The organism is Micromonospora sp. PRAS1 (assembly GCF_059553435.1).
In genome coordinates this window covers 113,300-314,330 of sequence record NZ_JCANNB010000003.1, presented here as the reverse complement: position 1 = coordinate 314,330, position 201,031 = coordinate 113,300, and the positions used below count along the sequence as shown (strand labels likewise).

Here is a 201,031-nt window from a genome sequence, read left to right as displayed (position 1 = left end):
GCCGAAATGGGGGCAATAACTTCATGATCAACGGGGCCGGGAGGGGGCGGGAGGGGGCGGGAGGGGTGGGGGGTGGGGGTGTTAGGGGAGGAGGGGGTGGCGGGTTACGTTTTCTTCGCGGCCTGGGCCTACGCCTACCACGCTGACGCGGGTGGTGGTCAGCTCCTCGATGCGGGCTATGTAGCGGCGGGCGTTCTCGGGGAGGTCAGCCTCGGTCCTCGCCTTGGTGATGTCTTCCCACCAGCCGTCGTGTTCCTCGTAGATCGGGGTGGCGTGGTGGAAGTCGGTCTGGGTCATCGGCATGTCGTCGACCCGCTTGCCGTTGATCTCGTACCCGACGCAGATCGGCACGGTGGGCAGGCCGGTGAGCACGTCCAGCTTGGTGATCACCAGATCCGTGACCCCGTTGAGGCGGCAGGCGTACCGGGCGACCACCGCGTCGAACCAGCCGCACCGGCGCTCCCGGCCGGTCGTGGTGCCGTACTCCCGGCCGACCTTGCGCAGGTGCTGGCCGTTGTCGTCGAAGAGCTCGGTGGGGAACGGCCCCGAGCCGACCCGGGTCGTGTACGCCTTGCTCACCGCGATCACCTTCGTGATCGCGGTCGGCGGGATGCCGGCGCCCACGCACGCCCCGCCGGCCGTCGGGTTCGACGAGGTGACGAAGGGGTAGGTGCCGTGGTCCATGTCGAGCATGGTGGCCTGGGCACCCTCCAGCAGCACGGTGTCGCCGCGATCCAACGCGTCCCAGAGCAACGACCGGGTCTCCGCGATGTACGGTCGCAGCCGCTCCGCGTACTCGAGGTACTCCTCGATCGTGGCGTCGACGTCGATCGCCTTGCGGTTGTAGACCTTGAACAGCACCTGGTTCTTCTCGCGCAGCGCGAGTTCCAACTTTTTGCGCAGGATGCCCGGGTCGAGCAGGTCCTGCACCCGGATGCCCATCCGGGCGACCTTGTCGCCGTACGCCGGGCCGATGCCCCGGCCGGTGGTGCCGATCCGTGCGCTGCCCAGGTACCGCTCGACCACCCGGTCCAGTGCCCGATGGTGCGGCATGATCAGGTGCGCGTCGCCGGAGATGCGCAGCCGGGCGACGTCCACCCCCCGCTCGGCCAGTCCGTCGATCTCGCTGAGCAGCACCTTCGGGTCGACCACCACACCGTTGCCGATGACGATGACCGCGTTCGGGGAGAGCGCGCCCGATGGCATCAGGTGCAGTGCGTACTTCTGCCCGTCCGGCGTGATCACCGTGTGGCCGGCGTTGTTGCCGCCGGAGTAGCGGACGACGTAGTCGACCCGCTCACCCAGCTGGTCGGTAACCTTGCCCTTGCCCTCGTCGCCCCACTGAGCGCCGATGAGCACGATCGCTGGCATCTTCTCGCCTCCAGAAGGCTCGGGTGCCAGATGGCGACCGGTCAGCGAGCCCGGGGTGTCAGGTTAACAAGTAGTGACGGCACGACCGGCAGGGGTCGCGCCGAGAGGCAGGAGGGCCCTACCCGTGTACGACGTGGTGCTGCTCACCCTGGGCTCGGAGCGGGACGCTCCGGGGGCCGGGTGCGGCAGCGGCGGAGCCTGCTGCGGTGGTGCGGCCGACGCTGCCGAGGGTCGGGAGGAACGCTGCGAGACTCCACGCGTACCCGTGTTGGCCTGCGCGGACGCCCTGACTGCCCGGGGTGCCCGGGTCGACCCGGTGACGGCCCGGTCGGACGCCGAGATCGACGAGGTGCTGGCCCGGCTGGACGGCCCGCCCAGGCCGGACGGCCTCACCTGGCCGGACCCGGATGCCAAGACCCGGCTCGTGGTCGCGGTCGCTGGTGACGCACAGTTGCGCGCCGTGCTACGCCGCATGGTCCGGCGGTACGCGCCACCGCCCAGCCGCCGACCAGCCGACCTGGCCGGCAACCGGACCGTGCCGGACCTGCCGCCGGTCGGCGTACTGCCGCTCGATCCGGCGCGGAGCACGACGCACCGCGACCTCGCCGCGCAGCTCGGGCTGCCGCGTGATCCGGCGGCGGTGGCCGCCGCGGTCCTCGACGGGCCGGTCCGCCGGCTCGACCTGCTGCGCAACGACGGCGGTTCGGTGACGCTTGACGGCGCGCTGCTCGGTGCCGCCGCTGAGGACGGGCGCCCGCTGCACTGGCGGGGCCGGGTCGAGGTGGACGACGCGGTGCTGTCCAACGGCGACGAACCGCTGCTGGCCTGCGCCATCGGCAACGCGGGCGGGTACGCCCGGCTCGACGACGTCGCCCTGCTCGCCGACGCCGACCCGACCGACGGGCTGGTCGAGGTGGCGGTGGCCGTACCGGTGGTCACCCGGTCGAGGCTGGGTCGCCGCCGGGTACGCCTGGAGGTCCGGCGGACCCGTGGTCGAGCCGTGTCGGTCCTGCCCCGCGACGCGGTCCCACTGCCCTACCTGGACGACGGCGTGGAGGCGGAATTGACCCGCAAGCGGTCCTGGTGGACCGAGCCGGGTGCCTGGGCGGTCTGGACGAGCTGAATCGAGCGCCCAGGCGGTCTGGACAACCTGAGCCGAGTCCGCCACCGAAGGCCGGGATCGGCCGGTGGGCCTATCCTCGGCAGGCAGGGGGAATGGGGAGGAACCGTGGTGGACGAAAACGCCGACCGGGTGCCCGCGCCCGGTCAGCACGGGGTGCCGGAACGGGACATCGAACCACTCTGGCCACCGGATCAGATCGACAGCTTCGCTGCGCCGGCCTGGGGTGCACCGTCAGCGGCACCGCCTGCCGTCCCACCGACGCCGAACCATCCGGCGACGGGCCAAGCCCCGGCAGCCGGCCAACCCGCGCCGGGCCAGCCGCCAGCAGCCGGCCATCCGACGGTGGGTCAACCGCCAGCAGCCAGCCATCCGGCGGTGGGCCAGGTTGGCTCGGGGATGGGCCACCCGGGTGTGCCGCCCTCTGCCGCCGACTATCCGTCGCTGACCAGCGGCGGGCCGACCAGCACCGGCTGGGAACCGTCGCCGGGCGGGCGCCAGCCGCAGGCCGCCCAGGTCGACCTCAACCAGCCGTTCACCCTCGACCGCCCGACCTCGCTCGCCGCGAGCCGGGACGGCACGCCGGCCGACGCCGGTACGCCCTCCGCCGTTCCCGACGCCGCCCCATCGCCAGCCACGGCGAACGCCGCCCCATCCCCCGCCACGGCGAACGCCGCCCCATCCCCCGCCACGGCGAACGCCGGCCCAGTCCCGGCCACGACCAACGCCGGGCCGTTCTCCGTTGGGCCCGAGGGCGACAACTCGGCGGCGGCGATCGGCGGCCCGGGTGGGACGACGAACGTCCCGACGGCCTCCGGCGCGCAAGCCCTCGAACCGGGCGTCAGCGCCCCGCCGGTGCCCCGCCCGCAGGCAGAGTCACCGTGGGCGCAGCCGCCGCAGCGGTCCGCACCCGAGGTCGCCGCCCCGATCGACCCGCCGAGTCAGGCCGGTGAGGGTTCACGGCCCACCTGGGCCGTCCCGGCCCAGCCGCTTCCGCCGATGTCACAGCCCGTACCCGGTCCGCCCGCAGCTCAGCAGGTCGGGTTGTCGGGACCGGAGCAGGCCGGACTGCCCGGACCCCAGCAGGCCGGCATGCAGCAGCCGGTCAACCCGTCGCCGGCCGCTCCGCTGCACGGCACGGCTCCCGTGCCGCACCAGGAAGGCTTCGCCGGGTCGGCGCCGGTGCCGGTCACGCCACAATCCCCTGGCCCGGCACCGCAGCCCCCGGAGAACGGGCCGCCCGGTCCGTTTCCGCCGCAGCCGGCCTGGAATCCGGCGCCCTGGCAGCAGCAGGGCGCACCGCCGCCGGTGGCTCACCCGCTGCCGCACCGGCCGTACCAGCCGGCCGAAACGGCGTCCCGGATGCCGCCGGCGTACGCGGAGCAGGACTGGAACCCGGAGGTGGGCACCGCACCGACCGCCGAGGACTTCGCCCGGCGGCGGCAGGTACGCCCGATCGACCCGGTCGCGACGATGGGTGTCCGCGCCGTGGTCAACAAGACGGGTCTGGTGAAGCTCCCGCCGGGACGGCACGAGCTGGAACTGAAGCGGGACATCGAGATGGTGCGCCGCAACTTCGGTGGGCTACGGCAGGTGACCGTGGTCAACCCGAAGGGCGGCGCGGGCAAGACCGTCGCCATCCTGCTGCTCGCGATGACCTTCGGTCAGAAGCGCGGCGGGTACGTGTTGGCCTGGGACAACAACGAGACCCAGGGCACCCTCGGCATGCGCGCCCAGCAGGACTTCCACTCCCGTACGGTGCGGGACCTGCTGCGCGATCTGGGCCAGTTCCACGGCGCACACGGGCGGGTCGGCGACCTGTCGCAGTACGTCCGCTCGCAGGGCGAGGGCATGTTCGACGTGCTCGCCTCCGACGAGTCGGCCACCGGCGGCGAGATGCTCACCGCCGCGGCCTTCGGCGAGATCCGCGAGGTGGTCAGCCGCTTCTACAAGCTGATCTTCGTAGACACCGGAAACAACGTCCGGGCGCAGAACTGGCAGGCCGCGATGGACGCCACCGACCAACTCTTGGTCACCATGTCGGCGCGTAACGACTCGGCCGAGACCGCCGCCCGGATGCTCGACCACCTGGAGCAGAGTGGGCGGCAACGGCTGGTCCGGCAGGCGGTCACCGTGGTCTCCATGCCGCCGTCCCGCAAGGAGATCGACCTGCCCGCGATCCAGGAGCACTTCGCCGCGCGGACCCGGGCGGTGCTGCTGGCCCCGTACGAGCGGCTCATCGACACCGGAGAGCCGATCCGCTACGCCCAGCTCTCCTCGGCGACCCGAGACGCCTGGCTGAAGATCGCCGCAGCGGTGGCCGAGGGGTTGTAGAGGTCTGCGCCCCGGCCGCCGGCCCGACACAGTTCGGGCCGGCGGTCGACGGCGTCAATTGGCCGCCAGCGTCACCGGCAGTCAGCGTGGTGCACCGGCAGCGTCAGTTGCTGGCGAGTGCACCGGCAGCGTCAGTTGCTGGCGAGTGCGTCGGCGGCGGCCGGGTCGCAGTCGCGGAGGAACTGGGCGCAGCGGGCCGCCTCGTCCGCCTCACCGATCTCGTCGGCGGCGCGGGAAAGCACGTAGAGGCAGCGCAGGAAGCCCCGGTTCGGCTCGTGCGACCACGGCACCGGGCCATGGCCCTTCCAGCCGGCCCGGCGCAGCTGGTCGAGACCGCGGTGGTAGCCGGTCCGGGCGTACGCGTACGCCGGAACGACCTGGCCCTCGGTGAGCGCCCTGGCGGCCAGCGCCGCCCAGGCCGCGCTGTGCGTGGGGAACCGGGCCGCCACCTCGGCGAACGCCTCGTCCCTGCCGTCCTGCTCGGCCGTCGCCAGGATGGCGTCGGCCTCTTCGTTGGCGGGCAGGAGCGTGGCGGGCGGCTCAGGCAAGAGGTTCTGCATCACCTCATTCAACCCGCTCCGGACCGGGGCGCGCGAGGGGGTCCGGCAACCCCGCTGGCTGAACGGCCGAGAGGTCGCCTCACGCCTGCGGCCCATCCCGCCGCCCGACGGTTTCCACTACAACTGGAGGTCCGGAGCCTCCCCAGGAACCGGATATGCGGGAGCCCGGCCAGGCCGCCGGGCTCCCGTCCGATCTCCGCGCACCTCGGCGGCACCGCACCCACGCCGGAGCAGGCCCGCCGGGCCGCGCCGGTCGGGGTTGAACCGGCCGGGCAGGATGGGTCGATGCCCACTCCACCTCCCGCGGACGTCATCGAGCCGCACACCTGGACCAACGAGATCCAGACCCGGGCCGAGTTCGACCGGCGGCTGGCCACCGGAAGCCTGGTCGGCCTGACCATCCAGGGGCTCCGCCTGGATCTGGTCCCCGTCCCCGACTTCACCGGCGTCGAGGTGGCCGGGACCCTCTTCGTCGGCTGCCGGTTCGCCTCCCGTCAGGTCGGTGCCGACCTGGTCCGGCGGGGCGCCAACGTGGTTCCGCCGTTCTCCGGGCTGCCGTACCCGACCCAACCGCCGCACCTCTACACCCCGGAGGAGTTGGCCGCCGGCTTCGCCGAGGGCGGCTTCGAGGCGATGTACGACACCCGGGTGTACGAGCACTTCCGGGCACACGGCGGGGCGCTGCCCGACGTCCGGGAGGCGCTCGGCCAACGGCTGCACGACCACGGCATGGACAACGCGCTCGCCGACGCCACCCGCGCCTGGCTGACCACCCACGGGCCGCAGTCGGTGGTCGGGGTGATGGGTGGGCACGCGGTGCCCCGGGGCAGTGCGGCGTACCGGATGGCCGCCGTGCTCGGCCGGGAACTGGCCCGGGCCCACCGCCTGGTGGTCACCGGCGGCGGGCCGGGCGTGATGGAGGCAGCCAACCTGGGTGCGTACCTGTCGACCCGGCCGGTCGAGGAACTCACCGCCGCCATCGACCTGCTCGCCACCGTGCCGGACTTCACCGACCACGACCGCTACACGGCCGCCGCGCTGCGGGTCAGGGAGGAGTTCGGTCGGTCGATCATCCCGCCGGTCGACGACACCGAAGCGGTGACCGCCTACCGGGCGGATTCGGCCGCGTTGACCACCGGCGACCTGGACTGGGCGAGCTGCGGCGGGCTGGCCATCCCCACCTGGCTCTACGGCCACGAGCCGGCCAATCTCTTCGCCGGCCGGATCGCCAAGTACTTCTCGAACGCCATCCGGGAGGACACCATCCTGCGGCTGGCCCGGGGTGGGATCGTCTTCGCCCCCGGCCGGGCGGGCACCGTACAGGAGGTGTTCCAGGCGGCCACCAAGACCTACTACGGCACCGACGGCGCCAGCGGCGCGTACGTCTTCCTGGACCGCACGTACTGGACGAAGGTCCTGCCGGTGGAGTCGCTGCTGCGTCCCCTGCTGGCCACCTCGCCCTTCGGTGACCTGTCGGACACCGTGCACCTCACCGACGACGCCCACGAAGCCGTCCACCTGCTGACCCGGTAAGGAAGGGCCCCCTTTTAACGCCTGCGGTAGAGGAAGGGCCCCTTATTAACACCAGGCACGGTTAACACCAGGCACACCGTCAACCACCCGACCGCAGAAACGCCGAGGCGGCCGGCCCCAGCACACGGGACCGGCCGCCTCGGGTTGGTCAGCGCAGGTACGTCACTTGGTCATCGTGGTGCCGGTCGAGCGCAGGTGCTCGCAGGCCTCGGCCACGCGAGCGGCCATCCCGGCCTCCGCCGCCTTGCCCCACACGCGCGGGTCGTACATCTTCTTGTTGCCGACCTCGCCGTCGACCTTGAGCACGCCGTCGTAGTTGCGGAACATGTGGTCGGCGACCGGACGGGAGAAGGTGTACTGGGTGTCGGTGTCGATGTTCATCTTCACCACGCCGTAGTCGAGCGCCTCGCGGATCTCGGACAGCAGCGAGCCGGAACCGCCGTGGAAGACCAGGCTGAGCGGCTTCTCCTTGCCGTACTTGGCGCCGACCGCCTCCTGGATCTGGTTCAGCACCTCGGGGCGCAGCTTGACGTTGCCCGGCTTGTAGACGCCGTGCACGTTGCCGAAGGTCAACGCCGCCATGTAGCGGCCCTTCTCGCCCAGGCCGAGCGCCTCGACCATCGCCAGGCCGTCCTCGACCGTGGTGTAGAGCTTGTCGTTGATGGCGTTCTCGACGCCATCCTCCTCACCACCGACGACGCCCACCTCGATCTCCAGGACAATCTTGCCCTTGGCCGCCTCGGTGAGCAGCTGCTCGGCGATCTCCAGGTTCTCCGCCACCGGCACGGCCGAGCCGTCCCACATGTGCGACTGGAACAGCGGCTCCTGGCCGTTCTTGACCCGCTCCTGGGAGATGGCCATCAGCGGCCGGACGAACTTGTCCAGCTTGTCCTTCGGGCAGTGGTCGGTGTGCAGGGCGATGTTGACCGGGTACTTCTTGGCCACCTCGTGCGCGTACGCGGCGAAGGCCACCGCGCCGGTGACCATGTCCTTCACGGAAGGGCCGGAGAGGTACTCCGCACCACCGGTCGAGACCTGGATGATGCCGTCGCTCTCCGCGTCGGCGAAGCCCTTGAGCGCCGCGTTGAGCGTCTGCGAGGACGTCACGTTGATCGCCGGGTACGCGTACCGGCCGGCCTTGGCGCGGTCCAGCATCTCGGCGTAAGCCTCGGGGGAAGCGATGGGCATGTCGAACGCTCCTTACTTGCCGCTGTCGGCCCTGCGGCCGCTGTTCTCCTTGCGCCGGCCGTACGGCCGCCTGGCTCTACTCGGACGGCCGGCCGTACGGACGCCTGGTCTCCATGGGCGGTCGGCCGTGCGGCCGTCCCGGTCTCCACGGGTGCGCCGGACCGCGCTGTCCTCCGCGGGCAGTATCCCGTAGCTGGACCCGCCGGGCACAACCGGGCTGGTTCACCGCCGGTCCGCGGAATCCGGTACCACCACGCTGATCAGCCAGGTGACCACCGCCATCACGATGGCGCCCCAGAAGGCCGCCCAAAAGCCTTCGATGTGGAACGGAAGGTCGAACAACCGGGCGATCCAGTCGGTCAGCAGGAACAGCAGGGCGTTGACCACCAGGGCGAACAGGCCCAGCGTCAGCAGGTAGAAGACACAGCCCACCACCCTGATGACCGGCTTGAGCACCGCGTTGACCACTCCGAAGATCAACGCGACGATGACCAGGGTGAGTGCGCTGTGGTAGCCGCTCCGGCCGGTCACCTCGACGCCGGGCACGATCAGCGTGGTGATCCAGAGCGCGACGGCGGTCGTCGCCAGCCGGATGAGGAAGCCCACGGCCCCATCCTGGCACCGCGGGCGGCCTGCGGTGGCGCGATTCGGCCGACTCGGCTTCCGGGCGAGACGTACCCTCGTACCCTCACCCCGACCCGCTTCCCAGCGATCTGCGCGCGCAGCCCGTACGGTGGATGGGTATCGTCCACCGACATCCCGGAGGGACCGCATGGCCCAGCCCGAGGAGGACTTCGCTCCCGGCGATCACCTCGACCCCGAGGAACGTGATCTGGAGGCCGAGCCGGCCGACGCGGTCGAGCAGGCCCGGGTGGTCAGCGTCACCGAGGTCGAGGACGAGCCGCACCGCGGCCTGGAGGTCGACGACTGGGACGCGATGGAGCAGGCCCGGGTGGTCGCGGCCGACGAGGACGACTACCGCTGACCAACACCCGCACCTGAGTGTTAATAAGGGGCCCTTCCTCTACATGAGGCGTTAATAGGGGGCCCTTCCTTACACCGTGGGCCCCGGTAGCCTGGGCCGCCGTGGCAGCGGTCACGGCGGACCGGTCGAGCGACTTACGGAGCGGAATTCTTCATGGCATTGGGCGAACGGGTAGGTCACGTGGTGCGCGGTGCGGCCATCGGCGTGGCCGAAGCCGTGCCGGGGATCAGCGGTGGCACCATCGCGTTGGTCACCGGCGTATACGAGCGGGTCATCGCGTCCGCCGGTCACGTGGTGAGCGCCGTGCGGTACGCGGCAGCCGACCTGCCGCGCGGGCGGGGTTGGACGCGCACCGGGCATCAGCTACGGCAGGTGCACTGGGAGGTGGTCATCCCGCTGCTGATCGGCATGCTGCCGGGCCTGCTGATCGCGGCGAAGACCCTGGAGCCGCTCCTGACCGACTATCCGGAACAGACCCGGGGGCTCTTCCTCGGGCTGGTGCTCGCCTCGGTGCTGGTGCCGGTCTCGATGGTCGGCGCACCGTGGCGGCGGGGCGAGATCGTCGCACTGGTGATCGCCGCGGTGGCCGCGTTCTCGCTGACCGGCCTGCCGCAGGCCACCCTCACGCCGCACCCGCTGATCGTGCTGGTGGCGGCGGCCGTGGCGGTCTGCGCCCTGGTGATGCCCGGGGTCTCCGGTTCGTTCCTGCTGCTGACCGTCGGCCTCTACGAGCCGACGATCACCGCGGTGAACGACCGGGACTTCGGCTACCTGGCGGTCTTCGCGACCGGCATGGTGATCGGCCTGGCGCTCTTCGTCAAGCTGCTCCAGTGGCTGCTGGAGGTGCACCGCCGGATGACCCTCGCGGTGATGTCCGGTGCCCTGCTGGGCAGCCTGCGGGCGCTCTGGCCGTGGCAGTCCGACGAGCGGGACCTGCACGCGCCGGGCGACAACATCCTGCCCATCGCCGCGCTGTTCCTGCTCGGCGTCGCCGTGGTCACGGCAATGGTCATCGCCGAGCGTCGCCGGCTGCGCCGGGCCGCCCGGGATCTCACCGAGGAGACGTACGAGACGTCCCACGTCCGCTGATGCCCATCCCGCTGGTGGCTGCCGGTCCGGCAGCCACCAGCGGGTCAAGGCTCAGCGAGCCCGCTTGGTGGCTCGCTTGCGCGGCGGGGTGAGCAGGTCGGCGATCGTGGCGATCGCGCTCGGGACCAGTCGGTAGTAGGCCCAGACACCGCGCTTCTCCCGCTCCAGCAAGCCGGCCTCGGTGAGGATCCGCAGGTGGTGGCTGACCGTCGGCTGAGAGAGGCCAAGCGGCGCGGTCAGGTCACACACGCACGCTTCGCCCTCGGGCGCCGACTGGATCAGGCTGAGCAGCCGCAGCCGGGCGGGGTCGGCAAGGGCCTTGAGGACCCCGGCCAGCCGCTCGGCGTCGGCGCGTTCGATCGGCTCGCCAGCAAGCGGCGAGATCTGAGGCATAGTCATTTCGGCCAACGCAGTTCCCACGTATTCCATCCTTCCACCAGCAGCATCGATCCGCCTGCATATCAGCAGATCCGAATCGGCAGACTTTTACGCCACAAGGCCGAGGTCAGCCAACGTATAGGCCGCCCGGTAGGGCAATCCGGCGGCTCGCACCGCGTCGCCGGCGCCACGATCAACGATAACCGCCACCCCCACGACTTCGGCTCCGGCCTCGCGAAGAGCCTCGACGGCGGTCAACACACTTCCGCCGGTGGTGGAGGTGTCCTCCACCGCCAGCACCCGACGACCGGCCACATCCGGACCTTCGATCCGTCGCTGCAGCCCGTGCGCCTTGCCCGCCTTCCGGACCACGAACGCGTCCAATGGACGCCCGGGGGCGTGCAACATCGACAGGGCGATGGGATCGGCGCCCAGGGTCAGGCCACCCACCGCGTCGTACGACCAGTCGGCGGTCAGCTCCCGCATCACACGACCCACAAACGGTGCCGCCCGGTGATGGAGCGTGACGCGACGCAGATCGACGTACCAGTCGGCCTCCTGACCCGAGGAGAGCACCACCCGGCCATGGACCACAGCCAGGTCAGAGATGAATTTACGCAGGTCGTCGTGGTCCCCCATGGCGATAGAGGGTACTGCGGAAGTCTGTGTGCCGCGTGCGCGGGCCGCCCGGGTCAACTCTTCCGGGGGACCGATGAGTGGCGATGCCCGGTTACGCTACGTCGATCATCACATCGGATCGAGTGATGTCGAGGTCCGCCGCGTGGGGTGTGATGCGCCGTGGCGGGGTCAACCGTGTTCGCGGCCGATCCGGCCCCGGGTGTCGCGCGACACCCGGTCGAGCAACCGGCGCGGGGCGTGTCGCAGGCCCGCCACCGCCAGCTTGTACTTCCAGGATGGAACGCTCACCAGCTTGCCTTTTCGCAGGTCACGCAGGGCTTCGTCGACCACGACCGGCGCGCTGAGCCACATCCATTCCGGAGTTTTCGACATGTCGATGCCGGCCCGCTTGTGAAATTCCGTGCGGGTGTAGCCGGGGCAGAGCGCCATCACGCGTACGCCGAAGGGGCGCGCGGACTGGCCGACCGACTCGCTGAAGTTGGTGACCCACGCCTTGCTGGCCGAGTAGGTCGAGCCCGGCATGACCGCGCCGAAACCGGCAACGGAAGAGACATTAATCACTGCCCCACGGCGCCGCTCGGTCATCGTACGCAGGGCGGCGAGGGTCAACCGCAGCACCGCGTGCACGTTGAGCCGGAGCAGCCGTACCTCGTCCTCGGGTGACGAGCGGAGGAACGGGGTGTTAAGGCTGATGCCGGCGTTGTTGACAAGCAGCTCGACGGGCGGGGCGTCGGCCAACCGCCGCTCGATCCGAGCACAACCGTCGTCGGTGGACAGATCGGAGGCGATCGTCTCGGTCTCGACGCCGTGCCGGCCGGTCAGCTCGGCCGCCTGCGCGGCCAGCCGGTCGGCGTCCCGCGCGACGAGCACCAGGTGCCAACCGTCGGCGGCGAGTCGCCCGGCGAACGCCGCCCCGATGCCCGCGGTCGCTCCGGTGATCAACGCCCAGCGCTGACCGGCCGGCGGATCGGGAGTCACGGGATCGGGCGTCACAGGTCTGCTCACCTCGGCGGGTACGGGGGCGACGGCGCTGCCCCGGGCGGCGGATAGGGCTGGTGCGGGGGTTGCTGACCCAGCGGCGGGTAGCCGGGCGGTGCCAGTGGATGCTGAACCGACGGCGGGTAGCCGGGCGGTGCCGGCGGCTGGTCACCCGACGGCGGGGCCGGATTCCGGCGGAACCAGGCGTTGGCCGACGGCATCGCCAGCAGCGCGGCTACCACAAGGTAACCGAGCACCTGGGCGACCGAAAGGGTCACGGTGAGCGGAATCCACCAGGACGGATGGGCGTCGGCGACCAGGTTGACCAACTCGGTGGCGGCCCGATCGTCGCCGAGATCGAGGGGGGTGGCTCGTTGCACGACCTGGGCCGCGATCCCGCAACAGCCGAGTAGCAGGCCAAGCCCGGCGACCGCCCAGGTGGCCACCCGCGCACCGGGCCGTCGGGCGGCCAGGCCGAGTGCCAGACCGGTGAGGAGAAGGCCGGCGAGCAGGCTCAGCACCGCCGACACCACGACCGAGCCACGCAGCAGGGTCACCATCGCGTCGACCTGACCGGCATCAGCCGAGGTGCCTGCGGCTGCCGTGCGGAACCGGGTCACGGTGCCGCCGACGCTGGTCAGGCCGGCCACCGCGTATCCGAGCGCGCCGAGCGCCATCACCGCCAGCACCGCCACCGCCAGCAGGACCACGGTCGGCCGGCGGGCCGATGCCTGTTCGGGGTACGACACGACGAGTCCCTCCGGTAGGCGTTTCGGATGCAACCTACTCGGAGGGACCGTCGTAATCGCGGTCAACTCACCGGCGGTCAGCCGGGTCGATCGGTCGGCGGGGTCTGCCCGCCGGGCTGTTCCGGGCCGCCAGCCGGCGGGTTCTGCCCGCTCGGCCCGCCGGGCTGCTCACCGAAGGAGGGCTGGCCCGGAGCGGGCGGGTAACCCGGCTCCTGCTGGGCCGCGCCGGGGTAGCCCGGCTCCTGCCCGCTGCCCGGGTAACCCGGGGCCGGGGGATAGCCCGGGGCCGGCGGATGCCCGGGCTGGCCCGGGTAGCTGCCACCGGGCATCGGCGGCTGCCACTGCTGCGTCGGCTTGCGGAAGAACTCGTTGGCCTTCGGCAGCGCGAGCAGGATCAGCGCCGCCAGCAACGCGAGCAGGCTGATCACGCCGAGCAGGCTGTTGACCGGGTTGACCCAGGACGGCAACGCCTCGTCCAACTGACGCTGGACCTCAGCCTGACTTGGCGCGTCGCCGCTGGTATCGCCGGGTGTGGCGAGGCCACCGGCCAGTCCGCCGAGCACCCCGAAGCCGACGCAGCAGAACATGATGCCGCCGACGATCCAGGTGGCGATCCGCGAGCCGTTCTTGCCGCGCAGGTTCATCAGGCCGAGGCCGAACAGCACGAGCGACACCACAAGCATGAAGATGGCGGTGCCGACACCAGCGATCACCACGAAGTCGGCGATGTTCTCCACGCCCTCGGCGGTGGAGCCCCGGTACGCCTCCTCCATCACGTCGCGAACAGTGCCGATGGTGGTCAGCGCAATGATCACACTGATGAGTTGACAGATTGCGAACAGCAACAAAAGGTACGTGGATATCGTCACCACGCTCGGCCGGGTTCGGGCCGGCGTGCTCTGCGGATCGGCCATCTCTCTCCTTCCCTGGAACGCGCTTCACCGTATCGGCACCGGGCCATCTCGGCACGACACGACGCCATCCGGACGGCGCGTCACCGGCCGTCGGGCTGCGCAGGGTCGACCGGACGGCCTCCGACGGGTCAAAATCCCCGGCGCTGGGGGTGCACCGCCACGTCGGCGAGATCCAGCCGCTCACCCCGGGCCGCCGTCCAGCCCGTCTCGCCGTACGCCTCGAAGGTGAGCCGGGCACCGCCCGGTGCCCGGTAGTCGTGGTAGCGCATGGTGCCGCTCGGGGCGAGTCCGGTCGCGCCGCTGGCGGTGTACCGGGCCTGGCCGGATTCGTGCCAGCTGTACCGGCGGCCGGCGAACTCCACGACCGGGGCGCCCGGCGTGCCGACGACGCCCGGCTCGGGATGCCAGAGCACAAGTTCGAACTCGGGGCTCTCCGCCACCGAGAGCCGACGCCGACCACCCGGGTCGTCGAACAGGTGCTCGGCCCAGCGCCACTCGCCCTCTACCAGGCGGATCGAACCGCGTACCGGGTAGACGTCGTCGCCGATCTCGACGATGTCGCCTACCGTGATCCGACGTGGGTCGCCCGCTGGCCCGGTGCGGCGTCGCCTGCTTGCGGTCGCTCCCGGGCGGTTGCGCCGCCGCCGGAGCGCCACGACGACGGCCAGCCCGACCAGGGCCACCACGGCGGCCAGGGCAACCAGGACTCCGAGGGTCACCACCCCGTCCATCCGGTCACCTCCCGAGTGCTGTCGACGGGTCGTCAGACCATGATCTGTGCCCGCCGTACGTCTCGCCAGCCAACCGGCGGTCGTCAGCGTTCGCTGTGCTGCTCACCACCATCCGGCCCACTGCTGGCGGCGGGTGGAGTACCCGGCCCGGACGGTTGGCCCGGCGCGACGGGATAACCGAACCCGGCAGGATGACCGGCCGGAACCGGGTAACCGGGCGGAACCGGATAGCCGGCGAGGTGTGGACTCGGGAGGTCGGGTCCGGGAGTCGGCGGCCGGGGGCCGGTCGGGGCGGGGGCACGGCGGCCGAGGACTCGGCGGCCGCGGTCATGGCACAGACGGTACGGCCGGTCCACAAGCGCCGGCAGCACCGCTCGTACGGAGTCGACCGGCGAATGGATCATGTGCCGGTGAGCCGCTCTGCGGCGTACTCGCCGACGGTGGTGGTGCCGATGATGCAGCCGGTCATGGTCTGCACTTCCGCCGGATCCTCCCGCAGCGCGCTCCACGCCGCCCGACCGGCCGCCGGGTCGCATTGCTCCAGCAGGCTGGCGGCGTACACCCGGCCAGCCGGCGCGCCGGTTGAGAGCAGTTGGTCGAGTTGGTCGCGTACCGCGTCGGGCTGGTCGGCGATGGCCGCCGCGACCTGCTGGTACGCCTCGGTCTCCGGGAGCAGCGACCCCGCGAGCCCCACCCCGCCGAACGCGACCGTCTCGGCCTCGGCGAGTCTCTCGACGGCCGCCGCCAACCCGGAGTCCTTCTTCTTTCCCTTCCCGAACAACATGCCTACCATCGTGGCCCGGACCGCCGGGCCACGCAGCCCGACGCGGTCACGGCTGCTCAGGAGCTGGTCACCGAGAGGCCGTCCTTGCTCTCGGCCAGGTCGACCCGCACCGTGTCGCCGTCGCGGATCTGACCGGCGAGCAGCGCCCTGGCGAGCTGGTCGCCGATCGCGGACTGGACCAGCCGGCGCAATGGCCGGGCACCGTAGATCGGGTCGTACCCGTGCTCGGCGAGCCAGGTACGTGCCACGTCGGTGATGGCCAGGGCCAACCGGCGGTCGGCCAGGCGACGGCGCAGCCGCTCCAGCTGGATGTCCACGATGGCCCGCAGGTCCTCACCCTGAAGGGCGGCGAAGACCACGATGTCGTCGAGCCGGTTGAGGAACTCCGGCTTGAAGTGTGCCCGGACCACCGCGAGGACGGCCTCCCGGCGCTGCTCCTCGGTGAGCGTCAGGTCGCTGATCACCGCCGAGCCGAGGTTCGAGGTGAGGATCAGGATGGCGTTGCGGAAGTCCACCGTGCGACCCTGGCCGTCGGTGAGCCGTCCGTCGTCGAGCACCTGGAGCAGGAGGTCGAAGACGTCCGGGTGGGCCTTCTCCACCTCGTCCAGCAGGATCACCGAGTAGGGGCGGCGGCGCACCGCCTCGGTGAGCTGACCGCCCTCCTCGTACCCGACGTAGCCGGGCGGGGCACCGACCAGGCGGGCCACGGAGTGCTTCTCGCCGTACTCGCTCATGTCGATGCGGACCATCGCCCGCTCGTCGTCGAAGAGGAACTCGGCGAGCGCCTTGGCCAGCTCGGTCTTGCCGACGCCGGTCGGACCGAGGAAGAGGAAGCTGCCGGTCGGGCGGTCCGGGTCGGCCACGCCGGCCCGGGCCCGGCGTACCGCGTCGGAGACCGCGGCGACCGCCTCGGTCTGGCCGACCACGCGCTCGCCCAGCGACTCCTCCATCCGCAGCAGCTTGGCGGTCTCGCCCTCCAGCAGCCGGCCGGCGGGGATGCCGGTCCAGGAGGCGACCACGGCGGCGATGTCGTCCGCGCCGACCTCCTCCTTGAGCATCGCGCCGGCGGACTGGAGCCGGGCCAGTTCCTCCTCGGCCCTGGCCAGGTCGGCCTTGAGGGCGGGGATGCGCCCGTAGCGCAGCTCGGCGGCGCGCTCCAGCTCACCGTCGCGTTCGGCCCGCTCGGCCTCGCCGCCGAGCCGCTCCAGCTCTTCCTTGGCGGTGGAGAGCTTGGTGATGTGGCTCTTCTCCAGTTGCCAGCGCTCGGAGAGCGCGGTGAGCTGCTCGCGCTTGTCGGCCAGCTCCTTGCGCAGCCGTTCCAGGCGCTCGGCGGAGGCGGCGTCCGGCTCCTTGGCCAACGCCATCTCCTCGATTTCGAGCCGGCGCACCGCCCGCTCGATCTCGTCCACCTCGACCGGACGAGAGTCGATCTCCATCCGGAGCCGGGACGCGGACTCGTCGACCAGGTCGATCGCCTTGTCCGGCAGGAACCGGTCGGTGATGTAGCGGTCGGAGAGGGCGGCGGCGGCGACCAGGGCGGCATCGGTGATGCGTACGCCGTGGTGCACCTCGTAGCGCTCCTTGAGCCCGCGCAGGATGCCGATGGTGTCCTCGATCGTCGGCTCGCCCACCAGCACCGGCTGGAAGCGTCGCTCCAGCGCCGGGTCCTTCTCGATGTGCTCGCGGTACTCGTCAAGCGTGGTGGCGCCGACCATCCGCAGCTCGCCCCGGGCCAGCATCGGCTTGAGCATGTTGCCGGCGTCCATCGAGCCCTCGCCCTTGCCGGCACCGACGACGGTGTGCAGTTCGTCGAGGAAGGTGATGACCTGGCCGTCGGAGTTCTTGATCTCCTCCAGGACGGACTTGAGCCGCTCCTCGAACTGGCCCCGGTACTGGGCGCCGGCCACCATCGCGCCGAGGTCGAGCGAGACCAGCTTCTTGTCGCGCAGCGACTCGGGCACGTCACCGGCGACGATCCGCTGGGCGAGGCCCTCGACGATTGCGGTCTTGCCGACGCCCGGTTCGCCGATCAGCACCGGGTTGTTCTTGGTACGCCGGGACAGCACCTGGATCACCCGACGGATCTCGGAGTCCCGGCCGATCACCGGGTCGATCTTGCCGTCCCGGGCGCTGGCGGTCAGGTCCACGCCGTACTTGGCCAGGGCCTGGTAGGTCTGCTCCGGGTCGGCGGTGGTGACCCGACGGTCCCCGCCCCGCACGGTCGGGAAGGCGGCGACCAGGGTCTCCTCGGTCGCACCGGCGGCCTTCAGCGCGGCCGAGACGGCCCCACCGACCCGGGCCAGCCCGGCCAGCAGGTGCTCGGTGGAGGTGTACTCGTCGCCGAGCGGGCGGGCGATCTGCTCAGCAGCGCCGATGGCGTTTACAAACTCGCGGGCCAGGGTCGGCTCGGCGATGCTGGAGCCGCGTGCGGCGGGCAGCGCGTCGACGGCACGCTCGGCGGCCCGGCGCAGCTCGGCGGGGTCGGCCCCGGCGGCGCGCAGCAGGCCGGCAGCGGTCGAGCCCTCGGTGTCCAGCAGCGACAGCAGCAGGTGCCACGGCTCCACGGTGGCGTGCCCACGCTGGTTGGCCAGGGCGACGGCAGCGGTGATGCTCTCGCGACTCTTGGTGGTGAGACGTTCGGTGTTCATGGGCTCCCCTGCTTCGGTGTGTCCACTGGTACCGACAGAACCAGACTTGAGTCTATTCCACTCAACCTTAGCGCTGTGACCTACACCACTCGCTCCCGGTCACTCCGTGTCGATGACGATCTCGACCCAGGTGCGGTCGCCGAAGTGGCCGGTGCCGAGCAGGACGCTCTCCGGCCCGACGGCGAACAGGGTGTCGTCGGCAAGCAACCGCAGGGAATGCTCGCCGGTCAACGGCCAGGGCAGATCGACGTACCTGCCGCCGACCAGCGCGCCCGCGCCCCGCGAGCTGACCACCGCCGCGACTCCGGCGCCGAGCGGCACTACCCGTCCCGCCTCCGGATGCCCCTCGGCGGACACCGGCTCCCAGGAGAGGCCGCCCTGTCGCCACACCGCCGGAAAGCCGGTGCGGTCGGGTCGCTCGCCGACCAGCCACAACTCCCCGCCCGTGGACACCACCCGCAGCACGCCCACCGCGCCGTCGGGCGCCGGCACCGGAGTCTCCTGCCAGCTCCGCCCCTCGTCGCGCGAGATCGCCGCGTACGGCCGGCCGTCCTCGCCCGCCCCGGCCGCCACCAGCGGCCCGCCGAACTCCGTACCGTCCGACGACACAGTGCTTCCGTCACCCTGGAGCACCGTGTTCAGCGTGGGCAGCGGGGGTTGGGTCGACAGCGGACGCAGCGTCCTGCCGGTCCACCGGCCGACCTTCCCGGTGCTCTCGATGATCTGGAACTGCCCCTCGGTGGCCCGCCACTGCGGGGGCGGGGTCTCACCCGGGCTGTGCCGGAAGGTCCGGCCGCCGTCGGTGGAGGTCCACCAGCCGTGCGGCTCGGCCCACAGGGTCAGCATCCCCGGCGCGGTGAACAACTGCTGGTGGTCGGCGACCGGCTTCGGGTGGCGCAGCCGCTGCCAGGAGCGGCCACCGTCGCGGGTGGACCAGAGCAGCGCGCGGCAGTCCGGGCCGGGCGGTTGCCCGTCGCAGGCGGCGAAGAGGGCGTATCCCAGTCGGGCGTCGACGAACTCGACGTGTGGCCGGTCGTACCGTTGCGGGACGGCGAGACGACTGCCGCGGATCTCCGCGGCGGGCTCGGTGGCCGGTGGCCGGCCGGGCGGACCGGGCGGCCGGGACGGCTCGACGCTGGTCGGCGATGGTGCGGGCGGGGTCCGGCGAATGTCCCCGATCGAACAGCCGGAGACGACGATCACCAGGGAAAACGTGATCATGGAACGAGTCCGGCGGGAAAACATCTCGGCCTCCGTCGCGAGAGTAGCCTGAGCCCGTGCGAGCGCGTGTCGAGCAGACAGCTCTACCGGGGATCGGCGTACGTCATGACATGATGACGGAATCCGGCCGGCGGCTGGGGGTCGTCTCCCACCGCAACGGGCGACGCGACCTGGTGCTCTACGACCCGGACGATCCGGACGGCTCCGCCGTCGACATCCCGCTCACCGACGACGAGGCAGCGGCCCTGGCCGACATCCTCGGCGCGTCGCTGATCCTCGGCCAACTCTCCGGGCTGCGCGAACAGGCCGCCGGCCTGCTCACCGAGCAGATCGCCATCCCGGCCTCCTCGGCCTACGTCAACCGCCCGCTCGGCGACGCGCAGGTACGCAGCCGCACGGGTGCCTCGATCGTGGCCGTGCTACGCGCCGGCGAGGTGATCGTCTCGCCGACACCGGACTTCCGGTTCGTGGCCGGTGACGTGGTGGTGGTGGTCGGCAACCGGCAGGGCCTGGACGGGGTGAACGCCATCTTCGCCGCCGACGACACGACCGGCTGAGCCGCGGTGCACGACTTCACCAACCTGCTCATCCAGGTCGGCGCGCTGCTCTTCCTGCTCGGGCTGCTCGGTCGGCTCGGCCGCCGGATCGGGCTCTCGCCGATCCCGCTGTACCTGCTCGCCGGCCTCGCCCTCGGCCACGGCGGCATCCTGGAACTGCACGCCAGCGAGGAGTTCTTCGCCATCGGCGCGGAGATCGGCGTGATCCTGCTGCTGGTGATGCTCGGCCTCGAATACTCGGCCGACGAGTTGGTAGGCAATCTGCGATCCGCCGCACCGGCCGGACTGATCGACGCGCTGCTCAACGCGCTCCCCGGCGCGGCGTTCGCCCTGCTGCTCGGCTGGGGCTGGGTGGCCGCCGTGGTGCTCGGCGGGATCACCTGGGTCTCCTCCTCCGGGGTGATCGCCAAGATCCTCGCGGACCTGGGCCGGCTCGGTAACCGGGAGACACCTGTGGTCCTCTCGGTGCTTGTGGTCGAGGACCTGGCGATGGCGTTCTACCTGCCGCTGGCCACCGCCCTGCTCGCCGGGGTCGGATTGGTGCAGGGTGGGGTCGCCCTCGGCGTCGCCGTACTGACCGTGGTCAGCGTGCTGGTGGTCGCGATCCGCTTCGGCAACCTCATCTCCAAGGCGATGTCCGCCGACAACGCCGAGGCACTGCTGCTCGGGGTGCTCGGCCTGACCCTGCTGGTGGCCGGGATCGCGTCGAAGCTCCAGGTGTCCGCGGCGGTGGGCGCGTTCCTGGTCGGCATCGCGCTCTCCGGGCCGGTCGCCCACCACGCCACCGAACTGCTGGCCCCGGTACGCGACCTCTTCGCCGCCGTCTTCTTCGTCTTCTTCGGGCTGGCCACCGACCCGGGGCACATCCCGCCGGTGCTGCTGCCGGCGTTGCTGCTGGCGGTGGTGACAATGGCGACCAAGACGTTTACCGGCTACCTGGCCGCCCGGCGGGTGGGCATCGCCGAGCCGGGTCGCTGGCGGGCTGGCCTGACCCTGGTCCCTCGGGGCGAGTTCTCCATCGTCATCGCCGGACTCGCGGTGACCGCCGGCAGCGTCACCCCGAAACTGGCGGCGCTCGCGGCGACGTACGTGCTGATCACGGTGGTGACCGGGCCGATGCTGGCGCGGCTGCCGGACCTCGCCTGGTTCAAGCGGTGGCTGCGTGCGCGTGCGGCGGCGCAGCAGGTCCGGAGGGCATCGACCGGCGACCACGCCTGACTGCCGACTCAGCCGCCCCGACGACATCGACCGACGACCACGCCCGGCCGCCGGCTCGGCCGCCCGGACGACGTGGCCTCGCCAACAGATGTGGAATTGCTCCCTGTAGGGGCTACCCGTACTCACCGGTACCGCGTTACCGTGTCGCCCCAGCAGCCGGGGTTCGCGGGGGGCGGACGCCCCGGCGCGGTCGCGAGCGGAAGGTTGGCCGGTGAGCGTGCAGGAGTCAACGTTCCACGGCTTCGCCAACCCCGTCGACCCGAGCCCGGCGGAGTTGCGAGCGTGGGCATACCAACCGGATTCCGTGCCGTTGGCGTCCATGCCACCCGACTGGGACCTGCTGGTCTCCGGCGATCGGCTGATCATGACGCTGTTCGACCTGGCCATGGACCCGAGCTGCCCGGCCCGCCGGTTCGCCCTGCACTGCCTCTACATTTACGCCGCCGACGGGATCCGGACCAACTTCCGGGCCCACCCGAAGCGACGCTTCCGCAAACTGGTGGACCAGGCCGAGCGCAACGGTGACGACCTGATGCACACCTGGGCGCACAACAGCCGGGTACTCCTCTCCCGCCCAGAACTCTTCGTCTACCGCGAATGGTGCGAGGGCGGCCTGGTCCGCGAAAACCGCCGCCTCTAACCACCCCCGCGCCCCCACGCTCACCCCCCCACCCCCCAGCCGCCGCGATCTTGCAGTTTCCGTCGCCGCGTAAGCCACAAAAGCCGCGCTATGGCGACCGAAACTGCAAGATCGGCGCGTACGGGTGGTGGGGCGGGGTGGGCAGCGAACGGGCCGGGACCCCCCGTGGCTCCCGGCCCGCACGTCAGCGGGTCGTCAGCGCGATCCGCCCCGCTCGCGGCGATGCTGATCGGTGCGCGCCTGACCGGCACCGTGCCCGCCGCCCTGGCCCGGCTGAGCATTACGCCTGGCCTGGCCTGCCGGGTCACTGCGGTTGCCGCTGGCGTTCCGGCTTCCGACCCGGCCCGAATTGACCTGGTCGGAGAAGCGACCCTTGGTGATCCGGTCGAATCGCTGCCGGACGTCTTCAGCCAGGTTGTCGAGCCGATGCTCCGCCTCTTCGGCCACCTTCTTCGCCGCTTCCGTCATGGCTCCCCCCGCCAGGATCGGATTCCGGATCGAGATGGTCAGACCCGCATAACCGAGGCTAACGAAGGCAACCCGTCCCCCGCTCAGGTTTCCCCAACTCACCCCTGTTGACCATGAGGTTAGCGGCAGTAAGTGATCTTCAAACTGCCGCCAACCTCATGATCAACGGAGGGGGTGGTGTGCCCCGGGGGGCGCGGGTGGGTGGGGTGGTCAGGGGGTGGGGTGTCGGATCCAGCCGAGGAAGCGGTGGTGCATCGCCTGCGGGTCCGGCGGCTCCGGGCCCAGGCGGGTCAGGTCGACTGTCGCCTCCTGCAACAGGTCAGCCATGTCGATGCCGAGCAGCCGTCCGCTGCCGTACTCGGCGCGCAGTTCAACTCGTGCCTGCGGGCACGGCCAGACCTCGGCACAGGCGGCGCAGCCCCACAGCGGCCGGATCGGTGCGTGACGTTGCATCAGCAGGCTCCTCCCGAGCAGCGAGACGGGGTGACACCCCCGGCCACCGGGCAACGCCTCCAGCAGCCGAGGGGCCCACCCCGATCCCAACCCGAGGCCCACCCCCCTGTCAATGTTGGCGCGCCTCTAAAGACGGATGCACTCATGCGCGTTCCCATTGGCAGGCTACGGTCGGCCTACCTTCCTAGGCATGGGCAAGGAGCGCGGACCTGGGCAGCTGGTGGCCGCCGGCGAGATCCTGACGATGCTCGGCGTCAGCCGATCCCGGTTCCGCCAGATCGCCGCGCACCCGAACTTCCCGCCGCCGTATCAGATCCTGTCGGTCGGCAAGATCTGGCTGCGGGAAGATGTCGAGGAGTACATCCGCCAGTACCGGCGGCCCCGCCCAGCAGAAGACGAAGAGGCGTAGCCGCGAATCTCGAAGCGCGAGCAGGGATGAGGTGTTGCCCCGCCTCAGTCACCGACCACGACGGGGCGAACTCCTGCGAAACCCGGAGGTCAGCGGCCCGGGCTGCGGCGGGGACGCCAGACGACCAGCGCGGTCGAGGTCTGGTTGGTCGGCACCAGGTCGCGGCCGGGGAAGCGGGCCAGCGACTCCAGCTCGGCCATCCGGCGGTACGCCGCATCCAGCTCGGCCTCAAGCTGGGCGACCCGCTGCTGGGCCTGCTCCAACAGCCGCTCCAGGCCGATGATCCGCTTGATCCCGGCGAGGTTGACCCCGTCGTCCTGGCTGAGCCGCTGCACCTCGCGCAGCAGCACCACGTCCCGGACGCTGTAGCGCCGTCCGCCGCCGGCCGCCCGGCCCGCCTGTACCAGGCCGAGCCGGTCGTACTGGCGCAGCGTCTGGGGGTGCATTCCCGCCATCCGCGCCGCGACCGAGATCATCAGCACCTTGGCCTCGTAGGCAGGGTCATCCGAACCGATAAACCCGTCCGCCATGCCGCTCACCTCCGCACCGCCTCACCGATCAACCGAACCGACGCACCCGGGCGTCGAGATGTTCCCGCCCGGGTGGCGGGCTCTGCTCAGCGAATGTCTCCAGGGCCTTTCGAGCCTCGTCGGACACCTGTGCCGGCACCACCACGTCGAGCGTGACGAGCAGGTCACCGGCCTGGCCGTCGCGGCGGGTCACGCCCTTGCCGCGGGCCCGCAGGATCCGTCCGCTCGGCGTACCCGGCGGCACCCGCAGGGTTACCGCGCCGTCGAGCGTCGGCACCCGCAAATCGGTGCCGAGCACCGCCTCCGTGAACGTGATCGGAACGGTCAGCGTGAGGTCGTCGCCGCTGCGCCCGAACAGCTCGTCCGGCCGGACCTTGACGTGCACGAACAGGTCACCCGCCGGGCCGCCGCGCTCGCCCGGCTCTCCCCGGCCGGCCAGCCGGATCCGCTGTCCGTCGGCCACCCCGGCCGGGAAGCGGACGGTGAGCGTACGGGTCTTGGTGACGCCACCGGTGCCCTGGCATTCCGGACACTTCTCGTCGACCACCGTGCCGACGCCCTGACAGTTGCGGCACGGTTCGGAGAAGCTGAACGCGCCCTGGTTGCGGGTGGTCACCCCGGCACCGTGACAGACCGGGCAGGTCCGTGGCTGGGTGCCCGGCTTGGCACCGTTGCCGTGGCAGGTGTCGCAGACCCCGGGGGCCCGCAGCGTCAGCGGCAGGGTCACGCCCCGGACGGCGTCGTCGAAGTCGAGCGCCACCTCGGTCTCGATGTCGCGTCCACGCGCCGGACCGGGTGCGCCGCCGCCACCCGCGCCACCCGAGAAGATCGAGCTGAACAGGTCGGAGATGTTGCCGCCGCCGAACCGGCCACCGCCGCCGGGTGCGGCGCCGCCGAACAGGTCGGAGACGTCGAACGGTACGCCGCCGGGCTGACCCGGCTGGCGGGCGCCGCGCCGGAACGCGCCCGAGCCGAACAGCGAGCGCATCTCGTCGTACTCGCGGCGCTTCGTGTCGTCGCCGAGCACCGCGTACGCCTCGGAGACCGCCTTGAAGCGCTCCTCGGCCTTGGGGTCACCGGGGTTGTGGTCCGGGTGTGACTCGCGGGCCAGCTTCCGGTACGCCTTCTTGATCTCATCAGCGGGGGCGGTCTTCGCCACGCCCAGGACCGCGTAATAGTCCTTCTCGATCCAGTCCTTGGAACTCAACCGTCCACCTCCTCCCCGCCTCCGGGCCGAGGCCGTCCCGCTCGCCGAAGCTCGGCGGGCGGGACGGCCCGGTCACCGTCGTGCACTATTCCGGATCGGCGACCGCGACCATCGCGGGCCGCAGCAGTCGCTCACCAATCTGATAGCCCCGACGCATCACCTGCACGCAGGTCGGCTCGGTGACGTCGGCCGAGGTCTGGTGGGCCACCGCCTCGTGCCGCGTCGGGTCGAACGGGTCGCCCTGCTCACCGAACGGGGTCAGCCCGAACTTGCCCAGCGTGGTGGTCAGCTGCTCGGCCACCGAGCCGAACGGGCCGACCAGGTCGCCATGTTCCCGGGCCCGGTCGAGGTCGTCCAGGATCGGCAGCAGTGCGGCGAGCACCGAGCCGGTCGCCTGCTCGGTGACCAGGCCACGATCGCGTTCCACCCGCTTGCGGTAGTTGGCGTACTCGGCCGACACCCGCTGCACGTCCCGCGTACGTTCCTCCAACTCGGCGCGGAGCGCCTCCAGCTCGGCACCGAGCCCGCCACCGCCGGCCTGCGCCGACTCACCGGCCGGCTGCTCCTCCGCCGGATGCGCGGGCGAGTCCACCACCGGCGGACCGTCCGTGGCCGACTCGCTCAGCGCGGTGGTCTCCACCTCGATCGCGTCGACCACGACCTCGGCATCCTCGACCAGTCCCTCGGCCGGGGCGTCCGAGCCGGCGTCGGCGGCCGCGCCGTCCGGCTCCCGGGTCTGGCTGATCTTGCGGTTGTTGCGGATGACGACCCGCGGCGCGTCGCCGTGAGCCGGCTCGGGCGCCGAGCCACCCGGCGCCGACCCGGTGTCACCCGGGTCGGCGGCTCGTGGCTTCTCCGTCATACGACTACCTCATCCCTTGCCTGTGAGATCGAGTCCGAAGGGACCGTCACTTCTTGTCCTTGTCCTCGTCCACGATCTCCGCGTCGACCACGTCGTCGGCACCGGGCCGGGCACCGCCGGCCTCCGCGCCACCCGCCGCACCGGCACCGGCCGCACCGGCGGCACCGGCACCGGCCGCGCCACCCGGCTGGGCCTGCTCGGCCTGCTGGGCGTAGAGCAGCGAGCCGGCCTCCTGGGAGACCTGCGCGAGCCGCTCGTGCGCCGACTTGATCTTATCGATGTCGCTGCCACCGAGCGCACCCCGCAGCTCACCGAGGGCCTCGTTGAGCTTCTCGCGGTTCTCGGCGGGGAGCTTCTCACCGTTCTCGGCGAGGAACTTCTCGGTCTGCCACTGGAGGGCCTCGGCCACGTTGCGGGTCTCGGCCTCCTCGCGGCGGCGCTTGTCCTCCTCCGCGTGCTCCTCGGCGTCCCGGCGCATCCGCTCGATGTCATCCTTCGGCAGCGAGGAGCCGCCGGTGATGGTCATCTTCTGCTCCTTGCCGGTGCCCAGGTCCTTGGCGTGGACGTTGACGATGCCGTTCGCGTCGATGTCGAAGGTGACCTCGATCTGCGGCACGCCGCGCGGGGCCGGCGGGAGACCGGTCAGCTCGAAGGTGCCGAGCTTCTTGTTGTACGCGGCGATCTCGCGCTCGCCCTGGAAGACCTGGATGAGCACCGACGGCTGGTTGTCGTCGGCGGTGGTGAACACCTCGGACCGCTTGGTCGGGATGGTGGTGTTGCGCTCGATCAGCTTGGTGAAGATGCCGCCCTTGGTCTCGATGCCCAGGCTCAGCGGGGTCACGTCGAGCAGCAGGACGTCCTTGACCTCGCCCTTGAGCACACCGGCCTGGAGGGCGGCGCCGACGGCCACCACCTCGTCCGGGTTGACGCCCTTGTTGGGCTCGCGGCCGGTGAGCTGCTTCACCAGGTCGGTCACGGCCGGCATCCGGGTCGAGCCGCCGACCAGGATCACGTGCTCGACGTCGGAGACCTTGATCCCGGCGTCCTTGACGGCCTGCTCGAACGGACCCTTGCAGCGGTCCAGCAGGTCCTGCGTCATCCGCTGGAACTCGGCCCGGCTGAGCGTCACGTCGAGGTGCAGCGGGCCGGCCGCGCCAGCGGTGATGTACGGCAGGTTGATGTTGGTGGTGGTGGCGGCGGAAAGCTCGATCTTGGCCTTCTCGGCCGCCTCCTTGAGCCGCTGCATCGCCATCTTGTCCTGCGACAGGTCGATGCCGTGCTCGCCACGGAAGGTCTTCACCAGGTGGTCGATGATCCGCTGGTCCCAGTCGTCGCCGCCGAGCAGGTTGTCACCACTTGTCGACTTGACCTCGATGACGCCCTCGGCCAGTTCGAGCAGCGACACGTCGAAGGTGCCGCCACCGAGGTCGAAGACCAGGACGGTCTGCTCCTTGGAGCCCTTGTCCAGCCCGTACGCCAGGGCGGCCGCGGTCGGCTCGTTCACGATCCGCAGCACGTTGAAGCCGGCGATCTCACCGGCCTCCTTGGTGGCCTGGCGCTGACCGTCGTTGAAGTAGGCCGGGACGGTGATCACCGCGTCGGTGATCTGCTCGCCCAGGTACGCCTCGGCGTCCCGCTTGAGCTTCATCAGCGTCCGGGCCGAGATCTCCTGCGGGGTGTACTTCTTGCCGTCGATGTCGACGGACCAGTTGGTGCCGATCTCCCGCTTGACCGAGCGGATCGTCCGATCCGGGTTCGTCACCGCCTGGCGCTTGGCGACCTCACCGACGAGCACCTCGCCGTTGCGGGCGAACGCGACGATCGACGGGGTCGTCCGCGAGCCCTCAGCGTTGGCGATGACGGTGGGCTCACCGCCCTCCAGGACGCTGACGCAGGAGTTCGTCGTGCCGAGGTCGATACCGACCGCACGTGCCATCTTCGCTTCCTCGCTTCGTAACGTTGAGCAGGGCACGGGTCCACCCGTCGCCGCTGCCCGGCGGGCGCCGCCCGCAGCGACCCCACCTCAAGTTGAGTGAACTTGACTCAATAGTGCCACGCCCGCTGGAATCGTCAAGTCGAGTTGAGTCGGGTCGGCGCAACTCGCCGTTCGCTACCGACTGGTTGTCTTACTTGTGTCGGTCGGGCACGCTTTAGCGGTGACGACGAACGGCGATTCCGCCTTACCCTCCGGCGCGCCCGCCGTCGCAGCTCGCACCGGCTTCACCGACGCCGGGGAGGACCGGTCCGCGGCCACCGGGGAGGACCGCCTGCCCGACGCCCTGACCGGCCTGCGCGCCGCGATCGGGTCGGCCCGGTTTCCGCTGGCGCTGCCCTCGGCCGAGCCCGCCGAGCGGACCGCTGCCGCGCTCGCCGACCAACTCGACGACTACCTGCTACCCCGACTCTCCCGCCTCGACGCGCCGCTGCTCGTGGTGGTGGGTGGTTCCACCGGTGCCGGCAAGTCGACCCTGGTCAACAGCCTGGTGCAGGCCAGGGTCAGCGCCGTCGGGGTGCTGCGACCCACCACCCGCTCCCCGGTGCTGGTCTGCAATCCGGCCGACTCGCCCTGGTTCCGCCGGGGCGAACTGCTGCCCGGGCTGACCCGTACCAACCAACCCAGCACCGACCCCGGCACGCTGCACCTGGTCACCGCCCCGGCGCTGCCCCCGGGGCTGGCGTTCCTGGACGCCCCCGACATCGACTCGGTGGTCGACGCCAACCGGGCGCTGGCCGGTCAGCTGCTCGCCGCCGCCGACCTCTGGCTCTTCGTCACCACCGCCGCCCGCTACGCCGACGCCGTCCCCTGGGATCTGCTGCACAGTGCGCGGGCCCGCGGCGCGGTGCTCGCCCTGGTGCTCGACCGGGTGCCGGCGGAGGCCACCGACGAGGTCGCCGCCCACCTCGCCGAGATGCTCGCCGAGCAGGATCTCGGCTCGGCGCCACTCTTCGTGCTGCCGGAGACCTGGGTCGACGGGCAGGGCCTGCTGCCCGACCGGGTCACCGCGCCGCTGGCCGACTGGTTCGCCCGACTCGCCGCTGACGCGGACGCCCGTGCGGCGGTGGTACGGCAGACCCTGGGCGGTGCCCTGGCCGCACTGCAACCGGCGCTGGAGAGTCTGGCCGAGGCCGCCGACGAGCAGGTGGCCGCCGCCGACGCCCTGGACGAGCGGGTACTCGCCGCGTACCGGGCCGCGAACCGGACGGTCGAGCAGGGGCTGCGCGACGGTCGGATGCTCCGGGGCGAGGTGCTCGCCCGCTGGCAGGAGTTCATCGGCACCAGCGAGTTCTTCCGCACCCTGGAGGCGCGGATCGGCCGGCTGCGCGACCGGGTGGTGGCCACGTTCAGCCGCCGACCGGCACCCGCCGTGCAGCTGCGCGACGCCATCGAGTCCCAACTGTCGACCCTGCTGCGCGGGGTGGCGGCCGAGGCGGCCGAGCACGCGTACACCGGCTGGAAGGCGCACCCCGCCGGTGCCGCACTGCTCGAACCGGACCTGGCCCACCACTCTGCCGACCTGCCCGAGCGGGTCGAGCGACTGATCCGGGACTGGCAGCGTGGCGTGTTGGAGCTGGTCCGCGTCGAGGGTGGCGACCGACGCTTCGTGGCCCGGACGGCGGCGTACGCGGTGAACGCCACCGGGCTGGTGGTGATGATCGCGGTCTTCGCCTCGACCGCCTTCATCCCGACCGGGTTGGAGGTCGCCACCGGGGCGGGCACCACCGTCGCCGGGCAGGCGGTGCTCCAGGCGATCTTCGGCGACCAGGCCGTCCGCAAGCTGGCCGACAAGGCCCGGGACGATCTGCTGAAGCGGGTACGCGTCCTGTTGGAGGCCGAGGCCGCCCGCTACCTGACCCGGACGGAACAGGCGCGACCTGCCGCCCGGTCGGCGGTGGAGCTGCGCCGGGCCGCCGAACGGGTCGAGGCGGCCCGGCTGCACAGCGGGTTCGCCGCTGCGCTGCCCGGCGGGGAGCGGCCGTGAGCGGCCTCGGTGGGCGCCTGCGCGAGGCGCTACGGGCCGACGGGCGGGTCGACGCCGACCAACTGGTCGCCCGGTTGGAGGCGGTGCACCGCTTTCTCGGCATCGTCGACGGTCACCTGCCGGACACCCCGCTGGTGCCGGCCCGCACCCTGGTCGAGCGGGCCGGGACCCGGCTGGCGCTCTCCCGCGACCACACCGTGGTGGCCCTGGCCGGTGCGACCGGCAGCGGCAAGTCCAGCCTGTTCAACGCGATGGCCCGGATGGACCTGTCGCCCGTCGGGGTACGCCGCCCCACCACCGGCGTGGCCCACGCCTGCGTCTGGGGGCCGCTCGACGGGGGCAGCCGGCTGCTCGACTGGCTCGGCGTGCTGCCCCGGCACCGGTTCGTCCGGGAGAGCCTGCTGGACGGCGACGACGAATCCGCGCTGCACGGGCTGATCCTGCTCGACCTGCCGGACTTCGACTCGGTGCAGCACTCGCACCGGCTTGAGGTGGACCGGCTGCTCGGCCTGGTGGACCTCGTGGTCTGGGTGGTCGACCCGCAGAAGTACGCCGACCGGGTGGTGCACCGCAGCTATCTCCGGGAGTTCCACCGGCACCGCGACGTCACCCTGGTCGTGCTCAACCAGGCCGACCGGCTACCGCCGGACGACGTGCCCCGGGTCCTCGCCGACCTGCGCCGGCTGCTCGACGCGGACGGTCTGGCCGGCGTACCGCTGCTGGCCACAAGCGTCGCCGATCCGAACGGTCCGGACGGCCTGCGGGAGGCGTTGGAGCGTACCGTCGCCGAGCGGCAGGCCGCGCTCCGCCGGCTCTCCGGTGACGTGGACGGCGTGGTTGCCGCGCTGGACGAGATGGTCGGTGCGCCCCGCTCGGCGCTCGCCCCGGACGATCCCGCCGTCGCTCCGCTGACCCGGGCGCTTGGCGCCGCGGCGGGGGTGCCGGCGGTGGTGGCCGCGGTCGAAGACGCCTACCGGCACCGGGCCGCCTCAGCGACCGGCTGGCCGTTGGTCCGGTTCTGGCGGCGGTTGCGCGCCGATCCGCTGCGCCGGCTGCACCTCTCCGGCCCGCCGGGGCACTCCGGCCCGCCGGGGCACTCCGGTCCGCCGGGCGACCCGGCGGAGAGCCTGGTCGCCGCGACCTCCGTACCCGAACCCAGCGTCGCCGACAAGTCCGCGCTGGCGCTGGCCCTGCGTACGGTGGCCGAGCGGGCCGGGTCCGGCCTGCCGAGCGCCTGGCCGGATGCGGTGACCACGGCGGCCCGCTCCCGTATCGGCGACCTGCCGGACGCCCTGGATCGCGCGGTCGCAAACGCCGACCTGGGCATGGACCGGCCCCGCTTGTGGTGGCGGCTGGTCGGTGGAGCACAGTGGCTGGTGACCCTCGCCGCCGTGGCCGGGCTGGGCTGGCTGGTCCTCGGGTACGCGCTGCGCGCCCTCGGCCTGCCCGAGCTGCGGCATCCGATGGTCGGCGAGGTGCCGGCACCGACCCTGCTGCTGCTCGGCGGGCTGCTGGCGGGGCTGCTGATGGCCGGGCTGGCCCGGCCGGTGTCCAGGTGGGCTGCCCGGCGCGCCGGGCAGCGGGCGCGGGCGCGGTTGGTGGAGTCGGTGGCCGCCGTGGGTGACGAGTACGTCCTCACACCGGTCCGTGCCGTGATCGCCGCCCACGCCGACGCGCGGACCGTGCTGGAGGTCGCCCGGCACCGGTGAGGCCGGCCGCCACATGCGCACCGGCCACCCGGTGGACTGGACACAACGTCGGCGCTCGGGTCGCTCGGTGCGTGACCGGACGGCGTGCGGCGTAGGGTCGGGTCATGGCCACGCCACAAACCCCCTACGAGGCGGTGCTGCACGCCGCCCGCGACGTGACCAAGCTCGACTCGGCGCTCGACGCGGAGATGCTGGGCACGGCGCTGCTGGGCAGCGTGTACGAGATCGCCGAGACGGATCGGGAGGCGGCGGTACGGGAGTTCGTCGCCGGCTTCCTCGCGGCCACCACCCGCCGGCGGGCCGCTGCGGCGACCACCGTCCGCGCGGTCTTCGCGGCCCTGGTGCCGGACGCGACCGGCGCGGACCGGGTACGCCCCGGTGCCACCGCACCGGCCTGGTCCGGTCAGCTCGGCCGGGTGCACCTCACCGGCAGTTGGGCGTACGGCGACGTCTACGGCGACCAGACCTCCTACCTGGCCACCTTCGCCTACGACGACGACGCGGGTGGGCCGGAGCACGCGCTGGTGGCGCTGGTCGACCACAACATCGGCATCACCAAGGACATCTTCGTCGGCGGACCGGCCGACCTGATCCTGGAGCAGGTCCGGCAGTTGTGTGCCGCCGACGAGCTGACCTGGTTCCGGGAGGAGGACCCCACCCGGGTGCGTGGCGAGGTCAGCCGGCATCTGGCGATCACCGACCAGTTGGGGCAGCTGCCCGGGGCGAGTTCACTGGCCACGGATCGCGCGCTGGTCGGGGCCCGGTTGGCGGTCCTGCCCGCCGGGACGGCAGCGCCCGAGCCGACCGACGATCCGCTGCCGGACGCCGAGCGCGCCGAGGAGATCCGGCGGTTCCTGGCCTCGCCGCAGGCGGCCCGGGCCGGGTTGGACACCGTCGACGGCGCCGAACTGGCCTCCCTGCACTTCTGTCTGGGGCTGCTGCTGGACCACGCGGTGACCTTCCCGGACGCCGACCCGCTGCGGTGGAGCCCGACGGTGGCCGGGCTCTTCCTGCTCGACTGGGTGCACCGCCGGGCCGTGCTGGACATGGACGACGCGGCGATGCTGCCTCGGGTACTGCGCGCCTGGGCCGGGTACGCCGCCCATCGGCGTGGGTTGTCCGCATCGGCGGCGGCCCGGACCGACGCCGCGATCGAGGAGATGGTGCCGGAGTTCGTCCGGCTCTACGCCACCGGTGAGCGGCGTAGTCCGGCGACTGCCGCGGTCGCCCAGTTGATGGCCGACGGGGTCGATCCGGACGACCCGGCCGCCCTGGACGCCTGGATCGAGGCGAACCGGCACCGCCTCGCCGACGACGACTGACAGCGCGGCCGACCCAGCCCGAGCCGCTCAATCAGACCGCGGCCCACTCGACCTCAGCCCGCGCCGCCCAGTCAACCGAGCAGCGTGGGCACGGGCACCTGGTCGCTCGGGTCGGCCGGATCACCCGGCCCGCCCGGCACACCTGGGTCGATGGACTCGCTCGGCTCTACCGGATCCGGCTCCGCCGAGGCGCTGGGTTCGACGGGCGGCTCCGGCTCGACCGGCTCGCCGGGCTCCACGGACGGGCCCGGCTCCACGGAGGCGCTGGGCTCGACGGAGGCAGTGGGCGCCACGGACGTGCTCGGTTCGGCCGACGGCTCGGGGGTGGGCGTCGGCGACGGTGCGGCGGTCGGTGGTGGGCTCGGGCTCGGGTTCGGCGCGGGCGACGGGGCCGGCGTGGGCACGGTCGGGCGCGGCGCGGGCGGGATCGTCGGCGGTTCGGGACGGCGTACCGGCGGCTCGAACCGGGTGACCGTGGGCAGCGGGGTGGGACCGGCGCCCTCCACCGCCGCATCAACGGACGGGACGGCCGACGGCACGGCCGATCCGGTGGCCGCCGGGACGCCGGTGGGCGGTGGTGGAATGACCACCGGACCGATCGAGGGCGTCGGGATGAAGCGGGTGCTGCTGTCCGGCAGCGCGGTGCTGCCGACCGTCGCCGAACCGGTGGTGATCGCGGCGAGGACCGGCATCGAGGCCGTGCCGGCGAGTAGCGCCACCGTGAGCAGGTAACCCCGGGTGGGGCCGGCGGTACGGGCGGCCCGGTGTGCACCCACCACCCGGCGGTAGCCGCCGGATGCCCGGTGCCGGCCGAGGCTTGCCACCCCGGGCCCCTCACCTGGTTCGGACACCTCGCGCTCCTCGTCGTCGCCCCTGGCCGGGACCGTCAGGTGCGGGCCCGGTGGACCGCCACAGCCGGATCGGGGTCCACCCGCACAGCCTGGGTCAGTGACTCTCTGTGAGCCAACCCCGTACCGCGTGTCGCCACGCGTATCTGGCCGAATGGTGACAAATCATGACCGGTTCGGTCGCGCGTCGTTGGATCAGACACTCCGGCATTTCGGGTAACGAAGCGGGCCGGTACGGGGATGCGGCGCCTGCGGACTCTGGGCTGCGGGGCAGGCGGACTGTGGGACGACTCACCCCTGATGCGAATATGGAGCAACGGCGGCAGCGCAGCCGCGACCTCCGCGCACCCACGCGGTAGGCGCGACTGGGCACCGGCGCTCCCGAACCGGGTTCGGCCATGAATCCGGCTCACGCCGCGCGGCAACCCCCACCGGGGCTAGGCGCGGTCGCCAGGAACCGATCCCGGCACCAGCCGGGGCGGGCGCACGAGTCGCGCGGCCGGGTGACCCCCCGGTGCCGACGCAGACACGACAGGGAGAGACGGATGGCAAAGGGCGACCCCGGGGCCAGCACCCGCGGCCGGCGAGCCGCACCCCGATCCAGGAAGGCCACGACCGGCGACCCGGAACTGGTGCAGTTGCTCACCCCCGCGGGTGAGCGGATCGACAGCGTGACCGGCCCGGACGGCAACGAGTACCGCGTCGACTTCACCGACGAGGAGTACCGCGGCCTCTACCGCGACCTCGTGCTGGTACGGAAGTTGGACGCCGAGGCGACCGCCCTGCAACGGCAGGGCGAGCTGGGCATCTGGGCGAGCCTGCTCGGCCAGGAGGCGGCCCAGGTCGGCTCGGGCCGGGCCCTGCGTACGCAGGACATGGCCTTCCCGACCTACCGCGAACACGGCGTGCTCTACTGCCGCGGCATCGACCCGATCATGCCGCTGGGCCTGTTCCGCGGCGTCGACCAGGGCGGCTGGGACCCGAACGAGTTCAAGTTCAACATGTACACGATCGTGATCGGGGCGCAGACCCTGCACGCGACCGGTTACGCCATGGGCGTCGCCATGGACGGCAAGACCGGCACCGACGACGGCGAGGCGGTGATCGCCTACTTCGGCGACGGCGCCAGCAGCCAGGGTGACGTCAACGAGTCGTTCGTCTGGGCCGGCGTCTTCAACGCCCCGCTGGTGTTCTTCTGCCAGAACAACCAGTACGCCATCTCCGAGCCGCTGGAGCGGCAGACCCGCATCCCGCTCTACCGGCGGGCCGCCGGTTTCGGCTTCCCCGGCATCCGGGTGGACGGCAACGACGTGCTGGCCACCTACGCGGTGACCCGGCACGCGCTGGACAACGCCCGGCACGGGCAGGGCCCGACGCTGATCGAGGCGTACACCTACCGGATGGGGGCGCACACCACCTCCGACGACCCGACCCGCTACCGCATCGCCAGCGAGGTCGAGGCGTGGCAGGCCAAGGACCCGATCGCCCGGGTGAAGGCGTTCCTGGAGCGGGAGAAGATCGCCGACGCGGGCTTCTTCGCCGAGGTCGACGAGCAGGCCCGCCGGGAGGCGGTCGACCTGCGCGAGCGGGTGCTGGCGATGCCGAACCCGGAACCGACCACCATGTTCGACCACGTCTACCCCAACGGGTCGCCGCTGCTCGACGAGCAGCGCACGCAGTTCAGCCGGTACCTGGAGTCGTTCGAGGGGAGTGCGCACTGATGGCCACCGAAACGCTCACCCTCGGCAAGGCGCTCAACGTCGGCCTGCGCAAGGCCCTGGAGAGCGACCCGAAGGTCGTCGTCATGGGCGAGGACGTCGGCAAGCTCGGCGGCGTCTTCCGGATCACCGACGGCCTCCAGAAGGACTTCGGCGACCAGCGGGTGATCGACACCCCGCTGGCCGAGTCCGGCATCATCGGCACCGCGGTCGGCCTGGCCATCCGCGGCTACCGACCGGTCTGCGAGATCCAGTTCGACGGCTTCGTCTACCCGGCGTACGACCAGATCGTGTCGCAGGTGGCGAAGATGCACTACCGCTCGCGCGGCAAGCTGAACATCCCCATGGTCATCCGGATTCCGTTCGGTGGCGGCATCGGCGCGGTGGAGCACCACTCGGAGTCGCCCGAGGCGTACTTCGCGCACACCGCCGGGTTGAAGGTCGTCTCCTGCGCCAGCCCGCAGGACGCGTACGTGATGATCCAGCAGGCGATCGCCTCGGACGACCCGATCGTGTTCCTCGAGCCGAAGCGGCGCTACTGGGAGAAGGGGCAGGTGGACCTGGACGCCCCGCTCTCCGACGCGTACCCGCTGCACGCCGCCCGGGTCGCGCGGCCCGGCACGGCCGCCACCCTGCTGGCGTACGGTCCGATGGTCCGCACCTGCCTGGACGCCGCGACCGCCGCCGCCGAGGACGGCCGCGACCTGGAGGTCATCGACCTGCGTACGCTCTCCCCGCTGGACCTCGGCGTGGTGTACGAGTCGGTGCGGCGCACCGGCCGCGCGGTCGTGGTGCACGAGGCACCCTCAAACGTCGGCCTCGGCGCGGAGATCGCGGCGCGGATCACCGAGGAGTGCTTCTACTCCCTGGAGTCACCGGTGCTGCGGGTGACCGGCTTCGACACCCCCTACCCGGCCGCCCGGGTGGAGGAGGAGTACCTGCCGGACCTCGACCGGGTGCTCGACGCCGTCGACCGCGCCTTCGGTTGGTGAGCGGCATGTCCCGGATCAAGGAGTTCAACCTGCCCGACCTGGGCGAAGGGCTGACCGAGGGCGAGATTCTCGCCTGGCTGGTCAAGGTCGGCGACACGGTCGAGCTGAACCAGCCGATCGTCGAGGTGGAGACCGCGAAGGCGGCCGTGGAGATCCCGGCCAAGTGGGCCGGCCAGGTCCAGGCGATCTTCCATCCCGAGGGGACCACGGTCGAGGTCGGCACCCCGATCATCGCAATCGACACCGACCCGGGTGCCGGGCCGATCGAGTCCTCGACGGACCTGCCGAGCCCCTCGGCGGCCTCGCTGGCCGCCGTCGAGGTCGCCCCGACCGAGGGCATGGTCGAGCCGGGGATGATCGGTGGCCCCGCCCCGGGTGGCCGCACCGCCGTCCTGGTCGGCTACGGCCCCCGCACCACCGCGGCCAAGCGCCGTCCCCGTAAGAACAGCGCCCCGGCCCAGGCAGCCGTTACGCCGGTCGCGCCGACCCCGGCCGCACCCGCGCCGGTCGCACCCGCGCCGGTCCAGGCCACGCCGGTCGCACCCGCACCGGTTGCGCCGACGGTCAACGGCAACGGTCGGGTCGGCGGGCCGGTGCTGGCCAAGCCGCCGGTCCGCAAGCTCGCCAAGGACCTCGGCGTCGACCTGCGCACGCTTACCGGGTCCGGGCCGCTCGGCTCGATCACCCGAGCGGACGTACAGCAGGCGGCCTCGGCACCGGCGGCGGCCGAGCCGCTGACGGTCGCCGCGCCGGCCACCTCCGCCGCGAGCTTCGGCCCGGACCGCGAGCAGCGCATTCCGGTCAAGGGGGTACGCAAGCTCACCGCCGAGAACATGGCCCGCTCGGCGTTCACCGCGCCGCACGTCACGGAGTTCCTGACCATCGACGTGACCCGGGCGATGAAGGCCCTGGACCGGCTGCGTGGCCGGCGGGAGTGGCGAGACGTACGGGTCTCGCCGCTGCTGCTGGTGGCCAAGGCGGTGCTGCTGGCGGTCAAGCGGCACCCGATGGTCAACTCGACCTGGGCCGGCGACGAGATCGTGGTCAAGGAGTACGTGAACCTGGGCATCGCGGCGGCCACCGAGCGCGGCCTGATCGTGCCGAACATCAAGGACGCCGGCCGGTTGACCCTGCGTGAGCTGGCCGACGCCCTGACCGAGCTGGTGCAGACGGCCAAGGCCGGCAAGACCTCGCCGGCCGCCATGTCCGGAGGCACCCTGACCATCACCAATGTCGGGGTGTTCGGAGTGGACACCGGTACGCCGATCCTGCCGCCGGGCGAGTCGGCGATCCTGGCCCTCGGCGCGGTCCGTGAGCAGCCCTGGGTACACAAGGGCAAGGTCAAGCCGCGCATGGTCACCACGCTCGCACTCTCCTTCGACCACCGGATCATCGACGGTGAGCTGGGCTCGAAGTTCCTGCGCGACGTGGGCGACTTCCTCACCGATCCGGAGGCGGCACTGCTCGCCTGGACCTGACGCACCACCACAGCGGCCGGTGTGCCAACGGGTTCACCCCCGGCACACCGGCCGTTGCCGTCGGTGAAGAAACCTGGCCCCGAACATTCTCCCTACCTACGATTCGTAGGCTGGTGTCTCAGCTCACCTAATAATCACTGGCCAGCGGGGCGGTTTCGCGGTTTAATGGGTGCATCGGCAGGTCGACAACCGAATAGCCAGGAGGAGAGACCACCATGAGCATGATCGAGCGAATCCGCCACCGCCGCGACGCCAACCGCCGCGCCCGCGCCATCGAGCGGGCCCTGCGGTCCGCCAGTTCGCCCGCGGTCCGCGACGAGATCCTCGCCATCGCCCAGCGTCACATGCACTGACGCCCCCGACCCTGTTCACCTCCTCCAGATCGACGACCCGCCCGGACCACCGGGCGGGTCGTCGGCGTTCGTACCGGGCGGCTGACACCGGGATACCGCCCCGCCGCAGCGCCCGGTACGGTGGGGCACGGTCGTCGTCCACGCTCGGGACGGGTCGAGACGATAGATGCATCTCGACACCACCCGGCGACGGACAGTGACGATTGATGCTCCCCGGGAGCCCATCGGTGGCCACCGGGATACGGTGCGGGGAGCCGGCACTGGCCGGCTTGCCCTACCGAGACCATCGGCGACGGCGGCCGACATGTGATGGAGGAGGCGCACGCATGACGTCCGAGGGCCCGCACCGCCCCGGCCAGGAGCCGGACGAGGTGCCGCCGGGCGGCGGCGGACCGGCGCCGTACGGCGACCGACCGGCTCAGCAGGACAGCGGGTATGGCGCAACCGCCCCCGACCTCGGCTGGGCTCCCGCACCACCCGCACAATCCGACGGCGCGGCCACACCCGGCTGGGCAGGGCAGCAGGGCACCCAGTGGGGCGGCGGCCAGGCAACCCGTCAGGCGGAACCCCCGGCCCCCGGCGCCTGGGAGCCGGCCGGTGCCCACCAAGCATCCTGGGCGCCTCAAGGTGAGCAGGCCGGTCAGGGCTGGCCACCCGCCGCACCGTCCGCATCGGACCAACCCGCCTGGGCGTCCGCCGGTCAGGGCAGCCCGCCCCGCACCGACCCCGGCAGTCCCGACCCGGCCCAGCCGGCGGAATGGACGCCGAACCAGACCGGACCGGGCTGGGCCGGCAGCCAGTCGCCGTCCGGCCAGACCGGACCAGGCTGGGCCGGAGATCAGTCGCCGTCCGATCAGGCCAGGCCCGGCTGGGCCGGAGATCAGTCGCCGTCCGATCAGGCCAGGCCCGGCTGGGCCGGAGATCAGTCGCCGTCCGATCAGGCCGGGCCCGGCTGGGCCGGCAACCCGCAGCCGGGTTGGTCCTCCCCGCCGCCCGCCGAGCACCAGACTCCCGGCTGGGCCACGGGTGCGAGCAACCCCGAGCCGGCCAAGCCCGACTGGGCGCAGACCGACCAACCCGCCAAGCCCGACTGGGCACCGGCCGACCAGCCCGCGCCGATCCGTTCGGAGCCGGCGGCCCGGGCCACGGCGCAGGTACCGCAGCCGAACACCACCCGACCGGCCCCGGACGAGCCGGCCCGAGCCGGTGGGTGGCAGGCGGACCAGCAGGAACAGCCCGGTTGGGCCAACGGCCAGCGGCCGGATTCCGCTGCCGGCCGTTGGGGCGGCGACCCGCAGCCGGCCGAGGGCTGGCAGGCCGGTGGCGACCGACCGGCGCAACCCGACTGGGCCACGCCACAGCCGGCGGAGTCGGCCGGCTGGTCGGGCGGCGGCACCGGGGGCGACGGGAGTCCGCAGTGGTCCGGTGGTGGCAACGGGTCCGATGGGGGCCCACAATGGTCGCCGCCAGCTCAGAACCCACCGACGGCAGCCTGGACGCCCGCCGAACCGGCCCGGCCCGGCGACGCCGGGCCGCCGCCGTCGTGGAGCCCGTCGTCGGAGCCGCTACCGTCCCGCACCGCAGCCGAGCGACCGTCACTCGACATCGAACCGTGGGCCCCCGGCGAGGCGTGGGGCAATGCCGGCTCAGCCGACCCGGCGACGGCCCGGCCCGGCGCCCAACCCGAATCGGGACGGCCCGAGAACGGCCCGATGTACCAGCCCGCGCCGGCGCCCGGTATCTCGCCGGCCAACATGGTGCCGCTGCCGCCGCAGGAGCAGCGGGTGCCGGGTGCCAGCCTGGCCGCGACCCCTCCCGCCGACTACGCGTTCGGCGGGGAGCAGGCCGGGCAGGGCCCGCAACCGGGCACCGAACCGCCCGCCGGAGGCATGGGCTGGAGCCAACCCGAGTCGCGGCACGACGAGCCGCAGGCGGCAGCCATCCCGGCACCGCGTACCTCACCGGAGTCCACCGGCCGGGCGACCCCGCCGACGACCGCCAGCGGCGTCTCGGCGAGCGCGTCGGTGCCGCAGGCCAGCCGGGTGACGCCCCCGGCCGACCACTCGGCGCTGCCGACGGGCACGCCCCCGCCGCAGCCCCGGGTGTACGGCCGGCCCGCCCAGCCCGAGCAACCGGTGGAGCCCGTTCAGGATCGGGACGAGCAACCGCACCGATTCGACCAGGGCGGCCCGGATCCACGTTTCGGCGACCGGGACGGTCCGGACGCGTTCGCGCACGCTCCCGCCGCACCGGCCGTCCCGCCGTCCTTCCCACCCGGTCTGCCCACCTTCGCCGACGCACCGCCGAGCAACCGGCCGGTGAACGGGACCAAGCCGCACGCGGAGCCGGAGCGGCCGGCTGACCCGTTCGGCCCACCGCCCGGCGGCGACCGCTTCGGCGGCCCCGGCGGTGACCCGTACGGTGGCCCCGGCGGCGACCGCTTCGGCGGTCCGGGTGGCGACCGCTTCGGCGGTCCGGGTGGCGACCGCTTCGGCGGCCCGGGAGGTGACCCCTTCGGCGGCCCGGGTGGTGGCTCCTTCGGCGGCCCGGCCGAACGTCCAGGGGGAGCTCACGGCCCGACGGACCGCACCTCGGCGTTCGCGCCGCAGCAGCCCGGCCAGCCGTGGAGCCCGGAATCCTCCGCGCCCGAGGGGGATCAGGGCCGCTTCGACGCGTTCAAGCCGGTCGCCGAGCCGGCCCCGGACACCCCGGCACCGAAGGTACGTAATGGCCGGGTGCTCGCTGCGGTGCTGGTGGCCGCGGTGCTCATCCTCGCCATCCCGCTCGGCCTGTTGCTGCTGCTCGGCAAGATCGGCGGCTCCGACGAGGCGGGTGCCTTCAACCCGGCCGTCGGCTCCTGCGTCAAGCGCTCCGGCGACAGCGCGGTGGTCGCCGAATGCGGTGACCCGGAGGCGTTCACCGTGGTGTCGAAGGTCGATTCGAAGGACAAGTGCCCGGATCCCTCGCTGCCCATCGTCGAACTTCGCGGCAACGTGTCCCAGCCGGTGCTCTGTCTGAAGGACGCCACCGGCTGATCCGCGTACGCACGGCGGCGGGGTCACGGGCAACCGTGACCCCGCCGTTTCGCGTACGGCCGCGGCTTCGGCGGGACGCGGACCTGGCTGAGCGGCACCGACCTGCCCGTCGAGCCGGCCGCTGCCCGGCGGTAGGGCACGATGAGGGCATGAGTGCACGCGTGCGGGCTCCCGAGCTTCGAGGCCGGGCCTGGTTGAACACGGGTGGGCGGCAGCTGACGCTCGCCGACCTCCGCGGCAAGATCACAATCGCGGATTTCTGGACCTTCTGCTGCATCAACTGCCTGCACGTGCTTGACGAACTGCGTCCGATCGAGGAGAAGTACGCCGACGTCCTCGTGGTGATCGGCGTACATTCGCCGAAGTTCGAGCACGAGAAGGACCCGGACGCGCTCGCCGCCGCCGTCGAGCGGTACGGCGTGCACCACCCCGTGCTCGACGACCCTGAGCTGGACATGTGGCAGCAGTACGCGGCCCGCGCCTGGCCGACCCTCGCGGTGATCGACCCGGAGGGTTACGTGGTCGCCACGATGGCCGGCGAGGGACACGCCGAGGGACTGGTCCGGCTGATCGACGACCTGGTCGCCACCCACGAGGCCAAGGGCACGCTGCACCGGGGCGACGGCCCGTACGTCCCGCCGGCCGAACCGCAGACCACGCTGCGTTTTCCGGGCAAGGCGGTGGCCCTGCCCGACGGCGGTCTGCTGGTCTCCGACTCGGCCCGGCACCGCCTGGTCGAGCTGGCCGACGACGGTGAGACCGTGCTCCGCGCGATCGGCACCGGCAGCCGGGGCCGGGCCGACGGGGCGGCCGACGTCGCCACCTTCGCCGAGCCGCAGGGGCTGTGCCTGCTGCCGCCGCACGTCGCCGAGGTGTCCGGTTACCACCTGGTGGTCGCCGACACCGTCAACCACCTGCTGCGGGGCGTACGACTGGACACCGGTGAGGTGGTCACCGTCGCCGGCACCGGGCGGCAGTGGCGGTCCACTGTCGACGACCACGCGCACGACGCGCTCTCCATCGACCTCTCGTCCCCCTGGGACCTGGCCTGGTACGACGACAAGGTCGTCGTCGCCATGGCCGGCATCCACCAGCTCTGGTGGTTCGATCCGATCAAGCGCACCGCCGGGATGTACGCCGGCACCACCGTCGAGGCGCTGCGGGACGGGCCGCTGAGCGAGGCGTGGCTGGCCCAGCCGTCCGGGCTCGCCGTCTCCGCCGACGGTGCCCGGCTCTGGGTCGCCGACAGCGAGACCAGCGCCATCCGGTACGTCGAGAACGGCGTCATGGGCACCGTTGTCGGCCAGGGCCTGTTCGACTTCGGTCACGTGGACGGGCCGGCGGCGCAGGCGCTTTTGCAGCATCCGCTCGGTGTCTGCGCGCTGCCGGACGGCTCGGTGCTGATCGCCGACACGTACAACGGGGCGGTGCGCCGCTACGACCCGGCGACCGACCAGGTCTCGACCGTGGCCGCCGGGCTCGGCGAGCCGAGCGACCTGGTGCTCACCCCGGACGGCGCGGTGCTGGTGGTGGAGTCCGCCGCGCACCGGATCACCCGGCTGGCCCCGGGTGCGCTCTCGGCGGCCGGGGCGGACACCGTCGACGGCCCTCGGCACCGTACCGAACGCAGGCCGACCGACCTGGCCGCCGGCGAGGTGGTGCTGGATGTCGTCTTCACCCCGGCGCCGGGACAGAAGCTGGACGAGACGTACGGCCCGTCGACCCGCCTGGTGGTTTCCGCGTCGCCACCAGAGTTGCTGGTCGAGGGGGCGGGTACCGGCACCGAGCTCTCCCGTCGTCTGGTGATCGACGGCTCGGTGCCCGACGGTGTTCTTCAAGTGACCGCGCAGGCGGCGACCTGCGACGCCGACGTGGAACACGCGGCCTGCCACCTGACCCGGCAGGACTGGGGCGTGCCGATCCGCGTCACGGCCGACGGCGCGGTCCGCCTTCCGCTGGTCCTGCGCGGCCTGGACGCCGGCTGAGCACCGCCGCTCGAAGTGTTAGGAAGGGCCCCTTTACCTACACCAGGCGTTAATAAGGGGCCCTTCCTTTCACTTAGTTGGTGAAGGGGGTTGGGGTGATGCCGGCGTCGACCAGGGCGGCGCGGACGAGTTCCGCGGCGGCCACCGCGCCGGGGCTGTCGCCGTGCAGGCAGATCGACTCCACGGTGCAGGGGATGACGCTGCCGTCGATGGCGATCACGCTCCGTTCGCTGGCCATGCGTACCGCCTGGCGGGCCACCTGCTGCGGATCGGTGACCAGGGCGGCGGGCGAGGAGCGGGGCACCAGTTGCCCGCTGGGCAGGTAGTTCCGGTCGGCGAAGCCCTCGGCCACCACCCGCAGCCCGGCACCCTGGGCGAGCTGGGCCAGCACCGAACCGGGTGGGCAGAGCACGGGCAGCTCGTGGTCGAAGTCCTCGATCGCGGCGACCAGCGCCGCCGCCTGCACCTCGTCGACGGCGGCGGCGTGATAGAGCGCGCCGTGCGGCTTGAGGTAGCGGACCCGGGTGCGGTACGCCCGGCAGAACGCGTTGAGCGCGCCGAGCTGGTAGAGCGCCTCGTCGCGCAGCTCCGCGAAGTCGTACGCGATGTGCCGCCGACCGAAGCCGGCGAGGTCCCGGTAGCCCACCTGGGCACCGACCGCGACCTGACGCTCGGCGGCGGCGGCGCAGACCCGGCGCATCGTGGGCGGGTCGCCGGCATGGAAGCCGCAGGCGACGTTGGCCGAGGTGATCAGGTCCAGTAGCGCCTCGTCGTCGCCGAGCCGCCAGGCACCGAATCCCTCACCGAGATCAGCGTTCAGGTCCATGAAACCTGACGGTAGTGCCTGGGCGGGCCTGCGCGAGCGGGGTCACGTCGGCCAGCACGGCGACCACGGGATAGCCGCCGGTGACCGGATGGTCGGCCAGGAAGATCAACGGTTGGCCGTCCGCCGGTACCTGTACCGCGCCGAGGACAAGCCCTTCGCTGGGCAGCTCACCGCTCACCGCGCGGGGCAGCGGCGCGCCGGTGAGTCGCGCGCCGACTCGGTTGCTCACCGGGCTGACTGCGTACGCCGTGTTGAAAAGCAGGTGGAGCGCGGCCGGGGTGAACCAGTCGTGCCGGGGGCCGAGCCGGACGGCGAGGTGCAGTTCCGTCGGGTGCGCGACCGGCACGGTGACGTCGACCGGGGCGGGCGGACCGGTCGGAGCCCCCAGCGGCAGCAGGTCGCCGTCGCGCAGCGGCGCGGGCCCGAGCCCGGAGAGGGTGTCGGTGGAGCGGCTGCCCAGCACCGGGTCGACGGCGATCCCGCCGGCCACAGCGAGCCAGCAGCGCAGACCCCGTCGGGCGGGACCGATCCGCAGCAGCGTCCCGGCCGGCACGGCAAGCGGTCGACCGGGGTCACCGGGGCGGTCTCCCAGCCACACGTCGACCTCGGCCCCGACCACGGCCACCGTGGTGGCGCGGGTCGGCCGCAGCGCACAGCCGGTCAGGGTGATCTCCAGGCCGGCTGCCGACTCGGGGTTCCCGACCAGGCGGTTGGCCAGCCGCAGCGCTCCCGGGTCGAGCGCGCCGGAGCGGGGCACCCCGAGGTGCGCCCACCCGGGCCGGCCCAGATCCTGCACGGTGGTCAACGCCCCGGCCCGGACCACCTCGACGTGGCCGGTCACGCCGGCACCAGCCGGACCCGGGTGCCGGGAACGAGCCGGGCCGGTGGATCGGCGCGTACGTCGAAGAGGGTCAGCCCGGTACGCCCGATCAGCAACCAGCCGCCGGGCGACGCGGTCGGGTAGATCCCGGCGTACGGGCCGGCCAGGGCGACCGAGCCCGCCGGTACCCGGGGACGCGGGGTGGCCAGCCGGGGCACGGCCAGTTCGGCAGGTAACCCGGTCAGGTAGCCGAAGCCGGGCGCGAAGCCGCAGAACGCCACCCGGAACTCGGTCTGTCGTAGCCGACGCAGCACGCCCGGCACGTCCGTCCGCCAGTGTTCGGCGACGCGGGGCAGGTCTTCGCCGTCGTAGGTCACCGGCACCTCGAGCAGGTCGGCCCCGGTGGGGGCCGGGCCGGCGGGCAGCACCGGCGCCCAGCTCGCGATCCGGTCGGCGGTGGCCACCGGATCCGGTACGCCGTCCAGCAGCACGGTGGCGGCGGCGGGCACGATCTCGGTGGCGACCAGGTCGCCCCGGTCCCGGGCGCGCCACAGTTCGGCCCGCCACGCCTCCACGGTCGCGGCGACGTCCGTCCCGCTGTCGGCGAGGTCGAGCAGCAGGGCGCGCGTACCCACCGGTCTGATCCGCATGCCGTCATCATCCCGGACTGCTGTCCGCGTTCGCCTCCGCCAACCCTCCGGACCGGCTCCCGCCCGCTCGCCGGCGCAAGGGTCCACCGACCCGTTGGCGGCGTGACGAGTCGCACTACCCGCAGGTAACCTACGGTGTCGTAGCCTAAGGGCCGTGACCACCTCAGCACGCCCCCGGCTAAAGCCGGTCGACATCGGGAAACCCCGGATGCGCGGCTGGCTGCACACGTACGCCTTCTTCGTCGCCCTGGTCTGCGGCATCGTGCTCTGTTCGATCGCTGCGGCCCGTCCGGGCTGGACCCCGCTGGTCAGCTGCGCCGTCTACAGCTTCACCGTCTGCGGCCTCTTCGGCACCAGTGCCCTCTACCACCGTCGGGTGTGGTCGACCCGTGGCTACCAGGTGATGCGGCGGATGGACCACTCGATGATCTTCTTGTTCATCGCTGGCACCTACACGCCGTTCTGCATTCTGCTGCTGGACACCCGGACCGCTGTGATCATGATGTCGGTGGTCTGGGGCGGTGCCGTGGCGGGAGTGGCGCTCAAACTGATCTGGCCGCACGCGTCACGCTGGATCTCCGCACCGCTCTACCTGGCCCTCGGCTGGGTGTCGGTGGCGATGCTGCCCGACATCCTCCGCCAGGGCGGGGTCACCGCGCTGGTGTTGCTCGCCGTCGGTGGTGCGATCTACACCGTCGGCGCGGTCTTCTACGCGCTACGCCGGCCGAACCCGTGGCCCACCGTCTTCGGTCATCACGAGTTCTTCCACGCCTGCACGCTGGTCGCGGCGATCTGCCACCACATCGCGATCTACTTCGCGCTCTTCGCGTGAGCCCGGCCCACTGCACGCTCATCGCCTGAGCCTCGGCCGGGATGCGCTGGACAGGGGCGGCGGCAGTGGGACGGGGGCGCCGTCCCACTGCCGCCGGAGGGGGGAGGTCAGACCGTCGGGCCCGGCCGGCGCACCTCGCGGTACTCCTGCACCACCCGGTCGTTCTGGACCGGTACGGCGCGCTCGGTGACCACCCGCTCAGCCGGGGCCGGCACCATGCGCCGCCGCGAGTTCCAGAAGTAGAGCGTCACGAGCAGGCCGGCCACCCCGGCCAACATCAGCACCCAGCCGACGACGTTCAGATTGAGCCAACCGACGTCCGCCTGTACGGCGAAGGCGAAGATCGCGCCGACCGCGATCAGGAAGATACTGCCACCGATACCCATCTCGTCGTCTCCTCGGCATTCGAAGCTGCAATCCACTCCGCCGCGGCCATGGATGACGGTTGCGGCGCCAGGGGATTTACCCCGGCACGGAGATCGCCAATCGGGCAAGCTGAACGGATGACGGACAGCCCGGTCGCCGGACGCACACTCGTGCTGCTGCGGCACGCCAAGGCCGAACCACCCACGGCGGACGGTCTCGATGTGGCGCGCCCACTGGCCGCCGGTGGCCGCGCCGACGCCAGGGCCGCCGGCGCCTGGTTGGCCCGGCACGCGTTGCTGCCGGATCTGGTGCTCTGCTCGGCGGCGCTGCGCACCCGACAGACCTGGCACGAGGTGCAGTTGGGCATCACCGGGGCGCCACCGGAGGGCGGCCCGGCCGGCCCGGTGCCGGTCGTCCGCTACGAGACGCAGGCGTACGAGGCGCACCCGGGCGAACTGTTGACGCTGCTTCGTGCGGTCGAGCCGGACGCGGGCACGGTGCTGCTGATCGCGCACAACCCGGGCATCTCGCTCCTGTCCGAGCTGCTCGATCCGCCCGGTGCGGATCCCGACGGGCTACGCACCACCGACCTGGTGGTGCACCGGCCCACCGGGCCCTGGCTGGAGCTGGGCCACGGCACCGCCCCGATCAGCGCGCGACACACCGCACGCGGCTGAGTCGGTCCAGCCGGGTGCGGTGTGGTCGGCTGCCCGCCCCTACCCGGTCGGCGGGCTCGCCTCAGCGCTCGGGGACGCCAGGGGCAGCCCCGTGTCAGCTCGGTGGGGCGGTCGGCGGCGGCGGATCGGGTGGTGGCGGCATCATCGCCGTCGGATGGGAGAGCCGGTTCTCCTCCACGATCAGGGTCCGGGCCCGCTTGCGGCGGTCCTGCCAGTACCAGAGGGTGGTGAGCAGGACGGCAAGTCCGGCCAGGATGAAGACCCAGCCGACGGCACGCAGGTCCACCCACCAGACGTTGGCCCGGATGGCGAAGGTCAGGATCGCGCCGATCGCGATCAGGAAGATTCCACTACCGATGCCCATGTGCGCGGCACTCCCCCGTGCGGTTGCTCTGGGCGTACATCTGACTGACGGTTGCCCGTCCTGGTCCGTGACGGTTACCCGTCCGGCGTGGGGTTACCCGCGCCGTCGGCCGGCGAACGCCTGGGGGCCGGGCCCGGGCCGAATCGGGCAGCGGCCACCTGACGGCCCGGTTTCGGACGAAGGACGCCGAACGGCCGGTGGGCATCAGCCCACCGGCCGCCGAAGCGCTGATCACCGGATCAGAAGATCTCCTCCGGGAGATCCATGATGTCCAGGTCGGTGCCCTCGATGATCCGCCGGTCGGCGCCGATGCGCGGCAGCACCTCGCGGGCGAAGAACCGGGCTGACGCCACCTTGCCGGTGTAGAACGCCTTGTCGGTGGCGGAGACCTCGCCGGCCAGCGCCTTCAGCGCCACGTCGGCCTGCCGCTGCAACAGCCACCCGACGACCAGGTCACCGATCGCCAGCAGGAACCGCCGGCTGCTCAGCCCGACCTTGTAGAGCGCACGCGAGTCGCCGCCCTGCGCCTCGCCGAGCCAACCGGTCAGCACGCCGAGGATGGTCTGGACCTCGGCGAGCGCCTTGCCGAGCGCCTGCCGCTCCTCCTTGAGCTGGCCGTTGCCGACCTCGGTGGTGATGAACTCCTGGATTTCGCCGGCCACCGCCATCAGCGCCTTGCCGTTGTCCCGGACGATCTTCCGGAAAATCAGATCGAGGCTCTGGATCGCCGTGGTGCCCTCGTAGAGGGTGTCGATCTTGGCGTCCCGGACGTACTGCTCCAGCGGGTAGTCCTGGAGGAAGCCGGAGCCGCCGAAGGTCTGCAACGCCTCGTGCCCGAGCAGCTCGTACGCCCGCTCCGAGCCGACGCCCTTGACCAGCGGAAGCAGCAGGTCGTTGACCCGCTTGGCCAGTTTGGTGGCCGGCTCGTCGCCGGCCGCCTCGGCGATGGCGACCCGGTCCTGCCAGGAGGCGGTGTAGAGGACCAGCGCCCGCAGCCCCTCGGCGTACGACTTCTGAAGCAGCAGCGAGCGGCGCACGTCCGGGTGCGCGGTGATGGTGACCCGGGGTGCGGTCTTGTCCGCCATCTGGGTCAGGTCGGCACCCTGCACCCGGTTCTTGGCGTACTCCAGGGCGTTCAGGTAACCGGTGGAGAGGGTGGCGATCGCCTTGGTGCCGACCAGCATCCGGGCGTACTCGATGATCATGAACATCTGCCGGATGCCGTCGTGCTTGTCGCCCATCAGCCAACCCCTGGCCGGCACGCCGTGCTCGCCGAAGGTCAGCTCGCAGGTGTTGGAGACCTTCAGGCCCATCTTGTGCTCGACGTTGGTGGCGAAGACACCGTTGCGCTCGCCCAGCTCGCCGGTCTCCTCGTCGAAGTGGTACTTCGGCACGACGAAGAGCGAGAGTCCCTTGGTACCCGGGCCACCGACGCCCTCCACCCCGACCGGACGGGCCAGCACGTAGTGGACGATGTTGTCGCTCAGGTCGTGCTCGCCCGAGGTGATGAAGCGCTTGACGCCCTCGATGTGCCACGAGCCGTCCGGCTGCGGGATGGCCCGAGCGCGGCCAGCGCCCACGTCCGAGCCGGCGTCCGGCTCGGTGAGCACCATGGTCGAGCCCCACTGCTTGTCGATGAAGAGCTTGGCCCACTTCTTCTGCCGCTCGGTGCCCTCGACGTGCAGCACGTGGGCGAAGGACGGGCCGGAGGCGTACATCCAGACCGGGGCGTTCGAGCCGAGCACCAGCTCGGCGAGGGCCCACCAGAGCGCCCGGGGGGCGTTGGTGCCGCCCAGCGCCGGGGGGAGGTCGAGGCGCCAGAACTCGGAATCCATGAACGCCCGGTACGACTTCTTGAACGACTCCGGAAGCGGCGCGGTGTGCGTGGCCGGGTCGAAGACCGGTGGGTTGCGGTCGCTGTCGGTGTAGCTGGCGGCCAGGTCCTCGCGCGCCAGGCGGTCCATCTCGGCGAGGAAGCTCCGCGCGGTGTCAACGTCAAGTTCGGAGTACGGCTCCTGGCCGAACGCCCGATCCGCGCCGAAGACCTCGAAAAGGTTGAACTCGAGGTCCCGAAGATTGCTCTTGTAGTGGGTCATGTCGCTGGCCCCGCTTCCGGACAGGTGTTACCGATCAGTAACCCAGACTCTATTACTCGCGGGTAGACAGCGACAACCCGCCCGCCGAAGTGACAGCGATTACACAGTCGCCGTGGCTGGACCGGCCACCGCAGCGGACACCGGCCGATCACCCCTCGGTCGCGCCGACCTCCCAACTCGGCACCACTGCGGTCGCCGCGCTCGGCGAGCCCGTGTACTCCATCAGAACCAGCGCGATGTCGTCGTCGAGCCGGCCGTGCACCCACTCGACCAGGGCGGTCTCCAGCGAGGCCAGGCCGTCCGCGACCGTGCCATGCCCGAGCAGCCGCCATGCCCGGTCAGCGGTGGGGAAGAACTCGCCGTCCCGGCGCGCCTCGCCGAGCCCGTCGGTGAAGAGCAGCAGCCGGTCGCCCGGCTCCAACCGCTCCACCCGGGGCCGCACCACCGGCATGAAGCCAAGCGGCGGCGCCGGTGACGGCGGCTCCAACGGGATCACCGCGCCATGGCGCAGCAGCAGCGGGGCCGGATGTCCACAGTTGACGATGGTCAGGGTGCCGCCCCGCTCCTCGACCAGCGCCGCGGTGACGAAATCCTCGTCACCCACGCTGCGGGCCACCGCCCGGTCCAGGTCCGCCACCACGGCGCGCAGGTCGGCCCGCTCGTATGCCACGTGCCGGTACGAGCCCAGCACGATGCTGGCCAGCCGGACCGCCTCCAGCCCCTTGCCGCGCACGTCGCCGATGATCATGCGGACGCCGTACGGGGTGTCGATCGCCTCGTACAGGTCACCGCCGATCTCCGCGGTCGCGGTCGAGGAGATGTAGCGCCCGGCCACCGAGAGGGCGCCCACCCGAGGGCCGAGCGTACGCAGCACCGCCTGCTGGGCGACCGCCGCGAGCTTCGACAGCTCCGCGATCTGCTCGGCCTGCCGCTCGCGTACCGCGGCCACCGCCGCCGCGATGCCGGTGCCCAGCGCGATGCCGGCCACCGCGACCGCGGCGGAGACCGAGACCGGCCGCTCGGCCAGCGCGAACACCGCCCCGAGGATGGACGCGGCGGCACCGATCCCGAGCACGATCCGCCAGGACGCCAGCGCTGCGGCCAGGAACGGGGCGGCCACCATCAACGCGATGTAGTTCGCCGCGCGACCGTCCGCCCACTCCATCGCCGAGACGATCGCGAGCAGGACGAGGGCCGCGCCGAGGCCGGCGCGGGATCCGGGACTCAGCGGGCCGCGGCCCGGCTGGAGGAGTTGCGTGCGTACATCCGACAGCATGCCCGATGGCCGGGGCGGAAAGAATGACCCTGACCCGTCGTACGAACGGGTTCTGGCCGCGCGGATCACGGCCAGAACCCGAAAGCCTCTCGGCATCGGCTCAGCCGAGCACCTCGTACCGGACGGTGATGTGTCCGAGGTCGAGCGAGGCGATCTGGCCGAACGCGGCCCGGGACAGGTCCAGGCAGCGCCCCTCGATGAACGGACCCCGGTCGTTGATCCGCACGGTGACCGACTTGCCGTTCGCCGGGTTGGTCACCTTCACCTTGGTGTTGAACGGCAGCGTCTTGTGGGCTGCGGTCAACTCCTCCGGGTTGAACGTCTCACCGTTGGCCGTCATCTGGCCCTGCCAGTAGAAGGAGGCCCCACAGGAGCCGGTCTCCACCACCGGACGGGCCGCAGTCGTCGTCTTCTTGGCGCTCGGCGTCGGCTTCGGGCTGGGCGTACGCGGCTTGCTGCGGGACGGCGCCTGCGCGGTCCGCGACGGCGTCGGGCTCGCCGTCGCACTTGCGCTGGGCGAGCCGGTGGCGCTCGGCGACGCGCTGGTGCTCGGCGACCCGCTCTCGCTCGGGGTCGCCGACGCCAGCGGGTCGGCGCTGGGTGCGAGGTCGACGGCGGGCGGCCGGGTGGGCTCCGCGCCAGCGGTCAGGTGTACGGCGCCGACGGTGCCCCCGACGGCAAGGGCGACGGCCACCGCGGCGCTGGCCGCGAGACCAGTCGGCGAGGTGATCCTGCGGGTACGGGAGTGCCTACCAACCACCGGCCCGGTCCTTTCATCAATGGATCAAATCGGGTCGGACCATAACGAGAGAAGCACTTCGGAAGTCAACGTGATCATGGCGGTATGCCCGTAATTGCGGTAATACGTGCAGCCGATCATCCGATCCGCAGTAGGCCACCCGGTCCGCTGCCCGCACGATAGGTGGCATGCCGGCTGAGCTGAGGCAACGCCTCGTCGAACTGTTCCGTTGGGTCGACCCCGATCCCGACGCGAGTCACCTGGTCAGCGACATCTCCGGCTGGTGGCGGGACCCCGTGACGCTCGCCGCGCTGGGTCCCGCGCTGGTCGCCCCGTACCGCTCGACCCGACCCACCGTCGTGCTGGCTCCGGCGGTCACCGGTTTCCTGCTCGGCCCGCTGGCGGCCACGGCGCTCGGCGTGGGCTTCGTCGCGGCACACAAACCGGGCGACGGGCGGCTGCCCGCCGGCCCGCTGACCTGGGCGCAGAGCCCGCCCGACTTCCGTGGCCGGCGGGTCGACCTGGCCGTCCGGGACCGGCACCTCGGCCCCGGCGACCGGGTACTGGTGGTGGACGACTGGGTGACCACCGGCGCCCAGGTACGCGCCCTCTACGACATCTGCGCCGCCCGAGGCGCCGAGCCGCTCGGCACCGCCACCGTCGTCGTCGACTGCCCACCCGCCCTCGCCACCGACCTGCGCATCCGCGGCCTGCTGACCAGCGCCGAACTCGGGTGAACGGAAGGGCGGTTCAGCGGACGAAGTCCTCGACCGCCGTACAGACCCGGCCGAGCGCCTCGGCGGAACGGGCCAGCGGTCCGGGAACCATCAGCGCGTGGTCGGCCGCCGGGATCTCCAGCACGTACGGGGTGAGCCGCCGGGCGACCGCACCGTCCCAGGACGGGTCGGCAGTCCCGCCAACCAGGACGAACGGGGCGGTGGCCCGACGCAACGCGTCCACCACCTCGGCGCGATGCAGCAGCGGGGTGAGCCAGATGGCGGCCAGTCCACGGTCGGCGGCGAGCGGCGTCGCCAGGCTGCCGAGCGACTTGCCGACCAGGAGATGCGTCCGCTCGGTCAGGGTCGCGGCCACCTGGTCGCACACCCACCCACCGCCGGTGTCCAGGCTGAAGTTCTCCGGCACCTGCCAGGAGATCCCGTGCAGCCGGAAACCGGCCCGGCGCAGTGCCTCGCCCAGGTAGACGAAGAGGGGGTACCGGGTGTCGTAACCGCCTCCCGGGATGAGCACCGCACGTCGGTCCGCCATGGACGTCTCCTTCTTGTCGGGCATCGACCGTACCCCTCTGCCGGCAAAGGGCGGACGACGGAAGCGCCACCTCCGCCGGCCGGTAACGTCTCGATGATGTGGCCACGGATCGGCGGACTGCGCACTCTCGCCCTCGGTACCCCGGGTGACCTGCGGACGAGACTCAACAGCCTGGTGCTGTCCGGAGCCAAGACCGCGACCGCGGGTCTGCTCGGTGAGTACGCCGAGGAGGCCGAGGAACTGGAGCACGTCGGTGAGCGGCTCGCCCTCGTCGACGACCACGACGCCCAGATCGGCGTCGTCGAGGTGACCGGGGTCGAGGTGACCCGCTTCGCCGAGGTGCCCTGGGATTTCGCCCGGGCCGAGGGGGAGGGCGACCGCTCGATCGAGGAGTGGCGGGCCGGCCACGCCGCCTACTGGGACCGCACCGGCACCCCGGTCACCGACGACACGGAGATCGTCTGCATCCGCTTCCGCCTGCTGTGAGGGCTCAGCCGCGTCAGTCCAAGCTGGCGTACCGGCTCAGCCGCGTAGTCCCGGCTTGGCGTGCGGACTCAGCCCGCGTAGTCCAGGCAGCAGGCGGGTGGCGACATCCGCAAGTACCGCCTCGTCGCCGGCGTACCAACTGCTCTCCCGTGGCCAGTGCGTGATCACGTCGGTGAAGCCCAGCTCGGCCGCCCGGCCGACCTGGTCGGCGAAGAACTGGGCGCTACTGAGCGAGAAGACGGGCGCCCCGTCCAACGAGAGGTAGCGGTCCATGCTCCCCGGGTCACGTCCCTGCGCGGCAAGCGTCGAGTCGAACCGCTCCACCAGCTCGGCGACCCCGGCCCACCAGCCGTCCAGGTCGTCCACCACGGGGCCGTAGGTCACCCACCCCTGGCCGAACCGGACGGCCAGCCGGATCGAGCGCGGACCGTTGGCCGCCATCACGAACGGCACCCGGGGATCCTGTACGCACCCCGGGTTGTTCCGCGCGTCCACCGCCGCGAACCAGTCGCCCCGCCACGTCGTGCCGTCCTCCCGCAGGATCGCGTCGAGCAGCTCGGTGAATTCGGCGAACCGGTCCACCCGCTGCCGTGGGGGCAACGTCTCGCCGCCGAGCACCGCCGAGTCGAAGCCGATGCCGCCCGCACCCAGGCCAAGCAGCACCCGCCCGCCGGAGACGTCGTCGAGCGCGGTCACCTGCCGGGCGAAGGGGGCCGGATGCCGGAAGTTCGGCGACGCGACGAGCGTGCCGAGCCGGATCCGGGTGGTCACCGTAGCGGCGGCGGTCAGGGTGACCATGGAGTCGAACCACGGGCCGTCCACCAGGTCACGCCAGCCCAGATGGTCGTACGTCCAGGCGTGGTCGAAGCCCCACTCTTCGGCCTGCTGCCAGCGGCGCCGGGCCGCCGACCAGCGCTGATCCGGCAGGATAACGATGCCAATCCGCATGATCGCCAGCGTACGACGGAAGTGCCGTTCGGGCAGCCCGGCGACCGGCACCCGGATAAGGGATTTCACAATCTGCCCTGGGCCGGCAGCAGCTCGTGCGCCTGGCGACACTCCACCGAATTCACGGTAATCAGCGGAAAGCGACGACAATACTGTTAGCTGGACTTCGGCCGGTGCAACCGCTGACCCGATCGCCATGCAAGTACGGAAGGTGCGCAGTATGCCCCGCGAACTCACGAAGATGATTACCAGAGCGGCCCGCCAACCGAGGCGGACCACGCAGATCCTCTTCGACCGGAAGGGCTGGTCCGGCTGGTACTGGCTGGTCGTGAACCGCGGCCTCCGCCAGCCGCTCGATCCACAGCGGCCACTCGCCACCCGGCGATACACCTCGTACAGCGCATATCTCGCCCACCAGCGCAGCAAGCTGGCGCTGCTCGACCTCACGTCGTACGACAAGCAGTTTCGCGCCGCGCTCGTGGACCGCCTGGCGGGCGAAGGATGGGCTGGCCGTGCCGTGCTCTGCCTGGCGGCCCGGATCGGCACCGAGGTCAAGGCCTTCCACGACCTGGGCGCGTTCGCGGTCGGGATCGACCTGAACCCCGGCCCGGAGAACTCATGGGTGCTGCCCGGCGACTTCCATCACCTGGTCTTCCCGGACGAATCCGTCGACGGCGTCTACTGCAATTCACTCGACCACGCTCTCGATCTCAAGCAGACGCTTACCGAGATTCGTCGGGTGCTCAAGCGGGACGGCCGGCTTCTGGTCGACGCCGTGCAGGGCGCCTCGGAAGTCCCCTTCGACGAATGGGCGGCCACCTCGTGGCGATCCATAGACGACCTCGTCGGCGAGATCGAGGCATGTGGTTTCACATTGTCCGATCGCCGGGAAATCGCCGTACCGTGGGCCGGAGAATATCTCTCCTTCCAGGTGGCCGGGGAGAATCACCCGGCAGTCTCGTCCAACACCCATTCCAGATAGGCAGGGTTGCCACTCGACACGGGCAGGGCGAGTACACAGGGCACCTCGTACGGGTGCTCCTCGTTGGCGCGGGCCGTGATGCGCTCGACCAGGCTCGCCCGGGTGTGCAGTGCCACCCTGGCCTCCGGTTCGTCGTGCACATTGCCCTCCCATCGGTAGATGGAGCGGATCGGGGCGAGGTTGTGCCCGCAGGCGGCCAGGCGGTCGTCGACCAGCCGGCGGGTGAACGCGGCAAGCCACTCTGCATCCGGGCCGGTGATGATCACTTCGACTACCTCGGTCACTACTCGCCCTCCTCGGTCTCAGCCTATCGGTGCTGGAGCATGCCTCCGGCTCGCGCTACGCCGGCCCGCCAGCCCGCTCACCGCTGGACGCCGCCGCCCGGTGCACGTCTATGACGATCACGGTGACGTTGTCCCGGCCACCCTCGTCAAGAGCCAGGGTGACGAGTCGGTCGGCAACGCTGCCGGCGTCCTCGGGAGAGTTCAGGGCGGCTCGGACCAGCTCCGGCGGCACGTACGAACTCAGCCCGTCCGAGCAGAGCAGGATCCGGTCGCCGGGACGAAGACGCAGGCTCGTCAGATCGGGAGATCGGCCGTCCTTACGCCCGTCGAGGAAGCGGGCCAGCCGCTCGGGAAGGTTGGGAATCGCCCCGGCGTCCGACAGCAGGTATTGGTAGGTGTGGTCCTCGCTCATTCGGGTCAAGGTGCGGTTCCGCAGCAGGTAGGCGCGCGAGTCCCCCACGTTACCCACGACAGCCTGGGTGCCGGACCAGAGCAGAGCGACAAGCGTGGTCCCCATCCCGCTCAGGCCCGGCTGCTCGCGGGTCTTCCGGCGCAGCGCCGCACTGGCGTCGGCAATCGCCCTGCCCAGCGTGTCCGCCAGCTCGTCCGTCCCGGCTGGACGGTCGTACGCCGTCATTGCCTGAATCGCCGTGGTGCTCGCGATGTCACCGGCGACATGGCCGCCGAGCCCGTCGGCGACCGCATACAGCCACCGCCCGTGCAGGAAACTGTCCTCGTTGCGTCGTCGGACGTGGCCGACGTGTGTCCGGCTCGCGGCGGCCAACCTGATCGGTTCCGTCATGACTCACCCACGGGCGCGTCGGGCCACGGCTCCTGGGCTTTCTCGTCGCGGTGCAGGACGTGCACGGTCTCGACGCGGTCGCTCGCCACGACGTACTCGGTGACCTCAACGGGCTGGTTGTCCGCACCCGACGTGCCGACTCGCACGATCTCGAGTACGGGCAGATTGGTCGGGATCTCCAGGAGGGCGGCCTCGTCCCTGCTGGGCATGCGGGCTCGGTGGATCTCCATCCACCTGATCGGCCAGTGTCCGGCCTTCTCGATGCGACACAGCCACTCACCAGCTGCGGGGGCCGCGTCCAGGTCAGCGACGATCTCCGCCACGCGCGGATGGATCCACGAGATGTTGATCTGGAAGGGTGCCTCGGAGGCTGGCCCGGTCACGCGAAACCGGCGCAGTACCTCGGTGCCGGGCTCGACGCCGAGGAGCTTGGCGATGCGTGGGTCTTCGAGCCTGGTCGGCGCACCGCTGGCCTTACCGTGGCGCACCCACACCTCCTGGGCACTGGCCGAGGGGAACGAGTAGCCAGTCGCCTGCTCGTTGCGCTTGACCAGGTCGCCACGGGGCCGACGAGGACGCATCGTGCCGTACCGCACGGCGATGCCTCGGCCCTGAACCGCCCACACGTAGCCTTCGGTCTCCAGCACGGCAATGGCCCGGCCGATGGTGTCGCGGTTGGCACCGTACTCCGCGGCGAAGTCGTTTAGCCTCGGAAGGCGGGCACCCGGTGCCCACTCCCCGGCCTCGATCCGGTCTCGGATCTTGGACGCGATGTCCAGATAGCGCGAGTGCACGGGCAAGAAGCTCCCCTCCCCTCGATTGACTGGGGACATTCCTTGACCGGAGCGCCGATTGTCCCCAGACTATCTACATCCATTGTCCCAAGACAACATGGTCGACAAAAGGCCCCGACGGGCGGCTACCCGTCGAGGCCGGCGCATCGGTCCTCGCGAAAGGAAACCCACGATGCCTGTCCAACCTACCGCTCACTCCGCTCCGCGCGCCCCGGGCGGCCCTCCGGCGCGCATCACGAAGACCACGGCCCCCACCATCCACGACCCTGGACCTTCACCCGTCCCACTGGATTCCCTCAGTTACGGCGAACTCGCCGTAGCCATCCACGCTGCGGGCATACCCGCCAAACCAAGCTCGCTGACCGCCGAGCAGATCAAAGCACTCGCGTTCGCTGGCATCGCTCGACTCGGCTTGGCCCAGATCCGCCGCCTCAACGCCGAATGGCGTGCAGCCAACATCTCCTACTGCAACAAGACCCGCACCGACCCCTCGGCCGACACGCCAGACGAGACCGCCACCATTCGCCGACTCTGGGGTTCCAGCAGGCGGGAGCAGACGGCCGTCAACCTCGGCTACCGTCTCCAGAACGCCCTAATGCGCGGCCAACCGACGGCATGACCATACCCAGGGCATGAACGAAGCCCAGGTCAACCGACCTGGGCTTCGCACTGGGTCGACTAACGGAAATCGACCCCGCACTCGGGAGAACGCACACGCAGATCGCGCGGTAGTCAGCAGCAGCGCGAGGTCCCGCTGGTGGCGGGCTCCTTCGCTGCCTCGGTTGCCTCGCCGCAGCGGCACTCGTCGCCGTCGCCGGCCATGTTGAGGACGTTGGCGTCGGCCTTGACGGTGTAGACCTCCCAGGGCTCGTTACCGGGGCCGCGTACCCAGACCTTGTCCTGGAGGGCGTAGCAGCACTCGGTGTCGTTCTCCTCAAGCGTGATGAGGCCGGATTCGGTGAGGCGCTTGGTGGCGGCGTTGACGTCGTCGGTGCTTGACACCTCCACGCCCAGATGGTCCATGACGGTGGGCCGGTCGGCCGCACCCTCCAGCAGCACGAGCTTCAGGGGCGGGTTCTCGACGGCGAAGTTGGCGTAGCCGGGACGGCGCTTGGCTGGCTCGACGCCGAACAGTTTCGAGTAGAAGGCGACCGAGCCTTCGAGGTCGGACACCCGCAGGGCGAGCTGGACACGGGACATGAGGGACCTCCTGCTAGGTACGAAATCCGGGCTTGCCTAGATGGTTTTCGAAGCAGCCCCACTGTTGCACCCTGTTTCGACGCCTGTCAAGCTAGACGAATGCCGAAACAGACTCTGCCGGTCGTGAACCTGGAAGCGGTGGCCTGCTGCGCCCCGTTGGCGGTCCGCCCGATGGATACCGAGCAGGCGACGGCGGTCGCACCGATGTTCAAGGCCCTCGGCGACCCGGTCCGGCTGCGGTTGATGTCGATGATCGCGTCGGTGCCGGAGATGTGCGTGTGTGACCTGACCCCGGCGTTCGAGCTGTCCGGGCCGACCATCTCCCACCACCTCAAGGTGCTGCGCGAGGCCGGCCTGGTCGACTCCGAACGGCGGGGCACCTGGGTGTGGTACCGGGTCAGGCCGGAGGCGTTCCGTCAGCTCGGCGCGCTGCTCGACCTGCCGGCCGCGACCGCCACGTGAACCTCACCCTCGCCCGGCGGGCCTCCGCTGAGTTCGCCGGTACGGGTCTGCTCGTTGCCGCCGTCGTGGGGTCCGGAATCGCCGCCCTCGTCCGCAGCGGCCGAGCCTCCGCTGCGCCCGCTGCCGTGGGCGCCTACATCGGTGCGGCGTACTGGTTCACCTCGTCCACCTCGTTCGCCAACCCCGCGGTCACCATCGGTCGGGCCTTCACCGACACCTTCGCCGGCATCGCCCCCGCCTCGGTGCCGGGCTTCGTGGCCGCCCAACTCGTCGGTGGCCTGGTCGCTGTCGCCGCCATCGCCGCCTGGTACCCCCACGCTGCCGCAGCCCCACCGTCATCTGACAGGAAGCCCACCCATGAGCGACAAGCCCACCGTGCTGTTCGTCTGCGTCCACACCGCCGGCCGCTCCCAGATGGCCGCCGGCTGGCTCCGCCACCTCGCCAGTGACACCATCGAGGTACGCTCCGCCGGCAGCGAACCCGCCGGACAACCCCTCGACGTCGTACGCCAAGTCCGCGACGACATTCGCGCTCGGGTCGAGCGGCTGATCAGCCAACTCTCCGTGCAGCCCTGATCGGGCACCCAGACCGGAGTTGCGAGGCATATCGTGGTCGCGGATCCGGCGGCGCACCTCGGAGGAGCGGAGTGGACGACCACGCCAGGGTGATCGCGGCATTCGAACGGCTGCATGCGACCGGCTGCCCGCTTCCCACCCCCGAGCAACGCGAGCGGATCGCCGCGGTGGCGTTCCGACGCTGGCGAAGCTTCGACCGGCGCTCCCGTATCCGTCGCCCCACTCGGGCGGATCGGATCAGGGACCTCGCGCACGGCATGGTCGATGCCCTGGAACCCGATCCCCATCTGGTCGGACCCCTCGTGCGCGACTACGAATGTCTGGCGGATGCCTTCGCAGCCGTGGTTGATCCAGCAGCCGATGGCGCAGGGGGCGGGTCGGGCAGGTGCGGGCACGGCGAGCCCAGGAACTGACCGGAACGTATGAAGCCCAAGCCGGGAACATGTCCTGACCTGGGCTACACGTTGGAGCGGGTGACGGGAATCGAACCCGCACTGTCAGCTTGGGAAGCTGATGTTCTGCCATTGAACTACACCCGCAAGCGGGATCACTCTACCTGAGCCAGCCGCCCCGGCGCACCCAGGGCTCCTCACCCACCCCGCCGCCGGACCGCGACACCGGCCGGCGCGGCCGGCGAGCCGCCCGGAGGGCGGGAGGAGCGGTGGGTAGGAAGAAGTTGCCGGGACGCAACAGATAGGCATTCTCAAATCTGTCGATCAGTTGTAACGTCTGCCCCACGTTTTCCGCACGACGCGACACAACCCCCGGTCGCGTCGCCAGAAAGAGGTGGGCTCATGGGACCACGTCCCGTCCTGCTGCGCCGGCGGATGGCCGGCATCGCATCGACATCGTTGGCGCTGGCGCTCGGCGTCGCCTCGGTCGGCCTGCTGCCGGCCGCCGCCACGACGGCCAGTCCAACGATCGCCGGCCATGCGGCCGCCGCGCATGCCGACGAGGTTTGTGAAGACGGCACGGATGCCCTGGCCAGGGTCCGGGGCGGTGAAGCTGCGCATGACCCGAACGAGCTGACCATCGCCCAGCTTCAGCAGCGGGAGGCCGAGTTCGCCGACCTGTTGCAGGAGCGGGCCAAGCGGGTCGGGCAGCGTACGCTCAGCGCCCAGGCCGCGGCGGCGTCGGTCACCATCCCGGTCGTGGTGCACGTGATCCAGCGGGACTCGACCCGCGCCGGCGGCAACATCCCCGACTCGATGATCAACTCGCAGATCAACGTGTTGAACCAGGCGTTCAGCGGAGCTACCGGCGGTGCCGCCACGGCGTTCGCGTTCCAGCTTCAGCGGATCAACCGGGTCACCAACTCGTCGTGGTACCCGATCCGGCAGGGCACGACCGCCGAGCGGCAGATGAAGACCCAGCTGCGGCAGGGCACGAAGGCCACGCTCAACATCTACCTTGGCGCACTGAGCAACAACCTGCTCGGCTGGGCGACGTTCCCGCAGACCACGCTGAACGTGATGGACGGCGTGGTGGTGCTGAGCGAGTCGCTCCCCGGCGGCACCGCCACCAACTACAACCAGGGCGACACCGGCACCCACGAGGTCGGCCACTGGCTGAACCTCTACCACACCTTCCAGGGCGGCTGCTCGGGCCAGGGCGACCAGGTTGCGGACACCCCGGCGGAGGCATCTCCGGCGAGCGGCTGCCCGACCGGTCGGGACACCTGCTCCAGCCCGGGCCTGGACCCGATCACCAACTTCATGGACTACTCGTACGACTCCTGCATGTACCAGTTCACGCCGGGTCAGGCGACCCGGATGATCAACGCTTGGAACACCTATCGCGCGTAGCGCGGCAGCCTGACACGTACGCCGGTGCCGGCCTCGGGAATCGGGGCCGGCACCGGCCGCATGTCGTCAGGCCGCGCGGGCGTGGCGGCCCGAGCGGGCCGGCAGCGGCGCGAGACGGTTGGCTTCGGTGGCGGTGCCAGCCGGGTCGAGCCAGACCTGGACCGCCGGTCGCCCCACCAGGTCGCCCGGCGCGCCGGTGCCGACCTGCTCGTGCCGGGCGAGCATCGCCACGTCGACGGTGAACTCGAAGAGCCGCCAGTCGGCGTGCGGGGCGGCCCGGGCCGCGAGGGCCAGTCGGGTCACCGTGGCGTCGTCGGTGACCGGCCGGGCCCGACCGGCGACGTACGCCTCGTCGTCGCTCTCCTCGGGCGGGAACGAGTGCAGCGCGTAGCGCCCGTCGCGCTCCAGGTCGCGCCGCTTCGGCGAGTCGATCACGAAGCAGAAGAGCCCGTCGTCGGTGATCACCGGGGAGACCGGGTGCACCCGGGGCCCGCCGTCGGCGCGGACCGTGGCCAGGTAGCCGAAGCCAGGGCCGTACTGCTGCATGAGAACGCGGATCCCGTCGGCGAGTCGGGGCTCGTCAGCGGCGAATTCGGACCAGGAAGCCATGACCACATCTTATCGAACATACGTTCTAAGCAGGTAGTCCGACACGCAGGTCACCCGTACCGCTATGGTGTGTCGATGCTGCTCTCCGACCGCGACCTGGTCTCCGAGATCAAGGCGGGCGCCCTGGCGTTGGAGCCCTTCGAGCCCACCCTGGTGCAGCCATCCAGCATCGACGTACGCCTGGACAAGCTGTTCCGGGTCTTCAACAACCATCTCTACACCCACATCGACCCGGCTACCCGGCAGGACGATCTGACCTCGCCGGTCGAGGTGCCCGACGGTGAGCCCTTCGTGCTGCACCCGGGTGAGTTCGTGCTCGCCTCCACGCTGGAGGTCATCTCCCTCGGCGACCAGTTGGCCGGGCGGCTCGAAGGCAAGTCGAGCCTGGGCCGGCTCGGTCTGCTCACCCACTCCACTGCGGGCTTCATCGACCCCGGCTTCTCCGGCCACGTCACGCTGGAGCTCTCCAACGTGGCCAACCTGCCGATCACCCTCTGGCCGGGCATGAAGATCGGCCAGCTCTGCATCTTCCGGCTCTCCTCCCCGGCCGAGCACCCCTACGGCTCGGCCGTCTACGGCTCGCGCTACCAGGGGCAGCGCGGCCCGACACCGAGCCGCGCCTGGCAGAACTGGCGCACCTGGCCGGTCCGCTGAGGCCCACCGGAACGATCGCCCGCCACGCCGAAAGGGTGCGAGCCGCCGTGCCGCCCCGCATGAAGATGCCACCGCCATCGACCTCGGCCTGAACGGCCGGGCCCGCGCCGTCGCAGGCGCGGACCCGGCCGTGGTACGCGAGCCGCGTCAGCCGGGTCGGCCGAAGCTGTGGATCGGGCTGTCGTCCATCCGCTTCATCTTGACCGGCTGCCCCGCCCGGGAGGAGTGCACCACCCAGCCACCGCCGACGTACATGCCGACGTGGTGCAGGTCGCGGTAGTAGAAGACGAGGTCACCCGGGCGCAGTGCGCTGCGGCTGACCGACGCGGTGACCTGCCGCTGCCGCGCCGCGTTGTGCGGCAGCGTCACTCCGGCGCGCGCCCACGCGGCCAGGGTCAGCCCGGAGCAGTCGTACGCGTTCGGTCCCTCGGCGCCCCAGGCGTACGGCTTGCCGATCTGGGCGCAGGCGAAGGTGACCGCCTTCCCGGCTGGCCCGCCCGGGTAGCCGGCCGGACAGGGTGCCGGGCGCAGTGGCCCACCACCCCCCTTGCCGTACGCCCGCAGCCGCAGCCGCTGCAACCGGTCGATCTCGGCGTCGATCTGCCGGCGCTTCTGCCCGAGTTCGGCCTCGGTGCTCGCCAGCTGGTCGATGCTGCGGTCCAGCGCACCCTTGGCGGCGGCCAGTTCGTCGCGCAGCTCGCGCGCCTGCCGTACGTCCTCCTGCTGGAATTGTGCGTAGCGGTCGAGCAGGCCGAGCTGCTCGACCACCTCGCCGGGCGACCTGCTGCCCAGCAGCGTGTTGACCACGCGGACCGTGCCGCCCTTGTAGGCCCGGACGGCCAGCTTGCCGACCCGATCCATCGCCTCGTCAACCTGCCGTTGCAGTGGGGCGATCCGGACGGCCAGGGCATCGGCCTGCCGCCGTTTGACGGCCAGGTCCTGCCGCGTGGCGTTGTGCCGTTCGATGACGGGTTCGAGCCGGTTCCAGTCCTCGTCGATCTGGCGCTCGATGTCGGCGACCCTGGGGTCGGCGTACGCCGCCGTCGCGCCGCCGGTCAGGATGACGGCGGTCGCGGTCAGCGCGGCGAGTGCGGTGGTGCAGCGGTACCAGCGGAAACGCGGCGCAGCCGTCGTCGGACCGGGCATCGCCGGCCGTCGTGACGGTGGCCGCGGGGCATGGTGTGCCACCGGGCTCCGTACTCCTTCTTCCGATACCGCCTACCGGGTTAGCTGACGGGTTCGGGCGGGAAGGGGGCGCCCTACCGCGAGCGTCGCGGATTCACCCCGGGTACCTGGGTCCCCGGCTCGCTCGACAGAACGACTCGGCGGTGCCGGACCGTTACCGCCCTCGGTGGGCGGAGCTGCCAGCCGGCCGGCGATTGCCCAGCGTAGGGACGATCCACGTCGATACGCAACACACCCACGCCATCACTGTCGGTGCATAAATCCGACAACGACGAAGGCCCCGGGTCGCTTGACCCGGGGCCTTCGTTCGTTCCTGTGCTACCGCTCAGCGGCGCGGATCAGCCGGGGCGGCGGAAGCCGGCGATCGGCATGGTCGTGATCGGCGAGACGTTCACCGGCTTGCCGGCGCGGGGCGAGTGCACCATCAGGTTGTTACCCAGATAGAGCCCGACGTGACTCACGTCGCTGCGGAAGAAGACCAGGTCGCCCGGCCGGGCCTCGGCCCGGGAAACCGCCTTGTTCTCGCTCCACTGGGCGCCCGTGAAGTGGGTCAGGTGGATGCCGGCGGCCTTGTAGGCGTACTGGGTGAGCCCGGAGCAGTCGAACGAGTTCGGCCCGGTGGCACCCCAGACGTACGGCTTGCCGACCTGGGCGCAGGCGACCTGGATGGCGGTCCGCGCTGCCGCGCTGACCACGTCCTTGATGGTCGGGCAGTTGGTCGTCTTGACCACGGTCACCGGCAGCGACTTCTCCAGCCGCTTGATCTCGGCGTCGATCTGCTTCTTCTTCGCCGCCAGCTGCTTCTCCTTGGCCTCCTGGTCGGCGATCAGGGCGTCGAGCTTGGCCTTCTGGTCGTCGTACTTCTTCTTGACCTTCATGACGCCCTCCAGCTCGCGGCGCTCCTGCGCCGCCAGCCGGTTCAGGAAGGCCATCTGCTCGCCGAGCGTGTCCGGCTTGGCGTTGAGCAGCACCGCGCCGAGGTCGGACGACGGGCCGGTGATGTAGTACCGGGAGGCCATGTCACCCACCCGGTTCATCGCCAGCTCGGTCTCCAGGGCCAGCGGCTCGATCTTCTTCTGGATCGTCTTGGACTTCTCGCGGTTCACCTTCAGCTGGGACCGCACCTTGTTGTACTGCTCGATTGTGGGTTCCAGTCGCTGCCACTGCTTGTCGATCTCCGCCTCGATCTGCTCGACCGACGGCTCCGCGTACGCGGGGGCGGCGAGCAGGCCAGCTCCGACCGCGGCGGCGGCGACCAGGACGACCAGCCGGCGGGCGGCCCGGTGCAGGCCACCGGGACGGCGGGAGCGTCCGGGCGCGCGACGATGAAGGGGCATGGTTGCCACCGGCACCGACTCCTTTGCAACCGACCACCGGGCGTCCCGCGAGCGGTAGGGGGCGGGACAGACGACCTACGGCGGTCGGTGCCCAAGAGTAGGGAAGGCGTGGTGCGGAATCAAGGCAACCAACGGCCCATTCACGTTTGCGCTACCGGTCGAATACAAAGGGTGTCGACCATTCCCGTAACAGTTATCCGGGCCAATACGTAAACGGGGTGCGGCCGCACCGGTGAAGGTACCGTCGCACCCCGCGTACGGGTCGTGGGTCAGCCGCCTACCGACTCCTGCGCCGTGGCGGTCGGGGACTGCTCGGGCTTGACCGACCGGAGCAGGACGCTTGCCACATCGATCACCTCGACCTGCTCACCGGCGCCCTTGCCGTTCACGCCGTCGCTGAGCATGGTGGAACAGAACGGGCAGCCGACCGCCACCGTCCGCGCCCCGGTGGACATGGCCTCCTCCACCCGGTCCACGTTGATCCGCTTGCCGATGCGCTCCTCCATCCACATCCGCGCGCCACCGGCGCCGCAGCAGAAGGAACGCTCGCTGTTACGCGGCATCTCGACGAGACCGCCACCGTCCGCACCGCCGCCGGACCCACCGGCGATGGCGCTGCCCAGCACCTCGCGCGGCGGGGTGAACACCCGGTTGTGCCGACCGAGGTAGCAGGGGTCGTGGTAGGTCACCCCGCCGTCGACCGGCTGCACCGGGGTGAGCTTTCCGGTGGCGACCAGGTGGGCCAGCAGTTGGGTGTGGTGCACCACCTCGAACTCGCCGCCGAGCTGGCCGTACTCGTTGCCCAGGGTGTTGAAGCAGTGCGGGCAGGTCGCGACGATCTTGCGCTTGGCCTTCTCCCGCCCCTCGAACGCCTCGTTCAGGGTCTCCACGTTCTGCTGGGCGAGCATCTGGAAGACGAACTCGTTGCCGATCCGCCGGGCCGGGTCACCCGAGCAGGTCTCGCCCTCGCCGAGGATGGCGAAGGAGACGCCCGCCTCGTTCAGCAGGGTGGCCACCGCCCGGGTGGTCTTCTTGGCCCGGTCCTCGAAGGCACCCGCGCAGCCCACCCAGAACAGGTACTCGAAGTCCTCGACCTCGCCGACCCGCGGCACCTCGAAGTCGAGGCCCTTGGTCCAGTCCTCGCGGGTGTTCTGCGGGGCGCCCCATGGGTTGCCCTTGTTCTCCAGGTTGCGCAGCATCACGCCGGCCTCCGACGGGAAGCTCGACTCGATGAGCACCTGGTAGCGGCGCATGTCCACGATGTGGTCGACGTGCTCGATGTCCACCGGGCACTGCTCCACACAGGCACCACAGGTGGTGCACGACCAGAGCACGTCCGGGTCGATCACACCGCCCGCCTCGGCGTCGCCGATCAGCGGCTTCTCCGCCTCGGCCAGCGCCAGTACGTCGACGTGGGCGAGCTGCGCGGCGGTGGCCTTCTCCTCGCCGGTCAGGTCCTTGCCGCCGCCCGCCAGCAGGTAGGGGGCCTTGGCGTACGCGTGGTCGCGCAGGCTGAGCACGAGCAGCTTCGGCGACAGCGGCTTGCCGGTGTTCCAGGCCGGGCACTGCGACTGGCACCGGCCGCACTCGGTGCAGGTGCTGAAGTCCAGCAGACCCTTCCAGGTGAACTGCTCGACCTGGGCGACACCGAACTGGTCGGACTCCGGGTCGGCCTCCTCGAAGTCGAGCGGCTTGCCGCCGCTCATCATCGGCCGCAGCGCGCCGAGGCCGGAGCCGGCGCTGCCCGGGTTCCGCTTGAAGAAGATGTTGGGGAAGGCGAGGAAGCGGTGCCAGGCCACCCCCATGGTCACGTTCAGCGAGATCACGATGAGCCAGGTCATCGAGATGGCGATCTTGATCAGGGCGGCGACGCTGACCCCGGCCTCCCAGCCCGGCAGCGCCGCGCCGACCGCGTGGCTGAGCGGGGTGGCCCAGGCCGGGTACTCGAAGTGGTCGGTGGCGACCTTGAAGCCACGGATCAGGAAGCCCATGATCAGGACGGCCAGCACGACGGCCTCGACGAAGTAGCCCTGCCACATGGTGGAGCCGGTGAACCGCGACCGGCGGCCGGCCCGGTTCGGCCGGTTGGCCAGCCGGATGGCGATCAGCACCACGATGCCGACGATGCCGAGGATGCCGATCCACTCGGTGACCAGGCCGTAGAGGGTCCAGCTGCCGATCAGCGGCAACCCGCCGGTCGGCGAGACCACCTCGAAGTACGCCTCGAGCACCAGCAGCGACAGCACGATGAAGCCGACCATCACGAACCAGTGCGCGGCACCCACCACGCTCCAGCGGAGCATCCGGGTGTGCCCGGCGGTCTCCGCGAGCATGGTTTTGGTGCGGCTGGCCTGGTCGCCGAAGCGGGTCGGGTCGGGCTGACCCAGCCGGATCACGCCCGTCATCTGCATGACCGCGCGCACCGCAAGCCACACCGCCGCGGCGGTGATGGCCGCCGCGAGGATCGTGGTGACGATCTGGACGCTGCCCATCGAGTTGGCCTCCCGGTCTGCTGCCTGTCGAGCGGGCGTGGCGACCGGGTCGGCGCGAGCGGTCGACCGCACCGCGCCGTCAACCGGATCGGTCGATGACCTCGCTCCGCTCGGTCATGCAGTGCAGCCTACGCACAAAGTTACCCGAGAGTAACGTGAGTCTTCTCGCACCCGGGGCCACGTCGCCCTGCGCCCACCTTAGGAGGTCCTCAGGATCCGCGCCGGGCGGCCCTGGCCGGCTCGCGGTGCCGGGTGCGGCCCCGCGCGTGACTCAGCGCCAGCGGGAGAGCAGGATCAGGGAGGCGACCATCGCACCGAAGCCCACCGCGAGGTTCCAGTAGCCCAGCTCCATGACCGGGTATTCCTGCTCGGAGAGGTAGTAGACCACCAGCCAGCCGATGCCGAACACGATGAGCGACACCGCCGAGACCGGCAGCCAGAGCGGGCTAGGCTTGCGCGTCGCCGCTGTCGCCGTCGGGCGGACGTCCGTGGGCGGGGTGTACACCTTCTTCTTGCGGACCTGAGACTTGGGCACGACGCTCTCCAGAGGGGTTACGACCTCGTCCGGCCTGCAACCGGGCGCGAGGGCGACGGTCCATGGCCAATAATGTTCGAGAGCTAGCGTAGTCCGGAAGGCTCGTCCAATCCACGAATGGGGCCAGACCGGTACCGGGCAGACCGGAAACGAGCTGCCCGACGGCTCTCGCTGGAGCCCGCATCGCGCGGGTGCAGCAGGTGGGGACAGGGGGAACGGTCCGTGGAGTACACGTCCGGCGCGGCCTCGTGGCAGAAGGCGCTGCGGCGGCTCGTCGCCGGGTTGCTGCCTCGCCGGCCACGGCAACGCCGACCAGGCTGGTCGATCTGCGTACCGGTGATCGCCGCCGCCGCCGGCCTGCTCTTCACGACCACCGCCAGCACCGCCGGCGGAACGGCGCTGCGCGAGGACCGGCGCCCGCAGCTCACCGAGTTGATCGAGGACCGGCGCGCCCAGGTGGCCGCCAATGAGGAACGCGCCGCCCGGCTGCGCCGGGAGGTCGAGAGTCGCACGACCGACCTCGCCGACTCGGACGGCACGATCAAGGAACAGCAGGAACGCGCCAGCGCAAGTCTCGGCGTTGCCGGCTTCACCGCGCTCACCGGCCCCGGGCTGACGGTCGAACTCAACGACGCGCCGCAGCTCGGCAGCCTGCCCGAGGGGGTCGAGAACGACGACCTGGTCGTCCACCAGGGCGACGTCCAAGCGGTGGTCAACGCGCTCTGGGCCGGCGGCGCCGAAGCCATGTCAATCATGGACGTGCGCGTCCTGAGCACCAGCGCGGTACGCTGCGTCGGTAACACCCTGCTGCTGCACGGGCGGGTGTACTCCCCACCTTTCAAGATCGTAGCAATTGGCGATCCCGCCGCCCTCCGGCAGGCCCTCGCCGCTTCCGAGGGAGTCCGGTGGTTCAGGGACGCAGTCGAGAACTATCAGCTCGGCTACTCCGAGAAGGAGTCGACCGTCACCGTTCCCGCGTTCGAGGATTCCACCACCCTGCGCTCCGCCGAGGTGCCGAGGTGAGGCCGGAATGAGCGAGCGGCAGCAAGCGAATCATCAACTCGGTGCGTCGGTGCCTCGTGACCGCGCGGAGCGTAGCGGAGTGCCGTCATGAGCCAACAACCCGACGGTCGGCACCGCGACGAGGCCGACGAATCCACGGCTTTCATACCCAAGGTCGAGCGCCCGGAGCCGGCACCGGCCCAACCGCGTACGACCCTGCCCTGGCCGGACCCGGTGGCACCGCGTCCCGCTGAGCGCCCCGGTGACCGGGCCCCCGAGGCCCAGCGGTCGACCGACCTCGGCCGCTGGGACGCCCAGCAGCCGAACCGCGAGCAGGCCACCGCCCCCGGCCGCTGGGATGCCCAACCCGACCGCGAGGCAGCCGCCGCCAGCCGCTGGGACACCCAGCCGAATCGGGAGCAGGCAGCCAGCGGGTGGGACGCCGCGACCAGTCAATGGGACGCCGCGCCGGCCCGGCAGCAGCCGACAGCGGACCGGTGGAACGCGTCCGCCGGCCAGCGCCCCGACCACAACGGCTGGCGACCGGGCGCGGGCGCTGCCGACCAGCGCAACGGCGCCGCCTCGCCGGCCGGTCAGTCCGGCGTCCCTGGCGAGCCGGCCCCCTGGCGGGACGCCTTCCAGCCGAGCCGTCCCCCCGCCGCGCGGCAACCGGATCTCGGGCCGCCGCAGCCGGCTGCCGGGCCGGCCCAGCCGGACCCCGCCGCGCTGCGGGCCGCCCCGGGCAGCTCGCCGACGAACGGCACGCCGCCGCCGGGCGGGCGGGGCCACGAGCAGCCGCCGTCCGCCGGGCACGAGCGCCAGCCCGGCTGGATGTCCCAGGGCACGCAGCCCGCCGAGCAGCTCGGCCACGGCCAGCAGCGGCCGGGCGCACCGCAGTCGTACGCGGCCCAGCCCACCCCCGGTGCCCCGCAGGGGTCCGGCGCGCCCTCGGCGTCCGCCGCTCAGCAGCACCAGAACCAGCAGCCGTGGGCAGCGCCGGCCCGGCCGACGGAAGCCAACGGCGTCCACGGCGCCGAGCCCGCACGGTCCACCACCGACCGCAGCGCCGACCAGGGCGGCTGGTCGATCGAGGGTCCGACCGCGCTGATGCCGAAGATCGGCGACGCCGCGACCAGGCCCGCGGAGCGGCCCGGCCCCCAAGCGGCTGCCCCGCCGCCGCTCGGAGGCGGCGCGCCCGCCGGTTTCGGCCGACCTGGTGAGGCGACCCGCCCCGGCCCGGCCGGTGGGCCGACCACGGCGAACGCGGCCAACCACGCCGAGGCACCGACAGCCGCCCTGGCCGTGACCAACCAACCGGCTGGCCCGGCTGCGCCGATCCGGCCGAGCAGCCCGACCGGGCCGGGTGCACCGAGCCAGCCGAGCAGCCCGAACCCGCCGAACCGGCCGAGCGGACCGGCGACGCCGGAGCGGCCGGTGGATCCGGCGGCCACCGCGCTCATCCCGGCGGTCACCGGTGCCACCAGGCCGGGCGGTCAGCCCGCGCTTGACTCGACCGCGCTGATGGGAGCGGTGCCCCGGCCGCCGAAGAAGGAGGGGGATCCGGCGGACGGTGCCGACGAACCCGCCGAGCAACCCAAGCCGCGGCGCGGCGACCGGGTGGTTCAGCTACGCGCGCAGCAGACCGATGAGGGTTACAAGAGCGTCTACTCGGAGCTGACCCGCCCCTCGATCTGGTCCCGGGTCCGGACCGGCCTGCGCTTCGGCGGCGAGCTGCTGATCACCTTCGGCCTGGTGGTGCTCCTCTTCGCCGGCTATGAGATCTGGGGCAAGTCGGCGATCGTCGACGCGCACCAGGGCGATCTGAGCGAGCAGTTGGCGCAGGCCTGGGGCCCGGAGGGCGATCCCACGGTCGCCCCCTCGGCGAGCCCCTCCAGCAAGCCGAGGCCACCGGTACACGGCAAGCCGATCGCGCTGCTCGCCATTCCGAAGATCGACAAGGAATGGATCGTGGTCGAGGGCGTCACCCAGAAGGACATCCGGTACGCCCCGGGCCACTACCCGGACAGCGCCATGCCGGGTGAGGTCGGGAACTTCTCCGTGGCCGGGCACCGGAACCGGGCCACCTTCTGGCGGCTGGACGAGCTGCGCAAGGGCGATCCGATCCTCGTCGAGGGCCGCAACGAGTGGTACATCTACCAGGTCACCGAGAACCACATCGTGAAGCCGTCCCAGGTCGAGGTGGTCGCCCCGGTTCCGGGCCGACCGGGCCAGAAGCCGACCAAGAAGATGCTCACCCTGACCACCTGCAATCCCAAGTTCGACAACTACGAGCGGTTGATCGTCCACGCCGAGTTGACGCGTACCCAGCCGAAGTCCGAGGGACGTCCGGCGGAGCTGGGGGCCTGACCATGTACGGCTGGATCTGGCGAAAGCTCCCCTTCGGGCTGCCCGGCAAGCTCGCCGGCAGCCTGCTGCTCGTCACCACGGTGGTGGCGCTGCTCTGGTACGTGGTGTTCCCCTGGGCCGAGCCGCTGCTCCCCTTCACCGGCAGCGACGTGCAGGTCACCGAGGATTCCGGAGTGCCGGGCGCGCCCGGTGACGGGGTGCCCGGCGACGGACCGGCCGACGACGCGCCGCCCGGCGACGAGCACGACCTGCCCTACGACACCGAGCGGAACAACAGCCCGCCACCGGACGAGGACTAGTGAGGCCCATGCGCGTCCTGGTGATCGACAACTACGACTCGTTCGTCTTCAACCTGGTGCAGTACCTCGGCCAACTCGGTGTCGAGTGCGAGGTGCGGCGCAACGACGAGATCGAGCTGGCCGAGGTGGGGCGGGTCGGTGCGGCCGGCGTACTGCTCTCACCCGGGCCGGGCAGCCCCGACCGGGCCGGCATCTGCCTCGACCTGATCCGCGCGTACGCCGGGCAGGTGCCGATCTTCGGCGTCTGCCTTGGCCACCAGGCGATCGGTGAGGCGTTCGGTGCCACGGTCACCCGCGCCCCGGAGCTGCTGCACGGCAAGACCTCGGAGGTCCGGCACGACAACACCGGCGTCCTCGCCGGCCTGCCCGACCCGTTCACCGCCACCCGCTACCACTCCCTCGCGGTGCTGCGCGAAACGCTGCCGCCGGAGCTGGAGGTGACCGGGTGGACCGCTGGCGGGATCGTGATGGCGATGCGCCATCGCACCCTGCCGATCGAGGGCGTCCAGTTCCATCCGGAGTCGGTGCTCACCGAGGGCGGCCACCTGATGCTGGCCAACTGGCTCGCCAGCTGTGGTCATCCCGAGGCGCTGGAGCGCGCTCCCGAACTGGCCGCCGAGGTCGACGCCCGCCGTCGAGCCGCGTTCGCCGCCTGAGGTCGAGCCCGCACCTCACCAACTGACCAGACGCGGCGGTCAGTTGGTGAGCGCGTCGGTGATGCCGGCGTGCGCGGGCGAGTCGACGGCGGCCGGCCGGCCCCGGAGCACGTCCCAGGCCGCCTTGCCGCTGGCGAAGTAGTCCCGTACCGCCTTTTCCAGCAGCAGCGCCCGGCCGCAGCCCGAGCAGCGGGCGGGCACCCCGTCGGCGTCGATGCCCAACTGCCGGCAGAGGGTCACCGCCCGGGACAGGTGGTAGGACTGGGTGACGATCAGGGCTCGCTCGACGCCGTACACCTCGCGGGCCCGCAGGCAGCTGTCGTAGGTGTCCAGGCCGTGCGGGTCGGCGACGACCCGGCGAGGATCGACGCCGAGTTGCCCGGTGAGGTGGGCGGTCATCGCCGCCGTCTCGTCACCCGACAACCCGCCTCCGTCGCCGGAGACCAGCACCACCCGGGCCCGTTGGCTGTGCACGAGTTCGGCGGCGGTCTCCAGCCGGCCGGCCAGCCGGATGCCCGGCTGGCGTCCGGCCTCGGTGACCGCGGTGCCGAGGACGATCACCACATCGGTGCTCGGTGCCTCGTCGGCCGGGTGGAGGTGCCCCCGGGCGGCGGTCGTCGTCCAGAGCCAGGGCAGGCTGACGAGCAGCAACAGGGTCAGCCCGGCAGCCGCCACCCGGACCGGCCACCGCCACCGCTTCGCCCGGCGCGGCGGGTCGGTCACCGACGGCTCTTCGGTGCCGTCCTCGGCTGTCACTCGCCGGGCAGGCGGAACGGCGGGGCGGTGGGCAGGACCGGACCACCGCCACCGTTACCACCACCGCCGTTACCACCGCCGCCGTCGTCATCCCCGTCCGGCGGGGTCGGGGTGGGGGTGGGGGTACCGGTCGGGCTCTGGGTCGGCGGCTCCGGGTCTTCCGGTTCCTCCACCGACACGAAGATGGTCACCCTGCTTCCCTTGGTGCGCTGGGCGTTGGCGTTCGGGTTCTGGTCGGTGACCCGGCCGGCCTCTGCGGCGGGCACCTCGGGACCGATCTCCACCGAATGTTCGAAGCCGGCGTCCTTCAACGCCTTCTTCGCGTCGGCCTCGCTGAGACCCACCACGTTCGGCACCCGGACGACGTTCCCCTTCGAGACCGTCAGGGTGACCGTGGTCTCCTCGGCCACCTTCTCGCCCTCGGCCGGGTCGACCGCCAGCACCTGCCCCTTGGCGGCGGCGTCGTCCTCCTCCTCGATCTTGACCTTGAGGTTCAGCTCCTCGAGCCGCTCCTCGGCGGCGGCCTGGGTGCTGCCGACCAGAGACGGGATGGTCACCTCTGGCGCGCCGCCGCAGATCGAAACGGTCACCGTGCTGTCCGGTGCCACCCGTTCCCCGGCGGCCGGGGCCTGGCTGGCCACCTTGTCCTTCTCGCAGTCCTTGTCGAACACCTCATCGCCGAGCGCCGGTTGGAAGCCGGCCTGCTGGATCTGGGCGAACGCCTCCTGCTGGGTCATCCCGGTGAGCGTCGGCACCGGCACGTCCGCCGGATCCCGCTGGTTCAGCCACAGGGCGGCGACCAGGGCGATCACCGCGAGCACGCCGAGCGCGGCGAAGACGGCGATCAGCCACGACGAGGCCCGACGCTGGCGCGGGTCACCCACCCGGGCCGGGATCTGCCGGGTCTGCGTCGCACCGGCCGCCGGATAGCCCGGGGCCGCCGCGGCCATCGCCACGGTCTCGTCCTCGCGCATCACCGGCGTCGCCATCACCGGCCGGCCAGCCGCCGCACGGAGCAGATCCGCCCGCATCTCGCCGGCGCTCTGGTAGCGGTTGAGCGGGTTCTTCGACAGCGCCTTGAGCACGATCGCGTCGACCGCCGGGTTGACGTCCGGGTTGAGGTCGCTCGGCGTCGGCGGGGCCTCCCGGACATGCTGGTACGCGACGCTGACCGGGCTGTCGCCGACGAACGGCGGGTGGCCGCAGAGCAGCTCGAACAGCACGCAGCCGGCCGCGTACACGTCGGAGCGGGCGTCGACGGCCTCGCCCCGGGCCTGCTCGGGAGAGAGATATTGTGCGGTGCCGATGACCGCGCTGGTCTGCGTCATCGTGGTGGCACCACTGGCCAGCGCCCGGGCGATGCCGAAGTCCATCACCTTGACCTGGCCGGTCTGGGTGAGCATCACGTTGCCGGGCTTGATGTCCCGGTGGATGATGCCGTGCCGGTGGCTGAACTCCAGCGCCGCGCACATGTCGGCGCAGATCTCCAGCGCCCGCCGGGGCTGTAACCGGCCCTCGGCGCCGAGCACCTCCTTCAAGGTGCGCCCGTTCACGAACTCCATCACGATGAACGGGAGGGTTTCGCCGGTGGGGGCCTGCTCCTCCCCGGTGTCGTAGACGGCGACGATGGCGGGGTGGTTGAGCGAGGCGGCGTTCTGCGCCTCCCGACGGAAGCGCATCTGGAAGGTGGCGTCCCGGGCAAGATCAGCCCGGAGCATCTTGATCGCGACATCCCGGCCGAGCCGCAGGTCGCGACCGCGGTGCACCTCGGCCATGCCGCCGTACCCGAGCAGCTCGCCGACCTGGTACCTGCCACCGAGCAGGCGGGCCTGGGCTGTCATCGCGTCTGTCGTCCTTCGCTCGTGGTCGTCTCGTCGCCGTCCGGTCGGGACTGATCCAGTCGACGGTACGCCGTGCCGGCCGGATCGTCTCGCCCGTCCGGTCGCAGCGCCTCGGAGGTCGCCACCGGCACGGACGCCCCGCCCGGCATGACATTGAGGCTGTTCCGCAGTCTGTAGGAAACCACGCCGGAGCAGACCACGACCAGTACGCCCAGCACGATGGCCAGGAACACCATGCCAGGCCGTGATCGCCTGGGTGCGTTACGTGATGGCGCGGGCTGCGGGGGGTAGGCGGATGGGACGGTGGCCGCGCCGCGCGGATAACCGGTGGCCGCCGGAGCGACCGCGGTCGGGCGGGGTGGCTGCGCCACCGGTGGGCGGTTCGGCGGGGGTGCCATCGGTGCGCGGTTCGGCGGCTGCGCCATCGGCGCGCGGTTCGGCGAAGGTGCGTTGACCGGCCGGTGCGGCACCGCCGACGCGTGCGGGCCAGCCAGCGGAGCGTGCGGCGCGGCCGGAGCACGCGATGGCACCTGGGCCCGGCCGGGGGCTGGCGACGCCGGCGCGGCCGAGATCGGTGCCGCCTGACCACCGCCACGCGCCTGCCGGGACAGCGCCGCCTTCAACTGCCGGGCCGCCCCGGCGAGCACCGCGGCGCTCGGCCAGCGGTCCTTCGGGTCCTTGGCCATCGCCCGCTCCACCAGCGCGCAGACCTGGGGCGGGATGTCGGACGGCAGCACCCTGGGGGCCTCCCGGACGTGCCGCATGGCGATGTCGAGGGGATTGTCACCCTCGAACGGCCGCCGTCCGGCGAGGCACTGGTAGGCGACCACACCGAGCGCGTAGACGTCGGAGGCGGGGGTGGCCACCTGGCCGGTGGCCTGCTCCGGCGAGATGTACGAGGCGGTGCCGAGCACCGAGCCGGCCGCGGTGAGCTGGCCGACGAGTTCCGACCGGGCGATGCCGAAGTCGGTGAGCACCAGCGTGCCGTTGGGGCGTACCAACAGGTTGCCGGGCTTCACGTCCCGGTGCACGATGCCCTTGACGTGCGCGGCGTGCAGCGCGTCGGCGGCCTGCGCGACAAGAGCCATCGTCCGGGCCGGGGTGAGCCGGCCGACCCGGCTGAGCGTGGCCGAGAGCGGATCGCCCTCGACGTACTCCATGATCAGGAAGGCGATGTGCTGGTCGTTGCCGAAGTCGTAGACGTCGACCACGCCCGGGTGGTTGATCGTCGCCATCGTCCGGGCCTCGCCCCGGAACCGCTCGGCGAAGCCGGGCTCGTCCAGCAGCGCCGGAAGCAGGCTCTTGACCGCCACCGTACGACCGAGCACCTGGTCGGTGCCGCGCCAGACGTCACCCATGCCACCGCTGGCGATCCGCTCGTCGAGGCGGTACCGGTTGCCGAGCTGCACTCCGGGACTGAGCATGTCAGCGCCCTCCGGGCTCGGCGATGGCGGCCCGCATGATCTGCCCCGCGATCCGCGCGGCCTCCGCGCTGCCGCCGCTGCCGGCCTCTTCGAGCACCACGCAGACCGCGGAGACCGGATTACCGTCGGAGTCGAGCGCGAAGCCGATGAACCAGCCGTGGTCCGGCCGGTCGGGCGCGGACTGGGCGGTACCGGTCTTGCCGCCCACGGTGTAGCCGTTGATCCGCGCGTTGCGGCCGGTGCCGTTCTCCACCACGCTCACCATCATGTCCCGCAGGTCGGCGGCGACCTGACCGCTGACCGGGCGGCGCAGCTCGCGCGGGTTCGCGGTGTCGTAGACGGTGGTGCGGTCCGGGGCGAGCAACTGCCGCACCAGATAGGGCCGCATCTGGCTGCCGTTGTTGGCGACCGCCGCAGCGATCATGGCCCCCTCCAGCGGGGTCATCCGCACGTCCCGCTGCCCGATGGAGGACTGGGCCAGCGCCGCCGGGTCGGCACCGCCGTCCGGGTTCTCCATGGTGCCGGTGCGGCTGGCCGCCACGGAGTGCCCGTTCTCGCCGAGCCGACCGACGGTCAGGTCCTCCTGCTCGAAGCCGAACGCCCGGGCCTTCTCCTTGATCACGTCGGGGCCGAGCTGCACGCCGAGCTTGGCGAAGCCGGTGTTGCAGGAGTCGGTGACCGCCTTCATCAGGGTCACCTGGGCCTGCGGGCAGATCGACGGCACGGCGTTGGTGATCGACTGGCCGGAGGTGGGCGGGGTGTAGCTCGGGCCGGCCGAGATGTTTGTCTCCTTGCCGATCCCGTTCTCCAGCGCCGCCGCAGCCACGACGATCTTGAAGGTGGAGCCCGGCGGAAGCACCTCGCCCAACGCCCGGTTCTGGAGCGGACGGTTGCGCTCCTGCTCCAGCTTGTTGTACGCCGCGCTCGCCTCGTTGGTGTTGTGGCTGGAGAGCGGGTTCGGGTCGAAGCTGGGCATGGAGACCAGCGCCTGCACGGCTCCGGTACGCGGGTCGATGGCGATCGCCGCGCCCTTGGACACTCCCCGGTTGTTGTTGCGCAACTCGTCGTACGCGACGTCCTGGGCCCGCTTCGAGAGGGTGAGTAGCACGTTGCCACCGGCGGTCCGGTCACCGGTGACCATGTCCCGTAGCCGGTTGACGATGAGCTGGTCGCTGGTGCCGGCGAGGAAGTCGTTCTCGGCCCGTTCCAGGCCGGTGGCGGAGCCGTTCACCGGCTCGTACCCGAGCACGTGCGCGTACTTCGCGCCGCCCGGGTAGGTGCGCAGGTACTTCAGCTCCCCGTCGGTCTCCTTGCTCACCGCAAGAGCGGTCCCGCCCGCCTCGATGTTGCCCCGCTTGCGGTCGTACTTGGCGACCTGGACCCGACCGTTGTAGTCACTGGTGCGGTACTCGTCGGCCTTGTAGGCCTGGATCCAGTTCAGGTTGGCGAAGAGGAGCCCGAACAGGACGATGACGACGACACCGACCCGGCGCAGGGGTGCGTTCACGGCTTGATCACCTCCGTGGGAGCACCGTGCAGTTGCTCGGGCGGGCCACCGCCCGGCCGGTTCACCTTGCCACCGACGCCGGTGACCGGCCGGCGCCCGGCGTCGGAGACCCGCAGCAGCACCGCGATGAGCAGCCAGTTCGCCATCAGCGACGAGCCACCGGCGGAGAGGAACGGCGTGGTCTGGCCGGTGAGCGGGATCAACTTGCTGATCCCGCCGACGATCACGAAGACCTGGAGCGCGAGGGTGAACGCCAGGCCACCGGCGAGCAGCTTGCCGAAGGAGTCCCGCACCGCCAGGGCGGCCCGCAGCCCCCGCTCGACGATCAGCAGGTAGATCACCAGCAGCGCGGAGAGGCCGAAGAGGCCGATCTCCTCACCGATGCCGGCGAAGATGAAGTCGTTCTGCACCTCGGGCAGCAGCAGCGGCTGGCCGCCGCCCGGTCCGGCCCCGAACAGCCCGCCGGTGCCGAGCGCGAGCAGCCCCTGCACCAACTGGTAGCCGTCGTCGTACGGCTTGGCGAACGGGTCGAGCCAGATCTGGGCCCGCAGGTAGAAGTTCGCGAACGGCCCACCGACCGCGTCGCCGAGCACGTACGCCAGGTAGGCGCCGCCGAAGAAGAGGACCAGGCCGATGAGCAGCCAACTGACCCGCTCGGTGGCGATGTAGACCGTGGCCACGAACATGCCGAAGTAGAGCAGCGAGGTGCCCAGGTCCTTTTCGAAGACCAGGACCAGCAGGCTGATCACCCAGACCACCAGCACCGGGCCGAGGTCCCGGCCACGCGGGAAGTCGATGCCGAGGAACCGGTGGCTGGCCAGCGACAGCACCTCGCGCTTGCGGACCAGGTAGTAGGCGAAGAAGACAAGCAGGGCGAGCTTGGCGAACTCACCGGGCTGGATGGAGAAGCTGCCGATGCGTACCCAGAGCTTGGCGCCGTTGATCTCGGAGATGCTGGCCGGCAGCACCGCCGGGAGCATGACCAGCACGATGCCGGCCAGGCCCAGGGTGTACGCGTAGCGCGAGATCGACCGGTGGTCGCGCATCACGGCGAGCAACCCGGCTGCCAGGATCACCGAGACCAGCGTCCAGGCCAGTTGCCGGCCACCGGTGCCGGCGAAGGTGGCCAGGTCGGCTCGCTCCTCGGGCGCCGCCCGGGCCAGGTCCAGCCGATGCAGGAAGCCGACGCCGAGCCCGTTGAGCAGGGCCACCGCCGGCAGCAGGGCCGGATCGGCGAACGGCGCCAGGAAGCGGATCACCAGATGTATGCCGAGGAACACCGCGGTGAGCGCGGCGGCCGGCACCCAGAAGGTGGGGGTGACCGTGTCGAGAACCTTCGCCTCGACCATTGCCCCGTACGCGGCGACCAGGGCCATCGCCAGCAACAACAGCGACAGCTCGGCGTTGCGCCGGGATCGGGCCAGGCGTACGCCGGGCCGCTCACCCGCGGTGGCGGGCGAGGTTGCCGGAGTGGCCGCTGCGGTCACGATCGTCCTCGGGTCGGTGGCCGGCGCTACTCGGGCGACCGGCAGGCCGCCGGGTCGACCGTGGGCGTGAAGGTGTCAGCGGGCGGGGCGTCCGGCGTACTCGTCGGGGGAGCCACCGATGCACCGGTGGGCGAAGGTGCCGCGCTACCCACCGCGGTCGGCGAACCGGCCGGGGCGCTCGGTGCCGGGGAGGGCAGTTGCGCCGTGGGGCTGAGGCTCGGGCTCGGCGTCGGCGCCGGGGTCGGCGGGCAGATCGGCTTGAGGTTGACGTTGGTCGGGGTGTCCATCGTCAGCTCCGCCAGCCGGCGTTCCGCGTCCGGCTCGCTCTTGGCCGGGATGCCCTGCTTGACCTGCTCCTGCGCGGCGAGGGTGAGGTCGTCCAGGTCGGCGCTGCTCCTGGAGTGGACGGTGGAGAGGTCCATGCCGGCGATCTGGCCCTGTATCCCGCGGAACACGGCGACCTGGCCGTCCTCCGTCGCACCGACGTAGTACTGCCGCTGGGTGTAGCTCCAGCCGGCGAAGACGCCACCGCCGACGATCACCATCAGGGCGGTGGCCATCGCGAGCGCACGCAACGGACGGCGGCGGGCCTCCGGCTCGTCGTCGTTGGCCGCCGGCTCCTCCGGGGTGGCCGGGCGGGGCGCGGAGAGCGCCGAGGCCCGGGCGGCGGGCGTGGAGACGTCGGCCGAGGTCGCCATGCCCCGGTCGCGCGCCGCCGCACCGCCGACGATCGGGGCCGCCTCGACGATGTCGCGGTCGGTGGCGTCGGCGATGATCACGGTGATGTTGTCCGGGCCACCGCCGCGCAGGGCGAGCTGGACCAGCCGCTCGACGCACTGCTGCGGGTCGGCGTACTCGCGCATGGTCTCGGCGATGGTTTCCGCGCTGACCACGCCGGAGAGGCCGTCGGAGCAGATCAGGTAGCGGTCGCCGGTCAGCACCTGGCGGACCGAGTACTCCGGGTCGATGTCGCGGCCGTCGAGCGCTCGGGTGAGCAGCGAGCGCTGCGGATGGCTGCTCGCCTCCTCCGGGCTGATCCGGCCCTCGTCGACGAGCATCTGGACGTAGGTGTCGTCCTTGGTGATCTGCGCGAACTCACCGTCGCGCAGCAGGTAGGCCCGCGAGTCGCCGATGTGGACCATGCCCAGCTTGCTGCCGGAGAAGAGGGTCGCGGTGAGCGTGGTGCCCATCCCCTCCAGCTGCGGGTTGGCGTCCACGGTCTCGCGAAGCTGCTGGTTGGCGGTGCCCACCGCAGAGCGGAGCGCGTCGACCAGGGCGTCACCGGGGACGTCCTCGTCCAACGGCGCCATGGCACCGATGACAATGTTGCTGGCGACGTCACCGGCGGCCATGCCGCCCATGCCGTCGGCAACGGCGAGTAGCCGCGGTCCGGCGTAGACGGAGTCCTGATTACCGTCTCGGATCAGACCGCGGTCGCTGTGGGCCGCATAGCGCAGGGTCAGAGTCATGGCCGTAATTCGAGAGAGGTGCGGCCGATCCGGATCGGCACGCCGAGGGGGACGGGGGTCGGTCCGGTGACCTTAGCGCGATCCAGGTACGTCCCGTTAGTCGAACCGAGGTCCTCGACGAACCATTGTCCGTCGCGCGGCACGAGCCGGGCGTGTCGCGCCGAGGCGTAGTCGTCCGTGATGACGAGCGTGGAATCCTCGGCCCGACCGATGGTTATCTGAGCTTCACCCAGGGTGATCCGAGTGCCGGCCAGCTGGCCCGCGGTCACCACCAACTGGTGGGCCGCCCGCCCCCGCTTCACCTTCGCCGGTTTCGCCGTCGCCTGACCGGTCGACGCGCCCACCGTCCGGGGCGCGGCCACCAGCCGGCCCGAGCGGGCACCCGCGAAGAGGTCCCGGCGGATGACACCGACCACCGTGAACACGAAGATCCACAGCAGGATGAGGAACCCGAACCGGGCGACGGTGATGACGAGCTCCGGCAAGGCGGCTCAGCCGTCCACGCGGAAGGTCAGGGTGGTGGTGCCGAGCTGGATCATGTCGCCGGGGTTCAGCGCCACGGCGGAGACCCGCTGGCCGTTGACCATGGTGCCGTTGGTCGAGCCCAGGTCGGTCAGCACGACCTGGCCGCCGTCGAAGTCCAGCCGGGCGTGCCGGCGGGAGATGCCGACGTCCGGCAGGCGCAGGTTGGCCTGGTCACCACGACCGATCACGGTCGAGCCCATCTGCAGGGGATAGGTGCGGCCGTCACCGGAGACCAGCCGGATGTTGCGTCCACCACCGTGCCCCGGCGGGGGACCGTAACCGCCGCCCTGCTCGTAGGCGGGATAACCGGGCGGGCCGGCGTCGTAGCCGGGTGCCGAGACCGGGGCGACCTCGCCGCCGGTGTAGACCTCGGCGGTGACCCGGAACATGCCGGTGTCCAGCCCTTCACCCCGCTCGATCTCGACGATCACGTCGCCGTAGACCGTCCAGGCCTGCTCGCCGATGAACTCCGCCTGCGACTGGGCCAGTTCCTGGGCCAGCGCGGCGGCGTACGGCGCCAGCCGACTGTGGTCGTACGGCGAGAGATCGATCACGTAGCGGTTGGGCACCAACGTGCGCCCACCGGCCAGGATGGCCTTGTGCGCCTCGGCCTCCCGCTGCATGGCGTTGAGGATCTCCACGGGGTGCACCACCCCCTTGAAGACCTTGGCGAAAGCCCCTTCGACCAGGCCTTCCAGACGCTTCTCGAAGCGTTGCAGCACGCTCACCGGCTCCTCCTCGGGTCCCGAGGACATGATGGTATCCGTCCAGAGCGCACGCAGCTCACACGCCGCTCTGCCGGCAGGCCACAGCCCGTTCGGATGGGTTGGCGATCCTCGTGCTACTCTTTCGTCCGCCACGAACGGTAACCGCTGCACGCAGCTAATGCCATTCGCGGCGATGACCAGGGCCCGCGTAATATGGCCGAGGCCCGCTGGCGACAGCGGAACCGGCACTGGCTACGCTGTCCAGGGTCAAGCCACGGGGAAGTGGCGGAATGGCAGACGCGCACGGTTCAGGTCCGTGTGCCCGAAAGGGCGTGGGGGTTCAACTCCCCCCTTCCCCACCACAGCCGAGGGCTCCGCGACGACGCGGGGCCCTCGCTCCGTATCGGGGCCTTCCGGACGTCACGCTATGCTCCGATGGTTTCTGCCTCCGACGCACCAGGAGTGGCTCGTGAGTGTCGCGTTCGTGACCGGTTCGGGCGGGTTGATCGGCTCCGAGGCGGTCCGGCACTTCGCCGGCCTCGGCCTGGACGTCGTCGGCATCGACAACGACATGCGGCAGGAGTTCTTCGGCGAGGAGGCGTCCACCGCGTGGAACGTCCGCCGGCTGACCGACGAGCTGGGCGGGGCGTACTCGCACCACAGCATCGACATCCGCGACCGGGCCGCGCTCGGTGCCCTGTTCAAGCGGTACGGCCGGGACGTCGCCGTGGTGATCCACACAGCTGCGCAGCCCTCGCACGACTGGGCGGTTCGTGACCCTTTCACCGATTTCGACGTGAACGCCGCCGGCACCCTGAACGTCCTGCAGAACGTCCGCGAGCACTGCATCGAGGCACCGGTGATCCACTGCTCGACCAACAAGGTCTACGGCGACCGGCCGAACAGCCTGCCCCTGGTCGAGCTGGAGACCCGGTGGGAAATCGCGCCGGGCCACCCGTACGAGCAGGGCATCCGCGAGGACATGTCGATCGACGCCTGCCTGCACTCGATCTTCGGCGCCTCCAAGGTCGCCGCCGACGTGATGGTGCAGGAGTACGGCCGGTACTTCGACATGCGGACGGCCTGCTTCCGGGGCGGGACGCTGACCGGGCCGGCGCACTCGGCGACCGAGCTGCACGGCTTCCTCGGCTACGTGATGCGGGCCAACATGGAACGCCGGACGTACAAGATCTTCGGATACCAGGGCAAGCAGGTCCGGGACGCGATCCACAGCTCGGACGTGGTCTCCGCGTTCGAGGCGTTCTTCCGCAACCCACGCTCGGCGGCGGTCTACAACCTCGGTGGCGGCCGGCACTCGAACACCTCCAACCGGGAGGCGTTCGCGCTGGCCGAGCAGATCACCGGGCAGGAGATGGTGACCGAGTACGTCGAGGCCAACCGGATCGGCGACCACAAGTGGTGGATCGGTTCCAACGAGGCGTTCCAGGCCGACTACCCGGACTGGAAGCAGGTCTACGACGTACCAATGATCATGCGTGAGATCTACGAGGCCAACATGGACAAGTGGGTGCCGGCAGCGTGAGAAAGCGGAATGTTCTCGGCGTCCTGGTCGACGCCACCGACTACGCGGAGGCCACCGAGCAGGTGGTGGCCGCCGCGCAGGAGCGCCGGCCGCTGGCGCTGACCGCGCTCGCCGTGCACGGCGTGATGACCGGGGTGCTGGATCGGGCGCACAACGCCCGGCTCAACTCGTTCGACGTGGTGACCCCGGACGGTCAGCCGGTGCGCTGGGCGTTGAACCTGCTGCACGGCGCCGGGCTGACCGACCGGGTCTACGGGCCGACGCTTACCCTGCACGTACTCTCCCGCTTCGCCGACGAGGGGCTGCCGGTCTACCTGTACGGCTCGACCGAGGAGACCCTGGCCCGGCTGATTCCGGCGCTGGAGCGGATGTTCCCGGCCCTCAAGATCGCCGGGGTCGAGCCGTCGAAGTTCCGCGCCGTACGGCCCGGCGAGGACGTCGAGATCGCCGACCGGATCAAGGCCAGCGGCGCCCGGCTCGTCCTGGTCGGGCTGGGTTGCCCCCGCCAGGAGGTCTTCGCGTACGCGATGCGTCCGTTGCTGGACATGCCGCTGATGGCGGTCGGTGCCGCCTTCGACTACCACGCCGGGCTGCTGCGACAGCCGCCACCGTGGATGCAGCGGGCCGGGCTGGAGTGGTTCTGGCGGCTCGGGCTGGAACCCAGGCGGCTGTGGCGACGCTACGTGATCCTCAACCCGGCGTACCTTGCCCGGTTGTTCGCGCAGAAGACCGGGCTGTGGAAGGCGCGGCCACCGGTGCCGACCACCGACCGGCCGGCAGAGTTCGCGGTCTGACGAGAAATGACGACGGGCCCCGGGGATCTTTTCCCGGGGCCCGTCGCCGTCGCCGCCGTCAGAGGGTCAGTGTCCAGGTGTTGAGGTAGCCGGTGTCACCGCTGTAGACGTCGCGCACCTGTAGCCGCCAGGTGCCGTTCGCCGCCTCGCTGGAGAGGTTCACCGAGTAGGTGGCGTTCACGTTGTCCGTGCCGTCGAAGATGCTGCTGTTCTTCAACCGGTACGACGACCCGTCCGGGGCGAGCAGGTCGATGACCAGGTCGCCACGGTAGGTGTGCACGATGTTCACCGCCACGGTCGAACTCGACGAGGCGTTCCGGTTGCAGCCGGAGATGGTGATCGAGCTGGTCACCGCCGAGCCGGCATCCGGGATCGTCACGTCGGTGCCGTTGCTCCCGGAGCAGCCACCGCTGCCGCTGCCGGTCACGGTCAGGGAGTAGGTCGCGGTCCTCGTGCCGGAGGCCGCGCTGCCGGTCACCGTCACCGGGTACGTGCCGGCCGGGGTGCTGGCCGAGGTGCTGATGGTGAGCGTCGACGAACCGCCCGAGGTGACCGTGGCCGGGCTGAACGAGGCGGTCGCCCCGGACGGCAGGCCGCTGGCCGAGAGGCTCACCGACTGGGCGGAGCCGTTTGTGGTGGCGGTGGCCACGGTGGCGGTCACCGACCCGCCCGGCGCGGTGGAGCCGGAGGTCGGCGACACCGAGACCGAGAAGTCGTTGGTCGGCGGCGGCGTGTCGCCGTTGACCACGTAGAGCAGCCGGTTCGGGGTGCCGGTGCCCACGTTGCTGACCACGTTCGGGGTGGCGTTGTCGACCAGGTAGTTGCGGACCTGTAGCGGGGTCCACGACGGGTTGGCCGAGAGCACCAGCGCCGCCGCTCCGGCCACGTGCGGCGAGGCCATCGAGGTGCCGCTGATGCTGTTCGTGGCGGTGTCGTTTGTGTGCCAGGCCGAGGTGATGCTCACGCCCGGCGCGAGGATGTCCACGCAGGTGCCGAAGTTGGAGAAGCTCGCGGCGGCGTCGTTGTTCTGGGTGGCGCCGACGGTGATCGCCGGCTCGGTCCTGGCCGGCGAGTAGTTGCAGGCGTTCTGACGCTGACCGAGCGCGTTGCCGTTGCCGGCGGCCACCGCGTACGTGACGCCCGAGTTGATCGAGTTGATCACCGCGTTGTCGGTGGCCGTGCTGGCCCCGCCACCGAGGCTCATGTTGGCGACGGCGGGCTTGACCGCATTCGCGGTGACCCAGTCGATGCCGGCGATGACCCCGGCGTTGGTGCCGCTGCCGGAGCAGTTGAGCACCTTCACCGCAACCAGTCGGGTGGCCTTGGCCACGCCGTACGCCGAACCACCGACCGTGCCGGCGACGTGGGTGCCGTGACCGTTGCAGTCGGTGTTGTTGGAGTCGACCGTGTTGGTGCCCCAGGTCGCCCGGCCGCCGAAGTCGGAGTGGGTGATCCGGATGCCGGTGTCGATGACGTACGACGTCACGTTCGAGGCCGTGTTGGGATAGGTGTAGGAGTTGTTCAACGGCAGGTTGCGCTGGTCGATCCGGTCCAGGCCCCAGGACGGGGGGTTCGACTGGGTGCCGGCGATCGACACGGTGTGGTTCTGCTCGACGTACGCCACCGCGGGGTCGGCGGCGATCCGGGCGGCGGCCCCGGCGCTGACCCGCAGTTCGGCACCGCGGACGGCCGCGCTGTACGTCCGGGCCGTGCTACCGCCGTGCCGGCGCAGCAGCCGGTCCACCGAGGACCCCACCGCGCTGCGACTGACCGCGTTCTCCTTGAACACCACGATGTAGCTGCCGTCGACGGCCGTGGCACCGCCGGCGCTGCGGATGGTGCCGACCGGTTCGGCGGCCATGGCCGGTGTCGCCGCCGCCACCATGGCCAGCGCGGCCAACCCGACGAGTACGGACCTGTGTGGAAGAGCCATCTTCCTACCTCCCTCCGACCGGCACGGATCGTCCACCTGCTCGTGACAGGGTGATCGATGAATGCCGATCGAGGTGAGGGTAATTGGGGGCACGGAGGCAGATAAACATGTCGGATTTCCCATAACACTGACGCGATGGTCCCCCTACGGGGGCGGATACGGGGCGGACCGGGGGTGGGCCCGGATTCGCTGACCGGGAATTAGGGAAAGGCTGAGGGGCATGCAGAGCCATCTCGCCCTCCTGCTCCCGGTCGCCGCCGTGTGGTGGGTCGCCGGCTACCTCGCCGACGGGTTGCCCCGGATGACCCACGCCCGCGGGCTCCGCCGGCACGCCGGCTGGCTGCTCGCGCTGACCCTGGCCGGGCTCGGTCTGACGGTGGCTCTGCCGATCGCCGGTCTGGCCACCGCCGGTGCGACCCTGGCGGATCGGGCCGCTGGCGGGCTTGCGCTGGCCGCGATCCCGGCCCTGGTGGTGGCGGTCTGCACCGTACGCCGGTTGCGCCGGCTCCGGGCCGGGGCGGGCGCCCTGGCCGTCGCACCCCGGACACCCGCTCCGCACGGGTTGCGGGCCGCAGCGGCCCACCCGCTGATCGGGCTGCCGTTGCAGGTCACCGGCTTGGCCCTGGTGCCGGCCCTGGTCGCGGCGAGCGGCGCCGGGCAGCTTCTCGGACCCGGCGCGACCGGACCCGCCACCACCATCGCGGCGCTGGGCGTCGGGGCCATCGGCGTACGTCACGCGCTGCGCCACAACCGACTCGCCGAGCGGGCCAGGCCGGAGCGGGCCACAGCCTCAGCGCGTTCGGCCGGAGCTCTGCACGTATAGCAGTTCCAGGATCGCCCGGGTGGCCTCGAACCAGCGGTCCAGCCAGCCCGGGGGCGGCACGCTGCCTCTGGGCGGCAACTCCATCATCAGGCCCCGCAGCAGCGGGTGGTCCACGAGGGATTCGCTGTCCCCGGTCGACCAGCCGGACGCCGGGAAGGACGGTTCGGTGAGCGGGTTGGGATCCAGCGACGGCAGGGTGAGCGGCGATGCGGGCGGCTCGGTCGCCACCGCGCCGTCCCGCCCGGCCGGTTCGGTCTCCGTCGACACCACCTCGGTCAACACGGTGTCGCGGCGGGCGCCGCGGTACTTGCCGCCGAACCGCTCCGGCTTCCCCGGCCCGTTGGTGAGGTTCTCTGACCCGATACTCGTCATCGTCTCGCCTGCCTCGCTCGGTTACCCGCCCTGCTCGGGGGGATGTCGACCAGCGCGTACCGACAGGTACAACGAGACGGGCACGTTGTGGCGACGGTAGCCGGCGGTTGATGCGTCAGGTCCCCGCCCGGCCATGCCGGACGGGGACCTGTCAGCACTGTCCCGGGGGGTCAGCCCCGGGGATCAGTCCCGGCCGAAGCCGCCGTTCCGAGTGCTGGCGACGAAGGCGTGCCAGTCACCCGGGGCGAAGACGAGAGCCGGGCCTGTCTTGTCTTTCGAGTCCCGGACGCCGATCGCCCCGGTCACGTAGGCCACCTCCACGCAGTTGTCACAGTTCGGCCCGCTCTTCGAGCTCTTGAACCAGTGCGCCTGCGTCAGGTCGACCCGGAATCCTTGCGCGGCCATTTCCACAACGGCTCCTCTGCCAGTCTCGCGATGTACCCGACGGACTCCTCCGGACGCATGGCCGCTGCTCGAATGTGATCGAAGATGAAGCTGTACTTCTGTAGTTCGTCGCTCTTCTCCAGGAAGAGCCCACCCGTGGCGTTCTCCGCGTACACGACATCCGGATCACCGGGTTCGGGGAAGCTGAGGATCGTGAAGGTCCCGTCCATGCCGGCGTGCGCCCCCACCTCGAACGGCAGGATCTGCAGCGTCACGTTCGGCAACTCGGCCACCTCCACCAGCCGGCGCAGTTGGTCACGCATGACCACGTCCCCGCCAACCGGACGGCAGATCACCGCCTCATCGAGCACCACCCATAGATCGACCGGATCGTCCTGGGTCAACAACGACTGGCGGCCGATTCGGACACGCACCCGTTGCCGGACCTGATCGGCGGTGAAATCCGGGCGGGCGGCGCGGATCATCGCGCTGGCGTACTCCTCGGTCTCCAGCAGCCCCGGGACGACCTGCTGCTCGTACGCGCGGATCGAACTGGCCGCCGCCTCCAGGCCCACGTACGCCCCGACGAGCACCGTGCTGTAGGGGTGCCACCAGCCCTTCTGTCGCGCCTCGCGGGCGATCTGCACCAGCTCGTCGCTCTCCGGGCCCACCACGCCGTAGATCCGGAGCATGTCCCGCACGTCGCGGGGAGTCGCGCTGGTGTGGCCGGTCTCGATCCGGGAGATCTTCGACGCGGAGCACTCCAACTGCTCCGCGACGGCCTCGATGGTGATGCCGGCGGCTTCGCGCTGGCGGCGCAGTTCTGCGCCGAGCCGGCGCCGCCGGATGGTCGGGCTGCGCCGCTCGCTCACGGTGTCACCTCTCCGCGTCGACGCGCCGTTCTCACCACCCCGCCTGGGGCGCGCGACCATGGGGCGGCGGGCGTTCGCGGCATGGGGTGGTTCCGGACCTCGGCCCGGCCGCGACGGGCGAAACCGGCCCTCAGTGTGCCGTCCGGGCGGTGGCACGTTCAAGCGCCGTTTCGCGCGAGCCGCTCACGTATCGGCAAACAGCGACTTGCAACTTGCATGAAGCACGCCTCTGATGCACTCTGTCCGTATGACCCGGGTCACGCACCGTCCCGGCCCGGTCTCTTTATGTGATCACCATGACCGAGACGGGACGGTCGACGCGGTCGGGCACCGGTACGCCACCAGCGGATCCGAGGCCGGCCGAGCAGCCGTACCGACCGGTCCGCGAGACACGACCTCGGCGCCGGTGTCGAAGTCCCCCGACAACCATGCCGGCCTTGCCGCCGGCCGACCTCCTCAGGAGCCCATGTGCTTCCCCGCTCCGGTGACGTACTGCACGTGACACGCGCGGCGAGCGTCCAGTTCCGCAGACCCATCCTGTTCCGGGTGATCCGGGTGCTCGATCGGCCGACCTACGACGGTTGGGTCTGGCTCGAAGGCTACGAGTTGAACGCGGCGGGGGACGCGGTCAACCGGCGCTCGATCTTCGTGCAGCGAGCCGGTCTGCGGCAGTTGCAGGCCGCCGGGCAGCCGCGTCCGCACACCGTGCGCTCGGCTCGCCGGCCGACCACCCGAGGCCCGGTCAGGGTGGCCCGAGCATCCTGAACCGCCACCGGCGGGCATACCGACGCCATAGAATCGGTGTGCCCGCCCCGGCACGTCTTCACCCCGCGCTTCCAGGACCTCGAACCTGGGATGGCCATGGTCAACATGTCCACGCGGTGGCCCCATCGGTCCCGTATCGTGCACTCCTTCGGACTCCTGGCACTGCTCGGTGCCACCATCCTGGTGGTACTGGTCCGCGATCCAGCCCTGTCATCCACCCGACTGGCCGAGCCGGTACCGGCTCCGGAGATCACAGTGGTGGAGAGCGATCCACTCGCGCCGGACGGGAGAGGCGGTGCGTGGGACGAGTCCACCCCCGCCCACGAGAGCGTCGACGGCCTGCCCGGCGACCCGGCCTCGGGGTACGGCGCCGCCGCCCCGCCGAGTGACGAACCGACGGGACGCGGCCACGCCGCCGGTGAGCACACCACCGACGAACTCAGCCGTTCGCTCTTCTGGTCGGGGGTGTTCGGGTTGACGATCTCGCTCGCCGGCCTGGGACTCGTCGGCACCAGACGCCGCATGTGGTGAATCCACCGGACCCGCGGTCCGAGCGGTGCCCGGGTCAGCCGGTGGGGCTGGCCGTGACGGTCGGTTCGGTGGTCGGCGTACCCGTCGTCGGCGACGGGCTCGGACTGGCCGCGGCGACCACGAGCGTGACCTCGTCGCCGACCTCCACCAGTTCGCCCGCCTCCGGATCGGTGGCGATGACCGTGCCCGCCGGCTGATCCGACGGGCGGTACGCCACCCGGTGGTCGAGACCGAGCCGATCCAGCACCGCCCGAGCCGCCGCCTCCGAACTGCCCACCAGCGGCGGCATCGGCAGCTCGACCGGAGTCGGGCTGGGCGTCGGCGAGGGCGACGGCGGGGTGGGTGAGGCCGACCGCGTCGTCGGCGGGGCCGCTGTCGTCGCTTGCGGTGGCTGCGGCGCCGGCCCGTCGTCCTCCACGGCCTGCCGCGCCAGCCACACCCCCACCCCGATCAGGGCGAGCAGGAGCAGCAGAAGGACCCCCCAGAGGATCGGCAGCCACCAGGGGCGGGCCGGCTCGTCGGCGTACCAGTCTCCGCCCGGCGGTTCCCGGTCCTCGCCCGGCCGGACCGACGGCACCTCCGCGCGCCCCGACCACGCCGCCGGCCCCGACCGCTGGGCCGGTGGCAACGGCGCGGTCTCCCCGGGCGTACGCCCGAACGGGGCCGTCTCCTCGGGATTCCCGGCGGCGGCCGGTGGCATCGGGCGGGTCTGGTCGTCGGGCGGCTCCTGGCGGTCGTCGCTCATCGCACGTCCCCTTCCGCCAGCCCGGGCGGGCATCGAGACCCTTGACAGCCAACCTACTGGCTACCCACCCCACCATCCGGCACCATCGCACCACCGTGCGTGTCACCTGAGCAGAGATGTCGGTACGAAAGTGCCCCCGGGAAGGGCACCTTCGCCTCAGGCTTCGGGGGTGCCGCAGGAGATGGCGACGATGTCGTCCCACCGCAGGACGGTGCCGCCGACCGGATCCTGGGCGGTCACCGTGCCGGACTTCCCGGTCGGGTAGCGGGGCGAGAAGCCCTCGTCGACGAGATCGTCCCCGGCGTCCCGGCACTCCTCCCCGATCAGGTCCGGCACCTCGTTCGGCGGGGCCTGCCCGGCCACGTTGATCACAACGGTGATGCCGCGCTTCACCGGCGTACCCGCCGCCGGGTTGGTGCTCTGAACGCTGGAACTGCTTCCGCTGCCGAAGACGAGGTGCCAGCCCAACCCTCGGTCGCGCAGTTCCTCCCGGGCCTCCTCGAAGTCCATCCCGACCAGGTCCGGCACGGTGAGCCCGGTCGGCCGGGGCGGCGCGGCACTGCTCGGCGTGGCAGCGGGTGTCGGCCGGGCACGCGGCGGCGAGGTGGTCGGCTCCGGGCTGGGGGTGCGGCCACCGGACGCATCGACCGGCGTGGTCGTGGTCGTCGGCTTCTGGTCGCCGGCCAACACCCAGCCACCGGCCGCCCCGATGACCGCGAGCAGCAGGGCCGCGAGGCCACCTCCGACGATCAGCGTGCGATCCGGGCCGCCGTCACCGCGTTCCGGCCGCCCGTCCATGTTCCCGTCCGTCATACCGCTCACCGCCCTGTCACCGGCGACCGTACCCGTCGACGCCAAGCACTTTCCGTCACCATCCATCGCCTGGTACGGCGCACGACTCGCCGCACCGACCACAGGACGTTACGCTGCCCGGCATGGCCAGAGTGGGCTGGGGAGGATCGATCGCCACCGCGGCCGGCGTGGCCGCCGGTGCCGGGGCCGCTCAGCTGGGCTTCGGGTACGGCCTGGGCATCCTGAACTGGGCGCCGGCCGAGGCGACGGCCAGCACGGCGGCCTGGGTGGCCAGCCTGATCTGGGCCACCTGGATCGCCGCAACCTCGACCATCTTCGGTGCGGTCTGCGCCCAGCGGCTGCACGATCGCCGCTTCACCGCGACCGAGGATCGCCGCTTCACCGCGACCGAGGATCGCCGCTTCACCGCGGCCGAGGATCTCCGTACCGCGACCGAGGATCGCCGCCACACCGCCACCGGGACGAGCACGCCGGCGCAGGATGCCGACGAGCCGCCGAGGCAGGCCGGCCGGCGGGGCGGGGACGGCCTGTGGTGGACCGCCCTTTCCGGCGCCGCCGCGCTGGGCGCCCTGATCACGGTGCTGCTGGTCGCCGTACCGGCACGGGTCGCGGTGGTGCCGGACACTCCCTCCCCCCGGGACATGGCCGCCGCATACGCGGCGCTCGGCGTACTGGTCGGTGCGCTGGTCGCACACTGGGCGTTGCGCTGCCGGGCAGCGGCCACCAACGTCATCGCCACCGCCGGTTGGTTGTGGCTGCTCGCGGTGATCGCGGTGGTCGACTCCGTACTCGCCGGTCGCGGCCTGACCACCGCCCAGCTCGGCATCTGGCAGCTCAGCTCCGGCAGCGACCAGTTCTGGGTCCGGGACTACTTCTACTGGCCCGGAGCGGTCCTCTCGCTCGGATCGGCGCTGCTGATCGGCACGCTGGCCGCCCGGCGGGGGGTCCGGGAGGCCGACCGTCGGGTCGGTGCCACCGCCTCGGGCGCGGCCGGCCCGCTGTTGGTCGCGATCGCGTACTTCCTGGCCGTGCCGAGGCTTACCGCGATCAGCCCGGAGCAGGTGTCCGCCCACCTCATCGCCCCGTACGCGGTGATAGTCGGGGTCGGCGGTTCCGTCCTGGTCGCGGCGCTCGCCCAGCGCGCGGCCCGGCGGAAGGCCAGCAGGCCGACAGGCGCCCAACCCACCGACGCGGCCGGTGCCCCACCCGGCGACACGGCCGGCACCCGATCCGGCGACACGGCCAGCGGGGTGTCCACCGCCACGGTGCCCCGGCAGCGTGCCGGCGCTGACGACGTGCCCGGCGCTGACGACGTGCCCGGCACTGATCCGGGCACCAGCGCGGGCAGTGACCCGGCTGCGACACCGGCGACCCCGGCGGTCAGCCGCCCCGAGGCGGCCGAATCACCCACTGCCACCGCCGCACCGCAGGAAAGCGCCACCGGCACCGCACCCACACGCACCGATGCCGACGTTCCAGCCGGAGGCACCAGCGCCGACACCGGGGCCGAGGGCGCGGGGACGGGCCGCCGGAGCCGGACGCCGCGTCGGCCGCGCTGACGCACCCCTCAAAAGAGACCGGCAACAGGCTCCTGGGGGTTGCGGAGGGCCGGCATGGTCAGCCATGTCCAGGCCCAACAGCCGAGCCGTGGCCGGTCAGTCGATCGGCCAGCTGTGCACCGGCTCGTTTGTGCGCTGCAACTCCGCGTAACGCTGCAACATGTGGCGCAGGGCCGCGTGGCGGTCCAGACCCCGGTGCCGCTCGGCGGCCCAGACCGTGAGGGTCTGCCAGGCTGCCCCGTTACGACCGGTACGGCAGCGTTGCTCGATGATGCCGAGCAGGCGATCGCGCTCGGCCGGGGCCACCCCGAAGCCGTCGAGCCCGGCGGCGGCGACCGGCAGCAGCACGTCGAGCACCAGCGTGGTCACCGGCACCTCGCCCAGCCGTGGCCAGTGCAGGATGGCATCCATTCCGCGTCGGGCGGCGGCGTGGAAGTTCTCCTCGGCTGAGCTGAAGGTGAGCTGGCTCCAGATGGGCCGATCGGCCTCGGCCAGACCCCGGACCAGCCCGAAGTAGAAGGCGGCGTTCGCCAACATGTCGACCACGGTCGGTCCGGCCGGCAGCACCCGGTTCTCCACCCGCAGGTGCGGGCGGCCGTCCATGATGTCGTAGACCGGCCGGTTCCACCGGTAGACCGTGCCGTTGTGCAGCCGCAGCTCGGCCAACTCGGGTACGCCACCGGCGTGCAGGACCTCCACCGGGTCCTCGGTCTCGCAGATCGGCAGCAGGGGCGGGAAGTACCTGACGTTCTCCTCGAATAGGTCGAAGATCGAGGTGATCCAGCGTTCACCGAACCACACCCGGGGGCGTACCCCCTGGGCCTTCAGCTCGTCCGGTCGGGTGTCGGTGGCCTGCTCGAACAGGGCGATCCGGGTTTCCGCCCAGAGTTGCCGCCCGTACAGGAAGGGCGAGTTGGCACCCACCGCCACCTGCGCCGCCGCGATCGCCTGTGAGGCGTTCCAGTAGTCCGCGAAGCTGTCCGGCGCCACCTGGAGATGGAACTGGAGGCTGGTGCACGCCGCCTCCGGCGCGATCGAGTCGGTGTGCGTACGCAGCCGCTCGACGCCACGGATGTCGAGTTCGATGTCCTCGCCCCGGGCACCGACGATCTGGTCGTTGAGCACCCGGTACCGCTCGTTGGTAGAGAGGTTCTCGGCCACCAGGTGCCGCTCGGTAAGCGTGGGCAGGATGCCGACCAGGACGATCCGGGTGTCCGATCGGGCCGCCCGGTCGTTCGCCCGGGTCAGACTGCCGCTCAGGTCGCGCTCGTAGTCGGCGAAGCCCTTGTCCTCGATCAGCCGCGGGTTCGCGTTCAGCTCCAGGTTGAAGCGCCCCAGCTCGGTCTGGAACAGCGGGTCGGCGATGGCGGCGAGGATCTCGTCGTTGCGCATTGCCGGTTCGGCGTGCGGGTCCACCAGGTTGAGCTCGATCTCCAACCCGGTCATCGGCCGGTCGGCGTCGAACCCGAAGTCGTCGAGCATCAGCGCGAAGACATCCAGACAGCGGCGGACCTTCTGCCGGTAGCGGACCCGGTCCTCCCGGGAGAAGGCGGCTCGATCGACGTCCCTGCCCATGTTTCCTCCCGGCGCGCGACGCGACGGAACGGTACCCGCTCCGCAGCGCTTCGTGAACCATACTCGGTGCAGGCGCCCGACCCGATCGGGCCGAAGATCGGTCCATCGCCGCAGTCCACCCGGTGCGGAGCCGACCACCGACGGGGCCAGGATCAGGGTGCCTCCGCCGGGATTCCTACCCAGCCGGAAGGGCAGGCCAGCGGGTCAACCGGCGAACAAGCTGTGACAATTCGCATCACCCGGCCGGCGCTACGGCCGCCGGGGCGAAACCACCGAGAGTCGGGACACGACCAACCGGCCCGCGCGGTGCGAGCGCGGGCCGGTTCGGGCGTACAGAGGTCAGGCCTGGCGGATGGCCTCACCCTCGATCTCGATCTTGACCTTCTTGCCCACCAGGACACCGCCCGACTCCAGGGCGACGTTCCAGGTCAGGCCGAAGTCCTCACGGTCGATCTCGGTGGAGGCGGAGAAGCCGAAGATGTCCTGGCCGAACGGGCTGCGGCCGACCCCCTCGAACTCGACCTTCAGGTCGACCGGACGGGTCACGTCCTTGATCGTCAGCTCACCGGCGAGGACGAACTCGTTGCCCTCCTGGGACTTCACACCGGTGCTGCGGTACTCCAGGGTGGCGAACTTCTCCGCGTCGAGGAACTCCGGGCTGCGCAGGTGCGCGTCCCGGTCGGCCTGCGCGGTGTTGATGCTGGCGGCCTGGATGGTGGCCGTGACCGAGGACTCGAGGGGCTCCTCGGCGATGGTGATGGTCGCGCTGGCGTCGGCGAACTCGCCACGCACCTTGCTGACCATCATGTGCCGGGCGACGAACCCGACCCGCTTGTGCGCCGCGTCCAGCAGATAGGTGCCGGCCGTCGGGATGGTGAGGCCGTTCCAGTCGCGGGTAACCGACTCGGTGCTGCTGGTCATGAGAGACTGCCCTCCGGGAGATTGTTTGTTAGCCCAACGGCTGCGTCAGCAACTATAGTCGCGGCAATATTCCCCGTGTCAAGTACTGGTAGGATGAACCGGTGAACCCGAATGTGTTCGACGACCCTCGGATCACCGCCGTCGGCCTGCTCTTCGAGGTGCACGCCGGGCTGTCCGCCAGGTTCGCCACCCAGCTTGACGAACACGGCCTGTCATCGGTCGAGTTCGAAGTGTTGACCCGACTCGCCAGGTCACCCGGCAACCAACTCCGGATGACCGACCTCGCCGCCCAGACCTCCCTCTCCACAAGTGGCGTCACCCGGGTGGTGGACCGGATGGAACGTGGTGGTCTGATCGCCCGGCGCGCCTGCCCCTCCGACCGGCGCAGTTCGTTCGCGGTCGTCACGCCGGCCGGCCTGAGCCGGCTGGACGAGTGCCTGCCTGGCCACCTCCGGCTCATCGAGGACTGGTTCACCGGTCAGCTCGACCCACCCGCGCTGGAGGCCATGCTCGACGGCCTACGCCAGGTACGCGACGCGGTAAATCCCTGCGCCACGGCGGGCAGCAACGGTGCCGAGGACGGAGCGGACACCTGCTGATGCCGCCCTGCGGCGGGAATCCGGCCGGGCTGCACCGGACGAATCATGGCCACTTCCGCCACAGGACTCTCGGTGTCCGAATACCCAGCCGAGCGTGACGACACCGGCAGAAAGACCGGCAGAACCAGCTGACCAAAGGCCGATACTTCATCAAACCCGACAGATGGCCTGGCGGCGCCTGGCTAGTCTCGCGTCAGCGGGGGCGCATCGGGGGGTGCCGGCGCGGGCGATGAGCGAGGGGTGACAACAGGGGGCTTCCTCGCCCGCGCCACCCCCGTTCGCATCACCGGACGACCGGGCCGCTGTTGGCCCGGTCGTCCGCGCTCGGCGGCAGCCTCCGCAGGCGCCTCGCTCCGGGCCACGGAGAGCGCGTACAGCAACTCCGTCTCCTGCCGCAACAGTCGGATGCCGGTCTCCCGGCAGACCAGATCCAGCCGGTCGAGCACGGCCGGATCCGAGGTGCTCGCGGCCAGGCCGACCAACGCCTCCACCACCGTCCGGCGGGTCCGGTCCGCCCCGACCGTCTCCGCTGCGGCGGCGAACCATTCCGCCGCCACCTCCCGATCGCCCCGGTGCAGGGCGAGGTGCCCCTCGACCAGGGCTCCGGTGGCACCCAGCGGGCGCAGTTCGACGAGCGCCCGGGCAGCCTCCGCGGCCCGGCCGTCCTGGGCGAGTGCCAGCCCCAGCGTGCCGAGCACCCGACGGCGTTGCCGCGGCGCGCCCAGGTCGGTGAGGGCCGTGAGGACCCGCCGTGCCTCCTCGGCCGCCTCGGCGTACCGGCCCTCCAACCGGAGCACCTCCGCGACCGCGCCCCGGGCCACCACCCGCAGCCGCCGTTCCCCGCACTGTCCGCCGAGCCGGTCCACGGTGGCGAGCCGGCGACGGGCGGCAGCCAGCTCGCCGGCCCGGATCTCGTGCCACGCGAGGTGATGTTGCGCGACCGCCATCTGCCGGACCAGTCCGCCGTTGGTGGCCGCCGCCAGCGCCGCCTCCGCCTGCATCCGCGCTGGCTCCGGCCGGCCAGTGGCGGCCAACAGGGCACCCAACACCATCCGCGCCTCCAGCTCACCGGGCAGGTCTCCGAGGCGGCGGAACGCCTCCAGCGCCAGGCGCGCGCTGCGTACCTCCTCACCGGCCGCGCCATGCTCACCGGCCAGCAACGCGACGCCGAGCGACGCCCAGGCCCGCAGCGCCGGATCGGCGTCGGCGGTACGCGGGTCGGCGAGCAACCGCAACAGCCACTGCCGACCCGGCACGTCCCGTCCGCGCAGTCGCCACCACCAGGGCAGGCTGGCCGCCAGGCGTAACGCGGTAAGCGGATCGTCCACCGCCGCGTACCCGAGCGCGGAGCTGATGTCGGCGGTGACCTCGTCGAGGCGGTGCGCGGCGGCGGTGGCATCGGCACCGGCCAGGCCGGGTGCGGTGCGCTGCACCAGTCGGGTGATCACTCGGGCGTGTCGGCGGCGGATCGTGGTCGACTCGCCGGCACCGGAGGCCTGTTCGACGGCGTAGTCCCGGACCGCGTCGACCAGCCGGAAGCGGAACGGCCCGGTGCCGCGTACGCTGAGCAGCCCCAGGTCGAGGAAGCGGTTCAGCAGCGAGACCGAGTCGGCGGTGCGGCCCGCGTCGGCGAGCATCTCCTCGGCCAACTCGACGGACCACCGGTTGCGGAACGCGGCGAGCCGGCGCAGCGCGCCCTGTTCCCCCTCGGCGAGCAGCCGGTAGCTGGTCGCCACCGCGTCGCGCAGCGTCTCCGCCACCGCCGCCCGGGCGTCGTCGCCCCGCGCCTGGCCCGTCTGCCAGCCGCTGCGGGGCGCGGCCGAGGTGTCCAGGTCCAGGACCCGGTCACCGTACCGGTCGAGCAGTTCGGTGAGGTCGAGCAGGCGGCCACGCGCCGCCATCAGCTCGATGGCCAGCGGCAGCCCGCCCAGCCGCCGGACCAGCGCGGCGAGCGCCGGCAGTTCGGCGTCCGCCGGCGGTTCCGGCCGGACCTGGGCCAGCCGCGCGCGGAACAGCGCCACCGCCGGATATGCGGCGAGCTTCGCGGGATCGGTGTCGCCGGGCGGCGGTACGTCCAGCGGGGACACCGGGCGGACCCGCTCGCCCGGCAGCCCCACCGGATGCCGGCCGGTGACCAGCACCCGCAGCGACGGCACCGTGTCGATGAGGCGCCGCAACGTCCCGGCCACCGGATCGGGTGCCCGTTCGGCCGCGTCCACAAGCAGCAACGCCCGCCGGTCACCGAGGCGGGCGGCCAACTCGGTCACCCGGGCCGCGCCGAACACCGTGAGCGCGGCGGCGAGCACGTCGGCGGCGTCCGAGCCGGCACCGACCAGCACTCCGGCGGTGCCGCCGGGGTGCGCGGCTGCGACCGCGTGGACCGCCGCCAGCGCGAGTGCCGTCTTGCCGACCCCGGCCAGCCCCACCAGGCTCACCAACCGGGGACCGTGTGGCTCGGTCAGGGTGGTGGCGAGTTCGGTCAGGTCCCGTTCCCGGCCGATCAGCTCGGGCGGCGGCGGTATGTGCAGCGGGGTACCCGGGTCAGCCGGCGCCGTGGTCGGGCCGGCTCCCCGGGCGGCGGCCAGGAACTCGCCATGCTCCGCACCGGCCAGCCCCAGCGCGCTGGCGAGCAACTCGACGGTGGTGCGCTGCGGCCGCGAGGAGCGTCCCCGTTCCAGGTCACGGACCGTCCGTACGCCGATGCCGGCACGCGCCGCCAGCTCGGCCTGGGTGAGGCCGGCGGCCAGGCGGTGCCCCCGCAACAGCCCCGCCAGGGTCGAGGACGGATCCAGATTGGACGGACGATCATGACCCGAAGTCATGGCCAGGGACACTACGGGCCGACCCCGACAGCCGACACGTCATCGTCGGCCACCCGACCGGATGATGCCGAAACCCGACAGCGGCCGGCTGCCTGGCCCGCTCGACGCGCTGGCTACAGCCCCAGGTCGCGAGCGATGATCATGCGCTGCACCTCGGAGGTGCCCTCGCCGATCTCCAGGATCTTGGAGTCCCGCCAGAACCGGGCCACCGGATACTCGTTCATGAACCCGTACCCGCCGTGGATCTGGGTCGCCTCCCGGGCGTTGTCCACCGCGATGGTGCTGGCGTGCAGCTTGGCGATGGCCGCCTGGCGCTTGAACGGCTCACCGGCCAACATCCGGGCCGCCGCGTCGTAGTACGCCAGCCGGGCGGTGTGCGCCTTCATCTCCATGTCCGCGACCTTGAACTGGATCGCCTGGTAGTTCCCGATCGGCTGGCCGAAGGCGTGCCGCTGGCCGGCGTACTTGACGGACTCGTCGACGCAGCCCTGCGCGAGGCCGACGGCCAGCGCGGCAATGGCGATCCGGCCCTCGTCGAGGATGCGCAGGAACTGGGCGAAGCCCCGGCCGCGCGCACCGAGCAGGTTCTCCGCCGGCACCCGGCAGTCGTCGAAGGTCAGTTCGTGGGTGTCCGAGGCCGTCCAGCCGACCTTGGAGTAGCCGGGCGCGACGGTGAAGCCGGGCGTACCGCTCGGCACGATGATGGTGGAGAGTTCCTTCGACCCGTCCGGCCGGGTGCCGGTGACTGCGGTGACGGTGACCAGGGCGGTGATGTCGGTGCCCGAGTTCGTGATGAACGCCTTCGAACCGTTGATCACCCACTCGTCGCCGTCCAGCACCGCCCTCGTCTCGGTGCCGCCGGCATCCGAGCCGAAGCCCGGCTCGGTGAGCCCGAACCCGGCCAGCGACTCGCCGCTGAGCAGCTTCGGCAGCCACCGCGCCTTCTGCTCGTCGGTGCCGAACCGGTAGATCGGCATCGCACCGAGCGAGACCGCCGCCTCCAGGGTGATCGCCACGCTGGAGTCGACCCGGGCCAACTCCTCCAGGGCCAGGCAGAGCGCGAAGTAGTCGCCACCCATGCCGCCGTACTCCTCGCCGAAGGGCAGGCCGAAGAGGCCCATCTTGCCCATCTGCCGGATGATCTCGTACGGGAAGGTGTGCCGCTCGTAGTGCTCGGCGATCACCGGCGCGACCACCTCGCGGGCAAAGTCCCGCACACTGTCGCGCAGCGCCTCGTGCTCCTCGCTGAGCCGGAAGTCCATCGGGTTCCTCCTTGGACGGATGACCGGGCGCTCGTGACGCCGGGACGGTGCCGGTGCTGATCGGGCGGCCTGACCGTCGGAACCGGCCGGCCTGCGGACGCCGGTTCAGACGGGGGTGACCCCGTGCCGGCGGCGGGAGAAGTGCCGTTCCTTGCCACCGGCCGCGGCGAACCGGCGGATCAGTTCGGCGCGCAGGTCATGCGGCTCCACGATCGCGTCGATCACCAGTTCGCTGGCCAGCCGGACGATGTCGATGTCCTGCTCGTACTCGGCGCGCTTCGCGGCGACGAAGGCGGCCCGCTCGTCCGCGTCCCCGATCGCGGCGATCTTGTTCGCGTACACCGCGTTCACCGCCGCCTCCGCACCCATCACCGCGATCTTCGCGGTGGGCAGGGCGATCGTGGCGTCCGGCTCGAAGCCCGGCCCGGCCATGGCGTAGAGGCCCGCGCCGTACGCCTTGCGGACCACCACACAGATCTTGGGTACGGTCGCCTCGGAGATAGCGGTGATCATCTTGGCGCCGTGCCGGATGATGCCCTGCTTCTCCACCGCGCTACCGACCATGAACCCGGGCACGTCGCTCAGGAACAGCAGCGGCACGTTGAACGCGTCGCAGAGCTGCACGAACCGGGTCGCCTTGTCGGCCGAGTCGACGAAGAGTACCCCGCCCTTGAACATCGAGTTGTTGCCGACCACGCCGACGACCTCGCCGCCCAGCCGGCCGAAGCCGACGGTCAACTCCTTGGCCCAGAGCGCCTGGATCTCGAAGAAGGAACCCTCGTCGAGCAGGCCCTTGACGTACCGCCGCATGTCGAACGCCTGCCGCTCGCTCGCCGGCACCAGCGCGGCCAGGTCCGCCTTGCCCGGCGCCTCGATCGCCTCGGCGGTCGGCGGGCGCTGGGTCCAGTTCGCCGGCAGGTACGACAGGTAGCGCTTGACCACGTCGAGCGCCTCGGCCTCGGACTTGCAGAGGAAGTGCCCGACGCCCGACTCGGCGCAGTGCACCTTCGCCCCGCCCATCGCTTCGAGGGTGGTCTTCTCGCCGGTGACCATCTCGACCATCCGGTCGGAGCCGAGGTACATGCTGGCGTTGCCGTCCACCATGGCCACCACGTCGCAGAACGCCGGAATGTACGCGCCACCTGCGGCGCTCGGCCCGAACAGCGCGCAGACCTGCGGGATCGAGCCGGAGGCGCGTACCTGGTTCCAGAAGATCTTCCCAGCGCCGCGCCGGCCGGGGAAGAGTTCGACCTGGTCGGTGATCCGGGCGCCGGCCGAGTCGACCAGGTAGACCATGGGTACGCCGGTGCCGTACGCCCGCTCGATGATCCGGATGATCTTCTCGACGGTACGCGCGCCCCAGCTGCCGGCCTTGACCGTGGAGTCGTTTGCCATCAGGCAGACCTGGCGACCGTCGATGGTGGCGGTGCCGGTCACCACGCCGTCGGCGGGCAGCCCGTCGGCCAGTGCGTTCGCGTAGAGCCCGTCCTCGACGAAGGAGCCCTCGTCGACCAGTAGCGCGACCCGCTCCCGCGCGAACAGCTTGCCCTTTGCCGCGTTCGCCGCGTGGTACTTCTCCGCGCCGCCGGCCTTGACCCGCTTGCGCAGCTGCTCCAGCCCCGCACCGTCGTCCGTCACGCCGACCCCCTCGCCACCCCTGCGCGCCGAGCACCTGAACGATCGTTAGGTTACCCCACCCCCACCCCACCCCACCACCCAGCGCCCCACCCCTCCCCACCCCGCCGATCTTGCACTTTCCGTCTCCGCATAACGGGACAAAAGCCGCTAAGAGGCGACGCAAACTGCAAGATCGCGGAAGTCAGGAGGTGGGGGCGGTGGGGGTTCGGCGGGTACGGGGGCCAGCGCGGAGGACTCCGGAGGGGAGGGAGCGGGCCGTCAACTCCTCGGCCATTTCGGCGACCTCGATCAGGGCGTCCAGGTCGATGCCGGTGTCGATGCCCATGTCGTGCAGCATGTGCACCGCCTCCTCGGTGGCCAGGTTGCCGCTGGCACCGGGCGCGTACGGGCAGCCACCGAGGCCGCCGACGCTGGCGTCGAACTCGGTGACCCCGAACTCCAGCGCGGTCAACAGGTTCGCCAGCGCGGTGCCCCGGGTGTTGTGGAAGTGCAGCAGCACCGGTACGTGCGCGTTGCGGTCGCGTACCGCCGTCAGCAGGTCACGGACGCGTCGGGGCGTACCCATGCCGGTGGTGTCGCCGAACGCGACGCGGTCGGCGCCGTCGCGAACCACCCGGTCCACGATGGCGGCCACCCGGGCCGGGTCGATGTCCCCCTCGTACGGGCAGCCGAAGCTGGTCGCGATGATCACCTCGGCCCGGGCACCCGCACCGTGCAGGAGGTCGATCAGCTCGGCGATGTCGTCAAGCGACTCCTCGGTGGAGCGGTTGACGTTGCGCCGGTTGTGCGTGTCGCTGGCGGAGACGACCACCTCGATCTCGGTGAAGCCGGCGGCCAGGGCGCGCTGCGCGCCCCGGGTGTTCGGCACCAGCGCCGAGTAACGGACCCCCGGCACCTTCGTCGCCCGCCGCCACACCTCGTCGGCGTCCGCCATCTGCGGGATCGCCCTGGGATGCACGAACGACACCGCCTCGATCCGCCGTACGCCGGTACGGGAGAGCGCGTCGAGCAGCCGCACCTTGGCGTCGGTCGGGATCGGCTCCTCGTTCTGCAGACCGTCGCGCGGCCCGACCTCCCGAATCGACACGAACTCCGGCAGTTCACTCATCCTGGCCACCCCACTGTGACACCCGATTCTCGCTGACCTTCCCAGCATCCCACCCCACCCACCAGCCCGGTTGATCATGAAGTTATGACCCCGCCACGCCGGGCAGCGCGGGCAATAACTTCATGATCAACCGGGCTAGGCGAGGGGGTCAGCGCATGCGGGTGATGAGGGTGGTGTCGTAGGTGCCGGAGCGGAACTCCTCGTTGTCCAGGAGTTCAGTGAAGAAGGGGAGGTTGTGCTTGGGGCCGGCGAGTTGGAAGGCCGCCACCGCCGCCCGGGCCCGGTCGAGCGCCTCGGCGCGGGTGGGGGCGGTGACGATGAGCTTGGCCATCAGGCTGTCGTAGAACGGGGTGACGGTGTTCCCCTCGACGTAGCCGGAGTCGACGCGTAGCCCCTCGCCGGTGGGTTCCACCCAGGTCTTGATCACTCCCGGGCCGGGCAGGAAACGCTTCGGGTCCTCCGCGTTGATCCGCAGCTCGATGGCGTGTCCGTGCGGGGTGAGCGCGTCCGGGTCGAAGTTCGGCGCCAGCCCGGCGGCCACCCGCAGTTGCTGCTCGACCAGGTCCACCCCGTAGACCAACTCGGTCACCGGGTGCTCCACCTGAAGCCGGGTGTTCATCTCCAGGAAGAAGAACTCCCCGGAGGCCGGGTCCAGCAGGCACTCCACCGTGCCCGCGTTGCGGTAGTTCACCGCCTCGCCCGCGCGTACCGCCGCGGCGAGCAGGCGCGCGCGCAACTCCGGCGAGACCGCCGGGGAGGGCGATTCCTCGACCAGCTTCTGGTTGCGGCGCTGCACCGAGCACTCCCGTTCGCCGAGCGCCACCACGCGGCCGTCGGCCAGACCGAGGATCTGCACCTCGACGTGGCGCACCCGGGGAAAGTACCGCTCGATCAGCACCGAGCCGTCCCCGAACATCCGCTCGGCGAACGAGCGCACCTTGTCGTGCTCGGCACGCAGCGCGTCCTCGTCGGCGGCCACGCCCATGCCCATGCCGCCACCGCCCGCGGCGGCCTTCACCATCACCGGGTAACCGATCTCGGCGGCTGCGGCGACCGCCGAGTCCAGTTCCGCCGCCGGTTCGGTGGTGCCCGGTGCCACCGGTACCCCGGCCGCCGCCATCAGGTTCCGGGCATTGATCTTGTCGCCCATCGCGCTTATCGCGTCAGCTGCCGGTCCGACCCAGATCAGGCCGCTGGCCTCGACGGTACGCGCGAAGTCGGCATTCTCCGACAGGAAGCCGTAGCCGGGGTGGATCGCCTGCGCACCGGTGGACCTGGCGGCGGCGAGGATCGCCTCGCTGTTGCGGTAACTCTGCACCGGGTTGGCCGGGCCGATGCAGACCGCCTCGTCGGCCTCGGTCACGAACGGCAGGTCAGCGTCGGCCTCCGAGTGCACCGCGATCGCGCGCACCCCGAGCCGCTTCGCGGTACGGATGATCCGGCGGGCGATCTCGCCCCGGTTCGCGACCAGCAGTGACTCGATCATGGTTCCTCCGAGCGTTCCATTTTGTGGGACGCCCGCTAGGGAACCACGCCAACCTCGGCGAAGGAAGGGCCCCTTCCTAACGCCTGCGGTATAGCAAGGGCCCCCTGTTAACGCACGCTGAGGCGAGACGGAGCGGGGAGGCGCGAGCGGGTCAGGCGGGCTCGGTGGGGGCGAGGAGCGCGGCGAGGGTGGCGCTGCGCAGCAACTCGGCGCGGCGTCGGCGATCCACCTCACCACCGAGGAATGGGGTGGAGTTCATCAGGCCGAACGCGGCGTGCGCAAGCACCCGCGCCTCCCCGTCCGGCAGGCCGGGGTGCAGCGCGGTCAGCACGGCGACCCATTCCTCGACGTAGAGCCGTTGCAGGCGGCGGATCCGGCGCCGGGGCTCCTCGGGCATCCGATCCAGCTCGTGCAGGTGCAGCGCGATGACGGCCGGATTGGCCAGTGCGAAGTCGACGTGGAAGTCGATGAGCGACTCAAGGACGGCACGGGGGTCGCCCGGGTGGGCGACGGAGCGCTGCCGCCCGCCTTCGAGCAGCCCCTCGCTGACCGGCGTCAGCGCGGCGACCAGCATCGCCTCCTTGCCGGCGAAGTGGTGGTAGAGCGCCGGACCGGTCACGCCGGCAGCCGCACCGATGTCGTCCATCGACACACCGTGGTAGCCACGGGAGGCGAAGAGGCCCACCGCGATCTCCAGGATCTCGTCCTTGCGGGACCGGCGCCGCCCCGCCCCCGTGGCCCCGCCGTTCGCTGCCCGGGCCTGCTGCTCCACCGTCACCGGACAAGCCTAGACCCAGGGTGCTGACCGGGGGCAGCCTCGGTTACCGGCCAGTCCGCCTACCGGGAACACCATCCCGCGCGGCAGCGCCGGGTACGTCGGCGGTCGGGGTGGCGGCGGGCCGTTGGTGCAGGCCGGAGAGGCGTAGGGCGACCCGGTGTCGGGCCGACGGCAGCACCGCGATCAGGCGCAGCAGCAGGTCGCGGGCCGGACGCAGGAGGGGCGGTGTGGTAGCCACCCGGGTGAGCCGGTCGGCGAAGTCCGACACCTCATGGGCGAGCGGACGGCGGCGGGCCGCGTACTCGTCGAGCAGCCCGTCGGGACTGCCGGCCAGCACGTCGGCGAGGGTTTCACCGAGGTCGACCGCGTCGCTGATGCCGAGGTTCATGCCCTGCCCGCCAGCCGGGCTGTGCGCGTGACCGGAGTCACCGGCCAGCAGCACCGGCCCGAGGCGGAAGGTTCCGGCGAGCTGCCGGTGCAGCCGGAAACGCGACGACCAGAGCACCTCGCGGATCCGATCGGGTCGACGTGCCGGACCGCGCTGGTCGAGCAGCCGTTGCAGGTATTCGGCGTCCGGTTCGGCCGGCGGCTCGGCGACGGTGGCAACCAGGCGGACCCGACCGTCGGGCAGCGGCGCCCAGACCAGCGGACCGCTGCGGGCGAGGAAGACCGACGCGCCGTCGCGGGGCAGGGTGCTGTCGACGCGTACGTCGGCCAGCACAAACGATTCGGCGGAGTCCGCCGGGCCGGTGAAGGGGATGCCGGCCAGCTCGCGCACCGTGCTGCGGATGCCGTCCGCGCCGATCACCCACCGGGCGCGCACGCTCGCGCCGCCGTCGAACCGGGCCACCACGCCGTCGCCGTCGTGGCGCAGGCCGGTGAGCCGGTACGGGCGCAGCACCGGTACACCGGCGTCCGCGAGCCGCTTGGTAAGCACCTCCTCGGTGACCGACTGGGACACCATCAGCGCGTACGGGTGGCGGCTGGGCAGCCCGTCGAAGGGCAGGGTGAACAGCACCCGGTCACGGTCGCGGATGCTGAACCGCGTCGACCGCAGGCCCCGGGCAACCAGGGGCGCGCCGGCGCCGAGCCGGTCCAGCAACTCCAGGGTGTACGCGTGCACGACCGCCGCCCGCGAGGTCACCGGCGGCGCTTCGCGCTGCTCGACCAGGGTGACCTCTACCCCTCGGCGGGCCAGGGTGAGTGCGGCGGTCAGCCCAGTCGGGCCGGCTCCGACGACCAGCACATCCGTTCGTTCGGGCAGCATGACGACCTCCTTCGGCCAATGCCAACAAGTGTTGGCCAACACCTGTTGACAACGCTAGGCACCCCCACGAGCGGAAGTCAACAAGCGTTGGCATATCGTCGGCCACATGACGGAAGGCGTACGCCCGGAAGATGGCGGATCGGACGCGGAGCCGGCGGCCGGCGGCCGGCGGCCGCGCCGCTCCGAGGCGACCCGGGCGGCCATCCTGCAAGCCGCCCGGGACCGGTTCGCGGCGGACGGCTACGACCGCGCCACGATCCGCGCCATCGCCGCCGACGCGCGGATCGACCCGTCCATGGTGATCCGCTACTACGGCAGCAAAGAGGAGTTGTTCGCCACGGCGGCAGAGTTCAACCTGCGGCTGCCGGACCTGAGCGACGTGCCGCCCGATCAGCTCGGCGCGACGCTTGTCGGCTACTTCTTCACGCGGTGGGAGGGGGACCACACGCTGCCGGCGCTGCTGCGTACGGCGAGCACCAACCCGCGCGGAGCCGAACGCGTACGCGAGATCTTCGCCAGCCAGCTCGGCGCGGCCGTGGCCCGCGTGGTCGCCGATCCGGCGGAGGCCCCCCGGCGGGCCAGCCTGGTCGCCAGCCAACTGCTCGGGGTGGCCCTCACCCGCTACGTGCTGCGCCTGCCCCCCATGGTCGACATCCCCCCGGCCGAGCTGGTCACCTGGCTGTCCCCCACCATCCAGCGCTACCTCCGCGCCACCCCCGGCGCGGAATGATCACCTGGGGTCGGGGCCCTTGACGACAGGAGCGCGGACCAGGTTGCCCCACTCGGTCCAGGAGCCGTCGTAGTTGCGCACCCGCGGGTAGCCGAGCAGGTGGCGGAGCACGAACCAGGTGTGGCTGGAGCGTTCGCCGATCCGGCAGTACGCGATCACGTCGTCGTCCGGGCTCAGCCCGAGCTGGTCGGCGTAGATGACGCGCAGTTCCTCGGCCGACTTGAACGTGCCGTCGTCGTTGGCGGCGGACTTCCACGGCTTGCTCACCGCGCCCGGGATGTGCCCGCCACGCAGCGCGCCCTCCTGCGGATAGTCCGGCATGTGCAGCATCTCGCCGGTGTACTCACCCGGCGAGCGCACGTCCACCAGCGGCCGGTCGGCGGCGACGTGTGCCGCCACCTCCTCGCGGAACGCCCGCACCGGCGCGTCGTCGCGCTGCGGCACCGGGTAGTCCGCCCGGGACCGGGTCGGCTTGTCCCGGGTCAGCTCCCGCCCCTCGGCGATCCACTTCTGCCGGCCGCCGTCGAGCAGCCGTACGTCCGGGTGGCCGAAGAGGGTGAAGACCCAGAGGGCGTACGCGGCCCACCAGTTGAAGTTGTCGCCGTAGAAGACGACGGTGTCGTCCCGGCCGATGCCCTTGGCGGCGCACAGCTCGGCGAACCGCTCGGCGTCCAGGTAGTCCCGGCTCACCTGGTCGTTCAGCTCAAGATGCCAGTCGACCTTGACGGCACCGGGGATGTGACCGGTGTCGTAGAGCAGCACGTCCTCATCGGACTCGACGACGACCAGACCCTCGTCGTCCAGGTGCTCGGCCAGCCACTCGGTGGTGACGAGCCGCTGGGGGTCGGCGTACGACTGGAGTCGGGGATTGGGATCACTCGGCACAGCCATGACCCCCAAGGTACGCCGTCTCCGGGCGGGCCATTGATATTCGGGTGCAGCAAATGCCCGGCACCCGGCGTGACAGTGGTGACTGCCGCCGAACACCGAGGACCGCCATGACCGCAGGGCACCGTGTCGAGCCCCCCGGGGCCAGCCCGCCATCCCTCGACTTCGCCGACTTCTACCAGAGCCACTTCCACCGCCTGGCGGTGCAGCTCTACGCGTACCTCGGCGACCACGCGGAGGCGCAGGACCTCACCCAGGAGGCCTTCTGCCGGCTGCTGGAGCGGTGGGACCGGGTCAGCGGGTACGACGACCCGTACGCCTGGGTACGCCGGGTCGGCTGGAACCTCGCCACCAGTCGACTCCGGCGGGTCCGCACCGCCGTACGCCATCTCGCCCGGCAGCGTCCGGAGCACGTGCCCGGCCCGGAACCGGACCGGGTGGCGCTGCTGCGGGCGCTGGCCACCCTGCCCGCCGCCCAGCGACAGGCCATCGTCCTGCACCACCTGGCCCACCTACGGGTCGCGGAGATCGCCGAGCAGTTGGGCGTACCGGAGGGGACGGTCCGGTCCTGGCTGTCCCGTGGGCGGGCGGCGTTGGCCACGTACTTCACCGAGCGGCAGGAGGCCGGCCGTGCGTGAGACCGACCTGGAGCAGATGTTCGCCGAGTTCGAGGCGAGCGCCGCACCGACGTTCCGGCCACCCGGGATGGCCGCCGTCCGACGTGGGACGCGAAACCGGCGTCGCCGTCGCCGTGGCCTGCTGACCGGCATCGTCGCGCTGCTGCTGACCGGCCCCGTCGGGGCGTACGCCGTGGCCGGGCGGGGCGGGGAGCGCAATCCGCCCACCCCGAACCCGTCGCCCTCGGCCGACGAGCGACGGATCGAGCGGAGGGTGCACCCGGCGGGCGTCGCCGGGAGGCTGGCCGGGCTGCGGTTCGTCGACGCGCGACACGGCTGGGCGCTCTTCGACACCTGCGAACCGGTCGACGAGCCGAGTCGGACGGACTGCCGCCGCGACCTGGCGCGGACCGTCGACGGGGGCGAGACCTGGCAGCGCATCCCACTGCCGGACGCGGTGAACCGTCCCCGGCAGGAAGGGCCGGTCTACCTGCTGGCCGTGGACGAGCGGACCCTGACCGTGGGAATCGGCGGCGGGTACCTGGTCTCCACCGACGGCGGGGCTTCCTTCACCGAGCACCCTCGGGAAGCTCCGCCCGAGGCGACCCGGCTCGGCGTGGCCACCCGCAGCGGGTACCTGCTCCAGTGCCCGGGGAGCGGCCTCCTGATCAAGTTGGACTGCGCCGAGTTCGAACTCGCCCGGATCGGTGCGGCGGGGCCACCGACCCAACCTCCGGTGGTGCTGCACGGCGATGCCGATCGGGGGTTGATCGAGGGCGGCGACGGTCGGCTCTGGGTGACCGGCCTGGAGGACGGCCGGCTGCGTACCGTGGTCAGCGCCGACGGGGCAGCCAGTTGGCGGCGGCTACCCGCCGTGTCGGGTGCCCTCCGGCTGCTGGTCTCCCCGGACGGCCGCGACGCCTGGCTGGTCGGCATGAGCGAGAGCGCCTACGACGGATCCACGCCGAAGCGGGTCTGGCGGCTGGTCGACGACAGGTGGCGAGCGCAGACCGAGTTGCCGCCCGACACCAACTCGGTGGCCGCCGTCAACGGCGGCCTGCTCGTGGTGACCAACCCCTGGGGCAACGTGGGCTACTGGACCGGCGAACGTTACATCGACGTGCCGGAGGCCGGCGGACCGCGCCTCGGCAACGGCGAGGACGACCCGACCGTCGAGGTGCTCCCCGACGACACCATCGTCATCACCACCAGGACCGCCACCACCCTGGGCAGCCCCGCCCAACCCCGCACCTGGACCCACCTCACCCACTGAAACCCGACCCACCGCACCCACTGAAACAGTCGGTTGACCAAGAGGTTCTGGTCTCCTACCAACCAGAACCTCTTGGTCAACGCGGTGGGGCGGGTGGGAAGGGGGTGAGGGTGGGGCGCTTGGGGGTGATCGTGTCGCCGGAGGAGCGGCCGGTCAGGCGGCGCTTGAGCCAGGGGGCCAGATGTTGGCCGGCCCAGCGCAGGTCGGCGGTGCGGGCGGCCAGCCAGGGCGTCGGTTCCGGATTCGGCGGGACCAGCAGCCACTCCTCGTCACAGCCGACGCCGAGGGCGGTGAGTACCTGGGCGGCGACCCGGCGGTGCCCGGCCGGCGAGAGGTGCAGCCGGTCGGTGCTCCACAGCATCGGATTGAGGTACGTGTCGTCGGCGTACAGGTCGACCAGGATGGCGCCGTGGCGTTCAGCGGTCTCGCCCACCGCCCGGTTGAGCAGGGCGACCCGGGGTGCGATCAGCCGCTGCCCGGGCAGCCGCGCCATCACGTCGGCGAACCGGAACAGCACCACGTCGGCACCGTCGCCACGCAACTCGGCGACCACCTCGTCAAAGCGCCCGACCAGCGAGTCCGGGTCGAAGCTGCGGCGCAGCACGTCGTTGCCGCCCGCCGCGAAGCTGATCAGGTCGGGCTGCATCGCCAGCGCGGCCGGTACCTGCTCGGCCACCACGTTCGGGAAGGTACGCCCCCGGATGGCCAGGTTCGCGTACTCGAATTCCGGGCCCGCCTCGACGGCCAGCCGGGCGGCGACCAGATCCGCCCAGCCCCGGAAGCTACCGTCCGGGTACGGGTCGTCCAGCCCTTCGGTGAAGCTGTCACCGATCGCGACGTAACTGCCCCAGCCCACCCGCTGCTCCTTCGGAGTAAGGAAGGGCACCTTATTAACGCCTGCGGTAGAGGAAGGGCCCCTTCTTAACACCGGGAAGTCTGGCACCGGGCCCGCGCACCCGGCTGCCCCGTCGAGGCCAACGTGGCAGAGGTCATCCGCTGGGTAGGATCCCCTGCTGATGGAGAACCGCAGGATGGTCCCGGTGGCCGCCGGCCAGGTCGCCCTCACCGACCGGCGTACGCAGCGCCGCTGGTCGGTCGAGCTGGCGCCGTACGAGATCGCCGCACTTCCCGTCACCCAGGCCGAGTACGCGCAGGTCACCGGCGAACGACCGAGCGCGTTCAGCGGCGACGACCTGCCGGTCGAAAGCGTCTCCTGGTGGGACGCGGTCCGCTTCTGCAACGCCCGGTCCGAGCGGGACGGACGCCGGCCCGCGTACCGGCTCGACGGCGAGGATGTCGAGTGGGACCGCGCGGCCGACGGGTACCGGCTGCCGACCGAGGCCGAGTGGGAGTACGCCTGCCGCGCCGGCACCACCGGACCCCGGTACGGATCGCTGGACGAGATCGCCTGGTACCGCGACAACTCCGGTGAGCGCCCACACGACGTCGGCGGCCGGCAACCAAACGCCTGGGGCCTGCACGACATGCTGGGCAACGTGTGGAACTGGTGCTGGGACATCTACGACGCGGAGGTCTACGGCAGCTACCGGGTACTGCGCGGCGGCGGTTGGTTCGACGAGCACTGGAGCTGCCGCGCCTCGGTGCGCCGCCGCAGCCACCCCACCTTCACTGTCGACGACGTGGGCTTCCGGGTGGCGCGCTCCGCCCCACGCTGACCCGGAAACTTCGTCGCGTACGCCAGAGTCAGCTTGCCGACCAGCTCTGCCGCAGCAGGTCGAGCAGCCCGTGGCCGTCCTCGACCCGGGCGTCCGGGGTCAGCTCGGGGGCGGCGGGCTCGCGGTCGGTGCGCGGCGAGCGCATCAGCACCGCGACCCCGATGCCGGCCCGTCGGGCGCAGGCCACGTCGCGGTGCAGGCTGTCACCGACAAACCAGCAATCCCCGATGGGTACGCCGATGGCGTCCGCGGCCAACTCGGCGAAACGCGGGTTGGGCTTACGCAGCCCCGTCTCGTCGCTGTAGAACTCGGCGACGAGGAGCCCGGACAGCCCGGCGGTGGCGAGGAAGTCCCGGTGGGCCGCGCCGCAGAGGGTGTTGCTGACCACGGCCATCGGCACTCCCGCCGCGGCGGCGGCCCGCAGCGCCTCCGGGATGCCGGGACGCACCTGCCACTCGGGCCGCCAGGTCCACGCGTACGCAAGGGAGGTGGCCTCGCGCTCGACGGCGGCCCGCGCCTGCTCGGGCCAGCCGTGGGTGACGAAGTCGGCCCAGACCCGGTTGTGCGGCAGCTCGACCGGCTCCGCCGAGGCGCTGATCTCGTCGCGCCAGAGCCCGTACGCCCGCGCGCCTTCGCGCAGGTCGGCCGCGATGCGCTCCGCCGGCAGCGCCCCGCCGATCACCTCGCCGAACCGGCGTACCATCGCCGGGTCCGCCGCTGCGGCACCCGGCGCGTCCGCCAACACCCCACCGAAATCCAGCAACAACCCACCCGGTGCCCGCGTCATCTCCCCATCCTCGCGCAGATCCGGGTCCAAGCGCCTCGGACGGATGCCTCAGGGGCGGCAGCGGGCAAGGGGCCAGGCGATCAAGCAGGCCGTTCAGGGCGGCGGCGGGCGAGGGGCCAGGCGATCAAGCCGGCCACCGCGCCGACGATGACGCCGGTGAAGAGACTGCTGATCACGGCGAAGAACCGGATGATGATCGTCTGTGTGCCGGGGGCGAGGTCGCTGAGATTGCCGCCGAGCGCCGGCGGCTCGTCGAACGCTGCGTCCCAGAGCAGCTGGTGGGTCAGCGCGAGCAGCACGCCGTAGATCAGGCCGACGACGAGCAGGGTGAGGAACGGGTTGGGCACCCGCCGCACCACCGCGACCAGAATCCAGACGATCGGCGGTACGACCACCAGCAGCAGGTTGACGAAGGTGCGCTCGTGCACCAGACCCAGGTCGTGCAACACCACCCGGGGCAGCCCGAGCAGAGCGAGCCCGAGCAGAGCGATCAACGGCAGGCCGAGCGCCCGGCTCGGCGCGGGTGGATGTGCAGGGCTCACGACGGCAACTCCCTCGACGAGTGTTAATAAGGGGCCCCTGCTCTACCGGAGGCGTTAACAGGGGGCCCTTCCTTTCTAGGAACCTGCGCGGTGCGGCGACATCCGTGGTTGGGCGCGAGGCTGGTACGTCGGTGGGCGACTGTCGGCGTCGCCTGCTGACGACTCCGAAGCACCCGGTCAGCGCCGTACGCTGAGTTCGTGGCCGGTCGAGTCAACGAGCACACGTCCCGTCCCCGGGTCGTCGACGTGCTGCTCGGCGTGGGTGTTGCCGCCACCGTCTCGATCGTCATCACCGCCAACGAGGGCGGCCGGCACGGTCCGGAGCCGGTCGCGTACCTGTGGGCGGTCGGCCTCGGCGCGCTGATGCTGGCCCGCCGCCGCTACCCGGTGGTGGTGCTCGCCGTGACCGTGCTGGGCCTGTTCGCCTACTACGCCGCCGGCTATCCGGCGATCGGTCTGGCCGTGCCCGTGGCCGCCGCGCTCTTCTCCGCCGCCGAGTACGGCCGCCTCGCCGCCGCGGTCGCCGCCGCCGCACTGGTCACCGTGGTTTCCGTCGTCTTCCGCCTCGCCGAGGGCCAGGACTTCTCCTTCGTGGTCGGCTACGAGTTGGCCGGGCACGTGCTGCTGATGGGTGCGGCGATCGCCCTCGGGGACAGCCTCCGGTCCCGGCGGGCTGCGCAGGCGGACGCGCGACGGATAGCCGAGCTGACCGAGGCGCGTTACCAGCAGGAGGCGGACACCCGCCTCCAGCAGGAACGGATGGCCATCGCCCGGGACCTGCACGACTCCCTCGGCCACACCACGTCGGTGATCGCCCTGCACGCCGACGTGGCCCGGGAGGCGCTGGGCCGCGACGACGAGGCCGCCCGCTCGGCGTTGGAGCTGATCCGCGCCACGGCCGGCCGGAGCATGGCCGACCTGCGGCGGACCGTGACGCTGCTGCGGTCGCCGGACGACCGGCCCCGGACGGTCGTCTCGCTTGGCAATCTCGCCGCCGTCACCCAGGCGGCCAGCGCCGCCGGCTTCGACGTCGACGTGCGGGTCGACCTCGACGCGCCCCTGCCGGCGCCGGTCGAGGCCGCCGCGTTCCGGATCGTCCAGGAGGCGGTCACAAACGTCGTACGGCACTCCGCCGGCAGCCGGGTCGAGATCCGGGTGTGGCCGGACGGGCCGCAGCTGACCCTGTCGGTCACCGACTCCGGCACCGACCGGTCCGCCGCAGCACAGGTCACCGACTCCGACACCGACCGGGCGGCTGCGGGGTGGGCCGGCCGGCCGACGACCGCTCCCGGCGGCCATGGCATCTCCGGGATGCGGGAACGCGCCGAGAGCCTCGGCGGCCGGCTCACCGCCGAGCACCGGGCCGACGGTTTCCTGGTACGGGCCGTACTACCCCTGGTGGGGGCCGGATGACCAGCGTGCTCGTGGTCGACGACCAGGATCTCGTCCGGGCCGGCATCCGTACCCTGCTGGCGGCCGACCCGCAGATCACGGTGGTCGGGGAGGCCGCCGACGGGCGGACCGGAGTCCGACTGGCCCGCCAGTTCCGGCCGGACGTCGTACTCATGGACATCCGGATGCCGGTGCTCGACGGGCTGGCCGCCACCGCCGCGATCCGGGCCGACGGCACCCTGGCGGGCACCCGGGTGCTGATCCTCACCACCTTCGACGACGATGCGGACATCATCGAGGCGGTGAACCTCGGCGCTGCCGGCTACCTGCTGAAGGACACCCCCTCCGACGACCTGCGCCGGGCGGTGCACACGGCGGCGGCCGGCGGGAACCTGCTCTCGCCCGCCGTCACCCGCCGGGTCATGGAGCAGTTGGCCGCCGCACCGAGGCCACCCCGGCCCGATCCCCGGTTGAGCGTGCTCACCGATCGGGAGCGTGCCGTGCTGACCCGGGTCGGGCTGGGCGAGACGAACGACGAGATCGGCCGGGCCCTCTTCATCAGCCCGGCGACCGCCCGCACGTACGTCAGTCGCCTGCTGGCCAAACTGGACGCCCGGGACCGTACCGCGCTCGCGGTCATCGCGCACCGGGCCGGCCTCACCCGCACCGAGGGTTGAGCTAATCGGATCGCCGCCGCCCACCGCCGGTCGTAGGCTGCGGCAATGCTGCTGCGGATGTCGACCACGTTGCTCCGGACCCTGCGCGAGGATCCGGCCGACGCGGAGGTGCCGAGCCACCGGCTGCTGCTGCGCGCCGGCTACATCCGGCGCGCGGCGCCGGGCGGTTACACCTGGCTGCCGCTGGGCAAGCTGGTGCTGGACCGGGTGACCGAGATCGTCCGGGCCGAGCTGGTCGCGATCGGTGACCAGGAGGTGCACTTCCCGGCGCTGCTGCCGGCCGAGCCGTACCGCACCAGCGGGCGGTGGACCGAGTACGGCGACGACATCTTCACCCTGGCCGACCGACGTGGTGCCGAGCACCTGCTCGCCCCCACCCACGAGGAGTTGGCCGCGCTGCTGGTCAAGGACCTGTTCACCTCGTACCGGGATTTCCCGGTGACGCTGTTCCAGGTGCAGACCAAGTTCCGTGACGAGGCCCGGCCGCGCGCCGGACTGCTGCGCGGACGCGAGTTCCTGATGAAGGACGCGTACTCCTTCGATCTGGACGAGCCGGGGCTGCGGGCGGCGTACGACCGGCACCGGGAGGCGTACCGGCGGATCTTCGACCGGTTGGGCCTGGACTACACGGTGGTACACGCGGTGTCGGGGGCGATGGGCGGCTCCGCGTCGGAGGAGTTCCTGGCGGCCACGCCGGTCGGCGAGGACAGCTACGTCGGCTGCACCGAGTGCGACTACGCGGCCAACACGGAGGCGGTGAGCACGCCCGCGCCGCCGGCCGGCGACCCGCAGGCACAGCCGGCGACCGAGGTGCACGACACCCCCGAGACACCGACCATCGCCAGCCTGGTCGAGCTGGCCAACGAGCGCCGGCTCGCCGGACGGGCCGACTGGACCGCCGCCGACACGCTGAAGAACGTCGTACTGACCGTGCGCCGACGGGGTGCCGGGACGGCCGAGTTGCTTGTCGTCGGGGTGCCCGGCGACCGTGAGGTGGACCTGAAGCGGCTGGCCGCCGCGCTGGCACCGGCCACCGTGGACATCTTCGACGGCTGGGCCGAGCAGCCCGAGCTGGTACGCGGCTACCTCGGCCCGCAGGTCCTCGACAAGCTCGGCATCCGGTACCTGGTCGACCCGCGCATCGTGCCGGGGACCGCCTGGCTGACCGGCGCGAACGAGCCGGGTCGGCACGCCACAAACGTGGTCTGCGGCCGGGACTTCACCCCCGACGGCACGGTGGAGGCCGCCGAGGTGCGACCCGGCGACCCGTGCCCGGGTTGCGCCACCGGCCGGCTGACCATGCGTCGGGGCATCGAGATCGGGCACATCTTCCAGCTCGGCCGCCGCTACACCGACGCCTTCGCGGTGGACGTGCTCGGCCCGCAGGGCAAGCCGGTCCGCCCCACGATGGGCTGCTACGGCATCGGGGTGTCCCGCGCGGTGGCGGCCATCGCCGAACAGCACCACGACGAGCGGGGACTGGTCTGGCCGGCGGCGGTCGCGCCGGTTGACGTACACCTGGTGGCGGCCGGCAAGGGTCCGCAGCTGGCCGCCGCCGTCGACCTCGGCGCGCAGCTGGCCGCGGGCGGCCTGCGGGTGCTTGTCGACGACCGGGTCGGCGTCTCGGCGGGGGTGAAGTTCACCGACGCGGAGCTGATCGGCATCCCGCGCACCGTCGTGGTCGGACGCCGCCTCGCCGACGGGTACGTCGAGTTGCGTGACCGGGCGACCGGCGAGCGGACCGACGTACCCGTCGAAAGCCTGGCGGAACTCCTGTCGAGCGAGGTACGCAGGAACGTGGTGTAGCCGACACGTGACGGGGTACGGCATCCCGATCGGTTGACTGTGTTCTGGAGGCTCTCATGACCGACTACCGGGTCGCTGACGTGATGACCAGGCAGGTGATCTATTTGCCCGCCGAGACCACCCTGGACGAGGCGGCCAGGGTGATGAAGGAGGCCGACATCGGCGACGTCGTCGTCACCGACGGCGCCAACCTGGCCGGCATCCTCACCGACCGCGACATCGTGGTCCGGGCGGTGGCCGAGAACTCCACCGCGGCCAGCACCACCATCGGTTCGATCACCACCCGGGAGGTCGTGATGATCGAGCAGTTCTGCACGGCCGCCGAGGCCGCGGCGCTGATGCGCGAGCGTGGCATCCGGCGCATCCTCGTCTGCGACAACGAGCGCAAGCTGGTCGGCATCGTCTCCCTCGGCGACCTGGCGATGCAGCTCGATCCCACCTCGGCCCTCAGCGAGATCAGCGAACAGTCCCCCACGGTGTAGCAGCGCGCGAAGCTTCGACGGTGCGGGGGGAGCGTGGGGAGCGCGGGGCGGTGCGGAAGCGCGGGGAGCTTCGGCGGTGCGGGGAGCGTCGGTAGCCTGGCGGAATGCCCGAGATGCCGAGCAAGCTGGCCGAGATCGTCGACGAGTTCGCTGCCGCACCGCGCGACGTGGTGCTGGAGATGCTGCTGGAGTACTCCGACGCCGTACCGCCGCTGCCCGCGGATCATGCAGGTCACGAAGGCATGGAGCAGGTGCCGGAGTGCCAGACGCCATTCTTCCTGCGCGCCGAGGTGACGCCCGAGGGCACCGTACGCACCCTCTTCGACTGCCCGCCGGAGGCGCCGACCACCCGGGCGTTCGCCGGCATCCTCGCCGATGGGCTGGCCGGCGCCAGCCCGGAGCAGGTGCTCGCCGTACCGGATGACCTGTACCAGCGGATGGGCCTAGCCCAGGCGATCAGCCCGCTGCGGGTACGCGGGGGCACCGCGATCCTCGCCCGCCTCAAGCGGCAGATCCGGGAACAGGTCGACGCCGGGACGGGTTGACCCGGTCATGGAGATCGACATCTACGCCGACGTGGTCTGCCCGTGGTGCTGGATCGGCCGGCGTCGCCTGGAACAGGCTCTGACCTCGTACGACGGCAAGGTGACCGTGCGGCATCGACCCTTCCAGCTCGACCCGTCGCCGGTGACCGAGCCGGTGCCGCTGCTCGACGCGCTGGCCGCCAAGTTCGGCGGGCCGGAGCGGGCCCGGCAGCTGGCCAGCCAGGTCACCGAGGTCGGCGCGAGCGTCGGGCTGGAACTGAACTTCGAACGCGCCATCGCGGCCAACACCTTCGACGCGCATCGACTGATCAACTGGGCCGACGCACACGGCCGAGGCGGTGCGACGGTCGAGGCGCTGCACCGTGCGCACTTCACCGACGGTGTCGACATCGGCTCGCGGGACGCGCTCGCGGAGGTCGCCGCCGGCATCGGTCTGGACGGCGACGAGGCCCGCCGGTTCCTCGACTCCACCGAAGGGTCGGCCGAGTTGACCGCCGAACTGGCCGCCGCCCGGCAACTCGGGGTGACCAGCGTGCCCACCTTCGTGCTCGCCGGCAGGTACGCGGTGACCGGCGCCCAGGAACCGGAGACCCTGCTCGCCGCCCTCACCGAGGTCGAGCAGCGGGAATCGTCCGCCGGCTGAGCCGTCGGCACCCGCCGGGTCCCGCTGCCGACGTCGCCGATGTTTCACGTGCAACAACATCGACGACGATCGACGGTCAGGCCGGCCGGGCCAGGTCCTCCACCACCCGGGCACCGGGGAGCGCGGCCAGCGCCGCGCCGGGCAGTGCGATCTTGCTGTGCCGTACGCCGGAACCGACGATGGCGTAGGGCGTGGCCGCCACCCGCGCGTCGACCAGGATCGGCCACTCCGGCGGCAGGCCGATCGGCGTGATGCCGCCGTACTCCATGCCGGTCAACTCGACCGCGTCGGCCATCGGCGCGAAGCTCGCCTTGCGTACGTCAAGCGCCCGCCGTACCACCCCGTTGACATCGGCCCGGGTCGTGGCGAGCACCAGGCAGGCCGCGTACCGGAGCACTCCTTCGCGCTTGCCGGCGATCACCACGCAGTTCGCCGACTCGTCCAGACCCACCCCGTACGCCTCGCAGAAGGCGGCGGTGTCGGCGAGGTCGGCATCGATCGGCGCCACAAGCACCGAGTCGACGTCGACTCCGGCGTCGGCCGGCCACTGGGCCAGCGCCGTGGCGACCGGTGGCGCCAGCAGGTCCGGTCGGGTGCGGGCCGGTTCGGTCTTCAACGATCCCATCACGGATGCGATCGTCGCATCCGTGACCAGCCCTGGTCACCGGCACCCGGCGCCGTCCCATCGCGTGGCAGCGCCGGATCAGCCGTCGGCGCGTAGCCGTGGTTGGCAGTCGACGAGGAGTTGTGTTCGGCCGTCGGCGAGTAGCCGTGGTTGGCCGTCGGCGAGGAGTTCTGTTCGGCCAGCGGCACCGGGTCAGCCGTTGGTGAGGAAGCCGTGATCCCGGAGCATCGCCTGGTCCCGGGCCGCGGCCATCTCCTCCGCCCGCTGAGCCTGGACCCGCCGGATCTCGATGTCCTCCAGGGCATGCCGGACGGCGAGCCGGATCACCCCGTAGAGGAAGACGAAGCCGCAGACGTACAGGATGCTGGTGGCGATGAACGTGAGCATGAGCCGACGGTAGGCCGGACCCGAACGAGAGCAATTGTCATCTTGTGCCGGTTCGCCCGTACGTGTCAGCCAGGTATTCGGCCCACGTCCGCCGGCCCGTCGGCTGCGCGGCGGTGACCAGTCCACCCGAGCGCAGCTCCCGACCGAGCCGCCCGGGGAAGCGCACCGGCAGCAACGGCCGGCGGGAGTTCCGGGCCCGCCGCCACATCCGCACCGCCTCGTCGAACCGCTTCACCTCGGGGCCGCCGTACTCGACGATGCCGTTGCGGGGCCCGCCACGCAGCAACTCGATCAGCTTCTCCGCCACCTCGCCGGTGTCGACCGGCTGCGCCACCACCGCCCGGTCACCGATGACCGGGCCCAGCCGGCTGGAGGTCTGGAGCAGCTGGTCGATGAACTGATGGAACTGGGTGGCCCGCAACACCGTCCACGGCACCGCGCCGGCCGCCACGATCCGCTCGGCGGCCAGCTTGTGCCGGTAGTACGAGTACGGCACCCGGTCCACGCCGACGATCGAGACGTACACCAGGTGCCGTACGCCGGCCGGTGCCGCCGCCTCGACCAGCCGGCGGGTGCCGATCACGTCGATCTCCCGGGTCTGTCGGCGCGGCGAACTGGCCAGGTGCAGCACGGCGTCCGTCCCGGCCACCGCCTCGGCGACGCCCGCACCGGTGGCCAGGTCCGCGACCACCCACTCGGTCCCGGGGGCGCTACGCGCCTGGCGGCTGGCACCCCGCACCTCAAATCCCGCCGTGTGCAGTCGGGGCAGCACCGCCCCGCCCAGCGTGCCGCCCGCCCCGGTGACAAGTACCCGCATGTCGACCTCCCTCGTCGGATACCCGGACGACCGGGCGGGCGGGTCATGACGTGACAGATGTGACTCAGCTCACCGCACCAGATCTGTTGCGGTGATCACCATGAAGAACGCGATCACCGCCTCGCTGACCAGCCAGGAATGGGTGTTCGCCCAGTTCCTGATCCGGGGCAGCATCGTTTCGGCCCGGTGCCCGAGCAGCAACAGCGCGAGCAGCGGAAGGGCGAGCAACACCAGGGTCAGCAGCATGAACGGCAGCAGATGCCACCAGGGCAGGTCGTGCCGGGCGGCGCTGGCCCCGACGGTCAGCATGGTCAGGTCGTCGGAGGGCATGACGAGGAAGAGCAGCAGACCGAGCCGCAGCGCGTAGCCGGGCCCGGCGTGCTGGAGCCGACCCATCCAACCCGGTGGTCCCGAGTGCCGGCGCAGGAAGACCACCACCGCCAGCACCACCAGCAGGGCCAGGACGAACCAGTCGATCCCCCGCTCGACACCGCGATGGCCACCCCCACCAGCAATGCTGATCTTGAGGACCCGGATCAACAGCCAGGCCAGGGTCGTACCGCCGGCCACCACGATCGCCGCGCCGGCCAGGTAGCCCAGCGAGGCGGCTCGCGGCCGGTCCGACGACGCGAAGAAGACCGCCGCCACCAGTTGGGTACCGGCGACCATCACCACGGCCAGCGGCAGCAGGGTCAGAAAGTTCATCGCCCGCTCATCCTCCCGGCTGCTCTCCCGGAGCACCGTTGATTCGCCGGATCAACCGTGCACGGCACGGAGGCTTGGGCAGATCAGGACGGCGCTGGCACCACCCGGCCGGCGAGCAGCGCGCCGACCAGCGCCAGCCCGGCGGCCATCACGAGGGTGCCGCCGTAGCTGCCCGGTCCGGGTGCCGCACCGGCGGCGAGCACCGCGCCGGTCAACGCCAGCACGGTCGCCGCCGCGAGGGAGTCGCACAGTTGCAACGACGAGCTGTTGCGGCCCTGCTCGCCGGGGGCGGACAACTCCAGGGTGAGCACCGACAGGGACGGATACACCAGACCCATGCCGAGACCGGCCAGCGACCAGCCGAGCACGCCCACCCAGACCGGCACCGCCGGCACGACGGTGCAGCCAACCACCGCGGTACCGGCGGTGATGCAGGTGAATCCCACTCTCGGCAGGGTGGCCCGGGACCGGGGTGCCCGGATCCGGCCCTGCAACCAGGAGCCCGCCGACCAGGCGAGCGCGCCGGTGGTCAACACCAGCCCAGCCGCAGTGGGCGAGAAGCCGCGCTCCCGGGACAGCATCAACGGAATCACCACCTCGGCGGCGACGAAGGCCCCGGAGGCCAGCCCACGCAGGCCGACCACGGTGGGCAGGCCCCGGCCGGCGCGCAGAAAACCGGCGGGCAGCAGTCGCGGCGCACAGACCAGCAACCCGACCAGGGCCAGCCCGACCAGGGCGGCGGCGGTAGCACCACGCTGCTGGCCCCCGATGTGCAGCAGTGCGGCGCTCACCCCCGCCCCGCAGGCCCAGCCGATCCGCCCCAGAGTCTGCGCCCGCCGCCGTACCGCCGCACCCGCGCTCCGCACCGGACCGATCGACCGCAGACCCGGATGGATCAGCAACACCGCCGGCACCGCCACCACCGGCACCGCCAGGAAGACCCACCGCCAGCCGAAGTGCTCCACGACCAGCCCGGCCACCACCGGCCCGACCAGCGACGGTACGACCCACGCGGCGGCGAACGCGGCGAAGATCCGGCGGTGCAGGTGTTCCGGGTACGCCTGGGCCACGATGACGTAGAGCGCGACCGACAGCAGGCCGGAGCCGAAGCCCTGCACGATCCGGCCGACCACAAGCGCGCCCATCGCGGTCGCCCCGCCCGCCAGCAACAATCCGACGACGAACCCGGCCAACCCGAACCACATCGGGGCGCGCGGCCCGCGCGCGTCACACCAGGCACCGGAGAGCACCATCGCCACCACACCGGCGGCGAACGGGCCACCGAAGGCGATTCCGTAGAGGGCCAGCCCGTCCAGGGCGCGAGCGACGGTCGGCATGGCGGTGCCCACCGCCAGCGCCTCGAACGCCAGCAACGAGACCAGTGCCACGCTGCCCACCGTCATCGCCCGCAGCCGAGGAACGAGCAACGAACCCGCCGCGACCGGCGGCGGCACTTCAGCGGTGGCGGTCATGGCTCCAAGCCTCGGACCTCAACCCGCCTTCAGGTCAAGCGTGACCGTGCTTACCCGCACGCCCACCCCGGTGCCGGAACCCAAGTCCCCGTCGGGTCGCTGCAGAGCCGGAAACTTCCTCGTCCCGACGGGCATAAGGGACGCGCCGGTGGGAAGCCAGGCCGCCGGGCACGAACGGTAGGAGGCGAGATGCGGCACGGCAGGAGCAGCGGGCGGCCGGGCGACCACCTGACCCGTCGTACCGGTCGATGACCGCCCTGGGCGACCTCACCCGTCGCCTCCGACCACCGGTCGCCGTACCGCTTGTGCACGACGCCTCCCGCAGCGTCGGTGCCGCCGCCGTTCGGCTGGTCCGCACGCTCGGGCTGACCAGCCGCCGGGTCTGGTCCCGACCGGGCCGGTACCACATCGAGGTGCACGGCGTCTGCCAGGACGGCGGGGACACGCTGGCCCGCCAGGTCGAGGCGGCATTGGAACGGATGCCGGGCGTCCGCTGGGCCCGGGTCAACGCGCCGTCCGGGCGGGTGGTCGTGGCGGTCGGTACGCCGGAACCGAAGTTGCGCGACCTGATCGGCACCATCGCCCGCACCGAACGCACCTGCCCGCACGAACCGGACCCGGAGATCCCGCCGCCGCATCCGCCCGAGGAAGGGCCGCGCACCGCGCGTACGCTCGGCGCGCTCGCCTCCGACGCGCTCGGCCTCACCATCTCCGCGGCCACCCGGATCCTGCCCGTGACCCCGGTCCCGGCCGAGGTGGCCGGTCTGCTCGCCGCAGTCGACCTGCACCCGAAGCTGCACGCCCTGGCCGGCCTGGGGCTACGTCGCGACCCGCGCGCCGAGGTGCTCTTCCCGCTCGCCGAGGCGGTGGTACAGGGCCTCACTGGCGGCTGGGCCGGCATCGTGCTCGACGGGGCGCAGCGTGTGGTGCAGTGGGGCGAAGGACTCGCCCAGCAACGCGCCTGGGCCAAGGCCGAACCGGAACTCACCGGCGAGCCGGACCGGGCCGTCGCCCGCGCACCGCTGGACGAACGCCCCTGCCCCAAGCCGAACGGCCCCGTCGAGCGGTACCGCAGCCGGATGCTCGGCGCCGGAGCGGCGACCTTCGCCGCGGCGACCCCGGTTGTCGGCCCGAAACGGGCCGCCGCGCTGGGGCTCGCCGCGCTACCGAAGGCGCCCGGCAGCGGACGCGAGGGATACGCCGCCCAACTCGGCCGCATCCTCGCCAGACGTGGCGTCATCGCGATGGACCGCGGCGTGCTGCGGGAGCTGGACCGGATCGACACCCTCGTCCTCGACACCCGGGTACTCGGCTCCGACCGGTGCGTACTGGCCGACCTGGCCCCACTGCCCGGCGCCGACACGTCGCAGGTCGCCGCGCGGGCGTTCGAGCTCTTCGAACCGGCGGACCCGGCCGACGTGCGCCACCTGGACGGGTGGCGGCTCGGCCCGCTTGACCGCCTCGGCGCCCGGGACCCGGGCGACACCGACGACAGCCGCCGGCTACGCGAACGCGGCAGCGACCTGCTCGGCCTCGCCGAGGGCGACGCGCTGGCGGCCGTGCTGCGGGTCGAGCCGGAACCGGCACCGGGCGTCGAGGCCCTGCCGACCATCGCCCGGCAGGCCGGGTTGCGGCTCGTCGTGGCCGGCGAAGACGCCCAACGGTACGGCGCCGACGCGCTGATCTCCGGCGGAGACCGGCTCACCGAATCGATACGCGCACTGCAACGCGAGGGTGCGGTGGTCATGCTGGTCTCCGGCGACCGGTCGGCGCTCGCCGCGGCCGACTGCGGGCTGGGCTTCGCCGAGCCGGAGGCGCTCCCGCCGTGGGGGGCACACCTGCTGGTCGGCACCGACCTGCAGAGCGTCGCGCTGATCATCGAGGCGACCGGGGTGGCCCGCCGGATGACCGCGCAGAACATGCGGATCGGCCTGGCCGGCACCGGCCTCGGCGCACTCGCCGCGCTCACCACCAGTCCCCTTCACCTGCCGCGCCGCACGCTCGCCTCGGTCAACGGCGCGGCGGCACTGGCCTTCGCCAACGGCGTGTGGCGGGCCAGCCGGATCTCAGACCGCACCGACTCACCCGCCCCCGCGATCACCGCCTGGCACCTGATGCCGGTGCCGACCGTCCTCGACCAGCTCGACACGGGACCGGGCGGACTCACCGACGCCGAGGCCGAACGCCGGCAGGCCGCCGGCCCCAGCGAGACGCCCGGTCCCGGTGGCCTGCTGCGCGCCTTCGTCGACGAGTTGTCCAACCCGCTCACCCCGGTGCTCGCCGCCGGTGCGGTGCTCTCCGCCAGCTTCGGCTCGCTTGTCGACGCCGCCCTCGTCGGCGGGGTGATCGGCGGATCCGCGCTGGTCGGTGCGGTACACCAGCGCAACACCGAGAAGGCGCTCTCCGAACTGCTGTCCCGCTCGGCGGTCACCGCCCGGGTCCGCCGGGCCGGTGCCGAACGGGTGGTACCCGCCGACGACCTGGTGCCCGGCGACGTGATCGTGCTCGACTCCGGCGACGCCGTACCCGCCGACTGCCGGGTACTGGAGGCGGTCGGGCTGGAGGCCGACGAGTCCTCCCTGACCGGCGAGTCGCTCCCGGTCGCCAAGACCGAGCAGCCGGTGGTGGCCGCCGCAGTGGCCGAACGCCGCTCGATGCTCTACGAGGGCACCACGATCGCCGCCGGACACGGCATCGGCGTGGTGGTGGCCACCGGCGCCGACACCGAGGCCGGACGCAGCCTGGCCCTGGCCCAGCAGGCACCACCCGGCGGAGGCGTCGAGGCACGACTGGGCCGGCTGACCCGTACCGCCCTTCCGCTGGCCGCCGGGTCGGCCGTGGCGGTGGTCGGCGCCGGGCTGCTGCGCGGCGTACCCCTGGCCCAGACGGCCGCAACCGCGGCGAACCTGGCCGTCGCCTCGGTGCCCGAGGGGCTGCCGTTCCTGGTCAGCGCCGCCCAGCTGGCCGCCGCCCGGCGGCTGGCCGAACACCGCGCGCTGGTCCGCAACCCGCGCACCATCGAGGCGCTGGGCCGGGTCGACGTGCTCTGCTTCGACAAGACCGGCACCCTCACCGAGGGGCATCTGATGCTCGCCGCCGTTGGCGACACCGACGGGTACGCCCCGGTGGAGCGGCTCGACGAGCGGCTACGGCGCAACCTCGCGGTGGCGCTGCGGGCCACCCCGGCCGCGGCCGACCCGGAGGAACTGTCAATGCAGACCGACCGGGCGGTGCGACGTGGCGCCATCGCGGCAGGCGTCTGCGAGCAGACCGGCGCAGCGGGCTGGTCCGCCCTTGGCGGCCTGCCGTTCGAACCGTCCCGCGGCTACCACGCCAGCGTCGGTGAGACACAGGGACGAACGCTGCTCAGCGTCAAGGGCGCGCCGGAGAAGGTGCTGCCCCGCTGCGCCACCCGCCGCAGCGGCGGCCGGGACGTGCCGCTTGACGACGCCGGTCGGGCCGAGCTGCACCGGCTGCTCGCCGAGCGGGCCAAGGCCGGCCACCGGATCCTCGCCGTCGCCGAGTCCGTCGTCGGCGACCCGGCCATCACCGACGACGACGTGCGCGACCTGGTCTTCACCGGATTCCTGGCCCTCGCCGACGTGGTACGCACCAGCGCCGCCCCGGCCGTCCGCCGGATCCGGCAGGCCGGCGTACACACCATCATGATCACCGGTGACCATCCGGCGACGGCCGAGGCGATCGCCGCCGCCATCAGTGACGGGGACGCGCAGCGGGTGGCCACCGCTACCGAACTCGACCAGCTGGACGACGACGACCTCGCCGCCCGGCTCGCCGCCACCGACGTGGTGGCCCGCTGCACACCGGCGCACAAGGTCCGCATCATCCAGGCCCTCCAGAAGTACGGGCGGACCGTCGCGATGACCGGCGACGGCGCCAACGACGCACCCGCCATCCGGCTCGCCGACGTGGGCATTGCCCTCGGCCAACGGGGCACCCCGGCGGCCCGGGCCGCGGCCGACCTGGTGGTCACCGACGACCGGCTGGAGACCATCATCGCCACGCTTGTCGAGGGCCGGGCGATGTGGTCGTCGGTACGGCACGCGCTGAGCATCCTGGTCGGCGGCAATCTCGGCGAGATCGCCTTCAGCGTGCTGACCGCCGCCGCCACCGGTCGGGCCGCGCTCAACGGCCGCCAACTGCTCCTGGTCAACCTGCTCACCGACATGGCGCCGGCGCTGGCGATCGCCGTCCGACCACCCGGCGGCGGCGAACACGCCGACGACCTGCTCCGCGAGGGGCCGGACAACTCGCTCGGCGCGACCATGACCCGGGAGATCGGGCTACGCGCCGCCGCCACCACGCTCGGCGCCACCGCCGGTTGGACCCTGGCCCGCTACACCGGCACCCGCCGACGCGCCGGCACCGTCGCCCTGGTCTCCCTGGTCGGTACCCAACTCGGCCAGACCGTGCTGGCCGGCGGCACCAGCCCCGCCGTGCTCGCCTCCACCGCCGCCTCGGTCGGTGCGCTGGTCCTGGTGGTGCAGATCCCCGGGGTGAGCCACTTCTTCGGCTGCACCCCGCTCGGCCCGATCGGCTGGACCATCGCCACCGGCTCCGCGCTCGGCGCCACCCTCACCAACGGCGCTCTCACCCGGCTGGTCGCCCGGCTTCCGCAGATCGACGGCGCAGCGACCGGCCCACCACCCGAGCAGGACGGCGGGTCGAAGCGGGACGCAGCCCAGCGGAACGCGGCCCAGCAGGACGGCGCAGCCCAGCGGAACGCGGCCCAGCAGGACGGCGCAGCCCAGCGGAACGCGGCCCAGCAGGACGGCGCAGCCGAGCGGGACGCGGCCCAGCAGGACGGCGCAGCTGAGCGGGACGGCAGGGCGAAGCGGGACGGCGAGGTCGAGCAGCTGGCCGAGCCGGTTGAGCAGCGGTCCTGACCAGCCTCTCCGCCCGGCCTAGTGCGATCGCCAGGTGGCGGCGGCCCGGCGCAGCCGGTCATTGACCGCCCGACCGACGCCCGTCTCCGGCACCGGCTCGGCGACGATCTCGCTCACCCCGGTCGCGTCCAGCCGGTGCAGCGCCTCGAAGAGTCGCGCCGCCGCCTCGGTCAGGTCACCCGACGCCGACAGCACCTCCACCGCCGTCCAGTCGCCCGCCGGCCGGTCCCGAAACGCCAGGTAGCCACGCCGGTCACCGCCCCCGGCCGGCGGCTCACCGGCGGCCAGCAACCGCAACGGCGTACGCGGGGCGTAGTGCGCCGCCAACGCACCCGGTGCGACCGGCTGGCCCGAGTTGCCCAGGCGGATGGTCACCGGGCCGGTGACCTTCTCCACCTCCTCGACCGCCAGCGCGCCAAGCCGCAACACCACCGGACGGTCCCCCCGCGCGTCCACGATCGTGGACTCGATCCCGCAGCGGGTCGGCCCGCCGTCGAGCACCACCTCCACGGCGGCGCCCAGCCCGCGTACCACGTGCTCGGCGCGAGTCGGGCTGAGCTGGCCGAACCGGTTCGCGCTCGGCGCGGCCACCGGCACGCCCGCGGCGGCGATCAGCCGGCGCGCGTACTCGTTGTCCGGCACCCGGACCGCCATCGTGGCCAGCCCCGAGGTGACGATCGGCGGGATCGCCGCCGGCCGGTCCACGATCAGCGTCAGCGGCCCCGGCCAGAACCGGTCCGCCAGCGCCGCCACGCTCGGCGGCACCGCCCCCACCAGCGGCTCCAGCTCGGCCGCGTCGGCAAGATGGGTGATCAGCGGATCGAAGCTCGGCCGCTGCTTCGCCTCGAAGATCCGGGCCGCCGCCCGCGCGTCCAACGCGTTCGCGCCAAGGCCGTAGACGGTCTCGGTGGGAAAGGCCACCAACCCGCCGGTACGCAGCACAGCGGCGGCCTCGGCAAGATCGCCGTCGGCGGGCAGGACGCGGGGAGATCCGGTGCTCACGCCCGCAAACGCTACCGCCCGGCCCTTTCCGCTCTCCGGCACACCTCGCCGGCCTTCTCCGCTCCCGGCACACCCTCGCCGGCCTTCTCCGCTCCCGGCACACCTCGATCGAGCCGACTGCATGGCGGCCGGAAACGGGAATGACGTAAACCGGAAGCACCGGCAAGATGGCCGGGTGCGGATCCGAGAGGTTCGGCAGGCCGAGCTGACTGCCCTACAGGTGATCGAACGCGCCGCCGGAGAGTGCTTCCGAGAGGTGGGCATGCCGCAGATCGCCGACGACGATCCGCTGCCGCTGGACGTACTCGCCCGGTACCACCAGGCGGGCCACGCCTGGGTCGCCACGGACGCCGCCGACACGCCGATCGGCTACCTCATCGCCGACATGGTCGACGGCAACTTCCACGTCGAGCAGGTCTCGGTGCATCCCCACTGGGCCCGACGCGGGATCGGGCGCCAACTGCTCGCCCACCTCGCCGAGCAGGCAACCATCACCGGCGTACCCGCGCTGACCCTCACCACCTTCACCGACGTGCCGTGGAACGCCCCGTACTACGTCCGCTGCGGATTCCGGATCCTCGACGGCAGCGAACTCACCCCCGGTCTCCGGGCCATCCGCCGACGCGAGGCCGAGCACGGGCTGGACCGCTGGCCCCGGGTCGGCATGCGCCGAGACCTTTCATCGATGTCGAAAGATCGCCAAGAGGTGACGGACCATCGCGACCGACGGGGAGGCAAGGATCATGGACGAGGTCGAGGCACTATTACGGCTGGCGAAGTCAGCTGACTTTTCAGACCGGGCGCGTGCCGGCATCGAGCTGACCAGATTCGCCGGGTCCACAACCGTCGACCAGGTGCTGCTGGAACTCCTGCTGGACGACGAGAACGTCTACCCCGTCCAGATGACAGCCGAAGCGCTGATCAAGCGAGGCGACGCAGCAGCGCTTCGTCCGTTTGCCGCAGCCTGGCATCGGGCCGACACAGCGGACGACGGCCAGCTCCTCGACTACCTTTACGGCGCCACCAGCTACGGCCGCTGGCTTGACGCGACCGGTCCTCGGCGCACCGGCCTTGAGGCGGTGCTGGCCACACTCCGCGATGACCACGACGACGCGGTCCGGCAGGGTGCCGAAAGCCTGATCGACACGCTTGGCAGCCACAGCTAGCGCCCCTGGGCGGTACTCGGCTAGACCTGCGGTAGCGCACCGTCCACCAACGACGCCCCCGCCACCCGGTACACCGCCACCACAGCGCTGCGGGGCAGCGTCGAATACACGTGCGGAAAGGACCCGCCGTTGGGGGCGTCCTCCCAGCGGACGGACGCACCGAGCAGTTCCGTGTCGAGCGCGACGACCACAAGCTCCGGCTCCCGCTCGAACACCCGCACGGCCGTGGCACCCACCTGCTCACGGGAAGAGCAGTGGATGAATCCGCTACTGCGGTCGAAGGGCGAGCCGTCGAAACGCCCGGCGGCCTCGAACCCGGCCCACTCATCAGGCAGAAGGATCTTGTAGATCAACATGACCTACGGTGGCAGACGGACAGCCGAATCGTCCACACAGTTGGCCGTCGCGCGCCGCCTCGCCTCTGCTTGGGTCGCTACGTTTGCCTCTGCCGCCGATCTCCCAGCCCGTTGAGCTGCGCTAACATCCCACGGCCAGCGGCCGTGACGCAGCTTGGATCCAGCAGGGCAAGAGGAGATGGTCTTGAGCAAGAAGGCCGCAGCACAGCTCGGCGGTGGGATCGCCGCATGCCTCCTGGCTCTCGGTTGCAGTCAAGGGACGGTCGCGCCCGACTCGGCGCCCACGCCCACCCGATCGGTTGCGGCCCTGCCGAAGAAGCCCGAGCCGGCACCTGCGCCACGGGCACTGACCCTGCCAGCCGGGCACAGGATGACGCCGGCCCGGTGGTGCACCACCTACGCCACCGCATTCCTCGAACTCGACGCCAAGCGCGACAAGATAGGCGAGCTGCGCAGGAACAAGTACAAGAACGGGGTCGCCCTCGACAACAGCAAGCGGAAGGCGCGGGCCGACGCACTCTGGGCCGAGGTCGCAGCGTTCGATCCCGGGCAGGCAATCGCCGATGCGCTCGCGTCGCTTCCACACTCCAGCTACAGGGAGGCGGCGCTGGCCGCCCCAGAGGGGGCAAACGCCAACCCGGTGAACGTCGACATGTGGCGCGCGTACGACCAGGTCGGGCGGGCTCGCGACTACTACGAGGAGGAGTGGAACAGCACGCTGCTGGGACCGGATGACGCCGATGGTGCCCGCAGCTACGCCTCGAACACGCTCATCAAAGCCGTCGGCAAACCGTCGACAGGTAAGCCCGGCTCGGGCAAGACCGGCCTCTGCTATGTCCGGCAGCCCTGGGAGAAGTCGTCGGGTGGAACAGGCAGCGGCGGCAGCGGGAACGTTCGCGGCGGGGGCAGCAGCGCCGGCTGCGAGTACCACGGTCGCCCCAGGGCAACGTGGAAGGTCTGGCGCTGGGGCGACTGGAGCTGCTGACCAGGGCCTGGTTGCACTCGGCAGTGAGCGCAGCCGCAGTCTGTGGATGACGCAACCGGTCACGAGGCGATCCTCGCTGCCCGCCTGAAGAGCGCGCTTGCGCTACCCCGCCGATGCGTCGCTTGCCGCGCTGGTGGGCGTGGCAGGCGCTGTTCGACCACGGAAGGCTGACTGCCAGGTCGCGACCGCGACAGCCTCCGGCAACCGTTCGGCGAGCGCTCGTCTGGTCGGCGATGAGACAGCCCTGATGACGCTAGGAGCTTGAAAGGTAGAACGTTTAGTTCTACACTTTTGTCATGGAGCGCATCGGTGTCCGGGAACTGAACCAGAACACGAGCCAGGTGTTGGCTCGGGTAAGCGGCGGCGAGACTGTCGAGATCACCGATCGCGGACATCCGATCGCCCGACTTGTTCCGGTGGGTGACGACCGGTCGATGCTGGCCAAGCTGGTAGCTACGGGGCGGGCTGTCGCCCCGACCGGCGGCGGTCCTGTTCCGCTTCCGCCGAAGCTCGGCGACGAGGGTGTGGATGTGGCCACCGCGCTCGCTGCAATGCGAGACGAGGAGCGTTGGTGATCTACCTCGATTCCGCCGCTGTGGTCAAGCTGGTTCGGCAGGAGGCATGCAGCGCTGACCTTGTCTCCTGGCTCAACAACCACGATGACGTGCCGTTGGTCTCCTCTGCTCTCGTCGAGGTGGAAGTGCCCAGAGCGCTGCGCCGATCGGCTCCGCAAGCCCTGGTAGGGGTGCCAGCGGCCGTAGGACGGCTCTTCCGACTGGAGATCGACAGTACGATCCGCGCAACCGCAGCCGCTTTCAATGAGCCAACGCTCCGCAGCCTCGACACCATTCACCTGGCCACCGCCCAACTTCTGACCAACGAGTCCGGAACGGCACTCATCGCCTTCGTCACCTACGACCGGCGACTGCTCGAATGCGCCAAGCAAGCAGGGCTGCCCGTAGCAAGTCCCGGCCAGAACTGACCCACGAATCCACCCCCTGAAATCGGCTTTAAGATCCTGGCCGGTGTGGTGGCGGTGATCCCTGTTGTAGTGGCTGACTTCGTGATCAGACGCGGGCGGCGCAGGCCACCCCGATAGGCATACCCAACGCATAGCGCGAGCTGAACGATGTGCTGTAAGCCACGACTGCCCTGACCGCAGGAGGTTCAGCGGATGCTGTGGCACAAGACGCTGCGGATCACGCTGGAGACGTACGTCCATTGGTGGCCGAAGCGGGACCGGCCTCGCGGCATCGTCGGAAGCGTGCTGCGGTCGGCCCTCGCCAAGCAAGATCACAACTGATCTGTACTGACGTTGTACTAGTCGATCAACTCAAGAAAGAAACCGCATGTCACGGGTAGTGCTGGTGGGCCGGAGGTACCACCATGCGAACCACGCCGCCACGATCGCCGGTGACCCACTGCCGCTGCGTTTGCCCAAGTCAAGCCGATGAGCGGACGCCTGGCCCTCAGCCCGCTGAACGGCTGGCGGGCGGTTCCTTGATGCCGAGAAGATCAACCCTCTGCAAATCCTGATCGACTGCCGCGACCACGTACTGGAACGCTCGCCGGACCCGGCCCAGGATGATGTCCTGACCGACATCAGCGGACATCTGCCGGTGGACTCGCGCCAAGGGTCGGGAGCATTTTTCAGCGTCCGCTTGCAACTCGGTTGAGATCCAAGCGATCCGGGACCGCATTGGGCTGGGGTGTACCGATGACGCCAACCCGGTGGGCCCGCAATGCCAGCACGGCTGCCGTCCCGTCCATCGCCCGGTCCTGGAGCCATATGGTCCACGCCTGGAAGTTCGGCGAACGACCCCGAGATCGCCTACGTTCGCAGGTGTCCGAGCGGCCCCTCCGTCGAATCCTGACCAGGTCCGTTTGGAGAGGGCTCCGCCGCACCAGGATCGCTGCGCTACAGAAACATCGAGGAGATGGGCCCCGCCTCGCCGTTAAACCGCGTGGGTGAGGCTGATAGCACACAACATCGGATGCATTAACCTTGATCGTCGCTTGCCACGGCTGTCTTCGTGTCACCGCCATGCTGCGTGACGCGCGGACGACAGCGGATCTTGATTGCCCCCTTGCTGAAGGTCTCATCGGTAGCCTTGCTCGACCAGATGTACGCCTCGCCAGGCCGTAGGTGCGCCATCTTGTCGGCTGTGAGGCAGGTTAGGGCTGCGTTGGCCTTCTGAATGTGCTTAAGCCAGGCCGGTGAGTTGAACTTGTGCAGGATGATTTGGCTCGACAACTCGATCAACGACACGGGCACGGACGGCGGGTCCTGGCTGGCGACCATGATGCTCGTGCCCTTGTGCCGCATCTCCCGTACCACCTCGATGAGGCCAGCCACCAGGTCAGGGCTTTCGATGTACTTGTGAGCTTCGTCGAAAACGACCAGCTTGTTGAACGCCTGCCCGTCGTGCTTGGCATCGGCGAACAACTGAAGGAGAACCACGAACAGCCCCAGGGCTTCGTCCTTCTCGATGAACTCGTCCCTGAGGTCGACGATGATCAGCCGACCGGGGCGGATGAGCTCACTCAGGCGGGTGCTGTCATCGATGTACTCGGCGGCGAGATCGAGGCGGGATCCTGCCATGGCCTTGAGGTGATCCGGCAGTGACGCGTTGCCGATTCCCGCGCGGATGCCTTCAAGCGTGAGGTCGTTGCGCAGGCCCTTCATGACACGGTTGACTTGGCGCATATAGGTCGCCTGGTTGCCGACCGCTCCCATGAGGAACCGCCAGTGGCTCGCCTGGAGCTCGGCTGCCGCGAACTTCAGCGGGCGGACTTCGATGCCTGGGAATTCCGCGCGCCGCTCGTCGAGCTTGTCGGCTGGCACGAGTAGGAGTACGTCGCTGAGAGCCCGGGGTTGTGCGCCATACCGTTCCCGAAGGGCGTCGATCTGGGACTCGTCTGTGTTTTCCGCGATCATTGTGGTGAACTCGGGCTTGTAGTCCATGGTGGGGCTGTAATGGAAGATCACGGTCGCCAGTGGATGCGGCAGCCGGTTGAGATCCGGGATCGACAAGGAGGCCATTTCCGCGATGGTTCCGAGGGTGTAGGACTTTCCGCCGCCCTGGACGCCGAAGAGGCTGATTGTGTGCGTCTGGTTCAAATCAAGGGCGATCTTGCGTCCTGCCATTTCGCCGAGGATGCCGTACTGCGGCGAAGGGCTCGTCGCTCCGATCAGCACGTCGTAGCCGGGATGTCCAGGGCCCAAGTCGCCGGATCCGGCCCCGGACGGTGCCGGCACGTCCTCGACGTCGGGTGAGTTGGGGGTTGCCGGCTCAGCCAGCACCGACCCGGGCGACGAAGCGACAGCCGGCCCATCCGTCGCCGCGTCAAGCTGCGATGGTTGCGGTCCGTCAGGCCGCGGGTCTGCGGGAAGACCGACTAGTTTCTCCCCGGCTTCGGCGAGTTCAACGTCGTCGTCTCGCTGACGAGCATCCTGAAACGGACTCGGGTTATCGTCGCCAAGGGTACGCCTGGCAGCGAGGTCCTCCCAGGAGACGGTGCGGTCACGCGGTGGGCTGAGGAACGCGGCACTGTCCAAGGTCGGGACAGACGGTGCCCGTTCGCGGCGTCGCGTAATGTCGGCGATGCTTCGAGCCACCGCCGGCTCGGCCCTTTCCTCGCCGCGTGCCGAGGCCGGTTCTTCCTCCTCGGTTACCAGCTCGGGCACGGCGGCGTCGATGAGCTGTTGGATGAGGTTAGCGCCGATGCGATGGTATTCAATGCCCGCATCCAGTTCGGCGGGCTCGGTACCAGGCTTGTCGAAGTCGAAGATCAAGGCCGCGCGGGCGAAGTCAAGCCGATATCCGTCTTCCAGAGTTCGGAGAAGGAACCGACCCTCCTCCGCGGCGTCCCTGGCCATCGCCCCGTAGCGAACCCCGCGGTCGAGGTAGAACTCGAGCAGCGTGCTGACTTCGCGCGTCTTAACGAGCCGGTCGGGCCGATCCACCGGTGCGCGGTGCGGGTCGAAGTGGTAGCCAATCACGTCCTCGCTCTGTGCGATCTGCTTGGCGATGTCGTTCTTGAGCTGGTTGTAGGCGCCGAGGTCGCCAACTTGGTTGTAGCACTTTACCTCGACCAGCCGGCAGGTGATTGTTCGCGCGAGAGCGTCAATGTCGAACAGGGCGAGGTCGGTTCGCCGGAAGCTGACGTCGTCGCCGAGTTCGTCAGAGTTCTTCTTGACCGCACGGTAGAGATCGAGGTGAGCGTCAAGTGGCACGACGACCTGGTTAGTGAACACGCCCTGGTGCTCCAGGTACAGGCGGGACAGGGCGAGCCCGAGCGCTTCTGCGCGCTGGGTCGGGGAGGAGATCAGCTTGAGGGCTAGGCGGCCCGAGAGTGAGCGCAGCTGGCCGAGGAGCGCGACCGCATGTGCCGAATCGGCCTTGAGGCGGTACTGATCCAGCACCGGCTTGAGGATCGCTTCGAGTTCTGTCACCGAGCGGGAGGTAATGACCATGCGGTGGCCTTGTCCGGTCGTCTCCGGGCTGTGATCGATTAGGTAGTCCGGCCGGTTGCTGAGCCCGCCGTGGTCGAAGAACTCGATACCCATGTTTCGGTCGAGCGTCAGAACCCAGTCGCTCACCTCGTGAACCTGATGCAGGATGCTGCGATCTTCGGCGTCCAGCGCGAGTGTGATGACCGGCCGCAGCGCGAGTTCGGTTTCCCCTGTCGAGACAGTTGCCGTCGCGGTTGACATCAGGCCGGGCAGCGTTGACAGGAGGTCAGTAAGTTCCTCCGCGCCGTCGATGGGCACCGCCTGGCCGTGTCGAGGCTGCCGGGCCCATGCAATCGTCGTGTCGTCGTCGCGGTACCCGACGTGAAACTCCTGCACAAGTCCGTGGACGGGGGAAATCGACTCCTTGTGAGAGGCCCTGGCCACGCCAACCTCCTCGGCCGGGAAGAGGTCGAACAGGATCGACAGGTGTGCGGGATGGTCGTCGGGTGAGCGCCGGAACTCGGCGGTGGGCCGAACGGCGAGAGCCAGCTTCGGCCGTAGATGCGTGTCGGCCGGCGCCGCGAAGGCGTCCGCCTCGCGCGCCGTGACGCTGGAGGTCGGGGACAGCAACTCACCGAGGGCCTCCCCGAGGCCGGCCGCCTCGGCGTCTGGGGCGAATAGTCGGATGTCGTACCGGATATCGGCGAACGCTGGGTGCCGCTGCAGTTCGAGCAGCATGTCCGCGAGCACTTTGGCGCGTCCCGGGTTGAAGACGTTGATCATCAGCGTGCGCACGTATGGGTGCTGAACGAGGTATCGCTGGACTCGGGAGGCGAGGTAGGCGCCATTGATGGATGTGCCGGCGGTGGCCGGCTCGGGCAAACCGAGGGCGCCGCACACATCGCCGAGGAGGCTGCGCGGGTCCTGTTCGTGTGGTGGCGCGTACAGGGTCCAGAAGGGGTGGAGGTTGTCGACTGCCGCGAGGAGGCGACCGTTGGCCATCGGAAGCACGGGCGGGAAGCCGATCGGCGCCAGGCCGCGGAGCAGCGCTTCCCGTGTCGGAACCGCAAACTCGCGGGGGGCCCGCTTCGCCTGTTGTAGCCATACCTGCGTGACCTGTGCCCAGACAGCGAGCCAGAGGGCTCGGAGCGGATGGGTGGGGGCGACCAGGGCGGCTTCCCTGCGTCGGTCACGGTGGTCGCGGATCGCCAGTGTGACGGTGTCGACAGCGAGTACTCGCCGCAGGTCGGCCAGCGCATGCTGTGCGACATCCATGGTCGCCGTTCCAGCCCGCTTCAATAGGTCTTGAACAAGTAACCGGTAGGCGTCAGCGTACTCAAGGATGAGGGGGCGAAGCGCATGGATGTCTGCGGCCTGCGTGACGAGTTCCTTCGCCCCTGCTCGGACCGCCTGGAAATACGCCTCGCGGGCGGCCAGGAACCGCGTCGTGGCCTCGCCCTGGGGCCAGCGGGAAGTTTCGCCGCTGGCTTGGCCGGCGCTGCCCCGAGCGATCGGGATGCGCCAGTTGATCGGACCTGCCGGTGCGGCGAGGATCCGCTGTTCCAGCGCCTTCAGCTGTCGACTGATCGGCACGTTCATCGTGCCGTCGCGACCGAAGTCAACGTCGAGCATTTCGCTGCCCACGCTCCGCGCTCCGGGTGCGCGCTCTGTCCAGTTCACGGAGGTCACCGCGACGGCGTCCGGGTCCCGGCCGTCGATCAGGGCGATGAACTGCAGCCGGGTTCGTGCATGGACTAGGCTAACCTCGCGTTGCCGTGCTCGCTGGGGTGGTTCGATGTCTACGTCGCCGTCAGGGAGCACGTAGAACAGGTCGCTTTCGTTCGGTCGCCGGGCGGGGTCATCATCGTCAGCTGCCCACGGAATCGGATTCCCTGCGGTGTCCACGAGCGGGATGAGATCGCCGGCCCCGGTTCTGGCGAGGACACGGATGAAGTGCCATCCTTCCTCCCAACCGACGGTGTTGAGCTTGGTGAAGCTGACAGTTGCGTCCGGTCGCTTCGAGGTTAATGCCTTCTTGGTGCGTACCAGGCCGATAGGCCCCTGTTCCTGGGAGATGACCTGAAGGGAGAAGCTCGCTAGCCCTGGCACGGTGCTGGGCTGCGGGTCGACTCGAAAGGCCACATTGAACTTCTGCAGCCCTTTGCTGCCGAGCGACAAAACCCGCTGACCGATCAGCTGACTCAGCCTCGGATCAGTTTCACCTTCCTCAATCACGGGCAGGCTCGCCGTGACCTCGCTGATGCAGATGGAGTCCGGCGGTTCGCTGCCGCTGTCGAACTCCCAGCGGTTGAAGGCGAGGCTCCAACAATTGCGGTCGATGACGATCCGTCGGGTCCACGCCCGGGGATCCTCGAGGCCGGCCTCCGTGAGGAAGGCGCCGAGCCGGTTCCGCATGTCGCTGCTGGTAAGTCCGAGGTCCAAGACCCGGCCGCGCTCGGACTTCGCCGACCAGGTGAGTTTTTCCACACATTCGCGATTGCGGGTTACCCGAAGGGGCGCGTTGTCAGGCGTGGCGAGCAGCTCAAAGTCCGGCACGAGGGCAAGCTCGTGCAGGGCCGCCCCGATGGCCTCCGGGTCATTGTCGTTGGCCTTCGCGGTCAGCAGGAACCGAACGATGGCCACGGGGTCGGCAAACTTCCAAGGGCTATCGCCGTCGGTAATTCGCCGCAGTGCTTCGGCAAGGTCTCCCCGAATGGCAGGCGGCATCTCGTCCAAGAGTTTGCGGCGCAACTCGCCGTACACATCGCCAAGCTGTACCTGCTCGAACGTTGCGACACCGAACGAATCCTCGGCGGCGGCTCGCACGTCGTTGGGAATGAACACCAGCAGCGGAGGTCGCGGTGTGCCATCCGGCAGAGGGTTGCGCAGCTCGACCAGCTTGGTACTGCTGACCGTCAAGTCAAGCGGAAAGCTGGCGTCACCACCGCCGAGCAACACGACCTCCGCGCCCGGCACCTCGGCGCGTAGCCTCCCACACAGTCGTGCCATGAGGTCGGTGTCAAGATCGGTGATTCGCATGCAGTGGCCCGGCCCCCGCGAGCTGAGCAGGTGACGCAGCCGGGGCAGCAACACGCCTTCCAGTTCGGCGGCGATGTCCTGGGGGTCGATCTCCTGAAGTCCCTGGGTCATGCCACACCTCCGGTGGTGGGGATCTTGGGCGTGACACCATTGATGTCGATGCGGTACCGAGGGGTGACCGTCTGGGTGACGTAGGCGTCGGAAAGATCGCGATAGAAGCCGACCTCACGCAGGCGTGATCTGAAGGCAGCGAGGTTGCCTCGTAGTGCCTGCTGATCGGTTATTGATGCACCGCCGAACCCGTCGCCTGGCGGCAACCGGTCGATGTGCAGCCCGTACCGCTCGCGCAAGAGGGCGAGCAGTTCGTCGATGCGCAGCTCGCCGGTGTGGTAGCCCCTAGCGCCCCCCGGACGTAGAACGGCGATTTGGAGTAGCACTTCGAGTAGACGGCTGTCCAGAATGAAACGACGCGCCGAGTTCTTCGCCCTGGGCTGCGCGATTAGTGCGCCCGGCCGGTTCTTCAGCAGCAACGAGTCCAGGCATTCTGTGAGGTACTGGCGGTGGAAGCGACCCCGCACCGCTACCAGCATCTCGATGTAGGTGTCGAATTCGCTGAGTCCCATCGCGCGTACGGCCGCCAACTCGGGGTCAAGGTCCCCGTCTGTCACCCCGCCGGTATCCTCGACGGAGATCACGCGCTGGCCGAAGTACTTCTCCCGCTCGGTCTCCCAATCCGGCCCAAGCAGAGCCAGCACTTGGCCGACGGAGAATTCGCCGCTTGGTGGCTTGGGAAGCTTGCTGCTTCGGGCCAGATGCGTAGCGAACTCGTCCAGCTTGCGCGTCGAGAAGTATGCCTTCACAAACGCAGGGATCCGCCGGTAGTGCAGGTCGGCGCTGCGCTCGGCGAGGTACGCCATGGGTGTCCCCGGCTGGGCGGCCACGTCGACGAGCAACCCGATCCGGTACTGGCAGTCGCCGTGCGGGTTCTTGGGATCCTTCGCGGCCACTGGGCATGCATCGCAGGTCGGGTCGCCGCCCCTGCGGCGCAGCAGAGCGGGCAGCAGCTTAAGCATGCGCAGGTGGTACAGGGCCAGATGAAAGGAGAACAGCACCTTCAGGTAGTCCACCATTACCGACCGCGGGATGAAACGCTCGTAACACAGGAGGCGGGTGACGTCCTCGGCGAGGAGGTCCGCCGCGCCGACGCAGACAGGCGGAAAGCTTCCCCGATCCTCCCGGGTGTCCGCGGTGTCCTCGACCTGGTCGAGCAGACGCAGCAACGCCTGCGTCTCGACGTCCAGCGTCACAGCGCTGTCCGGAAGCCCAGTTACTTTGTCGTGCCCATGGAAGAAGAAGGCGGTCAGGTGTTCGAGCGCCCTCTGCCCGGCCCCGTTGCGGGCGTGGTAGAGCATCTCGTAGATGTGCTGGGCGGCACCGTAGTCGCGCGAGTGTTTGGGGTTGCGGAACCGGTACGTATAACCGTGCAGCGGCCTCGGTGCGGCAATGGCCTGCGAGGACTTCCCGCGGTTTACCACGTCCATCAGGTGCGTCTCGAGCCATCGTTCGAGAATGTCCCGGTGCTCCGCGAAGCCGGTGAACCACTCGGGATGGGTGAGGAACTCGTCGACGAAGGCTTCGGTGGTGAGCTCAATGGAGCGACGCAGGCGACTTGGGTACCCCTTGTGAGCCAACCGGGCGAAGAAGGCGGTCAGCACCCGGTCCATCTGGATTTGTTTGAACTCCAGATAGCTGATCTTGGTGAGGCGAAACTCCCGGTCACGCTTGGACAGTGGCATCAAGCCACCTCCTGTCCTGCCGGCGTCGCGGTTACGTGGCTCATCTCGAGCCGGCCGTCGTTGTGGCGCTCCACGCGATAGAAGTCGTGCCCGGTCGTCGTCAGCAGTACCTCCTGATAGGGCTCGGAGCCAAGGCGGTTCTTGAAGACCGCGAGGCTTAGGTAGTAGCCCTGCTCCTCCTCGACGCTCGGGCGATAACCCGCATTGAGACGCTCCAGCATCTCAAAGACATCGAGGTTCACCATCAGCTCCGCCGAGCTGCCCGTGGTTGCCAGGTACTTAAGCACGAGGCTTGCGGGCATGTGCTCGACGAACCGCGCCCCGCTGGCCGCATCAACCACGCTGAATGAGAACCGTTCGGCCGGGAACATCCGGTAGCTACGCACCGTACCGCGCTCGACCTGGCGTACCTGCAACGCCAGCTTGCCCCCCACTTGGCCCAGGTCGTTGAGCCCTTCCCCGCGGTTGATCGCGCGCAACACGTCGGCTAGCGCGGCGGCCAGATCGGAACGGCCGGCGATCAGGTTCATCATCCGCTCGGCGGAGCGGTACGGCAGCATCTGGCGCCACCCAGGATCACGGCGTTCGAAGTACGCTCGCCGGCGCGCCATGGCCACGTACTGCTGGTGGACCTCTCCGCGGCGTGCGGTGGCCTGGCCCGAGTAGTCGCGAGGCAGCTCTGCGAAAAGACTCCGCAGCACGTCACGGTCATAGCCACTGCGCAGATCGAATCGGAACAGCGTGCGGTCGGCGGCGGGCGAGACGAAGTCCAGATTGCGATCCAGTCGGGGGTCGCTCGACATGCCCGTGTCCACGTCTTTCAGCAGGTCGAGCAGCCGGTCACCGGTAGGCCGGTCGCCACCCAGCCAGCTGTTGAAGTAGAAACCCTGCAGGATCGACTCCCGGTCGCCGGCCTGGTACAGCTCGTGGATCTGCCCGCAGTCGCGGGTGCCCACCAACATGTACGCCAGCGCCGACCGCATGTCCCGCAGCGTGATGTGCAACCGGCCGCGCAGATGCGTCAGGGTGTAAGCGGTCTTGAGACGCTCAATGACCTTCGGCCCGGCTACCGGATCCTGGAAGGTGCGGGCGTTGTGGTGGGCGTAGCAACGATCGCGCAGGTCGCATCGCTGGCACGGCTCCCAGAACCCTTCGTGAGTGAGCCGCCGCAGGGTGCGCGCGAAGATCGACTCGTCGCCGCCCTGTTCATCGCCGTCGTACCCGAGCGGATCGTGAACGACGCTGCGCAGGTTGAGGTTGACCACTGCCACCCCGTGCTCCGGCGCCCCGGTCACCAGGCCGTTGCGGACGACCTGATCCAGCAAGGGAAACCGCACCGTGTTGGCGGCCAAAAAGTCGACCAGGCGTCCCTCGTTGATCGCGATCAGGCGTGCCTCGCCGTCAGACCACGCCTCGGGTACGGAACCGGCGAACGGCGCGAAGAAGTCGGTGAGTACGTTGTCGCTGCTTTGCTCGCCTTCGTCCTGGCTGCCGTCGTAGTTGGTCACGAACGTGCGCCCACGCAGCGTGAACCGCCGACCGTTGGGCAGCGGCGCTGCGAATGTGGCCTGCTGCTCGCGGGCCCGGTTCTCCAGTCGCTGCAGGAAAGCGGTCTTGCCATCACCGGCGTTCCCGGTGATGATCACCAAGCGGAACTCACCCGCCAACACGGCCGGCTCCAGTTCCCGGTCGAGCGCGGTTTCCACGTACGTCCGCTCGGCCAGCGTGTCCAGACCACGGGTGCCGGCATTGCTGTGCGCGCTCTGGCTGTAGAGCGTCAGCAGGCGCGAGACGTACGGATTGGTGTTCGGCGGCAGGGCGTCTGTGTCGGCCGGACCGGAGATCGTTGGGATCCGGTCGGGCTCTGGGAGCGACCGGACCGCCTGCTTGATTTTGCCGAAGGCAGACTGAAGTTCGATTGCCGAGGCGAAGCGGTCCGCCCGCTTCGGCGCGATCGTCCTGAGGATCACCTCCACAAAAGACGGTGCGAGATCGGCGAGCCCGGAGAACTCGCGTGGATCGGCTGCTGGGACACCGGGTGGTGGAGCCGCAGCTTCCCAGGGGTAGCGGCCAGTAATCGCCTCATACAGGGTGACACCCAGCGCAAAGAGGTCGCGGTCTGCAAGATCGCCGGGTTGCGGGTAGGCAGTGCGGTCGAGGTCGGGAGGGAGGTAGCGGTCTGACCCGCCGCCATGCCCGTTGCCTACGTCGCGAAGGACGGAGACGTTGAAGTCGATGATGCGTACCCCGTTGCCGGTCCAGAGCAGGTTGCGGGGCTTGATGTCGCAGTGGTACGCGCCATGTCGGTGTAGATGGACTAGACCATCGGTCACCTGCTTGGCGAGATCGAGCGCGTCGTCGGGCGAGAATAGCTTCTGGTTGATCATCTCGCTGATGTCCAACCCGTCGATGTACTCGAAGACGATGAATGGCGGGGGAAAACCAGAGTCCGAGAACTGCGCGTCGTAGACCCGCACCACGTTGGGGTGTTCGGGCACCCGCAACAGCGTCCGGTACTCCTTCTTCAGTCGTTCCAGCGTCGAGTGCCGGTCCTTCAGGATCACCTTGACCGCCCGGGGCACGTCGCCCAGCGTGTCGATGACCTTATAGACGACGCCGAACGACCCGGCACCGATCCGTTTCTCCACCAGGTATTTCGACGTCAGCATCGTGCCGGGCACCAGCCGCCCGTAGTCGACCTCCGACACGGCCTCGGTTTCAGCTGGTGTCGCCAACGGTTCCCCGCCGGAGTCGTCGCTGTCCCGCGCGGCAAGAAGCCGTCGCAGATCCTCGGCAGCCTGCGCCGCGGAGGGCCGCTGATCCGGGTCGAAGCTGCATAGTTTCTGCAGCCACTTATCGATCGTGGTCGATACCTCGCTACGGAGGTCGGACGGCTTGGCGGGAAAGACACCGCCCTGGTCGTAGACGTCGGTTGGGCTGCTGAACGGCTTCTCGCCGGTAAACAGTTCGTACAGCACCAGGCCAGCGCTGAATACGTCCGAGGCGGCGCTGGCGTTGGATGGTTCCCGAACCGTCTCCGGCGCCTGGTACAGCGGCTCCAGGTCATCGACGATGGCTTGGGCAATAGTCTTCGATCGGTCCACCCCGGCGCGGGCGAACTCGAACCCGATGACATGCAGGTGCCCATCGGCGCCCAGCAGCAGCGTGCCCGGGGTGATGTTGCGGTGCACGACCTGGTGTCGGTGCGCGTGCGCCAGGGCGTCCAGCAGTTCGCCGGCGACCGCGAGCTTCTGGTCGAAAGTCAGCGCGAGATTGGGCCGGTCGATGTGTAGTCGCAACGCCTGCCCGGCCACATCCTCGGTGACCAGCAAGTAGCGGTCCTCGCCCTCGGTGGCAAAGAAGTCCCGTACCCCGACGATGGCCGGATGGCCGGGCATGTGGTTCAGTGCGTTGTAGGCGTTGGCGATCCGGGTCCGCTGCCCGGCCCGCTCCTCCTTGGGCAGGTAGGGATCAGCGACGTACACCCGCAGTAGCACGTGACCGGATTTTGCACCGGCGTAGCTGTTGAAGGCGCGGTACTCGGTGTACGCGTCCGTGCCGCCCAGCCGTTCCTCCACCTCCCAGCTGTTGAAGCGCAGTGGCCCGGTGCGGGCGTGGGCCGCTCCCTGCACCGCCCGGCGGACCATGGCCTGCACGCCTGCGATGTTCTTGCTGAATTTGGCCGGAATGCGGGCGGTGTTTTGGAAAAACGCCACCGACTTCGCCAGCGTCGTGACACTAGGCGCGTCCCGCCCGCCCGGATCCTGGATGACCGCGTCCGGCGCTGCCAGAACGACGGCTGCGTCAACATAGACACCGTCGAGATCACGCCGGTTCGGCTGGCTCGCCGTGATGAGACCCTTGAGGGTACGCGCGTGCGCGCGCAGCTTGATCAGCGGCGAGCCAAAGGGCTGGCGACGGTCCGGGTACCACTTCGGCCCGTAGACCTCAATGAGGCCCTGGATGCCCTTAATGTCCACCAGGTACACCGCGTGTGGCGCGACCACCGCCAAGTCAACCTCGAAAACCTCACCGTTACGGTGGATTTCGAAGTTGTGCATCAGCGTGTAGCTGTTCGGCAGATGATCCCGGAGGTATCCGATAGCCCGACGCTCGGCCTCGTTGGCCGGCGTGCCAACCGCGATCACCGTCGCAGCCATTAACTCGCCGCCTCGATAGCATCCTCAACCAACATGCGTGCCCGGCTTTCATCGACACATGCCTGGTCGCGCAACTCCTGAGCTCGGATGACGTCGCCTCCAATCGTGCGCCTCACGACGGCCGATGGCCAAGGGATGCGGATGTTGCGCACTCGGCTCTCATCGATATGGGGGATGCTAGACCCTGCGCTTTCTCGCGAAATCAGTAGTACTCCTTCGGACGTCGACAATACGGCGGAGATATATCCGGAATCACTTAGCTGGCGTGGCGTGACACGGATCATATTGTTCGATATTGCGAATCCGTCGAGGTACTTACCGACGAGCACCGACCGTCCTATGAGCCCCCCAAGCTGGCCAGCTTCCTGAATCAGGATGTCGCCTTGCGAGACGACCAAGGCGAATTGCTCCGCAACTGACCGCATCAGGTACCGCTCCGATGTCGGCGCAAGCTGGAACACATCGTTACCAGTGAGGTAAGGAACGCCATACTTGGGATCAGCGTAGCGGCGTTTGAAGATTCCCGGGATAAATACCTTGGCGACGTCGCCCAGCTTCCGGTGCTCCTCCACGGTGGCGCCATCGAAGGCATGCCGAGCAGCGATGCACGGCTCGCTGAAGTAGAACGCGTCAAGCCGGGATTGAAGCCGCGACGAGTGAACAGATGTCCACAGGGACGGACTTGGGCCCGAGTTCGCCGGCAATATTTCCCGGACTCGCTGGGTGGCTTGTTCCAGCAGCCCTATGGCCTTACTCCGAGCTGCAGACGCGCCTTCAACAAGGGCATGCACCTGTTCTTCAACTTTTGAGCCGAGGCGTGGTACAGGCAAGCGCGCAATGTTCTCCGCCTCAATGTGGACAATGATCGATCCGAACGTTCCGCTGACGACGAGCGGCATCCCGAATCTAGACGAGAGGAACGCGTAAAGGTAGCCCGACGGGACTCGGGAGGTGTCCGGCACCACCTTCAGCACGTCCTGTGACATGGCCATATCGGCCATGTCACGCCTGCAGTATGCCATCCGCCCAATACTGCCGGATCGCGTTATCAGGGTGCTGCCAGCCGGACACCTGAACAATGGATTAGCCCCGACCTGCCCCCTCGAGATGAACGGCTGCCTCGATAGGTCGGCCTTCAGGATATCGGAACTACGCAGGAACGGAACGCCATAATCTGAGCCATCGACCCAGCGAAGCTTGTCCATTCCAACGTGATACATCCCGGCGGCCCCGCCTGCCGTCAGGTCGATAAGATCTTCTTTGGGAAGAGACGAAGCTTCTAGCTGTTTCTTGGCTTCGATTCCGCCCCGAGTGAACGGGCCGCAATCGAGCCTGTGCTCCTCTTCCATGATCCAAGAGAACGGAATGCGCTTGACAATCATTCGCCAGGCTCCGGCGAGTCGCGGCGGAACGCTAAGTATGCGTCGGCAATCTCTGGAAGATCATTGTCGATGACCTTATCTTTTCGTCTGAGCACTCGAACGACCGATTGGCCGCCGACACGCACCCGCTCGCGATGCTCGACTTCTTCGACGATCTCCTCTCCATCGGCGCGGCGTTTGTAAAGAGTGTTGCCCCGCCTATCAAAACCGACATTTTCGGCTACTGCCATGAATACTGGATAGTCGCGAGATTCGCCCAAGTCTGCGGCCTTCAACTCCTCGCTCGTCTTCTTCTTCAAGAATACGAGGCTGGTTAGAATATTCACGTTGGCCTCGACTATGAATACCTCGACCGGCAGATCAACGCTGGCTAGCAGCCAGCAATGACGCAGCAACCACCATCTAATGTATTCCTGCGCAGGATTGCCCAGAATTCCATCTGGCAGGACGATCCCCATCCGGCCGCCTGGCTTCAGCCACTGGTAGCAGCGCTCTATGAAGAGCACCTCGGGAGCGACGCTGCCCTGCAGACGTCCAGTGTTTCGGAACCCGCCGTCCTCGGTGCGCTCCCAGACGTAGGCGAGGTCAAACGCCTTCAAGATGTTTGCGTCGGTGATGGGGATGTCCGAACCGAACGGTGGATTCGTCATCACCACGTCAATTGACTCGAGTCGCGCATCTTTGCGAGCTGCGGCGACGCCCGGTAGGTGGCCGGCCGGAAACTCGAGCGAGTTCATGTGGAACAGCCGCGCCTCCGCCTCGCTGGCCATAACCACGTTCATCTGGGCTGCGCGCACCAGAAACGGGTCGAAGTCCGCGCCGAACAGGTTCGCACGTGCGTAGCTAGCCAGGCGGTCCCGGATGGATAGGAAGTCCGCAGTCGACTCGTCGCCGGCTGCGACCTTCTTCTCGTCATGGAGGCGCTGGTCGAGTCGCTTGAGGGTGGAAACAAGAAACCCGCCCGTGCCGCAGGCCGGGTCGAGGACCCGCTCGTTCTCCTTCGGGTCGAGTATTTCGACCATCAGGTCGACCACACCTCGAGGCGTAAAGTACTGGCCGCGGTCGCCTCGCAGGTTTGTCCCCACCAGTTCCTGGTAGGCCGCACCCTTTACGTCCAACCCTGTGCGGCGGAAGTCGTACTTGGCTAGCTCGGCGACGATGAAGGCGAGAGCCCGGTCCGAGAGCTCGATCCGTTCGTCGCCTTGGAAGACCGTGCCCGCGTAGTCCTTCTTCGCCTCCTCGAAGAGCGGCTCGATCCGGGCGCGGATTGCCTTTTGTCCTTCCGGGTCGAACTGCTCGTCGACGAGCTGGCGCCGGCCGTTAACCGCCTTCTCGTACATGCCGGCCCAAAAGCGTGGCGGCTCGTCACGGCGCCGGCGCTCGTCGTGCAGCTTGGCAAAGATCAGATACAAGAACTGGCGGAACGCGATGTCCTTCGACATGCCTTCGTTGCCGTGGATGTAGTTATGGCAGCGGCGGAAGGCGGTGAGCAGCATCTCTCGGTCGGCCCTGCGGAGCTGAGCGTTCGAGGCGACCGTACGCGAGCCGAGGGTATCGTCGCCGAGTGGCCAGTCGCCGAGCGGTTGGAACTTCACATCGAAGCGGGTGACCTGCTTCTCGAAAAAGAAGAACTCCAAGCCGTTGGTCCACAGCCCGTACCGGCAGTCCTTCGCCTCGGTCATCACCGAGTACAGGGGGTCGAACTCCTTCTTCGCCTGTTCGTGGTCGCGCATCTTGTACGCGCTCTTGGTACCCCTCGCGGGTTCCTTCTCGCACATGACCACGCGGCGCAGGTTCTCTACAGTATGGCCCATGCCCGCATTGAAGATCGCAATGTCGACCTTCCTTAGCCGCCCGTCGACCCGAATCTTGAAGTCGGGCAGCATGTCGTCCACGGAGATGCCGTACTCGTGGAACAGCGCGCGGGCGATCCGTTGGCGTACCTGCTCCTTCGGAGTGTCCTTGACCGGCTTGCCGGTGATGTAGTCCAGCAGAGTGCCCTCTTCGAGCGAGGTGACCTCGTCGTCGCCGGACCGATCGATAGCCTCGACCTCGAGGTCCTCACTCATGAGCATGCCCTTCTATCAAATCATCGTCTGACGCGCTCGCCGCACCTCCGGCACGGACCCAGCCGTCGACGTCCTCGCGCTTGAACTTCCAGAACCGGCCGACCTTGTAGCCGGGCATGCCCTTGTTGGTCACCCAGGCGTACACGGTGTCCTTGCTGACCCCGAGGTACTCGGCCACCTCATCCACCGACAACCAACGGTCAATCACTGCACACGCCCCCTGCGGTTCAGCGTGCGAGCGTACACGCGGAGCCATGTCTAGCAGCTGCAACACTCCGGATCAATGGCCTGTAAGCCTGGTTTATGCTGACCAGGCCGGAGCAAGCGGGTGCTGGGTGGATCTGCAGGGAGGTGGCCCGGTTGGACGGGCTTCGACGCCACGACCCTTGCTCTGTGAGGAGCCCTCTGGGATTGGCTCAGCCGAGGCTCGTCAGCCACTCTCAAGATGCGATTTCAGCAGCGCAGCCCCAAGACAAGGTGACCCCTGCTCCACCATGGCCGTAGTTGTGGATCACGCGAGCGCCCTTGAGCTGCTCTTCTTCGACTCGGACGTACGGCCGGGTGGGTCGTAGTCCGACTCGGATCTCGATGACTCGGGCGTCACGAAGGCGTGGTTCGACCTCGGAGCAGCCGGCAATGATCGCGGCGGTGATGTCCGGATCCGGCTCCCGGCTCCACTCATCCAACTCGGCGCTGCCACCCAGGACAAGGGTCTCGCCCTGGGGATAGAAGTGCAGTAGGTCCGGTGAGAGTCCGGTGTCTTCGGAGAAGAATTCGGTGATGTCGGGGTTCTCGACCACGACGAGTTGCCCACGGATCGGTGTCAGGTCGGGGTCGGGTACGAGGTCCCTGGCGCCCATCCCGGCGCAGTTGACGACTACTGGAGCAACATCAACGGTTTCGTCGAGTGAGTCGATCCGGCGGGTCGCGATCTCGCCGCCGGCTGCCTCCAGCCGCCCTCGCAGGTAGCCGAGGTAGACCGGCATGTCGACCAGCGGCGCGGTGTACCGCCACCCGGTGGCGAAGCCGTCCGGTAGTTCGCTCGGCTCGCACATCCGGAACCCGTCGAGCTGGTTGCCCCACTTCGGCGGTTCGACGGGCTTGCGGGACGCCTCAATTCCGGAGACGAGCCGTACGCCGGCCGCCGGGTCGGTGGCGAGCTGCTGCAGGACGTCAAGTGTCTGGGCGCTCCAGAGGCGTACTCGGTCGACGGGTTCGACAAGATACGGCCCCCACATCGCCCCGGCGGCGTACGAGGTGGTCTTCTCGGGTGGCTCGGCTGCCCAGATCTTCACCCGCCGTCCGGCTTCGGCGAGGCAGACGGCGGTGGTGAGGCCGGAAACGCCGGCACCGATGACCAGAACGTCGAGGTCGGTGCGGGTCATCGTTTGACCGTAGTGTCAGGCCGGGTGGCGCGCGAGCGCGTTCTCAAGCTCGGGAAGCAGGTCGGCGACGCTCTGGTTCCGCTTCCGGCGGCGAAGTTCCTGCGCAAGCGTGCTGAGCAGGGCGGTACTACGAGGCGATCGGACTTGGTCAAGCCGGGGCAGGGCCATCCGGGTCACGGCGCAGGCATCGTCGAGTTTGCCGTGGGCGGTGTAGCCGAGCGCGAGCCAGGCACCCTCGTAGAGGGCACGCCGCTGGTAGGGAACGTCTGGCTGGCGGGCGTAAGCCCCAGTGCGTAGGAGCGCTTCGCCCTTGCGGAGCAGCACCCGCCCGTCGGTTCCCCTGCCGCGGGCCACCACCTGTCGGCCAGCAAGGATCATCGCGTAGCCAGCCTGGCAGTCGAGATGGTTCGCGGTCAGGTAGTACATCCACTCCGGGTCGCGGTCGGGATGCCGCCTCGCGAGCTGGTCGCGGGACTCTGCCCAGGTGCGTTCGCACTGGTCGACGTGTCCGGCAGCGGCGTGGGCGTACGCGAGGCGGGAAAGCACGGACGCCTGGACGCTCGCGGCGGACCGGTCAGCAACCCGGCGGGCGGCGTCGCCGAGGCGCAGGCCGTCGTCGGCGTCGCCGAGTGAGGCGGCCTGGAAGGCCAGGTCGGCGAGAATGTGCGCTTCCATGGACCGGTAGGCAGCGTCATGGGCGGCCCGGAGGCCGGTGAAGAAGTATCGCTGGGCGAGACCTTGTTGTCCGGCGTCAAACGCCTTCCATCCGGCGAGTTGGGCGAGGTCTGCGAGGGCGACCAGGAGCCGGCGGGTGGTGGCGTCGGTGTGGCCTCCGTCGCGGAGTACGAGCAGGACCGCGCGGACCTGGGCGCCGACGTAGCCGAGGCCGGATGCGCCGCCACGCTCGTCGTCGAGTAGTTGTAGGCGCGGCACGCTGGCTTCGATCTGGTCGACCAGCGGGTCGTCCGGTGTCGCGGTCGGGAGCGCGGTCCCGTTCGCCGGAAGGTGTACGCCGAGGTAGATGTTCACGGCCTGGGCTAGGGCGGTCCCGGAGACGGAGAGGAACATTCGCCTGTCCACCAGTCCTCCCAACAGCCAGTCCTCGGCGACCAGCATGGTGTTCGCGAGTGTCCACGGCCCGTACATGCCGGTGCTGGCCGCCATTACCAGCGTGCCATCCGCAGCGTCGGGCTGCCCGTGCCAGAGGTCCCCTGCGGTCACGATGCGGCCGAGGCGACGGGAGATGACGTACGCGGTCAGCGCTGGCAGCGGCGGGCGGGGGATGCCGCCGGCGTCGCGCCAGTGGTAGGGCGCGGTTTCGGCGAGTGTGCCGGGCCCGAAGAGTCTGTTGATCTCCCGCGCGAGGGTGCGCGGGGTGAGGCCAGCTTCGGCCATGTGCGCGGCGAGGGTCTGGTTGGTGCGGTCGGGCGGCGATCCCATCAACTCCTCCGCAGGGTCAACCGACAGTACCGCGAAGGTACCGGACCGTGTTGGCCGCTGGCGGTCGGCGAATTGACGCTCTTGACGGTTCCATCCCCTGCCCGAGTGGCGCCGGTTAGCGGTCTGCTGAATGCGTCCCCGCCGGCGCACCGCCAGGAGGGCTGCGCCGGCGGGTGAACCTCGACGGGCGAGTGGAGGACCTGATGCGTACTTCGGCGATGACCCAGACCAAGCCTCCATGGGACTGGGAGTTCGACTGGCACCTCACGAACCGCTGCAACTTCTTCTGCGAGTACTGCCACCCGCAGATCCGCTACGTGCTCAACCGCAAGCACCTCGACGAGCCGGCCCCGGAGCTGGTGGTCCAGCGCTTCGACGAGCTGGGCAAGGTATGCCTGGTGCACATGTCCGGTGGCGAGCCGTTCATGTTCCCCAGGTTCGTCGAATTGTGCCGGGGCCTGGCCGGCAACCACTTCATCAGCATCAACACCAACCTCGCCTCCGAGGATGTGCCGGAGTTCGCCGAGCGTGTCCCGGCCGGCCGGGTGGCGAAGATCGTCGCCGCGATCCACCAGCCCGAACGCGAGCTTCGCGGGCTGGAGCTCGACGCGTACGCCCGCAACTACCTGATCCTGCAACGCGGCGGGTTCGACGTGACCGCCCTGTACGTGCTGTATCCACCGCTGCTCAGTCGGCTTGCCGCCGACCTGGATCGGTTGCGCGAGCTGGGAGTGGACCACGTACGGGCCAAGGTGTTCAAGGGCGTGTACGAGGGTGTCCGCTACCCGGAGGGCTACACCGACGAGCAGAAGGCCCTGGTGCTGGCCAACTCCGGCGAATACGTCTTCAACCGGCCGTACCTCGACGGGATGCTCTCCTTCCGAGGCCAGGCGTGCACCGCCGGTGTCACGTCGTTCAAGATCACCGTCACCGGTGACGTACGCCGATGCGCCTCCGTGCCCACCGGCTACGGAAACCTCTACGACGGCACCTTCCGGCCCGCCCAAGTGAACGAGCCATGCCCCGCCAAGCGGGTGCTGGTCCTGTCGCAGTGCCTGTCCTACCTCGTCGAACCTCCGGTCCGCCCTGAACAGGGCGTCGACCCGGACGACCTCTGACCCGAAGGGCACCCCCCATGCAGATCTCGATCCGTCACGCCTGCGTCGGCCCGGACAACCAGCCGTTCGACGTCGCCGAACGCAAGGGCGTCGGCCATCCGGACAGCCTCGCCGACCTGGTCGCCGACGTCTTCTCCCAGCGCTACTCGTCCTGGTGCCTGCGCGAGTTCGGCGCCATCCCCAACCACTGGGTCGACAAGGTCAACCTCGTCGGCGCCGCCGCCGACGTCCGCTTCGGCGGCTTCGACATCCTGAAGCCGGCCGACTGCTATCTCTTCGGAAAGATCACCGACCAGGTCGGCGACACCCCGGTGCCGATCGAAGAAATCTTCCGGGCCGTCGTCCTCGACGTCCTGCCGGCCGCGATCGGCGACCGGCGGATCCTCGAACACCTGCGCCTGCACATCAACAACACGCGCGGCACCGCGGTCGACCACGACCCGAGGTTCTACCGCCCCGACGCGGCCCTGGACATCAACGCCGTACTCGCGACTGAGGCCGTCGCCAACGACACCGTGGTCTGTGTCGGCACCAGCCGGCGCGGCCTCGCCGCCGACCTCGCGATACGGCTGGAACGGCGACTCACCAGCGAAGGGTTCCGACAGGTCGTGACTGCTGCCGGAACCGACGTGAAGGTCATGGTGGTGCGGATCGGCTCCGCACTGGAGGTCACGGCCGCGCTGCCGTTCCATCCCGAACTGGTCGGCTCCTGGCGGGCGTACCGGGAAGTCCTCGCCGAGGCGCAGAGCATCGTCTCCGCCGAGCTGAAGTCGCTGCTCGACCAGGAGCCCCGATCCCGCGACATGACCGGCCTATCGCTGCACCTCAACACAAAGGACGTGCCGGGGCGCGGCTACCTGGCGCCGTTCGGCACCTCGCTCGGCAAGGGCGACTGCGGCGCGGTCGGGCGCGGCAACCGCTACAGCGGCGTCATCGAGCCTCTCCGCCCGGCGAGCGGCGAGGCGCCCGCCGGCAAGAACCCGATCCACCACGCCGGGAAGATTTACACCGCGCTCGCCGCCGAGGCCGCCGAACGGGTGTTGGCCACAACCTCGGTGTACGCCGAAGTCACGATCGTCGCCCGCAACGGTGGCCAGCTCGACGCTCCCGCACACGTCCTGGTTTCGGTGGACCGCGAGGTCGACGCCGTCACCGTGGCCGAGATCGAAGAGGTTGTGCGGCGTGTCGTCGCCGGCGCCTCGACATTCGCCGCCCGTTTCCTCGGCGTCGAACCGCTGGCGCGGTTCCGGGACGGAGCCCCGCTATGAGGACGAAGATGCTGTCCGAGGTGCACCAACGACACCTCGCCGACCTACGCGACCAGCCTGCGGTCATCGACGCTGAGGGCCTGCGCATCGGGTCGCAGTACGTGATGTTCTTCGCCGAGGCCGAGCTGATGCGCGAGCACGCTACCCGCCTCACCGAGGGGTTCACTCGCCCCAACGTCTTGGAGGTCGGACTCGGGCTCGGAGTGTTCGCCGTCCAGCTATCGAAGCGAGAGATCGGCTCGTACACCGCAATAGAACCGCACCCTGGCGTGGCCCTGATGGCGCGCACGCGGGTGGTCGAAACCCTCGACGTACCAGCGCGGGTGTATGTCGACCCGTGGCAGCTTGTGACGCTGCCGGCCGGCGTCTTCGACGCGATCATGTACGACACCTGGCCGCCGGACGGCCACGCTGACTCCGACTTCGCCGAGTTCGTCGCCGACGTCGCGCTGCGCTGCCTGCGCCCGGGTGGCCGGTTCAGCTTCTTCCACAGCGGCACCTCGATCGGCCCGACGCGCCGCGCGGTCCTCGACCGGCACTTCGCGGAATGGACCGCCTACCCGCACACCATGCCGAGCGAGCAGACTCCACCGCACTGGACCAAACCCAGCCGCGACTTCCTGATCCCGATCGCCACGAAAGGCGGCGCCCGATGACCTCACCGATCGCGCCGACGGTCTCCGCGCAGCAGATCGACCGGTTCGCCTCACACGGATACCTCGTCCTGCCGGACCTGATCCCGCCCGCCACCATCCAGGACCTCCGTGTCGAGGCCGACACCCTCCTCGGTGACCGGCTCGCCTGGATGGTGGCCGCCAGAGCGCTCGACCCGCGTGTCACCTGGTGGCGACTCGCCAACGGCAAGCCGTACGTGCTCAAGGTCAAGCCCGTGGTCGACCTAGCCCCGGCCGTCATGGCGGTGGCCGACAGCCCCAAGCTGCGCGCTGTCGTCGCCGACCTGCTCGGCAGTCCCCCGAAGCTGATGGACAACAAGATCATGTAAAAGCAGACCGTCGACATCACTGCCGGATGGGCAGCGCTACCGGTGCTCGGTGAAGAGGTCCGCAAGCACACCGACGCGGCCTACTACGCGACACGCGGCTACCCGCGGGTGCTCACCGTCGCCATCTGCCTCGATCCCTGCACCGAAACGGCCGGCGCGCTGCGTGTGTGGCCCGGCAGCCACCACCACACCATCGAGATGATCCCGACCGACAACCAGGGGCCCGTCGTACCCGATACCGCCGCGCCCGACACGGCCGCCGTGACCCTGGTCGCCGCACCCGGCACGGTTCTGATCTGGGACGCCGCCCTCGTCCACGCCAGCGGGCCGAACACCTCCGGTCACCCACGTCGACTGCTCGTGCTCGGCTACGGCCCCGCCAATGCCGACGACGGGGAAGCGCGATGAAGATCCTCATGCTCGGCGGCACCCGGTTCGTGGGCCGGCACATCGTGGAGGAGTGCCTCCGACGCGGAGACGACGTCACCGTGCTCTACCGGGGCCGCTCACCATCACCCTTCGCCGGAATCGCGCGCCACGTCCTGACCGACCGGCGCGCACCAACCGTCGAAGCCGCCGCCGTCCTCGCCGAACCGTGGGACGTGGTCATCGATACCAGTGCCGGCGACGTTGACGACCTGCGCCCTGTCCTGCCCCTGCTCGGCGACGTCGACCAGTACCTGTTCGTCTCCACTTGCGGGGTGTACCGCAGAGCACCTGGCCGGCACGGCCTGACCGAACGGGCACCCACGATCGCGGCTGACGCCTCCCACCCGGTACGCGCCTCCGCCACCCGCAAACTCCGCTGCGAGCGATACCTCCGGCGCCGCCTCGACCGGATCAACGTACCCCTGCTCATCGCCCGCCTCAGCCTGGTCATCGGCCGGTACGACGACAGCGAACGCCTCGCCTACTGGCTCGAACGCGCCCTGCGCGGCGGTGACGTCCTGGTCCCGATGGACGACCGCCAGGCCATCCAACTCATCGACGCCGCCGACGTCGCCCAGTTCCTACGCAATGCCGCCGACCAGCACCTTGGCGGCGTCGTCAACGTCGTCGGCGCCCGAACCAACGCCCGAACCCTGGTGGACACGGTCCTGAGCCGCGCCGGCCGAGCCGTGACTCCCTGTCGGGTTGGCGAGGACTTCGCCTTCACCCACCGCCTACAGCCATGGACCGAAATCCCCCTGTGGCTGCCCGCCAACAGCCCCGAACTAGCGCTCATGTCGGTCAACAACAGCCGCGCCACCAGCGCCGGCCTCACCCTTCGACCCCTTACCGACAGCATCACCGACGCGCTCGGCTGGCAGGCGCTGCGGCGCAGCTGGTCACAGCGCTGGCTCGATCACGCCCGCGAGCAGGACCTGATCCAACGGTGGCGGGGATGATGACGATGCTGCCCTACACCCAGCCCGCCCCGTACCACTCGCAATGGGGCGAGGACCGTTGGCTCGCCGAGAACTACCACCTCCCAGCACACGGAGTATTCGTCGACATTGGGGCTGGCGACGGTGTACGCGGCAGCAACAGCCTCTACTTCGAAAACCGCGGCTGGCGCGGCCTCTGCGTGGACGCCGACCCGCGCAACCACCAACGTCTCCGGCGCCGCTGCTGCGCCGTGGACACCTGCGCCGTATCCACGACCCCCGGGATCTGGCCATTCGGCATATACGCCCACAAGCCCTCCTGGTCCGGTCTGCAGCGGCGCGGCGCGGACTACAAAGAAATCCTCGTCGCCTGCCGAACCCTGGAAGACCTCCTCAGCCAGTGGAACATCGACCAAATCGACCTACTCAGCATCGACGTCGAAGGCACCGAACTCGACGTCTGGGACTCCTTCGACCAGACCCGGCACCGGCCGGCCACCGTCATCGTCGAGTTCGACGACGACCGCCCCGACCGGCACCGCCACACCATCCAGAGCCACCTCGGTTCTACGTATGAACTGGTCCGCGAGACGCCAGCAAACCTGATCCTGCATCGAACAGACCGGCCGTGGCGGCGACGCCGATGACCAGGCCGGGTCTGCCGATCAACCAGCTACTTCCAGACGGCAAGCTGATCGTTGTCTGCGGTCGCGCCGACGACGCGGCAGCCTGGCAAGACCTGCTCGGCCAGACCCGCTGCCTCGCCCTCGCCCTGCACGACGCACCGCCCGAGACGGGACGTGGGACGCTGCGCGGTGCGTCCGACCACCTCGCATGGCAGCACCACGCCATCAGCGGGCTCGACGGCTCCGGTTGGCTCGCCGGGCCGGCGAACGCCTTCGACCCCGACAACACCGCGACGCTCGTTCTGCCCGACCCACTCGATCCGCCGCATTACGGGTCCCGGCGACGGATCGGCGCCAGACAGCCCGCATGGCGGCTCTTCGAGGACAAGACTGTGGTCGACGCGCTCTGGGACGCCGTCGGGGTGCCCCGGACGCCGTCGATCGTCAGCGATGGCACAGCCGACCTCGCCATGCTCGGTGCGATCGTTGACCAGGGCACCGGAGTTGTCTGCTCTTGCCAGCCGATTGGTGCCGGCCCGTCGGCCGGCGGCGACGGCATCTGGTGGTGGCGCGACGGCCCACCACCGGCAACCATCCCCACCGTCGAGCCCGGAACCTGGCGAATCCGGCTGATGCCGCTTCTCGAAGGGGTCCCGGTACGCCTGCACGGAATGGCCCTCGCCACCAGGGTCATCCCGTTCCCGCCCATGGAACTCGTGACACTTCCCCGGCCCGAGCAAGGGACTTTCCTCTGTGCTGGCGCCGTCCCCTTGCTCGGCTGCGCCTCCGACCTCGTTGCCCAGACCGAGCGCCTCGGGGCTGGCCTACGCGAGCGCCTCGGTTACCACGGTGGCTTCTCCGTTGACGGCATCCTCACCGCCAAAGGGTTCCTCCCCACCGATTTCAACGCTCGGCTCACCTCCGCCATGGAAGCATCGCGCCCTGAACGTCGAGTCCTGCTGCACACGATAAACCTGCTCGCCAGAGACGGAATCGAGCCCTACACCAGCGTTACCGAGCAGCTGGCGAAGGAGACCTTTACCGCTGGCGCCACCTGCACGATTTTCGGCGCTGCCACCCACGTCGACGAAAGCGCCCCTCGCGAGGCGTCGGTCCGCTGGGATAGCGACCGGCTGGTTGCCGATCCGACGGGAGCCGATGGAACTCTCGTCGTCACCCCGTCCCCACGCGGCTGGCTGCTGACCGCTTCCCTCGTCACCGACCGGATTCCGGGCGGTGACCGGGTCGGACCCTGGGCGCCTGAGGTCTTCCGGCTCAGCGATGAGGTCCTCGGCACCAACTTCGGTTACCTCGCACCGCCATTCGACACGCAATCCACCACCTGCCCGCCCGGGGAGCCCGACTCAGCTGTGGGTTCACAAAGGAATCGGCCTGCCAACGGTACGGCTGCGTTCATCAGCGCCGGCGACGTGCCGGACAAGGTTGGTGCGGATGGACTACAAACAGGCTAAAGGCGTGAAGGCCCCGGAGAGGAAGCATGTTCCGGGATGTGGCCACGATCATGTCGACGATGCTGGCGGCTGGAGCACTGGCCGTCTCGATCGCGGCCTTTCGAGGGCAACGTAGGCGTGAGGACTTCGAGCTCGCCCGCTCCCTGCATGAGGATCTAACGACCGGCGAGGTGGCGCAGGCCCGCGATCGGCTAGGAACCCTGGTCCGTAGCAAGGGATCCCTCGATGCCGACCAGAAGCCCGCCACAGGCTGGCGGATGGGTCAAGGAGCCTGCCGACGGCGACTCCACGAAGGCGCTCGTGAACCTGGTGAAGGCCGTGCGGGACACCCCTGCGACTGATGCTGGCCAAGCCAGCGGGCGCGGTTGAGCGCTCGGCTGGCTACCTCGGCGGCGATGTCCCGCGTGGGCAGCCGAGCCGTCGCGCCAGGGAGAGTGCCGCGTCGGACTGGTAGTTCGCGTGCTGCGACCGCCGCCCGACCGGATCGACCGGCCCGCCAGCCATTGCCGAGAACGCCTGGGCCAGCCGGTAGGCCAGCAACTTCTCAAGGCCCATAAAGGTACGCCAATCTCGCTCCGATCAACTCGGGCAGGGAGGCGGATCTTCCGTAAAAGGCTCGGGAAGCGGATCGATCGACGACCAGGGTGACCGGCGGATCGATCCGCCGGTCACGAGGGGTCAGCTCAGGCGGTCGAGTGCGGCTCGCAGGCGAGCCAAGGTTCGCTCACGTCCGAGGATCTCGATCGACTCGAACAGCGGCAGCCCGACGGTGCGGCCGGTCACCGCGACCCGTACCGGCGCCTGCGCCTTGCCGAGCTTGAGCCCTCGCTCAGCGCCGATCGCCTCCAGCGAAGCTTTGAGCGCCTCGGCCCGCCACTCGCACGTCTCATACGCCTCGATCACGGCGGCAAGCAGCGCCGGGGCGTCGGCTTTCATGGCTTTCGCCCACGCTGCCTCATCGGCAGCCGGCTCGTCGAGGAACAGGAAGTCGACCATCGGCACGATCTCGGAGAGCACGGCGATCCGGGTCTGCGCCAGCTCGGCGACACCAGCGAACGCGTTGGCGTCGTATGCCTCCGGCCGCCATGGCGCGGTCTCACCGCTCAACCATGGCTGGCATCTCTCGACGAACGCCTCGACCGACAATGCGCGGATGTAGTCCCCGTTGAAGGCACGGAGCTTCTTGACGTCGAAGAACGCCGGCGAGGGGTTGACGTCCTCCAGCCGGAACTCCGCCACGATGTCGTCCCAGGGTAGGATCTCGCGGTCACCGGACGGCGCCCAGCCGAGCAACATCAGGTAGTTGCGCATCGCCTCGGCGAGGTAGCCCTCGGCGCGGAAGTCCTCCAGGGCGACCCGGTCCCGGCGCTTGGAGAGCTTCTGCCGCTTCTCGTTGACCAGGATCGGCGCGTGCACCCATACCGGCGGCTCAGCACCGAGCGCCTCCCAGAGCAGCTGCTGCTTCGGCGCGTTGGGCAGGTGCTCCTCGGCCCGGATCACGTGGGTGATGCCCATGGCCATGTCGTCGACCACGTTCGCCAGCAGGAACACCGGTGACCCGTCGCCCCGGGCGATCACGAAGTCCTCGATCAGGGTGTTGTCGAAGGTCGGCTTGCCGCGTACCAGGTCGACGATGACGGTCGAGCCCTCGTCGGGGGTACGGAAACGCAAAGCGCGGCCGTCCCCGGCAAGTAGGCCACGGTCCCGGCAGTAGCCGTCGTAGCCCTTGTGCTCGCTGCCCGTACGAGTGATGACCTGATCCCGGGCGCAGTCGCAGTAGTAGGCGAGCCCGGCGGCAAGGAGCCGCTCGATGGCCTCGCGGTGGTGCTGGGCGTAGTCGGACTGGAACAGCGGCCCCTCGTACTCACTCGGGCCGATACCAAGCCACTCCATCGCGTCGAGGATGCCCTGGACCCACTCCGGGCGGTTCCGCGCCGCGTCCGTGTCCTCGATCCGCAGCACCATCGATCCGCCCGACTGTCGGGCCAGCACCCAGTTGAACAGGACGGACCGGGCATTGCCGACATGGAACATGCCCGTCGGGGACGGCGCGAAGCGTACGCGGAGATCGGAACTGGCCACGGATAGCAGGCTACCGAACCACCGGCGTACGGCCTGACTGATATCCGGCCCGAAATTCCGGGATGGCGAGGATGGCCCTCGTCCCGGTGGACCGTCCGGCCGAACTGGTCGACCTGCCGCTATCGGTCGCGACTACTTGCGCCACCAGGTGGCTCGGCCGCGCATGCCGTGGTGCCAGGTGTCGGCTTGGTGTCGGGTGTTGTCGATGGCTTGTTGGTCGCGGTCGGAGCGGTATTCGCGGTGGGGCTGGTGTGGGCTCCAGTCGCCGATGAAGGGGCGTAGGTCGTCGGGCTTGGGTTCGATGTCGAAGTCGATGTCGGCGAGGGTTCGGTCTCCTCGGGTGGGGTCGAGGCGGTCGGCGGCGGCTCGTGCCCAGTCGATCCATCGGGTGTGGTTTGCCGAGTTTGCCGTTTCGTTGGGTGCGGTTTGTTCGAGGGCGTCGCAGAAGGCGCGGATCTCGTTGGCGGAGGTCCAGGAGTCGTAGGCGCGCCGGAATGCCTTCTTGCGTAGGAGTTCGGTGGCCTGGGGGCGGGCCTCGTCGAGGGCGGTCTGCCAGCGGCGACGCTTTTCGGTCTCCTGCCGCTTCATCTCGGCGACGTATTCGTCGTGGGCGCGTTGGGCGGCGAGTTTGGCTTCCTCGTCGGCGGTGATGCCGGCTTCGACGTCTCGGATGATTCGGGGGAGGCGTTTCTCCAGCGTGGTGCGCTTGTCGTCGGTCCAGGTGTCTTTCTTGTCCCAGCCGGCGCGGGCGATCTCCAGCCGCAGGCGGCCGGAGGCGACCCGGTCGGTCTTGGGGATCACCAGCCACCGGTTGCGGCGCAGCTGCCGGGTCTCCTCGGCGGTGGGGACGTGGGGGACTTCGTCGTACTCCTCGATCAGTCTGACCTTTCGGCGGGTCTTGTCGACCTGGAGGTAGACGGAGGGGTTCTTGGTTTTGGTGTTCACTCCGACTCGGTGGTCTCGTCGTCTGGCCTCGGCGGCGAGGCCACGGAGCAGGTCCAGCGCCCTGGGGACGGATGCTTCCGTGACCTCCAGCCCGGCCGGGTTCCCCTCCAGGGCGGCGAACACGAGGTCAGGATCGGTGGTGACGCGACGGGTGTTGAGTCGGATCCGATTCCAGTCCGTCTCATCGGGGTCGTTGTCGTTGGACAGGCGGATGATCAGATCCCCGGCTGCACGGCCGGTGTGCTTGAGGTGGAATCCGGCGGGTACGAGGCCGTGCTGCTTGGCGGCGTGGATGACCCGCCGATACCGGGCGCGTTCCTCAGTATCGGGACTCTCCACTCGCACGGTTCCGCCCTCGGCTTGGAGGCGTGCGACGAGTTGTCGGGCCTGCTCGACCGTCGCGGCGGCGGGGGACGGTCTCTCGCCGGCCGCCGTGGTGGCGTCACCGGCTCCCGAGCGGGCCGGGGCCGACTTGCCTTGCTTGGCGGTGGCGGGCGTCCGGACACACTGGCGGGGTGTCGTGGTGTCGGCCGAGAGGCGGTCGGGGTGGTCGGGGTGGATGCCGTTGTCGAGGTAGAAGCGGCCGGCGTCGGTGATCTGAGCCCGCCATACGCCGCCTCGACGGCTGATGTCGACGAGGCGACGGGTCTGCAAGGCCCGAGCCGTGTGACGCTGATCGACCCCGTCGGGGCCGCTGAGGTCGTCCCCGTCGCCGATCCGCCGTAGCACCAGCAGTTGATGTTCCTTCAGGGGATCCCATCTCTGCATGCTCTCGACCTTCGACGGCTACGACCTGATCCGCAAGGAACGACACTCACCAATGCATGGAGATGGGCGGCAGTGCCGTGACCATGTGCAGACGGCCCTACTCGCTGACCGCCTCCGCCCTCATCGCCTGAATGATGAGAAGACTGTCCCAAGGAGTGGGTGGAACAGCAGGGGATTTCGCGGTGGCCGGGTGGACGCAGAGGTACTGCCTGTCATTGGAGGCGACGTTCCTGGACTCATCCGGACTGACGGCGCAGGGCGGGCGGGTTGCCCGTTGAATTCGGGGTTGACTCGGTGGGTGTTGCCGGGGCGTACTGGTTGTGCGTTCTCGTACCGCCGCTTGGCGCGGTGGGCCATGGAGAGGCAGGCATCCCCGGAGTTGGGTGCCTGCTGTCGTTCGTGTCGACCTTGTCGGGGGCGTGGAGTGATGGGAGGACCCACATGAAGGTTCGGCTGCCGGCGAGTTGAGCCGCCGCTTCACCTCTGGCGCTCCACATGGGCGCTGCTGGTGAGTTCTGCCCCTTTGTGGCTCTGCTGGCCCCTGTCCTGTGTCCGTTGCTGAGCGGGGCCTGTCGTGCGGGCCACGTGACGCATTCTGCCCTCTTCGCCTGCCCCTGCGTGGGGTCCGGCTTGTTCGTTGACTCGTCCACAGTGTTTCTACGACCTCTGCGCGCGAATGAGGTCCGCCCGGCCGGGCGTCACCCGGCAGGACCACGCCTGCCCGGAAGCGTTATCGCAGGCGGTCGACCCGGGCGGCCTTCATTCACCTACCTCGAAACCCTACGACCATCCATGGAGCAAAAAGTGACTTCATTCAACATCAATGTGGTGGGGCTGGCGGCGGTGTCCGTCGAGCCCGCGGTTCCGGTCCGCGCTGTCCTGGCCTTGTTGGTTGGGGCCATGCGCGGGCTGTCTGTCGACGGGTGGTGGGCCGTTGGCGAGACCTGAGCATCGACCGGATGACCGGTCCGGCGAGGTGCGGTCGGGGCGGGAGCGGCTGGAGGATCGCGTCCAGGTGCTGATCATGCTGTTGATCGGTGGTGCGGCGGGCGCGGCGTCCTTCCGCCACGTCCATGACGTTGCCGCCGCGCACGGGCAGCCGGGCTGGCTGGCAGTGGGCGGACGCGGTCGTGCTGGAGTTGACGTCGATCGCGGCGGGCCTGGAGCTGCGCCGTAACCGGCGGTTGGGCAAGAGCGTCGCGTTCCCGGCGACCGTGTTGACGGCGGCGGTGTTCCTGTCTCTGGCGGCTCAGGTGGTCGGGGCGGAGGCTTCGGTGATCGGCTGGATCGCCGCCGCGTTGCCGGCGCTCGGCTTCTTGGCGATGGTGAAGATCGCCCTCGGTCGCGCTGATCCTGCCCCGCCTCACCGGACAGCCCCGTCCGCCCCGAGCAGCCGGTCCGGGCGGGTCGGGTCGGGGCCGGTTTCCGGCACCGGCGCTGCGGTCCCGGACGCCGCCGGGACGGTCCCCGGACCGGCTGCGCCGGTCCACGCCGGCCCGGCCGCGGTCCCGGACTCCACCCCAGCGGTCACCGCCACCGCCCCGGACGGGCAGTCGACGGTCCCGGACAGTCGCAACAGCCACGCGGGGGTCCGGGACGGTGGGCCGGAGATCGCGGCGTTGGTCCCGGTCGCCCGGACCGCCGCCCGTGCCCTCGCGGCCCAGGGGACACCGTTGTCCCGTAAGGCCCTCGCGCGGCAGCTGCGTGCTGACGGGCATCAACTGTCCAACGCCACCGCCTCGGCACTCGTGCGTGTCCTGCGCGCCGAGACCAGCCCGCCCCGACAGCTCTCGCCGGATCTGTCCCCAGCAGATGTCGCGTGACAGATCCCCGATTTCTGTCAGTCGAAGCCCTTCGCGGGCCCGGTCAGGTTCTGTCAGGAAGTCCATGTCTGACAGAACCTGACCCGATCCGACGAGCGTGCACCCGCCGTCCGTCTCGCCGGTACGACCAAGTGCACCAGCCAACACTTCCGATCAAGGAGCATGAACGTGTTCACCCAGCTCGACGTTCACTATCTCGGCCTGCGACACGATCGCCGGTCCACGTCGCGGGTCTTCTCGCACCACCAAGGTCATGGTTCCGGTGTTACCGGCCGTGTGGCGGTCGGTGTCGATCGCCGTGTGACCGTCGGTCTTGACACCGACCCCCGAACCGACCCCCCGCCCCGACTCACAGCCCAGGTCAGCTCCGCTCCCAGGGCTGCGGTACGGCTCCAGACAGACCCTCATCCTGGGGGTCTCCCCCCTGGGGGCGCGTATGCGTAAACGCCTACCGGCTCCGGATCCGCTGCTGCGGTTGCAGGCCAGCATCACCGGCCGCGACGACCGTCTCCTCGGCTGGCTCTACGACCACGGCGCCTTGACCACCGACCAGGTCGCCGCTGCCCTGTTCCCGTCTCTGGACTTCGCCCAACGCCGGCTCCTGCGCCTCACCAGTCTCGGGGCGGTGGACCGGTTCCGACCCAACCGACCCGACGGCGGCTCCTACCCGTACCACTACGTCCTGGACCAGCTCGGCTACGACCACGTCCACGCCCAACGCGGACTCGGACCACCCCGCCGGGACCAGGCCCGCCGCCGCAAACAGTCCCTCACCTCACGCCGGGACCTGCCGCACCTGCTCGGCGGCAACCAGGTCTTCATCGACCTCGCCGCCCACGCCCGCACCCACCCGCACACGGTCCTGGACCGCTGGCAACCCGCCTCCGCCTTCCACGAACCCGGCGTGTTCTACCGCAAGGGCGGCAACCCGCAGATGATGGTCCACGGACCGACAGGACTGCCCCGCCCCGACGGGGCCGGGGTGTGGACCGAGCACGGACGGTCCGTGCCCTTCTTCCTCGAGTACGACACCGGCCGCGAACGCCTCGACGTCCTCACCGAGAAGATCGCCAAATACGAGCGGCTCTTCGTCATGAGCACCTGGGCGTGGCCGGTGCTGTTCCACCTACCCTCCGCCCGCCGCGAGGCGAACCTGCACCACCGCCTCGCCGACGTCCCCGGCCTGGAGACGGTCATCGCCACCACCACCGCCGAACTGCGCACCGCCCTCAACGCCAGCCCCGCCGAACCGGTCTGGCAACTCCAGGGCATCGGCACCGCCGGCCGGACGCGGCTGGTCGACCTGCCCTACACCGACACCCGCCACGACACCCAGTTCCCCACCCCCACGCCGGCAGGCACGAACGGATGGGCGCCCTGACGGCCCAGGGAAGCGGGGTGTGTGGGCTACACGCCGCCGAACAGCCGCATCTGCCCCACAGATTGGGCCGCTTGCGTCCGCCGTGACCGTCAGGCGGCTACCAGCGGCTCCGTCCACCGGCGCGGCATCGACGTCGGCCGGGTGAACCAGCTGAAGGAGGAACCCCGCCGCCGGGCGGGCACGGAAGCACGACCCCTCACCACTGGCCCCGGTCGAGGATACGCCGGGCGGCTCTCGCGAGCGAGGCTCATCGCCCGGCGGGCGTTGCGGGCGGCAGCGCACACGCCCCGCTGCCCGACACACTGCAAATTCCGGCAGTCGCCCCGGGAATCGGGCTGATGAGCGGCGACGACATCGAAGGCCAACCGCCACAGCAGCGGATCGGTCACATCGGCAGGGATGACAGCCAGGCGGCTGAGTCGTTCGCGAGGCACGGCAGACCTTTCCTCGGAAGGGAGCACATGGTCGGCCGCCCGACCACCCGGCCGACGGCACGGACACAATCGACCCTCACCACTGCCGAAAGGTCAAGTCATCCCAGCCCGGAAACGCTAATGCTTGTTGATTTCGCACGGAAAGGACACCCCATGAGTGAAGGACTCCGACACCAGACGATTCGCATGCTTTTCGGAGGACAGTGGCGAAAACGCCCCACCACGAAAACGCCGTCCGGAGGTATCCTGACGAACCGCATCCCGGTACCATCACAACAAACGGTGGTGCAACACCCGACCGTGTCAGCAAAATGCAAGAATCGGTCCCGATGGTTATCGCGCGGGTCGACACCGTACCCATGACCGCCGACGAACTCGACAACGCCGCCGAAGCCCTCGCCGTCCTACTCAACCACTTCCTCGACGACCACCCTCACCTCACCCCGTAGACCAAGCCGACCCGGACAGCCGCTGGCGGCCCGACTCAGGCCGCCAGCACTCCACCCCTCTGACCTCGAAGGACAACCCGCCACAATGCCCGACACGCCACCCCTCACCCCGCCGAGACGACGCGGCCGTCGCGCCCACCCGGCCACCGCCGCTGAGCAGCCGACCGGCCCTCGTCGAGTCTGCGTCTACATCCGCCGTTCCACCGACGACGAGCATCAACCCTTCTCCCTCGACGCCCAACGCGCCGCCCTGGAGAAATACATCGCCTCCCAGCCTGGCTGGACGATCGTCGCCGAATACGAAGACGACGCCTCCGGCGCCACCACCGAACGCCCCGGACTCAAGAAAGCACTCCACGCCGCGAAAGCCGGCCTCTACGACATCCTGCTCGTCTACCGACTCGACCGATTCAGCCGCAGCGTCGCCGACCTCCTCGACCTCATCACCATCCTCGAAGCATCAAACGTCCGGTTCTCCTCCGCCACCGAACCCGTCGACACCGGCGGACCCTTCGGCCGCATGATGCTCCAACTCCTCGCCGTCTTCGCCGAATTCGAACGCAACATCATCATCGACCGAGTGAAAAGTGGCATGACCGCGAAAGCCAGCAAAGGCAAATGGGCCGGCGGCACCCGCCCCTACGGCTACCAACTCGACCCCGACCACCGCCTCGTCCCCCACCCCGACGAAGCACCCATCCTCCGCGACATCTTCCGCCTCTACACCCGCGACCGACACGGCACCCGCGCCATCGCCACCATCCTCAACGAACGCGGCGTCCCCAACCGCACCGGCAAGAAGTGGTCCGGACACACCATCAACCGGATCCTCGACAACCCCGCCTACATCGGCGACATCGCCTACCGCGACGTCTACGTCCCCAACGCCCACGACCCCCTCATCGACCGAGCCACCTTCCAACGCGCCCAAGACATCGCCATCGCCCGAGGAGACACCCAAACCCAACGCGCCATGTCCGACTCCGACTACTACCTCACCGGCCTACTCACCTGCCCCCACTGCGGACAGCGCTACATCGGCACCTCCGCCAAAGGCCGCACCCGCCGCTACCGCTACTACACCTGCTACACCCGCACCCGCTACGGCAAACACGCCACCTGCCCCGCACCCAGACTCCCCGCCGACGACCTCGACCAACTGGTCCTTCAGGCCCTGCACGACTTCTATGCCACCGCCGAACCCGTCCTGGCCGCCATGATCGAACGCGCCCACGCCCAACGCGACACCACCAGCGACGACCGACGCGCCGAACTCGGCGCCACCGCCCACCAGATCACCACCACCGAAGCAGCCATCAACCGCTACCACACCGCCTTCGAAAACGGCACCATGGACGACGCCACCGCCGGACCTCGCATCCGCGAACTCCGCCAACGCCTCGCCCAACTGCACACCCGCCACGCTGAACTCGAAACCGACCTCGCCACCCAACCCACGCCCCCGCCGCCCGCCACCATCACCCGAATCCGCGAGCACCTCACCACGATCATGACCAGCGGCAGCACCACCGAACGCAAAGCCGCCATCGAAACCCTCATCGCCGAAGTCCGGATCACCGACCAAGGCGTCGTACCCGTCTTCAAGATCCCCACCGACACGACAATGCCCCCGCCCAACCCGGACGGGGGCATTAACGATAAACAACCACCGGTTCGCACAATGGTGCGGTCGGTGGAGCCCAGGGGACTCGAACCCCTAACCCCTGCCTTGCAAAGGCAGTGCTCTGCCAGTTGAGCTAGGGCCCCGCAGGCGGCCGGTGCCGCCAGTGGTTGGAACGTACGTGATCAGCGAAGGTCCGGCGAGGTGGTCGCCTCGTGCCAGAGGGCACGCTCGTCGTTCGCTTCCTTGATCTTCTTGGCCACCACGGCGGCCACGCCGACGACGCTGGCCAGGATCAGCAGCTTCTTGAACATCGGGGCTACCCCTCACGCTCGGCGTGCCGTCGGATCATGTGCGGTGGGGCTAGCTGGAATCGAACCAGCGACCTCAGAGTTATCAGCTCTGCGCTCTAACCGACTGAGCTATAGCCCCGCGTAGCGACGAGCAAGGTTAACCCATCCGCCCAGCGGCCCCCAAATCGGGGGCCGGGCCGGCCAAGTGCCCCGCACCGTCGCTCCCGAACCTACCCGAGAGGCCAGCACCTGGCCCACCGATATCGGCTCACCCGGAAACGACGCGGACGCCGGGCAACCGCGGGAAGCGGTCGGCCCGGCGTCCGGATGTCGAACCAGCTCAGTCGCGCTCGGCGAGGGTCAGCTCGATGCCGCCAACCAGGTCGGCGCAGACGTTGTAGACGAACGCCCCGAGCGTGGCCAGTGCGGTGAACAGCACGACGTTCACCAGACCGATCAGCGCCGAACTGAAGATCACGCCCTTCGCGGTGATCTGGAAGCCGCTGGTGCCCTGTCCACCGCTCGCGTTGACCAGGTCACCCAGGCTGTCGTTAACGCTGGTAAACACCCCCATCGCGTCCAGCGCCAGGTACAACACCGAGGTCGCGACGACGATGACGATGAACAGCACGATCGACACGGCGAACGCGAACTTCATCACGGACCAGGGGTCGATCCGCTTGAGGTTCAGCCGGGCCCGGCGCGGCCCGCGCGAGGCGGCCGAGCTGACCGAGGTACGCGCGGCGCGTACCGCGTCACCCACCCGCGCGGCCCCGACGGCGGCCGAACTGACGCCCGGCGGTAGTCCCCCGCCGTTGGCCGGGCGTCCCGTCCCGAACGAGCGGGTGGCGTCCGACTTCGCCCCGGCGCCGGCGGCTCCCGCGCCGGTGACCCTCGGCTGAGTACCGGTCGCGCCGACCTTCGGCAGGACACCGGTGGCGCCCGACGAGGACTGACCCGGACGGGCACCGATCGGCGGAGTGGGCGACGGTGTGCCGGCGGTGGCGGTCGCCGGTGTCGATGTGGCACCCCCCGAAGTGGCGGACTCGGTGCCGCTCTCCTCCTTGGAGGCGGCCTCCTCGTTCTCCGAGGGCTTGTCGGGCGGCGGTGCCATGCCCGGGGCCCGGGTGAATTTCGGGGCAGGCGCGTCGGCGGGGACCGTGGCCCGGCCCACGGCCGCGCGGCCGGTCGCTGGCGAGCCGCTCTTCGCGGCCTCCTCGTCGACCGGGTTGGCCGAGGTCCCCGCGTTCCCCGACTTCGCCTGTGTCTCCGTCATTCAACTAGTCCTGTTCGTCAGGCTCGTCGGCATTGCGAGCAATCGCCACGATAGTCACGCCGTCCGGAAGGTCCATCAGCTTGACCCCCATTGTGTTCCGGTCACGCGTACGGCGTACAGGCTTCACCGGAGTCCGGATAACACCACCGTTGCTGGTGATAGCAAACAGCTCGTCGTCCGGGTCGATCACGACCGCGCCAACCAGACCACCGCGTCGCTCGGTGATCTTCGCAGTCAGCACACCTTTACCTCCCCGGCCCTGGACCGGGTATTCCTCGATCGGGGTACGTTTCGCGTATCCCCCGTTCGTGGCCACCAGCACGTCCAGGCCCTCCCGGACGACCTCCATGGCCAACAGCTCGTCCTCGTCACTGAACCGCATCCCGATCACACCCGAGGTCGCCCGGCCCATCGGCCGCAGCGCCTCGTCGGTGGCGTTGAACCGGATCGCCTGAGCGTTCTTGGAGACCAGCAGCAGGTCGTCCGTCGGCCCGACGAGCGCAGCACCGACCAGCTCGTCCTCATCGCGCAGGTTGATCGCGATGATGCCGCCGGAACGGTTGGAGTCGAACTCCTCGAGCCGCGTCTTCTTCACCAGGCCGTTCTTCGTCGCCAGGACCAGGTAAGGCGCCACCTGGTAGTTCGGAATTTCGATGATCTGCGCGATCTGCTCGTCCGGCTGGAAGGCGAGCAGGTTGGCCACGTGCTGACCCTTGGCCACCCTACTGGCCTCCGGAAGCTCGTACGCCTTGGCCCGGTACACCCGCCCCTTGTTGGTGAAGAACAGGATCCAGTCGTGCGTGGAGCAGACGAAGAAGTGACTGACGATGTCGTCCTGCCGCAGCGAGGCACCACTGACACCCTTGCCACCACGCCGCTGCGATCGATAGAGGTCGACCTTCGTGCGCTTCGCGTACCCCGTGCGGGTGATCGTGACCACCACGTCCTCCCGCGCGATGAGGTCCTCCATCGAGACCTCGCCGTCGAACGGGACGATCTTAGTACGTCGATCGTCGCCCCACTTCGCGACGATCTCGCCCAGCTCCTCCGAGACGATCCTCCGCTGCCGCTCCGGCTTGGCGAGAATGTCCTTGAGGTCGGCGATCTCCAGCTCCAACTTGGCCAGGTCGTCGAGGATCCGCTGCCGCTCAAGCGCGGCGAGCCGGCGCAGCTGCATGTCCAGGATCGCGGTCGCCTGGATCTCGTCGATCTCCAGCAGCCGGATCAGGCCCTGCCGGGCGTCCTCGACCGTGGGCGAGCGCCGGATCAGCGCGATGACCTCGTCCAGCGCGTCCAGCGCCTTGGACAGACCGCGCAGGATGTGTGCCCGCTCCTCCGCCTTGCGCAGCCGGAACGCCGTCCGCCGCCGGATCACCTCGATCTGGTGCTCGACGTAGTACCGGATGAACTGCGCCAGGTTCAGCGTGCGCGGCACCCCGTCCACCAGGGCCAGCATGTTCGCGCCGAAGGTCTCCTGGAGCTGGGTGTGCTTGTAGAGGTTGTTCAGCACCACCTTCGCGACCGCGTCGCGCTTGAGCACCAGCACGATCCGCATGCCCGTACGCCCGGAGGACTCGTCCCGGATGTCGGCGATGCCGGCGAGCTTGCCCTCCTTGATCAGCTCGGCGATCCGCTCGGCCAGGTTGTCCGGGTTGACCTGGTACGGCAGCTCGCTGACCACAAGCGCCGGCCGGCCGCGCTTGTCCTCCTCGACCTCCACCACCGCGCGCATCCGGATCGAACCGCGACCCGTGCGGTACGCGTCCTGGATGCCCGACTGGCCGACGATCAGGCCGTGGGTCGGGAAGTCCGGCCCCTTGACGATCTCCAGCAGCGCTTCGAGCGTGGTGGCCTCGTCGGCCTCCGGGTGCTCCAGACACCACTGCACCGCCGCGCCGATCTCCCGCAGGTTGTGCGGCGGGATCTTGGTGGCCATGCCGACCGCGATGCCCTCGGAACCGTTGATCAGCAGGTTCGGGATCCGCGACGGCAGGATCGTGGGCTCCTTGGCCCGGCCGTCGTAGTTGTCCTGGAGGTCGACGGTGTCCTCGTCGATGTCCCGCAGCATCTCCATCGCCAGCGGGTCGAGCTTGCACTCGGTGTTGTGGCTGACGAAGCCGTCGGAGATGAACGAGTGGTCGTCGGTGTCCACCCGGATGCTGTAGACCGGCTGCACGCCCGCGTCGGTGACGCCAGCCACCTCTGCGTAGTAGAAGCGACCGTCGACAAGCGGCTCAACCACGTCGAGCACCTCGGCGTTGGTGATCCGAGCCGCGATCTCGTCGCGGTCCCGCTCCCAACGCTCGATCCGGTCCACGTTGTGCCGGCGGAGCCAGTCCCGCTCGGTCCACCGGCTCGCGCCGTGCTCGCGGATGAAGTCGCCGACCAGCGGCACGTGGTCGCTGGAGAGCGCGTTGCTGCTCGCCGGCACCGCCGCCAGCTCCGACTCCAGCTTGGCCTGCTTGCGGCCGAGGAAGCCGACCTGCGCGGCGAAGATCCGCGCGTCGCGGCGGTTGGTCACCACGACCTTGATCTCGCCGTCGTCGTACCGGCACTGCTTGCTGATCACACCGAACTCAAGCAGCAGCTGCTGCACCTCGCGGGCGAGCCGCTCGCTGCGGGTGGAGTACGAGATCTGGATGGTGTTGCGCGGCAGCAGCGAGGAGGAGCCGTCCCCCTCGAAGAGCGCCTGGAGGAAGGCCCGCTTGATCGCGGCCGGCCCCTGCCAGACGAACTCCGGCACGAACTTCGCCGCGCTCCGAGCACCCACCATCTCGCCGAGGATGCTGGTCCGCAGCGCGGAGAGATCCTGGATGTCGAGCTCGTGCAGGACGCTCCCGGAGGCGATCACCCGCTCGGAGACGTACCGGGGACCACCGACGGCGAGATCGTAGGCCGCCAGGACACGTACGAAGAACTCGCGGTCGACGTTGTTGAAGCCGGCACGGGCCTCGGAAACCCAGCCCTCGCTCGCGAAGGCACCCGCGAGGACGGCGGCTTCGACGTGTTCGAGCATCGGGTAGCCGATCTCGTCCGGCACGCTGCGCTGGAGGACCACCCGGTCTCCGGGGGAGATCTCGGCGAGCAGCTTCCAGAGCAGGGTCGGCACGCCGGCCACGTCCACCAGGCAGAGCACCGGGTGGTTGTGGGTGCCGGTCAGCTCGTACCCCTCGCGGGTGCGCAACCGCAGCGTCGGATGCTCGCCGGAGTGGAAGAACTTGGAGGCGCGGACCAGGTCACCGTTACGGTCGCGGACCTTCAGCTCGATGTCGGTCTCGCTGCTCGCCGCCGCGCCCGGCACCACGTCGCCGATCCGCACGCTGCCCCCACCAGCGCGAATACGGACATCTCCGGTCAGACAATAACGCATCGCCGCAGCCGGATCATTTCCGGGCGAACCGAAGTTGCCGTTGCCGTCGACCAGGGGGTAGCGCAGCGACCACTGCTGGGCCATCCGGACCAGCGCGTCGTAGATGGCCGAGTCGCCGTGCGGGTGGAACTGACCCATTACGTCGCCGACGACCCGGGAGCACTTCACGTAGCCGCGGTCCGGTCGGTAGCCGGAGTCGAACATGGCGTACAGAATCTTGCGGTGGACCGGCTTGAGCCCGTCCCGGACGTCCGGCAGCGCCCGCCCGACGATGACGCTCATCGCGTAGTCGAGGTAGGAGCGCTGCATCTCCACCTCGAGCCCGACCGGCTCGATCCGGTCGTGCGAGACGACGGCGGCCTGCGCCTCGGGGACCTCGGGCTCGTTAGGTGTGGACTCGGGGGATTCGGTCACTGTTAACCCTTATCAGAGTGTGAGTCGTTTTCGCGCTTGTGGATAACCGCTGTGGATAGCGACCAAGCTGTGGATAACTCTGTGGATCGGCGGCCGGCCCGGTGCACTTCCCGGCCCGGCCGCCGGGCCGTCAGATGTCCAGGAAGCGCACGTCCTTGGCGTTGCGCTGGATGAACGAGCGCCGCGCCTCGACGTCCTCGCCCATCAGTACGCTGAACAGCTCGTCGGCCGTGGCCGCGTCGTCCAGGGTGACCTGGCGCAGCGTCCGGGTGGCCGGGTTCATCGTGGTCTCCCACAGCTCCGGGTAGTTCATCTCGCCGAGGCCCTTGAACCGCTGGATGTCGTCCGGCTTGGCGTTCGGCTTCTTCTGCTGACGCAGCGCGATCAGCCCGTCGCGCTCCCGGTCGGAGTACGCGTACTGCGCGTCGTCGCCCTTCCGGTTCCACTTGATCTTGTAGAGCGGCGGGGCGGCCAGGTAGACGTGCCCCAGCTCGACCAGCGGGCGCATGAAGCGGAACAGCAGGGTGAGCAGCAGCGTCTGGATGTGCTGACCGTCGACGTCGGCGTCGGCCATCAGCACGATCTTGTGGTAGCGCAGCTTCTCGATGTCAAAGTCGTCGTGGATGCCGGTACCCAGCGCGGTGATCAGCGCCTGCACCTCGTTGTTCTTGAGCACCCGGTCGATCCGGGCCTTCTCCACGTTCAGGATCTTGCCGCGGATCGGCAGGATCGCCTGGGTACGCGGGTCACGTCCCTGCTTGGCCGAGCCGCCGGCCGAGTCGCCCTCGACGATGAAGACCTCGGACTCGCGCGGGTCGGTGGACTGGCAGTCGGCCAGCTTGCCCGGCATCGAGCCGGATTCCAGCAGCGACTTGCGTCGGGCCAGCTTGCGGGCCTGCTGGGCGGCGATCCGGGCCCGGGCGGCCTGGGACGCCTTGGTGATGATGATCTTTGCCTCGGCTGGGTTGCGGTCCAGCCAGTCGACCAGCCGGTCGTTGCAGACCCGCTGGACGAAGCTCTTCACCGGCGTGTTGCCGAGCTTCGTCTTGGTCTGGCCCTCGAACTGCGGGTTGGTCAGCTTGACCGAGATGATCGCGGCGAGGCCCTCGCGGATGTCCTCACCGGAGAGCTTCTCGTCGCTCTTGAGCAGCTTCTTCTCCGCGCCGTAGCGGTTGACCACGCTGGTCAGCGCGGCCCGGAAGCCCTCCTCGTGGGTGCCACCCTCGTGAGTGTTGATGTTGTTGGCGAAGGTGTAGACCGACTCGCCGTAGGACTCGTTCCACTGCATGGCGATCTCGAGCGACATGCCCTCCTCCTCGGCACCGAACTCGATCACCGTCCTGTGCATCGGGCTCTTCGAGGCGTTGAGGTGCCGGACGAAGTCGGCGATACCGCCGTCGTACTTGAAGGTGACCTCGCGAATCTTGCCCTCCTCGCCCTCCGGGACCCGCTCGTCGAGCAGGTGGATGGTGAGGCCGCGGGTGAGGAAGGCCATCTCCTGGAGGCGCCGGTAGATGGTCTGGAAGTCGTACTCGACCGTCTCGAAGACGTCCGGGTCGGGCCAGAAGGAGACCGCCGAGCCGGTGGTGTCGGTCGGCTCGCCCTTGTCCAGCGGGGTCGGCTTGGAGTGGTCGTACTGCTGCCGCCAGACGAAGCCGTCCTTGTGGATCTCCACCGCCATCCGGGTGGAGAGGGCGTTCACCACGGAGACGCCCACGCCGTGCAGACCACCGGAGACGGCGTACGCCTTGCCGTCGAACTTGCCGCCCGCGTGCAGCACGGTAAGCGCCACCTCGACGCCCGGCTTCTTGAGCTTGGGGTGCAGGTCGACCGGGAATCCCCGGCCGTTGTCGGTGACCCGTACCCCACCGTCGGCGAGCAGCACCACGTCGATGGTGTCGCAGTGGCCGGCCAGCGCCTCGTCGACCGCGTTGTCGACGACCTCCCACACCAGGTGGTGCAGGCCACGCTCGCCGGTCGACCCGATGTACATGCCGGGCCGCTTGCGAACCGCCTCCAGCCCCTCGAGAACGGTGATCGACTCGGCGCCGTACTGCTGATTGTCCTGCGCTGCCACGCTCGGCCACTTTCTCGCGCCGTCGGCACCGTCAGGCACGTCGGGCGCGGGTTCGGCGGGACGCGACGTCGGCACGCGGACCGGCACCGGGGACAATTCCGGGGTACGGGTCGAACGCGCCGGTCGCCGCGGATGCCCGCGGATCGCGATCGGCTCGACCCGAGTCGGACAGTGGTCGCGGGCCCGCTGGCGGACCCGTGACCCATCGCTCCGCACCGGGTCTTCGTCTCACCCCAATCTTACTGTGCGCGGGCGATAGAACCACCACTCGGCACCCCTTCGCGGCGGCTCAGATTGACGTAGCGGGCCGAACTGCGCTGTCCGCGACTCCCCCTACACGCCACGGCATGTTCGTCGGATCTGCCGCACGACGGCGATACCGGTCCGGCCGGTCGGGAAATCGGTCGCCGGGGCCGGTACCGTGCACGGCGGGCGTTCCCCGACGGTCGGGCTGGCGGGCCGGCCTTGATCTTTTACGGCCGGAACCGGACGATCGACCCGATTTACTCCACCCGTGCTCGTTGAGAGGTGACAACAGTGGGGCTGGACAACGTCGCGGTCCAGTGGCCGCGGACCGGCCGCTTCTACGACCCGGTCGCACCGGCCGAGTTCGTCGACTTCGGCGACATCGTCGACGTGCCGGGCATCTCGGCACCGACCGCCGCGCTCGCCGAGCTGATCGCGAAGACAGGTACGGTCCGGGCCACCGCGTACACGGAGGTGGTGGATCTCATCCTCGGCCTGGACGGTGTGCTCTACGCCACTGAGGCCGCCGCAGAGGACGAGGATCCGGTCATCGATCCCGATGGGTGCTCCTGGATCGCCAGCGGCATCGAGCGGTTCGTCGCGGCGCACCGGCCGCACGGCGAGGCGGTCACCTTCGAGTCGGTCGGCACGGTGCTGCGCTCGCTGCTCTCCGACGGCCGGCTCGCCGAGCAGCAACTACGCTGGCTGGACAGCCGGCTGGACGCTCTGCGGGACGAGAGTGGCGCCGCGCCGCAGTGGACCTTCACCTGCGCGGAGCTGAGCGTGGTGGCGGCGTTCTACCGGCGTTGCGCGGAGCGTGGATTCGCCGTCTACGCCGACTCGGCGGCACCACGCCGGGCGGCTCAGTCGTAGCCCGCGCCGGAAATGCCGGCCAGGGCTCGTCGGCCCCGGCAGGCGTCAGCCGTAGGTGTCGCGGGGGCCGCGACCGCGTACCCGTCGTGGTCCCCGCGACCACGACGGCGCGGCGGGCCCGTGGATGTGCAGCTTGCGGACCACGTTGTGGCCGACCTCCCGGGCGATCTGCTGCAACAGCGAGCCGGCGAGCAGCCGCAGTTGGGTCGCCCAGGCGGTGGAGCGGGCTTCCACGGTCAGTTCGCCGTTCTCCAGCTTCACCGGCCGGCTGTGCTGGGCCACCTCGGGGCCGACCACCCGTTCCCAGGCGCCGAAGACGGTCGCCTCGGCGGCCGGCTGCTGCCACCCACGGGCCTTCACCAGTCGGTCCAGCACCGCGCCGAGGAGTTGTGGATCGCGCGGGTCCGGTCCCGGGCCCGAGTAGCCGCGCAGTCGTCGCTCGCCGCCGGCACCGGTGGTGCCGCGCCGTCGGGTCCGCCCGGTCGCCTCGCGCCGGGCCTTGGCGGCATCCAGCACCGCGCGGGCCAGCTGCGGCCCGGAGATCTCCGCCGACTCGCCGGCACCGTCGGTCGGTGCGGCGGTCGGGCCGCCGTCGGCGGTAGCACCCTCGGTGGTACGCGCACCCCGGCCGCGGTCCGAGGCCGCGGGGCCGGCGGCGCGATTCGCCGGCCCGGCCGGGTCGGTGCCGCGCTCCGGGCGCTGCGGCTCATCCGACACGGCGCACCGCCCCCTCGGTCACCTCGTAGCGGGCGCCCCGCAGGGCGGCCGGCACATCGTCGGCGACCGCGCAGGTCACCACCAGTTGGCTCGCCCCGCCGACCAGTTCGGCCAGCCGGTCCCGCCGGCCGGTGTCCAGCTCGGCGAAGACGTCGTCGAGCACCAGTACCGGTTCGATCCCGTCGCTGCGCAGCAGGTCGTAGCCGGCCAGCCGGAGGGCGAGCGCGTACGACCACGACTCGCCGTGGCTGGCGTACCCCTTGGCGGGCAGCGGGCCGAGGGTGAGGGTGAGGTCGTCGCGGTGCGGTCCGACCAGGGTGGTGCCCCGCTCGATCTCCGCGGCGCGGGACTCCTCCAGCGCGGCGGCGAGCAGCTCGGCAAGGGCCTGCCGGTCGGTGGTGGGCTCGGCCAGTTCCACCGAGGGCCGGTAGGCGATGCCGGCCGCGCCGCGCCCGGCGGCCACCGCGTCGTACGCCTTGGCCACGTGCGGGGTCAGCGCGGCGACCAGTTCCAGCCGGCCGGCGAGCAGTTCGGCGCCGTGCCGGGCCAGGTGGGCGTCCCAGACGGCCAGGGTCGACAGGTCACCGCCGCGCGATCCGCCGGTCTTGCGCGCCAGGTACGCGGTGCGCAGCAGGGCGTTGCGTTGCCGGACCACCCGGTCGTAGTCGGCGCGTACGCCCGCGTACCGGGGCTGGCGCAGCACCAGCAGGTCGTCGAGGTAGCGGCGGCGTTCGGCCGGGTCGCCCCGGACCAGTTCGAGGTCTTCGGGGGCGAAGAGCACCAGGCGCAGCGCGCCGAGCACGTCGCGGGCCCGGCGGGCGGGGGATCGACCGAGCCGGGCCCGGTTGGCCTTGCCCGGCACGATCTCCAGCTCGACCAGCAGTTCCCGGCTCTCGTGCACCACCGCGCATCGGATGACGGCGGCGGTGGCGCCCATCCGGACCAGCGGCGCATCGGTGGCGACCCGGTGCGAATCCAGGGTCGCCACGTAGCCCAGCGCCTCGACCAGGTTGGTCTTGCCGACGCCGTTGGCGCCGATCAGCACGTTCGGTCCCGGTTCGAGGTCGACGCCGACCTGTTGGTGAGAGCGGAAGTCGACAAGTTCGAGCCGGCGGACGTACACGGGCCGGGTGCCGGTTAGCGCTTGCGGACGGCGTGCCCGCCGAACTGCTGGCGCAGCGCGGAGACGGCCTTGAGGGCCGGCGACTCGTCCTGGCGGGACGCGAAGCGGGCGAACAGCGAGGCGGTGATGACGTTGAGCGGCACGGCGAGGCGGATCGCTTCGTCCACCGTCCAGCGGCCCTCGCCGGTGTCCTCGGTGTAGTCGCTCAGCTGGGTCAGCTCCGGGTCCTCTTCGAGCGCCCGGTCCAGCAGGTCCAGCAGCCAGGAGCGGACCACGGTGCCTTCCCGCCAGGACTTGATCACGCCGGGCACGTTTGTCACCAGCTCGGAGGCGGTCATCAGCTCGTAGCCCTCGGCGTACGCGTGCATCAGGCCGTACTCGATGCCGTTGTGCACCATCTTGGCGTAGTGGCCGGCGCCGACCGGTCCGGCGTGCACGAAGCCGTACTCACCCTCGGGCTTGAGCGCTTCGAAGATCGGCATGAGCCGTTCGACGTGTTCCTGGGCGCCGCCGACCATCAGGCCGTAGCCGTTCTGCCGGCCCCACACCCCGCCGGACACCCCCACGTCGAGGTAACCGATGCCACGCTCGTTCAGCCGCTGCGCGCGGGGAGCGTCGTCGCTGAACCGCGAGTTGCCGCCGTCGATGATGAGGTCGCCCTCGGTGAGGACCTCGGCCACCTCGTCGATGGTGGTGTCGGTGACGGCGGCGGGCACCATCACCCAGACCGCCCGGGGCGCGTCCAGCTTCTCGGCCAGTTCCGCCACGCTCGCGACGTCGCTGCGCTCCAGGTCGTGGTCCAGGCCGACCACCTCGTGACCGGCGGCGCGCAGTCGTTCGCGCATGTTGCCGCCCATCCGGCCGAGACCTATCAGGCCGAGCTGCATCTCGTGGTTACCTTTCGTGGTGCGGATGTGCACTGCCGGTCAACGGGACACGCGGATCGGCATGATGAGGTAGCGGTACCCACTGATCGGCTCGCCATCCTCGCCGGCCGGCGAGATGACCGCGGGCTTGAAGGCGTCGACGAAGTGCAGGACGGCGAACTGGGCACCGAGGTTGGCCAGCCCGTCGATGAGGTACTGCGGGTTGAAGCCGATGGTGAGCGGCTCACCGGTGAAGGTGGCCTCCATGGCCTCGCTGGCCCGGGCCTCCTCGGTGCCGCCGGCCTCGACGACCAGCCCGTCGGCGCTGAAGCTGAGCAGCACGGGGGTGGTGCGCTCGGCGACCAGGGCGACCCGCTTGACGACCTCGATGAGGGTGCTGACCGGCACCCGGGCCTCGGCGTTGTGGCTGGCCGGGAAGAGGGAACGCACAGGCGGGTAGTTGGCGCCGTCGAGCAGGCGACTGGTGGTCCGCCGGGTGCCGCCGGAGAACCCGATCATTCCCTCGCCGGCCGAGCCCTGGGAGAGGGCGAGGGTGACCTGGCCGCCGAGCGGGCCGAGGGTCTTGGCGGTGTCGTTTAGCGTACGGGCCGGCACCAGGGCGTTGATGCTGATCTCCGGGTCGTCCGGCTGCCACTCCATCTCGCGCAGCGCCAGCCGGTAGCGGTCGGTGGCGAGCATGGCCACGGTGCCGCCGGAGAGTTCGATCCGGACGCCGGTCATCATCGGCAGCGTCTCGTCCCGGCTGGCGGCAACCGCGACCTGGGCGACGGCCGCAGCGAAGGCGGCGGCGTCCACGGTGCCGGCGCTCTCCGGCATCTCGGGCAGGGTCGGGTAGTCCTCCACCGGCATGGTGGGCAGGGTGAACCGGGCGCTGCCGCAGACCAGTTCGAGGTGTGCCCCGACCGCGGCGATGTCGACCGGCTTGGCCGGCAGTGCCTTGGTGATCTCGGCGAGTAGGCGCCCGGAGACCAGCGCGGCGCCGTCGGCGTCGCCCTGCACCTCCACGGTCACCTGGCTGGAGACCTCGTAGTCAAAGCCGGACACCTGAAGGCTGCCGTCGGTGACGCGGAGCATCACCCCGGCCAGCACCGGCACGGACGGCCGGTTGGGCAGACTCTTCGCGGTCCAGGCCACGGCCTCGGCGAGCGCGTCGCGCTCCACTCGGAACTTCATCAATGCCTCCGCGTCGACGTCGACGTCGTCAACTCTCTCATGCCGAACGCTGCCCACCGACCCGCCTGGTGTGCGGGTACCCCTCGCACCTTAGGGCGCGAGGGTATCGGCTGTGTGCCCGACCCCGTGGATCCTGCCGGTGCTGTCGGGTGTCTCCGGCAGCAGCGGCACGATCCACAGGAAGTCCAACGGTGATGATTGGTTTTTCGTTCTTTTAGAAGAGATAACCCATCGTCTTCGTCGCACCTGTGGAAACTGTGGAGAACTCGCATCGGCGCAGGTCAGACCGGTTATCCACCGGTGGGTTTGCTGTGGAGAACCAGGGGTATAACCGGGCTCGTGGTCCACAGGCGGCCCTCGGCCCCCAGGTTGTCCACCGCCGTCCACCGGTTATCCACCGGTTATCCACCTACTTTCTCCCCAGCCCTGTGGATCGACGGACGGCCCCGAGGGACCGTAATCCACAGAACCTTCAACAGGCCGCCCACAGGTGGACGGCGATCGGTGGATAACGCGAGCGGTTGTCCCCAGCCGTCCCCAGGCATCCACAAGGCTATCCACAGGCTTTCTCCACAGCCTGTGGATAACTCGGTGTTGGCGCTGTGTCGTTATCCACTGACGGTGGATAACGAGCTGTGGACAACGATCGTCAGTCGCGATGGACACGCCTTCGATGGTGTGGCCTACACCTCGTCGAGAGTCAACCGCCGGGCACGAAAAAGCCCGGCCGGCTCACCGGTCGGGCTGTCTCGGAAGACGTACGGGTCGACAACTCAGGCGTACGGGTCGACGAATTCGGCTCGGCGTGTCCGACGCCGCGACCGGGAGCCGTCGCTCAGGTGTTCTGCTTGATCCGGTTGGTCAGCTCGGCGATCTGGTTGTAGAGCGACCGGCGCTCGGCCATCTGCTGGCGGATCTTGCGGTCGGCGTGCATCACCGTGGTGTGGTCCCGGCCGCCGAACGCCTGGCCGATCCGGGGCAGCGACAGGTCGGTCAGCTCCCGGCACAGGTACATGGCCACCTGGCGGGCGTTGACCAGCACCCGGGAGCGCGAGTGCCCGCGCAGGTCCTCCAGGCTCACCCCGAAGTAGTCGGCGGTGGCGACCATGATCTGGTCGGCGGTGATCTCCGGGCCGGCGCCGTCCGGGATGAAGTCCCGCAGCACCTCCTCGGCCAGCGACAGCTCCACGTTCGACCGGGTCAGGCTGGCGAAGGCGGTGACCCGGATCAGCGCCCCCTCCAGTTCCCGGATCGAGTTCGACACCCGGGAGGCGATGAACTCCAGCACGTCCGGCGGGGCGAAGAGCCGTTCCTGGGCGGCCTTCTTCTGGAGGATCGCGATCCGGGTCTCCAGGTCCGGCGGCTGGATGTCGGCGAGCAGGCCCCACTCGAACCGGGTCCGGAGCCGGTCCTCCAGCGTGGCCAGTTGCTTCGGCGAGCGGTCGGAGGTGATCACGATCTGCTTGTTGGCGTTGTGCAGCGTGTTGAAGGTGTGGAAGAACTCCTCCTGGGTCCGCTCGCGGTTCTCCAGGAACTGGATGTCGTCGATCAGCAGGATGTCGACGTCGCGGTAGCGGCGCTGGAAGGCGCTGGTCTTGTCGTCGCGCAGCGAGTTGATGAAGTCGTTTGTGAACTCCTCGGTCGAGACGTACCGGACCGAGCGGGCGTTGCCCAGGGTGGTGGCGTAGTGGCCGATGGCATGCAACAGGTGTGTCTTGCCCAGCCCGGAGCTGCCGTAGATGAACAGCGGGTTGTACGCCTTCGCCGGCGACTCGGCCACCGCCACCGAGGCCGCGTGCGCGAACCGGTTTGACGAGCCGATGACGAATGTCTCGAACATGTACTTCGGGTTGAGCCGGTTGCCGCCGCTGTCCGCGCCCGTGGGCAGCCGCCGGTCGTCCCGCGGTCGGTGATCCGCGCCACTGCGGCCGGGTCCGCTGTCGGTGCCGCCGTGGGTCGGCAGCGGCCGGATGACGTGTTGGTCCCGGGGAGAGACACCGGGTGGTTCCTCGCCGTACCGGGCCGCGAAGCCATGTGGCGCGGTCTCCGGCGGGTCGTGGCGGCCGGTGCTGCGGTCGGTGAAGCCGAGTCGGTCGGCGGGCTGGCGGACGCCCTCGCCCGGAGGGTCGGGCGACTCGACGAAAGCGGTGCCGAAGAGCGGCTCCTGGCCGTCGGTTACGCGCGGGCCGGTCCGGGATGCGCTCTCGACCGGTGGTGCGTCGGGGACGTGCCGGTCGAACCGGCCGTCGGGGGCGTGCCGGTCGTAGCGACCCGAGTTCGGTTGCTCGGGGATGAGCGGGAGCTGCTGCCGGCCGTCGGCCGGGCCCTCCGGTGCCGGTGCGAAGCCACCCGGGTCACCGGCGTGGTCGCCGAGGTCCGCCTCGGGCGCGCTGCGGTAGACGGTGCCCACGGCCCGCCCGTCGTCCGGTACGCGGACGGTCACCGCGACCTGGATCGGTCGGCCGAGCCGCCGGGTGAGCGCCTCGGTGATGGCCGGCCGTAACCGCGATTCGATCACGTCCCGGGTGAAGGCGTCCGGCACCGACAGCAGGACGGTGTCCTCGACGATGGCCCGGAGCCGGGTCAGCCGCAGGTACGCTCGCTGCTGCGCGGAGATGATCTCGTCGGCGAGTTCTTCCGTGGTCGCCGTCCACACCGCGGCAAGGTCGGTCGTACCGGCCACCGTCGTGCCACCCCCTCGCCTCTGCTCCCGGACGCCGCCTTCTCCGGGCGTCCGGATGCCTCGTACCGGGCGGGCGCCACCTCAGTCACCCGGACGGCCCACCGGTCGTTCTCCACAAGTTATCCACAGCCTGTGTACCGACCGATTGTGGCCGCCCGCCGGGCGCGGGTCGGACCTGCCCCCCTGCCGTGGTCGGGCGCTGAAGCGGGTTCACCGTGCCGAACGATTCACCACCGTGTCCGGTCTTGCCTGCCGGCGACATCCCCGGACCTGGAGACGCTGACCGCAATCGGGCACGGTAACAGCGTTGTCGCCGCGGCATCAACCGTCGACGCACCCGACCCTTGTCGGCATCCGGGAAAACCGCCGCTGCGTCGCGTTTCGCCGCAGGTGACTGAGGTAGCGGGGTGGTTTGACGGTGATTGCACCCCGACCTAGGCTGGAGAGGCTGCTCTCACGCCCTCTGCTAGGGTGATGGGTGCTTGCTGCCCACAGTCGTCATCTCCCGCTCGTCGAGTTGTCGCGGAGTTCGGAGAGGCGTCGCACCGCCCGGGCAGCACCGATCGGGGCCACCACAGCGGCGGCCTGGACCACCACGACCCGAGCGATCATCCGCCCGGGGCGTCCGACAACGGAGAGCCTGACGTGAGCAAGCGCACCTACCAGCCGAACAACCGCCGGCGCGCGAAGACCCACGGCTTCCGGCTGCGCATGCGCACCCGGGCCGGCCGCGCCATCATCTCGACCCGTCGCGCCAAGGGCCGCGCCCGCCTGTCGGCCTGAGGCCGACCGGGCCTGCTCCGGGGGACGTGGCGTCGTGCTGGCAGCCGCGCAGCGACTGCGGCGCAGTAGCGACTTCGCCGCAGCGGTTCGCGGTGGCCGTCGGGCCGGCCGGGGCACGCTTGTCGTTCACCTGACCCTGCCGAGCACAGCCGGCTCCACCGAGACAGCGCCGAAGCCGGCGCGGGGTGGCACGGAGGCGGACTCCGCGCCGATGCCCCGCGCCGGCTTCGTGGTTTCCAAGGCCGTCGGGCCTGCGGTGGTGCGGAACAAGGTCCGCCGCCGGTTGCGGCACCTGGTCCGGGACCGGCTCGCTGCCCTGCCGGCCGGCAGCACCCTCGTCGTACGCGCCCTGCCGCCGGCGGCCGAGGCCACGTACCAGCGGCTCGGTGCCGATCTGGACGCCGCGCTCAGTGCCGCCCGGACCGGTCGAGGACGGCGGCGGTGAGCGCCGAGCCGCGGCCGGCCGGCGTCGGTGCCCAGGTGCTGGCCCTGCCCATCATCGCGTACCGTCGGTGGATAAGTCCGGCTCTGCCGGCCCGCTGTCGGTTCTACCCGTCGTGTAGCGCTTACGCCCTCGAGTCGGTGGCGCGGCACGGCGCGCTCCGGGGAGCCGCGCTGACGGTCCGGCGGCTGTCGCGCTGCCACCCATTCCATCCTGGTGGATACGACCCGGTGCCGGAGCCGGGCGGCCGCCGAGCTGCCGACGTGACTGGAGCCTGAGAATTGAGTCTCGACTGGATCTACTACGCGATTTCGTGGATCCTGCTGGCCTGGCATTCGGTCTGGGACGCCATCGGGGTTCCGGATTCCGCGGTCCTCGGCACCAACTGGTCCTGGATCCTGGCCATCTTCTTCCTGGTGGTCACCGTCCGGGTGATCCTGTTCCCGGTCTTCGTCAAGCAGATCAAGTCGCAGCGGGCGATGCAGGCGCTCCAGCCCCAGGTGAAGGCGCTCCAGGAGAAGCACAAGGGTGACCGGGAGACGCTCCAGAAGGAGATGATGGAGCTCTATCGGAAGGAAAAGGCCAACCCGCTCATGGGCTGCCTTCCGATGTTCCTCCAGATCCCCGTCTTCCTCGGCCTCTTCCACGTGCTCCGGCGGCTGAGCCCGGATCGCGGCGAGGGAGCCAAGACGCTGTACGGCTGGACGGTTGACCAGTTCGACAGCGCCTCGGTCGCCACGCTGTTCACCGCACCGATCGCCGGCAAGTTCGGCTCCACCGCCGAGGAACTGGCCCGGCTCGGCGCGAACGGCACCACCGTCAAGATCATGGCCGGTGTGCTGGTGCTGGTGATGATGGGCACCACCTACCTCACCAGCCGCCAGATGATCCTCAAGACCGGCTGGGCGGAGGACCCGCAGCAGCGCATGATCCAGCGGCTGATGCTCTACGGCATCCCGCTGTCGCTGCTGGTCTCCGGTGCCATCTTCCCGATCGGTGTGATCATCTACTGGGTCACCAACAACCTCTTCACGCTCGGCCAGCAGCAGTGGGTGCTGCGTAAGTTCCCGCCGCCCGTGACGGCGACCAGCAAGCCGGGCACCTCCGGGCGCAATGGGGCGCAGCCGGCGAAGACCCGCGGCCTGCTTGGCCGGAGCAAGCCCGCCCCGACGCCGCCGCAGCCGGCCGCGCCGAAGGTCGCCGGGCCGAAGCCGGGTGCCAAGCCGGTCAACCCGAAGAAGGGCCGCCCAGCCAAGCGGAAGGGCTGAATCTTCCGGGCCGCCGCCGGCTTCCGGCGGCGGCCCGTTGCGCGACGGCGGTGCCGCAGAAAGGCCGGTGCCGCAGGCGCGAACCGCCGCGCGTGCCGCAGCGGACGGGCGAGACTGCCCCTACAGACGACGTGCCCGTGGGCACCGGCGACGTCCAGCCGGCCGCGGGAAACCAGCGGACCGTCAGGTCCGGCCGAGTGAGTACGGAGATGACACCGTGACCGACACCAGCATCCCCCGCGCCGACCAGCCTCTGGACGACGAGCCGACCGTTACGGCTCAGGTCGACGGCGAGCTGGAGGAGACCGACGCGGAGCCGGCGCCGAGCAAGGCCACCGGCGAGGGCGATCTGTTCCGGCAGAGCGAGATCGCCGCCGACTACATCGAAGGACTGCTCGACATCCTCGACTACGACGGCGACATCGACGAACTGGTGTCCGGCGGCCGGCCGGTGGTCGAGGTGGTCGGTGGTCGCCTGCAGAACCTGGTCGGCCAGCGGGGTGCGACCCTGGAGTCGCTCCAGGAGCTGGCCCGGCTCGCCGTCTTCCGGCAGACCGGTTCGCCGAGCCGGCTGCTGCTCGACATCGGCGGCTACCGGGCCAACCGTCGCAAGGAGCTCGCGGCCGTGGCACGCAATGCCGTCGAGAAGGTGAAGGAGCACGGCGAGCCGGTGCGGCTGGAACCGATGTCGGCGTTCGAGCGCAAGTGCGTGCACGACGTGGTCAACGCGATCGACGGTGTGGAGAGCGAGTCCGAGGGTGTCGAGCCCAACCGGCGCATCATTGTCCGCCCGGCGGACTGAACGGGTGGCTCAGGACGACATCAGCGCTGGTAGCCCGTCCGGCCCGGGTGGTACGCCGCCCGGGCCGCCGGCTGCCCGGACCGAGCCGCACCACACCGAGCGGTCACCGGACCCGGGCGTGGCGGTGTTGCCGCCCGAGTTGGCCGAGGCGGCCCGGCGACTCTTCGGCGACCGGCTCGACCTCGCGGCCGCGTACGCCGAACTGCTGGCCACCGACGGTGTGCTGCGTGGCCTGATCGGCCCGCGCGAGGCGCCCCGGATCTGGGACCGCCATCTGCTGAACTGCGCCACGGTCGCCGAACTCATCCCGGCCGGTGTGACCGTGCTCGACGTGGGCTCGGGCGCGGGGTTGCCCGGTCTGGTACTCGCCATCGCCCGGCCCGATCTCAGGGTGACGTTGGTCGAGCCGCTGGCCCGGCGTACCGCCTTCCTTGAGGAGGTGGTGGACGAGCTGGAGTTGTCCGAGTCGGTCCGGGTTCTCCGGGCCCGGGCCGAGGAGGCGGCGACCGGGATCGAGCCGGTGCACGGCGACGTGGTCACGGCCCGCGCGGTGGCGCCCCTGGACCGGCTCGCCGCCTGGTGCCTGCCCCTGGCCGTGCCGGGTGGACGGCTACTCGCCCTGAAGGGTGCCTCGGCGGCGGAGGAGGCGGTCGAACACGCCGAGGCGGTGCACCGCCTCGGCGGCGGCGCCCCCGTCCTGCACCGGTGCGGTGTGGGCGTCGTGGATCCGCCGACCACCGTGGTGGAGATCGTGCGGGAGCGGGTGGTCGGCCCGGCGTCCAAGGCGATGTCCCGGAAGGCGCGGGCCGGCCGATCCCGTCGACGGTGACCTGACGGTCAATCCGGACGCCGTCACCCAGTTGCAGCCGGCGGGTTGCGAACCCAACGTGGACCGGCCGCGCCCATCCGCCGTAGGCTGACCGCGCGTCGATAGTGTGGAGCGGGCGGCGATGTCCTCCGGGGCCCGGCCGCTTCCGCCGGGCGGTACCTCTGCGGAGAGCGCGCGAGTGGCCCGGTTGACGGGGTGCGGACCGACCATCCGAAGCGGGCAGGGATGACAGGTGCATGACGACGGCAGGTACGACGATAAACGGATGACCGGGTCAGCGGACGACCCTGTTTCACGTGAAACCGAATACCCGGATTGGCGGTCCGCCGGGGCGCCGCAGGACTCGCCGGAGTCCGGCCGGGCGGCACCCACCTCGGGGGCCCCGTGGTCCCCGGCGCGAGACGCGGCGGACCTCGCCGGCCGACCCGCCAACGCGACTCCCGAGGCGCGGGTGATCCCGATCCGGCGGAACACCTCGGCATCGGCCCGGTTCGAGGCGGCACCGCCTCAGCAGCAGGCACCCGGCATGGTTCCGGATCCCCGTCCGGCGTCCGACCCGGCAGAGTCCTACGGCTCGCCCGTCGCTGACGCCGCGTACGTTTCACATGAAACCCCGACGCGCGAAGAGGATGATCCACCGTTGGCTATGGAGGCGATGCGCGCCGTGCAGATCCTGAACCCCAGTGGCGAGGTGAACATGCCTCGGCCGGAGCGGACCCGGGTCATGTGCGTCGCGAACCAGAAGGGCGGCGTGGGCAAGACCACGACCACGGTGAACCTGGCGGTGGCGCTCGCCCTGCACGGCAACCGGGTACTGGTGGTGGACCTCGATCCGCAGGGCAACGCCTCCACCGGGCTGAACGTCCCGCACCACACGGGTGTACCGGACGTCTACGACTGCCTGATCAACAGCGTCCCGCTGGAAGACGTGACCCAGGCGGTGGAGGGCATCCCCAACCTCTGGTGCGTACCGGCCACCATCGACCTGGCCGGTGCCGAGATCGAGTTGGTGTCGGTGGTTGCCCGTGAGTCCCGGCTGGACCGGGCGATCACGGCCTACCCCGGGCACTTCGACTACGTCTTCATCGACTGTCCGCCGTCGCTCGGGCTGTTGACGGTGAACGCGCTGGTGGCCGCCCAGGAGGTGCTGATCCCCATTCAGTGCGAGTACTACGCGCTCGAAGGGCTGAACCAGCTCATCAACAACATCAACCTGGTCCGCCAGCACCTCAATCCGAAGCTCGCGGTCTCCACGATCCTGCTCACCATGTACGACCGGCGTACCCGACTCGCCGACGCGGTGGAGCAGGACGTCCGGAACCACTTCGGCGACAAAGTGCTCCAGGCGGTGATTCCGCGTAACGTGCGGGTCTCGGAAGCACCCAGCTACGGCCAATCGGTGATGACCTACGATCCCGGTTCGCGGGGGGCGACGAGTTACTTCGAGGCCGCCCAGGAGATTGCCGAGCGAGGGGTCAAGGAGCCGGTGAGCCGGAATGCGTAGTGCGAACGAGGCGCTTGGAGGCGTGGCATGAAGAACCGTCCTCGGGGTGGTCTGGGACGGGGCCTTGGGGCGCTCATCCCGACCGGGCCGGCACCGGATGCCGGCACCGGTGCGGGCACCGCACCGACGGTGGTGAACGGCACGGCGGAGGAGAGCCCACCGGCCGTGGCGCCGCCGACAGCGCCGCCGGCCACGCCCGATGATCCGATCCTCAGCCCGGTGCCCGGTGCGCGCTTCGCCGAGATCTCGGTCGACTCGATCGTGCCCAATCCGAAGCAGCCCCGGCAGGTCTTCGACGAGGAGGCCCTGGAGGAGCTGAAGACCTCCATCCAGGAGGTCGGCTTCCTCCAGCCGATCGTGGTGCGACAGCTCGACGACGAGAAGTTCGAACTCGTCATGGGCGAGCGCCGGTGGCGGGCGGCGCAGGCGGTCGGCCGGGAGAGCATCCCGGCGATCGTCCGCGACACCCGCGACGACGCGATGCTGCGGGACGCTCTCCTGGAGAACATCCACCGGGCGAACCTGAACCCGTTGGAAGAGGCCGCCGCCTATCAGCAGCTGCTTGAGGAGTTCGGTGCCACCCACGAGGAACTGGCTCGCCGGATCGGGCGTAGTCGGCCGCAGATCTCGAACACCATCAGGCTGTTGAACCTGCCGGCCCAGGTGCAGCGCAGGGTGGCCGCCGGCGTACTTTCCGCCGGACACGCCAGGGCGCTGCTGAGCCTCGAGGATGCGGAGACCCAGGAGCAGCTCGCGCTGCGGATCGTTGCCGAGGGGCTGTCGGTCCGGGCGACGGAGGAGATCGTCGCGCTGGCCCTGACCGAGGGGCCGAGCAAGAAGGATTCGGCCAAGCGCCGGCCGAAGCCGCACGCGCCCGCGCTGAACGACCTCGCCGACCGGCTCTCCGACCGCTTCGACACCCGGGTGAAGGTCGACATCGGGCGGAGCAAAGGCAAGATCACCATCGAGTTCGCCACGGTCGACGACCTGGAGCGCATCGTCGGCATCATCGGCGTCGAACGAGCCGAAGCCGAGATGTAGGGAAGGGCCCCACCGGCCTGATCGAGGCCACTCCGCGTACGCGATGCCGCTGGCTCTGTTTCACGTGAAACAGAGCCAGCGGCAGTTTCGGCCCGGGGCGCAGGACGCGCTCGCCGCCCTCTCTCCGGACGTGTCCGCGACCCGGCTCCTGCAACGCTCTTCGCCTGCCGGGATTCGGGACAAGCGGCAGGGGCGGCTCACGGCGACTGTAAGCGCGCCCGGGTGGCTACCCGACCTTGCCCCGGGCTCGAGTGCCGTGGCGCGCTCTGGCGCCCACTCAGGGGGCTGGCGGGATCGTTCGCGGCGGCGATGGTGATCGGACGGCAGCGGGCCGGGCGGGCAAGGGGCAAGCCGTCCCGCTCCGCTCTCCAGCGACGCCTCAGATGGCGGCACCCGACGGCGGCCTCCGACGGCGGCACCCGACGGCGGCACCCGACGGCGGCACCCGACGGCGGCCTCGGGCAAGCGGGTGAGTGAGTTCTGGGGGTGCCCCGTTTCACGTGAAACGGGGCGTGGCTGAGCATGCTCCCGGGATCCATGCCGGGCACCCAAAACCCATGACGCGTTATCCACACCGGTTATCCACAGGCTGCTCTCGTTTCACGTGAAACGAGACGCGAAAACCCTCGTAGTGGCGGGATGGCGGCTGTTATGCGGTGCCTGTCGTGCCTGTGGATATCTCTGGGGACAGCCAACGGATCGGCGGTACCGCGTGCTGCGGTCCGGACCGAACCGAAGGCTGTTCAGGTAGGGACAGCGGTGCCGGACTCGGTTAGGGTCAGCCTCGTGCGCGACACCCCTCCCTCAGTCCCGGACTTCACCCAGTGGCCGTCCTTCCCCTTCGAGGGCGAGCTGCGGATCAAAGCACTCGACGAACCGGTGCCGGTCGAACCGCCCCGCAAGGGCGAGGCCGACCGGGAATGCACCGCGTGTCAGGCACCCGATGAGGCGTACATCTGGGTCGGCGAGCGGTGGCGCGTACGCGCGATGGACCGTCCCACCGGCCTGCCGATGGTCCTCATCCTGGAGTCACGGTCGCACCTCGACCTCGGCGACCTGCCCAACCTCCTCGCTGCGGAGCTGGGCGTGATGACCGTACGACTCGAACGGGCCATCCGGTCGTTGGACGGGGTGGCCCGGGTGCACGTCAACCGCTGGGGCGATGGCTCGGCTCATCTGCACATGTGGTTCCTCGCCCGACCGTACGGGCGGCTCCAACTCCGGGGGACCTTCCTCTCCCTCTGGGACTCGATCCTGCCGCCCATCTCCGAGGACAAGTGGCGGGAGAATCTCGCTCTCGTGGCCGCCTGGCTCGCTGAGTTCGGCGGCCGGCCGCTGGCTGAGCCGCCCCGGATCCAGTGGCAGGCCCCGTCCAGCCTCACCGCACAGGCCGCGCCGGTCGTGGCGAAGGCGCCGCTGACCGGCGGATCACTCCTCGACGCCATCGGCGAGACGGCCGAGCCGCCGGACGCGGATGCGGCGGGCCTGGGCGTGCAGCTGGCGTCGACCGGGTACACCTCGCCCGAGGCTCCGGAGACCGAGGCTCCGGAGGTTGAGGCTCCGGCGACCGAGGCTCTTGAGACCGGGCCTCGGGAGGGCGAGATGCGGTCAGCCTCGACCGAGGCCGCGTCGCCCGCCGAGGCGACCGGCGTACCGCCGGAAAGGCATCACGGTGCGGCAGCGCCGGAGGCTGCCCTCCCCGGGGCGGGTCAGCAGGCCAGCGCCGCCGCCGAGACCGACACGGCGGTCGCGGACGGGGAGCGGGCGACGCCGCCAACTGCCCGTCGTGCGCCGGACTCGCCGCACCACCCGGGCGGGGCCTGAGAATTAGGAGGGGCCCCTGCGCGACGCCAGGCGTCGCGCAGGGGCCCCTTGACAAAATCAGCGGGCGGCGGCGCGGGCGACCAGGGCGGCGATCATCTGGCCGAAGTCCATTCCGGCGGCCTGCACCGAGAGTGGCAGCAGGGACGTCTCGGTCATCCCCGGAGAGACGTTGACCTCCAGTACGTGTGGCTGGCCGGTCGAATCGACGATCAGGTCGACCCGGCTGAGGTCCCGTAGACCGAGGGCGGTGTGCGCAGTCAGCGCGACCTCGGCCACCGAGTCGGCGACCGCCGGTTCCAGCCGGGCCGGGGTGTGCCAGGTGGTCCGGCCGGCGGTGTAACGGGCGGCGTAGTCGTAGACGCCGTTGCGGGGCACGATCTCGACCGGCGGCAGGGCCCGCGGACCGTCGCCCAGGTCGACGACGGAGACCGCCACGTCCATGCCCTGCACGTAGCGCTCCACGAGCGCGGTCGAGTCGTACGCGAAACAGCCGACCATGGCGGCCGGTAGTGACGCCGTGTCCCGGACCACGGCGGCGCCGAGCCCGGAGCCGCCCTGCGCCGGCTTGACCATCAGCGGCAGGCCGAGCCGGTCGACGATGCGGTCCAGCACGGCCACCGCGCCCAGCTCGCTGAACCGGTCGTGCGGTAGCGCGACCCAGTCGGGGGTGGCGATGCCGGCCTCCCGGAGCACCGCCTTGGCCGACGGCTTGTCCCAGGCGAGTCGGGAGGCGCGGGCGTCGCAGCCGACGTACGGGACGCCGCAGAGGTCGAGCACTCCGCGCAGCGAACCGTCCTCACCGGTGGCGCCGTGCAGCGCGATCACCACGGCGTCGGGCGGATCGGCGTCCAACGCCGGCAGCAGCGCCACGTCGGCGTCGCGTAGCTCGGCCTCCATTCCGACCGCCCGCAGCGCGTCGAGCACCCGGCGGCCGGAGCGCAGCGACACGTCGCGCTCGTAGGAAAGGCCACCGGCGAGCACGAGCACGCGCAGTTCGCTGGCGGGGGCTCCGGACACGGGGGTTTCTTCGGCAGCGTTGGCACCCATGCCGGGCATCATGCCAAGTCAGGTCCTGGGGTGTCCGAGCCGGCCTGGCCCCGGCGGGCAGCCGCCCCACCGACCGCACCGAACACCCGGCGCATGGCGATGTCCTGTTCCATCACGCCGGCCAACCGGCGAACCCCCTCCCGGATCCGCTCCGGGGCGGGGAAGGAGAAGTTGAGCCGCATGTGACTGGTGCCGGTGCCGTCCGCGTAGAAGCCGGTGCCGGGAACGTACGCCACCCGGGCGGCGATGGCCCGCGGCATCATCGCCTTCGAGTCCAACCCCTCGGGCAGGGTGGCCCAGACGAAGAGGCCGCCGCTCGGCTTGGTCCACCGGGTCCCGGCCGGCATCAGGTCGGCCAGCGCGTCGAGCATCGCGTCCCGCCGCTCGCGGTAGACCTCCTGGTAGACCTTGAGCTGCTCGCGCCAGGGCATGGTGCTCAGGTACGCGGTGACCGCGGACTGCGCGTACATGCTGGGGCAGAGGATCTGCGCCTCGCTGGCGATCACCAGCTTGTCCCGGACGGCGTGCGGGGCGAGGATCCAGCCCACCCGCAACCCGGGAGCGAACGTCTTGGAGAAGGTGCTGAGGTAGAAGACGCCCTCGCGGCGGCGCGCCCGCAGCGGTGCTGGCGCCTCCCCCTCGAAACCCAGCTGACCGTACGGGTCGTCCTCGACCACCAGCAGCCCGGCGCGCTCGCAGATGTCCAGTACCCGCTCGCGCCGCTCCTCGGTGAGGGTCACGCCGGCCGGGTTCTGGTAGGTCGGGATGGTGTAGAGGAACTTCACCCGCCGTCCAGCCCGGGCCTGTTCCGCGATGGCCACTTCCAGGGCCTCCGGGATCAGGCCGTCATCGTCCATCGGTACGTGCACCACCTGCGCCTGGGCGGCCTGGAACACCCCGAGTGCGCCGACGTACGTCGGCCCCTCGGCGAGCACCACGTCACCCGGGTCGAGGAAGAGCCGGGCCACCAGGTCGAGCGCCTGCTGCCCGCCGACGGTCACCACCACGTCCTCCGGCGAGGCACCGCAGGCGGCGTCGATGCCGGAGAGGGACATCACCTCGCAGATCCGCTCGCGCAGTTCGAGGGTGCCCTGGCCGATGCCGTACTGGAGGGTGGTGCTGCCGTGCTCGGCGCCGAGCCGGCCGAGCATCTCACCGACGGCGTCCAGCGGGAGCGCGGCGATGAACGGGGCGCCACCGGCGAGGGAGACCACCTCTGGTCGGCTGGCCACCGCGAAGAGGGCCCGGATCTCCGAGGCGGTCATCCCGCGCACCCGGCGGGCATACCGGTCGGTGTAGTCGTCGAGTGTCGTGCCGGTCATCACATCACCTCGGTGGCTGCTCGGACGGCTCCTTCCCGGCTACCCGGGACACCGGCGACCATGGCGGTACGGCGCGCCGAATGTCGATCCTAGCCGCCACGTGTCGACCGGGAACCCTCGATTATCGGCGCGTCCACATGCCGGGCCGGGCGAAGGCGGCCCTGAAATGGTCGTTCGCGCGTACTCTCCCGTGCTGGCGATCGGCGGCGTACGATCGCTCGTCGGGGGCAGGAGTGCGGCGGTGCCCGTACGGGCCGCTGCTGCGGCGGATGCCGTCCGGGCCGGTCCCACTGCCGAGCCTAGTGTGGGGAAGCACCTATGTCGCGACGTCTGGTCAGCCTGACCCTCGACACTCTTGAGGATCTGCCCCGGCCGTGCCGGCAGTGTGTCTACTGGGAGCTCGATCCGGTTTCCGCCGACCGGGCCTGTGCGGCTGGCGATCCGGGGCTGGAGAAGGAGGCGTGGGTCTCGCAGACCCTGCTGGAGTGGGGCTCCTGCGGCAAGCTGATCTACGTCGACGGGATGGCCGCCGGTTTCGTGATGTACGCCCCGCCGGCCTACGTGCCGCGTTCGATGGCGTTCCCCACCTCGCCGGTCTCCGCCGACGCGGCGCTGCTGATGACCGCGAACGTGGTGCCGGCCTTTGCCGGTGGCGGGCTCGGCCGGATGCTGGTGCAGGGCGTCGCCCGGGATCTGACCAAGCGCGGGATCAAGGCGATCGAGGCGTTCGGTGACGCCAAGTTCGGCGACGCCGCCGATCCGGAGGGCACCTGTGTGGCCCCCGCCGACTTCTTCCTCTCGGTCGGCTTCAAGACGGTCCGGCCGCATCCCCGGTTTCCGCGCCTGCGACTGGAGCTGCGGACCGCGTTGAGCTGGAAGTCGGATGTCGAGTACGCGCTGGAGAAGCTGCTCGGCTCGATGAGCCCAGAGTCGCTGCTGCGTCCGGTCCGCCCGACGCCGGCCACCCGCACCACCTCCGGCTGAGTCACCCCCCAGCGCCGGCTGACTGACCGGCACGGGGCATTCAGTCGACCACGGTGCCGGCGGCGACGGCGGCCCGCAGCTCGCTCACGTCGATCGAGCCGGTCGGCACGTCGCGCTCGATCGGCAGGTACATCCGCTGTACCGCCGCCACGATCGCCTCCACCAGCTTGTCCCGGAAGCGTGGATCGATAAGCCGGCTCCGGTCCGTCGGCGAGGTGAGGTAGCCGACCTCGACGCGTACCGCCGGCATGCGGGTGAGCCGGAGCAGATCCCACGCCTTGGCGTGGGTCCGGCAGTCGCGTAGCCCGGTCCGCGCGACGATCTCCCGTTGCACCAGCCCGGCCAGCCGTTCCCCGGTTGCGGAGGTGACCCCGTTGTCGGTGCCGTAGTGGTACGTCGCCACCCCTTCGGCGTCCGGGTTGGCATGCCCGTCGGTGTGCAGCGAGATGAAGACGTCCGCGCCGAGCGAGTTGGCCAACTGCGCCCGGTCGATGTCGGGCAGACAGGTCGCCGACGCCGGCCCACGGGTGAGCTGCACCCGTACGCCCGACGCGGCGAGCCGCCCCTCCAGCCGGCTGGCCAGGTCGTGCACCAGGTCCGCCTCGGTCCAGCAGAGCGGACCGTCGGGCACCACCACGCCGGGGTCGGTGCCGCCGTGGCCCGGGTCGATGACCACGGTCCGGCCGACAAGCGTCGGGCCGGACTGCCGGATTGCGTCGGACTCGCGCAGCCACTGCGGCCGCCCGCCGACCACCTTGCGCCCGAGTCGACGCAGCGCCCCCATGGTGTGTGGTCCGCAGGTGCCATCGGGGGTCAGCCCAACCTCACGCTGGAACTGGGCCACCGCCCGGGAGGTGCGTACGCCGTAGATGGCGTCCGCGCCGCCGACGTCGTACCCCATCTCCAGCAGCCGTTCCTGCAACGACCGGACGTCCTCGCCGGTGAGCGGGACCGGCACCGCGTGGTAGAGCGTTCGGGCACCGAGGCGCCAGCGTGCGGCGTCCAACGCCCGCCAGGTCTCGGCGCCGACCCGGCCGTCGACGCTGAGACCGCGCGACTGCTGGAAGGCCCGGACAGCCCGTTCGGTGGCCGCGTCGAACTCGTCGTGCTGCGGGTCGTTCGCCTTGGAGAGGAGGTCGAGACCGGTAAGCACCGCACGTATCTCGGTCACCGCGGGTCCCCGGTCGCCGGGACGGATCGGACGCACGCACGACCCCCTCTGCACGGTGGTGGCTGGCCGGACCCGTCAGCGGCGTACAGGGCGCACCGCGACGGGGACCTGGCGGTCACCGGCGTCCGGCGCCCCCGGGTTCGAGGTTATGCGCTGGGCGATCCGCTGGGGCGGAAAAACGCGTCGACCCCGTACCGGTGGGCCCGGCACGGGGTCGAGACGGCGTACGGTCGCCGAGGGGTCTAAAGCGCCGACTGGATCAGCTTGACCAGCTCACCCTTTGGCTTGGCGCCCGCGATCGACTGCACCGGCTCGCCGTTCTTGAAGACGGTGAGGGTCGGTACCGACATCACCCGGTAGGCGCGGGCGGTCTCCGGGTTCTCGTCGATGTTGAGCTTGACGATGCTGACCTGGTCGCCCATCTCGCCGGCGATTTCCTCAAGCAGCGGCGACACCTTGCGGCACGGTCCGCACCATTCGGCCCAGAAGTCCACCAGGACCGGCTTGTCAGACTTGAGTACGTCGGCCGCGAAACTCGCGTCGGTGACCGACTTGGTTGCTCCCACTGTTGACCCCTCCTCCGGGATATGTCTGGTTCAGTCCTTGGGCAGCGTGGCGACGAAGCGTTCCGCGTCCAGGGCCGCCGCGCAACCCGTACCGGCCGCGGTGATGGCCTGCCGATAGGTGTGGTCGACCACGTCACCGGCGGCGAAGACACCGGGGAGACTGGTCCGGGTGCTGGGCGCGTCGACCTTCACGTAGCCCTCGTCGTCCAGCTCCACCTGCCCGCGGAACAGTTCGCTGCGCGGGTCGTGGCCGATCGCCACGAAGACGCCGGTGACGTCGAGCACCTTGGCCTCGCCGGTGTGCAGGTTGCGCACCCGTACGCCCGAGACCTTGCCGTCCGCGCCGAGGATCTCCTCGACCACGGTGTTCCACTCAACCCTGATCTTGTCGTTGCCCAGCGCCCGCTCGGCCATGATCTTGCTCGCCCGGAACGAGTCCCGGCGGTGGATGATGGTCACCGAGTCGGCGAAGCGGGTCAGGAAGCTGGCCTCCTCCATCGCCGAGTCGCCACCGCCGACGACCACGATGTTCTGGTTGCGGAAGAAGAAGCCGTCACAGGTGGCGCAGGAGGAGACGCCGTGGCCGAGGTACTCCTGCTCGCCCGGCACGCCGAGCGGGCGCCAGGCGGAGCCGGTGGCGAGGATGACCGCCCGGGCCCGGTGCGCGGTCTCGCCGACCCAGACGGTGCTGAGCGCGCCCGGGTGGCCGGTGTCGGCCAGCTCGACCCGGGTGACGTCGTCGGTCAGGAACTCGGCGCCGAACCGCTCGGCCTGCTTGCGCATGTTGTCCATGAGCTCGGGGCCGAGGATGCCGTCCGCGAAACCGGGGAAGTTCTCCACCTCGGTGGTGGTCATCAGCGCGCCGCCGGACTGCACGCCCTCGATGATCAGGGGCTTGAGGTTGGCGCGGGCCGCGTAGACCGCTGCGGTGTAACCGGCCGGCCCGGAGCCGATGATGATCAGGTTGCGGACCTCGTCCACTGCCGTCTCCCAATCGTGTTGACTGTCGTCACCGGCGTGCCCCCGCCGATGTCGATCCGAGTGCCGACGGGGCGGCAACTGTAGTGCAGAACGTCATCGTACGAAGCGGGAATTCCCGAGCCGGTCATCCGGTGGGTCACGTCACGTGGACGGGTCAAACGTCCGGTGACTGCGAAAATCACCCTACCCGCGTACGGTAGCGGGTGTCCGAGCCGGACCCGGGGATCCCGCACTCCGGCCCGCTGACCCAGGCCCACTCGGTGCCGGCGTCGTCCGTGAAGCGGACGACCAGCGCCGGGTGCCCCTGGAACCGGGCGTAATCGACGGCGTTGAAGGTGACCGGCCCTTCGCCATGCTCGGTGCCGATCTCGGCCAGGCAGGCGCTGAGCGCGCTCTGCTCGCCGAGCCGCGTCAGGTCACCGAGGCCGGCCGTACGGTCGTCCGGCGCGCCCATCCCGCCCTCCGGCTGCGGCGACGCGCTGCCGGAGAAGTGCTTGATCGTCGGCAGGGGCACCGCCTTCGCCAGTTCCTCGGAGGTGTAGTCGGTGCCGCTGCGCTTCGGCGGCGCGGCGATCCGGTACGGGCTGCGGCTCTCCGCCGGGGCGGGTTCCGAGGCATTTCCCTGGGCGGCTCCGGAGGCCGCCCCCTCGTCCCGGGCGATTCGCGGTTCGTCCTCGGGCGTCGGAACCGGGGCGGTGCTCTGCTCGCTCAGGGCGGTGTCCGCCGCCGAATCGCCCTGCTGCTGCCCGGACAGTTGCAACGCACCCAGCCCGACCACGGCTGCGGCGGCGAGCGCGACGGGGGCGGCGGCCCGGGCCCACCGGCGTCGGCGTCGGCCCGGACGGGTCGGCGCGGGGCTCTCCTGCCCCGGCCGCAAGGTGCGGCCCGGACGTCGGGGGCCACCGAGCGGCTGGGCCGGCACGAGGGAGGGCTTCGCCTCGTCGGAAGCCGGCTCGGGCAGATCGAGGTCGTCCGCCGCTGGGTCGTCGACAGCGTTCCCCGCTGGGCTGTCCGCAGCGGAACCGTCGGGAAGCTCGGCGTTGTCCAGCGCGGCCAGGATCCGGTCGGCGACCTCCACCGGCAGCTCCGGCGTCTGCTCACCCCAGGCGAACAGGTCGGCGCGGACCTCGGCGACGGCCGGCGCCAGTGCCGCATGCGCGTGCGCCCAGGCCGGGTCCTCCGCGACGAGGCGAGCGACCTCGGTCTCCTCCGGGGTGCCCGCCAGCGCTCCGCCGAGGTAGTCGGCGAGCAGGTCGTGGTCGACCCCGCTGAACTCCCCGGTACTCACGCTTCCTCCTGGTTGGCATCCGGTCGGGTGCGCCCCGACCTCGATCGGACGCCCTGCGGCGCTCTCGGGTTCCCTCGGGTGACCGCCGGCACGTCGGAGGCGTCGTCGGGCAGCTCCTCGCCACCGGTCCGCAGGTGCCCGAGCACGACCGCCAGCCGGGCCCGGCCCCGGGCGCACCGGCTCTTGATCGTCCCTTCGGCCACGCCGAGGATCCGGGCGACCTCGGCGACCGGATATCCCTGCACGTCCACCAGGACGAGAGCGGCGCGCTGTTCGATCGGGAGCGCGGCCAGGGCGTCGCGGACCACCATGGCCGTGTCGTGGTCGCGTACCGGTGCGGCCGGCTCGACGCCGCCGGTGCCGTCGTCCCGGTCATGGACCCCGTCGGGCATCGGCACCGTGGGGTGGGTCTGCCGGCGTCGAATCCGGTCGAGGCAGGCGTTCACCACGATCCGGTGCAGCCAGGTCGTGACGGCGGCGTCGCCCCGGAACCGCCCGGCGGCGCGGTGCGCGGAGAGCAGCGCGTCCTGGAGTGCGTCGGCTGCTTCTTCGCGGTCACCGAGCGTACGCAGGGCCACCGCCCAGAGCCGGTCACGGTGCCGGCGGAACAGCTCGGCGAAGGCGTCCCGGTCACCGGCGACGTGGGCGCGCAGCAGATCCAGGTCGCTGACCGTCTCGTCCACCAGTGCTCCGTCCGTCCGGTCCCGAGCGGCAGCACGTCCGTCGCGTACGTCCATCGTCAGGCCCGCTGCGGGTGCCGCTCCGTCACGACCCCTGGACCGTGATCTCCTGGACACCGACCTTGAAGCCGTTCCCGTTCGGGGGCAACTCGGTGATCCAGAACAGCAGGTAGCGGTACTTCTGGTCGGCGTCGAAGCCGTTGAAGGTCATGGTGGTCCCGTCGTGCGCCTCGAAGGGCTGCCCGATCTGGTTCTTCTTGTACTCGGTGAGCATCTGGTTGTCACCGCTGCTGGTCGACGGGGCGTCGAGCGTCCCGGTCAGCAGTTCCGCAGAGGCACCGGTGTCGGAGAGGTTCACCTGCACCGACCGGACGGTGCGTTCGGTGCCGAGGTCGATCCAGACGCCCATGCCGCGCTTGATGTTGCCGAAGTTGCCGCTGCCCTTGTAGGTCTGCGTCGACCAGCCCTCGTCCTGGTCACCATCGAAGACCTTCTCGGCATCGCGTACCTCGGCGCGGTCATTGCTGTCCGGGTCGATGATCCGGGCGGCGCTGATCTTCAGGTTCCGGATGGTGGGTGCCGGCGGTTCCGCGCTCGCCGGAGGGGTGGCGCTGGGGGCGGAGGCGACCGGGTCGGTCTGCGGATCCTCGTCGTTGCCGCTCAGCGTGCTGATGCCGATCAGCAGGCCGATCAGGGCAACCGTGAGTAGGCTGGCGATGCCCAGGGCGACCTTGCGCCCGCCTGCGGCGGCCAGCGGCGACGGCTCCTCACCGGGCTCGGCGGCGAAGCGCAACGGTCCGCTGTTGTCGAGGTAGTCGTCGTCGGCGGGTACGTCGAGCCGGGCGAGCTCCGCAGCCAGCACGTCCGACGAGGGAGGCGGGACGTTGGTGTCCAGCAGGTCCATGGTGAGGTCGTCAAGATAGGCCGGCACACCGGCCCGGACCTGGCGCGGAGCCGCTGCGGCACCGTTTGCGTCGCGTACCGCGTCGGGGATGGCCGCCCGGCCGTGCCCGGCGGTGGCGCCCCGCAGCGGTGCCTCGGCGTGCGGCCAGTGCCCGGTCAGGGCGTAGTAGAGGATGCCGCCGACCGCCCGGAGGTCGGTCTCCTGGCTGTCGGCGCCGTCGGTGCGGGCGTCCGCCAGGACCACCCGGCCATCGTCGCTGATCATGACGGTGCCCGGGTGCACGTTGCCGTGCACCATGTCGGTGGCGTGCACGGCGGCCAGCGCACTGGCGACCGCGTTGCCGACGGCGGTGGCCCGGCCGGCGTCCAGCGGCCCGCTCGCGACCAACTCCCGCAGCGACTGGCCGTCGACCCACTCGCGCACCACGTAGGCACGATCGGCCTCGTCGATCGCGTCGTAGACCCCGACCAGATTGGGATGGATGACCCGGCTGGCCGCGACGGCGGCCTGGAGCATCTCGGTGGCGGAATCGCCGCCCGGGTAGCGCATGACGACCGCGACGGGACGACGCAGCACGACATCGACGCCGCGCCAGACCAGCCGGCCCGCGCTGTCGTTGTTGATGTGCTCGACCAGTTCGTACCGTTCGGCGAGGATCTCACCGGCCTCCGGAGCACCGAAGGTCATGACCGGCGGAGTGGTCTCGTCCGCGTCCTGACCCTCGCCGACCTGGGTCACCCGTCCTCCCTCGGTGATCGTGTCGATCGATGGACCCGCGCTGCTGGGCATCTGATTCCCGCTCCGCCTTCGTGTCGCACCGGGCGACCTGGTCCCGGCACGGCGCGTGCGCCGGTGCCTGTCGTACCCGTCGAGAGCGACCTTACCTGGGTTCGCCGTCTCCCCGACATGTCATCTTCCCGCCGCCACCGCTGCGGATCTCACGCCTCGGGCGGGCTTGTCCTGTTACAACCGCTGTCAGCCAGGTTGCTGGCTCATGTACCAGCCAATCTAGATGTTGCCCACATTTCGCCTCCGCACGGGCTGTGCGGAGGAGTCGGCGGGTCTGACGCTGGCGGGGTTCCCGTCGATCGGCCGACCATGCTCGGACTTCCGGTTGGTTATCCACAGGCCGAACCGTCAGGTGAGCGGCGGCGCGCCCAGTTATCCACAGGCTGGTCCCCAGGCTGGTGATCCGCGGTCACTCTGCGTGCGGCAGTGCC

Annotated in this window: 179 protein-coding genes, 4 tRNA genes, 5 pseudogenes and 1 riboswitch; of the genes and pseudogenes, 82 read left to right on the top strand and 106 right to left on the bottom strand. The window is 70.5% G+C overall.

Annotation, left to right across the window (positions count from 1 at the left end):
• Positions 1–81: 81 nt before the first annotated feature.
• Positions 82–1,371 carry an adenylosuccinate synthase gene (locus tag AC507J_RS05245; RefSeq protein ID WP_496287895.1) on the bottom strand — a complete coding sequence of 430 codons (1,290 nt, stop codon included), beginning with the start codon at positions 1,369–1,371 and terminating at the stop codon, positions 82–84.
• A gap of 124 nt (positions 1,372–1,495) precedes the next feature.
• Here AC507J_RS05245 and AC507J_RS05240 point away from each other — a divergent pair, with 124 nt between their 5' ends.
• Both AC507J_RS05240 and AC507J_RS05235 read left to right on the top strand, forming a co-directional pair.
• A complete protein-coding gene (locus AC507J_RS05240) occupies positions 1,496–2,494 on the top strand; it encodes a diacylglycerol kinase family protein (protein ID WP_496287894.1) in 999 nt (332 codons plus the stop codon).
• A gap of 105 nt (positions 2,495–2,599) precedes the next feature.
• On the top strand, positions 2,600–4,825 hold the full coding sequence (locus AC507J_RS05235; protein WP_496287893.1) for a MinD/ParA family ATP-binding protein: 2,226 nt from the start codon (positions 2,600–2,602) through the stop codon (positions 4,823–4,825).
• A gap of 131 nt (positions 4,826–4,956) precedes the next feature.
• Here AC507J_RS05235 and AC507J_RS05230 read toward each other — a convergent pair whose 3' ends face one another.
• The gene (locus tag AC507J_RS05230) at positions 4,957–5,385 is read right to left on the bottom strand and encodes a DUF3151 domain-containing protein (RefSeq protein ID WP_496287892.1); all 429 of its coding nucleotides are present in this window, start codon (positions 5,383–5,385) and stop codon (positions 4,957–4,959) included.
• A gap of 285 nt (positions 5,386–5,670) precedes the next feature.
• Between AC507J_RS05230 and AC507J_RS05225 the strand changes: the two genes are divergently transcribed.
• Positions 5,671–6,918 (top strand): LOG family protein, encoded by a 1,248-nt coding sequence (locus AC507J_RS05225; protein WP_496287891.1) that lies wholly within the window; start codon positions 5,671–5,673, stop codon positions 6,916–6,918.
• 162 nt (positions 6,919–7,080) lie between these two features.
• On the opposite strand, the gene fbaA is transcribed toward AC507J_RS05225, so the two are convergent.
• Positions 7,081–8,106, bottom strand: a complete 1,026-nt coding sequence (gene fbaA / locus AC507J_RS05220) for a class II fructose-bisphosphate aldolase (protein ID WP_496287890.1) — start codon at positions 8,104–8,106, stop codon at positions 7,081–7,083.
• A 222-nt stretch (positions 8,107–8,328) separates the two neighbouring features.
• Complete coding sequence (locus tag AC507J_RS05215; protein WP_496287889.1) at positions 8,329–8,712, bottom strand: phage holin family protein; 384 nt, start codon at positions 8,710–8,712, stop codon at positions 8,329–8,331.
• Between the two features lie 166 nt (positions 8,713–8,878).
• On the opposite strand from AC507J_RS05215, the gene AC507J_RS05210 reads away from it, so the two are divergent.
• The gene (locus AC507J_RS05210; protein ID WP_496287888.1) at positions 8,879–9,091 is read left to right on the top strand and encodes a hypothetical protein; all 213 of its coding nucleotides are present in this window, start codon (positions 8,879–8,881) and stop codon (positions 9,089–9,091) included.
• A gap of 153 nt (positions 9,092–9,244) precedes the next feature.
• Positions 9,245–10,180, top strand: a complete 936-nt coding sequence (locus AC507J_RS05205; RefSeq protein ID WP_496287887.1) for a DUF368 domain-containing protein — start codon at positions 9,245–9,247, stop codon at positions 10,178–10,180.
• A 51-nt stretch (positions 10,181–10,231) separates the two neighbouring features.
• Here AC507J_RS05205 and AC507J_RS05200 read toward each other — a convergent pair whose 3' ends face one another.
• The 9 genes from AC507J_RS05200 to AC507J_RS05160 all read right to left on the bottom strand — a co-directional run bounded on the left by AC507J_RS05200 (position 10,232) and on the right by AC507J_RS05160 (position 19,222).
• Entirely contained in the window at positions 10,232–10,609 is a 378-nt protein-coding gene (locus AC507J_RS05200; RefSeq protein WP_111244082.1) for an ArsR/SmtB family transcription factor, read from the bottom strand.
• A 57-nt stretch (positions 10,610–10,666) separates the two neighbouring features.
• Positions 10,667–11,197: an orotate phosphoribosyltransferase gene (locus tag AC507J_RS05195; RefSeq protein WP_496287886.1), complete on the bottom strand. Its 531-nt coding sequence runs from the start codon at positions 11,195–11,197 to the stop codon at positions 10,667–10,669.
• A gap of 168 nt (positions 11,198–11,365) precedes the next feature.
• Positions 11,366–12,175: an SDR family NAD(P)-dependent oxidoreductase gene (locus AC507J_RS05190; protein ID WP_496287915.1), complete on the bottom strand. Its 810-nt coding sequence runs from the start codon at positions 12,173–12,175 to the stop codon at positions 11,366–11,368.
• 23 nt (positions 12,176–12,198) lie between these two features.
• Positions 12,199–12,924, bottom strand: coding sequence for a hypothetical protein (locus tag AC507J_RS05185; RefSeq protein ID WP_496287885.1), 726 nt, complete (start codon positions 12,922–12,924; stop codon positions 12,199–12,201).
• A gap of 77 nt (positions 12,925–13,001) precedes the next feature.
• On the bottom strand, positions 13,002–13,838 hold the full coding sequence (locus AC507J_RS05180) for a hypothetical protein (protein WP_496287884.1): 837 nt from the start codon (positions 13,836–13,838) through the stop codon (positions 13,002–13,004).
• Between the two features lie 128 nt (positions 13,839–13,966).
• On the bottom strand, positions 13,967–14,569 hold the full coding sequence (locus AC507J_RS05175) for a DUF4178 domain-containing protein (RefSeq protein ID WP_496287883.1): 603 nt from the start codon (positions 14,567–14,569) through the stop codon (positions 13,967–13,969).
• 400 nt (positions 14,570–14,969) lie between these two features.
• The gene (locus tag AC507J_RS05170) at positions 14,970–15,353 is read right to left on the bottom strand and encodes a hypothetical protein (RefSeq protein WP_496287882.1); all 384 of its coding nucleotides are present in this window, start codon (positions 15,351–15,353) and stop codon (positions 14,970–14,972) included.
• A 56-nt stretch (positions 15,354–15,409) separates the two neighbouring features.
• Positions 15,410–18,001, bottom strand: a complete 2,592-nt coding sequence (gene clpB, locus AC507J_RS05165; protein WP_496287881.1) for an ATP-dependent chaperone ClpB — start codon at positions 17,999–18,001, stop codon at positions 15,410–15,412.
• Between the two features lie 99 nt (positions 18,002–18,100).
• Entirely contained in the window at positions 18,101–19,222 is a 1,122-nt protein-coding gene (locus AC507J_RS05160; protein ID WP_496287880.1) for a beta propeller repeat protein, read from the bottom strand.
• A 56-nt stretch (positions 19,223–19,278) separates the two neighbouring features.
• Here AC507J_RS05160 and AC507J_RS05155 point away from each other — a divergent pair, with 56 nt between their 5' ends.
• The 3 genes from AC507J_RS05155 (at position 19,279) to AC507J_RS05145 (ending at position 21,637) form a co-directional block, all read left to right on the top strand.
• A complete protein-coding gene (locus AC507J_RS05155; RefSeq protein ID WP_496287879.1) occupies positions 19,279–19,779 on the top strand; it encodes a cation:proton antiporter regulatory subunit in 501 nt (166 codons plus the stop codon).
• 6 nt (positions 19,780–19,785) lie between these two features.
• On the top strand, positions 19,786–20,997 hold the full coding sequence (locus tag AC507J_RS05150) for a cation:proton antiporter (RefSeq protein ID WP_496287878.1): 1,212 nt from the start codon (positions 19,786–19,788) through the stop codon (positions 20,995–20,997).
• A gap of 211 nt (positions 20,998–21,208) precedes the next feature.
• Positions 21,209–21,637, top strand: a complete 429-nt coding sequence (locus AC507J_RS05145) for a hypothetical protein (protein WP_496287877.1) — start codon at positions 21,209–21,211, stop codon at positions 21,635–21,637.
• A 195-nt stretch (positions 21,638–21,832) separates the two neighbouring features.
• Here AC507J_RS05145 and AC507J_RS05140 read toward each other — a convergent pair whose 3' ends face one another.
• Complete coding sequence (locus AC507J_RS05140; RefSeq protein ID WP_496287876.1) at positions 21,833–22,207, bottom strand: hypothetical protein; 375 nt, start codon at positions 22,205–22,207, stop codon at positions 21,833–21,835.
• A 108-nt stretch (positions 22,208–22,315) separates the two neighbouring features.
• Positions 22,316–22,558, bottom strand: a complete 243-nt coding sequence (locus AC507J_RS05135; protein ID WP_496287875.1) for a flavin reductase — start codon at positions 22,556–22,558, stop codon at positions 22,316–22,318.
• Positions 22,559–22,748: 190 nt separating this feature from the next.
• Here AC507J_RS05135 and AC507J_RS05130 point away from each other — a divergent pair, with 190 nt between their 5' ends.
• Positions 22,749–22,967, top strand: coding sequence for a helix-turn-helix transcriptional regulator (locus AC507J_RS05130; RefSeq protein ID WP_496287874.1), 219 nt, complete (start codon positions 22,749–22,751; stop codon positions 22,965–22,967).
• An 89-nt stretch (positions 22,968–23,056) separates the two neighbouring features.
• Here the strand turns inward: AC507J_RS05130 and AC507J_RS05125 are convergent, their stop codons facing one another.
• The 4 genes from AC507J_RS05125 to dnaK form a co-directional block, all read right to left on the bottom strand.
• Positions 23,057–23,497 carry a heat shock protein transcriptional repressor HspR gene (locus AC507J_RS05125; RefSeq protein ID WP_496287873.1) on the bottom strand — a complete coding sequence of 147 codons (441 nt, stop codon included), beginning with the start codon at positions 23,495–23,497 and terminating at the stop codon, positions 23,057–23,059.
• Positions 23,498–23,525: 28 nt separating this feature from the next.
• Complete coding sequence (gene dnaJ / locus AC507J_RS05120; protein ID WP_496287872.1) at positions 23,526–24,704, bottom strand: molecular chaperone DnaJ; 1,179 nt, start codon at positions 24,702–24,704, stop codon at positions 23,526–23,528.
• 85 nt (positions 24,705–24,789) lie between these two features.
• Positions 24,790–25,566 (bottom strand): nucleotide exchange factor GrpE, encoded by a 777-nt coding sequence (gene grpE, locus AC507J_RS05115; protein ID WP_496287871.1) that lies wholly within the window; start codon positions 25,564–25,566, stop codon positions 24,790–24,792.
• Between the two features lie 46 nt (positions 25,567–25,612).
• Positions 25,613–27,502 (bottom strand): molecular chaperone DnaK, encoded by a 1,890-nt coding sequence (dnaK, locus tag AC507J_RS05110; protein WP_496287870.1) that lies wholly within the window; start codon positions 27,500–27,502, stop codon positions 25,613–25,615.
• Between the two features lie 220 nt (positions 27,503–27,722).
• On the opposite strand from dnaK, the gene AC507J_RS05105 reads away from it, so the two are divergent.
• The 3 genes from AC507J_RS05105 (at position 27,723) to AC507J_RS05095 (ending at position 32,577) form a co-directional block, all read left to right on the top strand.
• Positions 27,723–29,546 (top strand): ABC transporter, encoded by a 1,824-nt coding sequence (locus tag AC507J_RS05105; protein ID WP_496287869.1) that lies wholly within the window; start codon positions 27,723–27,725, stop codon positions 29,544–29,546.
• Complete coding sequence (locus AC507J_RS05100; RefSeq protein ID WP_496287868.1) at positions 29,543–31,255, top strand: GTPase; 1,713 nt, start codon at positions 29,543–29,545, stop codon at positions 31,253–31,255. Before AC507J_RS05105 ends, AC507J_RS05100 begins: the two co-directional genes overlap by 4 nt.
• Positions 31,256–31,359: 104 nt before the next feature.
• A complete protein-coding gene (locus AC507J_RS05095) occupies positions 31,360–32,577 on the top strand; it encodes a hypothetical protein (protein ID WP_496287867.1) in 1,218 nt (405 codons plus the stop codon).
• A gap of 71 nt (positions 32,578–32,648) precedes the next feature.
• Here the strand turns inward: AC507J_RS05095 and AC507J_RS05090 are convergent, their stop codons facing one another.
• On the bottom strand, positions 32,649–33,428 hold the full coding sequence (locus tag AC507J_RS05090) for a hypothetical protein (RefSeq protein ID WP_496287866.1): 780 nt from the start codon (positions 33,426–33,428) through the stop codon (positions 32,649–32,651).
• A 542-nt stretch (positions 33,429–33,970) separates the two neighbouring features.
• Here AC507J_RS05090 and pdhA point away from each other — a divergent pair.
• The 6 genes from pdhA (at position 33,971) to AC507J_RS05060 (ending at position 42,986) form a co-directional block, all read left to right on the top strand.
• A complete protein-coding gene (pdhA, locus tag AC507J_RS05085; protein WP_496287865.1) occupies positions 33,971–35,146 on the top strand; it encodes a pyruvate dehydrogenase (acetyl-transferring) E1 component subunit alpha in 1,176 nt (391 codons plus the stop codon).
• Positions 35,146–36,135: an alpha-ketoacid dehydrogenase subunit beta gene (locus AC507J_RS05080; protein WP_496287864.1), complete on the top strand. Its 990-nt coding sequence runs from the start codon at positions 35,146–35,148 to the stop codon at positions 36,133–36,135. Before pdhA ends, AC507J_RS05080 begins: the two co-directional genes overlap by 1 nt.
• Before the next feature lie 5 nt (positions 36,136–36,140).
• On the top strand, positions 36,141–37,613 hold the full coding sequence (locus tag AC507J_RS05075; protein ID WP_496287863.1) for a dihydrolipoamide acetyltransferase family protein: 1,473 nt from the start codon (positions 36,141–36,143) through the stop codon (positions 37,611–37,613).
• A gap of 215 nt (positions 37,614–37,828) precedes the next feature.
• Entirely contained in the window at positions 37,829–37,966 is a 138-nt protein-coding gene (locus AC507J_RS05070) for a hypothetical protein (RefSeq protein ID WP_341718349.1), read from the top strand.
• 326 nt (positions 37,967–38,292) lie between these two features.
• Positions 38,293–41,001: an LppU/SCO3897 family protein gene (locus AC507J_RS05065; RefSeq protein WP_496287862.1), complete on the top strand. Its 2,709-nt coding sequence runs from the start codon at positions 38,293–38,295 to the stop codon at positions 40,999–41,001.
• Between the two features lie 149 nt (positions 41,002–41,150).
• Positions 41,151–42,986: an NHL domain-containing thioredoxin family protein gene (locus AC507J_RS05060; RefSeq protein ID WP_496287861.1), complete on the top strand. Its 1,836-nt coding sequence runs from the start codon at positions 41,151–41,153 to the stop codon at positions 42,984–42,986.
• A gap of 73 nt (positions 42,987–43,059) precedes the next feature.
• On the opposite strand, the gene AC507J_RS05055 is transcribed toward AC507J_RS05060, so the two are convergent.
• The 3 genes from AC507J_RS05055 to AC507J_RS05045 are packed head-to-tail and all read right to left on the bottom strand — an operon-like array spanning position 43,060 to position 45,282.
• Entirely contained in the window at positions 43,060–43,812 is a 753-nt protein-coding gene (locus AC507J_RS05055; protein ID WP_496287860.1) for a LamB/YcsF family protein, read from the bottom strand.
• Positions 43,796–44,653, bottom strand: a complete 858-nt coding sequence (locus AC507J_RS05050; protein ID WP_496287859.1) for a 5-oxoprolinase subunit C family protein — start codon at positions 44,651–44,653, stop codon at positions 43,796–43,798. The genes AC507J_RS05055 and AC507J_RS05050 overlap by 17 nt, the downstream gene beginning before the upstream one ends.
• Entirely contained in the window at positions 44,650–45,282 is a 633-nt protein-coding gene (locus AC507J_RS05045) for a 5-oxoprolinase subunit B family protein (RefSeq protein WP_496287858.1), read from the bottom strand. Before AC507J_RS05045 ends, AC507J_RS05050 begins: the two co-directional genes overlap by 4 nt.
• 154 nt (positions 45,283–45,436) lie before the next feature.
• Between AC507J_RS05045 and trhA the strand changes: the two genes are divergently transcribed.
• Positions 45,437–46,114, top strand: coding sequence for a PAQR family membrane homeostasis protein TrhA (gene trhA / locus AC507J_RS05040; protein WP_496287857.1), 678 nt, complete (start codon positions 45,437–45,439; stop codon positions 46,112–46,114).
• A gap of 107 nt (positions 46,115–46,221) precedes the next feature.
• On the opposite strand, the gene AC507J_RS05035 is transcribed toward trhA, so the two are convergent.
• Positions 46,222–46,500 carry a DUF6458 family protein gene (locus AC507J_RS05035; RefSeq protein ID WP_496287856.1) on the bottom strand — a complete coding sequence of 93 codons (279 nt, stop codon included), beginning with the start codon at positions 46,498–46,500 and terminating at the stop codon, positions 46,222–46,224.
• 117 nt (positions 46,501–46,617) lie between these two features.
• Between AC507J_RS05035 and AC507J_RS05030 the strand changes: the two genes are divergently transcribed.
• Positions 46,618–47,157, top strand: coding sequence for a SixA phosphatase family protein (locus AC507J_RS05030; protein ID WP_496287855.1), 540 nt, complete (start codon positions 46,618–46,620; stop codon positions 47,155–47,157).
• 94 nt (positions 47,158–47,251) lie between these two features.
• Here AC507J_RS05030 and AC507J_RS05025 read toward each other — a convergent pair whose 3' ends face one another.
• The 4 genes from AC507J_RS05025 to AC507J_RS05010 all read right to left on the bottom strand — a co-directional run bounded on the left by AC507J_RS05025 (position 47,252) and on the right by AC507J_RS05010 (position 51,653).
• Positions 47,252–47,521, bottom strand: coding sequence for a DUF6458 family protein (locus AC507J_RS05025; RefSeq protein ID WP_111243504.1), 270 nt, complete (start codon positions 47,519–47,521; stop codon positions 47,252–47,254).
• Between the two features lie 239 nt (positions 47,522–47,760).
• Positions 47,761–49,617 carry an acyl-CoA dehydrogenase gene (locus AC507J_RS05020; RefSeq protein ID WP_496287854.1) on the bottom strand — a complete coding sequence of 619 codons (1,857 nt, stop codon included), beginning with the start codon at positions 49,615–49,617 and terminating at the stop codon, positions 47,761–47,763.
• A gap of 148 nt (positions 49,618–49,765) precedes the next feature.
• A complete protein-coding gene (locus AC507J_RS05015) occupies positions 49,766–50,893 on the bottom strand; it encodes a PP2C family protein-serine/threonine phosphatase (protein ID WP_496287853.1) in 1,128 nt (375 codons plus the stop codon).
• Between the two features lie 100 nt (positions 50,894–50,993).
• A complete protein-coding gene (locus tag AC507J_RS05010; protein ID WP_496287852.1) occupies positions 50,994–51,653 on the bottom strand; it encodes a septal ring lytic transglycosylase RlpA family protein in 660 nt (219 codons plus the stop codon).
• A gap of 167 nt (positions 51,654–51,820) precedes the next feature.
• Here AC507J_RS05010 and AC507J_RS05005 point away from each other — a divergent pair, with 167 nt between their 5' ends.
• Complete coding sequence (locus AC507J_RS05005; RefSeq protein ID WP_496287851.1) at positions 51,821–52,369, top strand: phosphoribosyltransferase family protein; 549 nt, start codon at positions 51,821–51,823, stop codon at positions 52,367–52,369.
• Positions 52,370–52,382: 13 nt separating this feature from the next.
• Here AC507J_RS05005 and AC507J_RS05000 read toward each other — a convergent pair whose 3' ends face one another.
• The gene (locus tag AC507J_RS05000) at positions 52,383–52,898 is read right to left on the bottom strand and encodes an alpha/beta fold hydrolase (RefSeq protein WP_496287850.1); all 516 of its coding nucleotides are present in this window, start codon (positions 52,896–52,898) and stop codon (positions 52,383–52,385) included.
• A 96-nt stretch (positions 52,899–52,994) separates the two neighbouring features.
• On the opposite strand from AC507J_RS05000, the gene AC507J_RS04995 reads away from it, so the two are divergent.
• The gene (locus AC507J_RS04995) at positions 52,995–53,384 is read left to right on the top strand and encodes an ASCH domain-containing protein (protein WP_496287849.1); all 390 of its coding nucleotides are present in this window, start codon (positions 52,995–52,997) and stop codon (positions 53,382–53,384) included.
• Positions 53,385–53,420: 36 nt separating this feature from the next.
• Here the strand turns inward: AC507J_RS04995 and AC507J_RS04990 are convergent, their stop codons facing one another.
• The gene (locus AC507J_RS04990; RefSeq protein WP_496287848.1) at positions 53,421–54,332 is read right to left on the bottom strand and encodes an LLM class flavin-dependent oxidoreductase; all 912 of its coding nucleotides are present in this window, start codon (positions 54,330–54,332) and stop codon (positions 53,421–53,423) included.
• 220 nt (positions 54,333–54,552) lie between these two features.
• Between AC507J_RS04990 and AC507J_RS04985 the strand changes: the two genes are divergently transcribed.
• The gene (locus AC507J_RS04985) at positions 54,553–55,314 is read left to right on the top strand and encodes a class I SAM-dependent methyltransferase (protein WP_496287847.1); all 762 of its coding nucleotides are present in this window, start codon (positions 54,553–54,555) and stop codon (positions 55,312–55,314) included.
• Here the strand turns inward: AC507J_RS04985 and cutA are convergent.
• From cutA to AC507J_RS04970, 3 genes are read right to left on the bottom strand one after another with little or no spacing between them, the layout of a single operon-like run.
• On the bottom strand, positions 55,278–55,598 hold the full coding sequence (cutA, locus tag AC507J_RS04980) for a divalent-cation tolerance protein CutA (RefSeq protein WP_496287846.1): 321 nt from the start codon (positions 55,596–55,598) through the stop codon (positions 55,278–55,280). The two genes, AC507J_RS04985 and cutA, sit on opposite strands and share 37 nt — an antisense overlap.
• A gap of 55 nt (positions 55,599–55,653) precedes the next feature.
• On the bottom strand, positions 55,654–56,400 hold the full coding sequence (locus AC507J_RS04975; RefSeq protein ID WP_496287845.1) for a PP2C family protein-serine/threonine phosphatase: 747 nt from the start codon (positions 56,398–56,400) through the stop codon (positions 55,654–55,656).
• Positions 56,397–57,233, bottom strand: a complete 837-nt coding sequence (locus AC507J_RS04970; protein ID WP_496287844.1) for a GntR family transcriptional regulator — start codon at positions 57,231–57,233, stop codon at positions 56,397–56,399. Before AC507J_RS04970 ends, AC507J_RS04975 begins: the two co-directional genes overlap by 4 nt.
• Positions 57,234–57,366: 133 nt before the next feature.
• Between AC507J_RS04970 and AC507J_RS04965 the strand changes: the two genes are divergently transcribed.
• Positions 57,367–57,813: a hypothetical protein gene (locus AC507J_RS04965; protein WP_496287843.1), complete on the top strand. Its 447-nt coding sequence runs from the start codon at positions 57,367–57,369 to the stop codon at positions 57,811–57,813.
• A gap of 113 nt (positions 57,814–57,926) precedes the next feature.
• Here AC507J_RS04965 and AC507J_RS04960 read toward each other — a convergent pair whose 3' ends face one another.
• Entirely contained in the window at positions 57,927–58,394 is a 468-nt protein-coding gene (locus tag AC507J_RS04960; RefSeq protein WP_496287842.1) for an ArsI/CadI family heavy metal resistance metalloenzyme, read from the bottom strand.
• A 99-nt stretch (positions 58,395–58,493) separates the two neighbouring features.
• Between AC507J_RS04960 and AC507J_RS04955 the strand changes: the two genes are divergently transcribed.
• The 4 genes from AC507J_RS04955 (at position 58,494) to AC507J_RS04940 (ending at position 59,845) form a co-directional block, all read left to right on the top strand.
• Entirely contained in the window at positions 58,494–58,856 is a 363-nt protein-coding gene (locus AC507J_RS04955; protein ID WP_496287841.1) for an ArsR/SmtB family transcription factor, read from the top strand.
• Positions 58,781–59,305 (top strand): aquaporin, encoded by a 525-nt coding sequence (locus AC507J_RS04950; RefSeq protein WP_496287840.1) that lies wholly within the window; start codon positions 58,781–58,783, stop codon positions 59,303–59,305. Before AC507J_RS04955 ends, AC507J_RS04950 begins: the two co-directional genes overlap by 76 nt.
• Positions 59,214–59,432, top strand: a complete 219-nt coding sequence (locus AC507J_RS04945) for an arsenate reductase/protein-tyrosine-phosphatase family protein (protein ID WP_496287839.1) — start codon at positions 59,214–59,216, stop codon at positions 59,430–59,432. Before AC507J_RS04950 ends, AC507J_RS04945 begins: the two co-directional genes overlap by 92 nt.
• Positions 59,433–59,503: 71 nt before the next feature.
• Positions 59,504–59,845: a hypothetical protein gene (locus tag AC507J_RS04940; RefSeq protein ID WP_496287838.1), complete on the top strand. Its 342-nt coding sequence runs from the start codon at positions 59,504–59,506 to the stop codon at positions 59,843–59,845.
• A gap of 52 nt (positions 59,846–59,897) precedes the next feature.
• Here the strand turns inward: AC507J_RS04940 and AC507J_RS04935 are convergent.
• Positions 59,898–59,971: transfer RNA gene (locus tag AC507J_RS04935), tRNA-Gly, on the bottom strand.
• Between the two features lie 255 nt (positions 59,972–60,226).
• Between AC507J_RS04935 and AC507J_RS04930 the strand changes: the two genes are divergently transcribed.
• A complete protein-coding gene (locus tag AC507J_RS04930; RefSeq protein WP_496287837.1) occupies positions 60,227–61,237 on the top strand; it encodes a zinc metalloprotease in 1,011 nt (336 codons plus the stop codon).
• Positions 61,238–61,303: 66 nt separating this feature from the next.
• Here the strand turns inward: AC507J_RS04930 and AC507J_RS04925 are convergent, their stop codons facing one another.
• A complete protein-coding gene (locus tag AC507J_RS04925) occupies positions 61,304–61,846 on the bottom strand; it encodes a pyridoxamine 5'-phosphate oxidase family protein (protein WP_496287836.1) in 543 nt (180 codons plus the stop codon).
• A gap of 75 nt (positions 61,847–61,921) precedes the next feature.
• Between AC507J_RS04925 and dcd the strand changes: the two genes are divergently transcribed.
• Positions 61,922–62,500 carry a dCTP deaminase gene (dcd, locus tag AC507J_RS04920; RefSeq protein WP_341718325.1) on the top strand — a complete coding sequence of 193 codons (579 nt, stop codon included), beginning with the start codon at positions 61,922–61,924 and terminating at the stop codon, positions 62,498–62,500.
• 147 nt (positions 62,501–62,647) lie between these two features.
• On the opposite strand, the gene AC507J_RS04915 is transcribed toward dcd, so the two are convergent.
• From AC507J_RS04915 to AC507J_RS04900, 4 genes are all read right to left on the bottom strand, one after another.
• A complete protein-coding gene (locus AC507J_RS04915; protein WP_496287835.1) occupies positions 62,648–63,646 on the bottom strand; it encodes a C40 family peptidase in 999 nt (332 codons plus the stop codon).
• A 54-nt stretch (positions 63,647–63,700) separates the two neighbouring features.
• Positions 63,701–63,838: riboswitch (cyclic di-AMP (ydaO/yuaA leader) on the bottom strand.
• Between the two features lie 185 nt (positions 63,839–64,023).
• Complete coding sequence (locus AC507J_RS04910) at positions 64,024–65,037, bottom strand: C40 family peptidase (protein ID WP_496287834.1); 1,014 nt, start codon at positions 65,035–65,037, stop codon at positions 64,024–64,026.
• A 254-nt stretch (positions 65,038–65,291) separates the two neighbouring features.
• A complete protein-coding gene (locus tag AC507J_RS04905) occupies positions 65,292–67,514 on the bottom strand; it encodes a (Fe-S)-binding protein (protein WP_496287914.1) in 2,223 nt (740 codons plus the stop codon).
• Positions 67,515–67,785: 271 nt separating this feature from the next.
• Positions 67,786–68,049: a cell division protein CrgA gene (locus AC507J_RS04900; protein WP_204035300.1), complete on the bottom strand. Its 264-nt coding sequence runs from the start codon at positions 68,047–68,049 to the stop codon at positions 67,786–67,788.
• 222 nt (positions 68,050–68,271) lie between these two features.
• Here AC507J_RS04900 and AC507J_RS04895 point away from each other — a divergent pair, with 222 nt between their 5' ends.
• The 4 genes and pseudogenes from AC507J_RS04895 (at position 68,272) to AC507J_RS04880 (ending at position 72,373) form a co-directional block, all read left to right on the top strand.
• Positions 68,272–69,072 (top strand): DUF881 domain-containing protein, encoded by an 801-nt coding sequence (locus tag AC507J_RS04895; protein WP_496287833.1) that lies wholly within the window; start codon positions 68,272–68,274, stop codon positions 69,070–69,072.
• Positions 69,073–70,057: 985 nt separating this feature from the next.
• Positions 70,058–71,418 (top strand): annotated as a pseudogene (locus AC507J_RS04890) (class E sortase); the annotation flags it as partial.
• Positions 71,419–71,420: 2 nt separating this feature from the next.
• Complete coding sequence (locus AC507J_RS04885) at positions 71,421–71,717, top strand: hypothetical protein (RefSeq protein WP_496287832.1); 297 nt, start codon at positions 71,421–71,423, stop codon at positions 71,715–71,717.
• An 8-nt stretch (positions 71,718–71,725) separates the two neighbouring features.
• On the top strand, positions 71,726–72,373 hold the full coding sequence (locus AC507J_RS04880) for an aminodeoxychorismate/anthranilate synthase component II (protein ID WP_496287831.1): 648 nt from the start codon (positions 71,726–71,728) through the stop codon (positions 72,371–72,373).
• Positions 72,374–72,412: 39 nt separating this feature from the next.
• Here AC507J_RS04880 and AC507J_RS04875 read toward each other — a convergent pair whose 3' ends face one another.
• From AC507J_RS04875 to AC507J_RS04840, 8 genes are read right to left on the bottom strand one after another with little or no spacing between them, the layout of a single operon-like run.
• On the bottom strand, positions 72,413–73,096 hold the full coding sequence (locus AC507J_RS04875) for a SanA/YdcF family protein (protein WP_496287830.1): 684 nt from the start codon (positions 73,094–73,096) through the stop codon (positions 72,413–72,415).
• Positions 73,097–73,125: 29 nt separating this feature from the next.
• Positions 73,126–74,970, bottom strand: a complete 1,845-nt coding sequence (gene pknB, locus AC507J_RS04870) for a Stk1 family PASTA domain-containing Ser/Thr kinase (RefSeq protein ID WP_496287829.1) — start codon at positions 74,968–74,970, stop codon at positions 73,126–73,128.
• Positions 74,967–76,394 carry a serine/threonine-protein kinase gene (locus AC507J_RS04865; RefSeq protein ID WP_496287828.1) on the bottom strand — a complete coding sequence of 476 codons (1,428 nt, stop codon included), beginning with the start codon at positions 76,392–76,394 and terminating at the stop codon, positions 74,967–74,969. Before AC507J_RS04865 ends, pknB begins: the two co-directional genes overlap by 4 nt.
• A 1-nt stretch (position 76,395) precedes the next feature.
• A complete protein-coding gene (locus tag AC507J_RS04860; RefSeq protein ID WP_496287827.1) occupies positions 76,396–77,901 on the bottom strand; it encodes a peptidoglycan D,D-transpeptidase FtsI family protein in 1,506 nt (501 codons plus the stop codon).
• Complete coding sequence (locus AC507J_RS04855) at positions 77,898–79,388, bottom strand: FtsW/RodA/SpoVE family cell cycle protein (RefSeq protein WP_496287826.1); 1,491 nt, start codon at positions 79,386–79,388, stop codon at positions 77,898–77,900. Before AC507J_RS04855 ends, AC507J_RS04860 begins: the two co-directional genes overlap by 4 nt.
• A 26-nt stretch (positions 79,389–79,414) precedes the next feature.
• Positions 79,415–80,857 carry a PP2C family protein-serine/threonine phosphatase gene (locus AC507J_RS04850; protein WP_496287825.1) on the bottom strand — a complete coding sequence of 481 codons (1,443 nt, stop codon included), beginning with the start codon at positions 80,855–80,857 and terminating at the stop codon, positions 79,415–79,417.
• Entirely contained in the window at positions 80,854–81,342 is a 489-nt protein-coding gene (locus AC507J_RS04845) for an FHA domain-containing protein FhaB/FipA (RefSeq protein ID WP_099848303.1), read from the bottom strand. Before AC507J_RS04845 ends, AC507J_RS04850 begins: the two co-directional genes overlap by 4 nt.
• Positions 81,343–81,348: 6 nt before the next feature.
• Entirely contained in the window at positions 81,349–82,137 is a 789-nt protein-coding gene (locus AC507J_RS04840; protein WP_341718313.1) for an FHA domain-containing protein, read from the bottom strand.
• Between the two features lie 228 nt (positions 82,138–82,365).
• On the opposite strand from AC507J_RS04840, the gene AC507J_RS04835 reads away from it, so the two are divergent.
• The 3 genes from AC507J_RS04835 to AC507J_RS04825 all read left to right on the top strand — a co-directional run bounded on the left by AC507J_RS04835 (position 82,366) and on the right by AC507J_RS04825 (position 84,426).
• A tRNA-Leu gene (locus AC507J_RS04835) sits at positions 82,366–82,451 on the top strand.
• A gap of 65 nt (positions 82,452–82,516) precedes the next feature.
• A complete protein-coding gene (locus tag AC507J_RS04830; protein ID WP_496287824.1) occupies positions 82,517–83,632 on the top strand; it encodes an NAD-dependent epimerase/dehydratase family protein in 1,116 nt (371 codons plus the stop codon).
• Positions 83,629–84,426, top strand: a complete 798-nt coding sequence (locus AC507J_RS04825; RefSeq protein ID WP_496287823.1) for a WecB/TagA/CpsF family glycosyltransferase — start codon at positions 83,629–83,631, stop codon at positions 84,424–84,426. The genes AC507J_RS04830 and AC507J_RS04825 overlap by 4 nt, the downstream gene beginning before the upstream one ends.
• A gap of 58 nt (positions 84,427–84,484) precedes the next feature.
• Here AC507J_RS04825 and AC507J_RS04820 read toward each other — a convergent pair whose 3' ends face one another.
• Positions 84,485–86,359: a S8 family peptidase gene (locus tag AC507J_RS04820; RefSeq protein ID WP_496287822.1), complete on the bottom strand. Its 1,875-nt coding sequence runs from the start codon at positions 86,357–86,359 to the stop codon at positions 84,485–84,487.
• Positions 86,360–86,579: 220 nt separating this feature from the next.
• Here AC507J_RS04820 and AC507J_RS04815 point away from each other — a divergent pair, with 220 nt between their 5' ends.
• A complete protein-coding gene (locus AC507J_RS04815) occupies positions 86,580–87,182 on the top strand; it encodes a hypothetical protein (protein WP_496287821.1) in 603 nt (200 codons plus the stop codon).
• On the opposite strand, the gene AC507J_RS04810 is transcribed toward AC507J_RS04815, so the two are convergent.
• The 3 genes from AC507J_RS04810 to AC507J_RS04800 form a co-directional block, all read right to left on the bottom strand.
• Positions 87,150–87,554, bottom strand: a complete 405-nt coding sequence (locus AC507J_RS04810) for a hypothetical protein (protein ID WP_496287820.1) — start codon at positions 87,552–87,554, stop codon at positions 87,150–87,152. The genes AC507J_RS04815 and AC507J_RS04810 overlap by 33 nt on opposite strands.
• Before the next feature lie 183 nt (positions 87,555–87,737).
• Positions 87,738–87,959, bottom strand: coding sequence for a DUF397 domain-containing protein (locus tag AC507J_RS04805; protein WP_496287819.1), 222 nt, complete (start codon positions 87,957–87,959; stop codon positions 87,738–87,740).
• Positions 87,929–88,810 (bottom strand): helix-turn-helix domain-containing protein, encoded by an 882-nt coding sequence (locus tag AC507J_RS04800; protein ID WP_496287818.1) that lies wholly within the window; start codon positions 88,808–88,810, stop codon positions 87,929–87,931. Before AC507J_RS04800 ends, AC507J_RS04805 begins: the two co-directional genes overlap by 31 nt.
• 468 nt (positions 88,811–89,278) lie before the next feature.
• Here AC507J_RS04800 and AC507J_RS04795 point away from each other — a divergent pair, with 468 nt between their 5' ends.
• Both AC507J_RS04795 and AC507J_RS04790 read left to right on the top strand, forming a co-directional pair.
• A complete protein-coding gene (locus AC507J_RS04795; RefSeq protein ID WP_496287817.1) occupies positions 89,279–89,575 on the top strand; it encodes a hypothetical protein in 297 nt (98 codons plus the stop codon).
• A 90-nt stretch (positions 89,576–89,665) separates the two neighbouring features.
• A complete protein-coding gene (locus AC507J_RS04790; protein WP_496287913.1) occupies positions 89,666–90,106 on the top strand; it encodes a hypothetical protein in 441 nt (146 codons plus the stop codon).
• 34 nt (positions 90,107–90,140) lie between these two features.
• On the opposite strand, the gene AC507J_RS04785 is transcribed toward AC507J_RS04790, so the two are convergent.
• Positions 90,141–90,851: a PASTA domain-containing protein gene (locus tag AC507J_RS04785; protein ID WP_496287816.1), complete on the bottom strand. Its 711-nt coding sequence runs from the start codon at positions 90,849–90,851 to the stop codon at positions 90,141–90,143.
• A 156-nt stretch (positions 90,852–91,007) separates the two neighbouring features.
• Complete coding sequence (locus tag AC507J_RS04780; RefSeq protein ID WP_496287815.1) at positions 91,008–91,664, bottom strand: PASTA domain-containing protein; 657 nt, start codon at positions 91,662–91,664, stop codon at positions 91,008–91,010.
• Positions 91,665–91,786: 122 nt separating this feature from the next.
• Between AC507J_RS04780 and AC507J_RS04775 the strand changes: the two genes are divergently transcribed.
• Positions 91,787–93,223, top strand: a complete 1,437-nt coding sequence (locus tag AC507J_RS04775; protein WP_496287814.1) for a hypothetical protein — start codon at positions 91,787–91,789, stop codon at positions 93,221–93,223.
• Between the two features lie 96 nt (positions 93,224–93,319).
• Here AC507J_RS04775 and AC507J_RS04770 read toward each other — a convergent pair whose 3' ends face one another.
• Positions 93,320–94,798 (bottom strand): glutamate-cysteine ligase family protein, encoded by a 1,479-nt coding sequence (locus AC507J_RS04770; protein WP_496287813.1) that lies wholly within the window; start codon positions 94,796–94,798, stop codon positions 93,320–93,322.
• A 339-nt stretch (positions 94,799–95,137) separates the two neighbouring features.
• The gene (locus AC507J_RS04765) at positions 95,138–95,719 is read right to left on the bottom strand and encodes a YceI family protein (protein WP_496287812.1); all 582 of its coding nucleotides are present in this window, start codon (positions 95,717–95,719) and stop codon (positions 95,138–95,140) included.
• Between the two features lie 101 nt (positions 95,720–95,820).
• Between AC507J_RS04765 and AC507J_RS04760 the strand changes: the two genes are divergently transcribed.
• Positions 95,821–96,318 (top strand): MarR family winged helix-turn-helix transcriptional regulator, encoded by a 498-nt coding sequence (locus tag AC507J_RS04760; protein ID WP_496287811.1) that lies wholly within the window; start codon positions 95,821–95,823, stop codon positions 96,316–96,318.
• Positions 96,319–96,680: 362 nt separating this feature from the next.
• Here the strand turns inward: AC507J_RS04760 and AC507J_RS04755 are convergent.
• The 7 genes and pseudogenes from AC507J_RS04755 to AC507J_RS04725 all read right to left on the bottom strand — a co-directional run.
• Positions 96,681–99,140: pseudogene (locus tag AC507J_RS04755) on the bottom strand (ATP-binding protein); the annotation flags it as partial.
• A gap of 113 nt (positions 99,141–99,253) precedes the next feature.
• Positions 99,254–100,402, bottom strand: coding sequence for an acyl-CoA dehydrogenase family protein (locus AC507J_RS04750; RefSeq protein ID WP_496287810.1), 1,149 nt, complete (start codon positions 100,400–100,402; stop codon positions 99,254–99,256).
• Positions 100,403–100,507: 105 nt separating this feature from the next.
• Entirely contained in the window at positions 100,508–102,040 is a 1,533-nt protein-coding gene (locus AC507J_RS04745; protein WP_496287809.1) for an acyl-CoA carboxylase subunit beta, read from the bottom strand.
• A gap of 181 nt (positions 102,041–102,221) precedes the next feature.
• Positions 102,222–103,148: a hydroxymethylglutaryl-CoA lyase gene (locus AC507J_RS04740; protein WP_496287808.1), complete on the bottom strand. Its 927-nt coding sequence runs from the start codon at positions 103,146–103,148 to the stop codon at positions 102,222–102,224.
• A 148-nt stretch (positions 103,149–103,296) separates the two neighbouring features.
• Positions 103,297–104,634 carry an acetyl-CoA carboxylase biotin carboxylase subunit gene (locus tag AC507J_RS04735; protein ID WP_496287807.1) on the bottom strand — a complete coding sequence of 446 codons (1,338 nt, stop codon included), beginning with the start codon at positions 104,632–104,634 and terminating at the stop codon, positions 103,297–103,299.
• A gap of 151 nt (positions 104,635–104,785) precedes the next feature.
• Positions 104,786–105,412 (bottom strand): TetR/AcrR family transcriptional regulator, encoded by a 627-nt coding sequence (locus AC507J_RS04730; protein ID WP_496287806.1) that lies wholly within the window; start codon positions 105,410–105,412, stop codon positions 104,786–104,788.
• 43 nt (positions 105,413–105,455) lie between these two features.
• Positions 105,456–106,679 (bottom strand): FAD-dependent oxidoreductase, encoded by a 1,224-nt coding sequence (locus tag AC507J_RS04725; protein ID WP_496287805.1) that lies wholly within the window; start codon positions 106,677–106,679, stop codon positions 105,456–105,458.
• Between the two features lie 106 nt (positions 106,680–106,785).
• On the opposite strand from AC507J_RS04725, the gene AC507J_RS04720 reads away from it, so the two are divergent.
• The gene (locus AC507J_RS04720; protein ID WP_496287804.1) at positions 106,786–107,409 is read left to right on the top strand and encodes a TetR/AcrR family transcriptional regulator; all 624 of its coding nucleotides are present in this window, start codon (positions 106,786–106,788) and stop codon (positions 107,407–107,409) included.
• Here the strand turns inward: AC507J_RS04720 and AC507J_RS04715 are convergent, their stop codons facing one another.
• Positions 107,410–108,300, bottom strand: coding sequence for a sulfurtransferase (locus tag AC507J_RS04715; RefSeq protein WP_496287803.1), 891 nt, complete (start codon positions 108,298–108,300; stop codon positions 107,410–107,412).
• Positions 108,301–108,407: 107 nt separating this feature from the next.
• On the opposite strand from AC507J_RS04715, the gene AC507J_RS04710 reads away from it, so the two are divergent.
• A complete protein-coding gene (locus tag AC507J_RS04710; RefSeq protein ID WP_496287802.1) occupies positions 108,408–108,935 on the top strand; it encodes an RNA polymerase sigma factor in 528 nt (175 codons plus the stop codon).
• Positions 108,928–110,187, top strand: a complete 1,260-nt coding sequence (locus AC507J_RS04705) for a beta propeller repeat protein (RefSeq protein ID WP_496287801.1) — start codon at positions 108,928–108,930, stop codon at positions 110,185–110,187. Before AC507J_RS04710 ends, AC507J_RS04705 begins: the two co-directional genes overlap by 8 nt.
• 76 nt (positions 110,188–110,263) lie before the next feature.
• On the opposite strand, the gene AC507J_RS04700 is transcribed toward AC507J_RS04705, so the two are convergent.
• Positions 110,264–111,043, bottom strand: a complete 780-nt coding sequence (locus tag AC507J_RS04700; RefSeq protein ID WP_496287800.1) for an SGNH/GDSL hydrolase family protein — start codon at positions 111,041–111,043, stop codon at positions 110,264–110,266.
• Between the two features lie 160 nt (positions 111,044–111,203).
• Between AC507J_RS04700 and AC507J_RS04695 the strand changes: the two genes are divergently transcribed.
• Positions 111,204–111,863 carry a formylglycine-generating enzyme family protein gene (locus AC507J_RS04695; protein WP_496287799.1) on the top strand — a complete coding sequence of 220 codons (660 nt, stop codon included), beginning with the start codon at positions 111,204–111,206 and terminating at the stop codon, positions 111,861–111,863.
• A gap of 28 nt (positions 111,864–111,891) precedes the next feature.
• Here AC507J_RS04695 and AC507J_RS04690 read toward each other — a convergent pair whose 3' ends face one another.
• Both AC507J_RS04690 and AC507J_RS04685 read right to left on the bottom strand, forming a co-directional pair.
• On the bottom strand, positions 111,892–112,650 hold the full coding sequence (locus AC507J_RS04690; protein ID WP_496287798.1) for an HAD family hydrolase: 759 nt from the start codon (positions 112,648–112,650) through the stop codon (positions 111,892–111,894).
• Positions 112,651–112,730: 80 nt separating this feature from the next.
• The gene (locus tag AC507J_RS04685; RefSeq protein ID WP_496287797.1) at positions 112,731–113,192 is read right to left on the bottom strand and encodes a hypothetical protein; all 462 of its coding nucleotides are present in this window, start codon (positions 113,190–113,192) and stop codon (positions 112,731–112,733) included.
• A 198-nt stretch (positions 113,193–113,390) separates the two neighbouring features.
• On the opposite strand from AC507J_RS04685, the gene AC507J_RS04680 reads away from it, so the two are divergent.
• From AC507J_RS04680 to AC507J_RS04655, 6 genes are all read left to right on the top strand, one after another.
• Positions 113,391–114,605 (top strand): sensor histidine kinase, encoded by a 1,215-nt coding sequence (locus AC507J_RS04680; RefSeq protein ID WP_496287796.1) that lies wholly within the window; start codon positions 113,391–113,393, stop codon positions 114,603–114,605.
• Positions 114,602–115,261: a response regulator gene (locus tag AC507J_RS04675; protein ID WP_496287795.1), complete on the top strand. Its 660-nt coding sequence runs from the start codon at positions 114,602–114,604 to the stop codon at positions 115,259–115,261. The genes AC507J_RS04680 and AC507J_RS04675 overlap by 4 nt, the downstream gene beginning before the upstream one ends.
• Before the next feature lie 45 nt (positions 115,262–115,306).
• The gene (locus AC507J_RS04670; RefSeq protein ID WP_496287794.1) at positions 115,307–117,067 is read left to right on the top strand and encodes a proline--tRNA ligase; all 1,761 of its coding nucleotides are present in this window, start codon (positions 115,307–115,309) and stop codon (positions 117,065–117,067) included.
• Between the two features lie 56 nt (positions 117,068–117,123).
• The gene (locus tag AC507J_RS04665) at positions 117,124–117,549 is read left to right on the top strand and encodes a CBS domain-containing protein (protein WP_496287793.1); all 426 of its coding nucleotides are present in this window, start codon (positions 117,124–117,126) and stop codon (positions 117,547–117,549) included.
• A 104-nt stretch (positions 117,550–117,653) separates the two neighbouring features.
• A complete protein-coding gene (locus AC507J_RS04660; protein WP_496287792.1) occupies positions 117,654–118,094 on the top strand; it encodes a SufE family protein in 441 nt (146 codons plus the stop codon).
• 7 nt (positions 118,095–118,101) lie between these two features.
• Positions 118,102–118,737, top strand: coding sequence for a DsbA family oxidoreductase (locus AC507J_RS04655; protein WP_496287791.1), 636 nt, complete (start codon positions 118,102–118,104; stop codon positions 118,735–118,737).
• A gap of 76 nt (positions 118,738–118,813) precedes the next feature.
• On the opposite strand, the gene AC507J_RS04650 is transcribed toward AC507J_RS04655, so the two are convergent.
• The 5 genes from AC507J_RS04650 to AC507J_RS04630 form a co-directional block, all read right to left on the bottom strand.
• A complete protein-coding gene (locus AC507J_RS04650; protein WP_496287912.1) occupies positions 118,814–119,362 on the bottom strand; it encodes a YbaK/EbsC family protein in 549 nt (182 codons plus the stop codon).
• A 192-nt stretch (positions 119,363–119,554) separates the two neighbouring features.
• Entirely contained in the window at positions 119,555–119,749 is a 195-nt protein-coding gene (locus AC507J_RS04645) for a hypothetical protein (RefSeq protein WP_496287790.1), read from the bottom strand.
• A 37-nt stretch (positions 119,750–119,786) separates the two neighbouring features.
• Entirely contained in the window at positions 119,787–120,566 is a 780-nt protein-coding gene (locus AC507J_RS04640; protein ID WP_496287789.1) for an SDR family oxidoreductase, read from the bottom strand.
• A gap of 69 nt (positions 120,567–120,635) precedes the next feature.
• A complete protein-coding gene (locus tag AC507J_RS04635; RefSeq protein WP_496287788.1) occupies positions 120,636–121,271 on the bottom strand; it encodes a GAP family protein in 636 nt (211 codons plus the stop codon).
• 83 nt (positions 121,272–121,354) lie between these two features.
• Positions 121,355–122,743 carry an MFS transporter gene (locus tag AC507J_RS04630; protein ID WP_496287787.1) on the bottom strand — a complete coding sequence of 463 codons (1,389 nt, stop codon included), beginning with the start codon at positions 122,741–122,743 and terminating at the stop codon, positions 121,355–121,357.
• A gap of 248 nt (positions 122,744–122,991) precedes the next feature.
• On the opposite strand from AC507J_RS04630, the pseudogene AC507J_RS04625 reads away from it, so the two are divergent.
• A pseudogene (locus tag AC507J_RS04625) lies at positions 122,992–127,380 on the top strand (HAD-IC family P-type ATPase); the annotation flags it as partial.
• Between the two features lie 288 nt (positions 127,381–127,668).
• On the opposite strand, the gene AC507J_RS04620 reads toward AC507J_RS04625, so the two are convergent.
• Positions 127,669–128,628: an L-threonylcarbamoyladenylate synthase gene (locus AC507J_RS04620; protein WP_496287911.1), complete on the bottom strand. Its 960-nt coding sequence runs from the start codon at positions 128,626–128,628 to the stop codon at positions 127,669–127,671.
• A 199-nt stretch (positions 128,629–128,827) separates the two neighbouring features.
• Between AC507J_RS04620 and AC507J_RS04615 the strand changes: the two genes are divergently transcribed.
• Together AC507J_RS04615 and AC507J_RS04610 are read left to right on the top strand one after the other, a co-directional pair.
• Entirely contained in the window at positions 128,828–129,439 is a 612-nt protein-coding gene (locus tag AC507J_RS04615) for a GNAT family N-acetyltransferase (protein WP_496287786.1), read from the top strand.
• Positions 129,396–129,818 carry a hypothetical protein gene (locus AC507J_RS04610; protein ID WP_496287785.1) on the top strand — a complete coding sequence of 141 codons (423 nt, stop codon included), beginning with the start codon at positions 129,396–129,398 and terminating at the stop codon, positions 129,816–129,818. Before AC507J_RS04615 ends, AC507J_RS04610 begins: the two co-directional genes overlap by 44 nt.
• Positions 129,819–129,838: 20 nt before the next feature.
• On the opposite strand, the gene AC507J_RS04605 is transcribed toward AC507J_RS04610, so the two are convergent.
• A complete protein-coding gene (locus AC507J_RS04605) occupies positions 129,839–130,174 on the bottom strand; it encodes a DUF952 domain-containing protein (protein WP_496287784.1) in 336 nt (111 codons plus the stop codon).
• Positions 130,175–130,358: 184 nt separating this feature from the next.
• Between AC507J_RS04605 and AC507J_RS04600 the strand changes: the two genes are divergently transcribed.
• The 4 genes from AC507J_RS04600 to AC507J_RS04585 all read left to right on the top strand — a co-directional run bounded on the left by AC507J_RS04600 (position 130,359) and on the right by AC507J_RS04585 (position 132,462).
• The gene (locus AC507J_RS04600; RefSeq protein ID WP_496287783.1) at positions 130,359–131,159 is read left to right on the top strand and encodes a hypothetical protein; all 801 of its coding nucleotides are present in this window, start codon (positions 130,359–130,361) and stop codon (positions 131,157–131,159) included.
• Positions 131,160–131,455: 296 nt separating this feature from the next.
• Positions 131,456–131,734: a type II toxin-antitoxin system Phd/YefM family antitoxin gene (locus tag AC507J_RS04595; protein WP_496287782.1), complete on the top strand. Its 279-nt coding sequence runs from the start codon at positions 131,456–131,458 to the stop codon at positions 131,732–131,734.
• Positions 131,731–132,141, top strand: a complete 411-nt coding sequence (locus AC507J_RS04590; RefSeq protein ID WP_496287781.1) for a type II toxin-antitoxin system VapC family toxin — start codon at positions 131,731–131,733, stop codon at positions 132,139–132,141. Before AC507J_RS04595 ends, AC507J_RS04590 begins: the two co-directional genes overlap by 4 nt.
• Positions 132,142–132,333: 192 nt before the next feature.
• Positions 132,334–132,462, top strand: a complete 129-nt coding sequence (locus AC507J_RS04585) for a hypothetical protein (RefSeq protein WP_496287780.1) — start codon at positions 132,334–132,336, stop codon at positions 132,460–132,462.
• A gap of 166 nt (positions 132,463–132,628) precedes the next feature.
• On the opposite strand, the gene AC507J_RS04580 is transcribed toward AC507J_RS04585, so the two are convergent.
• The 9 genes from AC507J_RS04580 to AC507J_RS04540 all read right to left on the bottom strand — a co-directional run bounded on the left by AC507J_RS04580 (position 132,629) and on the right by AC507J_RS04540 (position 150,886).
• Positions 132,629–132,772 (bottom strand): hypothetical protein, encoded by a 144-nt coding sequence (locus AC507J_RS04580; protein ID WP_496287779.1) that lies wholly within the window; start codon positions 132,770–132,772, stop codon positions 132,629–132,631.
• Positions 132,773–133,158: 386 nt separating this feature from the next.
• The gene (gene mads8 / locus AC507J_RS04575; protein ID WP_496287778.1) at positions 133,159–138,765 is read right to left on the bottom strand and encodes a methylation-associated defense system ATP-binding protein MAD8; all 5,607 of its coding nucleotides are present in this window, start codon (positions 138,763–138,765) and stop codon (positions 133,159–133,161) included.
• Positions 138,762–140,450 (bottom strand): methylation-associated defense system protein MAD7, encoded by a 1,689-nt coding sequence (gene mads7 / locus AC507J_RS04570; protein WP_496287777.1) that lies wholly within the window; start codon positions 140,448–140,450, stop codon positions 138,762–138,764. The genes mads8 and mads7 overlap by 4 nt, the downstream gene beginning before the upstream one ends.
• Positions 140,450–144,610, bottom strand: coding sequence for a methylation-associated defense system protein kinase MAD6 (mads6, locus tag AC507J_RS04565; protein WP_496287776.1), 4,161 nt, complete (start codon positions 144,608–144,610; stop codon positions 140,450–140,452). Before mads6 ends, mads7 begins: the two co-directional genes overlap by 1 nt.
• Positions 144,610–145,992 carry a methylation-associated defense system restriction endonuclease subunit S MAD5 gene (mads5, locus tag AC507J_RS04560; RefSeq protein WP_496287775.1) on the bottom strand — a complete coding sequence of 461 codons (1,383 nt, stop codon included), beginning with the start codon at positions 145,990–145,992 and terminating at the stop codon, positions 144,610–144,612. The genes mads6 and mads5 overlap by 1 nt, the downstream gene beginning before the upstream one ends.
• On the bottom strand, positions 145,989–148,061 hold the full coding sequence (gene mads2, locus AC507J_RS04555; RefSeq protein WP_496287774.1) for a methylation-associated defense system DNA methyltransferase MAD2: 2,073 nt from the start codon (positions 148,059–148,061) through the stop codon (positions 145,989–145,991). The genes mads5 and mads2 overlap by 4 nt, the downstream gene beginning before the upstream one ends.
• A complete protein-coding gene (gene mads1 / locus AC507J_RS04550; protein ID WP_496287773.1) occupies positions 148,054–148,317 on the bottom strand; it encodes a methylation-associated defense system helix-turn-helix domain-containing protein MAD1 in 264 nt (87 codons plus the stop codon). Before mads1 ends, mads2 begins: the two co-directional genes overlap by 8 nt.
• Before the next feature lie 184 nt (positions 148,318–148,501).
• Entirely contained in the window at positions 148,502–149,446 is a 945-nt protein-coding gene (locus tag AC507J_RS04545) for an FAD-dependent oxidoreductase (protein WP_496287772.1), read from the bottom strand.
• A gap of 15 nt (positions 149,447–149,461) precedes the next feature.
• Entirely contained in the window at positions 149,462–150,886 is a 1,425-nt protein-coding gene (locus AC507J_RS04540) for an NsdA family TPR-like regulatory protein (protein ID WP_496287771.1), read from the bottom strand.
• A gap of 218 nt (positions 150,887–151,104) precedes the next feature.
• Here AC507J_RS04540 and AC507J_RS04535 point away from each other — a divergent pair, with 218 nt between their 5' ends.
• The 8 genes from AC507J_RS04535 to AC507J_RS04500 are packed head-to-tail and all read left to right on the top strand — an operon-like array spanning position 151,105 to position 157,740.
• Positions 151,105–152,004, top strand: a complete 900-nt coding sequence (locus tag AC507J_RS04535) for a radical SAM protein (protein ID WP_496287910.1) — start codon at positions 151,105–151,107, stop codon at positions 152,002–152,004.
• A gap of 17 nt (positions 152,005–152,021) precedes the next feature.
• Entirely contained in the window at positions 152,022–153,272 is a 1,251-nt protein-coding gene (locus AC507J_RS04530; protein ID WP_496287770.1) for a methionine adenosyltransferase, read from the top strand.
• On the top strand, positions 153,269–153,928 hold the full coding sequence (locus tag AC507J_RS04525) for a class I SAM-dependent methyltransferase (RefSeq protein WP_496287769.1): 660 nt from the start codon (positions 153,269–153,271) through the stop codon (positions 153,926–153,928). The genes AC507J_RS04530 and AC507J_RS04525 overlap by 4 nt, the downstream gene beginning before the upstream one ends.
• Positions 153,925–154,275, top strand: a complete 351-nt coding sequence (locus tag AC507J_RS04520; RefSeq protein ID WP_496287768.1) for a hypothetical protein — start codon at positions 153,925–153,927, stop codon at positions 154,273–154,275. The genes AC507J_RS04525 and AC507J_RS04520 overlap by 4 nt, the downstream gene beginning before the upstream one ends.
• Positions 154,276–154,317: 42 nt before the next feature.
• Positions 154,318–154,683: a phytanoyl-CoA dioxygenase family protein gene (locus AC507J_RS04515; RefSeq protein WP_496287767.1), complete on the top strand. Its 366-nt coding sequence runs from the start codon at positions 154,318–154,320 to the stop codon at positions 154,681–154,683.
• A gap of 8 nt (positions 154,684–154,691) precedes the next feature.
• Positions 154,692–155,663, top strand: a complete 972-nt coding sequence (locus AC507J_RS04510) for an NAD-dependent epimerase/dehydratase family protein (protein WP_496287909.1) — start codon at positions 154,692–154,694, stop codon at positions 155,661–155,663.
• A complete protein-coding gene (locus AC507J_RS04505; RefSeq protein WP_496287766.1) occupies positions 155,660–156,289 on the top strand; it encodes an FkbM family methyltransferase in 630 nt (209 codons plus the stop codon). Before AC507J_RS04510 ends, AC507J_RS04505 begins: the two co-directional genes overlap by 4 nt.
• On the top strand, positions 156,271–157,740 hold the full coding sequence (locus tag AC507J_RS04500) for a hypothetical protein (protein ID WP_496287765.1): 1,470 nt from the start codon (positions 156,271–156,273) through the stop codon (positions 157,738–157,740). Before AC507J_RS04505 ends, AC507J_RS04500 begins: the two co-directional genes overlap by 19 nt.
• A 382-nt stretch (positions 157,741–158,122) precedes the next feature.
• On the opposite strand, the pseudogene AC507J_RS04495 reads toward AC507J_RS04500, so the two are convergent.
• The 3 genes and pseudogenes from AC507J_RS04495 to AC507J_RS04485 form a co-directional block, all read right to left on the bottom strand.
• A pseudogene (locus AC507J_RS04495) lies at positions 158,123–158,295 on the bottom strand (arginine--tRNA ligase); the annotation flags it as partial.
• A gap of 123 nt (positions 158,296–158,418) precedes the next feature.
• On the bottom strand, positions 158,419–159,822 hold the full coding sequence (gene gltX / locus AC507J_RS04490; RefSeq protein ID WP_496287764.1) for a glutamate--tRNA ligase: 1,404 nt from the start codon (positions 159,820–159,822) through the stop codon (positions 158,419–158,421).
• A gap of 132 nt (positions 159,823–159,954) precedes the next feature.
• Positions 159,955–161,535, bottom strand: a complete 1,581-nt coding sequence (locus AC507J_RS04485; protein ID WP_496287763.1) for a hypothetical protein — start codon at positions 161,533–161,535, stop codon at positions 159,955–159,957.
• An 823-nt stretch (positions 161,536–162,358) separates the two neighbouring features.
• Between AC507J_RS04485 and AC507J_RS04480 the strand changes: the two genes are divergently transcribed.
• The 4 genes and pseudogenes from AC507J_RS04480 to AC507J_RS04465 all read left to right on the top strand — a co-directional run.
• A complete protein-coding gene (locus AC507J_RS04480) occupies positions 162,359–162,712 on the top strand; it encodes a DUF2637 domain-containing protein (protein WP_496287762.1) in 354 nt (117 codons plus the stop codon).
• Positions 162,609–163,358, top strand: a complete 750-nt coding sequence (locus AC507J_RS04475; RefSeq protein WP_496287916.1) for a DUF2637 domain-containing protein — start codon at positions 162,609–162,611, stop codon at positions 163,356–163,358. The genes AC507J_RS04480 and AC507J_RS04475 overlap by 104 nt, the downstream gene beginning before the upstream one ends.
• 436 nt (positions 163,359–163,794) lie before the next feature.
• A complete protein-coding gene (locus tag AC507J_RS04470) occupies positions 163,795–164,739 on the top strand; it encodes a replication-relaxation family protein (protein WP_496287761.1) in 945 nt (314 codons plus the stop codon).
• 968 nt (positions 164,740–165,707) lie between these two features.
• Positions 165,708–166,739, top strand: a pseudogene (locus AC507J_RS04465) (recombinase family protein); the annotation flags it as partial.
• Here AC507J_RS04465 and AC507J_RS04460 read toward each other — a convergent pair.
• The 7 genes from AC507J_RS04460 to gyrB form a co-directional block, all read right to left on the bottom strand.
• A complete protein-coding gene (locus AC507J_RS04460; RefSeq protein ID WP_496287760.1) occupies positions 166,626–167,207 on the bottom strand; it encodes a hypothetical protein in 582 nt (193 codons plus the stop codon). The pseudogene AC507J_RS04465 and the gene AC507J_RS04460 overlap by 114 nt on opposite strands.
• 109 nt (positions 167,208–167,316) lie before the next feature.
• Positions 167,317–167,389 (bottom strand) — tRNA-Ala (locus AC507J_RS04455).
• 39 nt (positions 167,390–167,428) lie between these two features.
• Positions 167,429–167,557, bottom strand: a complete 129-nt coding sequence (locus AC507J_RS04450; protein ID WP_341718255.1) for a DLW-39 family protein — start codon at positions 167,555–167,557, stop codon at positions 167,429–167,431.
• A 44-nt stretch (positions 167,558–167,601) separates the two neighbouring features.
• A tRNA-Ile gene (locus tag AC507J_RS04445) sits at positions 167,602–167,675 on the bottom strand.
• 201 nt (positions 167,676–167,876) lie between these two features.
• Positions 167,877–168,812 carry a DUF3566 domain-containing protein gene (locus AC507J_RS04440; RefSeq protein WP_496287759.1) on the bottom strand — a complete coding sequence of 312 codons (936 nt, stop codon included), beginning with the start codon at positions 168,810–168,812 and terminating at the stop codon, positions 167,877–167,879.
• A 4-nt stretch (positions 168,813–168,816) separates the two neighbouring features.
• Entirely contained in the window at positions 168,817–172,596 is a 3,780-nt protein-coding gene (gyrA, locus tag AC507J_RS04435) for an intein-containing DNA gyrase subunit A (protein WP_496287758.1), read from the bottom strand.
• A 130-nt stretch (positions 172,597–172,726) separates the two neighbouring features.
• Positions 172,727–174,673, bottom strand: coding sequence for a DNA topoisomerase (ATP-hydrolyzing) subunit B (gyrB, locus tag AC507J_RS04430; RefSeq protein ID WP_496287757.1), 1,947 nt, complete (start codon positions 174,671–174,673; stop codon positions 172,727–172,729).
• Positions 174,674–175,210: 537 nt separating this feature from the next.
• Here gyrB and AC507J_RS04425 point away from each other — a divergent pair.
• Positions 175,211–175,792 (top strand): hypothetical protein, encoded by a 582-nt coding sequence (locus AC507J_RS04425; protein ID WP_496287756.1) that lies wholly within the window; start codon positions 175,211–175,213, stop codon positions 175,790–175,792.
• Between the two features lie 45 nt (positions 175,793–175,837).
• Here the strand turns inward: AC507J_RS04425 and AC507J_RS04420 are convergent, their stop codons facing one another.
• The 5 genes from AC507J_RS04420 to dnaA form a co-directional block, all read right to left on the bottom strand.
• Positions 175,838–176,335 (bottom strand): DciA family protein, encoded by a 498-nt coding sequence (locus AC507J_RS04420; protein WP_496287908.1) that lies wholly within the window; start codon positions 176,333–176,335, stop codon positions 175,838–175,840.
• Between the two features lie 163 nt (positions 176,336–176,498).
• Positions 176,499–177,632, bottom strand: coding sequence for a DNA replication/repair protein RecF (gene recF, locus AC507J_RS04415; RefSeq protein ID WP_496287755.1), 1,134 nt, complete (start codon positions 177,630–177,632; stop codon positions 176,499–176,501).
• Positions 177,633–177,646: 14 nt separating this feature from the next.
• Complete coding sequence (gene gnd / locus AC507J_RS04410) at positions 177,647–178,519, bottom strand: phosphogluconate dehydrogenase (NAD(+)-dependent, decarboxylating) (RefSeq protein ID WP_496287754.1); 873 nt, start codon at positions 178,517–178,519, stop codon at positions 177,647–177,649.
• A 39-nt stretch (positions 178,520–178,558) separates the two neighbouring features.
• Positions 178,559–179,692, bottom strand: coding sequence for a DNA polymerase III subunit beta (gene dnaN, locus AC507J_RS04405; protein WP_496287753.1), 1,134 nt, complete (start codon positions 179,690–179,692; stop codon positions 178,559–178,561).
• 835 nt (positions 179,693–180,527) lie between these two features.
• Entirely contained in the window at positions 180,528–182,375 is a 1,848-nt protein-coding gene (dnaA, locus tag AC507J_RS04400) for a chromosomal replication initiator protein DnaA (protein WP_496287752.1), read from the bottom strand.
• Positions 182,376–183,020: 645 nt separating this feature from the next.
• Here dnaA and rpmH point away from each other — a divergent pair.
• The 9 genes from rpmH to AC507J_RS04355 all read left to right on the top strand — a co-directional run bounded on the left by rpmH (position 183,021) and on the right by AC507J_RS04355 (position 190,868).
• Positions 183,021–183,158: a 50S ribosomal protein L34 gene (rpmH, locus tag AC507J_RS04395; protein WP_013736606.1), complete on the top strand. Its 138-nt coding sequence runs from the start codon at positions 183,021–183,023 to the stop codon at positions 183,156–183,158.
• A gap of 34 nt (positions 183,159–183,192) precedes the next feature.
• On the top strand, positions 183,193–183,603 hold the full coding sequence (rnpA, locus tag AC507J_RS04390) for a ribonuclease P protein component (protein ID WP_496287751.1): 411 nt from the start codon (positions 183,193–183,195) through the stop codon (positions 183,601–183,603).
• A gap of 35 nt (positions 183,604–183,638) precedes the next feature.
• Complete coding sequence (gene yidD, locus AC507J_RS04385; RefSeq protein WP_496287907.1) at positions 183,639–183,878, top strand: membrane protein insertion efficiency factor YidD; 240 nt, start codon at positions 183,639–183,641, stop codon at positions 183,876–183,878.
• Between the two features lie 3 nt (positions 183,879–183,881).
• Entirely contained in the window at positions 183,882–184,868 is a 987-nt protein-coding gene (gene yidC, locus AC507J_RS04380) for a membrane protein insertase YidC (protein WP_496287750.1), read from the top strand.
• Positions 184,869–185,085: 217 nt separating this feature from the next.
• Complete coding sequence (locus AC507J_RS04375; protein ID WP_496287749.1) at positions 185,086–185,670, top strand: Jag family protein; 585 nt, start codon at positions 185,086–185,088, stop codon at positions 185,668–185,670.
• A 4-nt stretch (positions 185,671–185,674) separates the two neighbouring features.
• Entirely contained in the window at positions 185,675–186,499 is an 825-nt protein-coding gene (gene rsmG / locus AC507J_RS04370; protein ID WP_496287748.1) for a 16S rRNA (guanine(527)-N(7))-methyltransferase RsmG, read from the top strand.
• Positions 186,500–187,025: 526 nt separating this feature from the next.
• On the top strand, positions 187,026–188,003 hold the full coding sequence (locus AC507J_RS04365; RefSeq protein WP_496287906.1) for a ParA family protein: 978 nt from the start codon (positions 187,026–187,028) through the stop codon (positions 188,001–188,003).
• Between the two features lie 27 nt (positions 188,004–188,030).
• Positions 188,031–189,044 carry a ParB/RepB/Spo0J family partition protein gene (locus AC507J_RS04360; protein ID WP_496287747.1) on the top strand — a complete coding sequence of 338 codons (1,014 nt, stop codon included), beginning with the start codon at positions 188,031–188,033 and terminating at the stop codon, positions 189,042–189,044.
• A 786-nt stretch (positions 189,045–189,830) separates the two neighbouring features.
• A complete protein-coding gene (locus tag AC507J_RS04355; protein ID WP_496287746.1) occupies positions 189,831–190,868 on the top strand; it encodes a hypothetical protein in 1,038 nt (345 codons plus the stop codon).
• A 57-nt stretch (positions 190,869–190,925) separates the two neighbouring features.
• On the opposite strand, the gene AC507J_RS04350 is transcribed toward AC507J_RS04355, so the two are convergent.
• Together AC507J_RS04350 and AC507J_RS04345 are read right to left on the bottom strand one after the other, a co-directional pair.
• Positions 190,926–191,915 (bottom strand): D-alanine--D-alanine ligase family protein, encoded by a 990-nt coding sequence (locus AC507J_RS04350; RefSeq protein ID WP_496287745.1) that lies wholly within the window; start codon positions 191,913–191,915, stop codon positions 190,926–190,928.
• Between the two features lie 8 nt (positions 191,916–191,923).
• On the bottom strand, positions 191,924–193,237 hold the full coding sequence (locus AC507J_RS04345) for an aminotransferase-like domain-containing protein (RefSeq protein WP_496287744.1): 1,314 nt from the start codon (positions 193,235–193,237) through the stop codon (positions 191,924–191,926).
• Positions 193,238–193,555: 318 nt separating this feature from the next.
• On the opposite strand from AC507J_RS04345, the gene AC507J_RS04340 reads away from it, so the two are divergent.
• Positions 193,556–194,221, top strand: coding sequence for a GNAT family N-acetyltransferase (locus AC507J_RS04340; protein ID WP_496287743.1), 666 nt, complete (start codon positions 193,556–193,558; stop codon positions 194,219–194,221).
• Between the two features lie 40 nt (positions 194,222–194,261).
• Here AC507J_RS04340 and AC507J_RS04335 read toward each other — a convergent pair whose 3' ends face one another.
• From AC507J_RS04335 to AC507J_RS04310, 6 genes are all read right to left on the bottom strand, one after another.
• Positions 194,262–195,428: an N-acetylmuramoyl-L-alanine amidase gene (locus AC507J_RS04335; protein ID WP_496287742.1), complete on the bottom strand. Its 1,167-nt coding sequence runs from the start codon at positions 195,426–195,428 to the stop codon at positions 194,262–194,264.
• 206 nt (positions 195,429–195,634) lie between these two features.
• Positions 195,635–195,958 carry a thioredoxin gene (gene trxA / locus AC507J_RS04330; RefSeq protein ID WP_341718236.1) on the bottom strand — a complete coding sequence of 108 codons (324 nt, stop codon included), beginning with the start codon at positions 195,956–195,958 and terminating at the stop codon, positions 195,635–195,637.
• Positions 195,959–195,988: 30 nt separating this feature from the next.
• Positions 195,989–196,939 carry a thioredoxin-disulfide reductase gene (gene trxB / locus AC507J_RS04325; protein WP_496287741.1) on the bottom strand — a complete coding sequence of 317 codons (951 nt, stop codon included), beginning with the start codon at positions 196,937–196,939 and terminating at the stop codon, positions 195,989–195,991.
• A gap of 178 nt (positions 196,940–197,117) precedes the next feature.
• Positions 197,118–198,227 carry an RsmA family anti-sigma factor gene (locus AC507J_RS04320; RefSeq protein ID WP_496287740.1) on the bottom strand — a complete coding sequence of 370 codons (1,110 nt, stop codon included), beginning with the start codon at positions 198,225–198,227 and terminating at the stop codon, positions 197,118–197,120.
• Positions 198,224–198,910, bottom strand: a complete 687-nt coding sequence (sigM, locus tag AC507J_RS04315) for an RNA polymerase sigma factor SigM (protein ID WP_496287739.1) — start codon at positions 198,908–198,910, stop codon at positions 198,224–198,226. The genes AC507J_RS04320 and sigM overlap by 4 nt, the downstream gene beginning before the upstream one ends.
• An 82-nt stretch (positions 198,911–198,992) precedes the next feature.
• The gene (locus AC507J_RS04310) at positions 198,993–200,600 is read right to left on the bottom strand and encodes a protein kinase family protein (RefSeq protein WP_496287738.1); all 1,608 of its coding nucleotides are present in this window, start codon (positions 200,598–200,600) and stop codon (positions 198,993–198,995) included.
• Positions 200,601–201,031: the final 431 nt, after the last annotated feature.

Coding starts and splice junctions, on each gene's coding strand:
- AC507J_RS04865 (WP_496287828.1), bottom strand. CDS start 76,394: ATGCTCAGTCCCGGAGTGCAGCTCGGCAACCGGTACCGCCTCGACGAG.
- AC507J_RS04310 (WP_496287738.1), bottom strand. CDS start 200,600: ATGCCCAGCAGCGCGGGTCCATCGATCGACACGATCACCGAGGGAGGA.
- AC507J_RS04985 (WP_496287847.1), top strand. CDS start 54,553: ATGCCCCGCGAACTCACGAAGATGATTACCAGAGCGGCCCGCCAACCG.
- AC507J_RS04885 (WP_496287832.1), top strand. CDS start 71,421: ATGTACGGCTGGATCTGGCGAAAGCTCCCCTTCGGGCTGCCCGGCAAG.
- AC507J_RS04505 (WP_496287766.1), top strand. CDS start 155,660: ATGATGACGATGCTGCCCTACACCCAGCCCGCCCCGTACCACTCGCAA.
- AC507J_RS04945 (WP_496287839.1), top strand. CDS start 59,214: ATGAGCGACAAGCCCACCGTGCTGTTCGTCTGCGTCCACACCGCCGGC.
- AC507J_RS05180 (WP_496287884.1), bottom strand. CDS start 13,838: ATGGCCGATCCGCAGAGCACGCCGGCCCGAACCCGGCCGAGCGTGGTG.
- clpB (WP_496287881.1), bottom strand. CDS start 18,001: ATGAACACCGAACGTCTCACCACCAAGAGTCGCGAGAGCATCACCGCT.
- AC507J_RS05205 (WP_496287887.1), top strand. CDS start 9,245: ATGGCATTGGGCGAACGGGTAGGTCACGTGGTGCGCGGTGCGGCCATC.
- AC507J_RS04725 (WP_496287805.1), bottom strand. CDS start 106,679: ATGCTGCCCGAACGAACGGATGTGCTGGTCGTCGGAGCCGGCCCGACT.
- AC507J_RS05195 (WP_496287886.1), bottom strand. CDS start 11,197: ATGGGGGACCACGACGACCTGCGTAAATTCATCTCTGACCTGGCTGTG.
- AC507J_RS04585 (WP_496287780.1), top strand. CDS start 132,334: ATGCTGTGGCACAAGACGCTGCGGATCACGCTGGAGACGTACGTCCAT.
- AC507J_RS04675 (WP_496287795.1), top strand. CDS start 114,602: ATGACCAGCGTGCTCGTGGTCGACGACCAGGATCTCGTCCGGGCCGGC.
- mads2 (WP_496287774.1), bottom strand. CDS start 148,061: ATGAGTGAGGACCTCGAGGTCGAGGCTATCGATCGGTCCGGCGACGAC.
- AC507J_RS04770 (WP_496287813.1), bottom strand. CDS start 94,798: ATGGGCAGGGACGTCGATCGAGCCGCCTTCTCCCGGGAGGACCGGGTC.
- AC507J_RS04710 (WP_496287802.1), top strand. CDS start 108,408: ATGACCGCAGGGCACCGTGTCGAGCCCCCCGGGGCCAGCCCGCCATCC.
- AC507J_RS04905 (WP_496287914.1), bottom strand. CDS start 67,514: ATGGGCAGCGTCCAGATCGTCACCACGATCCTCGCGGCGGCCATCACC.
- AC507J_RS04715 (WP_496287803.1), bottom strand. CDS start 108,300: ATGGCTGTGCCGAGTGATCCCAATCCCCGACTCCAGTCGTACGCCGAC.
- AC507J_RS04880 (WP_496287831.1), top strand. CDS start 71,726: ATGCGCGTCCTGGTGATCGACAACTACGACTCGTTCGTCTTCAACCTG.
- AC507J_RS04475 (WP_496287916.1), top strand. CDS start 162,609: ATGACGTTGCCGCCGCGCACGGGCAGCCGGGCTGGCTGGCAGTGGGCG.
- fbaA (WP_496287890.1), bottom strand. CDS start 8,106: ATGCCCATCGCTTCCCCCGAGGCTTACGCCGAGATGCTGGACCGCGCC.
- AC507J_RS04955 (WP_496287841.1), top strand. CDS start 58,494: ATGCCGAAACAGACTCTGCCGGTCGTGAACCTGGAAGCGGTGGCCTGC.
- AC507J_RS05035 (WP_496287856.1), bottom strand. CDS start 46,500: ATGGGTATCGGTGGCAGTATCTTCCTGATCGCGGTCGGCGCGATCTTC.
- AC507J_RS04480 (WP_496287762.1), top strand. CDS start 162,359: ATGTGGTGGGGCTGGCGGCGGTGTCCGTCGAGCCCGCGGTTCCGGTCC.
- AC507J_RS04820 (WP_496287822.1), bottom strand. CDS start 86,359: ATGGCTCTTCCACACAGGTCCGTACTCGTCGGGTTGGCCGCGCTGGCC.
- mads1 (WP_496287773.1), bottom strand. CDS start 148,317: ATGGCTCCGCGTGTACGCTCGCACGCTGAACCGCAGGGGGCGTGTGCA.
- AC507J_RS04635 (WP_496287788.1), bottom strand. CDS start 121,271: ATGAACTTTCTGACCCTGCTGCCGCTGGCCGTGGTGATGGTCGCCGGT.
- AC507J_RS05000 (WP_496287850.1), bottom strand. CDS start 52,898: ATGGCGGACCGACGTGCGGTGCTCATCCCGGGAGGCGGTTACGACACC.
- dnaN (WP_496287753.1), bottom strand. CDS start 179,692: ATGAAGTTCCGAGTGGAGCGCGACGCGCTCGCCGAGGCCGTGGCCTGG.
- AC507J_RS04660 (WP_496287792.1), top strand. CDS start 117,654: ATGCCCGAGATGCCGAGCAAGCTGGCCGAGATCGTCGACGAGTTCGCT.
- AC507J_RS04930 (WP_496287837.1), top strand. CDS start 60,227: ATGGGACCACGTCCCGTCCTGCTGCGCCGGCGGATGGCCGGCATCGCA.
- AC507J_RS05130 (WP_496287874.1), top strand. CDS start 22,749: ATGGGCAAGGAGCGCGGACCTGGGCAGCTGGTGGCCGCCGGCGAGATC.
- AC507J_RS04485 (WP_496287763.1), bottom strand. CDS start 161,535: ATGCAGAGATGGGATCCCCTGAAGGAACATCAACTGCTGGTGCTACGG.
- AC507J_RS04665 (WP_496287793.1), top strand. CDS start 117,124: ATGACCGACTACCGGGTCGCTGACGTGATGACCAGGCAGGTGATCTAT.
- AC507J_RS04510 (WP_496287909.1), top strand. CDS start 154,692: ATGCTCGGCGGCACCCGGTTCGTGGGCCGGCACATCGTGGAGGAGTGC.
- AC507J_RS04610 (WP_496287785.1), top strand. CDS start 129,396: ATGGACGAGGTCGAGGCACTATTACGGCTGGCGAAGTCAGCTGACTTT.
- AC507J_RS04345 (WP_496287744.1), bottom strand. CDS start 193,237: ATGACCGGCACGACACTCGACGACTACACCGACCGGTATGCCCGCCGG.
- AC507J_RS04605 (WP_496287784.1), bottom strand. CDS start 130,174: ATGTTGATCTACAAGATCCTTCTGCCTGATGAGTGGGCCGGGTTCGAG.
- AC507J_RS05045 (WP_496287858.1), bottom strand. CDS start 45,282: ATGCGGATCAGACCGGTGGGTACGCGCGCCCTGCTGCTCGACCTCGCC.
- AC507J_RS04975 (WP_496287845.1), bottom strand. CDS start 56,400: ATGACGGAACCGATCAGGTTGGCCGCCGCGAGCCGGACACACGTCGGC.
- AC507J_RS05070 (WP_341718349.1), top strand. CDS start 37,829: ATGAGCATGATCGAGCGAATCCGCCACCGCCGCGACGCCAACCGCCGC.
- AC507J_RS04785 (WP_496287816.1), bottom strand. CDS start 90,851: ATGAGCGACGACCGCCAGGAGCCGCCCGACGACCAGACCCGCCCGATG.
- AC507J_RS04580 (WP_496287779.1), bottom strand. CDS start 132,772: ATGTCCGCTGATGTCGGTCAGGACATCATCCTGGGCCGGGTCCGGCGA.
- AC507J_RS04540 (WP_496287771.1), bottom strand. CDS start 150,886: ATGGGATCGCCGCCCGACCGCACCAACCAGACCCTCGCCGCGCACATG.
- AC507J_RS04645 (WP_496287790.1), bottom strand. CDS start 119,749: ATGCTCACGTTCATCGCCACCAGCATCCTGTACGTCTGCGGCTTCGTC.
- AC507J_RS05015 (WP_496287853.1), bottom strand. CDS start 50,893: ATGCTGTCGGATGTACGCACGCAACTCCTCCAGCCGGGCCGCGGCCCG.
- AC507J_RS04850 (WP_496287825.1), bottom strand. CDS start 80,857: ATGACTCTGACCCTGCGCTATGCGGCCCACAGCGACCGCGGTCTGATC.
- AC507J_RS04780 (WP_496287815.1), bottom strand. CDS start 91,664: ATGACGGACGGGAACATGGACGGGCGGCCGGAACGCGGTGACGGCGGC.
- AC507J_RS04655 (WP_496287791.1), top strand. CDS start 118,102: ATGGAGATCGACATCTACGCCGACGTGGTCTGCCCGTGGTGCTGGATC.
- AC507J_RS05095 (WP_496287867.1), top strand. CDS start 31,360: ATGGCCACGCCACAAACCCCCTACGAGGCGGTGCTGCACGCCGCCCGC.
- AC507J_RS04790 (WP_496287913.1), top strand. CDS start 89,666: ATGGCCATGGTCAACATGTCCACGCGGTGGCCCCATCGGTCCCGTATC.
- mads8 (WP_496287778.1), bottom strand. CDS start 138,765: ATGACCCAGGGACTTCAGGAGATCGACCCCCAGGACATCGCCGCCGAA.
- AC507J_RS04340 (WP_496287743.1), top strand. CDS start 193,556: ATGTCGCGACGTCTGGTCAGCCTGACCCTCGACACTCTTGAGGATCTG.
- AC507J_RS04995 (WP_496287849.1), top strand. CDS start 52,995: ATGTGGCCACGGATCGGCGGACTGCGCACTCTCGCCCTCGGTACCCCG.
- grpE (WP_496287871.1), bottom strand. CDS start 25,566: ATGACGGAGAAGCCACGAGCCGCCGACCCGGGTGACACCGGGTCGGCG.
- AC507J_RS04520 (WP_496287768.1), top strand. CDS start 153,925: ATGACCTCACCGATCGCGCCGACGGTCTCCGCGCAGCAGATCGACCGG.
- AC507J_RS04720 (WP_496287804.1), top strand. CDS start 106,786: ATGACGGAAGGCGTACGCCCGGAAGATGGCGGATCGGACGCGGAGCCG.
- AC507J_RS05065 (WP_496287862.1), top strand. CDS start 38,293: ATGACGTCCGAGGGCCCGCACCGCCCCGGCCAGGAGCCGGACGAGGTG.
- AC507J_RS04970 (WP_496287844.1), bottom strand. CDS start 57,233: ATGTCCCCAGTCAATCGAGGGGAGGGGAGCTTCTTGCCCGTGCACTCG.
- AC507J_RS04830 (WP_496287824.1), top strand. CDS start 82,517: ATGCTCCGATGGTTTCTGCCTCCGACGCACCAGGAGTGGCTCGTGAGT.
- AC507J_RS04360 (WP_496287747.1), top strand. CDS start 188,031: ATGAAGAACCGTCCTCGGGGTGGTCTGGGACGGGGCCTTGGGGCGCTC.
- AC507J_RS05005 (WP_496287851.1), top strand. CDS start 51,821: ATGCCGGCTGAGCTGAGGCAACGCCTCGTCGAACTGTTCCGTTGGGTC.
- AC507J_RS05160 (WP_496287880.1), bottom strand. CDS start 19,222: ATGATCACGTTTTCCCTGGTGATCGTCGTCTCCGGCTGTTCGATCGGG.
- AC507J_RS05245 (WP_496287895.1), bottom strand. CDS start 1,371: ATGCCAGCGATCGTGCTCATCGGCGCTCAGTGGGGCGACGAGGGCAAG.
- AC507J_RS05030 (WP_496287855.1), top strand. CDS start 46,618: ATGACGGACAGCCCGGTCGCCGGACGCACACTCGTGCTGCTGCGGCAC.
- AC507J_RS05060 (WP_496287861.1), top strand. CDS start 41,151: ATGAGTGCACGCGTGCGGGCTCCCGAGCTTCGAGGCCGGGCCTGGTTG.
- AC507J_RS04530 (WP_496287770.1), top strand. CDS start 152,022: ATGCAGATCTCGATCCGTCACGCCTGCGTCGGCCCGGACAACCAGCCG.
- AC507J_RS04365 (WP_496287906.1), top strand. CDS start 187,026: ATGGTTCCGGATCCCCGTCCGGCGTCCGACCCGGCAGAGTCCTACGGC.
- AC507J_RS04915 (WP_496287835.1), bottom strand. CDS start 63,646: ATGCCCGGTCCGACGACGGCTGCGCCGCGTTTCCGCTGGTACCGCTGC.
- AC507J_RS04470 (WP_496287761.1), top strand. CDS start 163,795: ATGCGTAAACGCCTACCGGCTCCGGATCCGCTGCTGCGGTTGCAGGCC.
- mads5 (WP_496287775.1), bottom strand. CDS start 145,992: ATGATTGTCAAGCGCATTCCGTTCTCTTGGATCATGGAAGAGGAGCAC.
- AC507J_RS04750 (WP_496287810.1), bottom strand. CDS start 100,402: ATGGACTTCCGGCTCAGCGAGGAGCACGAGGCGCTGCGCGACAGTGTG.
- AC507J_RS05200 (WP_111244082.1), bottom strand. CDS start 10,609: ATGGAATACGTGGGAACTGCGTTGGCCGAAATGACTATGCCTCAGATC.
- AC507J_RS04740 (WP_496287808.1), bottom strand. CDS start 103,148: ATGAGTGAACTGCCGGAGTTCGTGTCGATTCGGGAGGTCGGGCCGCGC.
- AC507J_RS04630 (WP_496287787.1), bottom strand. CDS start 122,743: ATGACCGCCACCGCTGAAGTGCCGCCGCCGGTCGCGGCGGGTTCGTTG.
- AC507J_RS04990 (WP_496287848.1), bottom strand. CDS start 54,332: ATGCGGATTGGCATCGTTATCCTGCCGGATCAGCGCTGGTCGGCGGCC.
- AC507J_RS05055 (WP_496287860.1), bottom strand. CDS start 43,812: ATGGACCTGAACGCTGATCTCGGTGAGGGATTCGGTGCCTGGCGGCTC.
- mads6 (WP_496287776.1), bottom strand. CDS start 144,610: ATGGCTGCGACGGTGATCGCGGTTGGCACGCCGGCCAACGAGGCCGAG.
- AC507J_RS04925 (WP_496287836.1), bottom strand. CDS start 61,846: ATGGCTTCCTGGTCCGAATTCGCCGCTGACGAGCCCCGACTCGCCGAC.
- AC507J_RS05230 (WP_496287892.1), bottom strand. CDS start 5,385: ATGCAGAACCTCTTGCCTGAGCCGCCCGCCACGCTCCTGCCCGCCAAC.
- AC507J_RS04805 (WP_496287819.1), bottom strand. CDS start 87,959: ATGGCCGCGCAAGGATTCCGGGTCGACCTGACGCAGGCGCACTGGTTC.
- AC507J_RS04450 (WP_341718255.1), bottom strand. CDS start 167,557: ATGTTCAAGAAGCTGCTGATCCTGGCCAGCGTCGTCGGCGTGGCCGCC.
- AC507J_RS04735 (WP_496287807.1), bottom strand. CDS start 104,634: ATGATCGAGTCACTGCTGGTCGCGAACCGGGGCGAGATCGCCCGCCGG.
- AC507J_RS04965 (WP_496287843.1), top strand. CDS start 57,367: ATGCCTGTCCAACCTACCGCTCACTCCGCTCCGCGCGCCCCGGGCGGC.
- pdhA (WP_496287865.1), top strand. CDS start 33,971: ATGGCAAAGGGCGACCCCGGGGCCAGCACCCGCGGCCGGCGAGCCGCA.
- AC507J_RS04545 (WP_496287772.1), bottom strand. CDS start 149,446: ATGACCCGCACCGACCTCGACGTTCTGGTCATCGGTGCCGGCGTTTCC.
- dnaK (WP_496287870.1), bottom strand. CDS start 27,502: ATGGCACGTGCGGTCGGTATCGACCTCGGCACGACGAACTCCTGCGTC.
- AC507J_RS04535 (WP_496287910.1), top strand. CDS start 151,105: ATGACCCAGACCAAGCCTCCATGGGACTGGGAGTTCGACTGGCACCTC.
- AC507J_RS04840 (WP_341718313.1), bottom strand. CDS start 82,137: ATGTCCTCGGGACCCGAGGAGGAGCCGGTGAGCGTGCTGCAACGCTTC.
- AC507J_RS04765 (WP_496287812.1), bottom strand. CDS start 95,719: ATGACCAGCAGCACCGAGTCGGTTACCCGCGACTGGAACGGCCTCACC.
- AC507J_RS04440 (WP_496287759.1), bottom strand. CDS start 168,812: ATGACGGAGACACAGGCGAAGTCGGGGAACGCGGGGACCTCGGCCAAC.
- AC507J_RS04350 (WP_496287745.1), bottom strand. CDS start 191,915: ATGGGTGCCAACGCTGCCGAAGAAACCCCCGTGTCCGGAGCCCCCGCC.
- AC507J_RS04775 (WP_496287814.1), top strand. CDS start 91,787: ATGGCCAGAGTGGGCTGGGGAGGATCGATCGCCACCGCGGCCGGCGTG.
- pknB (WP_496287829.1), bottom strand. CDS start 74,970: ATGACAGCCCAGGCCCGCCTGCTCGGTGGCAGGTACCAGGTCGGCGAG.
- AC507J_RS04640 (WP_496287789.1), bottom strand. CDS start 120,566: ATGCGGGTACTTGTCACCGGGGCGGGCGGCACGCTGGGCGGGGCGGTG.
- AC507J_RS04595 (WP_496287782.1), top strand. CDS start 131,456: ATGGAGCGCATCGGTGTCCGGGAACTGAACCAGAACACGAGCCAGGTG.
- AC507J_RS04815 (WP_496287821.1), top strand. CDS start 86,580: ATGCAGAGCCATCTCGCCCTCCTGCTCCCGGTCGCCGCCGTGTGGTGG.
- AC507J_RS05075 (WP_496287863.1), top strand. CDS start 36,141: ATGTCCCGGATCAAGGAGTTCAACCTGCCCGACCTGGGCGAAGGGCTG.
- AC507J_RS05125 (WP_496287873.1), bottom strand. CDS start 23,497: ATGGCGGACGGGTTTATCGGTTCGGATGACCCTGCCTACGAGGCCAAG.
- AC507J_RS04650 (WP_496287912.1), bottom strand. CDS start 119,362: ATGGGATCGTTGAAGACCGAACCGGCCCGCACCCGACCGGACCTGCTG.
- AC507J_RS05225 (WP_496287891.1), top strand. CDS start 5,671: ATGCCCACTCCACCTCCCGCGGACGTCATCGAGCCGCACACCTGGACC.
- gnd (WP_496287754.1), bottom strand. CDS start 178,519: ATGCAGCTCGGCCTGATAGGTCTCGGCCGGATGGGCGGCAACATGCGC.
- AC507J_RS05210 (WP_496287888.1), top strand. CDS start 8,879: ATGGCCCAGCCCGAGGAGGACTTCGCTCCCGGCGATCACCTCGACCCC.
- AC507J_RS05175 (WP_496287883.1), bottom strand. CDS start 14,569: ATGGACGGGGTGGTGACCCTCGGAGTCCTGGTTGCCCTGGCCGCCGTG.
- AC507J_RS04810 (WP_496287820.1), bottom strand. CDS start 87,554: ATGACGAGTATCGGGTCAGAGAACCTCACCAACGGGCCGGGGAAGCCG.
- mads7 (WP_496287777.1), bottom strand. CDS start 140,450: ATGCCACTGTCCAAGCGTGACCGGGAGTTTCGCCTCACCAAGATCAGC.
- dcd (WP_341718325.1), top strand. CDS start 61,922: ATGCTGCTCTCCGACCGCGACCTGGTCTCCGAGATCAAGGCGGGCGCC.
- AC507J_RS04695 (WP_496287799.1), top strand. CDS start 111,204: ATGGAGAACCGCAGGATGGTCCCGGTGGCCGCCGGCCAGGTCGCCCTC.
- AC507J_RS05135 (WP_496287875.1), bottom strand. CDS start 22,558: ATGCAACGTCACGCACCGATCCGGCCGCTGTGGGGCTGCGCCGCCTGT.
- AC507J_RS05025 (WP_111243504.1), bottom strand. CDS start 47,521: ATGGGCATCGGTAGTGGAATCTTCCTGATCGCGATCGGCGCGATCCTG.
- AC507J_RS04690 (WP_496287798.1), bottom strand. CDS start 112,650: ATGACGCGGGCACCGGGTGGGTTGTTGCTGGATTTCGGTGGGGTGTTG.
- AC507J_RS05020 (WP_496287854.1), bottom strand. CDS start 49,617: ATGACCCACTACAAGAGCAATCTTCGGGACCTCGAGTTCAACCTTTTC.
- AC507J_RS04960 (WP_496287842.1), bottom strand. CDS start 58,394: ATGTCCCGTGTCCAGCTCGCCCTGCGGGTGTCCGACCTCGAAGGCTCG.
- AC507J_RS05170 (WP_496287882.1), bottom strand. CDS start 15,353: ATGTTGTTCGGGAAGGGAAAGAAGAAGGACTCCGGGTTGGCGGCGGCC.
- AC507J_RS05080 (WP_496287864.1), top strand. CDS start 35,146: ATGGCCACCGAAACGCTCACCCTCGGCAAGGCGCTCAACGTCGGCCTG.
- AC507J_RS04670 (WP_496287794.1), top strand. CDS start 115,307: ATGCTGCTGCGGATGTCGACCACGTTGCTCCGGACCCTGCGCGAGGAT.
- AC507J_RS04525 (WP_496287769.1), top strand. CDS start 153,269: ATGAGGACGAAGATGCTGTCCGAGGTGCACCAACGACACCTCGCCGAC.